General features: G+C 70.6%; 215 protein-coding genes and 1 pseudogene (2 of these 216 cut by a window edge). 93 read left to right on the top strand and 123 right to left on the bottom strand.

Features of this window, described 5'->3' with window-relative positions:
* The 4 genes from VPH61_RS13510 to VPH61_RS13495 form a co-directional block, all read right to left on the bottom strand.
* Positions 1-155 carry the 5' portion of a SixA phosphatase family protein gene (locus VPH61_RS13510; RefSeq protein ID WP_332064022.1) on the bottom strand. Its footprint begins 367 nt before the window's first position, so the window shows 155 of its 522 coding nt (coding positions 1-155); the start codon lies at positions 153-155; its stop codon lies off the left edge, out of view.
* Between the two features lie 170 nt (positions 156-325).
* Positions 326-817, bottom strand: coding sequence for a SixA phosphatase family protein (locus VPH61_RS13505; protein ID WP_332064021.1), 492 nt, complete (start codon positions 815-817; stop codon positions 326-328).
* Between the two features lie 44 nt (positions 818-861).
* Entirely contained in the window at positions 862-1,794 is a 933-nt protein-coding gene (locus tag VPH61_RS13500; RefSeq protein ID WP_332064020.1) for an arginase family protein, read from the bottom strand.
* A gap of 83 nt (positions 1,795-1,877) precedes the next feature.
* Positions 1,878-2,876 carry an NAD-dependent epimerase/dehydratase family protein gene (locus VPH61_RS13495; RefSeq protein WP_332064019.1) on the bottom strand — a complete coding sequence of 333 codons (999 nt, stop codon included), beginning with the start codon at positions 2,874-2,876 and terminating at the stop codon, positions 1,878-1,880.
* Between the two features lie 194 nt (positions 2,877-3,070).
* On the opposite strand from VPH61_RS13495, the gene VPH61_RS13490 reads away from it, so the two are divergent.
* The gene (locus VPH61_RS13490) at positions 3,071-5,302 is read left to right on the top strand and encodes a copper-translocating P-type ATPase (RefSeq protein ID WP_332064018.1); all 2,232 of its coding nucleotides are present in this window, start codon (positions 3,071-3,073) and stop codon (positions 5,300-5,302) included.
* Positions 5,303-5,354: 52 nt separating this feature from the next.
* Here VPH61_RS13490 and VPH61_RS13485 read toward each other — a convergent pair whose 3' ends face one another.
* Both VPH61_RS13485 and VPH61_RS13480 read right to left on the bottom strand, forming a co-directional pair.
* Entirely contained in the window at positions 5,355-5,963 is a 609-nt protein-coding gene (locus VPH61_RS13485) for a DUF6226 family protein (RefSeq protein WP_332064017.1), read from the bottom strand.
* Positions 5,960-6,715, bottom strand: a complete 756-nt coding sequence (locus tag VPH61_RS13480) for a hypothetical protein (protein ID WP_332064016.1) — start codon at positions 6,713-6,715, stop codon at positions 5,960-5,962. Before VPH61_RS13480 ends, VPH61_RS13485 begins: the two co-directional genes overlap by 4 nt.
* Before the next feature lie 207 nt (positions 6,716-6,922).
* Between VPH61_RS13480 and VPH61_RS13475 the strand changes: the two genes are divergently transcribed.
* A complete protein-coding gene (locus tag VPH61_RS13475; protein ID WP_332064015.1) occupies positions 6,923-7,369 on the top strand; it encodes a hypothetical protein in 447 nt (148 codons plus the stop codon).
* 101 nt (positions 7,370-7,470) lie between these two features.
* On the opposite strand, the gene VPH61_RS13470 is transcribed toward VPH61_RS13475, so the two are convergent.
* From VPH61_RS13470 to VPH61_RS13450, 5 genes are all read right to left on the bottom strand, one after another.
* Positions 7,471-7,875 carry a PIN domain-containing protein gene (locus VPH61_RS13470; RefSeq protein WP_332064014.1) on the bottom strand — a complete coding sequence of 135 codons (405 nt, stop codon included), beginning with the start codon at positions 7,873-7,875 and terminating at the stop codon, positions 7,471-7,473.
* The gene (locus VPH61_RS13465) at positions 7,872-8,096 is read right to left on the bottom strand and encodes a type II toxin-antitoxin system VapB family antitoxin (protein ID WP_332064013.1); all 225 of its coding nucleotides are present in this window, start codon (positions 8,094-8,096) and stop codon (positions 7,872-7,874) included. Before VPH61_RS13465 ends, VPH61_RS13470 begins: the two co-directional genes overlap by 4 nt.
* Positions 8,097-8,155: 59 nt before the next feature.
* Entirely contained in the window at positions 8,156-10,039 is a 1,884-nt protein-coding gene (locus VPH61_RS13460; RefSeq protein ID WP_332064012.1) for a glycoside hydrolase family 15 protein, read from the bottom strand.
* Between the two features lie 168 nt (positions 10,040-10,207).
* Positions 10,208-10,876 carry a DUF305 domain-containing protein gene (locus VPH61_RS13455; protein ID WP_332064011.1) on the bottom strand — a complete coding sequence of 223 codons (669 nt, stop codon included), beginning with the start codon at positions 10,874-10,876 and terminating at the stop codon, positions 10,208-10,210.
* On the bottom strand, positions 10,873-11,208 hold the full coding sequence (locus VPH61_RS13450; RefSeq protein ID WP_332064010.1) for a heavy-metal-associated domain-containing protein: 336 nt from the start codon (positions 11,206-11,208) through the stop codon (positions 10,873-10,875). The genes VPH61_RS13455 and VPH61_RS13450 overlap by 4 nt, the downstream gene beginning before the upstream one ends.
* 178 nt (positions 11,209-11,386) lie before the next feature.
* Between VPH61_RS13450 and VPH61_RS13445 the strand changes: the two genes are divergently transcribed.
* Complete coding sequence (locus VPH61_RS13445; protein ID WP_332064009.1) at positions 11,387-11,815, top strand: YciI family protein; 429 nt, start codon at positions 11,387-11,389, stop codon at positions 11,813-11,815.
* 10 nt (positions 11,816-11,825) lie between these two features.
* Positions 11,826-13,196, top strand: a complete 1,371-nt coding sequence (locus tag VPH61_RS13440) for an RNA polymerase sigma factor (protein WP_332064008.1) — start codon at positions 11,826-11,828, stop codon at positions 13,194-13,196.
* Between the two features lie 6 nt (positions 13,197-13,202).
* On the opposite strand, the gene VPH61_RS13435 is transcribed toward VPH61_RS13440, so the two are convergent.
* Positions 13,203-16,877 (bottom strand): efflux RND transporter permease subunit, encoded by a 3,675-nt coding sequence (locus tag VPH61_RS13435; protein ID WP_332064007.1) that lies wholly within the window; start codon positions 16,875-16,877, stop codon positions 13,203-13,205.
* A 167-nt stretch (positions 16,878-17,044) separates the two neighbouring features.
* Here VPH61_RS13435 and VPH61_RS13430 point away from each other — a divergent pair, with 167 nt between their 5' ends.
* Together VPH61_RS13430 and VPH61_RS13425 are read left to right on the top strand one after the other, a co-directional pair.
* Complete coding sequence (locus VPH61_RS13430) at positions 17,045-18,136, top strand: hypothetical protein (RefSeq protein WP_332064006.1); 1,092 nt, start codon at positions 17,045-17,047, stop codon at positions 18,134-18,136.
* Positions 18,137-18,228: 92 nt separating this feature from the next.
* Positions 18,229-19,761, top strand: coding sequence for a beta strand repeat-containing protein (locus VPH61_RS13425; RefSeq protein WP_332064005.1), 1,533 nt, complete (start codon positions 18,229-18,231; stop codon positions 19,759-19,761).
* Positions 19,762-20,041: 280 nt separating this feature from the next.
* Here VPH61_RS13425 and yczR read toward each other — a convergent pair whose 3' ends face one another.
* Positions 20,042-21,496, bottom strand: a complete 1,455-nt coding sequence (gene yczR / locus VPH61_RS13420) for a MocR-like transcription factor YczR (protein ID WP_332064004.1) — start codon at positions 21,494-21,496, stop codon at positions 20,042-20,044.
* A gap of 62 nt (positions 21,497-21,558) precedes the next feature.
* Between yczR and yczE the strand changes: the two genes are divergently transcribed.
* On the top strand, positions 21,559-22,263 hold the full coding sequence (gene yczE / locus VPH61_RS13415; RefSeq protein WP_332064003.1) for a membrane protein YczE: 705 nt from the start codon (positions 21,559-21,561) through the stop codon (positions 22,261-22,263).
* Positions 22,264-22,429: 166 nt separating this feature from the next.
* Here yczE and VPH61_RS13410 read toward each other — a convergent pair whose 3' ends face one another.
* Complete coding sequence (locus VPH61_RS13410; protein ID WP_332064002.1) at positions 22,430-23,188, bottom strand: MerR family transcriptional regulator; 759 nt, start codon at positions 23,186-23,188, stop codon at positions 22,430-22,432.
* Between the two features lie 345 nt (positions 23,189-23,533).
* Here VPH61_RS13410 and VPH61_RS13405 point away from each other — a divergent pair, with 345 nt between their 5' ends.
* From VPH61_RS13405 to VPH61_RS13395, 3 genes are all read left to right on the top strand, one after another.
* Entirely contained in the window at positions 23,534-24,424 is an 891-nt protein-coding gene (locus VPH61_RS13405; protein ID WP_332064001.1) for a DUF4097 family beta strand repeat-containing protein, read from the top strand.
* On the top strand, positions 24,421-25,077 hold the full coding sequence (locus tag VPH61_RS13400) for a PadR family transcriptional regulator (RefSeq protein ID WP_332064000.1): 657 nt from the start codon (positions 24,421-24,423) through the stop codon (positions 25,075-25,077). The genes VPH61_RS13405 and VPH61_RS13400 overlap by 4 nt, the downstream gene beginning before the upstream one ends.
* Positions 25,078-25,377: 300 nt before the next feature.
* Complete coding sequence (locus VPH61_RS13395; protein ID WP_332063999.1) at positions 25,378-25,923, top strand: GNAT family N-acetyltransferase; 546 nt, start codon at positions 25,378-25,380, stop codon at positions 25,921-25,923.
* Between the two features lie 99 nt (positions 25,924-26,022).
* On the opposite strand, the gene VPH61_RS13390 is transcribed toward VPH61_RS13395, so the two are convergent.
* Positions 26,023-26,784: a copper resistance CopC family protein gene (locus tag VPH61_RS13390; RefSeq protein ID WP_332063998.1), complete on the bottom strand. Its 762-nt coding sequence runs from the start codon at positions 26,782-26,784 to the stop codon at positions 26,023-26,025.
* Positions 26,785-26,885: 101 nt separating this feature from the next.
* On the bottom strand, positions 26,886-27,497 hold the full coding sequence (locus VPH61_RS13385; RefSeq protein WP_332063997.1) for a hypothetical protein: 612 nt from the start codon (positions 27,495-27,497) through the stop codon (positions 26,886-26,888).
* 150 nt (positions 27,498-27,647) lie between these two features.
* On the opposite strand from VPH61_RS13385, the gene VPH61_RS13380 reads away from it, so the two are divergent.
* Positions 27,648-28,091, top strand: coding sequence for a DUF1801 domain-containing protein (locus VPH61_RS13380; protein ID WP_332063996.1), 444 nt, complete (start codon positions 27,648-27,650; stop codon positions 28,089-28,091).
* Between the two features lie 28 nt (positions 28,092-28,119).
* On the opposite strand, the gene VPH61_RS13375 is transcribed toward VPH61_RS13380, so the two are convergent.
* From VPH61_RS13375 to VPH61_RS13355, 5 genes are read right to left on the bottom strand one after another with little or no spacing between them, the layout of a single operon-like run.
* Positions 28,120-29,094, bottom strand: a complete 975-nt coding sequence (locus VPH61_RS13375) for an N-acetylglucosamine kinase (RefSeq protein WP_332063995.1) — start codon at positions 29,092-29,094, stop codon at positions 28,120-28,122.
* Entirely contained in the window at positions 29,091-30,011 is a 921-nt protein-coding gene (locus tag VPH61_RS13370; RefSeq protein ID WP_332063994.1) for a carbohydrate ABC transporter permease, read from the bottom strand. The genes VPH61_RS13375 and VPH61_RS13370 overlap by 4 nt, the downstream gene beginning before the upstream one ends.
* Complete coding sequence (locus VPH61_RS13365; RefSeq protein WP_332063993.1) at positions 30,011-30,964, bottom strand: carbohydrate ABC transporter permease; 954 nt, start codon at positions 30,962-30,964, stop codon at positions 30,011-30,013. Before VPH61_RS13365 ends, VPH61_RS13370 begins: the two co-directional genes overlap by 1 nt.
* A gap of 42 nt (positions 30,965-31,006) precedes the next feature.
* Positions 31,007-32,296: an ABC transporter substrate-binding protein gene (locus VPH61_RS13360; protein ID WP_332063992.1), complete on the bottom strand. Its 1,290-nt coding sequence runs from the start codon at positions 32,294-32,296 to the stop codon at positions 31,007-31,009.
* A gap of 54 nt (positions 32,297-32,350) precedes the next feature.
* Positions 32,351-33,286 (bottom strand): N-acetylmuramic acid 6-phosphate etherase, encoded by a 936-nt coding sequence (locus VPH61_RS13355; protein WP_332063991.1) that lies wholly within the window; start codon positions 33,284-33,286, stop codon positions 32,351-32,353.
* 94 nt (positions 33,287-33,380) lie between these two features.
* Here VPH61_RS13355 and VPH61_RS13350 point away from each other — a divergent pair, with 94 nt between their 5' ends.
* Complete coding sequence (locus VPH61_RS13350; RefSeq protein ID WP_332063990.1) at positions 33,381-34,442, top strand: serine hydrolase domain-containing protein; 1,062 nt, start codon at positions 33,381-33,383, stop codon at positions 34,440-34,442.
* A gap of 171 nt (positions 34,443-34,613) precedes the next feature.
* Positions 34,614-35,480 (top strand): MurR/RpiR family transcriptional regulator, encoded by an 867-nt coding sequence (locus VPH61_RS13345; protein ID WP_332063989.1) that lies wholly within the window; start codon positions 34,614-34,616, stop codon positions 35,478-35,480.
* An 80-nt stretch (positions 35,481-35,560) separates the two neighbouring features.
* Here VPH61_RS13345 and VPH61_RS13340 read toward each other — a convergent pair whose 3' ends face one another.
* Positions 35,561-36,736 (bottom strand): NAD(P)-binding domain-containing protein, encoded by a 1,176-nt coding sequence (locus VPH61_RS13340; RefSeq protein WP_332063988.1) that lies wholly within the window; start codon positions 36,734-36,736, stop codon positions 35,561-35,563.
* Between the two features lie 202 nt (positions 36,737-36,938).
* Here VPH61_RS13340 and VPH61_RS13335 point away from each other — a divergent pair, with 202 nt between their 5' ends.
* Entirely contained in the window at positions 36,939-37,145 is a 207-nt protein-coding gene (locus tag VPH61_RS13335) for a DUF3073 domain-containing protein (RefSeq protein WP_332063987.1), read from the top strand.
* A gap of 162 nt (positions 37,146-37,307) precedes the next feature.
* On the opposite strand, the gene VPH61_RS13330 is transcribed toward VPH61_RS13335, so the two are convergent.
* Positions 37,308-38,069, bottom strand: a complete 762-nt coding sequence (locus tag VPH61_RS13330; RefSeq protein ID WP_332063986.1) for an LLM class flavin-dependent oxidoreductase — start codon at positions 38,067-38,069, stop codon at positions 37,308-37,310.
* 11 nt (positions 38,070-38,080) lie between these two features.
* Complete coding sequence (purM, locus tag VPH61_RS13325) at positions 38,081-39,184, bottom strand: phosphoribosylformylglycinamidine cyclo-ligase (RefSeq protein WP_332063985.1); 1,104 nt, start codon at positions 39,182-39,184, stop codon at positions 38,081-38,083.
* Between the two features lie 91 nt (positions 39,185-39,275).
* Here purM and VPH61_RS13320 point away from each other — a divergent pair, with 91 nt between their 5' ends.
* The 3 genes from VPH61_RS13320 (at position 39,276) to purF (ending at position 42,069) form a co-directional block, all read left to right on the top strand.
* On the top strand, positions 39,276-39,887 hold the full coding sequence (locus VPH61_RS13320; protein WP_332063984.1) for a zinc-binding alcohol dehydrogenase: 612 nt from the start codon (positions 39,276-39,278) through the stop codon (positions 39,885-39,887).
* A gap of 123 nt (positions 39,888-40,010) precedes the next feature.
* A complete protein-coding gene (locus VPH61_RS13315; RefSeq protein ID WP_332063983.1) occupies positions 40,011-40,442 on the top strand; it encodes a PaaI family thioesterase in 432 nt (143 codons plus the stop codon).
* Positions 40,443-40,611: 169 nt separating this feature from the next.
* Complete coding sequence (purF, locus tag VPH61_RS13310) at positions 40,612-42,069, top strand: amidophosphoribosyltransferase (RefSeq protein WP_332063982.1); 1,458 nt, start codon at positions 40,612-40,614, stop codon at positions 42,067-42,069.
* 88 nt (positions 42,070-42,157) lie between these two features.
* Here purF and VPH61_RS13305 read toward each other — a convergent pair whose 3' ends face one another.
* Positions 42,158-42,523 (bottom strand): potassium transporter Trk, encoded by a 366-nt coding sequence (locus VPH61_RS13305; protein WP_332063981.1) that lies wholly within the window; start codon positions 42,521-42,523, stop codon positions 42,158-42,160.
* A gap of 83 nt (positions 42,524-42,606) precedes the next feature.
* The gene (locus tag VPH61_RS13300) at positions 42,607-45,951 is read right to left on the bottom strand and encodes an HtaA domain-containing protein (RefSeq protein ID WP_332063980.1); all 3,345 of its coding nucleotides are present in this window, start codon (positions 45,949-45,951) and stop codon (positions 42,607-42,609) included.
* A gap of 162 nt (positions 45,952-46,113) precedes the next feature.
* Here VPH61_RS13300 and VPH61_RS13295 point away from each other — a divergent pair, with 162 nt between their 5' ends.
* From VPH61_RS13295 to VPH61_RS13285, 3 genes are read left to right on the top strand one after another with little or no spacing between them, the layout of a single operon-like run.
* A complete protein-coding gene (locus VPH61_RS13295) occupies positions 46,114-47,277 on the top strand; it encodes a heme/hemin ABC transporter substrate-binding protein (protein ID WP_332063979.1) in 1,164 nt (387 codons plus the stop codon).
* Positions 47,270-48,427, top strand: a complete 1,158-nt coding sequence (locus VPH61_RS13290) for a FecCD family ABC transporter permease (protein WP_332063978.1) — start codon at positions 47,270-47,272, stop codon at positions 48,425-48,427. Before VPH61_RS13295 ends, VPH61_RS13290 begins: the two co-directional genes overlap by 8 nt.
* Positions 48,424-49,215, top strand: a complete 792-nt coding sequence (locus VPH61_RS13285; protein WP_332063977.1) for a heme ABC transporter ATP-binding protein — start codon at positions 48,424-48,426, stop codon at positions 49,213-49,215. The genes VPH61_RS13290 and VPH61_RS13285 overlap by 4 nt, the downstream gene beginning before the upstream one ends.
* A gap of 46 nt (positions 49,216-49,261) precedes the next feature.
* On the opposite strand, the gene VPH61_RS13280 is transcribed toward VPH61_RS13285, so the two are convergent.
* Both VPH61_RS13280 and VPH61_RS13275 read right to left on the bottom strand, forming a co-directional pair.
* Complete coding sequence (locus VPH61_RS13280; RefSeq protein ID WP_332063976.1) at positions 49,262-49,645, bottom strand: sterol carrier family protein; 384 nt, start codon at positions 49,643-49,645, stop codon at positions 49,262-49,264.
* Positions 49,646-49,714: 69 nt separating this feature from the next.
* Positions 49,715-50,254, bottom strand: coding sequence for a signal peptidase II (locus VPH61_RS13275; RefSeq protein ID WP_332063975.1), 540 nt, complete (start codon positions 50,252-50,254; stop codon positions 49,715-49,717).
* A 196-nt stretch (positions 50,255-50,450) separates the two neighbouring features.
* On the opposite strand from VPH61_RS13275, the gene purD reads away from it, so the two are divergent.
* From purD to VPH61_RS13245, 6 genes are all read left to right on the top strand, one after another.
* Positions 50,451-51,794, top strand: coding sequence for a phosphoribosylamine--glycine ligase (purD, locus tag VPH61_RS13270; RefSeq protein ID WP_332063974.1), 1,344 nt, complete (start codon positions 50,451-50,453; stop codon positions 51,792-51,794).
* A gap of 7 nt (positions 51,795-51,801) precedes the next feature.
* On the top strand, positions 51,802-52,752 hold the full coding sequence (locus VPH61_RS13265) for a phosphoribosylaminoimidazolesuccinocarboxamide synthase (RefSeq protein ID WP_332063973.1): 951 nt from the start codon (positions 51,802-51,804) through the stop codon (positions 52,750-52,752).
* Positions 52,753-52,846: 94 nt separating this feature from the next.
* The gene (locus tag VPH61_RS13260) at positions 52,847-53,689 is read left to right on the top strand and encodes a VOC family protein (protein ID WP_332064109.1); all 843 of its coding nucleotides are present in this window, start codon (positions 52,847-52,849) and stop codon (positions 53,687-53,689) included.
* A 103-nt stretch (positions 53,690-53,792) separates the two neighbouring features.
* Entirely contained in the window at positions 53,793-54,419 is a 627-nt protein-coding gene (locus VPH61_RS13255) for a TetR/AcrR family transcriptional regulator (protein WP_332063972.1), read from the top strand.
* Positions 54,420-54,637: 218 nt separating this feature from the next.
* Entirely contained in the window at positions 54,638-54,805 is a 168-nt protein-coding gene (locus VPH61_RS13250; protein WP_332063971.1) for a hypothetical protein, read from the top strand.
* Between the two features lie 59 nt (positions 54,806-54,864).
* The gene (locus VPH61_RS13245; protein ID WP_332063970.1) at positions 54,865-56,400 is read left to right on the top strand and encodes a DHA2 family efflux MFS transporter permease subunit; all 1,536 of its coding nucleotides are present in this window, start codon (positions 54,865-54,867) and stop codon (positions 56,398-56,400) included.
* A 135-nt stretch (positions 56,401-56,535) separates the two neighbouring features.
* On the opposite strand, the gene VPH61_RS13240 is transcribed toward VPH61_RS13245, so the two are convergent.
* From VPH61_RS13240 to VPH61_RS13205, 8 genes are all read right to left on the bottom strand, one after another.
* Entirely contained in the window at positions 56,536-57,186 is a 651-nt protein-coding gene (locus VPH61_RS13240) for a TetR/AcrR family transcriptional regulator (protein WP_332063969.1), read from the bottom strand.
* A gap of 205 nt (positions 57,187-57,391) precedes the next feature.
* Positions 57,392-58,069, bottom strand: a complete 678-nt coding sequence (locus tag VPH61_RS13235; protein ID WP_332063968.1) for an N-acetylmannosamine-6-phosphate 2-epimerase — start codon at positions 58,067-58,069, stop codon at positions 57,392-57,394.
* On the bottom strand, positions 58,066-59,004 hold the full coding sequence (locus VPH61_RS13230; RefSeq protein WP_332063967.1) for an ROK family protein: 939 nt from the start codon (positions 59,002-59,004) through the stop codon (positions 58,066-58,068). Before VPH61_RS13230 ends, VPH61_RS13235 begins: the two co-directional genes overlap by 4 nt.
* Complete coding sequence (locus VPH61_RS13225; RefSeq protein ID WP_332063966.1) at positions 59,004-59,927, bottom strand: dihydrodipicolinate synthase family protein; 924 nt, start codon at positions 59,925-59,927, stop codon at positions 59,004-59,006. Before VPH61_RS13225 ends, VPH61_RS13230 begins: the two co-directional genes overlap by 1 nt.
* Positions 59,928-60,040: 113 nt before the next feature.
* Complete coding sequence (locus VPH61_RS13220) at positions 60,041-60,841, bottom strand: ABC transporter ATP-binding protein (protein WP_332063965.1); 801 nt, start codon at positions 60,839-60,841, stop codon at positions 60,041-60,043.
* The gene (locus tag VPH61_RS13215) at positions 60,838-62,901 is read right to left on the bottom strand and encodes a dipeptide/oligopeptide/nickel ABC transporter permease/ATP-binding protein (protein ID WP_332063964.1); all 2,064 of its coding nucleotides are present in this window, start codon (positions 62,899-62,901) and stop codon (positions 60,838-60,840) included. The genes VPH61_RS13220 and VPH61_RS13215 overlap by 4 nt, the downstream gene beginning before the upstream one ends.
* A 2-nt stretch (positions 62,902-62,903) precedes the next feature.
* The gene (locus VPH61_RS13210) at positions 62,904-63,857 is read right to left on the bottom strand and encodes an ABC transporter permease (RefSeq protein ID WP_332063963.1); all 954 of its coding nucleotides are present in this window, start codon (positions 63,855-63,857) and stop codon (positions 62,904-62,906) included.
* A gap of 61 nt (positions 63,858-63,918) precedes the next feature.
* Positions 63,919-65,523, bottom strand: a complete 1,605-nt coding sequence (locus VPH61_RS13205) for an ABC transporter substrate-binding protein (protein WP_332063962.1) — start codon at positions 65,521-65,523, stop codon at positions 63,919-63,921.
* Between the two features lie 118 nt (positions 65,524-65,641).
* Here VPH61_RS13205 and VPH61_RS13200 point away from each other — a divergent pair, with 118 nt between their 5' ends.
* Positions 65,642-66,349, top strand: coding sequence for a FadR/GntR family transcriptional regulator (locus VPH61_RS13200; protein ID WP_332063961.1), 708 nt, complete (start codon positions 65,642-65,644; stop codon positions 66,347-66,349).
* Positions 66,350-66,425: 76 nt separating this feature from the next.
* Here the strand turns inward: VPH61_RS13200 and VPH61_RS13195 are convergent, their stop codons facing one another.
* Positions 66,426-67,388, bottom strand: coding sequence for an acetylxylan esterase (locus VPH61_RS13195; protein ID WP_332063960.1), 963 nt, complete (start codon positions 67,386-67,388; stop codon positions 66,426-66,428).
* Between the two features lie 131 nt (positions 67,389-67,519).
* On the opposite strand from VPH61_RS13195, the gene VPH61_RS13190 reads away from it, so the two are divergent.
* The 4 genes from VPH61_RS13190 (at position 67,520) to VPH61_RS13175 (ending at position 70,978) form a co-directional block, all read left to right on the top strand.
* The gene (locus VPH61_RS13190) at positions 67,520-67,759 is read left to right on the top strand and encodes a twin-arginine translocase TatA/TatE family subunit (RefSeq protein WP_332063959.1); all 240 of its coding nucleotides are present in this window, start codon (positions 67,520-67,522) and stop codon (positions 67,757-67,759) included.
* A gap of 77 nt (positions 67,760-67,836) precedes the next feature.
* The gene (gene kynA, locus VPH61_RS13185; protein ID WP_332064108.1) at positions 67,837-68,694 is read left to right on the top strand and encodes a tryptophan 2,3-dioxygenase; all 858 of its coding nucleotides are present in this window, start codon (positions 67,837-67,839) and stop codon (positions 68,692-68,694) included.
* A 77-nt stretch (positions 68,695-68,771) separates the two neighbouring features.
* Positions 68,772-69,722 (top strand): hypothetical protein, encoded by a 951-nt coding sequence (locus VPH61_RS13180; protein WP_332063958.1) that lies wholly within the window; start codon positions 68,772-68,774, stop codon positions 69,720-69,722.
* Between the two features lie 32 nt (positions 69,723-69,754).
* Positions 69,755-70,978: a kynureninase gene (locus VPH61_RS13175; protein ID WP_332064107.1), complete on the top strand. Its 1,224-nt coding sequence runs from the start codon at positions 69,755-69,757 to the stop codon at positions 70,976-70,978.
* 48 nt (positions 70,979-71,026) lie between these two features.
* Here the strand turns inward: VPH61_RS13175 and VPH61_RS13170 are convergent, their stop codons facing one another.
* The gene (locus tag VPH61_RS13170; RefSeq protein WP_332063957.1) at positions 71,027-71,614 is read right to left on the bottom strand and encodes a GNAT family N-acetyltransferase; all 588 of its coding nucleotides are present in this window, start codon (positions 71,612-71,614) and stop codon (positions 71,027-71,029) included.
* On the bottom strand, positions 71,611-72,219 hold the full coding sequence (locus tag VPH61_RS13165; RefSeq protein ID WP_332063956.1) for a TetR/AcrR family transcriptional regulator: 609 nt from the start codon (positions 72,217-72,219) through the stop codon (positions 71,611-71,613). Before VPH61_RS13165 ends, VPH61_RS13170 begins: the two co-directional genes overlap by 4 nt.
* Before the next feature lie 197 nt (positions 72,220-72,416).
* On the opposite strand from VPH61_RS13165, the gene VPH61_RS13160 reads away from it, so the two are divergent.
* The 3 genes and pseudogenes from VPH61_RS13160 (at position 72,417) to purQ (ending at position 74,038) form a co-directional block, all read left to right on the top strand.
* Positions 72,417-72,866, top strand: a complete 450-nt coding sequence (locus VPH61_RS13160; RefSeq protein ID WP_332063955.1) for a hypothetical protein — start codon at positions 72,417-72,419, stop codon at positions 72,864-72,866.
* A 129-nt stretch (positions 72,867-72,995) separates the two neighbouring features.
* A pseudogene (purS, locus tag VPH61_RS13155) lies at positions 72,996-73,229 on the top strand (phosphoribosylformylglycinamidine synthase subunit PurS); the annotation flags it as partial.
* Positions 73,230-73,339: 110 nt separating this feature from the next.
* The gene (purQ, locus tag VPH61_RS13150; protein WP_332063954.1) at positions 73,340-74,038 is read left to right on the top strand and encodes a phosphoribosylformylglycinamidine synthase subunit PurQ; all 699 of its coding nucleotides are present in this window, start codon (positions 73,340-73,342) and stop codon (positions 74,036-74,038) included.
* 97 nt (positions 74,039-74,135) lie between these two features.
* Here the strand turns inward: purQ and VPH61_RS13145 are convergent, their stop codons facing one another.
* The 5 genes from VPH61_RS13145 to VPH61_RS13125 all read right to left on the bottom strand — a co-directional run bounded on the left by VPH61_RS13145 (position 74,136) and on the right by VPH61_RS13125 (position 80,597).
* Positions 74,136-75,278 carry a M14 family zinc carboxypeptidase gene (locus tag VPH61_RS13145; protein ID WP_332063953.1) on the bottom strand — a complete coding sequence of 381 codons (1,143 nt, stop codon included), beginning with the start codon at positions 75,276-75,278 and terminating at the stop codon, positions 74,136-74,138.
* Between the two features lie 234 nt (positions 75,279-75,512).
* On the bottom strand, positions 75,513-76,232 hold the full coding sequence (locus VPH61_RS13140) for a flavodoxin family protein (protein WP_332063952.1): 720 nt from the start codon (positions 76,230-76,232) through the stop codon (positions 75,513-75,515).
* Between the two features lie 96 nt (positions 76,233-76,328).
* Entirely contained in the window at positions 76,329-77,975 is a 1,647-nt protein-coding gene (locus VPH61_RS13135) for a GMC family oxidoreductase (RefSeq protein WP_332063951.1), read from the bottom strand.
* The gene (locus VPH61_RS13130; protein WP_332063950.1) at positions 77,972-78,913 is read right to left on the bottom strand and encodes a diacylglycerol kinase; all 942 of its coding nucleotides are present in this window, start codon (positions 78,911-78,913) and stop codon (positions 77,972-77,974) included. Before VPH61_RS13130 ends, VPH61_RS13135 begins: the two co-directional genes overlap by 4 nt.
* Position 78,914: 1 nt before the next feature.
* Positions 78,915-80,597 (bottom strand): FAD-binding oxidoreductase, encoded by a 1,683-nt coding sequence (locus VPH61_RS13125; protein WP_332063949.1) that lies wholly within the window; start codon positions 80,595-80,597, stop codon positions 78,915-78,917.
* 20 nt (positions 80,598-80,617) lie between these two features.
* On the opposite strand from VPH61_RS13125, the gene VPH61_RS13120 reads away from it, so the two are divergent.
* Positions 80,618-81,214: a TetR/AcrR family transcriptional regulator gene (locus VPH61_RS13120; protein ID WP_332063948.1), complete on the top strand. Its 597-nt coding sequence runs from the start codon at positions 80,618-80,620 to the stop codon at positions 81,212-81,214.
* A gap of 8 nt (positions 81,215-81,222) precedes the next feature.
* Complete coding sequence (locus VPH61_RS13115; protein ID WP_332063947.1) at positions 81,223-82,815, top strand: glycerol-3-phosphate dehydrogenase/oxidase; 1,593 nt, start codon at positions 81,223-81,225, stop codon at positions 82,813-82,815.
* Between the two features lie 57 nt (positions 82,816-82,872).
* On the opposite strand, the gene VPH61_RS13110 is transcribed toward VPH61_RS13115, so the two are convergent.
* Positions 82,873-84,360: a catalase gene (locus VPH61_RS13110; RefSeq protein WP_332063946.1), complete on the bottom strand. Its 1,488-nt coding sequence runs from the start codon at positions 84,358-84,360 to the stop codon at positions 82,873-82,875.
* 162 nt (positions 84,361-84,522) lie between these two features.
* Positions 84,523-84,972, bottom strand: coding sequence for a Fur family transcriptional regulator (locus VPH61_RS13105; protein ID WP_332063945.1), 450 nt, complete (start codon positions 84,970-84,972; stop codon positions 84,523-84,525).
* A 148-nt stretch (positions 84,973-85,120) separates the two neighbouring features.
* Here VPH61_RS13105 and VPH61_RS13100 point away from each other — a divergent pair, with 148 nt between their 5' ends.
* Together VPH61_RS13100 and VPH61_RS13095 are read left to right on the top strand one after the other, a co-directional pair.
* Complete coding sequence (locus VPH61_RS13100; RefSeq protein WP_332063944.1) at positions 85,121-85,651, top strand: tetratricopeptide repeat protein; 531 nt, start codon at positions 85,121-85,123, stop codon at positions 85,649-85,651.
* 131 nt (positions 85,652-85,782) lie between these two features.
* A complete protein-coding gene (locus VPH61_RS13095; RefSeq protein ID WP_332064106.1) occupies positions 85,783-86,427 on the top strand; it encodes a DNA alkylation repair protein in 645 nt (214 codons plus the stop codon).
* A gap of 24 nt (positions 86,428-86,451) precedes the next feature.
* Here the strand turns inward: VPH61_RS13095 and VPH61_RS13090 are convergent, their stop codons facing one another.
* Together VPH61_RS13090 and VPH61_RS13085 are read right to left on the bottom strand one after the other, a co-directional pair.
* Complete coding sequence (locus VPH61_RS13090; RefSeq protein ID WP_332063943.1) at positions 86,452-86,772, bottom strand: hypothetical protein; 321 nt, start codon at positions 86,770-86,772, stop codon at positions 86,452-86,454.
* 132 nt (positions 86,773-86,904) lie between these two features.
* Complete coding sequence (locus VPH61_RS13085) at positions 86,905-87,438, bottom strand: adenine phosphoribosyltransferase (protein ID WP_332063942.1); 534 nt, start codon at positions 87,436-87,438, stop codon at positions 86,905-86,907.
* A 176-nt stretch (positions 87,439-87,614) separates the two neighbouring features.
* On the opposite strand from VPH61_RS13085, the gene VPH61_RS13080 reads away from it, so the two are divergent.
* Positions 87,615-88,076, top strand: coding sequence for a DUF3817 domain-containing protein (locus VPH61_RS13080; RefSeq protein ID WP_332063941.1), 462 nt, complete (start codon positions 87,615-87,617; stop codon positions 88,074-88,076).
* 18 nt (positions 88,077-88,094) lie between these two features.
* Here the strand turns inward: VPH61_RS13080 and VPH61_RS13075 are convergent, their stop codons facing one another.
* Both VPH61_RS13075 and VPH61_RS13070 read right to left on the bottom strand, forming a co-directional pair.
* A complete protein-coding gene (locus tag VPH61_RS13075) occupies positions 88,095-89,312 on the bottom strand; it encodes an MFS transporter (RefSeq protein WP_332063940.1) in 1,218 nt (405 codons plus the stop codon).
* A 127-nt stretch (positions 89,313-89,439) separates the two neighbouring features.
* Positions 89,440-90,438, bottom strand: coding sequence for a helix-turn-helix transcriptional regulator (locus tag VPH61_RS13070; protein ID WP_332063939.1), 999 nt, complete (start codon positions 90,436-90,438; stop codon positions 89,440-89,442).
* 100 nt (positions 90,439-90,538) lie between these two features.
* Here VPH61_RS13070 and VPH61_RS13065 point away from each other — a divergent pair, with 100 nt between their 5' ends.
* The 4 genes from VPH61_RS13065 to VPH61_RS13050 all read left to right on the top strand — a co-directional run bounded on the left by VPH61_RS13065 (position 90,539) and on the right by VPH61_RS13050 (position 94,258).
* Complete coding sequence (locus VPH61_RS13065) at positions 90,539-90,934, top strand: RidA family protein (RefSeq protein WP_332064105.1); 396 nt, start codon at positions 90,539-90,541, stop codon at positions 90,932-90,934.
* A 157-nt stretch (positions 90,935-91,091) separates the two neighbouring features.
* Positions 91,092-93,425, top strand: coding sequence for a phosphoribosylformylglycinamidine synthase subunit PurL (gene purL, locus VPH61_RS13060; RefSeq protein WP_332063938.1), 2,334 nt, complete (start codon positions 91,092-91,094; stop codon positions 93,423-93,425).
* Between the two features lie 39 nt (positions 93,426-93,464).
* Positions 93,465-93,959, top strand: coding sequence for an NUDIX hydrolase (locus tag VPH61_RS13055; protein ID WP_332063937.1), 495 nt, complete (start codon positions 93,465-93,467; stop codon positions 93,957-93,959).
* A 2-nt stretch (positions 93,960-93,961) separates the two neighbouring features.
* On the top strand, positions 93,962-94,258 hold the full coding sequence (locus VPH61_RS13050) for a hypothetical protein (protein WP_332063936.1): 297 nt from the start codon (positions 93,962-93,964) through the stop codon (positions 94,256-94,258).
* Here VPH61_RS13050 and VPH61_RS13045 read toward each other — a convergent pair.
* The gene (locus tag VPH61_RS13045) at positions 94,231-94,896 is read right to left on the bottom strand and encodes a VIT1/CCC1 transporter family protein (RefSeq protein WP_332063935.1); all 666 of its coding nucleotides are present in this window, start codon (positions 94,894-94,896) and stop codon (positions 94,231-94,233) included. The two genes, VPH61_RS13050 and VPH61_RS13045, sit on opposite strands and share 28 nt — an antisense overlap.
* 122 nt (positions 94,897-95,018) lie before the next feature.
* On the opposite strand from VPH61_RS13045, the gene VPH61_RS13040 reads away from it, so the two are divergent.
* Positions 95,019-95,246 (top strand): PLDc N-terminal domain-containing protein, encoded by a 228-nt coding sequence (locus VPH61_RS13040; RefSeq protein ID WP_332063934.1) that lies wholly within the window; start codon positions 95,019-95,021, stop codon positions 95,244-95,246.
* A gap of 24 nt (positions 95,247-95,270) precedes the next feature.
* A complete protein-coding gene (locus VPH61_RS13035) occupies positions 95,271-95,804 on the top strand; it encodes a barstar family protein (protein WP_332063933.1) in 534 nt (177 codons plus the stop codon).
* Between the two features lie 44 nt (positions 95,805-95,848).
* On the opposite strand, the gene erm is transcribed toward VPH61_RS13035, so the two are convergent.
* From erm to VPH61_RS12985, 10 genes are all read right to left on the bottom strand, one after another.
* Positions 95,849-96,661: a 23S ribosomal RNA methyltransferase Erm gene (gene erm / locus VPH61_RS13030; RefSeq protein WP_442879102.1), complete on the bottom strand. Its 813-nt coding sequence runs from the start codon at positions 96,659-96,661 to the stop codon at positions 95,849-95,851.
* A 277-nt stretch (positions 96,662-96,938) separates the two neighbouring features.
* Positions 96,939-97,523 (bottom strand): hypothetical protein, encoded by a 585-nt coding sequence (locus VPH61_RS13025; protein WP_332063931.1) that lies wholly within the window; start codon positions 97,521-97,523, stop codon positions 96,939-96,941.
* Positions 97,520-97,939, bottom strand: a complete 420-nt coding sequence (locus tag VPH61_RS13020; RefSeq protein WP_332063930.1) for a pilus assembly protein CpaE — start codon at positions 97,937-97,939, stop codon at positions 97,520-97,522. Before VPH61_RS13020 ends, VPH61_RS13025 begins: the two co-directional genes overlap by 4 nt.
* Positions 97,936-98,628, bottom strand: a complete 693-nt coding sequence (locus VPH61_RS13015; RefSeq protein WP_332063929.1) for an endonuclease/exonuclease/phosphatase family protein — start codon at positions 98,626-98,628, stop codon at positions 97,936-97,938. Before VPH61_RS13015 ends, VPH61_RS13020 begins: the two co-directional genes overlap by 4 nt.
* Before the next feature lie 50 nt (positions 98,629-98,678).
* Entirely contained in the window at positions 98,679-99,836 is a 1,158-nt protein-coding gene (locus tag VPH61_RS13010) for an alcohol dehydrogenase catalytic domain-containing protein (protein ID WP_332064104.1), read from the bottom strand.
* 10 nt (positions 99,837-99,846) lie between these two features.
* Positions 99,847-100,698 carry a phosphonatase-like hydrolase gene (locus tag VPH61_RS13005; RefSeq protein ID WP_332063928.1) on the bottom strand — a complete coding sequence of 284 codons (852 nt, stop codon included), beginning with the start codon at positions 100,696-100,698 and terminating at the stop codon, positions 99,847-99,849.
* Positions 100,695-101,855 carry a TIGR03364 family FAD-dependent oxidoreductase gene (locus VPH61_RS13000; protein ID WP_332063927.1) on the bottom strand — a complete coding sequence of 387 codons (1,161 nt, stop codon included), beginning with the start codon at positions 101,853-101,855 and terminating at the stop codon, positions 100,695-100,697. The genes VPH61_RS13005 and VPH61_RS13000 overlap by 4 nt, the downstream gene beginning before the upstream one ends.
* On the bottom strand, positions 101,852-103,666 hold the full coding sequence (gene phnE, locus VPH61_RS12995) for a phosphonate ABC transporter, permease protein PhnE (RefSeq protein WP_332063926.1): 1,815 nt from the start codon (positions 103,664-103,666) through the stop codon (positions 101,852-101,854). The genes VPH61_RS13000 and phnE overlap by 4 nt, the downstream gene beginning before the upstream one ends.
* On the bottom strand, positions 103,663-104,529 hold the full coding sequence (gene phnC / locus VPH61_RS12990) for a phosphonate ABC transporter ATP-binding protein (protein WP_332063925.1): 867 nt from the start codon (positions 104,527-104,529) through the stop codon (positions 103,663-103,665). Before phnC ends, phnE begins: the two co-directional genes overlap by 4 nt.
* 56 nt (positions 104,530-104,585) lie before the next feature.
* The gene (locus VPH61_RS12985; protein ID WP_332063924.1) at positions 104,586-105,512 is read right to left on the bottom strand and encodes a phosphate/phosphite/phosphonate ABC transporter substrate-binding protein; all 927 of its coding nucleotides are present in this window, start codon (positions 105,510-105,512) and stop codon (positions 104,586-104,588) included.
* A 247-nt stretch (positions 105,513-105,759) separates the two neighbouring features.
* On the opposite strand from VPH61_RS12985, the gene VPH61_RS12980 reads away from it, so the two are divergent.
* From VPH61_RS12980 to VPH61_RS12965, 4 genes are all read left to right on the top strand, one after another.
* Complete coding sequence (locus VPH61_RS12980; protein WP_332063923.1) at positions 105,760-106,497, top strand: GntR family transcriptional regulator; 738 nt, start codon at positions 105,760-105,762, stop codon at positions 106,495-106,497.
* A complete protein-coding gene (locus VPH61_RS12975; protein ID WP_332063922.1) occupies positions 106,494-107,756 on the top strand; it encodes an alpha-D-ribose 1-methylphosphonate 5-triphosphate diphosphatase in 1,263 nt (420 codons plus the stop codon). Before VPH61_RS12980 ends, VPH61_RS12975 begins: the two co-directional genes overlap by 4 nt.
* Positions 107,753-108,175 (top strand): GNAT family N-acetyltransferase, encoded by a 423-nt coding sequence (locus tag VPH61_RS12970; protein WP_332063921.1) that lies wholly within the window; start codon positions 107,753-107,755, stop codon positions 108,173-108,175. The genes VPH61_RS12975 and VPH61_RS12970 overlap by 4 nt, the downstream gene beginning before the upstream one ends.
* A 106-nt stretch (positions 108,176-108,281) precedes the next feature.
* A complete protein-coding gene (locus VPH61_RS12965) occupies positions 108,282-108,842 on the top strand; it encodes an OsmC family protein (RefSeq protein ID WP_332063920.1) in 561 nt (186 codons plus the stop codon).
* 79 nt (positions 108,843-108,921) lie between these two features.
* Here VPH61_RS12965 and VPH61_RS12960 read toward each other — a convergent pair whose 3' ends face one another.
* The 9 genes from VPH61_RS12960 to VPH61_RS12920 all read right to left on the bottom strand — a co-directional run bounded on the left by VPH61_RS12960 (position 108,922) and on the right by VPH61_RS12920 (position 115,877).
* A complete protein-coding gene (locus VPH61_RS12960; RefSeq protein WP_332063919.1) occupies positions 108,922-109,116 on the bottom strand; it encodes a hypothetical protein in 195 nt (64 codons plus the stop codon).
* Positions 109,113-110,048, bottom strand: a complete 936-nt coding sequence (locus VPH61_RS12955) for an SDR family NAD(P)-dependent oxidoreductase (RefSeq protein WP_332063918.1) — start codon at positions 110,046-110,048, stop codon at positions 109,113-109,115. Before VPH61_RS12955 ends, VPH61_RS12960 begins: the two co-directional genes overlap by 4 nt.
* Positions 110,049-110,086: 38 nt before the next feature.
* Positions 110,087-110,428: a chorismate mutase gene (locus VPH61_RS12950; protein WP_332063917.1), complete on the bottom strand. Its 342-nt coding sequence runs from the start codon at positions 110,426-110,428 to the stop codon at positions 110,087-110,089.
* 97 nt (positions 110,429-110,525) lie between these two features.
* On the bottom strand, positions 110,526-111,845 hold the full coding sequence (locus tag VPH61_RS12945; protein WP_332063916.1) for an FtsX-like permease family protein: 1,320 nt from the start codon (positions 111,843-111,845) through the stop codon (positions 110,526-110,528).
* Positions 111,842-112,543 carry an ABC transporter ATP-binding protein gene (locus VPH61_RS12940; RefSeq protein WP_332063915.1) on the bottom strand — a complete coding sequence of 234 codons (702 nt, stop codon included), beginning with the start codon at positions 112,541-112,543 and terminating at the stop codon, positions 111,842-111,844. Before VPH61_RS12940 ends, VPH61_RS12945 begins: the two co-directional genes overlap by 4 nt.
* Before the next feature lie 164 nt (positions 112,544-112,707).
* Complete coding sequence (locus VPH61_RS12935; protein ID WP_332063914.1) at positions 112,708-113,472, bottom strand: hypothetical protein; 765 nt, start codon at positions 113,470-113,472, stop codon at positions 112,708-112,710.
* The gene (locus tag VPH61_RS12930; RefSeq protein WP_332063913.1) at positions 113,469-114,377 is read right to left on the bottom strand and encodes an ABC transporter ATP-binding protein; all 909 of its coding nucleotides are present in this window, start codon (positions 114,375-114,377) and stop codon (positions 113,469-113,471) included. Before VPH61_RS12930 ends, VPH61_RS12935 begins: the two co-directional genes overlap by 4 nt.
* Positions 114,374-114,733 (bottom strand): GntR family transcriptional regulator, encoded by a 360-nt coding sequence (locus VPH61_RS12925; protein ID WP_332063912.1) that lies wholly within the window; start codon positions 114,731-114,733, stop codon positions 114,374-114,376. Before VPH61_RS12925 ends, VPH61_RS12930 begins: the two co-directional genes overlap by 4 nt.
* Positions 114,734-114,950: 217 nt before the next feature.
* Positions 114,951-115,877, bottom strand: a complete 927-nt coding sequence (locus VPH61_RS12920; RefSeq protein WP_332064103.1) for a DMT family transporter — start codon at positions 115,875-115,877, stop codon at positions 114,951-114,953.
* Positions 115,878-116,118: 241 nt separating this feature from the next.
* On the opposite strand from VPH61_RS12920, the gene lpdA reads away from it, so the two are divergent.
* From lpdA to VPH61_RS12900, 4 genes are all read left to right on the top strand, one after another.
* Positions 116,119-117,519 (top strand): dihydrolipoyl dehydrogenase, encoded by a 1,401-nt coding sequence (lpdA, locus tag VPH61_RS12915; RefSeq protein ID WP_332063911.1) that lies wholly within the window; start codon positions 116,119-116,121, stop codon positions 117,517-117,519.
* Positions 117,520-117,631: 112 nt separating this feature from the next.
* Entirely contained in the window at positions 117,632-117,793 is a 162-nt protein-coding gene (locus VPH61_RS12910) for a hypothetical protein (protein ID WP_332063910.1), read from the top strand.
* Positions 117,794-117,876: 83 nt separating this feature from the next.
* Positions 117,877-118,395 (top strand): hypothetical protein, encoded by a 519-nt coding sequence (locus VPH61_RS12905; protein WP_332063909.1) that lies wholly within the window; start codon positions 117,877-117,879, stop codon positions 118,393-118,395.
* A gap of 86 nt (positions 118,396-118,481) precedes the next feature.
* Positions 118,482-119,480, top strand: coding sequence for a TIGR00341 family protein (locus tag VPH61_RS12900; protein ID WP_332063908.1), 999 nt, complete (start codon positions 118,482-118,484; stop codon positions 119,478-119,480).
* Positions 119,481-119,691: 211 nt separating this feature from the next.
* Here the strand turns inward: VPH61_RS12900 and VPH61_RS12895 are convergent, their stop codons facing one another.
* Together VPH61_RS12895 and VPH61_RS12890 are read right to left on the bottom strand one after the other, a co-directional pair.
* The gene (locus tag VPH61_RS12895) at positions 119,692-121,308 is read right to left on the bottom strand and encodes a solute symporter family protein (protein WP_332063907.1); all 1,617 of its coding nucleotides are present in this window, start codon (positions 121,306-121,308) and stop codon (positions 119,692-119,694) included.
* A complete protein-coding gene (locus VPH61_RS12890; RefSeq protein WP_332063906.1) occupies positions 121,305-121,679 on the bottom strand; it encodes a DUF485 domain-containing protein in 375 nt (124 codons plus the stop codon). Before VPH61_RS12890 ends, VPH61_RS12895 begins: the two co-directional genes overlap by 4 nt.
* 204 nt (positions 121,680-121,883) lie before the next feature.
* On the opposite strand from VPH61_RS12890, the gene VPH61_RS12885 reads away from it, so the two are divergent.
* The 6 genes from VPH61_RS12885 (at position 121,884) to VPH61_RS12860 (ending at position 128,547) form a co-directional block, all read left to right on the top strand.
* Positions 121,884-123,095, top strand: coding sequence for a sensor histidine kinase (locus tag VPH61_RS12885; protein ID WP_332063905.1), 1,212 nt, complete (start codon positions 121,884-121,886; stop codon positions 123,093-123,095).
* A complete protein-coding gene (locus tag VPH61_RS12880; RefSeq protein ID WP_332063904.1) occupies positions 123,092-123,838 on the top strand; it encodes a LytR/AlgR family response regulator transcription factor in 747 nt (248 codons plus the stop codon). The genes VPH61_RS12885 and VPH61_RS12880 overlap by 4 nt, the downstream gene beginning before the upstream one ends.
* A 1-nt stretch (position 123,839) precedes the next feature.
* A complete protein-coding gene (locus VPH61_RS12875) occupies positions 123,840-124,247 on the top strand; it encodes a hypothetical protein (RefSeq protein WP_332063903.1) in 408 nt (135 codons plus the stop codon).
* Positions 124,244-125,716, top strand: coding sequence for a sodium/solute symporter (locus VPH61_RS12870; protein WP_332063902.1), 1,473 nt, complete (start codon positions 124,244-124,246; stop codon positions 125,714-125,716). Before VPH61_RS12875 ends, VPH61_RS12870 begins: the two co-directional genes overlap by 4 nt.
* A 62-nt stretch (positions 125,717-125,778) precedes the next feature.
* Positions 125,779-127,722, top strand: a complete 1,944-nt coding sequence (locus VPH61_RS12865; protein ID WP_332063901.1) for a carboxypeptidase regulatory-like domain-containing protein — start codon at positions 125,779-125,781, stop codon at positions 127,720-127,722.
* Between the two features lie 84 nt (positions 127,723-127,806).
* A complete protein-coding gene (locus VPH61_RS12860) occupies positions 127,807-128,547 on the top strand; it encodes a sulfite exporter TauE/SafE family protein (RefSeq protein WP_332063900.1) in 741 nt (246 codons plus the stop codon).
* Here the strand turns inward: VPH61_RS12860 and VPH61_RS12855 are convergent.
* Positions 128,544-129,188: a GNAT family N-acetyltransferase gene (locus VPH61_RS12855; RefSeq protein WP_332063899.1), complete on the bottom strand. Its 645-nt coding sequence runs from the start codon at positions 129,186-129,188 to the stop codon at positions 128,544-128,546. The two genes, VPH61_RS12860 and VPH61_RS12855, sit on opposite strands and share 4 nt — an antisense overlap.
* 132 nt (positions 129,189-129,320) lie before the next feature.
* Between VPH61_RS12855 and VPH61_RS12850 the strand changes: the two genes are divergently transcribed.
* Positions 129,321-129,542, top strand: coding sequence for a hypothetical protein (locus tag VPH61_RS12850; protein ID WP_332063898.1), 222 nt, complete (start codon positions 129,321-129,323; stop codon positions 129,540-129,542).
* Between the two features lie 156 nt (positions 129,543-129,698).
* Positions 129,699-131,567 carry an alkyl/aryl-sulfatase gene (locus VPH61_RS12845; protein ID WP_332063897.1) on the top strand — a complete coding sequence of 623 codons (1,869 nt, stop codon included), beginning with the start codon at positions 129,699-129,701 and terminating at the stop codon, positions 131,565-131,567.
* A gap of 67 nt (positions 131,568-131,634) precedes the next feature.
* Here VPH61_RS12845 and VPH61_RS12840 read toward each other — a convergent pair whose 3' ends face one another.
* The 4 genes from VPH61_RS12840 to VPH61_RS12825 form a co-directional block, all read right to left on the bottom strand.
* Positions 131,635-139,386, bottom strand: coding sequence for a DUF5979 domain-containing protein (locus tag VPH61_RS12840; protein WP_332063896.1), 7,752 nt, complete (start codon positions 139,384-139,386; stop codon positions 131,635-131,637).
* 159 nt (positions 139,387-139,545) lie between these two features.
* Positions 139,546-140,832, bottom strand: coding sequence for an adenylosuccinate synthase (locus tag VPH61_RS12835; RefSeq protein ID WP_332063895.1), 1,287 nt, complete (start codon positions 140,830-140,832; stop codon positions 139,546-139,548).
* A 1-nt stretch (position 140,833) separates the two neighbouring features.
* A complete protein-coding gene (locus tag VPH61_RS12830) occupies positions 140,834-141,385 on the bottom strand; it encodes a DUF3151 family protein (protein ID WP_332063894.1) in 552 nt (183 codons plus the stop codon).
* A gap of 135 nt (positions 141,386-141,520) precedes the next feature.
* A complete protein-coding gene (locus VPH61_RS12825; RefSeq protein WP_332063893.1) occupies positions 141,521-142,987 on the bottom strand; it encodes a S8 family peptidase in 1,467 nt (488 codons plus the stop codon).
* 196 nt (positions 142,988-143,183) lie between these two features.
* Here VPH61_RS12825 and argG point away from each other — a divergent pair, with 196 nt between their 5' ends.
* Positions 143,184-144,611: an argininosuccinate synthase gene (argG, locus tag VPH61_RS12820; RefSeq protein ID WP_332063892.1), complete on the top strand. Its 1,428-nt coding sequence runs from the start codon at positions 143,184-143,186 to the stop codon at positions 144,609-144,611.
* 152 nt (positions 144,612-144,763) lie between these two features.
* On the opposite strand, the gene VPH61_RS12815 is transcribed toward argG, so the two are convergent.
* The 10 genes from VPH61_RS12815 to VPH61_RS12770 all read right to left on the bottom strand — a co-directional run bounded on the left by VPH61_RS12815 (position 144,764) and on the right by VPH61_RS12770 (position 152,040).
* Positions 144,764-145,102, bottom strand: coding sequence for a hypothetical protein (locus VPH61_RS12815; RefSeq protein WP_332063891.1), 339 nt, complete (start codon positions 145,100-145,102; stop codon positions 144,764-144,766).
* Between the two features lie 168 nt (positions 145,103-145,270).
* Positions 145,271-145,639 carry a nuclear transport factor 2 family protein gene (locus VPH61_RS12810; protein ID WP_332063890.1) on the bottom strand — a complete coding sequence of 123 codons (369 nt, stop codon included), beginning with the start codon at positions 145,637-145,639 and terminating at the stop codon, positions 145,271-145,273.
* A gap of 69 nt (positions 145,640-145,708) precedes the next feature.
* Complete coding sequence (locus VPH61_RS12805) at positions 145,709-146,725, bottom strand: magnesium and cobalt transport protein CorA (RefSeq protein ID WP_332063889.1); 1,017 nt, start codon at positions 146,723-146,725, stop codon at positions 145,709-145,711.
* A gap of 13 nt (positions 146,726-146,738) precedes the next feature.
* The gene (locus VPH61_RS12800; RefSeq protein ID WP_332063888.1) at positions 146,739-147,395 is read right to left on the bottom strand and encodes a TrmH family RNA methyltransferase; all 657 of its coding nucleotides are present in this window, start codon (positions 147,393-147,395) and stop codon (positions 146,739-146,741) included.
* Positions 147,396-147,424: 29 nt separating this feature from the next.
* Positions 147,425-148,186, bottom strand: coding sequence for an SDR family NAD(P)-dependent oxidoreductase (locus VPH61_RS12795; protein WP_332063887.1), 762 nt, complete (start codon positions 148,184-148,186; stop codon positions 147,425-147,427).
* Between the two features lie 39 nt (positions 148,187-148,225).
* On the bottom strand, positions 148,226-149,011 hold the full coding sequence (locus tag VPH61_RS12790) for an SDR family oxidoreductase (protein ID WP_332063886.1): 786 nt from the start codon (positions 149,009-149,011) through the stop codon (positions 148,226-148,228).
* A 6-nt stretch (positions 149,012-149,017) separates the two neighbouring features.
* Complete coding sequence (locus VPH61_RS12785; RefSeq protein WP_332063885.1) at positions 149,018-149,779, bottom strand: SDR family oxidoreductase; 762 nt, start codon at positions 149,777-149,779, stop codon at positions 149,018-149,020.
* 99 nt (positions 149,780-149,878) lie between these two features.
* The gene (locus tag VPH61_RS12780; protein WP_332063884.1) at positions 149,879-150,244 is read right to left on the bottom strand and encodes a hypothetical protein; all 366 of its coding nucleotides are present in this window, start codon (positions 150,242-150,244) and stop codon (positions 149,879-149,881) included.
* Entirely contained in the window at positions 150,231-151,112 is an 882-nt protein-coding gene (locus VPH61_RS12775) for an RNA polymerase sigma-70 factor (protein WP_332063883.1), read from the bottom strand. The genes VPH61_RS12780 and VPH61_RS12775 overlap by 14 nt, the downstream gene beginning before the upstream one ends.
* 190 nt (positions 151,113-151,302) lie before the next feature.
* Positions 151,303-152,040, bottom strand: coding sequence for an alpha/beta fold hydrolase (locus tag VPH61_RS12770; RefSeq protein WP_332063882.1), 738 nt, complete (start codon positions 152,038-152,040; stop codon positions 151,303-151,305).
* A 294-nt stretch (positions 152,041-152,334) separates the two neighbouring features.
* Between VPH61_RS12770 and VPH61_RS12765 the strand changes: the two genes are divergently transcribed.
* The gene (locus VPH61_RS12765) at positions 152,335-152,778 is read left to right on the top strand and encodes a GNAT family N-acetyltransferase (protein ID WP_332063881.1); all 444 of its coding nucleotides are present in this window, start codon (positions 152,335-152,337) and stop codon (positions 152,776-152,778) included.
* On the opposite strand, the gene VPH61_RS12760 is transcribed toward VPH61_RS12765, so the two are convergent.
* The gene (locus VPH61_RS12760) at positions 152,729-154,162 is read right to left on the bottom strand and encodes a DHA2 family efflux MFS transporter permease subunit (RefSeq protein WP_332063880.1); all 1,434 of its coding nucleotides are present in this window, start codon (positions 154,160-154,162) and stop codon (positions 152,729-152,731) included. The genes VPH61_RS12765 and VPH61_RS12760 overlap by 50 nt on opposite strands.
* Before the next feature lie 8 nt (positions 154,163-154,170).
* A complete protein-coding gene (locus VPH61_RS12755) occupies positions 154,171-155,121 on the bottom strand; it encodes an alpha/beta hydrolase (RefSeq protein WP_332063879.1) in 951 nt (316 codons plus the stop codon).
* Positions 155,122-155,298: 177 nt separating this feature from the next.
* On the opposite strand from VPH61_RS12755, the gene VPH61_RS12750 reads away from it, so the two are divergent.
* The gene (locus VPH61_RS12750; protein WP_332063878.1) at positions 155,299-156,246 is read left to right on the top strand and encodes an alpha/beta fold hydrolase; all 948 of its coding nucleotides are present in this window, start codon (positions 155,299-155,301) and stop codon (positions 156,244-156,246) included.
* 6 nt (positions 156,247-156,252) lie between these two features.
* Here VPH61_RS12750 and VPH61_RS12745 read toward each other — a convergent pair whose 3' ends face one another.
* Positions 156,253-156,885: a sigma-70 family RNA polymerase sigma factor gene (locus tag VPH61_RS12745; protein WP_332063877.1), complete on the bottom strand. Its 633-nt coding sequence runs from the start codon at positions 156,883-156,885 to the stop codon at positions 156,253-156,255.
* Positions 156,886-156,962: 77 nt separating this feature from the next.
* Complete coding sequence (locus tag VPH61_RS12740; protein WP_332064102.1) at positions 156,963-159,716, bottom strand: AfsR/SARP family transcriptional regulator; 2,754 nt, start codon at positions 159,714-159,716, stop codon at positions 156,963-156,965.
* 233 nt (positions 159,717-159,949) lie between these two features.
* Between VPH61_RS12740 and VPH61_RS12735 the strand changes: the two genes are divergently transcribed.
* The 4 genes from VPH61_RS12735 (at position 159,950) to VPH61_RS12720 (ending at position 163,514) form a co-directional block, all read left to right on the top strand.
* Positions 159,950-161,365 (top strand): Nramp family divalent metal transporter, encoded by a 1,416-nt coding sequence (locus tag VPH61_RS12735; RefSeq protein ID WP_332063876.1) that lies wholly within the window; start codon positions 159,950-159,952, stop codon positions 161,363-161,365.
* Between the two features lie 32 nt (positions 161,366-161,397).
* Complete coding sequence (locus tag VPH61_RS12730; protein ID WP_332063875.1) at positions 161,398-162,066, top strand: metal-dependent transcriptional regulator; 669 nt, start codon at positions 161,398-161,400, stop codon at positions 162,064-162,066.
* Between the two features lie 102 nt (positions 162,067-162,168).
* Positions 162,169-162,966 carry an HAD-IIA family hydrolase gene (locus tag VPH61_RS12725; protein ID WP_332063874.1) on the top strand — a complete coding sequence of 266 codons (798 nt, stop codon included), beginning with the start codon at positions 162,169-162,171 and terminating at the stop codon, positions 162,964-162,966.
* 23 nt (positions 162,967-162,989) lie between these two features.
* Positions 162,990-163,514, top strand: coding sequence for a hypothetical protein (locus VPH61_RS12720; protein WP_332063873.1), 525 nt, complete (start codon positions 162,990-162,992; stop codon positions 163,512-163,514).
* Positions 163,515-163,532: 18 nt separating this feature from the next.
* On the opposite strand, the gene VPH61_RS12715 is transcribed toward VPH61_RS12720, so the two are convergent.
* Positions 163,533-164,561: an aldo/keto reductase gene (locus tag VPH61_RS12715; protein WP_332063872.1), complete on the bottom strand. Its 1,029-nt coding sequence runs from the start codon at positions 164,559-164,561 to the stop codon at positions 163,533-163,535.
* A gap of 134 nt (positions 164,562-164,695) precedes the next feature.
* Between VPH61_RS12715 and pdxR the strand changes: the two genes are divergently transcribed.
* Entirely contained in the window at positions 164,696-166,150 is a 1,455-nt protein-coding gene (gene pdxR / locus VPH61_RS12710; protein ID WP_332063871.1) for a MocR-like pyridoxine biosynthesis transcription factor PdxR, read from the top strand.
* A gap of 34 nt (positions 166,151-166,184) precedes the next feature.
* On the opposite strand, the gene VPH61_RS12705 is transcribed toward pdxR, so the two are convergent.
* The 8 genes from VPH61_RS12705 to VPH61_RS12670 form a co-directional block, all read right to left on the bottom strand.
* Positions 166,185-166,370 (bottom strand): hypothetical protein, encoded by a 186-nt coding sequence (locus VPH61_RS12705; RefSeq protein WP_332063870.1) that lies wholly within the window; start codon positions 166,368-166,370, stop codon positions 166,185-166,187.
* 106 nt (positions 166,371-166,476) lie between these two features.
* Positions 166,477-167,409, bottom strand: coding sequence for a nucleoside hydrolase (locus VPH61_RS12700; protein ID WP_332063869.1), 933 nt, complete (start codon positions 167,407-167,409; stop codon positions 166,477-166,479).
* A gap of 46 nt (positions 167,410-167,455) precedes the next feature.
* Positions 167,456-168,463, bottom strand: coding sequence for a ribokinase (locus VPH61_RS12695; RefSeq protein ID WP_332063868.1), 1,008 nt, complete (start codon positions 168,461-168,463; stop codon positions 167,456-167,458).
* A 4-nt stretch (positions 168,464-168,467) separates the two neighbouring features.
* On the bottom strand, positions 168,468-171,533 hold the full coding sequence (locus VPH61_RS12690; RefSeq protein ID WP_332063867.1) for a hypothetical protein: 3,066 nt from the start codon (positions 171,531-171,533) through the stop codon (positions 168,468-168,470).
* Entirely contained in the window at positions 171,533-172,105 is a 573-nt protein-coding gene (gene pyrE, locus VPH61_RS12685; RefSeq protein ID WP_332063866.1) for an orotate phosphoribosyltransferase, read from the bottom strand. The genes VPH61_RS12690 and pyrE overlap by 1 nt, the downstream gene beginning before the upstream one ends.
* A gap of 9 nt (positions 172,106-172,114) precedes the next feature.
* Positions 172,115-173,539 (bottom strand): threonine/serine ThrE exporter family protein, encoded by a 1,425-nt coding sequence (locus tag VPH61_RS12680; RefSeq protein ID WP_332063865.1) that lies wholly within the window; start codon positions 173,537-173,539, stop codon positions 172,115-172,117.
* Complete coding sequence (locus tag VPH61_RS12675) at positions 173,539-174,894, bottom strand: anaerobic C4-dicarboxylate transporter family protein (protein WP_332063864.1); 1,356 nt, start codon at positions 174,892-174,894, stop codon at positions 173,539-173,541. Before VPH61_RS12675 ends, VPH61_RS12680 begins: the two co-directional genes overlap by 1 nt.
* Positions 174,891-175,631: a peptidase E gene (locus VPH61_RS12670; RefSeq protein WP_332063863.1), complete on the bottom strand. Its 741-nt coding sequence runs from the start codon at positions 175,629-175,631 to the stop codon at positions 174,891-174,893. The genes VPH61_RS12675 and VPH61_RS12670 overlap by 4 nt, the downstream gene beginning before the upstream one ends.
* Before the next feature lie 613 nt (positions 175,632-176,244).
* On the opposite strand from VPH61_RS12670, the gene VPH61_RS12665 reads away from it, so the two are divergent.
* The 3 genes from VPH61_RS12665 (at position 176,245) to VPH61_RS12655 (ending at position 178,584) form a co-directional block, all read left to right on the top strand.
* Positions 176,245-177,162, top strand: a complete 918-nt coding sequence (locus VPH61_RS12665) for a LysR family transcriptional regulator (RefSeq protein WP_332063862.1) — start codon at positions 176,245-176,247, stop codon at positions 177,160-177,162.
* Between the two features lie 113 nt (positions 177,163-177,275).
* A complete protein-coding gene (locus tag VPH61_RS12660) occupies positions 177,276-178,103 on the top strand; it encodes an enoyl-CoA hydratase/isomerase family protein (RefSeq protein ID WP_332063861.1) in 828 nt (275 codons plus the stop codon).
* On the top strand, positions 178,087-178,584 hold the full coding sequence (locus VPH61_RS12655; RefSeq protein WP_332063860.1) for a CinA family protein: 498 nt from the start codon (positions 178,087-178,089) through the stop codon (positions 178,582-178,584). Before VPH61_RS12660 ends, VPH61_RS12655 begins: the two co-directional genes overlap by 17 nt.
* A 29-nt stretch (positions 178,585-178,613) precedes the next feature.
* On the opposite strand, the gene VPH61_RS12650 is transcribed toward VPH61_RS12655, so the two are convergent.
* The 11 genes from VPH61_RS12650 to VPH61_RS12600 form a co-directional block, all read right to left on the bottom strand.
* Positions 178,614-181,514, bottom strand: a complete 2,901-nt coding sequence (locus VPH61_RS12650; protein ID WP_332063859.1) for a discoidin domain-containing protein — start codon at positions 181,512-181,514, stop codon at positions 178,614-178,616.
* 417 nt (positions 181,515-181,931) lie between these two features.
* Complete coding sequence (locus VPH61_RS12645) at positions 181,932-184,946, bottom strand: M66 family metalloprotease (protein ID WP_332063858.1); 3,015 nt, start codon at positions 184,944-184,946, stop codon at positions 181,932-181,934.
* 529 nt (positions 184,947-185,475) lie between these two features.
* A complete protein-coding gene (locus VPH61_RS12640) occupies positions 185,476-187,026 on the bottom strand; it encodes a CoA-acylating methylmalonate-semialdehyde dehydrogenase (RefSeq protein ID WP_332063857.1) in 1,551 nt (516 codons plus the stop codon).
* 3 nt (positions 187,027-187,029) lie between these two features.
* On the bottom strand, positions 187,030-188,373 hold the full coding sequence (locus VPH61_RS12635) for an aspartate aminotransferase family protein (RefSeq protein ID WP_332063856.1): 1,344 nt from the start codon (positions 188,371-188,373) through the stop codon (positions 187,030-187,032).
* A gap of 84 nt (positions 188,374-188,457) precedes the next feature.
* The gene (locus VPH61_RS12630) at positions 188,458-189,621 is read right to left on the bottom strand and encodes an ABC transporter substrate-binding protein (RefSeq protein ID WP_332063855.1); all 1,164 of its coding nucleotides are present in this window, start codon (positions 189,619-189,621) and stop codon (positions 188,458-188,460) included.
* Positions 189,618-190,421, bottom strand: a complete 804-nt coding sequence (locus tag VPH61_RS12625) for an ABC transporter permease (RefSeq protein WP_332063854.1) — start codon at positions 190,419-190,421, stop codon at positions 189,618-189,620. Before VPH61_RS12625 ends, VPH61_RS12630 begins: the two co-directional genes overlap by 4 nt.
* 35 nt (positions 190,422-190,456) lie before the next feature.
* Entirely contained in the window at positions 190,457-191,314 is an 858-nt protein-coding gene (locus VPH61_RS12620; protein WP_332063853.1) for an ABC transporter ATP-binding protein, read from the bottom strand.
* On the bottom strand, positions 191,311-192,270 hold the full coding sequence (locus VPH61_RS12615; RefSeq protein ID WP_332063852.1) for an ABC transporter permease: 960 nt from the start codon (positions 192,268-192,270) through the stop codon (positions 191,311-191,313). Before VPH61_RS12615 ends, VPH61_RS12620 begins: the two co-directional genes overlap by 4 nt.
* Positions 192,267-193,283, bottom strand: a complete 1,017-nt coding sequence (locus VPH61_RS12610; protein ID WP_332063851.1) for a TIGR03842 family LLM class F420-dependent oxidoreductase — start codon at positions 193,281-193,283, stop codon at positions 192,267-192,269. Before VPH61_RS12610 ends, VPH61_RS12615 begins: the two co-directional genes overlap by 4 nt.
* 24 nt (positions 193,284-193,307) lie before the next feature.
* Positions 193,308-194,744 carry a dihydropyrimidinase gene (hydA, locus tag VPH61_RS12605; RefSeq protein WP_332063850.1) on the bottom strand — a complete coding sequence of 479 codons (1,437 nt, stop codon included), beginning with the start codon at positions 194,742-194,744 and terminating at the stop codon, positions 193,308-193,310.
* 30 nt (positions 194,745-194,774) lie between these two features.
* On the bottom strand, positions 194,775-195,623 hold the full coding sequence (locus tag VPH61_RS12600; RefSeq protein ID WP_332063849.1) for a nitrilase-related carbon-nitrogen hydrolase: 849 nt from the start codon (positions 195,621-195,623) through the stop codon (positions 194,775-194,777).
* Between the two features lie 265 nt (positions 195,624-195,888).
* On the opposite strand from VPH61_RS12600, the gene VPH61_RS12595 reads away from it, so the two are divergent.
* Both VPH61_RS12595 and VPH61_RS12590 read left to right on the top strand, forming a co-directional pair.
* Entirely contained in the window at positions 195,889-197,304 is a 1,416-nt protein-coding gene (locus VPH61_RS12595; RefSeq protein WP_332063848.1) for an aminotransferase class I/II-fold pyridoxal phosphate-dependent enzyme, read from the top strand.
* Between the two features lie 157 nt (positions 197,305-197,461).
* Positions 197,462-198,373: an ion transporter gene (locus tag VPH61_RS12590; protein WP_332063847.1), complete on the top strand. Its 912-nt coding sequence runs from the start codon at positions 197,462-197,464 to the stop codon at positions 198,371-198,373.
* A 38-nt stretch (positions 198,374-198,411) separates the two neighbouring features.
* Here the strand turns inward: VPH61_RS12590 and VPH61_RS12585 are convergent, their stop codons facing one another.
* Positions 198,412-198,858: a MarR family winged helix-turn-helix transcriptional regulator gene (locus tag VPH61_RS12585; RefSeq protein ID WP_332063846.1), complete on the bottom strand. Its 447-nt coding sequence runs from the start codon at positions 198,856-198,858 to the stop codon at positions 198,412-198,414.
* Between the two features lie 91 nt (positions 198,859-198,949).
* Between VPH61_RS12585 and VPH61_RS12580 the strand changes: the two genes are divergently transcribed.
* Positions 198,950-199,399 carry a redoxin domain-containing protein gene (locus VPH61_RS12580; protein ID WP_332063845.1) on the top strand — a complete coding sequence of 150 codons (450 nt, stop codon included), beginning with the start codon at positions 198,950-198,952 and terminating at the stop codon, positions 199,397-199,399.
* A gap of 3 nt (positions 199,400-199,402) precedes the next feature.
* Here VPH61_RS12580 and VPH61_RS12575 read toward each other — a convergent pair whose 3' ends face one another.
* Both VPH61_RS12575 and VPH61_RS12570 read right to left on the bottom strand, forming a co-directional pair.
* Positions 199,403-201,442, bottom strand: a complete 2,040-nt coding sequence (locus VPH61_RS12575; RefSeq protein ID WP_332063844.1) for an elongation factor G — start codon at positions 201,440-201,442, stop codon at positions 199,403-199,405.
* A 185-nt stretch (positions 201,443-201,627) separates the two neighbouring features.
* Entirely contained in the window at positions 201,628-202,386 is a 759-nt protein-coding gene (locus VPH61_RS12570) for a DeoR/GlpR family DNA-binding transcription regulator (protein ID WP_332063843.1), read from the bottom strand.
* Between the two features lie 49 nt (positions 202,387-202,435).
* On the opposite strand from VPH61_RS12570, the gene VPH61_RS12565 reads away from it, so the two are divergent.
* The 5 genes from VPH61_RS12565 (at position 202,436) to VPH61_RS12545 (ending at position 206,977) form a co-directional block, all read left to right on the top strand.
* Positions 202,436-202,819: a DUF4406 domain-containing protein gene (locus VPH61_RS12565; protein WP_332063842.1), complete on the top strand. Its 384-nt coding sequence runs from the start codon at positions 202,436-202,438 to the stop codon at positions 202,817-202,819.
* A gap of 109 nt (positions 202,820-202,928) precedes the next feature.
* Positions 202,929-203,924 (top strand): 2-phospho-L-lactate transferase, encoded by a 996-nt coding sequence (gene cofD, locus VPH61_RS12560; RefSeq protein ID WP_332063841.1) that lies wholly within the window; start codon positions 202,929-202,931, stop codon positions 203,922-203,924.
* Positions 203,925-204,033: 109 nt separating this feature from the next.
* Positions 204,034-205,044: a putative F420-0 ABC transporter substrate-binding protein gene (locus tag VPH61_RS12555; RefSeq protein WP_332063840.1), complete on the top strand. Its 1,011-nt coding sequence runs from the start codon at positions 204,034-204,036 to the stop codon at positions 205,042-205,044.
* A gap of 35 nt (positions 205,045-205,079) precedes the next feature.
* Complete coding sequence (locus tag VPH61_RS12550; protein ID WP_332063839.1) at positions 205,080-206,174, top strand: putative F420-0 ABC transporter permease subunit; 1,095 nt, start codon at positions 205,080-205,082, stop codon at positions 206,172-206,174.
* Positions 206,171-206,977 (top strand): ATP-binding cassette domain-containing protein, encoded by an 807-nt coding sequence (locus VPH61_RS12545; RefSeq protein WP_332063838.1) that lies wholly within the window; start codon positions 206,171-206,173, stop codon positions 206,975-206,977. Before VPH61_RS12550 ends, VPH61_RS12545 begins: the two co-directional genes overlap by 4 nt.
* Positions 206,978-207,014: 37 nt before the next feature.
* On the opposite strand, the gene VPH61_RS12540 is transcribed toward VPH61_RS12545, so the two are convergent.
* A complete protein-coding gene (locus VPH61_RS12540) occupies positions 207,015-207,641 on the bottom strand; it encodes a TetR/AcrR family transcriptional regulator (RefSeq protein WP_332063837.1) in 627 nt (208 codons plus the stop codon).
* Between the two features lie 113 nt (positions 207,642-207,754).
* Between VPH61_RS12540 and VPH61_RS12535 the strand changes: the two genes are divergently transcribed.
* Positions 207,755-208,615 carry an SDR family NAD(P)-dependent oxidoreductase gene (locus VPH61_RS12535; RefSeq protein WP_332063836.1) on the top strand — a complete coding sequence of 287 codons (861 nt, stop codon included), beginning with the start codon at positions 207,755-207,757 and terminating at the stop codon, positions 208,613-208,615.
* A gap of 248 nt (positions 208,616-208,863) precedes the next feature.
* Here the strand turns inward: VPH61_RS12535 and VPH61_RS12530 are convergent, their stop codons facing one another.
* Positions 208,864-209,007 (bottom strand): hypothetical protein, encoded by a 144-nt coding sequence (locus VPH61_RS12530; RefSeq protein WP_332063835.1) that lies wholly within the window; start codon positions 209,005-209,007, stop codon positions 208,864-208,866.
* A 275-nt stretch (positions 209,008-209,282) separates the two neighbouring features.
* Positions 209,283-209,843 carry a hypothetical protein gene (locus tag VPH61_RS12525; RefSeq protein WP_332063834.1) on the bottom strand — a complete coding sequence of 187 codons (561 nt, stop codon included), beginning with the start codon at positions 209,841-209,843 and terminating at the stop codon, positions 209,283-209,285.
* A 99-nt stretch (positions 209,844-209,942) separates the two neighbouring features.
* Between VPH61_RS12525 and VPH61_RS12520 the strand changes: the two genes are divergently transcribed.
* The 3 genes from VPH61_RS12520 to ggt all read left to right on the top strand — a co-directional run bounded on the left by VPH61_RS12520 (position 209,943) and on the right by ggt (position 213,171).
* Positions 209,943-210,512 carry a TetR/AcrR family transcriptional regulator gene (locus VPH61_RS12520; RefSeq protein ID WP_332063833.1) on the top strand — a complete coding sequence of 190 codons (570 nt, stop codon included), beginning with the start codon at positions 209,943-209,945 and terminating at the stop codon, positions 210,510-210,512.
* Between the two features lie 213 nt (positions 210,513-210,725).
* Positions 210,726-211,211, top strand: coding sequence for a hypothetical protein (locus VPH61_RS12515; protein ID WP_332063832.1), 486 nt, complete (start codon positions 210,726-210,728; stop codon positions 211,209-211,211).
* Positions 211,212-211,314: 103 nt separating this feature from the next.
* Positions 211,315-213,171, top strand: coding sequence for a gamma-glutamyltransferase (gene ggt, locus VPH61_RS12510; RefSeq protein ID WP_332063831.1), 1,857 nt, complete (start codon positions 211,315-211,317; stop codon positions 213,169-213,171).
* A gap of 98 nt (positions 213,172-213,269) precedes the next feature.
* Here the strand turns inward: ggt and fgd are convergent, their stop codons facing one another.
* The 4 genes from fgd to cofE are packed head-to-tail and all read right to left on the bottom strand — an operon-like array spanning position 213,270 to position 216,767.
* Positions 213,270-214,295, bottom strand: coding sequence for a glucose-6-phosphate dehydrogenase (coenzyme-F420) (gene fgd / locus VPH61_RS12505; RefSeq protein WP_332063830.1), 1,026 nt, complete (start codon positions 214,293-214,295; stop codon positions 213,270-213,272).
* Positions 214,292-214,957, bottom strand: coding sequence for a 2-phospho-L-lactate guanylyltransferase (cofC, locus tag VPH61_RS12500; protein ID WP_332063829.1), 666 nt, complete (start codon positions 214,955-214,957; stop codon positions 214,292-214,294). The genes fgd and cofC overlap by 4 nt, the downstream gene beginning before the upstream one ends.
* Positions 214,954-215,952, bottom strand: coding sequence for a TIGR03557 family F420-dependent LLM class oxidoreductase (locus tag VPH61_RS12495; RefSeq protein WP_332063828.1), 999 nt, complete (start codon positions 215,950-215,952; stop codon positions 214,954-214,956). The genes cofC and VPH61_RS12495 overlap by 4 nt, the downstream gene beginning before the upstream one ends.
* A gap of 35 nt (positions 215,953-215,987) precedes the next feature.
* Positions 215,988-216,767, bottom strand: a complete 780-nt coding sequence (cofE, locus tag VPH61_RS12490; RefSeq protein WP_442879098.1) for a coenzyme F420-0:L-glutamate ligase — start codon at positions 216,765-216,767, stop codon at positions 215,988-215,990.
* 125 nt (positions 216,768-216,892) lie between these two features.
* Here cofE and VPH61_RS12485 point away from each other — a divergent pair, with 125 nt between their 5' ends.
* The 7 genes from VPH61_RS12485 (at position 216,893) to VPH61_RS12455 (ending at position 221,965) form a co-directional block, all read left to right on the top strand.
* Positions 216,893-217,426 carry a DUF6328 family protein gene (locus tag VPH61_RS12485; protein WP_332063826.1) on the top strand — a complete coding sequence of 178 codons (534 nt, stop codon included), beginning with the start codon at positions 216,893-216,895 and terminating at the stop codon, positions 217,424-217,426.
* Between the two features lie 32 nt (positions 217,427-217,458).
* Positions 217,459-218,295 (top strand): exodeoxyribonuclease III, encoded by an 837-nt coding sequence (locus VPH61_RS12480; protein WP_332063825.1) that lies wholly within the window; start codon positions 217,459-217,461, stop codon positions 218,293-218,295.
* A 72-nt stretch (positions 218,296-218,367) separates the two neighbouring features.
* Complete coding sequence (locus tag VPH61_RS12475; protein ID WP_332063824.1) at positions 218,368-218,718, top strand: ArsR/SmtB family transcription factor; 351 nt, start codon at positions 218,368-218,370, stop codon at positions 218,716-218,718.
* Entirely contained in the window at positions 218,715-219,392 is a 678-nt protein-coding gene (locus tag VPH61_RS12470) for a cation transporter (protein ID WP_332063823.1), read from the top strand. The genes VPH61_RS12475 and VPH61_RS12470 overlap by 4 nt, the downstream gene beginning before the upstream one ends.
* Positions 219,393-219,452: 60 nt before the next feature.
* Positions 219,453-220,661 (top strand): serine/threonine-protein kinase, encoded by a 1,209-nt coding sequence (locus VPH61_RS12465; protein WP_332063822.1) that lies wholly within the window; start codon positions 219,453-219,455, stop codon positions 220,659-220,661.
* A complete protein-coding gene (locus VPH61_RS12460) occupies positions 220,658-221,098 on the top strand; it encodes a hypothetical protein (RefSeq protein ID WP_332063821.1) in 441 nt (146 codons plus the stop codon). Before VPH61_RS12465 ends, VPH61_RS12460 begins: the two co-directional genes overlap by 4 nt.
* Before the next feature lie 48 nt (positions 221,099-221,146).
* Complete coding sequence (locus VPH61_RS12455) at positions 221,147-221,965, top strand: alpha/beta fold hydrolase (protein WP_332063820.1); 819 nt, start codon at positions 221,147-221,149, stop codon at positions 221,963-221,965.
* A gap of 30 nt (positions 221,966-221,995) precedes the next feature.
* On the opposite strand, the gene VPH61_RS12450 is transcribed toward VPH61_RS12455, so the two are convergent.
* Positions 221,996-222,883 (bottom strand): helix-turn-helix transcriptional regulator, encoded by an 888-nt coding sequence (locus tag VPH61_RS12450; RefSeq protein WP_332063819.1) that lies wholly within the window; start codon positions 222,881-222,883, stop codon positions 221,996-221,998.
* A 149-nt stretch (positions 222,884-223,032) separates the two neighbouring features.
* On the opposite strand from VPH61_RS12450, the gene VPH61_RS12445 reads away from it, so the two are divergent.
* On the top strand, positions 223,033-224,055 hold the full coding sequence (locus VPH61_RS12445) for a hypothetical protein (protein ID WP_332063818.1): 1,023 nt from the start codon (positions 223,033-223,035) through the stop codon (positions 224,053-224,055).
* A 61-nt stretch (positions 224,056-224,116) separates the two neighbouring features.
* On the opposite strand, the gene VPH61_RS12440 is transcribed toward VPH61_RS12445, so the two are convergent.
* A complete protein-coding gene (locus VPH61_RS12440; protein ID WP_332063817.1) occupies positions 224,117-224,956 on the bottom strand; it encodes an SDR family oxidoreductase in 840 nt (279 codons plus the stop codon).
* 331 nt (positions 224,957-225,287) lie between these two features.
* On the opposite strand from VPH61_RS12440, the gene VPH61_RS12435 reads away from it, so the two are divergent.
* Positions 225,288-225,999, top strand: the 5' portion of a protein-coding gene (locus VPH61_RS12435; RefSeq protein WP_332063816.1) for an ABC transporter ATP-binding protein. It continues 107 nt past the right edge of the window; only the first 712 of its 819 coding nucleotides appear in the window; its start codon is at positions 225,288-225,290; the stop codon falls past the right edge of the window.

Genomic DNA, 225,999 nt, shown 5'->3' with positions numbered 1-225,999 from the left:
ATGATCACCTCGGGCTCGATGCCGCGCTCGACGAGTCGCCGGCCCATGCGCGGCGCTTCCTGGCGCCCGCGATCGTTCAGCGGCCGGTCGTGGTCGACGAGACCCGGCGAGTCCCAGCTCGACTTCGCGTGGCGCATGAGCACGAGGGTCTTCACGGTGCGTCCTTCCGTCGGGCTGGTCGGGCGCCCACCCGATCAGCGCAGTGCGTGCCCGCAGCGACCGCCGCGCACGCGGAGTGCCGCCAGTCGTACGGTACGCCCGTCCGGCCCATCCGCGGTGGCATCGACCTCGGCGAGGTCGATGGATTGCCAGGTGGTGCCTTCGGTCACCGGTCGTGGGCAGGAGCGTCGTACAGCACCTCGACTGGCGCAACGGTGCCGACCTCGGCCCAGCCGGCGACGTCGAAACGGAACTCGGCGACGGCGCAGGTGGGCATGTCGTCGATCTCATCCGAGAACCGGGAGGCGAGCTCGCCGATCTCGGGGTTGTGGCCGACCAGCATGACGGCGACCAGCTCGTGGTCGAGGGCCCTGACGAGTTCGAGCAGGCCGTCGGGAGTGGCGCCGTAGAGACGGCCGTCCTCGACGATTCGGCCGGACTCGAGGTCGAGCGCCTCCGCCAGGATCACCGCCGTCGAGCGGGCCCGTACCGCCGTGCTCGTCACGATCACGTCAGGAGCGACGCCCCGCTCCCGCAGTCGAGCGCCCGCCCTCGGCGCATCGCGCCGGCCACGATGGTTCAGCGGCCGCTCGTGGTCGGGAAGCGACTGGTCGCCCCAGCTCGACTTGGCATGCCGCACCAGCAGAAGTGTCTTCATGATTCCGTTCCCCTTCAGCGTGTGCGATCGATCGAGGCACGCTGTCAGCGTAGGGCGATTCCCGCGGCGACCTCGAGCACGCAGAGCGCGGCGAGACGCACGGTGCGGCCGTCGGGGGCGTCGGCCGTGGCGTCGACCTCGGCGAGATCGACCGATTCCACTCGAGCGTCGGCGCCTGCCGCGCGTGCGGCCTGCCGGAGTTCGTGGGCCGAGATGCCGCCCGGCACCGACGCGGGGCAGCCGGGCGCCACGGCGCGGTCGCAGACGTCGACATCGAGGTCGACGTGGATCGGGCCGCCGGCGGCACCGGCGATCTCGAGCGCCTCGGCGAACACGTCGTGCATCGGGCGGCGGTGCAGCTCGTCGCGGTGCACGACCGTGATGCCGGCGTCGCGGGCACGATCGGCGTACTCGCTGGAGTTCACGAAATCGGCGATGCCGATCTGCACGGTGCGGCGGCCGTCGAGGCCCGCTTCGAGGAGGCGCCGCACCGGCGAGCCGTTGCTGACGCCGTCGCGCAGGTCGTAGTGCGCGTCGAGGGTGATGAGCCCGGCAGTCGGCAGTCGCTCGCCCCAGACGCCGAGCGCGACGGGCGAGGTGAGCGAGTTGTCGCCGCCGAGCGCGACGACGGTGCCGGCCCGGGCCGCGGCCTGCGCGATCGCGGCGCGCACGCGCGCCTCGCCCTCGGGCCCGTCGGGCTCGACGACGTCACCGGCGTCGGCGAACACGAGGTCGTCGAGCGAACGCGCCTCGCTCCGGTGGCCGCGGTCGGCCATGAGCGTCGGGCTGTACCGGCGCAGCGCCGCACGGATCGCCGCCGGCGTCGCGTGCGCACCGGTCGGCGAGAGCGAGGTGCTGTACGCCGGCACGCCGAGCAGGGCGAGGTCGGCGCGCTCCCCCGCGTCGAGCGCGTCGAGCGGCGGCCAGTCACCGGCCCGAGGCCAGAGCGGATCGTTCGGAAGCGCGGCGGTGCCCATGCTCAGACGCTAGCAAGACGGATGCCGCGAGCCGAGGCATCCGTCGCCCCTCATGTCTGCGATCCCGGACGCTTGTGAGTTCCCTACTCGCCCGACGGGCCGCGGAGCGCTGCGAGCAGCTCCCGCTCGCGCTCGGCGCTGAGCCCGGCGCCGCGCTCGCGATCGAGACCCTCGCCGCGCTCCCACTCGAGCACCTCGCTGAGCAGCTGGTCGAGCGGTCGCAGGCGCAGGCCGGCGGCGCGCGCTGCCGCGTTCGAGCGATCGAGGAAGGCGCGCCACTCGGGGTCGATGATCCACAGCGGCAGCGACTCGGGGCCCGACCACTCGGCGACGCCCTGCTCGGCGAGCCACTCCGGGGAGACCGCGACGACTTCGCCCTCGTGCCCGGCGAGCGCCCGCGAGCGCTCGAGCCAGTCACCGAAGGTGGTGCGGTCGCCGACGGCGTTGAACGCGCCGCTCCGACGCTGTTCGATGGCATCGAGGGTGAACGCCACGAGGTCGTCGACGTGGATCGCCTGCACGGCGTCGTCGAGGATGTCGGGCACGAGCATCGGCTCATCGCTGCGAGCGGCGCGCGCCACCCAGTAGCCACCGCGACCAGAGGCGTCGCCAGGGCCGACGATGAGTCCGGGGCGCACCACCAGCAGCCGATCACCGAGGGCCTCGCGGTAGACGGCCTCGATCGCGGACTTCGCCTCGCCGTAGGTCTCCGCACTCGACTCGTCGGTCTCGAGCGGCGCCATGAGTTCGGCCGATTCGTCGGCGCCGGGCTCGTTCTGCTCGGCGTAGACGTTGCACGAGGAGATGAAGGTCCAGTGCGCCGCGTGCGGGGCCAGGTCGGCGGCCGCGCGCCGCGCGAAGCCGGGCTGCCGGGTGACGTCGATGACGGCGTCCCATTCGCGATCGGCGACGGCGTCGTAGGCGCCGGGCTGCGAGCGGTCGGCGACGACGACGGCTGAACCCTCGGCCGCCTCCCCTGCTTCCCCTCGCGCGAGCGAGGTGACCGCGTGCCCGCGCCGCAGCGCCTCCCGGGCGAGTTCGCGTCCGAGCCACTGGGTGCCGCCGAGAATCAGGATGTCCATGCGGACATCACAGCACGATGCGGATGCCGCGCGCTCGCCTGTTCTCGATCCGCGAACCACGAGGCATCCGCTGCTACCGTCGGAGAAGTTCGTCATGGCTCGGGAATAGTCCGGGCGGACAGGCGTTCCACCTGATGACAGATACCCCCTAGGGGTATAGGCTCGAACCGAGCTGGACGACGGAGGAAAGATCGATGAGCACGACTCACGGCGGACACGAACACGACGGGCACGCGGAGCACGATGCGCACGCGGGCCACCGGTCGACGGCGGCGCCGGAGGCGGACCCGCACGCGGGACACGACATGAGCGCGCACGGCGGCCATGACATGAGCGGGCACGACCCGCACGCCGGACACGACATGAGCGGGCACGACCCGCACGCCGGACACGACATGAGCGGGCACGGCGGCCACGCAGGTCACGGCGACCATGTCGGCCAGTTCCGCCGCCTGTTCTGGATCATGCTCGTCGTCGCGGTGCCGACGATCGCGTTCAGCCCGATGTTCGCCTCGATCCTCGGCTACTCGCTGCCCGAGAACCCCGTGATCCCGTGGATCTCCCCGGTGCTCGGCACGGTCATGTACTTCTGGGGCGGCAAGCCGTTCCTCACCGGCGCCTGGTCGGAGCTGAAGGCGCGCAAGCCCGGCATGATGCTGCTGATCGGCCTCGCCATCACGGTCGCGTACTTCGCAAGCCTCGGTGCGAGCCTCGGCCTGCTCAGCCATCACCTCGACTTCTGGTGGGAGCTCGCGCTCCTCATCGTGATCATGCTGCTCGGCCACTGGATCGAGATGCGTTCGATCATGCAGGCGTCGAGCGCGCTCGACGCGCTCGCGGCGCTGCTGCCCGACGAGGCCGAGCGAGTGGTGGCGAACGGCTCGACCGGCAGCCCGTCGACCGAGACCGTCTCCCCGTCCGAGCTCGCGGTGGGCGACATCGTCATCGTGCGCCCCGGCGGCCGAGTGCCCGCCGACGGCGAGGTCGTCGAAGGCACCGCCGCGATGGACGAGTCGATGATCACCGGCGAGTCCGCGACGGTCGCCCGCGGCCCCGGCGCGAACGTCGTCGCCGGCACGGTCGCGACCGACACTGCGATCCGCGTGCGGGTCGGCGCCGTCGGCGACGACACGGCCCTCGCCGGCATCCAGCGGCTCGTCGCGCAGGCGCAGGCCTCGACGTCGCGCGCGCAGCGCCTCGCCGACCGCGCGGCGGGCTGGCTCTTCTGGTTCGCGCTCGGCGCCGCCGTCATCACGGCGATCGCCTGGACCCTGCTCGGCGACCCCGACGACGCCGTGATCCGCACGATCACCGTGCTCGTGATCGCCTGCCCCCACGCGCTCGGCCTCGCCATCCCGCTCGTCGTCTCGATCGCGACCGAGCGCGCGGCGAAGGGCGGCGTCCTCGTCACCGACCGCCTCGCCCTCGAGACGATGCGCACGGTCGGCGCGGTGCTCTTCGACAAGACCGGCACGCTGACCAAGGGCGAGCCTGCAGTGACGGATGCCGCGGCCGCACCGGGTCACGACCTCGACGAGCTGCTCGTGCTCGCGGCATCCGCCGAGGGCGACTCGGAGCACCCGCTCGCCAAGGCGATCGTCGCCGAGGCCGCCCACCGCGGGCTCACGACTCGCGGTGCCCAGGGCTTCGAGGCCTCCGCCGCGATCGGCGTCCGCGCGACGGTCGACGGACGGGCCGTGCAGGTCGGCGGCCCCGGCATGCTCGAGCGCGACGGGCTCGAGCCGCTCGCGGCATCCGTCGCCTGGGCCGAAGCCGGCTCGACGGTGCTGCACGTGCTCGTCGACGGCCAGGTGGCCGGCGCCATCGCGCTGGCCGACGAGATCCGCCCCGAGTCGAAGCAGGCGGTCGACGCGCTGCACGCGCTCGGAGTGCAGGTCGTGATGATCACGGGCGACGCCGAGCCGGTGGCCCGCACGGTCGCCGCACAGCTCGGCATCGACCGGGTCTACGCGGGCGTGCGCCCCGAAGACAAGTCGGCGAAGGTGCAGGAGCTGCAGCACGAGGGCCTCTCGGTCGCGATGGTCGGCGACGGCGTCAACGACGCCCCGGCGCTCGCGCAGGCCGACGTCGGCATCGCGATCGGAGCCGGCACGGATGTCGCGATCGCCTCGGCCGGCGTGATCCTCGCGTCATCCGACCCGCGTTCGGTGATCTCGGTGATCGAGCTGTCGCGGGCGAGCTACCGCAAGATGTCGCAGAACCTGTGGTGGGCGGCCGGGTACAACCTCGTCTCGGTGCCGCTCGCCGCGGGCATCCTCGCCCCGATCGGGTTCGTGCTGCCGATGTCGGTCGGTGCGATCCTGATGAGCCTCTCGACGGTCATCGTCGCGGCGAACGCGCAGCTGCTGCGCCGCCTCGACCTGCGACCCGAGGCCTCGACCCGCGCGGTGCTCGAGCGCGCCTAGCCGCTGTGGGTTGAGCCTGTCGAAACCGCTCTCGTGGGGGGGTTCGACAGGCTCAACCTGCAGAACGGCGGGGCCACGCCGCCCACGCGCGACGCGGGCCGTAGGGCTCCTGTCCGCCGCCGACGCTCGCGTACCGCTCGGTGCGGAACGAGACCCAGCCACCGGATGCCTCGGCGAAGCCGCCCGACACGACGGCGTCGATGTGCTCGCGGGCCGAGTCGACCGAGTCGGCGACGTGCTCGTCGCACGCGTCGCAACCGCAGAACGGCAGCGTCAGCCTCGTGAACTCGCCGCACCCGATCACGAGGCCGGGGAACGAGGTGAGGCCGATCGTGATCGGCGCCGCGTCATCCGTTCGAGGACGGAGCCGGATCGCACTCACGACGTCGACGCCCTCGGAGAGCCAGGAGGCGACCGGCGGCTCGTGGTCGCGCTCGACGTCGAACTCCGCCTCGAGGTCATCGACGAGCGCGAGGGCGAAGTCGTGCAGCGGGCGGTAGCGCTCGGTGTCGGTCACGCGACTGTACGCCTCCTGCGGCGGCCCATCGGAGTCCATGCCCCAGCGGCGGTGCTCCGCCGGCAGTTCGTCGACGCCCGACGATGCTCCGCGCCGCGATGGCTCGAACTCGCGGGCGGAGTCTGCGCCGACGCCCTCGGTCATCCGCCCGCTCGCTCCACGAGTCCCGTCATGATCGCGGTGTCGGGGTCGATGCACGCCTTCGAGAGGGCGGCGTCCCACTGGGCGTCCATCGCCATCGGGTGGTCTCCGACCGACGGGTACCAGCCCTGGTTCGGCCAGTTCGCGACGAACTCCTCACGCGGCGGAGCGGGCGGCACGACGATGTCGTTCGCCGCATAGCACGGCACGGAGTACTCGGTGAGGTAGTCGTAGATCCAGCCGAGCTGCTCGGCGTTCGGCGGACCCGAGGTGCGCCTCTCGGGATGAGCGACCCGGCACGTGTACAACGCGATCCGCTCCTCGACCGTCGTCGCCGACGTGCCGATGGAGACGACAGGATCGTCAGGGTCCGTGCCGGTGCGCCCCTCATCGATCGGGAGCCCGGCGGCCTCGAAGCAGGCCCGCGTCACTTCGACGCGATTCTCGTTGGTCACGTAGGCCTCGAACGCGACGTCGGGTCGCACCGCATCGGGGTACGCCGCCAGGATGCCCTGCCATTCACGTTCGGCCTCGGCGACGCGTGCGGCCTCGATGTCGGCGTCGGTGAACGGGTCTCCCGTAGGCCACGGCGCGAACTCGGGCATCGGGATGGACACGACCTGCGCCGCGGCATCCGTCGCCTCTGGCGTCGCCGTCGCCCCGGCGGCGCCCGTGCTCGCGCCCGAGCACGCTGTCAACGCAGCCAGAACGATCAGGGCAGCACCGGCCGCCATCGATCCCCGTCCTCCGTGCATGCGCACCTCCGCCGCGAACCTAACAGTGCAATGCGCGTTGGCACCAGCGCTCACCGCGGGTGCCCCCGTGTGGAACTCTCGCAACCTGTCGTGTTCTCGATGAGTTGTCGCGCACTCGGCAGATTGACACGTAGATGAGAATCGAGGCCTCAGGTACAGTGCCGGAAGGTCCGGTATCCGGCTGGGCACTTCCGTCTCGGAGAACTCGTGAAGCCCGCCATTGTCGCCGTCGCCGCGACCGCTGTCGTCATCTCACTGACCGGCTGCACAGGCAGCACCACCGACCGGTGCGCTCAAGTCGCCCAATCAACCTACAAGTACGCGAAACTGCTGGATCAAGCGTCGGTCAACGCAGACCGCGTGCGGACCGAGCTACCGAAACTGGAGTCAGCCGCTGACGAGCTCGGCAGCTCCATAGACGCAGCTGGCCGAGAAGAGCAGCAGGCTTTCTCGGAGCTTCAATCCGCCATGACCACGTACAACACGACGCTGCGGGAGACGCTCGACTCACTTGATACTGATCCATCGTCCGGTGCCGTGGAGGCCCTGATTGCTGAGAACGACGACCGAAGGGCGGGACTGATCGTGGCCATCGCCGGCTACGAGGAAGTGTGTTCGACCACGCTCGACCAGAGCCGCTTGAAATTGCAGTAGCGACCGGGACCAGACACATCCGCTCACCGCCGCGGCCACACAGGCATCCCACGAGGCTGCTCTGACGCATCGAGAAGCAGTCCACTGCTGAACCGTATCTTCTACTCTGCGACATACTCCTGACGCACGGCCCCACTGGTGGCAGCCTCGATGTACCCGAAGTCTCGGTCGGAGTTCAGCACGACGGCATCGTTGGCCACCGCGTATGCGGCGATCAGGCAGTCGAAGGCTCCGGCTGCGCGCGGCATCCCGCTCTCCCAGAGTGCCTGCTGTATGTCGAGAGCCTCGTCTTCCGATGGGTGCACCCAGGCGGCGAGGAGCTCGTCCATGTCCTCTCTGAGCTCTGCGTACTCCTCCGACGATCGCGCGGAATGGCAGTACTCCAGCACTTGAGGAGGGCACGTGATGATGAGGTGCTGGGGGGAGATATCTCTGAGTCGCTGCGCGATGGCCGGGCTCTTCCCGGCCTTCTGCCAGATGCTGTTGTCGACCAGGTACGTCGTCACCCAGCGCTCTGCACCGTCGGCGAGATCGTCGGCGCGTCGATCTGGCTCGGCTCGAAGCTTCGGGCGATGATCCGCTCGACGGCGGACGGTTGCCGACGAACCGCGATCAGTGTTCGGAGGGCAAGATCAACGGTCTCGCGATTGGACTTGGTCCCCGCCAGCTGCTTGGCCCGCTTGAGCTCGAGCTGGTCGATGTCGATTGAGGTGATAGCCACGATCACTCCCTCCATTCTATATAGACCACTATATAAGATCGGATGGGCAGCAGGAATCACGGATGTCAGACGAACTCGAGCAGCTTCTCGATCACGATGATGCGCCGTGCGGCCTCGATGAGGGCGAGGTGCGAGAACGCCTGCGGGAAGTTGCCGAGGTGCTGCCCGGTCTCGCTGTCGAACTCCTCGGCGAGCAGGCCGAGCGGCGACACGATGCGCAGCAGCTTCTCCATGAGCGCGACGGCACGAGCGCCCTCGCCGATGATCGTCAGCGCCGACACGAGCCAGAACGAGCAGATGAGGAAGGTGCCCTCGCGGCCCGACAGCCCGTCGTCGGTCTCCTCGGTGCGGTAGCGCAGGGCGAACCCGTCTTCGGAGAGCTCGTCGGCGATCGCGAGCACGGTCGCCCGCAGCCGCTCGTCGTCGGGCGGCAGGAACCCGTAGATCGCCGCGAGCAGAGCGGATGCGTCGAGCGCATCGGTGCCGTAGTGCTGGCGCAGCACACCGCGCTCGCTCACCCCCTCGGCGAGGATGTCGGCGGCGATCTCGTCGGCGACCCCGCGCCACCGCGTCGCCGCCTCGGCATCGCCGACGACCGTGCCGAGCTTCGACGCACGGTCGAGCGCGACCCAGCACATGATCTTCGACGACACGTAGTGCCGGGGCTCGCCGCGCGCCTCCCAGATGCCCTGGTCGGGTTCGCGCCAGACGGCCGTCGCGCACTCGGCCTGCGAGCGGATCAGCGGCCAGAGCGCACGCGGCACGCGCTGGCTGCGGTGGGCGTGCATGAGGATCGCGTCGAGCACGGCGCCGTACAGGTCGTTCTGGCGCTGCGCGAACGCGCCGTTTCCCGTGCGAACGGGGCGAGCACCCTGATAGCCCGTGAGGTGGTCGAGCGTCGTCTCGGTGAGGTCGCGCCGCCCGTCGATGCCGTACATGATCTGCAGCGAGCCGTCGCCGTTGGCCTCGAGCCCAGAGAGGAACTCGACGAACTCGTCGGCCTCCCAGTCGAGGTCGAGGTAGTGCAGCGCCTGCACGGTGAACGAGGAGTCGCGGATCCAGTTGTAGCGGTAGTCCCAGTTGCGCTCGCCGCCCGGTGTCTCGGGGAGCGAGGTCGTGAGGGCCGCGACCGTCGCCCCGGTCGGCATGTAAGTGAGCCCCTTGATCGTCAGCGCCGAGCGCTCGAGCGCCTCGCGCCACGGGTGATCGGGGATCGTCGCGTCGCCGAGCCAGTCGCGCCAATAGCTCGTCGTCGAGTCGAGCTCGGCCGCGGCCTCCTCGAACGTCGACGGGCCGGCCAGGTCGTCGGCCCACGAGAGCGAGCAGAACGCCCGGTCACCGGCGCGCAGCGTATGCCGCGCCCGCACGTGACCGCCCTGCACGCCGAGCGGGAGGTCGGAGCGGAGGCGCAGCTGCATCCCGGCGCCGCTCGCGGTCGCCTCATGCTCGTCGCTCGCCTCCCACTCGGCGCCGACGCGGCCGTAGTCGAAGACCGGCTCGCACAGCAGCTCCATCTCGACGTGTCCGTCGAGGCAGGTCACCGTGCGCACGAGGCAGTGCGCGGCGTCGTCGTCGGCCGGAGCGCGAGTATGCGGGGTGGTCGTGTCGGCGGCCGAGCGCCGAACGATGGTGAGCGCGTCGCGCACCTCGGCCCAGCCGGTCGGGGTCTTCCACGTCGTCACGAGCACGTTGGTGCCGGGCTCGTAGGCGCGCGCCGAGGGCGCGTTGACGTCGAACGGACCGAACCGGAAGTAGCCGGCCTGCCGGTCGAGGATCGTCGCGAAGACGCTCGGGGCGTCGAACCGCGGCGGGCAGAGCCATCCGATCGCGCCGTCGGGTGCGACCAGCGCACCGGTGTGGCAGTCGGAGAGGAACGCGAACCGGGCGATCGGCGGGAACGGCGAGCGGGCGACGGCGCCCTGCAGCTGCGGCGCCCGGCCGCCGGTCACGTCGTCTCCGGGTCGACGGCGCGGGTGCTGTCCCGGTCGAGCGCGGTCAGCTCGTCGACCTCGGCGTCACTGCGTTCCATCGGCCCTCCGAGCACGGTCGGTCATGGGTGGCGGCGGGGCCGGCATGTGTCGCCGCTCCATGCCCCCACCTCGACCGTAGCCCGTCGGTCAGCCTTCGAGCAGCGCCTGCATCCGTTCGATCTCAGCCGTCTGCGTCGCGACGATGGCCTCGGCCATCTCGATCGCACCCGCGTGCGAACCGCTCGCGATCTCCTCCTCGGCCATCTCGACCGCGCCCTCGTGGTGCTCGATCATCTGCTCGAGGAAGAGCTGCGACGCGGTGGCCGCGTCGGCGGCCTCGAGCGCGGCGAGCTCGTCGGCGCTCAGCATGCCGCTCATCTCGTGCCCGCCGCCCTCGCGCGGGGCGTCCCACTCGTCGAGCCAGGCCTCGAGCTGCGCGATCTCGGGCCCCTGCGCGGCTTGGATCTCCTCGGCGAGCGCAGCGACCTCGGGGGCGAGCCCAGCCTTGGCGAGCATGATGCCGCTCATCTCGAGCGCCTGCTCGTGGTGCGGGATCATCATCTGCGCGAACATCACGTCGGCCGCGGTGCCGGCGTTCGCGGGCGCCTCGGTCTCGACCTCGGCCCCGGAGTGGCCGTCGTGCGCGTCACCCGAGGGGTCGCCGCCGTTGGCGGCGCAGCCCACGAGCGCGAGCAGCCCGGCGATGCCCAGCGCGACGGCGGGCAGGGTCTTGGCCAGGCTACGGCGGCGCGCGATCGCGCGTGCGCCGGTGCCGACGCGGGCGCCGACGCGGCCGGCGCGGCCCGCGTCGCTCATCGCTCCGCCACCCGGTATCCGGCCTCCTCGACGGCCGCGGCGATCGCGGCGTCGGAGATGGGCGCGCTGCTGCGCACGGTCACGCCCGAGACGCCGCCGTTGACGAGCTCGACGTCGACGCCATCGACGCCGTCGATCGCCGTGAGCTCCTGCGTGACGTGGGCGACGCAGCTGCCGCAGGTCATGCCCGCGACGCCGAACGTCGCCTCGACGAGCGAGGCGTCGGTCGTGGCATCGGCGGGAGCCGCGGCATCCGTCGTGTCGATCGCGCAGCAGGAGCACCCGCCGCCTGCGACGTCGATCTCGGTTCGGCCTTCTGGTGCGAGCGTCATTCCTCGGTCCTTTCGTCGGTCAGATCACTATACCCCCCTAGGGTATCAACGACGCAAGTCCGACGCGCATGCCAACATGATGAAAAGAAATTCTCGGGCGATGTCGATCCGGCCGTCGCCCGTTCGACGCCAGAGTGAGGCGGGCACTTCGGCCCCCACCGTGAAGGAGAGAACCACCATGAAGTACATGCTGATCATGCGCTCGAACGACCAGGCCGTCGAGGACTACGAGAACCTCGACTTCACCGAGGTCATCGCCGCCATGGGCGCCTACAACGAGTCGCTCATCAAGGCGGGCGTGCTGCTCGCGGGCGAGGGCCTCACCGACGCGAAGGAGGGCTTCGTCGTCGACTTCGACTCGACTCCCCCGGTCGTCACCGACGGCCCCTACGGCGAGACGAAGGAGCTCTTCAACGGCTTCTGGATCATCCAGGCCTCGAGCCCCGAAGAGGCGGCCGAGTGGGCCAAGCGCTGCCCCCTCGGGCCCGGCTCGAAGCTCGAGGTGCGCCGCGTCACCGAGCTCGAGGACTTCCCGCAGGACAACGAGTGGATCCAGAAGGAGGCCGGCTGGCGCGAAGAGGCCGAGGGTCGCCTCGGCACCGCGTAGGTCGACTCCCATGACGGAGACGGATGCCCCGGGCACGGGCGGCACTGCGGCCGACGCCGCAGTCGGCACTGCTGGCGACGCCGCAGTCGGCGCAGCAGCAGACCCCGCCGCCGACCGTGCCCGGCGCGCCGTCGCCGCGGTCTGGCGCATCGAGTCGGCGCGCATCGTCGCGACGCTCACGCGCTTCGTCGGCGATGTCGGCCAGGCGGAAGACCTCGCGCAGGAGGCGCTCGTCGAGGCGCTCCGGCAGTGGCCGGCCGAGGGCGTTCCGAACAACCCGGGCGCCTGGCTCACGGCGGTCGCGAAGCGCCGGGCGATCGACGGATGGCGCCGCCGCGAGCGGCTCGACGAGCGGTACGCCGCGATGGCCCATGATCTTGAGCGAGACGGCGCCGCGGTATCCGACACCTTCTGGGATCCCGACACGATCGACGACGACATCCTGCGACTGATCTTCGTGTCGTGCCATCCCGTGCTCTCGCGCGAGGCGCAGATCGCGCTGACGCTGCGCATCGTCGGCGGCCTCGGTTCCGAAGAGATCGCACGCGCGTTCCTCGTGCCGACGGCGACCGTGCAGCAGCGCATCGTGCGGGCCAAGAAGACACTCGCGGCCGCGAAGGTGCCGTTCGAGGTGCCAGAGCCGAACGAGTACGCCGCCCGGCTCACCTCAGTGCTGCAGGTGCTCTACCTGATCTTCAACGAGGGCTACCTGCCCGCGGCGGGCGACGAATGGGTGCGACCGGATGTCTCGGCCGAGGCCCTCAGGCTCGCCCGCATGGTGGCGGGCCTCATGCCGCGCGAACCCGAGGCGCAGTCGCTCGTCGCCCTCATGGAGTTCACGGCCTCGCGCTTCGCGGCGCGCACCGCCCGCGACGGCACCCCGATCCCCCTCGACGAGCAGGACCGCTCCCGCTGGGACCGCGCGCAGATCGGGCGCGGTCAGGCGGCCCTCGCCCGCGCCGACGCCATCGGCCGCGGTCGCGGCGCGTACGGCCTGCAGGCGGCGATCGCCGAGTGCCATGCGGTCGCGGCATCCGTCGACGACACCGACTGGGCGCGAATCGTGCTGCTCTACGAGGCGCTCGGACGCCTCGCGCCGTCGCCCGTCGTCGAACTGAACCGGGCCGTCGCGGTCGCGATGTCGACCGGGCCGGCGAGCGCCCTGCGCATCGTCGACGGTCTCGTCGCGAGCGGCAAGCTCGCCGGCTACGCCCCGCTGCCGGCGGTGCGCGGCGAGTTGCTGCGCCGGCTCGGTCGCATCGGCGAGGCGCGCGGCGAGCTCGAGACCGCAGCCCGCCTCACCGGCAACGAGCAGGAGCGGGCTTCACTGCTCGCGAAGATCGCCGCGCTCGCGCCGCCCGCCGTGCCCCCTGCCGAGTAGTCGGGGTCAGGCCCACGGGGGCGGCGGGGTGCTGCCTGCGTCGCCGTCGTCGGACCCGTCGCCGTCGGCATCGGATGCGTCGGCATCGGACTCCGCGGGCTCGGCCGGCGTCGGCTCGGCGGGCTCGGGCTCGGCGGGCGTGGACTCGGGCTCGGCGGCGTCGGGCTCGGCAGGCGTCGGCTCCGATTCACGTGCAGCGGGTGCCGCAGCGGGTGCCGTCGTCACGGCGCCACCCGCGGCAGCACCCGCACCCGCGAGCGCCGGCACGGCGGCATCCGCTCGGCCCGCGGCCTTCGCGGCCCGCTTCTCGCGGCGCCGCTCGCGACCGCCCTCGACGAGGTCGTAGAGCACGGGCAGCACGACGAGCGTGAGCGCGGTCGACGACACGAGACCGCCGATCACGACGAGCGCGAGCGGTTGCGAGATGAAACCGCCGTGCCCGGTGATGCCGAGCGCCATCGGCAGCAGCGCGAAGATCGTCGCGAGCGCGGTCATGAGGATCGGGCGAAGACGCCGGGAGGCGCCGTGCACGAGCGCGTCGCGCACGTTCATGCCGCGATCCCGATACTGGTTCACGAGGTCGACGAGCACGATCGCGTTCGTCACCACGATGCCGACGAGCATCAGCACGCCGACGAGCGAGGCGACGCCGAGCGGCACGCCAGTGATGACCTGCAGCGCGATCGCACCGGTCGCCGCGAACGGCACCGACACGAGGAGCAGCAGCGGCTGCAGCAGCGAGCGGAACGTCGCGACCATCACGATGTAGACGATCAGGATGGCCGCGAGGAGCGCGAGCCCGAGCTGCGAGAACGACTCCTGCTGGTCGGCGCTCACGCCGCCGATCGAGGCGGTCGTGCCGGCGGGCAGGTCGACCGAGTCGACCGCGGTGGCCACCGCACCGCTCGCAGTGCCGAGGTCGTCGCCCGAGGGCGTCGCCGAGACGGTCGCGCTGCGCAGGCCCTGCACGGTTGTGACGGATGCCGGTCCGTCGACGTTCTCGACGGTCGCGAGCGAGTCGAGCCGCACGAGGCCGGCGGGCGTCGGCACCTCGAGGGCCGAGAGCTCCTCGACGGTCGCGGGCGGGGTGTCGGTCGCGAGGTAGATCGTGAGGGTCTTCTCGTCGATCACGACGGTGCCCGCGCGCTGGGGCTGCATCGCGGCGGAGACGAACCCGCCGAGGGCCACCTCTGAGAAGCCCGCTGCCGCGGCATCCGCTCGGTTGACCTCGACGGCGACGTACGGCTGGGACTCCGACAGGTTCGACGAGACCTGCGCGAGCGAGTCGATGCCGTCGAGCTCCGTGACCACCGCATCGGTGGCCGCCTGCAGGTCCTCGGCGTTCGAGGCGGTGATGTCGACCTCGATGTCGCTCGAGGCGCCGAACCCGCTCGAGGCGGCGAGGGTGACCTCGCCGACGTCGTCGAGCGCGTCGAGGTCGTCGCGCACGCTCGCCTGCAGGGCGTCTTGGTCGGCGTCTTCATCGGTCGTGACCGAGTAGGTGATCGTGGCGCCGCCGCCGCCGAACGCCGCGGTCAGGCCACTGCCCGAGCCGATCGAGGTCTGCACGGTCTCGACGCCCTCGGTGTCGCGGATCGTCTGCTCGACGGGCTGCGAGGCCTCGTCCATGGCGTCGAGGCTCGTGCCGATGGGCAGCTCCTGCGTCACGCGGAAGGTGTTCTGCCCAGAGGATCCGAGGAAGTTCGTCTTCATGAGCGGAATGAGCGCGACCGTGCCGCCGAGCACGAGGCCGGCGACGATGAGGGTCACAACGCCGTGCTTCAGAGTCCACTCGATGATCGGCAGGTAGCCGCGCTGGAGTCGCGAGGGGTGCTCGAGCTCGTCGGCGGGGGCCACAGGCTTCGGCTTCGCAGCCGTCGCGGCTCGGGAGGCGGCGCCGGCGGAAGCGGCGGAACCAGCGGAAGCGGCGCCGTGCGCCGGGAGCCCGGTCGCCCCGGTCTCGTCGCGCAGCTCGGGCGCGAGCCAGACGTCGTCGACGAACGCGGCGGCCGCCACCTCGGCCTCGTCTTCGTGCTTGGCGAGCTTCGCGGGCTTCAGGAACCAGTACGCGAGCACCGGCACGATCGTCAGCGAGACGAGAAGCGAGGCGACGAGGGCGATCGTCACGGTCAGCGCGAACGGTCGGAACAGCTCGCCCGTCACGCCCTCGACGAGCGCGAGCGGCAGGAAGACCGCGACCGTGGTGATGGTCGAGGCGGTGATCGCACCCGCGACCTCGCGCACGGCGTGCACGATCGTCGCGGCCTTGTCGACGCCCTCGATGAGGTGCCGCTTGATGTTCTCGATGACGACGATCGAGTCGTCGACGACGCGTCCGATCGCGATCGTGAGGGCGCCGAGCGTCAGGATGTTCAGCGTGTAGTCGGCGGCCTGCAGGCCGATGAAGGTGATGAGGACCGAGGTCGGGATCGAGATCGCGGTGACGAGCGTGGCCCGCACCGAGAGCAGGAAGACGAGGATCACGATGACCGCGAACACGAGGCCGAGCATGCCCTCGGTCGCGAGCGACTCGATCGACTGCTCGATGTAGGGCGCCTGGTCGAAGACGACCGTGAAGCTCGCGCCGGGGTTCGTGGTGTCGAGCGAGGACTCGAGGTCGGGCAGCAGCGCCGTCACGGCGTTCGAGACCTCGACGGTGTTCGCCGCCGGGAGCTTCGTGACCGAGATCGTCAGCGCCGGTTCGCCGTCGACGCGCGAGATGCTCGAGACCGGGTTGTCGGTCAGTTCGACGGATGCCACGTCGGCGATCGTCGCGGCGGCGGGCACGCTCGTCGTGGTGACGAGGCCCTCCGGCAGCTCGGAACCTCCCGGCGGGGCGGCATCATCGGGCAGCGGCGCACCACCGGGCGGTGTCGCGCCGTCGGTCGGCGCCTCGGCGTCGGTCGGCGCTTCGTCCGCGGCATCCGGAACCTGCTCGGTCGCCCCGAGCACGGGCAGCGCCGCGATCTCGTCGACGCTGTGGATGCGCGTGCCGGTCTGCACCGCGAAGGTCGAGTCGCCCTCGGTGATGGTGCCGGCGGGCACCAGCAGTCCGTTCTGCTGCAGTGCGTCGCGGATCGCCTGCTGCGTGATGCCGTACGCCGCGAGCTTCGCGGGGTCGGGCGTGATGGTGACGCGCTGGCCGATCTCGCCGACGAGGCTCGCCTCGCGCACGCCGTCGACGTCGGTGATCTCGGGCAGCGTCGTGCGCTCGATCTCGTCGGAGAGCGCGCTGATGTCGTCGGCGCCGGTCACGGCGATCTGCAGCACCGGGAAGTCGTCGAGGCTGAGGGCGATGACCTGCGGGTCGACGTCCTCGGGCAACTGGCCCGAGATGCGGTTCACGGCCGAGAGCATCTTCTGCTCGGCGAAGGCGAGGTCGGTGCCGTAGGTGAAGCTCGCGGTCACGCGCGACAGGCCAGTCGAGCTCGTCGTCGAGGTCGACTCGAGACCCGTGATGCCCTGGATCGCGGTCTCGATCGGCGTCGAGACGTCGGCGTTGACGATGTCGGGCGACGCTCCGGGGTAGCTCGTCACGATCGAGAGCTGCGGGAACTCGATCGACGGCGCCAGCTCCTGCTTCAGGCTCGTCAGCGAGATGCCGCCGAAGATCGCGACGACGACGGTGATGAGCGCGATGAGGGCACGGTTCTTCATGCTGAGCGCTGCGAGCAGGTGCATTGCTCGATTCTCGCAGGCGAGGTCGCCGCGGAGATCACCCTGCCGATGGATTTCCGGCGACATCCCGGTTCCGCATTCGGCGCGCTGCATCAGGGTGGCCCCCGTCCGGGGGGTATCGTCACGAGAGGACCCAACATAGGGTGGCCACAGGGGAACGGAGGGTCGCGATGAGCTCCGCGGATGCTGCACGGCAGGTGCCGTGGCTCCGCTATGCCCTCCTCGCGACCGCCCTCAGCGCCATGTGGCTCGTCGTCTCGCTCTTCTCGAGCGCACCGAGCGCCTCGGCCGATGAACGCGACTCGGGCAGCGGACTGCTCGGCACGGTCGGCTCGCTGCTCGGCGGCGTGACCGAGGTCACCGGCGCTGTCGGCGGCCTCGTGGGCGGCGTCGTCGAGACGGTCGTCAGCCCCGTGAACCAGGTCGTCGAGCCCGTCGTCGAGGTGCTGCCCGAACCGGTGGCGGAGCCCGTCGCCGTGGTCGTGCCAGAGACGGTCGACACCGTCACCGAGACCGCGAACACCGTGGTCAGCGGCGGAAACACGGCCGTCGGCACTATCGTCAACGGCATCACCGGCACCGTGTCGGGCATCGCCGGCGGCGACACCGTCAGCGGCATCACGACCCCGGTCGCCGAACTCGTCGACGGCATCGTGAACGAGCTGCCGGTCGTCGGAGCGCTGCTCCCGAACGACACGGTCGGCGGAGTGCTCGGCCCCGTGGCCGGGCTCGTCGACGACACGCTCGGCACCGTCGTCGGCACGCTGCCCGCCCTGCCCACCGATGGCAGCGGCGTGCTCCCCCAGCTTCCGTCGATCCCGCTGCTTCCGGGCAACCCCGGGGGCCCCGGGACACCCGGCGGACCAGGAGGCCAGGTGCCCGGCGAACCGCCGCCCACCGGGCACGCGGGGGCGCCTCCGGGCGTTGCCGCCGGCGGTCAGGACGCCGCACTCTCGAGCAGTTCGGCCCGCACGCACACCACTGATCTTTCGTCGCTCGTCGGCGCCGAGACCGGCGCGATCGCGCCCTCGGGCGACGGCTCGCCGGTCGGCGACGGCTCGCCCGCACCCGGCGGGCCCGCGCTGGGCGCCTCGGGCTCAGGCACCGGCGCTGCGGGCAACGGCGGCGGCGCGGCATCCGGCACTTCAGACGCGGCCTACGCCGCCCTCGAACTCGACGCGCTCGCGTCGCTCGCACTCAACTCGGTCGACGACGAGCTGCCGTCGTCGCCGGTCTACGACACCGACTCCACCCCTGACTGACGGGGGCCGTTCCGCCTGCACGTGAGGCGGAAGACGGTCATCGCTCCCTGCGCGGGAGCGTATTCACCCCATCAGTTCAGGAGGACTGGATCATGAAGAAACTGCTCTTGAGGGCGCTCTATGCGACCCTTTTCGCCGGGGGCCTCTCGCTCCTCGGCGCCGGCGTCGCCCACGCGTCGGAGACGACCGGCGACGACGGCATCCTGTCGGGAAGCCAGGCCGGCATCTCGATCGACCTGCCGATCACGCTCGGCGGCAACGCGATCTCGCTCATCGGGGACTCGTCGTCGCAGGACGCGACCACCGCGGTCTCGAGCGGTGACACCGCAGAGCCCGTCGCCGTCACCTCGGGTGACGACGGCATCGGCTCGGGTAGCCAGGCGCTCATCGACCTGTCGGTTCCGGTGACGATCGGCGGCAACGCCATCTCCGTCATCGGCGACTCGTCGACGGACGGTGCGACCACCGAGGTCGCCCCGGCACCCGCACCGGTCGCAACGGCCCCCGCGGCCGCAGCGCCCGAGACCAGCGGCAGTGACTCGCTGCTCGGCGGCACCCAGGGACTCGTCAACGTGTCGATTCCCGTCACCCTCGGCGGCAACGCGATCTCGCTGATCGGCGACTCGTCGTCCGACGGCGCGGGCACCGCGGTCGCCTCGGGCGGCTCGGGCGGCTCGAACGACGCTGGCAGCGCGTCGACCTCGGGCGACGACTCGATCCTCGGCGGCACGCAGGTGCTCGGCGGGATCGACGTTCCGATCACGCTCGGCGGCAACGCCATCTCGGTCATCGGCGACAGCACCAGCAGCGGCGCCGCAACCGTGGTCGAGTCGGGCACGGCATCGGGCGAGGGCACCTCGGCCGAGACCGGCGGCGAGGAGTCGATCCTCGGCGGCACGCAGGCGATCATCGGCGCAGCGGTGCCGGTCACGGTCGGCGGCAACGCCATCTCGATCGTCGGAGACTCGACGAGCGACGACGCGACGACCGTCGTCGAGTCGGGCTCGGGCTCGGGCTCGGCCGAGACCAGCGGCGACGACTCGATCCTCGGCGGCACGCAGCTGCTGCCGAGCCTCGGGCTGCCGGTGACGGTCGGCGGCAATGCGATCTCGGGCATCGGCGACAGTACGTCGACCGACTCCGAGACGGTCGTGATGCCAGGAACCGGGGGCGGTTCGGCCACGACGGATGGGAACGGCGGGCTGCTCGGGGGAACACAGCTGCTGCCGAACCTGTCCCTGCCCGTGACCATCGGCGGCAACGCCGTCTCGGTCATCGGCGACAGCGAGACCGACGGGTCGACGACCATCGTCGACCCGGTGGACCCGGTGGACCCGGTGGACCCGGTCGACCCCGTTGACCCGGTCGATCCCGTGGACCCGGTTGACCCCGTGGACCCGGTCGACCCCGTCGACCCGACCGACCCGACGACGCCCACCTCTCCGGGTGACGGCGGCTCGACGGTCGCCTCGGGCAGCGGCTCCGGCGGGTCGGGCGAGACGGATGCCGCGACGCTCGCGTCGACCGGCACCGACACCTCGAGCCTCGCGCTCGCGCTCGCGGCACTCGCGATGCTCGCGGGCCTCGTGCTCGTCGGGTTCCGGCGGTTCGCGCTGAAGCGCTAGCAACGGGATGGGCCCGGCGCCGCCCTTCCGGCGCCGGGCTCGCGCCCCCGGCAGATCACTGCCCCACAGACTCCGTGCCGCAGACCCGTGCGGCACGGCAGGCCGCGGTGTGCCCGTACCACGGCCGGTCGGGGCGGTCCGACGAGCGCAGTCGTCCGGCCGCCCCGCACTCCCACGCCGTGCGGCGACGTGGCGCTTCCAGAGCGAACGACGCGCGACGCGATACCCGCGACTGCAACCCGCATCCCGCAACCCGCGACGCGAACCCGCGACCCGCGTCTCAGATCACCGAGGCGAGCATGCTCTGTTCGGGCACCGGCGCCGCCCCCGAGAGCGAGCGCCAGGCGCGGGCGAGCGCCTGCACCGCGGCATCCGTCGTCTCGGCCGGATAGCAGATCGGCAGGCGCAGGAAGCGCTCGAACGCCCCGTCGATGCCGAACCGCGGGCCGGCGGCGATGATGAGGCCCTGCGAGCGGGCGGCGAGCGCGAGCTGCGAACTGACGGCGGCGCCGAGGCCGACCCAGGTCACGATGCCGCCGTCGACGTGCGGCACCTGCCACTCGGGGAACGACTGCGCGAGCAGCCCCTCGAGCCGGTCGCGGCCGGCGCGGAGCTGTTCGCGGCGCAGGTCGAGGATGTCGTCCATGTGCGGCAGCGCACGGGTCACGAGCAGCTGCTCGATGATCGGCGTGCCGAGGTCGCCGGGCGACCGCACCGCGAGCAGGCGACGGATGAGCGGGCGGTCGGCGCGGATCCAGCCGACGCGCACGCCGCCCCACACGGTCTTGCCGACCGAGCCCACCATGATCGCCGGGCCGTAGGCGGCCATCGGCAGCAGCGACTCGGGGCGGTCGATGTCGAGCTCGCCGGTCGTCTCATCGGCGATGATCACGGTGCCCTGACGGGCGGCCGAATCGAGCACGCGCTCGCGGGCCTCGGCCGTCAGGGAACGGCCGGTCGGGTTCTGGAAGTCGGGCATCAGATACGCGGCGACGGGGTTCGAGTGCCCGATCGCCCGCACGAGCGCTTCGGACTCGGCGCGGCCGTTCGGGTCGGCAGTGCGGTCGGCCGCGTCACGAGGCGCGACGCCGACGGGCACGAGCCGGGCGCCGGCCGCGCGGAGCGCCTCGTAGGCGTGCGGGTAGGTCGGCGCCTCGATGATCGCCCGGTCGCCGCGCCCGATGAGCGCGCGCGAGAGCAGGGCGATCGCGTGCTGCGCGCCGATCGTGACCATGATCTGCTCGGGCGTCGTCGGGAGTCCGCGCGCGGTGTAGCGGTCGGCGATCGCCGCACGGAGCGCCGGGGTGCCGATGGGGTCGAACCCGGCGTCGCCGAGGTGCTCGGGCAGGTCGTCGACGGCCTGCCGCGCGAGGTCGGGGAGCCACGGCAGGGCCGGCGGGGCCGCCTTCGAGAAGTCGATGTACTCGGCGGCCGGAGCCGGCGGAAGCATGGTCGGCACTCCGGGCAGCCGGGCCACACTGCCCGAGCCGCGCACGCTCAGCACGAGGCCCTGCTCGCGCAGGTGCCGGTAGGCGGCGGTCACGGTCGTGCGGCTCAGGCCGAGTCGCTCGGCGAGGTCGCGTTCGGCCGGCAGCCGGGTGTCGACCGGGATGCGACCGTCGAGCACGAGCAGCCGGATGCGCTCGGCGAGCGCGTGGTACGCGCTGCCGGCGCCGCTGCGCCAGTCGCCGAGCAGGTTCTCGAGCGCTCGCGCGCTCAGTGTGGACTCCGCCATTCGAGCCACTTTAGACGAATTGGCTCTTTGCGAACAGGCCAATCATGCAATTGGATTGCAGAATGCCCCGTTCCATCCGCTTCGCCACAGCCGATTCGACCCCCGTCTTCGTGCGCCGTCTCGTGCAGCTCTTCGTCGGACTGTTCCTCTACGGCATCGGCATCGCGCTCATCGTGCGCGGCGAGCTCGGCGTCGCCCCGTGGGACGTGCTGACCCAGGGCATCGCGAAGCAGACCGGCCTCGGGTTCGGGCTCATCACGGTCATCCTGAGCGGTGTCGTGCTGCTGCTCTGGATCCCGATCCGGCAGCGACTCGGATTCGGCACGGTCATGAACGCACTGCTCGTCGGCCCCGCGGCCGACATCGGACTCTGGCTCATCCCGCCGGGCCTCGACCTCTGGGTTCGGGTGCTGCTGCTGCCCGCCGGCATCGTCGTGCTCGCGATCGCCACGGGCCTCTACATCGGCGCGCACTTCGGCCCCGGCCCGCGCGACGGGCTCATGACCGGACTCCACCGCGTCACCGGCTGGAAGATCTGGATCGTGCGCACCGGCATCGAGCTCGTCGTGCTCGCGATCGGCTGGGCGCTCGGCGGCAACGTCGGCATCGGCACGGTGGCCTTCGCGCTGCTCGTCGGCCCCCTGTGCCAGGTCACGATCCCGATGTTCGCGATCAAGCGCCGGTCGGCGTCGGTCGCACCGGCCTCAGCGATGGCACCGGCTGACGGGCGAGCGGATGCCGCGGCGCCCGCGCCATCCGTCTCCTGACGCCCACCACCCTGCAGCAATTCAGGACGGCGGTGGCGAGTCGCCCTCACAACCGCGACGACACGCCGGGCGACACACCTCCGCTCCTGAATTGCTGAAACCCAGACGGCAGTCGCCCCCGAGGTCGGGACACCTCGGGGGCGACTGCACGTTTGCCGCGCGCCTGTTAGAGCTCGCGCTCCGCGTACGCGGTCATCGCGTCGCGCACGAACTCGGCACCCGCCTGGCCGCCGTAGTTCGCGCCGAAGCGCTCGTCGGCCACGTACATCTCGGCGAGGCCGAGGAAGTACTCCTTGCTCGGGCCCGCGCCACCGCCGCCCGGCGTGCCGGGCACGCCGCGCAGCCACTCGAAGTGCCGCTGCGCGAGCGCCTGCGCCTCGTCGCCGGTGGGGTCGACACCCCGCTCGAACGCCGCGATCCAGTCGCTGCTGAGCTGCGACACGCGCTGCTGCCAGGCGGCCTTCTCGTCGGCGCTCATCGAGCGCCACCACGCGTCGCTCTTCGCGTACGCGTCCTTGCCCCATCGCTCCTCGACCTCCTCCTTGTACTGGGTGTGGTCGAAGCCGTCGAACATGCTCTCTGCCATCAGTTGTTCACCTCCTTCCAGTGCTCCGATGGTGCTGACGACCGACGCGATCTGTCGCGCCAGCCGGCCTTGCTCGCCGCGCAGCCACTCGAGGTGACTGCGCAGTGCGTGCGGCGCGCTCTCCTCTCGATCGAGCACCTCGCCGATCGCGGGGAGCCCGAGTCCGAGCTCCCGCAGCAGCAGGATGCGCTGCAGGCGCACGAGCGCGGCGTCGTCGTAGTGGCGATAGCCGTTCGACCCGATGCGCGTCGGCGCGAGCAGCCCGATGTCGTCGTAGTGACGCAGGGTGCGGCTCGTCGTGCCGGCGAGCTTCGCGATCTCCTGGATCGACCAGTCCACGGCATGCTCCTCTCTCGTGCCCGTCGTGATCACGGGCGTTCTCGCCCACTTCTGCAACGGTAGAGGTTGACGCTGCGTCAATGTCAAGCGCCGCCGCATCCGCTCGGCTGCTGCCGTTCGCCGAGTCGCAGGAAGATTTGCATGACACACCGAGGCCGCCCGGCGCGGCGCACCCGATCTTCCTGCGACTCGGCGACCCTTCGCGGTCGACTTGCTTCTCGAGCAAACGCGATATATCGTGACTACATCAGACACGCGATATATCGCGTCACAGACCTCGAGGGCAGCGGATGCCGCGGCAGCCGCACCTCGCATGAAACGCAACCGCGACAGAAGGAGCACGGCATGTCCATCGAGAAGTGGGTCATCAACCCCGGAGAGACCCGGGTCATCGACCTCGAACTGGTTCGCAAGCTCAAGGTCAGCCTCATCGGCGGCAAGGTCGACGTCATCGGCCACGACGAGCCCGGCGCCCGCGTCGAGATCTCGAACGTCACGGGCAAAGATCTGAAGGTCGAGATCGACGGCGACTCCCTCGAGATCGACCACCCGCAACTGCGGTGGGACAACTTCATCGACGTCTTCAAGGGCTGGGCCGGCAACGCGAAGGCCGAGGTGTCCATCCTCGCCCCACGGCACGTGGTGATGAAGCTCGGCATGGTCTCGGGCGACGCACTCGTCTCGGGCTTCACGACCGACGCGAAGCTCTCCACCGTCTCGGGCGATCTCGTGCTCGACAACCACGAGGGCGACGTCGAGCTCTCGACCGTCTCAGGCGAGGTCTCCGCCGGCAACCACACCGGCCGCATCACCGCGCACTCGGTGTCGGGCGACGTCGTCGCAACTGGCGACGTGCGCTCGTTCAACGCCGACACGGTGTCCGGCAACATGATCCTCGACGCGTTCAGCACGCCCGACCGGGTCGACACGAACACCGTCGCCGGCGACCTCACGGTGCGCTTCGCCCCCGGTTCCGGTGCCCGCTACCGCATCAACACGGTCGGCGGCACGGTGCTCATCGACGACACGACCATCAAGGGCATGCTCGGCAAGGGCTTCGAGCGCGTCACGGGCGAGCTCTCGGGCAAGTGGCTCGACCTCGGCGCCAACAGCGTCTCGGGCTCGATCTCGGTCATGCGCCGCGAAGGGAACAGCACGGCAGCGGATGCCGCTGGCGCGAGCCACGACGACACCGCGGCGGCCTCGGGGCAGAGCACCGACGAGGCATCCGCATGACTCCGCCCGTCTTCGCCCACGGCAGTCTGCGCCTCTACCTGCTCGCGCTGCTCGAGGAGCAGCCGCGCCACGGCTACGAGCTGATCCAGGCACTCTCCGATCGTTTCGGCGGCACGTACAGCCCGAGTGCCGGCACGATCTACCCGCGGCTCTCGAAGCTCGAGGAGGAGGGCCTCGTCTCGAAGTCGACCGACGGCCGCAAGACCGTCTACGAGATTACGGATGCCGGTCGCGCCGAACTCGACGCACGCCGGGGTGAACTCGACGGCATCGAGAACGAGGTCACCGACTCGGTGCGACGTCTCGCCGACGGCGTGCGCGCCGAGGTCAACGACGCGATGCGGTCGCTCCGCGCCGAACTCGCGAGCGCGGCCCGCGAGGCCAAGCGCGCCTCGACGAAGACCTCGGCGTCGGCCGCGAGCACGGCCGGTGGCAGCGACGATTCGACCTCGTGGAGCGGCGACGCCCGCGCCGAGACGAGCCGCGCGGTGCACGAGGCCGACCTCGCGCTCAGCGAGTTCCGGCAGCAGTTGCGCACCGACCTGCGCACGCAGGCGAGCCGCGGGCGGGTGGCGCCCGAGACCGTGACCCTGTTGCGGGCGCGCCTCGCGCAGGTGCGCAGTGACGTGCTCGCGACGCTCGGCGACCACTAGCCGCTGTTCGACGAGCCCCTCTACTGGGCGGCGCCTCCCCCGGGGCGCCGCCCTTCTGCATGCCGCACGCGCTCCCGTCGCGCCCTGCGCCCCTTCCCTCTTCCCCTCTCCCCTCTCCCCTGGCCCTCTCCCCGCTGCCCCGCTGCCCCGCTCTCCCGCTCTCCCGCTGTCGAGAAGACGCATGTTGTCGCTACTCGCATCGGAGAAGCGACAACATGCGTCCGTTCGATCGCGCGATTGCAGGGGGCGAGCAGCCACGAGGCCGTCGGCGTGTCGGTGGGCGGTGGTGTGATGGGAGTCATGAGCGACATCGAGTTGCACCCGTGGTCCGACGACGACCTCGCGCTGCTCCACCGAGCGAACACGCCCGAGCTCATGAACCAGCTCGGCGGCCCCGAGAACGACGAGCAGGTGCTCGCGCGGCACGAACGCTATCTCCGCCTGCAGCGCGAGGGCACCGCTCACCAGTTCCGCATCGTGATCCCGGGGCATCCCGAGGGCGTCGGAATGGTCGGCTACTGGCAGCACGACTGGCATGGCGAACCCGCCCTCGAGGCCGGCTGGTCGGTCGAGGCGGAGTACCGCGGCCGAGGCATCGCGCCCGCTGCTGTGGTTGCGATGCTCGACGTCGCGCGTGCGGACGGCGAGGTGCTGCCCGTGCACGCGTACCCGCGAGTCGACAATCCGCCGTCGAACGCCGTCTGCCGCAAGGCGGGCTTCCGGCTGCTCGGCGAAGAGGAGTTCGAGGTGAAGCTCGGCCTCGTGCTGCACACGAACGACTGGGTGGTCGACCTCGTTCCGCCCCCACCCTCTGCGCCGGCACAGGCGAACGGGTCACCGATGTAGCTCCCTGTTCGCCCGACGCCGCGCCGGCGTCTCGGTCGAGCGCGTCCTCGATGCAGCTCGCCGCTCAGAAGAACGGCGAGCACCGTAGACGGGCCGGTCTCAGGCGTTGTCGCCGGATGCCCCGGTGCCCGTGCCGGAGGCTCCGCCACCCTCACCGTCACCGTCGCCCGAGCCGGCGCCGGGGCCTGCGCTCTTGCGCTTCGCGTTCACGATGAGCGCGGAGAGGAGCGCGAGGATGCCGAGTCCGCCGACGACGAAGCCGGCGACGGCCCATCCGTCGGGGCCGCTCTGCGCGCCGTCGTCGCCCTCTGCGTGGTCCCCGTCGGCATGGTCGCCTTCAGCGGGTTCCTCGCCGGTCGCCGCGTCATCATGGGCCGGCTCCTCGGTCCAGACGCCGGTCGCGTCGGCGCCCACGCCGAAGTCGATCGTGCCTTCGATGGGGTGCCCGTCGCTCGACACGGCGCGCCACCGCACCTGGTAGTCGCCCTCGAGATCGGCCGGAAGGGAAGCCGTCACGCGCGGGCCCACGACCTCGGGCTCGCCCACCTCGACATCGCCGCCGTGGTGGTCGACCACGACGATCGCCGTGCCGACCTCGATGATGTCGTTCGAGAAGTCGAGGGCGACCTCGGCGGGCGCCTGGTCGAAGACCTCGCCGGGCTCGGGGCTCGATGCGAGCAGCTCGTCGTGTGCGAACGCGGGTGACGCGCCCGCGAGCGTGATGCCGGCGGCGACGGTGAGCGCCGCAGCGGCGAGCACCAGGGCGCGCAGGCGCGTCGTGCGGGCACGCAGGTCCACGGCGGTTGCGGTGGTCGCGGAGCTCGGCGTGGTCTGGTTGTTCTGGTTGGTCTGGTTGTTCATTGCGATGGGAGTTCTCTCTCCTCGGTCCGGGGCGGCAGCCCCACGCGATCGGCGTGTGCGCGGCGGCATCCGGAATGCTCTGGTTCCGCCGAGCGGCGGGATCACACGGAAGCGGGCGCGAGCGGCGGGCCGCGGGATCCGAGCGCCGTGAAGCGGAGTCGCGAGCGAAGCCGCGGCGCACGCGTCGAGGCGACCGTGCGAACGGCGGGAGGAAGCAGCGCGAGCTGCGGCACCGCCTCGGTGAGTCGCAGCGCGAACCGGCGCGCGGCCGCGGTCACCGCACGCCAGGCCGCACGTTCGATCGCGAGCAGGTACACGATCGTCGCGGCCGCGGCGAGCGCGTGGCCGATGAGCATCGCGGCGTCGGCGTGCGCATGACCGACGGGCGCGACATCAGCGCCGACGAAAGCCACGGCCTCGTGGTGACCGCCGACGACGAACGATCCGGTCGATGCGCCCGCGCCGACGCCCGCGCCGACACCGAACAGCACGTGGAACGCCCCCTGGCTGACGAGCACCGCGAGCGTCGTGCGCAGCCGCGTCGAACGACGGCCGACGAAGGCGACGGATGCCCCGAGCGCGACGATGCCCGCGAGCAGCAACCCGATCGCGCCGGGGGCCTCGCCGGCGGCGACGCCGTGCGAGAAGGCCGCGAGGGTGAGGGCGACCGAAGCGGTGCCCGAGCCACGCGCGAGCTGCGCCGCACGGTTCACAAGTGCCCCCGGGAGTCGAGTGATCGAGAATCGCCACAACTCTACAAGGCGTCCCTGAGCGCCCGGCGAGCCCGTGCGAACCCTGCTGCGCCCGAGCGAGGCTGTGGCGCGACCCTGCCGGCGCGAGCCCGCCGGAGCTAGGCTGCCCCCATGGCCACGGACTACACGGATGCCTCGGCGCACGAGTTCATCGACCGGGTCGCGCACCCCGTGCGGCGCCGCGACGCCGAGACCCTGCTCGAGCTGTTCTCACGCGTGACCGGAGAGCCGCCGCGCATGTGGGGCCCGTCGATCATCGGGTTCGGCGAGTACCACTACGAGTACGAAAGCGGCCGCACCGGCAATGCCGGGGCGGCGGGCTTCTCGCCGCGCAAGGCCGCCACGACGATCTACTTCCCCGAGGGCGTCGGCGCACACGCGGAAGCTCTCGCGAAGCTCGGCACGCACACCACGGGCGTCGGATGCCTCTACCTCAAGAACCTCGACGACGTCGACCTCGGCGTGCTCGAGTCGATGGTGCGGGAGTCCTACCGCACGGTCACCTCGGGCACCTTCGGCCGACGCGCCCGCGACAGCGGCCCCGCCGCGGGTTGAGGCTGCGCCGTCGCAGCGCGCCCGACGCTCATCTCGCGATCGAGCCGGCCGTCCAGACGTACGGCTCATGCGTGGAGACCTCGCCGCGAGCGACCCGACCGGCGAGGAGGAGTGCCCCGTCGAGCGGATCGCCGAGCGGCGCCGTCACCTCGACGTCGGCACGAAGCGCAGTGACGGTCCGGGCGAAGGAGCTTGCGAGCACGCCACCGGCACCGAAGACGCCACCGGTCGCGGCGAGCCGCGCGGCAAGCCCCGGTGCGAGGGCTGCGACGCCGCTGCGCGCCGCCTCCTCGCCAGCGGCGGCCATGATCGCCGTCGCCGCCACGTCGCCGGAGGCGGCGAGTTCGGCCACCTCGGGCACGAATCCGGCGAGGACTCCGGCCCGATCGTCGCGAGTGTACAACTGGGCCGGCCATTCGAGCGGGTCGCCGAAGCGGGCGCGGGCACGAACGAGCAGGGCGGCGCCCGAGGCATCCACGCCGTCATGTGCACGCATCGCCATCTCGAGTCCGCGGTTTCCGATCCACGCGCCACCGCCTCGATCGCCGAGCAGATGCCCCCAGCCGTCGACGCGGCGCCAGATCTCCAGTCCGTCGGTGCCGAAGGCGATCGCGCCGGTTCCCAGCGCGACGATCGCGCCGGGACGACCACCGAGGGCGCCGAGGTGCGCGGTGACCGCGTCGATCGCGACCGCGACCGGTGAAAGTCGGTCGGCGGACGTGCCTGCGAGTTCGGCGCGCATCGCCCGAGCGAGCTCGTCGGGACGGGCGACGAGGGTGGCGAGACCGCTCGCTCCGAGGCCGACGCCGTCGAGCGCGGCGCACTCGCGCGGCCAGAGCTCGCGCGCGCGTCGCAGCAGCGCGATCGCCGTCTCGGGCACTGAGCTGCCGCCGGTGGTCACGCCGATGCGCGGGCCCGTGAGCTCGCGACGCGGGCCGTCTCCTGAGCGGATCGCGACGCGGCTGCCCGAGCCGCCGATATCGATGCCGAGCAGCACGCTCACTTGCTCATGCCGGCCGTCAGGCCCGAGACGATCTGCTTCGTCGCGAGTAGGAAGAGCACGACGAGCGGGATCGTCGCGAGGGTGAGGCCGGCGAAGAGGGTCGCCCAGTCGGTCTGGTATTCACCGAAGAATCGGGTGATGCCGACCGGCAGCGTGTAGGCGTCCTGGTCGCGGATGAGGATCAGCGGGTAGAAGAAGTCGTTCCACACCGGTACGAAGCGGAACACGACGACGGTCGCGATCGCGGGCTTCACGAGCGGCAGGTGCACCCGCCAGAAGGTCTGGAACGGTCCGGCGCCGTCGAGCCGTGCCGCTTCGTCGAGTTCGATCGGCAGCTGCCGGAAGAAGCTCGCGAGCACGAAGGTCGAGAACGGGATGCCGAGTGCCCCGTACACGAGGATGAGGCCCCAGAGGTTCGAGATCATGCCGGCCGCCTCCAGCAGGAAGAACAACGGAAGGATGGCGAGGTACACGGGCAGCATGAGCCCGGAGAGGAAGAGCCCCTCGAGCGCCGTGAACAGCCTCGACTTCGTGCGGGCGAAGGCATACGCGGCGAGCAGCGAGACCACGGTCGACAGCAGCACGGAGGCGACGGTGACGAAGATCGAGTTGAAGAAGTAGGTGTCGAACGACGCCGTGATCCACGCCTTCTGGTAGCTCGTGAAGTCGGGCGGCAGCGGCAGGCCGAGGGGGTCGGTGGCCATGTCCTGCGTCGTGCGCAGCGAGTTCGAGACCATGAGCAGCAGCGGCGCGATCGAGATCGCGGCATACAGCCAGAGGAACGCGCTCGAGGCCATGCCTCCGGCGGTCACCTTGGGGCGGCGGCGCTGGGCTGCGCCGTTCGGGCGGCCCGGCGTGCGGCCGTGACGGCTGTCTGCCGCCCCGTCGGCGGTGCTGGGGGTGATCGTCGCGGTCATCAGAAGAGCTTCCGTTCGGCCCGGCGCAGGAGCATGGTGATCAGCATCGAGATGCCGAAGATGAAGAGGAAGAGCAGTGTTGCGATCGCCGAGCTCGTGCCGATCGCGTTCGATGAGCCCGATTCGAAGGCCGAGCGGTAGAAGAGGAGGCTGAGCACATCGGTGGCGCCGGCCGGGTTGCCCTGCGACCCGCCCAGGGCATACGGGATCGGGAATGCCTCCATCGCGCCGATGAAGGTGAGCACGCTCACCGTGCCGATCGCCGGCACGAGCATCGGCAGCGTGATCGACCGGAAGCGCTGCCACGCACTCGCTCCGTCGAGGGAGGCGGCCTCGTCGATCTCCTCGGGGATGCCGCCGAGGGCGGCGCCGTAGAGCAGCACGGGGAAGCCGATCCATTGCCAGGCCGTGACGAGCACGACGACCCAGATCGCCGTCTGCGGGTTGCCGAGCCAGGGTTGGGCCAGCTCGCCGAGCCCGATGCCGCGGAGTATCGCGTTCACCGGGCCGAACAGCGGCGAGAGCATCAACGACCAGAGGTAGCCGATGACGAGCGGCGACACGAGGTACGGCAGCGTGTACATCGTCTGGAAGAAGCGCTTGAAACGGGTCAGTCCGTGCAACAGGCTCGCAAGACCGAGGCCCACCGTGTTCTGGAAGACCATCGCACCGAAGAACAGCAGGATGTTGTGGACGAAGGCGTTCGGGATGTCCTCGCTGTACGGCAGCTTCGTGAAGAGCGTGACGTAGTTCTCGATGCCCACGAAGTCACCGCGCAGGATGCCGGTCCAGCCGAAGAACGAGTAGCTGAGCGCGGTGAACAGCGGATACGCGATGAAGACCGCGAAGAGGATCAGCGCAGGAAGGACGAAGACCATGCCCGCACGCCGGGACAGGGCGATGCCCGTGTTCCCGCGCCGGCGGGGCGCTTTGAGTGCAGAGACGGCGGACATGGTCTTCGTTTCCTCGCTATGGGATGGGAAAGGGCGTTACGACTACTCGCCGGGGGTGAACCACTGCGAGATGCCGGTCTGCAGTGCTGCTGCAGCGCCCGCGGCATCGGTCTCGCCGAGGAACATCTTCTGCACCTGCTGGCCGAGCACGGCGGTGCCGAGCGGCTCGCCGTAGCGGAAGTCGACGAGCAGCAGGTACGGAGCCTGGCCGGCCTCGTAGTTCGACCACGCCTCCTGCATGGCGGCGTCCTCGTACTCGACCCCGGGGATCGCCGAGAACTGGTTCAGCTCGTCGGCGACGAGCTGGCCGAACTCGGGGGTGGCGAGCCAGTTGAGCAGCTCGACGGCTTCGTCCTGGTGGTCCGACTTCGTGTTGATGGCGAAGTTGCCGTCGGCGTAGGCCGGCGAGACCGGCGCATCGAGCACGGCGTCGTCGGGCAGGGGCACCTGGTAGGAGCCGAACTCGAGGTCGGGTGCCTGGTTGCGGAATGTCGCGATCTCGAAGGAACCGCCGGGGAACTGCGCCGCCTGGCCCGACGAGAACTGGATCTGGCTGTCGGTGTAGCTCACGCCGACGACGTCGGGGGTGAGGTACTTCTCCATCTCGGTGATGATACCGAGCGATGCCACGTAGTCGGGGTCGTTGAAGTCGGTCTCGCCCGAGAGCACCTTCTCCTCGAACTCCGAACCGCCGTAGCGGGCACTGCCCACGATGTCGGCGAAGATCGGCAGGATCCAGTCGTCCTTCGCGCCGAGCGCCATGGGCGTGATGCCGGCCGCGAGCAGCTTCTCCTGCACCTCGATGAACTCGTCCCAAGTGGTCGGCACGTCGAGGCCCTGCTCTTCGAAGATCTGCTTGTTGTAGAACATCTGCAGGGTCTGGGTGGCCAGCGGCACGGCGTACGTCTTGCCGTCGGCCTTGCCCTTCGCCCCGGCGATGACGCTGGGAGCGATGTCGTCGAGCCCTTCGACCTCGCCGTCGATCGGCACGAGTTGACCGGCCTCGATGTTCGGCTGCAGCTGGCCGTACGCGCGCACCATGGGCACGTCGGGCCCGTCGCTGCCGGCGAGGCCTGTCGTCAGGATCTGGTTGTACTCCGTGTTCTGGAACGCCTCGAACTCGACCGTGATGTTCGGGTGCTCCGCCTCGAAGACGTCGAAGATCTTGTTGTATGCCTCGACGTCTTCGGTGCGCCACGACCAGACCTTCAGGGTGACCGCGTCACCGCTCGCCTGTTCGTCGCCGCTGGAAGCGCTCGGTGCACAGGCGCTGAGCAACAGAGCGGAGCCGGTCAGCAGTGCCGCGGCTGTGAGGGTACGTCGCCTCATCATGTTTCTCTCCTTGATTGTGTGTGTTTGCAGTGCTGGGTGGTGCAGGACGAGCGGTCAGACGGATGCCTCGGCGAGCGCATCGCGCACCGAGCCGTGGTGACGCGCGACGAGCGAACGGGCGTCGCTGACGTCGACGGCGGCGATCGCAGCGACGATCGCAGTCTTCAGCTCACCGCCGGCCGACGCCAGCAGCGCCATGGCTGCCTCGGCCTCGAGGCCCGTCGCCTCCTGCAGGATGCGCACGGTGCGCAGGCGGAGCTTGTCGTTGGTGGCGACGACCGAGACCATGAGGTTCGACCACGTTCGACCGACGGCCACCATGAGAGCCGTCGAGAAGCCGTTGAGCACGAGCTTCTCGGCGGTGGCCGCCTTCAGCCGCGTCGAGCCGGTGAGCACCTCGGCGCCGGTCGCCAGCACGAGGTTCGTGTCGGCGAGTGGTGCGAGCGCGGCATTCGGATTGCTCGAGACGAGGGCGGTGTAGGCGCCGGCCGAACGCGCAGCGGCGAGCGCGCCGCCGACGTAGGGGGTGTTGCCGCTGGCGGCCAGGCCGATCGCGACATCGTCTGCTCCGACATCGGCGGCGGCCGTTCGCCCCTCCGCCTCGGAGTCCTCGGCGTCCTCGACGGCGTTCACGAGTGCCGCGGCACCGCCGGCGATATGCGCGACGACCCGGCCCGCCTCGAGGTTGAACGTGGGGAGCAGTTCGGCGGCGTCGAGCACTCCGAGCCGACCGGAGGTGCCTGCGCCGAAGTAGTGCACCGTGCCGCCACGACGGAAGCGCTCGGCGGCGACGTCGACGAGGTCGGCGAGCTGCGGCAGGATCGCGGCGACAGCCTCGGCCGCCACCCGGTCCTCGGCGTTCAGCAGCTGCAGCACTTCGAGGCTCGACTTCGCATCGAGTTCGGCTGAGGCGTCGAGCCGCAACTCGGTGGGCGAGAGTGGCCGCGCGCCGTCGTCCTGGCGATCGAGCAGGAGGTCTTGAATGCTCATCAGCGAGAGATGATCCTTCACGTCAGTGGGCTGGTCGGACCCCAGTATGTACAAAAATGTCGCCTATGTGAAGTATTCAGACTATTTTTTTCATATGTGCATCGAGGACGTTTCGATCGAGCAGATCCTGAGCCGCGCACCGGACGGCGCGCTCGGCTCGGCCGTCAGCGCGCTCATCGCCGTCGGCGGAGAGATCGTGTTCGAGCGCCATTCCGGAGTCACTCGGCGGTGGGACGCGCCCGATGCTCCGACCACTGGCGCAGGGGAACCGGTCACGGCGGCCACGCGCTTCGATCTCGCCTCCGTGACCAAGCCGATCGTTGGCGCGGCGCTCATCGGAGAGCTCAATGCCCGGGGACTCGACCCGACCCTGCCCGCCGCGGAACTCCTGCCCGAGTTCGAAGACCGACGCTGGCGGTCGACGACCGTAGCCCAGTTGCTGGGCCACACGGCCGGGCTCCCCGCCGAATGGCTCGACCGCGATCCCGACCCGGAGGCGCGACGGTTCCGCGCGGGCTCGCGTCCCGAGTTTCCTGCCGGAGCAGTGCATCGCTACTCGTGCGTCGGGTACATCTGGGCGGGCCTCGCCGTCGAGGCACTGGCGGGCGCCGGCCTCGACGAGGTCGTTCGGCAACGGGTGCTCGACCCGATCGGAATGCGTTCCACGGGATTCCGGCCCGCAGCAGAGCTGCGGCAGTCCATCGCCGCGACGGAATTCCAGCCGGGCCGCGGACTCGTGCACGGCGAGGTGCACGACGAGACCGCCGCGGCACTCGGCGGTGTGAGCGGCAACGCAGGCCTCTTCGCGACCGGGCATGATCTGCTGCGCTTCGCCGAGGCGCTGCGCACCGGCGGCGAGATCGACGGGACACGGGTGCTGCCGGAGGTGGTCGCCGACGCGCTCGTGACACCGCTCCCGCTTCCCGACGATCCCGGCTTCGGGCAGGCGCTCGGCCCGCGACTCGACGAGGAGTGGATGCGCGGGCTCGGCCCGCATGTCGCCGGACATACGGGGTTCACCGGCACCGCGTTCGCCACCGAGCCCGGCGGCGAGCGCTCGGTCGTGTTGCTCTCGAACCGCGTGCATCCCACACGCTCATCGAACGAGGTACGCGATGTGCGCGCTCGAGTGGCCGATGCGGCGTCGAGGATGTGAGCCGAGCATGACCCTGAGCGCACAACTTCCATCGATCGCGGCAACCGCAACGCGACATCCGGGCCCGGTAGTATTCGACTCCAACCGGGTGCCTCCGCAACGAGCCTCGAATGAGTCCAGTCCGATACGACGTCGGCCGGCCGTTGTCGCGGCCGCCCTGGGAGGCCCCCGATGACCGACGTGTTCGTCTCCCTCCGACAGCGGATGCCTTCGCTTTCGAAGGCCGAGTTCCACATCGCCGAACTGGTGCTCGACCGGCCCGCCGTCGTGGTGGAGTCCACGATCACCCGGCTGGCCGAGCTCGCGGAGACGTCTCCCGCGTCGGTCGCCCGCTTCTGCCGCGCCGTCGGCTACGCGGGCTACAAGGAGTTCCGCATCGCGATCGCCGGCGCGAACAGCCGCGAACAGGCGGCGCGTGAGTTGTTCCGCGTCGATGACGCCGAGATCGACGCGAACGACTCCGCGCTCGATGTGGTGACGAAGGTCGCCTACCAGGAGGCTCGCGCGATCGAGGAGACCGCGCGCAGCCTCGATCTCGACGCGCTCGACGCCGTCGTCGGCGCGATCCGCACTGCGCCTCGCATCGACGTCTTCGGTGCGGGTTCGAGTGGTCTCACCGCACAGGACCTGCAATTGAAGCTGCACCGCATCGGCGTGCCGAGCTTCTGCTGGACCGACGCGCATCTCGCACTCACCTCGTTCGCGCTGACCGGCCCCGGCAGTATCGCGATCGGCGTCTCGCACTCGGGTCAGACGCTCGAGACCCACCAGATGCTCACCCTCGCGCGGGGCCGCGGAGCCACGACGGTCGCGATCACCAACTATCCCGATTCCCCGCTCGCGTCCGTTGCCGATCAGTTGCTCGTGACGAGTGCACGTGAATCCCGGTATCGCACCGGGGCCATGTCGAGTCGCCTCGCGCAGATGGCGATCGTCGACTTCCTTGTCGTGCGCTTGCTGCAGGGCGAGATCGATCGCGCCGGCGAGCTGCTGCGGCTCACCTACGATGCGGTGCAGGCGCACCGGCTCGACGGCTGAGACCCCGGTCGTCCGCGAATCGCGCCCGTTCAGGCTCTCGACAGGCTCAGCACGGTCTCGACGGGCTCGACCAGCAGTGGTCAGAGCATCGCCATGATCTGGCGCGCGATCATGCGTCCCGCCCGGCTCGCGCCGATGGTCGAGGCCTGCGGCCCGTAGCCCGCAAGGAAGATGCGCGGGTCGCTCCACGCGGCGCCCTGCCCCACCGTGATGCCGCCGGCCTTCTCGCGCAGCTTCAGCGGCGAGAGGTGACGCAGGTCGGGGCGGAACCCCGTGGCCCAGATGATCGCGTCGGCCCGGGCCATGCCCGACTCGTCGCCGTCCCAGACCACGCGGTCGCCCTCGATGCGGTCGAACATGGGCCGCGCGACGAGCAGCCCGCGCTCGATGCCAGCGGCGATGCGGCGGCTCTTCGGCACGCCGGTGCCGCTCACGATCGACGGCAATGCCCGGCCCGAGCGCGCGGCTTCATCTTGCATGGCGACGGCGGCGGATGCCCCTTCGAGGTCGAGCTCCTGCCGGTCGAGCCAGTCGATCGGCCGACGCGACACCCAGGTGAGGCCGGCGGCGACCTCTTCGAGTTCGAGCATGAAGCCGATCGCCGAGGTGCCGCCGCCGACCACGACGACGTGCTTGTCGCGGAAGTCCTCGGCGTCGGTGAAGTCGGAGGTGTGCACATGGCGGCCGGCGAACTCACTCATGCCCGGGTAGTACGGCACGAACGGCGAACCCCAGGTGCCCGTCGCGTTCACGAGGAACTGGGTGCTGATCTCGTGCTGCGGCGCGGCGGGCGCGGGCGGTTCCTCGAACGTCTTGCGCCGACGACCGAAGAGTCCTCGTGCCGCCTTCTGCTCCTCGATCGGCTGCGGGGCGAGGTCTTCGTAGCGCACCTGCAGGTCGACGCCGTCGTTCACGACCTGGCGCACGTTCATGGGGCGCCGCACACGCAGGTCGAAGTGCTGCTCGAAGCGGTCGTAGTACTCGGCGACGACGTCTTTCGCGGGGAGGTTTCGGTCGGCGGTGTCGAAGCTCAATCCGAGTTCTGCCATGCCAGGTAGGTCGTTGACCTTGTGCGCGGTGCCGAGCCGGAGCGATGACCAGCGGTGCTGCCAGGCCCCGCCTGGCCCGGGCGCACGGTCGAGCATGACGAAATCCTCGTCGGCCACGAGTTGGAACCGACGCAGATAGAAGGCGACCGACAAGCCGGCCTGTCCGGCGCCGATCACCACGACCTTCACGCGTTCGGGGCTCGTCATCACCTGACAATCTCAGCACGGCTTGCTGTGTGCTCGCAGCACGCGAGCCGAATGCCCACCATACGTCCTCCGGCATGCCTGTGCAGTACGCCGAAGCGTGTCTGCGGCGGTGCTAAACTGGCGGTTGGACGAATTCATTTATCAGATGAGCGCCGGGTGAAGACCAAATCCCACCCGGCCAGATGCCGTAAGGGGGTCACGCATGGGGCGCGGCCGTCAGAAAGCCAAGCACACCAAAGTCGCTCGGGAGCTGAAGTACTTCAGCCCGAACACCGACTACAACGCGCTTGAGCGCGAGCTCACCACCAGCTCGCCGCATGACGAGTACAGCGAAGAGGCGTCGAAGTGGGCGGAGTATGCCGCCGACGATGACGACACCTACGTCGCCGGAGACGAACAGCGCGCATAAGCGCTCGTTCCTCTTCCAGCTCGTAACGACCTCGTACCACCGCGAGACACCCGGCCCCCGCGGCCCGGCCCAGCGGTGACCGATCAGCGGATGCCGCGGCATCCGCTGCTCTTGCGACGAGGTCGCTCGCTGCGTCGTGCGCGAACCGATCGCTGCGCGCACCTATTCGCCGTGTTCGGCCCACGCAGCGGTCGTCTCGACGAGGTGTTCGTACTCGGCGAGCGACCCGCTCGGCGTGATCGCGCGCACGACGACCTCGTCGACCGTGCCGTCGTAGGCGACGAGCGCACGAGCGTCGTCGATCGTCGCATCGATCGCCCGGATGCCGAGGCGGGCGAAGTTCGCGGCATACGCCGGCACCTGCTCGTACCGCTCAGCCTCCGCTTCGAGCTGCCCGCGCGCCGCAGGGTCGACGATGGTGCGCACGTACAGCACCGACTGCACGGGCCGGGCACCCGCCAGGTCGTGCAGCTCGGCGGTCGTGGCAGCCGCCGCCTGCGGGGTGAGCCAGTTCAGGAGGACTCCATCGGCACGCTCGGCGCCGAGGCGGCGCATGCGCGGGCCGAGGGCGCCGACGACGATCTCGGCGCCGGTGGCCTCGCGGAGCGCCGTGATGCCGTCGCCGACGAGCGCCAGGGACTGCGCGGTGCGGCCGGATCCGATGCCGAGCCTCAGCCGGTCGGCCGGGAGCCCCGAGAGGTCGAGTGCGTCGACCGGGCGTCGGTCGAGCGGGATGACGCCCGTCGCGAGGCGCAGTGAGGAGGTCGAGGCCGCGGCGACGCGGAGTCCCGCGAGCGAGTCGCCGCCCGGGATGTCGTTGAGCCACAGCGCGTGGAACCCGAGCCGCTCGATGCGCGGCGCGAGCGCGGCGACGATCGACGCCTCGATGGTGCCGATGAGTCCGATCGAGACCGGCGTCTGCACGGCGCGGCCGATCAGCTCGCGTACGAGCCGACGAGTCGCACGGCGCCGCCGTCGACGCCTTTGGCTCCCTGTTCGAAGCCAGCGAGATCGCGGTCGCCGATGGTCACCGTGCCGGCCTGCCACGACGGGAGGCCGAGGGCGCCGAGCGCCGAGATGACGGATGCCGCGGCATCCGCTCGCACGACGGCGAAGAAGCCGATGCCGAGGTTCCAGGTGCCCTCGGTCGATTCGAGCGAGGTGCCGGCCAGGTCGTTCAGCACGCGGAAGACGGGGGCGGGCGACCAGCTCGTGCGGTCGAGCTCGACCCAGGAGCCGAGCGGCAGCACGCGGGCGAGGTTCGCGGCGATGCCGCCGCCCGTGACGTGCGAGAGCGAGTGCACGGCGTCGCCGTGCGGGCCGGCGAGCAACTCGACGAGCTGGCCGGTGTAGAGGCGCGTGGGTTCGAGGAGCGCCTCGCCCCACGTCGTGCCGAGTTCGGCCGAGGCGTCGGTGTACCCGATGCCGGCGCTCGTCAGGATGTGCCTGACGAGCGAGAAGCCGTTGGAGTGCAGGCCGCTCGAGGCGATCGCGATGACGGCGTCGCCGGACTCCACCTTCTCGGCGCCGAGCAGGCGGTCGGCCTCGACGATGCCGGTCGCGGCACCCGCGACGTCGTAGTCGTCGGCGCCCATGAGACCCGGGTGCTCGGCCGTCTCCCCGCCGACGAGGGCGGTGCCGGTCTCGGCGCAGGCGCGGGCGATGCCCGTAACGATCGAGGCGATGCGTTCGGGCACGACCTTGCCGCACGCGATGTAGTCGGTCATGAAGAGCGGCTTCGCGCCGACCACGACGATGTCGTCGACGACCATGCCGACCAGGTCTTGGCCGATGGTGTCGTGCTTGTCGAGCGCCTGCGCGATCGCGATCTTCGTGCCGACGCCGTCGGTCGAGGTCGCGAGCAGCGGCCGGGTGTAGTCCTTCGCGAACGAGAGGTCGTAGAGCCCGGCGAATCCGCCGACGCCGCCGAGCACGTTGGGCCCGTGCGTCGCGGAGACCGACGCCTTCATCAGTTCGACGGCGAGGTCCCCCGCGTGCGTGTCGACTCCGGCAGCGGCATAGGACGAGTTCGAGGTCACCCGACCAGCGTACCCGCCGCCCTGCCCGTCGATCCGCTCCCCCCGCGCGCCGAACCGTGCCGCCGCGCCAACCGCGGACTAGAATTCAGCCATGCAGCCGGGGGGCACGCCATCGTGGGTGATCCGTGAGAATGCGAGTCGCCCGGTCCTCCTCGCGCTCTACCTTCGCGAAGTGCTCGGCATCGCCTCCCCCCTCGAACTGCCGCGACTGCGCGATGTCGGCGCCGTCGGCGCTCGGCTCGAGATCGATCAGCACGACCGGCTCGAGCAGCAGTGGCGGGCCTGGTGGGCGATGACCGTCGAACCCGAGACGCACACGTCGGCCGTGCCGCTGGAACTCGTCGAGGCCTTCGACACCGATGTCGCGCTTCCGACCACCGGCGCCGAAGTGCTCGCCGCCGCCATCGTGCCGCACGCCGAGGCGTCACGAGCCTGGGCCGAGTGGGCGCACGACGGCTACCGCAACGCCTCGGCCGCCCGCCGCGGCGACTCGTACCGCGCCTATGCCGGCACGATCGCCGAGCACGAACGCGAGGTCGGCCGCCGCGCGCACTCCTTCGAGCTCAACGTCGAAGTCGTGCCGCTCGCCGAATCGGGCGTCTGGTGGATCGGCGACCTGACCGTCGCGGTGACCGACTCGCTGCGAGCGGATGCCGCGGCGTTCGACGACGCCATGCACCCGATCATCGCCGAGCTCGCGTAGGCACAGCGGGTTGAGGAGCGACGAAGGAGCATCTCGAAACCCTGAGCGCGAGCAACCCGGTTTCGAGACGCTCGCTGCGCTCGCTCCTCAACCAGCGGGATTCACCGTGACAGACTCGACGGCATGAGCATCTGGTTCGGCGAGCCCTCACTGGAGTGGGCGAACGCGCGCGACGACACCCTGATCCGCACCCTCGGCATCGAGCTGACCGAGACCACCGACGGCTCGCTCAAGGGCCGGATGCCCGTCGACCACCGCACCCGCCAGCCCGGCGGGGTGCTGCACGGCGGAGCATCCGTCGCCCTCGCAGAGACGCTCGCGAGCTGGGGCGCGACGCTGACGGTCGACCCCGCGAAGTTCTACTGCGTCGGCATGGAGATCAACGCGAACCACGTGCGACCGGTCGCCGAGGGCTGGGTCTACGGCGAGGCCGTGCCGCTCACGCGCGGGCGCACGACGCAGGTCTGGGACATCAAGATCACGGATGCCGCGGGCAAGCTCGTGTGCGTCTCGAGGTGCACGATGGCCGTGCTCGCGAAGCCGACGGAATACTGATCCGGCCCCCTTCGACCCTCGACGGGCTCAGGGCAGGCCGAGCTCAGGGAACAGGGGAAGCGCTCAGCTGAGCAGCAGCCGTCTCTCAGCCGGCTCACCCGTGCACGTATGCGAGGATTGAGGAGTCCTGCTCGGACACTTCCCCCACCTTCGAGGAGCCATCGCTCGCATGTGCGGCATCGTCGGAATCGTCTCCACTGAACCGGCCAACCAGCAGATCTACGACAGCCTGCTGCTGCTGCAGCACCGCGGTCAGGACTCGACCGGCATCGCGACGGCCGACGGCCCGATCTTCCACATGACGAAGGCGCGCGGGCAGGTGCGCGAGGCGTTCCGCACCCGCGACATGCGCTCGCTCATCGGCAACATGGGGCTCGGCCACGTGCGCTACGCGACGAAGGGCGCCGCCGAGCGCGAAGAGGAGGCTCAGCCGTTCTACGTGAACGCGCCCTACGGCATCACCCTCGTGCACAACGGCAACCTCACGAACACGCGCGAACTGTCTGAAGACCTCTTCCGCATCGACCGCCGCCACGTGAACTCGACGAGCGACACCGAGATGCTGCTGAACGTGCTCGCCACCGAGCTGCAGGGCCAGATCACGGGCCTCGACCTCGACCCCGACCAGGTCTTCACCGCCGTCGAGCAGGTGCACGAGCGCGTCGAGGGCTCGTACGCCGTCATCGCGCTGATCGCCGGCTACGGGCTCCTCGCCTTCCGCGACCCGTTCGGCATCCGACCACTCATCCTCGGCCGCCGCACCGCCGAGAACGGTCGCGACGAGTGGATCGTGGCATCCGAATCGCTCGTGCTCGAATCGGGCGGCTACGAGATCGTGCGCGACGTGCGCCCCGGCGAGGCGATCTTCATCGGCCTCGACGGCGAGATGATCTCGCGGCAGTGCGCGAAGAACCCGGTGCTCGTTCCCTGCTCGTTCGAGTACGTCTATCTCGCCCGCCCCGACTCGATCATGAACGGCATCTCGGTGTACGAGGCGCGCCTGCGCATGGGCGACCGGCTCGCGACGACGATCGAGACCCACATGGACAAGGGCGACATCGACGTCGTCATGCCGATCCCCGACTCCTCTCGGCCCGCCGCGATGCAGGTCGCGCAGAAGCTCGGCATCGAGTACCGCGAAGGCTTCTACAAGAACCGCTACGTCGGCCGCACGTTCATCATGCCCGGCCAGGCGGAGCGCAAGCGTTCGGTGCGCCAGAAGCTCAACGCCATGGGCACGGAGTTCAAGGGCAAGAACATCCTGATCGTCGACGACTCGATCGTGCGCGGCACGACCTCGAAGGAGATCGTCGAGATGGCGCGCGCCGCCGGCGCCAACAAGGTGACCTTCACCTCGGCGGCCCCGCCCGTGCGGTTCCCGCACGTGTACGGCATCAACATGCCCTCGCGGCAGGAGCTCATCGCCTACGGCCGCAAGATTCCCGAGATCGCCTCGGAGCTGAGCGCCGACCACATGATCTACCAGGAGGTCGCCGACCTCCAGGCCGCGATCACCGAGGGCACCCCCATCGAGCAGCTCGATCTGTCGTGCTTCACGGGCGAGTACGTCACCGGCACCGTCACCGAGGAGTACCTCGGCTGGGTGGAGCGCACGCAACTCAGCTGACAGGCAACGGCGAGCGGATGCCGCGGCATCCGCTCGCCGTTTCGCGCTGCGTCTCGGGCCAGCGACGGTTCCGAGAGCGACGCGGCTGCTACTCGTCGACCGGGTGGATCGTCTCGTGCTCGACAGTGACCGACTTCGCGCGGCGCGCGGTGGCGCGGTCGATGAGGAGCGCGACGAGGGCGCCGAGGGCGAGTCCGATCGCCGCGCAGGCGAGCAGCAGGAACCCGAACACCTGGCCACGGTCGAACTCGTCGTTCGCGGGGAAGCTCATGGTCAGGATGAGGGCGACCACGGCGCCGACGAGGGCGCCGAGCGTCATGAACCGCGAGTAGCGCGGGGCCCGTCGCATGGTCACGGTGTCGCGCTCGACCTCGGTCTCGAGCGGCACGATCGCATCGGCGCCTTGCGAGATGCGCTGCTCGTCGGGTTCGGGGGTGTTCACGGGGTCGGTCACCTCTCCATTGTCCCACCCTTCGCTGCGACCACGACGGGAGGCCCGCTCCTTCCGGAACGGGCCTCCACAGCTCTCGACCTGCGTCAGTGCGCCGTGCGACGGCTCCGAACGATCAGGAACACGACGAGCGCGGCGATCGCGAGCGCGATGACCGCCACGAGCAGCCAGATGAGCCACGGTGCCGGGCCATCTGCGGCGGTTGTCTGCACCTCGGAGTCGACGGCTGCGGCCGGCTTCACGTCGGGCTTCGACGCATCCGCCTCGATGCCGCAGTCGGCCGGCAGCGCGATCGCGAACGCGACCGGGTCGAGCTCTTCGCCACTCGCGTACGTGCCGAACGCCGCCGCGCCCTCCTCGGTGAACTCGGCGGGCACCGCCGTGCCGACGAGCGAGTCGCCGTCGCGCTCGAGGGCACCTTCGAGGTCGAGCACTGCGAAGCGCACGCCGGTCGCGGTGACCGGCTCGCCCTGCTGGGTGGTACCCGTGACGTCGAGCCGCACGTAGGCCTCATCGCCGCTGACGAACTCGATCGACGGGTTCGCGATCGTCGTGTCGAGCGCGCCGTCATGACCGGTGAACTCGATCGAGCCGGGGAACGCGACGATGCCGCGCACCGTCTCGGCCTCGATCGAACCGGTGCCGCCGCTGAACCCGAACACGCCGTCCTGCTCGCTCGCGCCCGCGACGATCCATTCGCCGTTCGCGATGCCGCTCTCGAGGTACTGCAGGAACGACGCCTTGAAGCCCCAGTCGAGCGTGGCCTCGGTCACGGTGCAGAGGCCCGCGGGTGCGCTGACGGTGAAGCGGATGCCCTTCGCCGTCGACCCCTGGAAGGTCAGCGTGTGATCGCCGGCCGCGAGGCCGGCGGGGAGGCTCCCCGTCCAGGTCACGATGCCGGCGGCATCGGCGACGCGGTCGCGTGCGAGCACCGTCGGGGTCGAGTAGACGACGACCATGATGCCGGCCTCGTTCGGCTGGAAGCCGTCGACCGTCACGGTGACCTCCTTGCCCGCCGCGAGGGCGGCGAGGGTGGCGGGGTCGAGCGTGATGCCCGTCGTCGCGGGCGGCGTGGCCGGCACGCTCCGCGGTGCGGCCGTGGACGCCGAGGTGCTGGCGACTGTGCCCGAGTTGCCGGTAGGCGCCGCTCCCGGCGTGCCGATGACGACGGTCAGCGGATCGAGCGCACCGCCGGCTGCGTAGTACCCCTCGAATGCGGCGGCTCCCGCGGCGGTCAGCGTGACCGGTGCGTTCGCGATGCGCGTCGCACCGTTGACGTGCGACTTCGAACCGCGCGCGAGATCCACGAACGCGAGGTCGACCCGCGACCCGTTCGCGGAGACCTCGAGCACGCCGCTCGTGGGCGTGGTGACACGCAGGGTCGGGTTCGCGAAGGTCAGGTCGAGCAGGCCGCCGTGACCGGAGAACCGCACCGAACCCGCGTAATCGGCGGTGCCGGTGCCCATCGCCTGGCTGTAGCTGCCGCCGGTCTGACCGAACTGGAAGACGCCGCCCGACTGGGTCGCGCCCGAGCCGACCGAGATCGAGCCCTTCGCGATGGCGCCCACGACGTAGTTGCGGAACGCGCTGGAGACACCCCACGTGAGCGAGCCGCTCGCGATAGGCGCAACGGGCCCGGGACCGGGGCCGGGCGTCGGGGGCTCGACCGTCGCGAAGGCGATCGGGGTGTAGGTCTCGAACGCGGCGACCTTGGCACCGCTGCCGGCGTACGTGTACACGCCGTAGTTGCCACCCGCGAGGGCCTTGTCGAACTCGCGTGCGGTCAGCTCGACCTCGAAGGAGCCGTCAGCGCCGATCGCGACCGCACCGGCAGCAGCGCCGCCGATCGTCTCGACGTCGGCCGCATCCACGACCCACTTCTGCGAGTCCACGACCCGCGCCGACGACGCAGCCCCCGCGCTCGGCCTCCAGTTCTCGGCGAAGGAGCCGAACACCACGTAGGCGCCCGCGAACTTGCCCGCCAGCGGCGGACGCACGCCATTCGTCGCCGGGGCGTTCGGCACGAAGCCGGTGCCCTTCACGACGACCTTCTCGCCCGCGGCATCCAGCCCGCTCGTCTTCGACACCGTCACCGTCGGAACCACCGGCTCGGTCGCGAAGGCGATCGGGGTGTAGGTCTCGAACGCGGCGACCTTGGCGCCGCTGCCGGCGTAGGTGTACACGCCGTAGTTGCCACCCGCGAGGGCCTTGTCGAACTCGCGTGCGGTCAGCTCGACCTCGAAGGAGCCGTCAGCGCCGATCGCGACCGCACCGGCAGCAGCGCCGCCGATCGTCTCGACGTCGGCCGCATCCACGGCCCACTTCTGCGAGTCCACGACCCGCGCCGACGACGCAGCCCCCGCGCTCGGCCTCCAGTTCTCGGCGAAGGAGCCGAACACCACGTACGCGCCGGCGAACTTGCCCGCCAGCGGCGGACGCACACCATTCGTCGCGGGGGCGTTCGACACGAAGCCGGTGCCCTTCACGACGACCTTCTCGCCCGCGGCATCCAGCCCGCTCGTCTTCGACACCGTCACCGTCGGCACCACCGGCTCGGGTTCGGGCTGCGCGATCGCGATCGGCGAGAACGAGTCGAGCGACCGGTCGGTGACCGAGAGGCCGTGCGCGGCAGACGTCGCGACGACGTAGGACTTCGCCGGGTCGAACGAACCCGCCGGCGCCTTCAGGGTCGTCGTGAACGCGCCGTCGACGATCGAGCCTGCGGGCACCCAGCCGAGTGCGATCCAGCCGGTGGCGACCAACGGGCCACCGCCGCTCCAGATCGAGGCGTCGCCGAGCAGCACGTACGCGCCGTTCGCCGCCCCGGCACCGACGTACCCGGTACCCGAGACGGTGAACGTGTTCTCGACCGCAGGGTCCACATCGATGGAGGGCGACACGGTCAGCACCGGGTCGGCCACCGGCTCCGGCGGAGTCGGCTGCGCGATCGTGATCGGAGAGAAGGCGTCGAGCGACCGGTCGGTGACCGAGAGACCGTGCGCCGCAGACGTTGCGACGACGTAGGACTTCGCCGGGTCGAACGAACCGGCCGGCGCCTTCAGCGTCGTCGTGAACGCACCGTCGACGATCGAGCCCGAGGGCACCCAGCCGAGCGAGATCCACCCCTCTGCGACCAACGGGCCTCCGCCGCTCCAGATCGAGGCATCGCCGAGCAGCACATAGGCGCCGTTCGCCGCCCCGGCACCGACGTACCCGGTACCCGAGACGGTGAACGTGTTCTCGACTGCGGGGTCCACGTCATCGGCGGGCGTCACGGCGAGCGACGGCGATGCCACCGCCGCCGGTGCGATCTCTTCGGCGAGCGCGGGCGCCGCAGTCAGGATCGAGCCGCCGACGGCGAGCAGGGCCGCGAGTGCGCCGGCGATCCAGCGCCTCCCCGAGCGGGTGGGTATCGATGACGGTGTCTTCACGACGCGGTCCTCCAGGCATGGCGAAGCGACGGCGCGCACAGGCGGCGGACGCGTCGCGAGGGTGGGAGTGAGGATTGCTGAGTTAGGTAAGCCTCAGCTAAGGAAGACGCTAGAGTGAAGCCTGCCGCCCTGTCAACTTTAAGGTAAGGCTTACCTCACTTCATGGCTTCCCGTGTCCTTCCGCGCCCGACGTCAGCACCTGCGTCCCGGGCATCGCGTCCGTACCGTCTCGCCGTCGCCGCGATCCTCGCAGCAACCGTGATGCTGACCAGCGGCTGCGTCGCCACCGCGAGCGGCTCGACCGCCGAGCCGCAGTGCGTCGCCAGCGCGACCCCCTTCACCGAACTCGCGATCGACGCCTCGCCGCGCACGATCGAGGGCCCGTCGACCGCGTGCCTCGCCGACGCGGCGCTGCCGACGATCGACTCCGACGAGGCCCCGCAGCTTCCGGCGACCGTCACCGACGACGAGGGCACGAAGGTGACAGTGACGGATGTCTCGCGCATCCTGCCCATCGACGTCTCGGGTTCGCTCGCCGCCACCGTGTTCGGCCTCGGCCTCGGCGACCACGTGGTGGGGCGTGACAGCTCGACCGGATTCGCCGAGGCATCCGCTCTGCCCGTCGTGACGCAGGGCGGCCACAACCTGACCGCCGAGGCGATCCTCGCGCTCGACCCGACCGTCGTGATCACCGACACGACGCTCGGCCCGCTCGACGTGCTCGACCAGCTTCGCGACAGCGGCATCCCCGTGGTGATCACGACCTCCGAGCGCAGCCTCGACACGATCGACGACCTCATCGGGCAGGTCGCCTCAGCGCTCGGCGTGCCCGAGCGCGGCGAGCTGCTCACGGCCCAGGTCGACGCCGACCTCGCCCGCGTCACCGCCGAGATCGACGCGACGATCCCCGCCGACCCGGCCGTGCGACCGCGCATCGCCTTCCTCTACGTGCGCGGCTCGGCGAACGTCTACTACCTCTTCGGCGCCGAGTCGGGGGCCGACTCGCTCATCGAGTCGATCGGCGGTGTCGACATCGCGAGCGAGATCGGCTGGGAGGGCATGCGGCCGGTCACCGCGGAGGCGCTCGTCGCCGCCCAGCCCGACGTCGTGCTGCTCATGAGCGGCGGCCTCGAGTCGGCCGGCGGCATCGACGGACTGCTCGAACGCGTACCCGCGCTCGCCTCGACACCCGCCGGCGTGCACCGCCGGTTCGTCGACATGGCCGACAGCGAGATCCTGAGCTTCGGACCGCGCGCACCGCAGGTCGTCGAGGCCCTCGCCCGGGCGGTGTGGGCGCCCGAGCAGTCGGGGTACCTCGATGACTGACACCCGCGCCGACGCGCCGGCCGACGCCGCCGGATCCGATCCGGCCGAGGCGAGTTCGCCAGCCGATGCCGTGCTGCCGAGCCTCGCGAGCGAGGCGACGGAGAGGCGGGGTCTCGCCCCGCGCACGCGGAGCCTGCTGCTCTTCGGCGGCCTCGCCGTCGCGCTCGTCACGGGCGTCGTCGTCTCCGCGGGCGCCGGGCAGCTGCCGGTGCCACCGCACGAGGTCTGGAACTCGCTCCTGCGAGGCCTCGGCCTGAGCGATGCGCCCGAGGCGTTGCCGAACACCGACTCGGCGCTCTGGAACATCCGCTTCCCGCGCATCGCGATGGCCCTGCTCATCGGCGCGGCGCTCGCGATGGCGGGCACCGTCATGCAGGCGATCTTCGCGAACCCGCTCGCCGAGCCGGGCGTGGTCGGCGTCTCGTCGGGCGCCGCGCTCGGCGCCGCCGCCGCCATCGTGCTCGGCTGGACGGCGTTCGGCGACTGGGTGACGGCCGTCGCCGCCTTCGTGGCCGGCCTCGGCGCCACCCTCGTGGTGTACCTCGCAAGCCGCGCGGGCGGCCGCACCGAAGTCGTCACGCTCGTCTTGACGGGCATCGCGATCAACGCGTTCGCGGGCGGCGCCCTCGCCTTCCTCACCTTCATCGGCGACACCGGCTCCCGCGAGGAGATCGTGTTCTGGCAGCTCGGCTCGCTGAACGGCGCCCGCTGGCCCGAGGTCGCCGTCATGCTGCCGCTCGTCGTCGTCGCGGGCGTCGCGGCGCTGCTCCTCGGCCGCACGCTCGACCTCTTCTCGCTCGGCGAGCCCGGCGCACGCCACCTCGGCGTGCGGGTCGAGACGGTGCGCATCGTCTCGATCGTCGTGGTCGCCGTGCTCGTCTGCTCGGCCGTCGCGTTCGCGGGCATCATCGCGTTCGTCGGGCTCATCGTGCCGCACCTCATGCGCATGGTGCTCGGGCCGGCCCACCGGCCGCTGCTCGTCGCGAGCGCCCTCGGCGGCGCGCTGCTGCTGCTCCTCGCCGACCTCGCCGCCCGCACGATGGTGCCGATGGCCGACCTGCCGATCGGCATGCTGACCTCGATCATCGGTGGCCCGTTCTTCTTCTGGCTGCTCCGGCGAACGCGCCGTCGATCGGGAGGCTGGGGATGAGCCTCGCCTTCACCGCCACGGGCCTCGCCCTCACCGCCACGGGCCTCGCCGTCGAGATCGACGGCGTGCGCCTGCTCGACTCGGTCGACTTCACGGCGGCGCCGGGCCGCGTGCATGCGCTCATCGGCCCGAACGGCGCGGGCAAGTCGACGCTGCTCGCCGCCCTCGCCGGCGACCGCGCGGCAGCCTCGGGCACCGTGCACCTCGGTGACACCGCGGTCGCCCGCCAGTCGCCGAAGGTGCTCGCGAGGCTCCGCGCCGTGCTGACGCAGGAGCACACGGTCTCGTTCCCCTTCCCCGTGCGGGAGATCGTCGCGATGGGACGCCACCCGTGGGCGGGCAGCAGCGCGGCCGACGATGACGACCGCGAGATCGACGCCGCGATGGCGGCAACGGATGTCTCGCACCTCGCCGCCCGCACCGTGCCCTCCCTCTCGGGCGGCGAGCGCGCACGAGTCGCCCTCGCCCGCATCGTCGCGCAGCGCACGCCCGTGCTGCTCCTCGACGAGCCGACGGCCGCGCTCGACCTGAAGCACCAGGAGGACGTGCTGCGCCTCGCCCGTGACCACGCCGCTGCCGGCGCTACGGTCGTCGTCGTGCTGCACGACCTGAACCTCGCCGCCGCCTATGCCGACGACATCACGCTCCTGCGACTCGGCCGGGTCGTCGCGACGGGTGCGCCCGCCGAGGTGCTGACGGCCGAACGCATCGAGGCGGTCTACGGCCAGCCGGTCGAGGTCGTGCCGCACCCGCGCACGGGAGTTCCGCTCGTACTGCCGGTGCGCTGAAGCGGCACGACGGCACCGAACGCCGAACGCCGAACGCCGAACCGCGTCAGCGGATGATCGGCAGCACGTCGCCGAGATCGGCGCGCTGGCCAGAGGCGTGCACGCGCCCGGCCGCTCGTGCGTCGGCCCAGGAGAGGGTGCCCGTCGCGAGGGCGAGCCACGTCGTGACATCCGTCTCGACGACGTTCGGCGGGGTGCCGCGCGTGTGCTTGGGGCCCTCGATGCACTGCACGGCGCCGAACGGCGGAACCCGCACCTCGACCGTGCCGCCGGGCGCCTCTTCGGCGAGCAGCTGCAGCGTGTAGCGCACCGCGAGGGCGAGGGTCGAACGGTCGACGGATGTCGCGGCATCCGCCCCCTCGGCCGTCGCCGTCTGCAGGGCCGTGACGGCCGCCCGCCCGATGTCGTCGCCGATCCTCACGCGTGCCATGTCGGCCATTCTGCCACCGGCGGTTCGCCGCCGTCAGTGCCGTCGGTCAGGCGAGATGCCGCGCCGCCGTCACTCGTCGTCGCGCACGCGCCCGCCCTTGGGCGCGATGCCCATGAACGTCAGCACGAGGATCATCACGGCGCCCGCGAAGATCGCGATGTCGGCGACGTTGCCGATGAACCAGTCGCCGTAGCCGATGAAGTCCACGACGTGGCCGCGGCCGAAGCCCGGGTCGCGGAACAGGCGGTCGCCGAGGTGGGTGATCGCGCCCCCGAGGATGAGGCCGAGCGCGATCGTCCAGCCGACCGATCCGACCCGCCAGGCGAACCACGTGACGGCGATCACGCCGACGCCCGCGAGGATCGCGAAGATCCACGTGTACTCGGTGCCGATCGAGAACGCGGCGCCCGGGTTGTAGACGAGCACGAAGCGGATGAGGTCGCCGATCACCGGGATCGTCGTGCCGTCGCCGAGCTCAGCCTCGGCCCACCACTTGCTCGCCTGGTCGATCACGACGATGAAGGCGGCGATGGCGAGCACCCACCAGAAGAGGCGGTGGCCGCGGGGGCTCGGGACGTCCACGGGCAGGTCATCGGGCGTCGCAGTCACGCCTCCATCCTCTCAGCAGATCGAGTGTGCAGTTGTTGCGGTTCTCAGCGCGAAATGAGCGCCCTTTCTGCCCACTCGATCTGCAGAGGGGATGGTGGCGCTCGATCTGGGGGAACCGAGCGCTGCGGCGGCCAGGGCGTTTCGGCCGATGCGTCACGGGGCGAAGCCGCGCAGCCCGACGCGGTAGCCTGAACCGGTGAGAATCCTCGTCCTCGGCTCGGGCGCGCGCGAGCACGCCATCATCCTCGCGCTCCTCGATGAGGAGGCCGGCCACGAGATCATCGCGGCGCCGGGCAACGCGGGCATCGCGGCATCCCCCACCTCTTCGGCTCGTGGCAGCGTGACGACCATCGCGCTCGACCCGGCCGACCCGGTGCTCGTGAGCGACTACACGCTCGACAACGACATCGAGTTCGTCATCATCGGCCCCGAGGCCCCGCTCGTCGCGGGCGTCGCCGACGCGCTGCGCACCCGCGGCATCGCCGTGTTCGGCCCGGGCAAGGCCGCGGCCGCGCTCGAGGGGTCGAAGACCTTCGCGAAGCGCATCATGCAGGACGCCGGCGTGCCGACGGGCCGCGCGAACCTCGCCGACACCCTCGACGACGTCGAGGTCACGCTCGACGAGTTCGGCGCCCCCTACGTCGTGAAGGCCGACGGCCTCGCCGCCGGCAAGGGCGTGCTCGTCACCGAAGACCGCGACGCGGCGGTCGCCCACGCCGCCCATTATCTGCAACAGGGCCCCGTGCTGATCGAGGAGTTCCTCGACGGCCAGGAGGTGTCACTGTTCCTGCTCTCCGATGGCACGAACGTGCTGCCGCTCTCGCCCGCGCAGGACTACAAGCGCCTGCGCGACGGCGATGCCGGCCCGAACACCGGCGGCATGGGCGCGTACTCGCCGCTGCCGTGGCTCGCCGACGCCTCCGACGGGCGCGGCGGCCGGTTCGGCAGCGAGCAGGCCTTCGTCGACGAGGTCATCGAGACGATCGCCCTGCCGACGGTGCGCAAGCTCGCCGAGGAGCAGACGCCCTTCATCGGGCTGCTCTACGCGGGCCTCATCCTCACCTCGCGCGGCATCCGCGTGATCGAGTTCAACGCCCGCTTCGGCGACCCCGAGACGCAGGTCGTGCTCCCCCGCCTCGAGACCCCGCTGTCGGGCCTGCTGCTCGCCGCGTCGACCGGCGGGCTCGGTTCGCTGCCGCGACCGGTCTTCCGAGCGGATGCCGCGGTCACGGTCGTGCTCGCGAGCGAGGGGTATCCCGAGGCGCCGCAGACCGGGCGTGCGATCGAGGGCATCGAGGGCGCGGCATCCGTGCCCGGCGTGCACCTCGCCCACGCCGCGACCGCGATCGGCGCCGCGAGCGAGACCGACACGGCGACCGACGACCTGCCGCTCATCGCGACCGGTGGCCGTGTGCTCAACGTCGTCGCGGTCGGCGACGGCTTCGCCGAAGCCCGCCGACGCGCCTACGAGGCGCTCGGCCACCTGCGGCTCGACGGCGGCCAGTACCGCACCGACATCGCCGCCCGCGTCGCCGAATAGAGGAACCATGAACGCATCGCAGGAGCACCCCGGCTGGACCCACGTGTACTCGGGCAAGGTGCGAGACCTGTACGTGCCGACCGAGCTGCTCGTCGATGACGACAGCTGGACCGGCGACCCGCTGAACCTCTCGCCGGTGGTGCTCGTCGTCGCGACCGACCGTGTGAGCGCGTACGACCAGGTGCTCTCGCCCGCGATCCCGGGCAAGGGAGCGATGCTCACGCGCCTCACCCGCTGGTGGTTCGACCAGCTGCCCGAGGTGCCGAACCACTTGGCGCAGCCCCTCGACGACCGCCTGCAGGCACTCGCCCTGCCCGAGGTGCCGGCCGAGTTCGCCGAGCGCGGCACGCTCTGCCACACGCTCGACATGTTCCCGATCGAGTGCGTCGTGCGCGGCTTCATCACGGGTGGCGGCTGGAAGGAGTACCAGCAGACGGGAGCGATCGGCGGCATCCCGCTGCCCGAGGGTCTCCAGAACGGCGGCCGCCTGCCCGAGCCCATCTACACGCCCGCGTGGAAGGCGCCGATGGGCGAGCACGACGTCAACGTCTCGTACGAGCGCACCGTCGAACTCGTCGGCGAGGTCGTCGCTGCGCAACTTCGCGAGCTCTCGCTCGAGATCTTCGCCCGCGCGTCCGAGATCGCCGAAGCACGCGGACTGATTCTCGCGGACACGAAGTTCGAGTTCGGCGCCGACCGCGCGACCGGCATCGTGACCCTCGCCGACGAGGTGCTGACGAGCGACTCGAGCCGCTACTGGGACGCCGAGGCGTACGCCACCGCCGCGACGCCCGAGCTGCGCATGGCGAGCTTCGACAAGCAGATCGTGCGCGACTGGCTCGCCGCGAACTGGGACCAGGAGGTCTCGGAGGAGCCACCGACCCTCCCCCACGAGATCGTCGAGCAGACCGCCGCGCGCTACCGCGAGCTGCTCGAGCGGTTGAGCGTCGGCGCCTGAGGGAATAGGCCCGCCGGCCCCCGGGTTATCATTAGTTGTGATTACAACTAATGGCGCACCGAAGGGTGCAGGACTGCTCGCGGCCGACACCGGCATGGGCGCCGTGACGCTGCGCGTCGGCGACCTCGACGCGATGATCCGCTACTACCGCGACGCCGTCACCCTCGAACTCCTCAGCCACGACGGCCCCGTCGCCGTGCTCGGCCGCGGCACCACGCCCATCGTGATCCTCGAGCACGCGCCCGAGCTGCGTCACGCCTCGCCGCGCGACGCCGGCCTCTTCCACACGGCGATCCTCTTCGACACCCGTGAGGCGCTCGCGACCGCGATCTACTCGGTCGCGTCGAAGCATCCGGGCACCTTCACCGGCAGCGCCGACCACCTCGTGAGCGAGGCCTTCTACTTCACCGACCCCGAGGGCAACGGCATCGAGCTCTACTTCGACCGCGACCGCTCGAAGTGGAGCTGGACGCACGGCACGATCGAGATGGCGACGCTGTACCTCGACCCCAACGAGTACCTCCGCGAACACCTCACCGAGGGCGGGGCGGATGCCGCGGCATCCGGTCTCGGCCTGGGCGACGCCGTGGTGGGCCACGTGCACCTCTCGGTCGGCGACGTCGCGAGCGCCCGCGAGTTCTACGTCGAGCGGCTCGGCTTCGAGACGACGGCCGAGATGGGCGACCAGGCGCTCTTCGTCTCGGCGGGCGACTACCACCACCACATGGCCATGAACACGTGGAACAGTCGCGGCGCCGGCCGACGCGGACTCGCGCTCGGACTCGGCAAGGTCGAGATCGTCGTGCCGAGCGCCGACGACCTCGGCGGACTCGGCGAGCGCATGGCCCACTACCGCGTCGAGACGCGCGACGACGGCCTCACCCTCGCGTTCGACGACCCGTGGGCGAACCTCGTCGTGGTGCGCGCCGCCGACTGACGTCTGCGAATTCGGCCCGAGCCCGGGGGTGGCTCTGTCGACACGAGCGTGGCGCGAACCTCGCACTTGCACATAGCGAGCGAGTGAGTGTACAGTCACTCATATGGCAACCAAGCTCTCCACCGCAGAGGAACGGCGACCGCTCGTCATCGCCGCCGCGATCACCGCCTTCGCCCGTACGGGCTACCGCGGCACCACGGTGGCCGACGTCGCAGCCGAAGCGCGCATCTCGTCGGCTTACGTCTTCAAGCTCTTCCCGAGCAAGGAGCAACTCTTCGTCGGCGCGCTCGACGCCTGCTACGACCGAGTGGTCGAGTCGCTCGGCCATGGCGTCGAACGCGCAACGTCGACCACGCCCGACGGCATCCTCGACTCCATGGGCGGCGCCTACGCCGAGCTCATCGCCGACCGCGACCTGCTCATGCTGCAGGTGCACGCGCAGTCGGCGGTCGAGGTGCCCGAGATCGGTGCAGCCCTGCGGCGCGGCTACCAGCGCGTGACCGAGTTCGCGTCGACGAGATCGGGTGCGACGGATGCCGCGGTGCAGCGATTCATCGCCTTCGGCCAGCTCTGCCACCTCGTGGCCACGCTCGGCATCGACGACTCGACTGCGGCATGGGCCACGACGCTCGCGGCGGGCATTCGCCACCCCGACTTCGCGGCGGGCGCGCCCGACTCGGGCGACAGCGCGAGTTCCAGCCCTCGCGCCGACGCCGGCTCGGTCGCGTGAACCACCCACCCGAACCCGTCACCTCGAGAGGAGGTGCTCCATGAAGTCCGAACGCGTCATGCGCTGGGTCGCCCTGATCCCGCTCGTGCTCCTCGACCTCGCGATGTTCTCGTCCTGGTCATAGCAGCTGTCGCCCACGCGCCACTCGCCGTGTGGGCTGTTCTTTCGCCTCGATAGTGACTGACTAATCACTCATCCATACCCGTTTGGAGCAATTCGTGAACGACGCGAATCCCGTCACCCCGTCCGCCGCATCCGACCCGGTCGCCATCGCCCCGATCGCCCCGGCATCGTCCGGCGGCCCGTCCGCGGAGCGAGTGCTCTGGTGGGTCGCCTTCGGCGTGCTCACCTTCGCCGCCCTGGCGATGCTCTCCCTCTGGAACTGATCTCCCCCTCTCGACGGGTCTCCTCGGGGCATCCGTCGTCGAATCGAAAGGACACCCCCATGAACACCACCCGTCACGCCGAGGCCCGGTCGCAGCAGCATGCTGCGACCGGGGCTCGGGCCGTCATCACAGCCCCGAGCGCGCCCGACCGCACTCACCTGCGCTGGTGGGCGCTCGGCGCCCTCGCCCTCGCGCAGTTCCTCGTCGTGCTCGACGCCTCGATCGTGAACATCGCGATCCCGAGCCTCGGCGCCGACCTCGGCCTCGACCAGGGCGCGCTCGCCTGGGTCATCACCGCATATGTGCTGCCCTTCGGCAGCCTGCTGCTGCTCGGCGGTCGCCTCGCCGACCGGTTCGGTCACCGGAACGTCTTCCTCATCGGCACCGCCGGGTTCGTCGCGGCCTCCGTTGCCGCCGGGCTCGCGCCCGACGGCAACTGGCTGCTGGCCGCACGGGCGGTGCAAGGGGCCTCCGCCGCCCTGCTCGCCCCGGCCTCGCTCGCGATCGTGACCCACCTCTTCACGACGTCGGCCGACCGCGCGAAGGCACTCGGCATCTGGGGTGCCGTCGCGGGCGCCGGCAGTGCAGCCGGCGTGCTCGCCGGAGGCCTCCTCACCGGCGCGTTCGGCTGGGAGACGGTGTTCTTCGTGAACGCGCCGATCGGTGCGATCGTGCTCGTCGCGATCCCCTTCCTCGTCGCACGAGACCGGCGCGGCGCCGCGACCACGCTCGATCTGCCCGGTGCGGCGACCGTCACCGCCGGCCTCGTCGCACTCGTCGCGGGCCTCTCGAACGCCGAAGCGCTCGGCTTCGCGAACCCGCTCGTCCTCGGGCTGCTCGCAGTCGGCGTCGCCCTGCTCGCCGCGTTCGTCGCGATCGAGCGACGCACCGCGACGCCGCTCGTGCCGCTCGAGCTGTTCCGCAATCGCGCGGTCACGGCGGGCAACCTCGTGATGCTGCTCGTCGGCGCCGCGATGGTGGCGCTGTTCTTCGCACTCTCCGTGTTCCTGCAGGAGCAGCTCGGCTTCGATGCGCTGGCCGCCGGCCTCTCGCAGCTTCCCCTCGCCGGAGCCCTCGTGGTGATCGCCGGGGTCGTGCCGCCGCTCGTCGCCCGCTTCGGCATCCGCCCTGTGCTGACCGCATCGCTGCTCGTACTCGCCGGCGGGCTCGCGTGGCTCGCTGCGGCGCCGAGCGATGCGGAGTTCCTCGTGCACGTGCTCGGCCCGAGCCTCGCGATCGGGGTCGGCCTCGGCGGCGCCTTCGTCACGGCGACCCAGCTCGCGGTCGACGGGGTGGACGGCGGGGAGTCCGGACTGGCCGGTGGCCTCGTGAACACCAGCCAGCAGATCGGCGGTGCACTCGGACTCGCCGTGCTCGGCGCCGTCAGCGGCGCGGTCACCGCAGCCCTCACCGAGAGCGGCGCGAGCGCCGACGTCGTCGCGGCCGGTGGGTTCCGCGCGATCTTCGTCGGAGCCGGGGTCGCCGCGCTGCTCGCTGCGGTCGCCGTAGTGACCATCCGCGCGAAGGACGTCGTCGGTCGAGGCTGGTTCCCCGCGGCATCCTCAGCCCTCGCGGACCCAGCCGCCGAGGCCTGATCTCTCACCCAGGTGACGCGAATCGACCTTCGAGTACCGCTCGAAGGTCGGTTCGCGTCACTTCGGCATGGTGAGCGGAGCGAGGTAGGCGCGGCGAGCCAGACGACGGCCGGTGCGCGGGGTCCGGCCGGCCGCTCAGCGCGGCGCGGGCTTCGGCCCCTTCGCGTGCGACATGTCGTGGAACTCGTCGAAGGCCTGCCCGTCACCGGGCAGCGGCGTGACGTCGGGGCGCGCGCGCAGGCCGTCGAGCATGACCGTGAGCTGGCGGCGCCAGAACGGCTGGTACGCGCCGCCGTACTGCCCGAGCGAGCCGAGCATGTCGACCATCACGCTGAGGTCGACCGCAGTGACGTCGGCCCGCAGGGCCCTCTCGGCCTTCGCCCGGTCGACGACGGCGTCCATCATCGGCGCGAACTCGGTGCCTGGGCGATGGTTCGGATCGAGCTCGGCCACGCGGCGCATCACGGCCGGCAGGTACGGCGCCGCGACGAGCCATCCGCTGACCAGCTCGAGCCAGAGCTCGATCGCCTGCCATCCCGTCTCGGCACCGAGGAACTGCGGGGCGAAGTCGTGCAGGTCGGCGACGGCCGCATCGTAGATCTCGCGCACGAGCGCGTCGCGGTTCGGGAAGTGACGGTAGACCGTGCCCGCGCCGACGCCCGCGCGTGCCGCGAGCTCGTCGAGGGGTGCATCGATTCCGCGCTCGGCGAAGAGCTGCTTCGCCTCGACGAGCAGTCGCTCGTGGTTGCGTCTGGCATCGCGACGCGGAGACACGGATGAAGTCACGCTTTCACTGTACGCGCGTCGATCCGGTATCATTCGGAGGGTCGTCTCCGTTTACCCGAATAGACGTGACGATGACCCCTCTGGGGGGAAGGGTCGCGACGCGGCGGGCACGTGTCGGTGCTTCCGGCAAGGGGATGCCCGCCGTGTCGGCTCCCACCCGTGAGTCGTCTGAGAGCACGCCCCCGGCGCTCGTCGCCGCCGTCACTCAGCGCGCCACGGCGCGGGCGAACCACGTCGTGATCGTTGCGGGATGCGTGATCGCCGTGCCGACCACCACGGCGAATGCGCCGGCGTCGATGCACGCCGACGCGTGTGCGGGCGTGTGCACGCGCCCCTCGGCGACGACCGGCACGTCGAGCCGCGCGGCCAGCTCCGCGAGCACCTCGATGTCGGGGGCGTCGGTCTTCGGTCGTTCGCCGGTGTACCCGCAGAGCGTCGTGCCGACGAGGTCGACGCCCGCATCGGCGGCGGCGATCCCGTCGTCGACGGACCCGACGTCGGCCATGATGAGCACCCCCGTCTCGGCACGGAGCCGCTGCACCGTCTCGGCGAGGCTCAGCCCGTCGGGTCGCTCGCGCCGGGTGCCGTCGATCGCGACGATCTCGGCACCGGCGCCTGCCACGGCGAGCGCGTGGTCGAGCGTCGGCGTGATGAACACCCCTCCGTGGCCGTCCTTCCAGAGCCCGATCTGCGGCAGCGCGACGCGCTCGTGGATGAGTCGTACATCGGAGATGCCCTGCGCCCGGATCGCGACGGCGCCGCCGCGCACGGCCGACTCGGCGATCTGCGCCATCGTCTCCGCGTGTCGCATGGGTTCGCCCGGGTAGGCCTGGCACGAGACGATCAGCCCGCCGCGCAGCGTCTCGAGGTCGAGGTCGGTCATGCTGGTTCCTCCGATGCGGTGATGCTGACGAGAGCTGCAGCTCCCACGATCGCGGCGTCCGCGCCGAGCGCTGCGGCCACGATCGGCGTGTCGGCGAGCAGCGGCAGGCGCTCGCCGTCGGCGGCCTCGCGGAGCGCCGCCCACCATGGCTCGCCCGCCGAGGCGAGACCGCCGCCCACGATCACGAGGTCGGGGTCGAGGGCGTTCACGAGTCCGCCGATCGTGCGGCCGAGCGCACGGCCCGCGAGGGCGACGGATGCCGCGGCGTGCTCGTCGCCCGCTGCGGCGCGCCGCACGACCTCGCGGCCATCGGCCACCCCGTCGTCGCCGCTGCGTTCGCGGTAGACGGCGCACATCGCGGGCCCCGAGGCGATCGCCTCGAGGTGCCCGGCGCCGCCGCACGTGCACGGGCGGCCGACGGCCTCGATCGAGGACACATGGCCGAAGTGGCCCGAGACGCCGCGGCGCCCGGAGTGCACCCGTCCGTCGACGACGAGCGCGCCGCCGACGCCGGTGCCCGCCGCGACCATGAGCACGGTGGGTGCATCGGCGCCCGCGCCGTGCAGCGCCTCGCCGAGGGCGTGCGCGTGCACGTCGTTGACGACGGCGACCGGCATCCCGAGCCGGGCCGTGAGCACGTCGCGCACCGGGGTCCCCGTCCAGCCGGGCAGGGAGTCGGTCGCTGAGGCCACCACGCCGCTCGCCGCGTCGATGACGCCGGCGGAGCCCACGCCGCATCCGCTCACGACGATGTTCGCGCCCGCCCGATCGAGGAGCGACCGCACGAGGTCCACCACCGTGTCGAGCACCGCGCCTGGGCCCTGCGCCGCCGGCGTCGGCGCCGAGACCCGACCGAGCACCAGGCCGCCGGCACCGACGAGGCCCACGGCGGTCTTCGTGCCGCCGAGATCGACGCCGATGGCGGTGGTGTTCATCAGGCCGAGAGCTCCGCGCGGTCGACGATCGCGGCGATGCGGGCGACGGTGTCGCCCTCGAGCGACGGCACGGGCTGCGACATCCGGTTCGAGGAGATGACGCCGAGGTGGGCGAGGGCCGTCTTGAATGCGCCGAGACCGGCTGCCTCCCCGCTCACGCCGCTCGCCTGGAAGACGATCTCGAAGAGCTCGGCCACCTCGTCCTGCAGCACGCGCACGCGAGCCCAGTCGGCGGCCCCCGCCGCCTCGAAGAGCTGCACGTAGCGCACGGGGTCGACGTTGCCGAGGCCGGGCACGACGCCGTCGGCACCGGCGAGCAGTGCGCCGTCGACGACGATCTCGTGACCCGTGAAGAGCACGAGCGGGCTGCCGGCGGCGCGGTTGGCCATCACGAGGCGGCGGAACGCGACGTCGTCGCCGCTCGAGTCCTTGACGCCGGCGATCACGCCCTCGGTGCCGAGGCGCACGAGCATCGCGTGGTCGAGCTTCGAGTGCACGCGCACGGGCACGTCGTAGGCGAAGATCGGCAGCGACGTGGCCGCCGCGATGGCGCGGAAGTGCGCCTCGACCTCGGCGGCGCTCGGACGGGCGTAGTACGGCGCGGTGGCGACGATCGCGTCGACGCCGGCGGACTCGGCGAGACGCACTTGGCCGATGACGCGGACCGGCGTCATCTCGTTGACGCCCGCGATCACGGGCACGCGTCCTGCAGCGATGCGAACGGATGCCTCGAGCACACGCGCACGCTCGGCGTCGGAGAGGAACGCGACCTCGCCCGAGGAGCCGAGCACGAAGAGTCCGTGCACGCCCGCGGCGATGAGCCGCTCGACGAGGCGCTCGAACGCCGCCTCGTCGAAGGCGCCCGACTCGTCGAGCGGGGTGAGGACGGGCGGGATGACGCCGCGGAAGGCGGGGGTGGTCACGATGGAGCTCCTGGTGGTTCGTGGTTCTGGTGGTTCGCGGTTCTGGTGATCCGCTGTTCAGTCGGTTCCCGGTCAGTCGGTTCCCGGCGCGGGCGACGCTCGCCCCGCCGGGCTCACCGGTGGTGCAGCAGGCTCGGCGCCGCGCCGAGCAGGGTGCGCGTGTACTCGTCGCGCGGGTCGGCGAGCACGTCGTCGGCCGGCCCCTCCTCGACGATGCGTCCGGCGTACATCACGACGATGCGGTCCGAGACGTAGCGCACCGTCTGGATGTCGTGAGAGATGAAGACCATGCCGAGGTTCAGCCGCTCCTTCAGGTCGCTCAGGAGGTTCAGGATCTGGGCGCGCACAGACACGTCGAGCGCACTCGTGGGCTCGTCGGCGACGATCACGTCGGGGTCGAGCGCGAGCGCCCGTGCGATGGCGACCCGCTGCCGCTGGCCGCCGGAGACCTGGCCGGGCAGCACCTCGGCCGCCGACGCCGGGAGTCCGACGAGCTGCAGCAGCTCCACGACGCGCGATTCGCGCTGCACCTTCGTGCCGATGCCGTGCACGTTCAGCGGGTCGAGCAGGATGTCGCGCACCGACATCCGCGTGTTCAATGCCGTGGAGGGATCTTGGAAGACGACCGAGACCGCGCGGCCGTACTCGGCGCGCATCGCCGAGGTGCGGCGCTCGAGCGGCGCCCCGCGGAAGCTCACCGTGCCCGACGTCGGCACCTGCAGGCCCACCATCACGCGGGCGAGGGTCGACTTGCCGCAGCCCGACTCACCGACGATGCCGATCGTCTCGCCCCGGCGCAGCGCCATGCTCACGCCGTTGACGGCGTGCACCCGGTCGCGCTTGAAGAGGGTGCCCGTGCGGGCCTTGTGCACCACGTGGATGTCGTCGAGGCGCAGGATCTCGTCGCCGCTCATCGGGTCCCCTCCGGTCGGAGCTCGGCCTCGTCGGCGCGCGCTGCGTAGTAGTGATCGGTGCCGTCGAGCGGGCGCAGCTCGGGCCGAGCGTCGCCGACCGGGCGGCCCTCGACAGATCGCGGCGCGAACCGGTCGCCCGTCGCGAAGTCGCGCGGAGACGGCACGGTGCCGGGGATCTGGTGCAGGCGGTCGGCGGCGTCTTCGATCGAGAGCACCGAACCGAGCAGGCCCCGGGTGTACTCGTGCTGCGGCCGCGTGAGCAGGCTCGTCGTCGGCGCCGACTCGACGACCTGGCCCGCGTACATCACGGTGACCTTGTGGGCGAGCTCGGCGACGAGGGCGAGGTCGTGGCTGACGAAGACCATCGCGAAGCCGAGCTTCTCGCGCAGCTCGTTGAGCAGGTCGATGACCTGGGCCTGCACCGTGACGTCGAGGGCCGTCGTCGGCTCGTCGGCGATGATCAGCTTGGGGCTGCGCGTGAGCGCCATCGCGATGAGCACGCGCTGCCGCTGCCCGCCCGAGAGCTCGTGCGGGTAGCTCTTGAGCGTGCGGTCGGGGTCGAGGCCGACGAGGCGCATGAGCTCCTCGGCGGTGCGGGTGCCGCCGCGCTTGATGAGTTGGCCCAGCTGGGTGCGCACGAGCATCGACGGGTTCAGCGAGCTCAGTGCGTCCTGGTAGACCATCGCCATCTCGTGACCGAGCAGCGCCTGCCGCTCCTTCGGCGGCATCATGAGCAGGTCGCGCCCCTGGAAGAGCACCTGCCCGGTGATGACCGCGGTGTCGGGCAGGAGGCCCATGATCGCGAGGCTCGTGATCGACTTGCCGCACCCGGATTCGCCGACGAGCGCCATGGTCTCGCCGGGTCGCACCGAGAAGCTCACGCCGTCGACCACCGCGACATCGCCGTGCCGCTCGGGGAAGCGGATGCTGAGGTCGCGAACCTCGAGGAGCGGCTCGGCATCGCCGGTGTAGACGAGCCGGTCGGTTCGGGATGCCTCGGCCTCGCGCAGTTCGGCGAGGTGCGCCTGCAGTGCTCCGCTGCGGGCCGCCGCCTCGGCCGCCTCCCTGCCGATGGCGGAGGTCGCGGTCGTCAGCACGACCACGGACGCCGTGTCGGGGATCGGGTCGTATCCCGACTCCGACTCGACGGTCGCGTCGAGGGCGACATCCGCCGTCGCCGTCTCGGTCGCCGCGTCGACCGTGCGCCGCCTCGCGCCCGGCTTGACGAGCGCGTCGGTGACGCCCTCGGCGAGGATGTTCAGCGAGAGCACCGTGATGAGGATCACCATGCCCGGGAAGAACGTCGCCCACCAGCCGTCGCTGAGCAGGAGGTTGCGGCCCGAGGCGATGATGTTGCCCCACGACGGGGCCGGATCCTGCACGCCCGCGCCGATGAACGAGAGGCTCGCCTCGAACACGATCGCGTCGGCGACGAGCACCGTGACGAACACGAGGATGGGGGCGGCGCAATTGCGGGCGACGTGCCAGAACAGGATGTACGAGATGCGGGCGCCCATCACGCGTTCGGCAGCGACGTAGTCCTCGCCGAACTGGGCGAGCACGTTGGCGCGCACGATGCGGGCGATCTGCGGCACGTACAGGAACGCGATGGTGCAGATGAGCACCGGCAGATCCTTGCCGAAGACGGCGACGAAGACGATCGCGAGCGCGATGCCGGGGAACGACATGATGATGTCGAGGATGCGCATGACGACCTCGCGCAGCCAGTTCGGGCCCGTCGCGGCGATCGATCCGACGATCGATCCGACGATGAGCGCGATCGTGGTCGCGCCGAGGCCGATGGCGAGCGAGTACCGCGCGCCGTAGATCAGGCGCGAGAGGATGTCGCGGCCGTTGCGGTCGGTGCCGAACCAGTGCTCCCACGACGGGGGCTGGGCCGGGATGCCCGACTTGAGGGGGTCGTACGGGGCGACGAGCGGCGCGAAGATCGCGACGAGGACCACGAGGACGAGGAAGAACACGGCGATCTTCGCCCCCACCGGCATGGCGCCGAAGCGCTGGCCGGGGGTGCTCAGCCGTTCGGCGAGTGAGCGACGCATCGTTACACCGTCCGGATTCTGGGGTTGATGACGAGGTAGAGCATGTCGACGATGATGTTGACGAGCACGAAGGTCAGGGCGATCGTGAGCGTGACGCCCTGCACGAGGTTGATGTCGTTGTTCGTGACGCCGTTGAGGATGAGCTTGCCCATGCCGGGCAGGTCGAAGATGACCTCGATGACCACGGCGCCGCCGAGCAGGTAGCCGATGCGGAGGCCGAGCACGGTCACGGGGGTGATGAGGGCGTTGCGCAGCACGTTGCGTCCGACGACGACGTGGCGGGGCAGCCCGCTGCCGATCGCGGTACGCACGTAGTCGCGGTCGAGCTCCTCGACCATCGAGGTGCGCACGACCCGGGTGAGCGAGGCCGCGACGGGGATGCCGAGGGCGATCGCGGGCAGCGTCATCGAGTTCAGCCACCCCGAGAACGAGTCGGCGGGGTTCACGTAGCCGCCGGTGGGGAACCAGCCGAGGCCGAGTGCGAACGACTGGATGAGCAGGATCGCGAGCCAGAACGACGGGATGGCGATGCCGGCGATCGAGAGCACGCGAGTGAGCTGGTCGGGCCAGCGGTCGCGGTAGAGCGCCCCGGTCACGCCCATGACGAGCGAGAGCACGGCCGCGATGAGGAGGCCGAGGAGCGTCAGCTGCAGGGTCAGCGGGAATGCCGTGGCGATCGCCTCGGAGACGGGTTGGGCGGGCGGCACCGTGGCGCCGAGGTCGCCGCGCAGCAGGTTTCCGAGGAAGCGCAGGTACTGCACGAGGATCGGGTCGTTCAGGCCGGCCTGTTCGCGGTAGGCCTCGCGGGCCTCCTCCGACGAACTCTCGCCGAGCGCGTTGATCGCGGGGTCGCCGGGGGCGAACTGCATCACGAAGAACACGAGGGCGGTGATGCCGAGCACCATGATGGGCAGGACCGCCAGTCGGCGGACCATGAGCCGCAGCAGCGTGGTCACGGGGTATTGCTCCTCAAGAAGAACCGGGGGCCGGCCAGGCGGCCGACCCCCGGTGGTCGGATCAGCCTCGGCGTGCCACGTCGAGGAACGACAGGCCGGTGAAGGCGAGCGGCTCGAAGTCGGCGAGCGCGTCCGCGTCCCACGCGGTGGGGAGCTTGCGGTGCACGAGCGGGTAGACCGGGCACTCCTCGGCGATCAGGTCGAACGCCTGGCCCCAGAGCTTCGCCTGCTTCTCGGTGTCGCCGGTCGCGACGGCGTCGTCGAGCAGCTTCGTGAGCTCGGCGAAGCCGTCGGAGTCCGCCCAGCGGAACCGCTTCGACGGCCACACCGTGTCGGCGCCGTACCACCAGCGCAGCAGCAGGTCGGCGTCGTTGCCGAACACCGACGGGTCGCCCGGGGCGACCATGACGGTGTAGGCGCCGGAGTCGACGATCTTGTACTGGGCGCCCGACTGGTTCGCGTCGATGGTGGTCGCGATGCCGACGGCGTCGAGGTCCTCCTTGATGAGCGGCAGCACGTCCTTCACCCAGCTGGTGTCGGTCGCGAGCAGCGTGATCGAGAGGTCTCCGACACCGGCGTCGGCGAGCAGCTTCTTCGCCTTCTTCACGTCGTACGTGTAGACGGTCTTCGCCTTCTGGTACGACGGGTGCTCCTGCTGCAGGTAGCTCGTCGCCGGGGTCGCCTGCCCGAGCATGCCGACGTTCACGAGCTTGTCGTAGTCGATCGCATAGCGGAACGCCTGGCGCACGCGCACATCGTCGAAGGGGGCGGCTTCGCAGTTGAACATCATGAAGAGCTGGCCGAACGACTGCACAGACTCGACCGTGGAGTCCTTGGAGAGGTTCGCGACGTCGATGTAGGGCACGTCTTCGATGGCCTGCACCCGGCCCGACTGCACCGCGGTGACGCGAGCCGCGGCATCCGACAGCAGGTTCCAGGTCATCGCGGCGGCGAGCGCCGGGCGGGTGCCGGTGTAGGCGTCGTTGCGCTCGAAGGTGAGCTTGTCGTCCTTGACGGCGCTCGTGATCTTGTAGGGGCCGGTGCCCGTGGGCAGCGCGTCGAACGCGGCCGGGTCGGCGGTGACGATCGCCTGCGGCACGATCTTGACGACCGAGAGTCGCTCGACGGCGAGCGAGAACTTCTGGTTGAGCGTGATCTCGACGGTGTTCTCGTCGACCTTCTCGATGCCCGACACGAAGGGGATGAAGGTGCGGTAGAGCGAGTTGTTCGCGGGGTCGAGCACGCGCTGGAAGGAGAAGACCACGTCGTCGGCGGTGACCGGGCTGCCGTCGTGGAAGACTGCGCCCTTGCGGAGCGCCACCGTGATCGTGGTGCTGTCGGCGGCCGGCAGGTCGGCGGCGAGGGCTGCGTAGGGCTCGCGGCTGATCGGGTCGAGCTCGACGAGTCCTTCGAGCGTGTGCCAGTTCGCGGCGACGGTGACGGCGCCCGTGGTCGTCATGGGGTCGAAGCCGGTGGAGAGGGGATACGAGATGCCCGCATCGATGGTGCCGTTCTTGTCGACCGGCGCACCGGCCTCGGTCGCGGCCGGCTTGTTCGTCGAGGCCGGGCCGCTGCATGCGGCCAGCGTTGCGACGATTCCCATGGCACCGGCGGCCTGGAGGAAGACCCTGCGGCTGGTCTCCACTCGGAGCGTTTCCTTCAACATTGGATGAATTCTCCTGGATATCGGACATCAGACGTCGTATCTGAGTACACTGAAGCTAGCCCCAACCGAGCGAGAGGTCAAGCCGAAGATGACAACACGTGATCTGACTGTGACGCAGATGTTCTCCGCGCCATCGCGTCGCCGCGAGTCGGTCACCGACCAGATCAAGCACCTCATCCTCACCGAGGGCCTGCGCCCCGGCGACCTCATGCCGACCGAGGCCGAGATCTGCGCCCGGCTGGAGGTCAGCCGGTCGAGCGTGCGCGAGGCCATGCGCACCCTCGCGGCGCTCGACATCGTCGAGGTGCGCCACGGCCACGGCACCTATGTCGGCCAGCTCTCACTCGCCCCGCTCGTCGAGGGGCTCGTCTTCCGCGGAGTGGTCGACCAAGACGACAGCGTCGCCGCCCTCCGCGAAGTGGTCGAGGTGCGCGAAGCCCTCGACCTCGCCATGGCCGAGCAGGTCGTGGCCGCGCTCGACGGCGCCCACGACCCCGAACTCGATCGACTCGTCGCGGCGATGACGGCGAAGGCGGCCGTCGGCGAGGCGTTCGCCGCCGAAGACCTCGCCTTCCACACGCGGCTGCTCGGCTACCTCGACAACGCCCTCGTCGGCCAGCTCGTCGCCGCCTTCTGGGAGGTCAACACGGTCGTCTACCCGATGCTCGGGCTTGCGCCGGCCGAAGACATCGTCGACACCGCCCGCGCGCACGGCGCGATGCTCGAGGCGGCCACTTCAGGCGACGCGGCCCGCTACCGCCGAGCCGTCATCGAGCACTACCTGCCGCTGCGACGCGCGCTCGACAAGGCCGAAGCCCGCCACTGAGCCGGCGCGGTCTCCCGGCGCCGGCCGCGATGTCGTCCACGGCGTCGGCGGCACGGCGCACCCGGCAACGCCCCGCTCAGCCGACCATCTCGGCGAACGCGGCGAGCGCGAGCACGTCGTCGTCGACGCCGCCGCCCTCGTGGCCGTTGTAGGGCCACACCGTGATGGACTTCGGCGCCGGGGAGTTGTTGTAGGCCGCGAAGACCGTCGACGGCGGGCACACGGCGTCCATGAGGGCCACGGTCACGTGCAGCGGCGCCGTGCCCCGACGCGCGAAGTTCACGCCGTCGAAGTACGACAGCGTGTCGAGCACGGCCTCGGTGCGATCGCGGTAGTGCGCCAGGTACTCGGCGATCTCGCGATAGGGGCGCGCATCGGTGATCACGGTGGCGCGCGGGAAGTCGCAGAGGAACGGCACGCGCGCGACGACGCCCGCGAGCCCGGGCACGAGCCCGCCGACCGCGAGCGCGAGGCCGCCGCCCTGGCTGATGCCGGTGACCACGAGGCGCGTCTCGTCGACGAGCGGCAGGTCGGGCGCGGCATCCGTCAACCTGACCGCGTCGGTGATGAGGCGCCGGTAGTAGTACCCCTCGGGGCTCTCGATGCCGCGGGTCAGGAACCCGGGCACCTGCGGGCCGGAGCCGGCGTCGTCGGGGGTCGCACCGCGCGAGCCGCTCCAGGCCTGGCCGCGGGTGTCGAGCTCGAGGTGCGCGTATCCGGCCGACGCCCAGAGCAGGTTCTCGACGGCGTCGCCGCGGCCGCGGCCGTATCCGTGCAGTTGCACGATCGTCGGGAGCGGCTCGGTGGTGCCGGCCGGCACGCGCAGCCAGGCGCGCACGAGCTGGCCCCCGAACCCGCGGAAGCTCACGTCGAAGACGTCGACGGTGACGAGCGGCGTCGGTGCGGCCGTCATGGTCGCCTCGATCGGGAAGCTGCGCGCCTCGGCGAGCGTGCCGGCCCAGAACTCGTCGAAATCGGCGGGCTCGCGACCGCTGCCGAGATAGCTGCGGAGTTCGGGCTCCGGAAGGTCGACGTACATGGCGGCTCCTCGATTCAACGATTCCGGCGATCACCGTAGCACGGCGTGCACTGGACATCTGACGTCAGATGTGTTCTGCTGGTGCAGATCGGCACTAGCCGTACGACCACTCGACAGGGAAGTCTGGGTACATGTTCGCGAATCTCACCGGCTGGCACATGCTCATCGTCGTCTTCGTCATCCTGCTGCTCTTCGGTGCGCCGAAGCTGCCGGCGCTCGCGAAGAGCCTCGGCCAGTCGATGCACATCCTGAAGAAGGAGGTGCGGTCGTCGACGGATGACGCCGCCGACGGTGAGGGCACGGCCGCAAACCCGGGCGCCGCAACGGCCGCCGCGACTTCCGCAGAGCCGGCCGGCACGAAGGCCACCTGACGACGGCCGGGTCCGGCGCCCGCCCGCGTGGTTAGGCTGGTGCCGTGACTACTGTGCCGACTGAACCCGACCGCGCGATCGACGGCGTCGAGGCCAACACCCGCACGATCGAGGCATCCGTCGTCACCGACTTCAGCGATCGCATGAGCTACGGCGGCTACCTCGACCTGCCGACGCTGCTGAGCGCCCAGCGCCCGATCAGCCGGCCCGAGCACCACGACGAGCTGCTCTTCATCATCCAGCACCAGACCACCGAGCTCTGGCTGAAGCTCGTGCTGCACGAGCTCGAGACCGCGCGCGACCTGCTGCGCGCCGACGAACTCGCCCCTGCGCTGAAGTGCATCGCGCGCGTCAAGCACATCCAGAAGACGCTCACCGAGCAGTGGTCGGTCCTCGCGACGCTCACCCCGACCGAGTACGGGCAGTTCCGCGGCGTGCTCGGCAACGCGAGCGGGTTCCAGTCGTACCAGTACCGCGCGGTCGAGTTCGTGCTCGGCAACAAGAACGCGAAGATGATGCAGGTCTTCGAGTCGGATGCCGCGGCGAGCGCGATCCTCCGCCATGCCCTCGAGTCGCCGAGCCTGTACGACGAGTTCCTCCGGCTCCTCGATCGCGCCGGGTACCCGATCCCGGTCGAGATCCTCGAGCGCGACGTCACCCAGGCGTGGACCTTCTCCCCCGAACTCGTGCCGGTGTTCGCCTCGATCTACGCCGACACCGGCGAGCACTGGGCGGCCTACGAGACGTGCGAGGAGCTCGTCGACCTCGAGGACAACTTCCAGCTCTGGCGCTTCCGCCACCTGAAGACCGTCGAGCGCATCATCGGCAACAAGACCGGCACGGGCGGGTCGAGCGGCGCGAGCTTCCTGCGCCGGGCGCTCGACCTCACCTTCTTCCCCGAGCTGTACGCCGTGCGCACCGAGATCCCGGGCTGAGCATGCCCGGCCCGCTCGATCACGGACCGCTCGGAGCTCTCGACCTCGGGCCCCGTGCGCGGCGCGTTCGACGATCGATGAGCGCCGAGCACCCCGGCGAGACGGGCACGATGCTGCCCCCGCTGATCGACCACCACGTGCACCTCATGCTCGTCGGGCCCGACGCCCTGCGCGACACCGCGCTCGCGGGCGTCGTCGACCTCGGCGGGCCGCTCGACACGATCGCGGCGTACGCGCATCGCGACGGCGTGCCGCGGGTCGCCTTCGCGGGCAGCTTCCTCACGGCACCTGGGGGCTATCCGACCGACCGGCCGTGGGCCTCGCCCGGCAGCGCCCGCGAGATCGTCGTCGAACCGGGAGACGAGCGCGCCGCCCTGCCGACCGCCGCTGAGCGGGCGGTCGGCGAGCAACTGGCGTTCGGGGCATCCGTCATCAAGGTCGCACTGAACCGGGCGGCCGGCCCGGTGCTCGACGCGGTGACGCTCGCCGCGGTCGTCGCGAACGCCCACGCCGCCGGCGTGCCCGTGGTCTCGCACGTCGAGGGCGAGGGGATGTCGCAGCTCGCGATCGACGCCGGCGTCGACGCCTTCGCGCACACGCCCTTCACCGAGCGACTCGACGACGAACTCATCGCCCGCGCCGTCGCGGCCGGGCAATGCTGGATCTCGACGCTCTTCGTCACGGGCTACGGCGAGCCGACCGCCGAGACCGAAGTCGCGCTCGACAACCTCGGCCGCTTCTACGCCGCCGGCGGGCGCGTACTCTACGGCACCGACCTCGGCAACGGCGAGCAGCCGCTCGGCGTGAACCCCGCCGAGCTCGCGCTGCTCGTGCGCGCGGGCCTCGGGGCATCCGCCGTGATCGCCTCACTGACCGATCCGTGGCCGGTCGCGGTCGACGGCGCCCTCGCGACCTTCGTGCCCGGCGAACCCCCGGCGAGCCTCGACGAGTTCCCCGACTGGCTGGCGACCGCCGACCTCTCGCCCGCCGAAGACCTGCAGCCCTACCTCGATTTGGAGCACCGGTGACCCACGACCCGCACCTCGCCTTCGCCCGCCGCATGGACCGCGCCGACGGGCTCGCGCACTACCGCAAGCGCTTCGCCGGCGCCGAGACCGACCTCGTCTACTTCGACGGCAACTCGCTCGGCCGCCCGCCGGTCTCGGCGATCGAGCGCGTCGAGCGGTTCCTGCGGGAGGACTGGGGCGGGCGCCTCATCCGCGGGTGGGACGAGGCCTGGCTGCAGCTGCCCACCGAGATCGGCGACCGCATCGGGCGCTCCGTGATCGAGGCGAAGGCCGGGCAGACGATCATCGGCGACTCGACCACCGTGCTGCTCTACAAGCTCGCCCGTGCGGCCGTCGACGCCCAGATCGCGCGCGACCCCGACCGGCGCGAGATCGTCGTCGACACCGACAATTTCCCGACCGACCGCTACGTGCTCGACGGCATCGCCCGCGAGCGCGGCATGCGACTGCGCTGGATCGAGGTCGACACCTCGGCCGGCGTCTCGCCCCGGCAGCTCGCCGCCGTCGTCGGCCCCGAGACGGCCCTCGTCGTCGTCTCGCACGTCGCCTACCGGTCGGCCTATCTCGCGAATGCTCCCGAGCTCACGCGCATCGCCCACGACGCCGGCGCCCTGATCCTCTGGGACCTCTGCCACTCGGCCGGGTCGGTGCCGGTGAAGGCCGACCTCTGGGGCTTCGACCTCGCCGTCGGCTGCACCTACAAGTACCTGAACGGCGGCCCCGGCTCGCCGGCGTTCGCCTACGTGCGCGACGACCTGCAGGCGGCCATCGCCCAGCCGATCCAGGGCTGGTGGGGCACGACCGACATGTTCGCGATGGGGCCCGAGTACGAGCCCGTTCCCGACATCCGTCGCTTCCTCTCGGGCACCGCGCCGATCGTCGGCATGCTCGCGATGGAGGAGACGCTCGCGATGATCGAGGAGGCCGGAATGCCGGCCCTCCGCGAGAAGTCGGTCGCGCTCACCGAGTTCGCGATCACCCTCGCCGACGACTGGCTCGCTCCCCTCGGCGTCACCCTCGCCTCCCCCGCCGAACCCGAGGAGCGCGGCGGTCACGTCACGCTGCAGCATCCCGCGATGCGCGAGGTCACCGCCCGGCTCTGGCAGCAGGACGTGATCCCCGACTACCGCGACCCGGGCGGGCTCCGCATCGGCCTGTCGCCGCTCTCGACGAGCTTCGAAGAGGTGCACCGCGGGCTCGACGCCACGCGCGAGACCCTGAAGACCGTTCTGCTGGAGCGGGCGGGGCTCGCGTGACGCCACGGGCGCAGACTCCGGCGTGCCCGACTGAACCGTCGTGGTTCGTCAGGCTTGGCGGAGGCTCATCGAAACGTAGGCCGAGAAGCCTGCGCGCTTGGCGAACCGCACAGGACGACGTCGGCTTTCGGTGAAGCCGAGCTTGCGGTAGAGCCCGAGGGCCGGGGCGTTCGTGTCCTTGATGTCGCGTAGGACGAACTCGTCGTACGGCAGCTCGAGCAACTCACGCATGAGCGCGGTGGCCACTCCCTTGCCCTGATGCTCGGGCGCAGTCGTGACGAACCCGATCTCCGCGAGCCCGTCACGTGCACCGTCGTACGCCCCGACGAACTGGCTACGGACGATCCGGTAGCTGATCGCGCCGCGCATCCGGCCGAGTGCTCGTTCGATCGGTTGCCGTTCTGGCGCGAAGCACTCCTGCGCACCTTCGGTGACCGACGCGATGGCGGCGGGTTCGCCGTCGACGAGCGCGACGTGGAACCGCTCCAGGATGACCATGTGCTCGAAGGCGTCGGCGAGCACCCGCGCATCCTTCGAGAAGAACTCGAAGTCTTCGGCGAAGCCGTTCACGAGTACCTCGGTGATCGGTCGCCGATACTCCTCGCCGAGCTCGTCGCCCCGCTTGATCTCGATCATTTCCCAGTTCCTCCGATGAGTGTTCGCAGCACCAGGTCGACGTCGGGCTCCGGCAGCGTGTCGCCCAACGCGAGGTGCATCATGGTGAGCCCTGTCAGCAGGGCGAAGTAGTTGGCGGCGACGCGGACAGGGTCGCCCGCCGCGAACCGCCCAGCGCTCTGCCCGCGGCGCACGAGCGCAGCGACCGCATCCCAGAGCGCGCGCTGCGCCACCGCGAGCCTGGCCCCGATTCCGGCCGGCGTGTCGGTCGTGAAGCCATGGTTCACCACCATGAAGAACTCGGCCGCCCCCTCGCCTTTCGCAAGGTCGGCGAGGTACATCTCGGTGAACCCGCGGAGCAGTTCGAGCGGGTCGCCGTCGCTCGACAGGTGGGCAGCAGTCGCCCGGAGTCCGTCGGAGGCCTGACCGAGGAGCGCCTCGAACAACTCCTCCTTGCTCGCAAAGTGCCGGTAGATCGATCCGGCACTGAGCCCGGCCTCGGCGGCGATCTGGCGCATGTTCGAGTCCGCGAAACCTCTTCGGGCGAAGACCCGAACGGCGGCGGTCTCGATCGCCTCACGGGTCGCCGCCCTCGCCGATTCGTTCTGCTCCGCCGTCCGCGGCATCCGATTCAACCTTTCAATGAACTTACGTTCATTATATACCGCCGACGAGCGCACAAATCCGTCGATGCGGCGGCCCCCCACGGTGCTGCGGCGAGCTACTACCAGCCTGACCGGGCCGTGGCAAGCCCACCGGCCGATCCGGGTCGCTTGCGGCTCGCGAGCGTACGATGACTCGATCATCCGATGGAGGGAGCATCATGTCCGACACCGACCGAACCATCACGAATGCAGGGTCCGCCGCACAGAACACCGCCGCCCGAGCAGGCGACGCCGTCGGCGACGTCACCAAGCGCGCCTCGGATGCCGCAGCAGACGCCTCGGCGAAGGTCTCGAAGACCGCGGCCGATGCCGCCTCCTCGACATCGGATGCCGCGAAGCGCGCCGCCGACGCTGCAAGCGACACCGCCGACCGGGCGTCCGATACGGCGCACGCGCTGATCGATGACGCGAAGGGCAACGCGAACGAGGCGATCGACGCCATCGCCGAGCAGGCGAACGCCGCCGCGGCCGCGGCGAAGGAGGCCGCGAACGACGGCGTCGCCTACGTCAAGGCGCAGTACAAGGAGAACCCCGGCCGGGTCATCGCGGTGGGTGCCGCGGCGGTCGTCGCGCTCTCCCTCATCATCAAGGGACTGCGGCGTCGCTGAGCACCCTGCGGTGAGTATTCGGCGCTGAGCACCTGTCACTGAGTGCTCAGCCGCACCGATGCCGGGCACCGCGCTTCTCCCCGGTAGAATCGACGCATCCACACTTTCGACACCGGACGGAGAACCGCGGTGCCCACCATCGTCGTCGACGTGATGCCCAAAGCCGAACTGCTCGACCCCCAGGGGAAGGCCGTCGCCGGCGCACTCGCCCGCACCGGACGCACCGGGTTCAGCGGCGTGCGCATCGGCAAGCGTTTCGAACTGACCGTCGACGGACCCGTCGACGACGCGCTCAAGGCGAGCGTCAAGGAGATCGCCGAGGAGATCCTCTCCAACGGCGTCATCGAAGACGTCGTCGGCATCCACTACGAGGTGACGAACGCGGAGCTGGCCGAAGAGGCTTCCGACGCGGCATCCGTCACCGACGACGGCTTCGGCGCGCCCGCCGGCGAAACGCACTGAGCGGGTTCGCCATGCGCATCGGTGTCATCACCTTCCCCGGCTCGCTCGACGACCGCGACGCCCAGCGTGCGGTGCGCCTCGCCGGTGCCGAGCCCGTCGCCCTCTGGCACGGCTCGCACGACCTCGAGGGCGTCGACGCGCTGATCCTGCCCGGCGGCTTCAGCTACGGCGACTACCTGCGCTGCGGCGCGATCGCCTCGCTCAGCCCGATCATGACCGAGGTCGTCTCCGCCGCGAACTCCGGCATGCCGGTGCTCGGCATCTGCAACGGCTTCCAGATGCTGACCGAGGCGGGCCTCCTCGAGGGCGGGCTCATCCGCAACGACCACGGCTCGTTCATCTGCCGAGACCAGGTGCTCACGGTCGAGAACGCCGCGACCGACTGGACCGGCGAGTTCGAGGCCGGCCAGCAGATCACCATCCCGCTGAAGAACGGCGAGGGCGGATTCATCGCCTCCGATGAGACGCTCGACCGGCTCGAAGGCGAGGGCCGGGTGGTCTTCCGCTACGTCGACGTGAACCCCAACGGCTCGCTTCGCGACATCGCCGGCATCTCGAACGACCGCGGCAACGTGGTCGGCCTCATGCCGCACCCCGAGCATGCGGTCGAGCCCGGCTTCGGCCCCGACACCGCCGCCGCGATGCGCTCGGGCGTCGACGGCCTCGGCTTCTTCACGAGCATCGTCAGGCGCGCCCTCGTCGAGGCGTAGCGACGCACCTCCACGGCGCGACCGCGTCGCGCACGACGACGGCCGGCCCCGAATCGGGACCGGCCGTCGCTGTACTCCTGTGTCAGCGCTCAGCGCCTCAGAAGGACGCCGGGATCACTCCCGTGTCGGTCTGGTAGCCGACCACCGGTGCGTGCGGGATCTCGTCCCAGCGCGCCGGGTCCTCCTGCTGCACTTCACCGGTCGCCATGCCGACGAGCAGCTCCTGCAGCGCGAGCACGTTCTGCTTGATCGACTTGCCGCGCGCCTTCTGGCCGAGGCTGCTGTCGCTCGTGTTGCCGCTCGTCTCGAAGAAGATCGCCGGGTTGCTGTGGCCCTCGGGGTTCAGCCCGTCGTGGTCGAGCCCGAGCATCATGGCCGAGACCACGCCGCCCTTGATGTCGATCTCGATGCCGCGGCCGACGTCGTACCGGTCGATGTTGATGTAGCCGTACTTCGAGAGCTCGTCGAAGACGTGCACCTGCATCTGACGGGTGAGCACGTCGTACGCACCGCCCTGGATGCCGGGGAGCGTCGGCCCGCCCGGGGCGAGGGAGACGCCGAGCGAGAGGGTGACCTCGTCGCCGTCGCCGCGCTCGGTCTTCAGCCCCTGGTGGTGGATGTCGATGGCAAACGCGGGGTCGACCATCGTCCAGTACTCGTAGAAGGCCTCCGACTCGGCGGCCTCGAACTTACCGACGCCCCAGTCGCGGTTGAGGTCGATCCGCTTCTCGGTGCCGTCCTGCAGCACGGTGTGACGGATGTTCAGCTCGGACCCGTCGGGGTTGTACATCGGGATGACGTGGAACGTGTAGGTCTCGCGCAGCAGCTGCCACTCGGGCGACCCGTTGGCGGCGAGCTCCTTCAGCACCGCGAGCAGCGATTCGGTGCCGTAGGGCTCGTTGCCGTGGATGCGGCCCTGCAGCCAGACGGCTTCGGGGCCGTTGCCCACGGTCGCCACGTAGAGGTCGCGACCGGTCTCGGAGGTGTTCACCGCGGTGCCGGCTTCGGCGAGCGTGAAGGTGTCGAGCCCGAAGCGGGAGGTGGCCTCGAGCTTGTCGAGTTCGGCGACGAGGTCGGCGTAGTCGGCGATGCTGGCGGTGTTGGTGTTGCCGTTCGGCGACGGGAAATTGGCGTCGGCGAGGGCCGGGGAACCCGCGGCGAGCGGGGCGGCGAGCGCGAGCGCTGCCGCGGCGGCGAGCGTGATCGAGCGTCGATTGCGTGATGGAGAGCCGTTGGTCATGTTCTTCTCCTCTGCGAGATGGCATGGCGCGAATGCGACACGAATCCGAGGGAGTCGATGCGACCGTTTCCCCCGAGACGTATTCGGAGCCTAGGGATCGCAGACGCCCGGGCTCAAGAGGCGCGCGTCCAAATTGTTGAACGATTCAGACCCGTTCGTCCCGGGTTCGGGCGCGCGATTCCGCGCCCGGTCCCAACCGGTTATGCTGCGCCCGGCGAGTCGACGAGCTCGTCTTCAGCGGTACTCGGGGTTCGCCTCGAAGCCGGAATGCTCGCCGGCGTCCCATTCGCCTCGCAGGTTGCCGCCGACCGGAAAACCGCCCGCGTCCTTCAGGAGCCGCGCGAGGTGCAGCAGGTTGTAGGTCATGAAGGTCGTGTTGCGGTTGGTGAAGTCGTTCTCGGGTCCGCCGGAACCGGGGTCGAGATAGCTCGGGCCAGGGCCCGCCTCACCGATCCAGCCGGCATCGGCTCCGGGCGGAACGGTGTAGCCGATGTGCTGCAGGCTGTAGAGCAGGTTCATCGCGCAGTGCTTGATGCCGTCTTCGTTGCCCGTGATGATCGCGCCGCCGACCTTGCCGTAGTACACGTACTGGCCGCGATCGTTGAACTCGCCGCTCATCGAGTAGAGCCGTTCGACGAACCGCTTCGTGACCGAGGCATTGTCGCCGAGCCAGATCGGCCCGCCGATCACGAGGATGTCAGCGGCCTCGACGAGCGGCCAGACGTCGCCCGGCCAGGCGTCGACCGGCCAGCCGTGCTCGCGCATGTCGGGGTAGACCCCGGTCGCGACGTCGAGGTCGACGAATCGCAACGTGTCGACGTGCACGTGGCGCTCGCGCATGAGGGCGATGCTCGCATCCATGAGTCCCTGAGTGTTGCTCGGCTCGGGACTTCGTTTCAGCGTGCAGTTGACATAGAGGGCGCGCAGGTCTGAGAAATCCGGGAACTCGGACATGGCGCCTACGCTACTCGCGGGCCGCATCGGTCGACAGAGCCGGGTGAGGTCGGCTGGGCCGAGCCGTCCACCACGGCCGGCACGGCCCGCAGCGCCTCACCTCCGCCCGGCGAGCATCTTCTCCTGCGTCGGCCGCGCGTCGACTCCGCTCCGGCGCGGCCAGTACGACAGTGCGCGCTCGGCCATCGCGGTGATCGTCAGCGACGGGTTCACGCCGGGGTTCGCCGGCATCGCCGCGCCGTCGACCACGTGCAGCCCCGGGTGGCCCCAGACGCGGTGATACGTGTCGACGACCCCGTCCTCGGGCGCACCCGAGACGACGGCCCCACCCAGGAAGTGCGCGGTGAGCGGGATGCCGAAGACCTCGGGCCACGAGCCCCGTGCGGCCGCCGGAACGCCGCCCGCGGCCTGCAGGCGCGCGGCGATCGCTTGCGCCGCGAGGTGCGCACCCGGCAGGTGGCCGGGGTTCGGCTCGCCCTCGCCCTGCGCGCTCGTGAGCACCAGTCGACCGAAGCGGCGACGTAGCGAGAGCGTGAGCGAGTTGTCGACAGTCTGCATCACGAGCGCGATGATCCCGCGCTCGCTCCAGCGATGCAGCGAGCTGAGACGAAGGGTGGCGATCGGATGCCGCAGCGCACCCCCGATCAACGCCCCGAGCCGTACGTGCAGCGGGCGGCCACCGGGCACGAGCGTCGTCGCGAGCATGCCCATGAGATTCGATCCCGGTCCGTACCGCACGTTCTCGACGTGCGTGCGCTCGTCGACGTGGAACGAGGTGGTGATCGCGACGCCGCTCGCGAGCCCGAGGCCCTCGGGTACCGAGACCGCGACGGCGCCGTCGAGGGCCTCGGAGTTCGTACGCGTGAGCCGGCCGAGCGCATCGGGCAGTCGCGGCAGGGCGCCCGACTGCTTCATGCGGTGCAGGAGCTGTTGCGTGCCCCACGTGCCGGCGCCGAGCACGACCTGCTCGGCGGTCACCGTGCGGCGATCGCGGCCGAACCAGGCGCCGCTCCGCACGGTGGTCACGTCGAAGCCGCCGCCCGGGCGCTCACGCACCTCGACGACGGTGCGGAGCGGCTCGATCGTCGCGCCGAGCCGTTCGGCGAGCGCGAGGTAGTTCTTCGCGAGCGTGTTCTTCGCGCCGACCCGGCAACCGACCATGCAGTTGCCGCAGAGCGTGCACCCGGTGCGGTCGGGGCCATCGCCGCCGAAGAACGGGTCGGGCACGGTCTCGCCGGGGCGGCCGAACCAGACGCCGACGGGCGCCCGCCGGAAGGTGGCGCCGACGCCGAGGTCGTTCGCGGCATCCGCCATGATCTGCTCGACCGGGCCCGAGTGCGGGTACTCGGCGACGACGCCGAGCATGCGCCTCGCCGTCGCGTAGTGCGGGGCGAGCTCTGCCTGCCAGTCGGCGAGGCCCCGCCACTGGCGGTCGTCGAAGAACGCCGGGCCGGGCTCGTAGAGCGTGTTCGCGTAGTTCAGCGACCCGCCGCCGACCCCGGCGCCCGCCAGCACCATGACGTGCGGCAGCTTGTGGATGCGCTGCACCCCGAAGCATCCGATCGCCGGTGCCCAGAGGTAGCGCCGCAGGTTCCACGAGGTCTTCGCGAAGTCGGCGTCCTCGAAGCGGCGACCCGCTTCGTAGACGTGCACCCGATACCCCTTCGAGGCGAGGCGAAGCGCCGCCACCGAGCCGCCGAAGCCCGAGCCGACGATCACGACGTCGTGGTCGAAGCCGGTCATGCTGCGAGCTCCTGGGGTTCGCTCGTCGCCGCGACCGCCACGGGCACGAGCATCGTGAGCGCGCCGGCCACGACCCGGATGCGGGCGCGTCCGGCGCCGACCCGCTCGCCGTCGGCGTAGACGACGAGGCCCGGCGCATCGACCTCGACGAGTGACGACCGTACGGTCGTCACCTCTGGTCGATCGACATGCGTGCCGCGGAGCAGCAGCGGGAAGAGGCGCACGAGCTTCAGCCGCCCGAGCGGCGCGACGTGCGTGACGTCGAGCAGGCCGTCGGCGGGGTCGGCATCGGGGCACACCGGCATGCCGCCGCCGTAGCTGCGCGTGGAGCCCACGGCGATGAGGGTGCCCGGCATGGCGAGCGCCGCGCCCCCGTCGAACGCGACCGAGAACGGCATCGGGCGCAGGCGGGCGAGCTCGATGAGGAGCGCCACGTAGTAGCGGAGGCGCCCGCGGGGCCAGGTGAGCCGGTTCGTGCGCTCGCTGACGTGCGCGTCGAACCCGAGCGCCGCGACGGTCAGGAAGTGCGCGACGCCCGCCGACGACTCCACCTCGCCGACGTCGATCGCGCGGGGCGTGCCGTTCAGGGCGAGCTCTGCGGCCGCCGAGGCGGCGTCGGATGCCTCGAACGGCAGGCCGAGCGCGCGGGCGAGGTCGTTGCCGGTGCCGGCCGGCACGAGCGCGATCGGCACGCCCGAGCCGACGACGGCGCTCAGCACCGAGGAGAGCGTGCCGTCGCCGCCGACGACCACGAGCGCTCGCGGGCGGCTCGCAACGGCCTCGCGCGCCAGCCGACGGGTGTCGTCGACCGAATCGCCCGTGAGCACGCGCACATCGTCGGCGAGTGCCTCGAGGCGCTCGACGGCCCGGGCCGCGGCAGCAGCACCGCGACCACGCCCCGAACTGGGATTGACGAGCACGACGATGTGCCCGGTCATCTCAGTTACTCCAGGGTTCGGGAGCCGCGACGCTGCCTGCGGCGACCACGGGCTCGAGGAGCGCACCCGGATTCATGACGCCGGCCGGGTCGAGCTCGGCCTTCACCGCGCGGAGGATCCGCAGGCCCACCGGGCCGATCTCCCGCTCGAGCCAGGCGGCATGATCGCGGCCGACGCCGTGGTGATGGCTGATGGTGCCGCCGCCCGACATGATCGCGTCGTTCACCGCGGTCTTCACCGGCTCCCATGCGGTGAGCTGGTCGCCCTTCACCCCCGCGAGAATCGTGAAGTAGAGCGCAGCACCGGTCGGGTAGACGTGCGAAACGTGGCAGAGCACGAGCGACTTGGCGTGCTGCAGGGCGAAGCCGCCCGTGATCGCGGCGGTGACCTCGCGCTTCAGCCGCTCGAGGTTCGACCACGTGGTCGCGGTCTCGAGGGTCTCGCAGAAGACGCCGTGGTCGAGCAGGGCGTCGCGCAGGTACGGGGCGTTGAATCGGCCGTGCACCCACTCCTCGGCGGCGGCGGGCCCGGCCGAGACGCCGCCCGCTTCGCGCAGCACCTCGGCCGTGCGGGCCTGCCGCTCGGCCGCGACCTCGGCATCGCCCTCGAAGATCGTGATCGCGCTCGCGCCCTTCGCGAGCGCCTTGCCGATGCGCCCGACCTGGGCGAGCGAGACTCCGGTCTCGGCCTCGTCGGAGAGACGGATGATGGTGGGGCCGGTGCCGAACTGCGCGACCCGGCGCAGCGCGTCGGCGCCCGCGGCGAAGTCGGGGAAGGTCCAGGCCTCGGCCAGGCGCGCCTCGGGCGCGCGGTGCACGCGCACCCGCACCTCGGTGATGACGCCGAACGCCCCCTCCGACCCGAGGAAGAGCCGCAGCAGGTCGGGGCCGGCGGCCGAGCCCGGCGCGCGCCCGAGGTCGAGTTCGCCGGTCGGGGTCACGACTCGGAGGCCCGTGACCATCGCATCGAAGCGTCCGTTGCCCGCGGAGTTCTGGCCCGAGGAGCGCGCTGCGGCGAACCCGCCGATGGTCGCATAGCGGAAGCTCTGCGGGAAGTGCCCGAGCTCGAACCCGTGCTCGCCGAGCAGCCGCTCGGCCTCGGGGCCCGTCGTGCCGGCGAGCAGCACGGCCTCGCCGTTCGTCTCGTCGAGGGAGCGGAGACCGGTGAGTCGGCGCAGGTCGAGCGCGATCACCGCCTGGTGCATGCCGCGCTCCGGGTCGAGCCCGCCCACGACGCTCGTGCCGCCACCGAACGGCACGACGGCGATGCCGCGAGTGCCCGCGAGTCGCAGCACCTCGACGATCTGGGCATGGTCGGCCGGGGAGACGACCGCGTCGGGGGCATCCTGTCGGCGGGCGCGCCGGCGCAGCAGGTCGGGCGTCGAGCGCCCCCCGGAGTGTCGGATGCGCGACTCGTCATCAGTCGCGACCTTCGCCTCGCCGACGATCTCGGCGAGCGCGGCCCGATCGGCTGCATCCAGTGCCGACGGCGCGAGTTCGACCTCGTCGAGCGCCGCGGCGGCCTCGGGCTTCGGAACGCGCCCGAGCATCACGGGCAGCAGTGCCCGCACCGCGAGCGGCAGCTCCTTCGCCTTCACAGGGTCGCCCCAGCCGTTCCACCGCATCTGAGCGGATGTCTCGTCGCCCGCGCTTGCGGCAATGGGTGAAGCGTCTCCGTCGACCATGCGTTACAGTGTGACACATCATGGAAGATCGTCAAGCACTCCTGCTCGACCGGCCCGTCTGGGACGAGGCCGAGACACGCATGCTCGACGCGGCCGTCGAGCTCATCGCCGTGCGCGGGGTGGGCGGGGTCACTGTCGCAGAGGTCGCCCGCAACGCGGGGGTCAGCCGCCCCACGGTCTACCGCCGCTGGGCGAGCGCCGACGAGATCGTGCGCACGGCACTGCTGCGCGCCACCGTCTCGCTCATCGAGCAGTTCCCCGAGCCGGCGCGCTCACGCGAGCAGATCGTGCGCGATGTGATGCGCTTCTCCGAGCTGTTCCGCACCGACCCGGTCTACGGGCGCCTCCTCGAGCGCGAACCAGAGGTCTTCACCCGGTACACCCTGCAGCGCATCGGCCAGAGCCAGCGGGTCATCCTGCAGTGGCTCGCGACCGCGATCGAGCTCGCCCAGCAGGGCGGCTCGGTACGCGCCGGCACACCGAGCGACCTCGCGGTCATGCTCCTGCTCATCGCCCAGTCGGCGATCCTCTCGCACAACACCGTCTCCGACCTCATCGACGAGCCGCATTGGAGCAGCGAACTTTGGCACGCACTCGACGGACATCTGCGTCCCTGACCACGGACGTGGCCGGCCCCGGCCCAGCGCACTCCCCCGCGCTGAACGGCAGCCGCCGGTCACATGAGCTCGATGCGCTCGCCGCGCGCAGCGAGCCGGTCGACCTGCTCGTCATCGGCGGCGGCGTCACCGGCGCGGGCGTCGCGCTCGACGCCGCGAGTCGAGGACTGTCGGTCGTGCTCGCCGAGGCGCACGACCTCGCGTTCGGCACGAGCCGCTGGAGCTCGAAGCTCGTGCACGGCGGGCTGCGCTACCTCGCCACCGGCGACATCGCCGTCGCCCGCGAGAGCGCCGAAGAACGGCACATCCTGATGACGCGCGTGGCGCCGCACCTCGTGCGGAGCCTCCCCCAACTGCTGCCATTCGTGCCGTCGGTCTCGGCGAAGCAGCGCGTGTTCGGCGGCATCGGCATGGGCATGGGCGACGGGCTGCGCATGCTCGCCCGCACGCCGGGCACGGTGCTCGCGCACCCGCGTCGCATCGGCCGCGACGAGGCACTGCGCCTCGCCCCGGCGCTGCGATGCGAGGGCCTCAGGGGCGGGGTGCTCTCGCACGACGGCCAGCTCGTCGACGACGCCCGACTCGTCGTGGCGCTCGCACGCACGGCCGCCGCCTACGGGGCGAGGGTGCTCACGCGCGTGCGCGTCTCGAACGCCGATGCGGGCGGCGCAACGCTCGACGACACGCTCGGCGGCGGCTCACTGCGCGTGCGTGCTCGCGTCGTCGTCAACGCGGCCGGCGTGTGGGCGGGCGAGCTCGACCCCGGCATCAGCATGCGCCCGAGCCGCGGCACGCACCTCGTGCTCGACGCCGCGGCGCTCGGCCACCCGACGGCCGCCCTCACCGTGCCGCACCCGGGATCGATCAGCCGCTTCGTCTTCGCGCTGCCGCAGCAGCTCGGCCGGGTCGTCGTCGGTCTCACCGACGAGGATGCCCCCGGACCCGTGCCCGACGTACCGCAGCCCCAGGCCTCCGAGATCGACTTCCTGCTGCGCACGGTGTCGTCGGCCCTCGAGCGCCCGCTCGGCCGCGACGACGTTCTCGGCACCTTCGCCGGGCTGCGTCCGCTGATCGACACGGGCGGCGACGGCTCGACGGCCGACATCTCGCGCCGGCATCATGTCGCGGTCTCGGAGGCGGGGCTGCTCAACGTGCTCGGCGGCAAGCTCACGACGTACCGGGCGATGGCGCGCGATGCCGTCGATCTCGCCTGCCGGCAAGCCGGGCTCACCGATGCCGGCTGCCGCACGGCGATGCTCGCCTTGGTGGGAGCGCCCGGCTCGGCGGTGCCGGTCCAGGGCTCACGGCCGGCCGCGGTCGCCCGCACCGAGTTGCCCGCCTCCCTCGTGGCGCGCTTCGGCGCCGAGGCATCCGCTGTGCTCGACCTCGCTCGCTGCGCCGACCCGGCCGAGCGCATCGCACCGGGTCTCGACGTCACGCGAGCCGAGATCGAGTTCGCGGTGCTGGCCGAGGGAGCACTCGATGTCGACGACGTGCTCGATCGGCGCACCCGCATCGGGCTCGTCGCGGCCGACCGGGAGCGGGCGCACGATGCGGTCGCCGAGATCGTCGAGGAAGCGCTCGCGCGGCAGTCGAGATGACGCATGCGAACGGGCCCGGATGCCACGCGGCATCCGGGCCCGTCGGGCAGGTGTCGACTACGCGGCGGCGCCGTCCGTGTCGGCGGCTGCCGTCGCGTACGAGGCGCGCAGCACGGCGCCGAGGCCGGCGTCGACGTTCGTCCAGTACTGGAAGAAGCGCTCGCGGATCTCGTCGATCGTGATCGAGGCCGCCTGTCCGGCGAGCGTCGCCTGCAGACGCAGCTTCGCCTCCGCCGAGTAGACCTCTCGGTAGAGCGTGCCCGCCTGGCCGAAGTCGCTGTCATCGGCGCGCAGTGTGTACGCGGCGCGCACGAGCTCGCCGTCGCTCTCCCAGCCGCCCTCGGCCGCGACCTCGGGCGACGCCACGGGGCCGCCGAACGAGTTCGGCGCGTAGGCCGGCGTGCTCGGCGCGTTGAATCCGTGACGCTGCGCACCGTCTTGCGAGTAGTTGGCGACGGATGCCGCGTGCGGTGCGTTCACCGGAATCTGGTTGTAGTTCGTGCCCACGCGGTAGCGCTGCGCATCGGGGTAGCTGAAGACGCGCGCCATGAGCATCTTGTCGGGGCTGATCGCGATGCCGGGCACGGTGTTCGCGGGCGAGAACGCCGCCTGCTCGATCTCGGCGAAGAAGTTCTGCGGGTTGCGGTCGAGGGTGAGCGTGCCGACCGGGATCAGCGGGTAGTCGGCGTGCGGCCACACCTTCGTGAGGTCGAACGGGTTGAAGCGGTAGGTCTTCGCGTCGTCGTACGGCATGACCTGCACGTGCAGGTCCCACTTGGGGTGGTTGCCGGCCTCGATCGCCTCGTGCAGGTCGCGGCGGTAGTAGTCGGCGTCGGCGCCGGCGATCGCCTCGGCACTCTCGGCGTCGAGGTGCAGGTCGCCCTGCTGCGAGCGGAAGTGGTACTTCACCCAGAACTTCTCGCCCTCGGCGTTGATCCACTGGTAGGTGTGCGAACCGAAGCCGTGCATCTCGCGCCACGACTTCGGCAGGCCGCGGTCGCCCATGAGGTAGGTGACCTGGTGGGCCGACTCGGGCGAGAGGGTCCAGAAGTCCCACTGCATGTCGGAGTCGCGCAGGCCCGAGCCGGGCAGGCGCTTCTGCGAGTGGATGAAGTCGGGGAACTTGATGGCGTCGCGGATGAAGAACACCGGGGTGTTGTTGCCGACGATGTCGTAGTTGCCCTCAGTCGTGTAGAACTTCACCGAGAAGCCGCGCACGTCGCGCCAGGTGTCGGGCGAGCCCTGCTCACCCGCGACGCTCGAGAAGCGCAGCAGGGTCTCGACGTTCGAGCCGGGCTGGAACACCGCGGCACGCGTGTACGCCGAGACATCCGCCGTCACCTCGAAGGTGCCGAACGCGCCGCCGCCCTTCGCGTGCACGATGCGCTCGGGGATGCGCTCGCGGTTGAACTGGGCGAGCTTCTCGACCAGGTAGCGGTCGTGCAGCACCGTCGCGCCGTCGGCGCCGATCGTGAGGGAGTGGGCGTCGCTGGCGACCGGGGTTCCGGTCTGCGTCGTGGTGGGCGTGGTCGTCGGTTCCGACATGGCGTCCTTCTCTCGTCGTGTTTTCTCTGGGATCGCCGGCCGGAGCCGACGGGGCGCAGGTAGGGAAGCGCCCGAGTTCTGGGTGCGCCGGATCGGCCCGGCGCGGCATTGGTGCTCGAAGTGCGGGTTGGGGTGCGGTGCGTGAACGCCGGCGGTGCCGGCTCAGCTCGGCTCGCCGCTCGCGCTGCAGTCGGGACAGAGGCCCCAGAAGGTGACCTCCGCCGTCGCGATGCGGAAGCCGTGCGTCTCGCTCGGGGTCAGGCACGCGGCCTCGCCGACGACGCAGCCGACGTCGAAGACCTTGCCGCACCCCGTGCAGACGAGGTGGTGGTGGTTGTCGCCGACCCGGGTCTCGTAAAGCGCCGGCGAGCCGGCCGGCTCGATCCTGCGGAGCAGTTCGGCCTCGGTGAGCGCCCCGAGCACGCCGTACACGGCCTGTCGCGACGTCGTCGGAAGCACCGCGGCGACCCGCGTGTACACGTCGTCGGCATCGAGGTGCTCGCCCGGGCGGAACGTGTCGAAGACCGCCAGTCGCGACTCGGTGACCTTCAGCCCCGCGGCGCGAAGGCGGGCGACGGCCTGCTCGCGTTCGTCGGTGGCGTTCTGGCTCATGTCTCGAAGCTAGCAGTTGTATTGAATTTGTCAAAACAACCGAGGGCCCCTCAGGGCCGGCTGGCGCGGGGTGCCGGATGTCGCGGGGTGACGGATGTCGCGGGGTGACGGATGTCGCGGAGACGACGGATGCCGCGATGATGGAGGGATGACCGCCGCCGCGCCCCTCTCTCCCGAACTCGACGCGACGTTGCGCGAGATCTTCGACCGCCGCGACCGCGGGAACATGCAGCCGACGATCGACGAGTTCCTCGCCGTGCTCGCGGCCCACCCCGGCGACCCGTACGTGCTGTACGAGGTCGGCGGCTCGTACGACACCGCGGGCGAGGAGGAGACGGCGCTCGGCTACTACGAGCGGGCGATGGCCGCCGGCCTCGCGGGCGACGCGCTCCGCCGCTGCCTCCTGCAGTACGGCAGCACCCTGCGCATCCTCGGGCGGCTCGACGACTCGCTCGCCGCACTCGACCGGGCCCTCGCCGACTACCCGGAGTCCGAGTCCGTGCGCCTCTTCCACGCGCTCGGCCTGCACGCCGCCGGCCGCAGCGACGCCGCCGTCGGTGAACTGCTCGCCTTCGCCGCCGACACGGTGCGCACGCCCGACGTGCTGCGGTACGAGGCCGCGCTGCGCGGCAACGCCGCATTCCTGCTCGGGCTCGACGCGCAACGCGACCGGGCGTGACGGCCGGCGTTGGATGGCCCGGGCGTGTGCAGCGAGCGCCGACGTAGGCTGGGATGGACCGCGAACCGAGCAGCAGAGGAGCAGACGTGGCGACGACGACCGCAGCACCGCAGGCCACCGTCGGCCAGGTGATGGCCGACCTCGCCGCGCTCGAAGACCCGAAAGCCCGGGCGGTGAACGAACGCCACGGCGACGACCACGGCGTGAATCTCACGAAACTGCGTGCCGTCGCCAAGCGCGTCGGCGTCCAGCCCGAGCTCGCCCGCGAACTCTGGTCGACGGGTGACACCCCCGCCCGCCTCGTGGCGCTCCTCGTCAGCCGCCCGAAGCAGTACGACGCGGCCGAGCTCGACGCCATGCTCCGAGAGGCGCGCGTGCCCAAGGTGCACGACTGGCTCGTCAACTACATCGTCAAGAAGAACCCGCACGTCGAAGAGCTGCGCGTCGCCTGGTTCGACGACACCGACCCGGTCGTCGCGAGTGCCGGGTGGGCGCTGACCACGGCGCGCGTCGCGAAGTCGCCCGACGGCCTCGACCTGCCGGGCCTGCTCGACCTCATCGAGTCGCACATGAAGCAGGCGCCCGACCGCCTGCAGTGGGCGATGAACGAGACCCTGGCGAACATCGGTATCCACCACCCCGAGTACCGTGCTCGCGCGCTCGAGATCGGCGAGCGCCTCGAGGTGCTGAAGGACTACCCGACCCCGCCGAACTGCACCTCGCCGTTCGCGCCGAGCTGGATCAACGAGATCGTGCGGCGGCAGACCACCGGCTGAACAGGCACGCGGGGGCTCCGGGGCTCAGCGCTCGGTGCCGCGCTCTGTGGGCTCGGGCAGCACCCAGCGCTTCGGGCGATCGTCATCGGCCGGCTCTGAGCGACCACGGAGGTAGAACATCACGAGGGATGCCGCGATGAGCGCGGTGCCGAGCGGCAGCACGAGCTGCCGGATGATGTTCAGTGCGAGTTCGAGAACCAAGAGGGCCGTCTGGCCTGCCTCGGGCTGCGTCTGCAGCGAGACGGCCGAGTACATGAGCTGCGGCACGACCAGGATCAGCAGCGCACCGCCCACCGAGAGCCCGATCCCCCACCACAGCGTTCGCTTGGGCATGCTGTCCCGCATCGGACCTCCTCGTTCGGTTGCGCCACGCTATCAAGGAATGTCCGCGATGGACATGGCGGTTCCGAGCGGCGCGGATGCCGCGGCATCCGCTCGCTCGACGGCGCTCAGACGACCGTGCTCAGACCGCGGCGCTCAGTACTGCAGCAGCGAGAAGATCTCGTAGCGGTCGCCGAGCGCCTCACGGCCGCCGAGTCCGTCGAGTTCGAGCGCGACCGAGATGCCCGCGACCTCCCAGCCGGCGCGCTCGACGAGGCGGGCCGCGGCGCCGACTGTGCCACCCGTGGCGAGCACGTCGTCGACGATGAGCACGCGAGTGCCCGGCGGCAGCTCGCCCTCGTGCACCTCGAGCGCGGCCGTGCTGTACTCGAGGGCGTACTCCTCATGAAGCACGGCACGGGGCAGCTTGCCTGCCTTGCGCACGGTCAGCACGCCGGCACCGCAGATCGCCGAGGCGGCGCCCGCGATGAGGAAGCCGCGTGCCTCGACCCCGCCGATCACGTCGAACCGGCCGGCGAAGGGCTCGGTCAGCGAGGTGCCGAGCGCGTGCAGCGCCGGACCGCTCGCGAACACGGGGGTCAGATCGCGGAAGGTGACGCCGGGTTGGGGGAAATCGGGGATCGACGCGATGAGGCTCGAGACGAGCTCGCGTGCAGACTGCTCGGACACCGGGCAAGGCTATCGCGCTCCCCTGAGGGTCGAGCTCGGCGCGCTCTGCGGGTTGAGCTTGTCGAAACCGGGGTGGTTTCGACAGGCTCAACCCGCAGAGGATCCATCGTTCGTTCGATGCGCCCGCTCAGCCGCGACTGCGAGGATGGAATCATCCCCCGAGCTCTGGAGCATCCGTGTCACCGAAACGCCTCTACCGCGCCCTGGCCTTCGCCGAGGCCGTCACGTGGACGATCCTGATCGTCGCGATGATCCTGAAGTACGCCGCGGGCGTCGAGTGGGCGGTGCTGGTCGGCGGGTCGATCCACGGTTTCGTGTTCCTGTCGTACGCCCTGACCGCCGTCATCGTCGGCGTCAACCAGCGCTGGAACCTCGGCCGCATCGCCTTCGCGGTGCTCACCGCGATCGTGCCCTACGCGACCATCCCGTTCGAGCTCTGGCTCGTGCGCAAGGGACACCTCGAGGGCGACTGGCGCCGCGAGAAGACCGACCACCCGGCCGACTCGAACTGGGTCAACGGGATGCTGCGCTGGTTCCTCGCGCGCCCAGTGCTGCTCGTCTCGCTCGCGGTCGTCGGCATCGTCGTCGTGTTCGCGGGCCTCCTCGTGATCGGTCCGCCCGGAGGCCGCGAAGCCTGATCCGGCCGAACCCGTCGGTCAGCGGCGCACGCGGTTGACGAGCGCCGTCCAGACGAGCGCGGTCGTCGAGACCACGAGCAGCCCGACGAACACCCACGGGAGGCCGCCGAGGCCGATCACGCCGAAGAGGATGGCGCCGAGGAGCGCGCCGCCGCCGATGCCGGAGTTGAATGCGGTCGTGTAGAAGGATGCCGCAGCGTCGCGGATGCGCGACGACGCCGAGTGCAGCAGGCGGGTGTTGAGCATCGGCGGGAGCGCTCCGAACGCCGTGCCCCACAGCAGGAAGCAGGCGATGCCCACGCCCGGCACCTGCGGGAAGAGCGCGAGCCCCGCGACGCCGAGCGTCGTCGCGACGAGCGCGACCACGAGTCCGACCGTCGGGCGACGGCCGAGCACAGTGCCCGCGAGCAGCAGTCCGACCGCGCCCGCGATGCCGTAGGCGAGCAGCATGGGGCTGATCGCGCTCGGTGCCATGCCCATGACGTCGGTGATGAACGGCGCGACGTAGGTGTAGAACGTGTAGGCGCCGACCATGGTGACCGCGGTGATGAGGCAGACGACGATCACCGGCACGAACGTGGCGTCGCTGCGCAGGCGGATGGGCGCGGCATCCGCTTCGCCCGCGTGGTGGCGCACCGGCGGCAGGAAGCGCCAGACGAGCAGCGCGCCGAGCAGTGTCAGCGCGCCGATACCGGCGAACGCGAGCCGCCAGCCGAAGGCCTGCCCGAGCGCGGTGCCGAGCGGCACGCCGAGCACGAACGCGAGCGAACCGCCGGCGACGCTGATCGACACGGCGCGGGCGAGCTGCTCCTTCGGCACGAGGTGGCCGGCGTAGGCGCCGACGACCGACCAGAAGAGCCCGTGTGCGGCGCCGCCGAGGATGCGGGTCGCGAGCACGGTGCCGTAGTTCGGCGCGACGGCGGTGAGCACGCAACTGATCGCCAGCACCGCGAGGGAGATGACGATGAGCGTGCGCCGCGGCACGCGCTTCGTGAGGCTCGCGAGCGGCACGGTGAGCACGACGACGGTCGCCGCGAAGACCGTGACGAGCAGGCCGATGAGCGGTTCGCCGACCTCGAGCTCGCGGCTCATGTCAGGCAGGAGACCCGTCGGGATCATCTCGATCGTGACCGAGAGGAAGACCGCCGCGGCGAGGACGATGAGCCCGAGCCACGGGAAGGGCGGCATCACGGCGGGTGTGGAGGACGTGGAATAGAAGGGAGTGGACGGCGTCATGGGAATACCTGAATGAAGGGCGTTCCCGCGGACGGCGGGGCGGGGCTCCGCGAATGGCCGACGGCGGGTCGACTGCGCGCTGTGTGCGCGCCCAGGGCCGCCGAGAATGCGACGACCACTCAGCATTCTATCGGCTGGGTGGCGCGAGCGGGCCGGAGACTCCATCGGCGTAGCGGGCAACGAGTGCGGCGGCGCGCCCGCCGAGCGCGGTGCGCAACGACGGCGGAGCCAGTGCTTCAACGTCCGTGCCCAGCTGCCACAGTGCCCACTCGGCGTGCCGAAGATCTTGGAAGGTCACCTCGACTCGCACCCAGCCGTCGGCGTCGGACTCCTCGGCGCGGATCGCCACAGCGGTATCCAGCAGCTCCTCACGACGGCTGGGCGCCACCCGAGCCTGCACGGTGAGGTGACCGTCCGCCAGGAACCGCGCGCTGCGCTCTCGCCAGATGCGGTCGAGGTCGACCTGACTCGGTCGCTCCGCCGACTCCGGCAGCCCGACCGCGTCCGAGATCCGTGACAGTCGATACGTGCGATCCTCGCCGGCGGTCATGGCCAGCAGGTAGCCCCGGCCACGCACCGTGACCAGGCCGATCGGATCGACGGTGCGCCACGTCGGCTCCCGGTCCACGGCCGTGTAGTGGATCCGGAGCTTGCGTCCGGCGAGCACGGCTCGGCGGACCTCGCTCATGGTCGCGCGCGCCACCTCCTCGGTCTGGCGCCGGCGCGACAGCAGATCCGTCTCGGGTTCGACGAGGATGCGCCGGGCGGCGTCGCTCGCGGTGACCCGATCGCCCTCTGGCAACGCATCGACCACCTTGCGCATGGCCGAGGAGAGTGCCGAGCCGAGTCCGAACACCTGCTCGCCGTGGCCGGATCCGGCCGTCAGCACGGCGACCGCCTCGTCGTGGCTCAGCCCGGTGAGCTCGGTGCGGAACCCGGGCAGCAGTTCGAACCCGCCGTACCGGCCACGTTCGGCGTAGACCGGCACGCCGGCGGTGGACAGCGCTTCTATATCGCGCAGCACCGTGCGCGTGGAGACCTCCAGCTCGCGGGCCAGCGCGTCGGCGGTCAGCCGTCCCCGCTGGCGGAGCAGCAACACCAGTGAGACCAGGCGGTCGGCGCGCATACGGAAACGCTATCCGAATACATGACCAGAGATGTCGTGATTCATCGGAAGGCTCGAAGGGTAGGCACTCCCCAACGAGTCGAATGGAGCAGAAGTGACGATCGAACGAACGGCGATCAACCCGGTGGCATGGTCGGTGGCGATGGGATTCAACCAGGGCGAACTCGTCTCCGGGCACGCACGCACGCTGTACTGCTCCGGGCAGACCGCGATGGGCAGCGACGGCACGCCCCAGCACGACGGCGACATGGCGGCCCAGTTGGCGCTGAGCCTCGACAACCTCGAGGCCGTGCTCGGCGGGGCCGGCATGTCCCTCGAGAACCTCGTGCGGCTGAACGTCTACACGACCGACGTGGACCTGCTGTTCCCGCACTACGGCGTACTGGCATCGCGGCTGGGCGCCGCCGGCGTCGCGCCGACCACCACGATGCTCGGGGTGACCCGGCTCGCGATCCCCGGCCAGATGGTCGAACTCGAGGCGACCGCCGTGGCATGACGTGAAGTCGCCGAACCGCTGCTCGTTCCAGTCGGATCGGGGCGAGCAGCGGAGCGGCCACCACGGGCATGCTCACGTGAGCGGGCCGGTAGACTTCTGGGGTCAGGCATTCGCCCCGCGGCATCCGCCCGCCGCCGTTCTCTGGAGCTCGCCACTCGTGACCACTGAAGCAACCGCCTCCCCCGCTGCTCCGACGACTCCGGTGCTCGACACCGTCGAGGTCGCCGCGACCACTCCCGAGAAGGAGCAGCCGTACGCTGCCCTCGGCCTGAAGCCCGACGAGTACGAGCGCATCCGCAACATCCTCGGCCGTCGCCCCACGAGCGCCGAGCTCGCGATGTACTCCGTCATGTGGAGCGAGCACTGCTCCTACAAGTCGTCGAAGATCTACCTTCGCCAGTTCGGCAAGAAGGTCACGCCCGAGATGAAGAAGAACCTCATGGTGGGCATGGGCGAGAACGCGGGCGTCATCGACGTCGGCGAAGGCTGGGCGGTCACGTTCAAGATCGAGTCGCACAACCACCCGAGCTACATCGAGCCGTTCCAGGGCGCGGCCACCGGCGTCGGCGGCATCGTGCGCGACATCATCTCGATGGGCGCCCGCCCCGTCGCCGTCATGGACGCGCTGCGCTTCGGCGCGATCGACCACCCCGACACGGCGCGCGTCGTGCACGGCGTCGTCTCTGGCATCAGCTTCTACGGCAACTGCCTCGGCCTGCCGAACATCGGCGGCGAGACCTGGTTCGACTCGGTCTACCAGGCGAACCCGCTCGTGAACGCCCTCGCGGTCGGTGTCATGCGCCACGAAGACCTGCACCTCGCCAACGCGAAGGGCGCCGGCAACAAGGTCGTGCTCTTCGGCGCCCGCACGGGCGGCGACGGCATCGGCGGCGCGTCGATCCTCGCCTCCGACAGCTTCGACGAGGGCGGCCCGACCAAGCGCCCCGCGGTGCAGGTCGGCGACCCCTTCGCCGAGAAGGTGCTCATCGAGTGCTGCCTCGAGCTCTTCGCGGGCGACCTCGTCGAGGGCATCCAAGACCTCGGTGCGGCCGGCATCTCGTGCGCGACGTCGGAACTCGCAAGCAACGGCGACGGCGGCATGGCCATCGTGCTCGACGACGTGCTACTGCGCGACCCCACGCTCACGCCCGAAGAGATCCTGATGAGCGAGAGCCAGGAGCGCATGATGGCCATCGTGCGCCCCGAGAAGCTCGACGGCTTCCTCGAGGTCGTCAAGAAATGGGACGTCGAGACGAGCGTGCTCGGCGAGGTCACCGACACCGGCCGCCTCTCGATCATGTGGCACGGCCAGGAGATCGTGAACGTCGACCCGCGCACCGTCGCCGTCGACGGCCCGGTCTACGAGCGCCCCGTCGCCTACCCCACCTGGATCGACGCGCTGCAGGCCGACACGGCCGCGAAGCTCGACCGCCCGGCGACGCCCGAGGAGATCCGCGCGCAGTTCCTGCAGCTGGTCGGCTCGGCGAACCAGGCGGATGCCGCGTGGGTCACGAACCAGTACGACAAGTACGTGCTCGGCAACACGGCCCTCAGCTACCCCGACGACGCCGGCATGGTGCGCGTCGACGAGGAGTCGGGCCTCGGCGTCTCGATCGCGACCGACGCCAACGGCCGCTACTCGCAGCTCGACCCGCGTCAGGGCGCGAAGCTCGCCCTCGCCGAGGCGTACCGCAACGTCGCCGTCTCGGGCGCGGTGCCCGCCGCCGTCTCCGACTGCCTGAACTTCGGCTCCCCCGAGAACCCCGAGGTCATGTGGCAGTTCTCCGAGACCGTCGAGGGCCTGAGCGACGGATGCCTCGAGCTCGGCATCCCCGTCACGGGCGGCAACGTCTCGTTCTACAACCAGACCGGTGACGTGCCGATCCACCCGACGCCGGTGATCGCCGTGCTCGGCGTGATCGACGACGTCGCCCGCCGCATCCCCTCTGGCTGGCAGGACGACGGCCACAACATCTACCTCCTCGGCGACACCGCGCTCGAGCTCGACGGCTCCGCGTGGGCCGGCGTCGTGCACGGCCACCTCGGCGGTCGCCCGCCGGCCGTCGACCTCCCCGGCGAGAAGCGTCTCGCCGAACTGCTGAACGCCGCGGCGATCGAGGGCCTCATCGACTCGGCACACGACCTCTCCGACGGCGGCCTCGCGATCGCCCTCGCCGAGGCGGTCGGCCGCTTCGGCCTCGGTGCCCGCGTGGTGCTCGACGAGGTCGCCGGCGACGCCGGCATCGACCTCGCCACCGCGCTCTTCTCCGAGTCGACGGGCCGCGTCATCGTCACGGTGCCGCGCGAAGACGACGTGAAGTTCCGTGGCCTCTGCGACGGGCGCGACTACCCGGTGCGTCGCATCGGCGTGACCGACGCGACATCCGGGGCCCTCGAGGTTCAGGGTCTCTTCACGGTCTCGATCGACGAGCTGCGCGGCATCAACCGTGCGCCGCTCGCCGACGCGTTCGGCCCCATCGTCGGATACTGAACCCACCGCCGGTCGAGTAGCGAAGCGTATCGAGACCCCGTGACCGAGCAGCAGTCGTACACCGAGGCGTACGCGGCATCCCATGGTCGCTTCACGGTCATCCCGGCCGCCTACGTCCTGCTCCGGCGCGGCGACGAGGTACTGCTGCAGCTGCGCCGCGGCACAGGCTACTTCGACGAGCACTGGGCGTGCGGCGCGGCCGGCCACGTCGAGCAGGGCGAGTCGCTGCTCGCCGCTGCGGCACGCGAGACCCGGGAGGAGCTGGGGGTCGAGCTCGACGAGTCGGCCCTCACGGTGCTGACCGTCATGCACCGCACGGGCGGCGCACCGCACCGGGCGATCGAGGAGCGCATCGACGTCTTCTTCAGCGCGACGGCATGGCACGGTGAGCCGAGTCTCATGGAGGACAAGGCCGTCGAGCTCCGCTGGTTCCCGCTCGACGCGCTGCCGGAACCCGTGGTGCCGCACGAGCTGGCGATTCTCGAGGCGCTGCGCGACGGCACCCTCTCCCCGATCACGCCGTACGGGTTCTGACCGTGTCTCCCGATTCGTGGCCTCTCGCGCTCATTTGGGTGCCGGTCGCACTGCTCGCGGTCGCGATCGTGGTCGGCATCGTCGTGCGCTGGTTCCGCGCGCCGCAGGGAACGCGCTCGCGTCTGCGGCATGCGCTCGGCCCGGTCATGAGCGCCGGCGAGAAGTACCAGGAGCTGCACACCGGGCAGCGCGGACTGCAGGACTCGATCATCGAGTCGATCCAGGAGCAGGAGTCACAGGGCTCCGAGCGCGGCACCGGGGACGACGACCGTCAGAACACGACGAGGCCGACGAGGTAACTGAGCCCCATCGTCGCGACGCCGATGCCGATCGTTCGGCGAAGCGCCCGGGGCACGGAGGTGCGCGCCGAGAGGGCGATGAGCACGCTCCTCACGGCGAGCGAGATCAGGGTCGCGGTCGCGACCGCCCATTCCTCCCATGCCGCCGGATACGCGAGCAGCATGATGAGCGGAAGCAGCGAGCCCGTGGCGAGCGCCGCCGCGGCGGCCAGCGCCCCGAGCACCGGTCGCGAGCGCGGCATGGGTTCGTCGATGCCGTGCTCGGCCTCGAGCTGTGCCCCCACCGCGTCGTGGGCATGCATCTGCCGCGCGACATCCGTCGCCAGATCGCGATCGACGCCGCGCTCGACGAAATGCGCGGCGAGGTCGTCGAGATCGTCGCGCGCATCCTCACTGAGGTCGCGCTCGGTCTCGGCGATGAGCGCCCGTTCGGCATCGCGCTCGGCGGCGAGCTCGGCGTACTTCGCTCCGAAGCCCGCGACCGATCCGGCGACGAGTGCCGACAGCGAGGCCACGAGCAGGGTCGTGCTCGAGGCGCCGGCGCCCGCGAAGCCGAGCAGCACGCCGGCGGTGCCGATGATGCCGTCGTTCGCGGCGACGGCGAAGTCGCGCGCGGCATCCGATCGGTACCACCGCATGCGTCCTCCCCTGCCGCCGTTCACCCATTCTGGCGTGCGGGCGAGCGGATGCCGCGTGCATGGCGGTAGCCTGTCGGCACTGGCCGGCACAACGACCGACCACCGAGGAACGGAGCACGGCGATGGACGGCATCTTCGTGTGGAACCTTCTCGCACTCGTCGTCGGCGTCGCCTACCTCGCCGCCATCGTCTGGGTCGTGTCGCTGATCTTCCGGAGCGACGAGCTGAACGAACTCGAGCGCTGGGTCTGGGTGATCGCGGTGATCTGCTTCCCGCTCGTCGGCTCCATCGTGTGGTTCGCCGCCGGGCCGCATCCGTTCGGCATCCGCATCAGCCGCGACCTGCGGTAGCCGTGCGCCCTGTAAGGTGCGCGTGTGAGTGCGTTCGACCCCGAAGATGATCTTGGCCAGGACCTTGCCTTCCGCCTGCTGTCAAACAGTCCAGTCACCCTGTTCTTTCGACGACATGTGTTGGAGGAGACCTCCCAGTGGTTGGCCGAGCGCGGGTATCAGATGGTGTTTCTGGACGCGTCGACCTGGTCTGCCGAGGAAGATCTTCATCGGGATGTCTCCGAAGCACTCGGCTTTCCCGATTACTTCGGCCACAACCTCGACGCGCTGAACGACTGCCTGCGGGACGTCGTCCGCCAGGAGTTCGGATGGAACCCCGACGCGACTGGGTTTGTGCTGGTGTTCACCGGATACGACGAGTTCGCCGGGAGCTGCGCACGGCCCGCCCAGGTCGTGCTCGATCTCCTTGCGCAGCACTCTCGTGTCGCCGCGGTGTTCGGACGAAGGATGATCTGTCTCGTGCAGAGCAACGACCCTCGAATCAGCTTCGACGCCGTTGGTGCGGTCCCCGTAGTCTGGAACGACGAGGAGTGGCTCGACGCACGTCGTGATGGGTGATTGCCCCTCCGAGGCACTCGACTCGATGCCCTCCGAGATCCGCATCACCTGCGACCTCCCGTAGGCCTAGGCACCCCCGACCAGAGTGTCGCCCACTGCTCGCCGGTGAGCCGGCTCGGCAGCACGTCGGCGGTGACGCCGACGGTACCCAGCAGCTCGCGAACCCGCTCCGCGGACACCGGCCGCGACGTGCGACGGAGGATCTGGGCGAGCCCGCGCCCCTTTCCGCGGTAGACCTCGGCGACGAAGGCCTGGTACGCGGTGCGGTCGGCGTTCGGCACGAGCGGGTCGCGACGGCGTTCGATCGTGAAGACCCCACCGTCGACCGACGGCGCCGGCTTGAACGCCCGCGCGGGCACTCGCTCGTGCAGGCGGAACGTGAACCACGGGTCCCACTGGGCGGTGAGCAGGCTCGAGCCGCCGACCCCGCAGCGGCGCCGCGCGACCTCCCACTGGGTGAGCAGGATCGCGTCGGTCCAGTGCCCGCGGGCGAGGAGCGAGCGCATGATCGCCGTGGTGAGGTGGAAGGGCACGTTGCCGACGACGACGTAGGGAGTCGAGGGATACCGCCATGCGAGCGCATCGGCCTCGACGATCGCCACGTCGGCGTCGTGCTCGAACGCACGACGGAGGGAGTCGGCCCGGCGCCCGTCGATCTCGAGCGCGGTGAGCGGCCGGCCGAGCCCCGCAAGTTCGCGCGTGATCGCGCCGCTGCCGGCGCCGATTTCGACGATCGGGCCGCGAGTGGCGGCCGCCAGAGCGACGAACCCGTCGACGACCCGGCGATCGACGAGGAAGTTCTGGCCGAGCTCCTGACGGCCGCCGAACGCGGGCCGAGCGTGCGCCGACGACGGAATCGGCGCCCGGTGCGAACGGGCGGATCGCCCGGAACGGGAGGCAGAAGACGAGAAGGGAAGAGAAGAAGGGTTGTGCGTACGCAATGAGAACTCCGCTGGCGAGGATCGTCAGCCGGGCGCGCCGAAGGAGCACCGCGGCCATGGAATGGCCGAGGCGGAGAGACGCGTCTGAAGGTTCGGTCGCTCCGCCTCAGGCGGTGCGGGGCCGAATGATCATCGCGGAGAAATTGCAGGACACGATCGTCGACCCTAGCAAACGAGAACCGAGCGCAACAGCTCAGGCGCCCGACGGCGGGTTCGCGAGCAGCTCCACCCGGTCGGCGAGGTAGCGGTCAAGCGGCGTGAGCGCATCGGGCTGGGCCGGGTTCCAGCGCACGAACAGCGCGTCGCCGACCATCACGATCGGTCCGGATGCCCCGGAGCGCTCGATCTCGGCGGGGTCCACCGGCGCGGCGCCGAAGTTCACGGTCTCGCCCTCGGCGAAGCCGCCCTTCACGGCCGCCGCTGCGAAGGCTCGTTGCTCGGCGATCGCCGTGGCCGGGGTGCTCCGCCGCACGGGGCGCTCGGCGCGCACGACCCGGCCGGTCGCAAAGAGACGGCCATCGGTGTCGACGAGCAGCACGCCGAGACGCCAGACCCGGCCGAGCGGCGTCATCCGCGCGGCACGCGGAATGCCGAGGGTGCGCCGCTCGGGCACGTACCCGGCGAGCGCCTCGTCGCGGGCGCGGTGCCCGCCGAGTTCGGCAGCAGCAGCGGAGCCCGCCGCCGCGAGCGCCTGCAATACGGCCGACGGAGCGGAAGACGCCGACCCCGACGACAACGGCGACGACCGGGCCGGCTCGGGCGCCGAGGCATCCGTCATCGCGACCGCCCGATGAGTTCGAGCAGCGCGAGACCGTAGGCCTCGGCGACATCGGGATGCTCGAAGCGGCGCGTCTCGCCCCCGAGGTCGACCTCGACCTCGAACGCGTCGTCGAGTCGGCGCAGTGCACGGAAGGTGGACCGCAGCAGTTCCCGCAACTGGTCTTCGCGCGGCAGCCACACCGCGTCGCCGACCGAGACCGAGTCGAGCGCCCACTCCGTCGTGCCGTTGAAGCCGAGCACCGTGTCGTTCGAGAACGCCTGCGGCTCGATCGTCATCTCGCTGACCGTGAACACCTCGGCCTCGACCTCGGACTCGACCGAGTCGGGCAGGTCGAGCGCGAAGCGGTCGCCCGACTCGGGGTGCCACACGAGTCCCGCATCCCGCAGCGCGAGGGCGAGCTCGCGACCGATCACGGGGCGCTCGCCGGCACCGAGACGCTGTACTCGGCGTCGACGAGGATCGGCATGTGATCCGACGACCCGCGCGGCAGCGTCTCGACGCCGGCGATGTCGAGCCCGACCGACGTCGCGAGGTCGAAGTGCCCGCGGAAGAACTTGTAGCGCGTGTACGTGCGCTTGTCGCTGAGCGTCAGGTCGTAGCCCGAGTCGCGCACCTTCTCGCCGAGGTTCTCCTTGAAGATCGGGTAGTTGTAGTCGCCGACCATGAGCGTCGGCAGCCCCGGCCCGAGGAACTGCAGCTCGCCGAGCGCCGACTTGATCTGGTGGCGTCGCAGCGAGTTCAGCGCGGTCAGCGGCGCCGCATGGAACGAGGCCACGATGAGCTCGCGCTGCGCCTCGTTGTCGTAGAGCCGCACGCCGATGAGGCGCTCGTGCGCGGGCTGCAGCAGCCGGTCGTGCAGCGACTTCTTGAGCGCGAACGCCTGAATGCGCACGGCCCGGAATCGCTCTGCGTCGTAATACAACGCGAGGCCGAGCCGGTTGCGCTGGGTCGCGTCGGCGAGCTCGAGGTCGTGGATCTTCTGCGGGAGATCCTGCGTGTCGCACTCCTGCAGGCACAGGATGTCGGGCGAGTACCGTTCGACGAGCCCGACGAGTTCGCCGCTCGCGCGGTGCTTCCGCAGGTTGTAGCTGATGACGCGCATGATTCGATCAGCCTACGTCTCCCGGCTCGTCGCTGGCCCAGAATTCCGGATCAGATCGGCCGTCGCCCCGGCGCCACCCCGACGCGCACGTGCAGTCCGGTCGCGGCCTCCTCGAGCGCGAGGTCGAGTTCGGCGAGCGGATGCGTCGCCCCCACGAGCTCCTCGAAGGGCAGCAGCTGCCACGCCCGCTCGAGGAACTCGACGGCGTGCTCGAGCTGAGCTGCCGTGTAATTGTGCACGCCCGTCACGGTCGCGAGCCGCCGCACGACGGTCTCGGGGTCGAGGGTGACCTCCGACCCCGGTGAGACGCTGCCGACGAGCACAGCGACGCCGCCGACCCCGATGACGTCGAGCACGGTGCGCACAGCCGCCGCGGTTCCGGATGCCTCGATCGCAACGAGCACCTCGGTGAGCCCGCGCTCCGCGAAGCGGGCGAGCACGGCGTCGAGCCGTTCGGGCGCCGAGCCCCTGGCGAGCGGGTCGGCCGTGACGACGCCGAGCCGCCGGGCGAACGCCCGCCGCGCGGCATCCGGATCGGCGACGACGACCTCGGCTCCGGCCTCGACCGCCATGGCGGCGACGGAGAGCCCGATCATGCCCGCCCCGGTGATGAGCACGAGGGCACCGTCGAGGTCGACCTTCGCGGCCGCTGCGTCGAGGGCGGCGACCGCGGTGGCCGTGGCGCACGACGCGGGTGCCGCGATGGCCGCGGGCAGTGCTTCGCTCACGCGCACGGTCGCGGTGCCGGCGCGCAACTGCACGTGGGTGGCGAATCCGCCCGACAGCTCCCAACCCCGGTGCACGCGCTCGTGGCCGTACTTGGCGAGCGTGCGGCACTTCTGCGTGAGGCCGCGCCGGCAGCGGTCGCACTCGCCGCAACTGACCGTGACCGACCAGACGACACGGTCGCCGAGCGCGAGGGGCGTGCCGTCGGCACGCACGGCGCCCTCGCCGACGGCGACCACGCGGCCGACCTGCTCGTGGCCGAGCACGAGCGGCGCCGGAGCCGAGCGGTGGCCGCTCACGGTGTGCACGTCGGAGCCGCAGATGGTGGCGAGTTCGACCTCGACGAGCGCCTCCCCCGCCGCGAGCCGCACGCCGGGCGCCGCGAGCGCCTCGTGCGGGCGCCCCGGCTCGTACCAGACCATGGCGATGGGCGAGGGCTTGACGATGATGTCGAGGTCGCCGACCCGCTCGACGGTGTGCATCGACACGCCGCTACTCGCCGCGGAGGCCGAGCAGCGCGGGCAGCTCGGTGATGCTGTCGATGACGGCGTCGGCGCCGGCCGCCTCGAGCGCGTCGCGGTCATGGGCGCCGCTCAGCACGCCGACGACGAAACCGGCCCCCGCATTGACGCCCGACAACACGTCGCTCGCGGTGTCGCCGACGACGACCATCGCGTCGACGGCGCTCGCGCCGGTGCGGAGCAGCGCGGTCAGCGGCAGGTCGGGGTGCGGACGGCCGCGGCCGGCGTCGGCCGGCGACAGCACGGCGTCGGCGAGGTCGTGCCAGCCGAGCGAGTCGATGATCGCGTCGCGGGTCACGGGCGAGAAGCCGGTCGTGAGCACGACGGATGCCCCGGCGGCGCGCAGCTCCCTGATGACGTCGGCGGCGCCTTCGATCTCTGCGACGCCCTCGCTCGCGACGAGCTCGGTGTACGCACCCTCGAACGCCGCGTTCGCGTGCTGCGCGGCGTCTTCGTCGCCGTCGGCGAGCACGCGGAACACCTCGATCTTCGACTGGCCCATCGTGTCGCGCACGTACTGCAGGGCGGCGTCGAAGCCGTCGCCGGTCGCGATGCCGCTGCGCTCCGCGGCGAGGGCGAACGCCCGCTCGACGATGCCGTCGTCGACGACGGTCGTGCCCGCCATGTCGAGCACGATCAGTTCGATGTCGCCCGACTCGTCGTCGTCGCCATCGAGGTCGTCGTCGAGCTCGTCGAGCTGTTCGTCGAGCTGCTCGACGACGAGCGCACGGGCGCCGGCCTCGCCGGGCTCCGAGAGTTCGGCGAGCTCGTCGCGCTCGGCGAGCTCGTCGTCGGAGAGCACGATGGGGGTGTCGGAGGTCATGATGCGCCTTTCTGCAGGGTGATCGTGGGGGCCGGGCTGGTGAAGCCGGCGACGACGTGCTCGGCAAGTCCGAGCCCGGTCGTCATGCCGATGCCGGTGGTCGCGGCTGCGAGGTGCACGCCGGGCTCGACCTCCTCGATGAGGAAGTCGGCGGGACCGCTCGCGTAGACGCCCTGCCACCGCTCGACGACGCGGAGTGCGTCGATGCCGAACAGCGACCGCGTCTCCTCGAGCATCGCCTCGAAGGCGGACTCGGCCTGGAACGGGGCGACGGTGGCGCCTCGAGCATGGGTGTCGCCGACGATGAGCGTGCCGTCGGGCAGGCGCGTGTACATCTGGTTCAGGTCGAGGGCGGCGAGGTCGGGGCGTTCGGCGTGCAGTCGCTCGCGCAGGGCGGCAGCGGCCGGCGTGGCCGAGAAGGCGCCGTAGCGCACGAGCGACCAACCGGTGAGGAGGGGGGCGGCGAGCGGCATCCGCAGCTCTGCCGTGACCCGCAGCATGTCGAGCGCGCAGCGCACGATGCCGTGCCGTTCGGCGACGTCGGGGTAGAGCAGGTCGATGTCGTGGTTCACCGCGACGATCACCCGGCCCGCATCGATCGGCCCGCGGCTCGTCTCGACGCGGCCGGGGCGCACGGCACCGACCGCGGTGCGGCGGCGGAACTCGACGCCCTCGCGCTCGAGGTGCGCGGCGATCGCGGCGACGGCCTGGCGCGGGTTCGCCTGCAGGTCGCGCGGGAGGAACGCGCCGCCGACGGCCGTGCCTGCGGCGAGCGGCATCCGCTCGGCCGCCTCTGCCGCCGAGAGCAGCTCGACCTCGTCGCCGCGCGTCTCGGCGAGGCTCTCGAGCACCGCGAGCTCGTCGTCGCGTCGAGCGGCCACGAGGGTGCCCGACTCGCGCAGCCACACGCCCGCATCGACGGCGAGCCCGAGCCACAGCTCGCGAGAGGTGAGGGCGAACTCGCGGGCGAGCCCCGCCTGCGGCGTGAAGCACAAGTGCCCGAAATTGCGAACGGATGCCCCGGAGGGTTCGCTGCCCCGCTCGATCACGACGACCCGGAGCCCGCGGCGGTGCGCGGCGAGCGCAGCACCGAGGCCGACGATGCCCGAGCCGACGACGGCGACATCGAATGCCGAGCGCACTTGGCTCGTGCTCACTTGAACACCCGCCGCATCCACATCGCGATGCCCTCGACGATCAGCACCGTCACGAGGATCATCAGCACGATCGCGGTGACGACCGCGTAGTTCGAGCCCTGGCCGGCGTTCAGCAGGTAGTAGCCGATGCCGCCGCCGCCCACGATGCCGAGGATCGTCGCCGCACGGATATTCGTGTCGAGCAGGTAGAAGCTGTGCCCGATGAGCGCCCGCGTGCCCTGCGGCAGCGTCGCCGAGGCGTACACCTGGCCGCGGCTCGCGCCGGTCGCACGGAGTGCACGCTCGGGCCCCGACTTCACCTCTTCGAAGGAGTCGGCGATGAGCTTGCCGAGCAGGCCGATGCCGCCGAAGGCGAGGGCGAGCGTGCCGGCCTGGCTGCCGAGGCCCGTGATGACGATCAGCACGATCGCGAGGATCACCTCGGGGATGCCGCGGATCACGACGAGCAGCAGGCGCATCGAGGTGCGCACCGTGCCGTTCGGGGCGACGTTGCGGGCCGCGAGGGAGCCGACGAACACCGAGACGACGAAGGCCAGCAGCGTCGCGGCGAGCGCGATGCCGATCGTCTGCGCCATCGCGCCGAACATCGTGGCGGCGTCGTAGTTGCCGAAGCTCGGCGGCCAGAACTGCACGGCGATCGCGGGGATCTTCGCCCAGAAGGTGATGAGGTCGCCCCACTGGATGTTGCAGACGAGCACGCTGCCGACGACGACCGCGAGCGCGACCCAGCCCCAGACGGTGTTGCGGATGCGCACGGCGTCCCACGGGCGGCGAAGCGCCGCGTCGAGCCGATCACCCCCGCTGGTCGAGGAGCGCCCGACGGAGGAGGACGCGTCTCGAGGCCCCGCCGACGCAGCGCTCGCCGTAGCACTGCGCGTGCCCGAGACATCCGATCGCCGGCGCGCATTCTGCACACCGCGCACGACACGGTCCCCCAGACCGCGCCCCGTCGGCGCACCCCCGAGCATGGCCTGGCGCACGACGCTCGACACGATCTCCATCACGACGCAGAGCGCGAACATGACGATCGCGATGCCGAGGCCCTCGGAGTAGTTCAGCGACTTGAACGCGAACGACATCTCCATGCCGAGGCCGACGACGCCGACGTAGCCGAGCACGACCGAGCCGCGCAGGTTGATGTCGTTGCGGTGCAGCACGGTCGCGACCCACGACGGCAGCACCTGCGGCAGGATGCCGCTCGTGAACTCCTGCAGCTTCGAGCCGCCGGCGGCACGGATGGCGCGGCGGGGGCCTTCGTCGATCTGCTCGATGGCGTCGGCGAAGAGCTTGGCGATCATGCCGATCGAGTGGATGCCGATCGCGAGGATGCCGGGAAGCGACCCGAGCGAGAACATGAGCACGAAGACCATCGCGAGCACGACGTCGGGGATCGCGCGGGTCAGCACGGTGACGAAGCGACCGAACGCCTGCCAGCCCCGGCCCGGCGTCGTGTTCGACGCGGCGAGGTAGGCGATCGGCACCGAGATGACGGCGGCGAGGAGCGTCCCGCACAGCACGAGGCCGATCGTGAGCGCGGTCAGGTAGGCGAGCTCGGCCGGCTCGGGCAAGGTGATGGTGCCGACGCGGGCGAAGAACCGCTCGGCGTTGCCCCAGCTCTCGATCATGCTCGGGATCGAGATGCCCGAGTCGGCGACGGCGATGACGGATGCCACGACGATCGCGCCGAGCGCGAGGGTCGCGGCGATGCGCTCCGGCGAGATGCGGCGGCGCGGCGCCCGCTCGGCGATCGAGGGTGACGGCGATGGCTGCGGGGCCGACGGGGCCGGCGGCGTCGCGGTGGCGAGGCTCATGAGCGCAGCGCGCTGTCGGCGAGGTGGGTCTCTGCTGCGGCGTCGGCCGCGGCATCCGACAGCTCGACCTCGATGGCCTCGAGTTCGGTGGTCGACGTCGCGACCCGGCCGTAGATCTCCATGACCTCGGCCTTGGAGAGGCCCTCGGCGGGGGTGTCGAGCACGACCTCGCCATGGCGGAGGCCGACGATGCGGTCGCCCCACGACAGCGCGAGGTCGACCTGGTGCAGGCTGCAGACGACGGTGAGGCCCTCGTCCATCGCGATCTCGCGGATGAGCGACATGACCTGCTCGCTCGACTCGGGGTCGAGAGAGGCGACGGGCTCGTCGGCGAGGAGGATCTCGGGGTTCTGCATGAGGGCGCGTGCGATGGCGACGCGCTGCTGCTGGCCGCCAGAGAGGGTGTCAGCCCGCTGGTAGGCCTGGTCGAGCAGGCCAACGCGGTCGAGGTGACCGAGGGCCGTGAGCTTCAACCGCTTCGGGTAACCCCAGAGTCCGATGCGCGGCCCGCGCAGTTCGGCGAGCGCGCCGGTCAGCACGTTCTCGAGCACCGTGAGCGAGGGCACGAGGTCGAACTGCTGGAAGACGAAGCCCATGCGGCTGCGCAGGGCCCGGAGGCGCCGCCCCGTGAGGCGCGGCACCTCCTGACCGAGCACGCGCACGGAACCGGAGGTCGGCGTCTCGAGCCCGTCGAGGTGCCGCAGCAGCGTCGACTTGCCCGAGCCCGAGAGCCCGAGGAGCACCACGATCTCCCCCCGCGCGACCGTGAGCGACGCCCCCTGCAGCGCCACGGTGCGACCGAACTCCTTCGTGAGTCCGGAGACCTCGATGACTGGATCCTGGTTGCCGACTGGCGTGCTCATGCGGTGCTCCGTGTTCCGTGTTCCGTGCGTTCCGGCCGTGGTTCAGTGCCGAGGCGTCAGCCCTGGCACTGCTCCGCGTTCGTCTTCTCGCAGATGTCGCGGATGGTGTCGTAGTACGCGTCGTCCACCGGCGAGGTGGCGAAGAAGACGCTGCGGAATCCGTCGCTGTCGGCGCTGTCGATGCCGGCGGCGATGATGTCGTCGATCGTGACCTCGGCGAGGATGCCGACGAGCTGCGACTGCAGCTCCTCCGGAAGGGTGTTCGACATGACGATCGGCGCGCCGGGAACCATGGTCTCGGCGATGACCTCGACCTTGTCGCTCTTCTCGACCTCGCTGTCCTCGGCGAAGCCGGCCTCGCACTCGACGCCTTCACCGGTCTTGGTGACCGAGACGTCGTGCTTGCCCGCGAACACCGGCGTGATGTCGGCCTCGGGGTCGATGCCCTCGTTCAGCAGGTTGTAGGTCGGGAACAGGTAGCCCGAGGTCGACGACGGGTCGACGAAGCAGACCTTCTTGCCCTCGAAGCCGGCGAGGTCGGTGATGTCGCTGCCCTTGGGCACGATCGCCTGCGAGAAGTAGCCGGGCTCCTGGCCCTCTTCGGTGATGATCGAGGAGATCGGGGTGAGGGCGGCGCCGTTGTTGGTCGCGGTCACGTAGGTGAAGCCCGAGAAGGAGGCGACGTCGATCTTGCCGGCGACGGCGGCCTCGATGAGCGCGGCGTAGTCGGTGGACTCGTGGTACTCGACCGTCTTGCCGGTCTCGGCCGCGATGTAGTCCATGAGGGGCTGGTAGTTCGTCTCGGTGTCGACCGAGTCGGGAACGACGCCGAAGACGAGCGTGTTCTCGTCGACGGCGAACGTGGCGCCCGAGGCATCCGCTGCCGTGTCGTCGGCCGTGGACGGCGACGAACACGCGGCGAGGCCGACGGTGAGCAGGGCCGCTGCGGCGATCGCGGGCCAGGCCTTGGTGTTGAGCTTCATCGGAAACCTTTCATGACCGCTGCGCCCGGTGCAGGCGCATGCTGTGTGTTCCGTTGCCCCAACGTAGGCAGGCGCCGCCAACGAGCGACGGCGGCGTGGTTACCGGAAGGCGAACCACAGGCGGCGGCTCCGTGCGGCTGTACGAGCAGGTTGCCGTCGCACTGCTGCAGGCTTCGATCCGGCAGGAACCCGGACACGCTTCCGTCACTTCACCTGCGGTTCACCTCGGCGGGCGAGACTTCACCACATGGCAGAGACGAGGTTCCGCCACATCGCCGACCTGCTCGCGGCGGAGTTCGCCGAGCTGCCGCCGGGCACGAAGGTCGCCGGCGAGCATGAGATCGCCGAGCGGTTCGGCGTCGGGCGCGCAGCGGCGCGCGCCGCGATGCAGGAACTGCAACGGCGCATGCTCGTGCGCCGCATCAAGGGCGGCGGCACCTACACGGCCAAGCGGATCGACTACGTCATCTCGGCCGACCGGGAACCCTCGTGGAGCCGCACCGTGCGCGAGGCGGGCGCCGTGCCGCGCAGCGTCGTGCTGTCGTGCGACGCCCTCGACCTGCCGAGCGACGTCGCCGGCCATCTCGGCCGCGCTGCCGGCGAGGCCGGGTACCGGCTTCGTCGTCGCTCCTTCACCGATGAACTGCCTGCCTCATGGGGCGACGAGTGGGTGCCGGTCGACGTGCTGCCGCAACTGCCCACGGCGATCCGCCACGAGACGTCGCTGCACGAGATCCTGCGGCAGATGGCCGCTGCCGCTCCGGAACGCGCATCCTCGCGGGCGAGCATCGAGGTCGCGTCGGACGACGTGGCCGAGGGCCTCGAGTGCGCGACCGGTGACCCGGTCTGGCTCGTCGAGAGCGTCAATCGCGACGCGGTCTCGGGGCGGCTCCTGTGCTTCACCCGCCGCTGGATCCGTGCCGACGCCATGCGGGTCGTCTTCGAACTCGGCGGGCACGTGCCGCCGGAGGGGGCGGCTCCGTGACGACCCCGGCGACCGCGCGGCCGGCTGCGGCGGGGCGCACGGATGCAGCGGGGCGGTCGGATGCCGCGGGCTGGCCGCTCGGCCGCCCGCCTGCCGGCTTCGTGCTGGGCCATGTGCGCGCGGTGCTGTCGGGTCGGATCCTCGATGATGCCCGCATCGTGGTGCGCTCGGGGATCATCGAAGCCGTCGAGCCGCATCCGCCGGGCGGTTCCTCCGACGTCGACGGCCGCGGCGCGATGTGCCTGCCGGGCCTCATCGATGTGCACGGCGACGCGGTGGGACGAGAACTGCGCCCGCGGCCCGGGGCCTCGGTGCCGGTCGGCTTCGCGCTCGCCGCGGCGGAGGGCCGCGTCCGTGCGGCCGGCATCACGACGGCGTTCCAGGGCGTCGCCTTCCAGGAGCGAAGCGCGGTGGGCCTCCCGATCGGCTCGCCGCCGGCCGAGGAGGTCGCCGATGCGATCGAGACGGCGGGATCACCCGCGATGCGGATCCTGCACCGCGTCGACGTGCGCTGCGCGGTCGGCGCCGCAGCCCTCGAGGCCCGCGTCGCCGCTGCGGGCGACCGAGTACTCGTCGTCTCGCACGAGGATCACACGCCCGGGCAGGGTCAGTACGCCGACCCCGCCACGATGCGCCGCTGGATGGTCGAGGGCGAGGGCATGTCGCCCTCAGCGGCAGTGGCGCACGTGGAGTGGTGGCGCGACTCGAGGGACGAGCTGTCGGAGACCGGCCGCCGCACGCTCGAACGGCTCGGCGAACTCGCCCGGGCCGGGCGCATCCGCTTGTTCGGCCATGACCCGGCGACGCGACAGGACATCGACGACCTCGTCGACCGCGGCGGCGCCGTCGCCGAGTTCCCGACGACGCGGGAGGCGGCTGCGCACGCTCGCCGGCGCGGACTCATGATCGTCGCCGGTGCCCCGAACGCGATGCGCGGCGGCTCGCACGCCGGCAACGTCTCGGCCGGCGAATTGATCTCGGCCGGCCTCGTCGACGCACTCGCCTCCGACTACCTGCCCGACGCCCAGCTCGGCGCGGTCATGCGACTCGTCGCCACCGGAGCGTGCACGGTGCCCGCGGCCGTGCGTCTCGTGACGAGCGGCCCCGCCGCCGCGGTCGGGCTGCGCGACCGGGGTGCGCTCTGCCCCGGTCTCCGCGCCGACCTCGTGCTCGCCGACCTCGCGGGTGCCTGGCCGCGCGTGCTCGCGACGCTGCCGGCATTCGTGGTCGAGAACGGTGCGGCAGAATCGGCGTCATGACCGATGTGCAGATCAGGCCCGCGACGAGCGCAGACGTGCCGGAACTGCTGCAGTTCTGGATGTCTGCTGCCGAGAACGCCACCCGTCCGGTCGATACGGCCGCCGCGGTCGACGCCGTGATCGCTCGCGACCCCGACGCGCTCATCGTGGCCGTCTCGGGCGACACGATCGTCGGGTCGATCATCGCCGGCTGGGACGGGTGGCGCTGTCACCTGTACCGGCTCGCCGTGAGCCCGGAGTTCCGTCGTCAGGGCCTCGGCCGACGGCTGCTCGGGCACGCGGAGGCGCGGCTGACCGCGCTCGGCGCCACGCGGATCGACGCGATGGTGCTCGACGGCAACGAACTCGGGCACTCGATCTGGCGCTCGTCGGGGTACGCTCCACAGCCCGAGTGGAGCCGCTGGATCAAGCCGGCCTGAAGCCCGGTGCCGGTCCGTTCTCGGAGCCACTTCGTCGTGTGACGATCCGTTGCCTCCGGTGACGCGGCGCGAGCGACCGGCCTCCGTCCCGCCATAACGTTCGGGCATGACCCTCCTCGACGACACTGTCACGACCGACACGGCCACGACCGCCTTCCCGCCCGCCGAACCCGCAGAACGGCTCGCCGCGGCCGGCGCTGCATGGGCCGACCGTATCGAGCGCAACCCCGATGCCGCCCACCTCACGTACACCGTGACCGGCCGAGGCACCGGCTCGGTCGCGAGCGCGATCACCGCCGGTCGGCACCGCTTCGAAGTCGACGAACCCGCTGCCCTCGCCGGCGACGACGTTGCCGCGAGCCCCGTCGAGTACGCCCTCGCCGCGCTCATCTCCTGCCAGATCGTGGTCTACCGCCTGTACGCCGGGGCGCTCGGCATCCAGCTCGACGACATCGAGATCACCGCCGAGGGCGACCTCGACGCGCGCAAGCTGTTCGGCATCGACGAATCGGTGCGTGCGGGCTTCAACCAGGTGCGGCTCGCCGTGAAGCTCCACGGCCCCGAGAGCGCCGAGCGCTACGAGACGCTGCGCGAGACCGTCGACGCGCACTGTCCGGTGCTCGACCTCTTCGCGAACCCGGTGCCGACGACCGTGGTGCTCGGCTGAGCGCTCGCGTCGGCGCCCCTGCGTCGCTCGCGAGCGCTCGCGTTCGGCTCCTCGCTTCAGCGCGACCTCGGCGCGACCCTCAACGGCGGATGCGCGCCGGGCCCATCGCGGCACCGAGGCCCACGGCGATGATGCCCGCGAACAGCAACCCGTAGCGACCCGAGACGACGCCGATCGCGGCGAGCACGATGCCGACGACGACCACGGTGCGCGAAAGGATGCGGCGCACCTTCGGCCGGGCGAAGAACCGCGGCTTCGCGGCAGGCTCGCTCATGTGCCGACCCTGAACGTCGTGCCGGTGGCCTCCTCGGCGAAGGCCCAGAAGCGAGTGCCGATCGCGGCATCCGTCGACGTGCGGGTCGGAGTCTGCAGGGCCGGCGCGCCCTTCGTCGTCCAGCGCGGCCCCCAGAACTGGCCGCCCTCGGCGTCGGGCGCGGTGAGCGCGTGCAGCGGCACCTCTGCGCCGCGATGCTTGCCCTGAGTCCATGCCCCCTGCAGCGCGTCGCGGAACCGCTTGCCGGTCGACGGCTCGTTGACGCCGGGCACCCGCGGGGTCCGGCCGCCGACCGAGTAGCCCGGGTGGGCGACGAGGCTTGCGAGCGGCAGCGTTCGAGTGGGCGCCGTCGCTGCCCGGAGCCGTCGATCGAGTTCGAAGGCGAACACCTGCGTGGCGATCTTCGATTGCGCGTAGGCCCGCCAGGAGTCGTAGCCGCGCTCGAGCTGCAGGTCGTCGAGGCGGAAGGTCGAGAGCCGGCTCGAGAGCGAGCCGAGGGTGACGATGCGCGCGCCGGGCGCGAGATTCGGCAGCAGCTGGGCGAGCAGCGCGAAGTGGCCGAGCACGTTCGTCGCGAGCACGAGCTCATTGCCGTCGGGCGACTCGAGGCGCTGTTCGGGCGTGTGCACCATGCCCGCGTTCGCCACGACGCCGTCGAACGGTGGGCGGTGCAGTAGCCGGGCGGCGCCTGCCCGCACCGAGTCGAGCGAGGCCGTGTCGATGACGAGCGGTTCGACGGATGCCTCGGGGCGCGCGCCGCGGATCGCGGCCATCGCCGCCTCGAGCCGCTCGGGGCTGCGGCCGGCGAGCACGACGTGGGCGCCCGCGCCCGCGAGCCGTGCCGACGTGAAGAAGCCGATGCCGGCGTTCGCGCCGGTGACGAGGTACCGCTTGCCCGTCTGCGGCGGCATCGCCGTCGGGTACCAGCTCACGACTCGGCGCTCACAGCTCAGTGCTCACGGCTCGGGGCTCACAGCTCGTCGGTGGTGCCGGGCGCCGACGCGCCGTTGGCGAGCTCCTCGTGATGCTGGATCACCTCGGCGACGACGAAGTTGAACCACTTCTCGGCGAAGGCCGGGTCGAGGTGCGCGTCGATCGCGAGATTGCGGAGACGCGCGATCTGACGCCGCTCGCGGTCGGGATCGCTCGGCGGCAGGCCGTGCGTCGCCTTCAGCCGACCGACCTGCTGGGTGAACTTGAACCGCTCGGCGAGCAGGTGGATGAGTGCCGCGTCGATGTTGTCGATGCTGGACCGGATACCGAGCAGTTCGCTCATCGCAGCATCACGTTCGTCGAAGGACCCGTCACTCATGCTTCGAGCGTACCCGTGCGCGCACGCACCTCGAGTCGCCCGATTCCATACAGAATCAGGCGACTCGAGGATCTGCCGGGCTCGACCCGCACCGGGGTCAGGCGCCCGCCGCCGCCCGCTCGAGCATCGGCTTCGTCGCGAGGAGGCCGAGCCACACGACCCCGATGCCGGCCGCGAGCACCCCGGCGATGACCGCGAGCGAGAGCGGCGCGACGATGATCGCGGCGCCCGTGAGCGGCAGCATCACGATGGCCGCGGTCACCGCCGACCCGATCGCGGTGATGCGAAGGGGGGACATGACCGCGCGACGCCGGGCGGCATCCATCGTGGGCGTGGGCATGCCGAGCATGTCGAGCGAGCGGTAGAGCTCGCCACGGTCGAGGATGCCCGCGGCCTGGTTCACGCCGACCGAACACGCGACCATGAGGAACGAACCGACCACGGTGATGAGGATGCCGGTGCGGATGTCGGCGAAGAGCTGCATCGACTCGGCATCGGCGGCCTCGCCGAAGGAGCCCAGCAGCGCGATGCCCGTGCCCGCGAACACGGCCATGAAGCTCGTCATCGCGACGCCCGAGACCTGCCGCCACGCCGCCTTCGGCGACTCGAGCACCGAGCGTGCCGCGAGCAGGCGTGCCGGCGCCTTCGCTCGTCGCGCCTGCGACTGGGCGACGAGGCGGATGACCCACGGTCCGATGAGGTTCAGTACGGCGATCGTGCCGCCGAAGGCGAGGCCGAGCATCGCGAGGATGATGAGCACGGAGCCCGCCACCTGCAGCACCGCCATCATGAGGAACGCGATCGCGATGACCGCGACGCCGATGGCGATCCGCAGCCAGTGCAGCTTCGGGGCATCCTGCTTCGTGCGCACGCCGAGCGGCGAGATGACGACCTGGCGGAGACCGAGCACAGCGCTCGCGGCGGCGAGCAGCACGACGCCGCCGAAGACTGCGGCGAGCGCGGTCAGGCCGAGCAGCACGCCGTCGATGCCGAGCGCCTCGCCGCGGAACGGGATGAGCGCGACGAGCGGCACGAGCGCGAAGTAGAGCAGCACCCCGGCGACGGCGCCCGCGGCGGCGAGCACGACGGACTCGAGCACGGCGAGCGCCGACACCGTCGCCGGCGTCGCGCCGAGCAGCCGCAGGGTCGCGAGCCGGTCGTCGCGGCGCCGGGCCGAGAGCCGGGCGGCCGCACCGCCGAGCGAAGCGAGCGGCACCACGAGCAGCACGAGGGCGATGACCGCGAGCGCCTGGTAGGTCACGCCGATCTCGTCGGGCCACGTCCAGAACGACTGGGCGCCGCCGAGCACGACGAGGAGCAACGCGGTGACGATCGCGAAGGCGGTGACGGGCAGGAGGCTCGCCGCCGCACCGGCGGTGCCGGGCCGGGCGAGCAGCCACGCGACGCGGGCGATCACGCGGCGACCCCTGGCACGCGCTCGCCGACGATGCGGCCGTCGCGCATGTCGACGATGCGAGTGCACCGCTCCGCGACATCCGCGTCGTGCGTGACGAGCACGAGCGTGCGGCCCTGACCCGTCGTCGAATCGAGCAGCGCCTGCATGACCTCGGCCGAGGTGGCGGAGTCGAGCGCGCCGGTCGGCTCGTCGGCGAAGACGACGGAGGCACCGGTGACCTGCGCCCGCGCGATCGCGACGCGCTGCGCCTGACCGCCCGAGAGCTGGCCGATGCGGCGGTCCTCCATGCCGGCGAGGCCGAGGGCGGCGAGCCAGCCGCGGCCGTACTCCTCGGCGCGGGCGCGCGGCATCCCGTTCAGCATGAGGGCGAGCGCGACGTTCTCGACGGCGGTGAGCTCGGGGATGAGGAGCCCCTGCTGGAAGACGAAGCCGTACGCCTCCCGCCGCAGCCTCGAACGCTCGCGTTCGCTGAGGGAGGTGACGTCGACCCGGCCCGCACCCGACTGGAAGGCGACCGTGCCGGCGTCGGGGCGGGTGATGCCCGCGAGGCAGTGCAGCAGGGTCGTCTTGCCCGAGCCCGATGCGCCCATGATGGCGATCGCCTCCCCGGTGCGCACCTGGAGGTCGACGCCCGCGAGGGCATGCGTCTGGCCGAACGACTTGCTGAGGCCGGATGCCTCGATCACGAAGGAACTCATACCCTCGAGCCTGCCCGGGCAGGCCGGTGCGGCGCGTCGGTCGCGCGCCGTATTCGCGCGGCGGCGCCGTCATCCTCCCGGATGACGGTGCGCCGCGGGCAGACGGATGCGGCGCGGCATCCGACCCCCACCGGATGCCGCGCCGCGGCTTGGAACCCGCTCGATCAGCGGGGCGTCGCCCGCCGGATCACGAGGTAGCCGCCGACTGCGCACACCACGGCCAGCGCGAGCACGACGGTGAACGTGCCGACCAGGCCGATGGCGGCGAACCACTCGAAGACGGCCGGCCAGGCGTTGCTCCACGTGACCGTCGCGACGAAGGCGAGCAGCACGAGGATCGAGCCGAACAGCATGAACATCATGCCGCGCATGCGCCACCGCATGAACACGGTCGTCACGGCCGCGCCGAGGAAGAGCACGAGGAGCTGCAGCGAGAGGGTCGTGTAGAAGTCGACCAGCCAGTTGGTCTGCCCGTACCAGAGCGCGTCGAACATGTGCGCCCCGACCCACCACCCGTTCGTCGCGATCTCGACCTGCACGAGCGTCGCGATCGCCACGGCGAACATGACCGCGACGAGCACGAACATGAGCGACGTACCCAGCCAGAAATCACGCCGCGTCGCACCGAACCCGAGCGCGAACGAGAGCGTCAGGCCGACGGCCTGCACGCCGACCGCCACGAGGTACCACTGCGGGGAGAGCACGGCCCAGCTGTACCGCATGCCATCGATGTCTTCGCCGCCGCTGCCCGCGCTCGAGATAATGAGTGCGATGACGATCGTGACCGCCCAGGCACTGCCGAGGATGATCCATGGGATGCCGAAGAAGACCGACGGCGTGACGGCGTGCAGGCGCACGACGCGCCAGATCTCGTGGGCCCGCGAGCCGGCTTCGGTGCGCACGATCGGCTGATCGATGACGGCACTCATGCTGCCACCTCCTGATTCGTCGAGTCGGCACTCAGGTCGGTGCCGGTCATGTGGATGATGAGTTGCTGGAGCGAGACGGGCGCGAGTTCGAGCCCCGCCTCGGCTGCGCGGATGCGGTCGGCCTGGTCGAGTCGACCGTCGATGGTGGCCGATGCCAGCCCGCCGAGGCCCTCACGACCGATCACCGGCCGGTCGGCCACGAACGACTCGACCGCGGCACGCGGACCCGCGACGGTCGTCGCCGACCCGCGCAGTTCCTCGGCGTCGCGATCGAACAGGATGCGGCCCTGGTCGATGAGGATCACGTGCTCGAGGAGGTTCGCGACCTCGTCGATCAGGTGGGTCGAGAGCACGATCGTGCGGGGGTGCTCGGCGTAGTCCTCGAGCAGGCGGTCGTAGAAGATGTGGCGGGCCACGGCATCGAGTCCGAGGTACGGCTCGTCGAAGAAGGTGAGCGGCGCACGCGACGCGAGGCCGACGATGACGCCGACCGCCGAGAGCTGGCCGCGCGAGAGCTTCTTGATGTAGCGATTGAGCGGCAGACGGAAGTCGGCGATGAGCTGCTCGGCGAACGCGGCATCCCAGTTCTCGAAGAACCACGGCGCCGCCTTGAAGACGTGCGCGGCCTTGAAGCTGTCGGGGTAGCGCTGCGACTCGGCGATGAAGCACATCCGGCGCAGCACGTCGGCGTGCTCGGCGGGTTCGCGCCCGAAGACGTCGAGCTCGCCGGCATCCGGGAACAGCTGCCCGGTGAGCATCTGCATGATGGTCGTCTTGCCAGCGCCGTTCCGACCGAGAAGACCGTAGATGCGGTTCTCCTCGAGCGACAGGTTCACCGCGTCGACGGCTGTGAACGAGCCGTAGCGCTTCGTCAGGCCGGTGGCCCGCACCACTGTGCCGGTCATGATTGGATCCTTTCCGCGCGGAGCATGCCCGCGAGTTCTTCGATGCCGATGCCGAGCTTCTCGGCCTCGATGATGAGTGGTCTGAGGTATTCGGTGGCGAAGCCCGCCCGTCGGCGTTCGACGAGTCGTTCGCGTGCACCGGTCGTCACGAACATGCCGATGCCTCTTCGCTTCTCCACGATGCCGTCGTCGACAAGGCGGGTCACCCCTTTCAGTGCGGTCGCCGGGTTGACGCGCAGGAACGCCGCGAACTCGTTCGTCGAGGGGATCTGGCCGCCCTCAGGCAGGCTGCCCTCGATGATGTCGTTCTCGATCTGTTCTGCGATCTGGATGAAGATCGGACGTGATTCGTCCATGCCCGCCCAACTGTCTGCCGTGATGCTGTGCCGAACCTTGGTTGGTTCATTACTTGTGTAACTAACCAACCATGTGCGGGCGCGGCTGTCAACCCCGAGTTCCGTCGCGGTCGGGACCACTCGTTTCGCACCGGACCCGTGATGTCGGGTGTCCCGTGCGACACGAGTGGTCCCGAGGCGCGCGCGTGCGCGCGCGGGCGGGCTGCGCGCCCGCCGGTCAGGCGGCGGCGGCGCGGCGCCGGAGGCGCAGCCGGCCCTGGGCAAGCAGGATGCCGAGGAGCACCAGCACCGCGCCGATCGGCTCGTGCCACGAGAACCGCTCGCCGAGCAGCAGCACCCCGAGCGCGACGCCGACCACGGGCGTGACGTAGGTGACGGTCGACGCATTCGTCGGGCCCCAGGCGCGCAGCACGTTGATGTTCCAGATGTAGGCGAGCCCGGTGCCGAGCACGCCGAGCGCGAGCAGCGAACCGACGATCGCGAGGTCGAGTTCGACCGGCTGCCAGGCGATCACGGGTGTCAGCACGAGCATGATCGCGCCCGCGATGCCGATGTTCAGGAACGCGAACGTCGCCGGCGCGATCGGTCTGGTGCTCAGGAACTTGCGGGTGTAGCCGAAGGTGAAGCCGTAGCAGACGGCCGCGCCGAGGCACGCGAGCTGGCCGAGGAGGCTCCCGGTGAGCGCCGCGTACTGCCACGGTCCGATGATGACGACGACGCCCGCGATGCCGACGAGCACCCCGGCCCACTGCGCCGACGCGAGCCGCTCCACGCGGAACGCGAGCGTCGCCATGAGCGCCGTCGTGATCGGGGTGACGGCGTTGTAGATCGACGCGAGGCTCGACGAGACGTGCAGTTCGGCCCACGCGAAGAGCATGTGGGGCACGACGCATCCGCTGATCGCAATGACCGCGAAGTGCAGCCAGACGATGGGCTGCCGCGGCAGCACCGGCCCGCGCTCCCCCGTCGGCGATGCCACGCGCGGCCGCATGACGAGCACGATGACGCCGAGGGTGAGGCCGCCGAGCACGAGCCGCGACCACGCGACCTGCGTGAAGCCGACGCCCTCGAGGGCGACCTTCATGAAGAGGAAGCTGGCACCCCACACCACGCCCATGCCGAGGAACTGCAGCCACGTCGACAGCCGGTTCGGCTGCGACGTCGCGACGTCGCCGAGACCCGGTCGAGCGGATGCCGCGGCGGCGGCGTTCGGTGCGGTGCTGGTGCTCACCGGTCGAGCGTATGCCGGGCCGCCGACCGCCCGACACCACCGCCGGGGTGCTTGTCCGGAATCCGCCGAAGCTCGGCAGTCGCGGCATCCGCTGCACGATGCCGGCCCGGATTCCCCGGTGCGCCGGCGCCGGCCCGACCATAGGCTGGAGCACATGACCAGCCATTTCGATGTCGTCGTCCTCGGCGCCGGTCCCGGCGGCTATGTCGCCGCGGTGCGCGCCGCCCAACTCGGTCTCAGCGTCGCCGTGATCGAGGAGAGGTACTGGGGCGGCGTGTGCCTCAACGTCGGGTGCATCCCCTCGAAGGCCCTCCTGCGCAACGCCGAGCTCGCCCACATCTTCCACGACCAGGCGGCGACCTTCGGCATCAGCGGCGACGCGCACTTCGACTACGGCGTCGCGTTCGACCGCAGCCGCCAGGTGTCGGAGAAGCACGTCAAGGGCGTGCACTTCCTCATGAAGAAGAACGGCATCACCGAGTTCGACGGGCGCGGCTCGTTCACGGGCCCGAACGCCATCGATGTCGCGAAGTCCGACGGCACGACCGAGCAGGTCACGTTCGCGAACGCGATCATCGCGACCGGTTCGCGCGTTCGACTGCTGCCCGGCGTCGAGCTGTCGCAGAACGTCGTGACCTACGAGTCGCAGATCCTCACCCGCGACCTGCCGCGCTCGATAGCCATCGTCGGCGCCGGTGCCATCGGCATGGAGTTCGCCTACGTGCTGAAGAACTACGGTGTCGACGTCACGGTCATCGAGTTCCTCGACCGGGCGCTGCCGAACGAAGACGTCGAGGTCTCCAAGGAGATCACCCGCCAGTACCGCAACCTCGGCGTGCCGATCCTCACCTCGACGAAGGTCGGGTCGGTCGTCGACAACGGGTCGTCCGTCACCGTCTCGTACACCGGGTCGGACGGCCAGCCGGGTTCGCTCGAGGTCGACAAGGTGCTCATGGCCGTGGGCTTCGCGCCGAACGTCGAGAACTTCGGGCTCGAGGCGGCCGGCGTCGCCCTCACCGAGCGCGGGGCGATCGGCATCGACGAACGCATGCGCACGAACGTGCCGCACATCTACGCCATCGGCGACGTCACCGCGAAGCTCATGCTCGCCCACGTGGCCGAGGCGCAGGGCGTCGTGGCGGCCGAGACGATCGGCGACGCCGAGACCATGGAACTCGGCGACTACCGCATGATGCCGCGCGCGACGTTCTGCTCGCCGCAGGTCGCGAGCTTCGGGCTGACCGAGCAGCAGGCCCGCGACGAGGGCTACGACGTGGTGGTGTCGAAGTTCCCGTTCAGCGCCAACGGCAAGGCCAACGGCCTCGGCGAGCCCGTCGGGTTCGTGAAGCTCGTCGCCGACGCGAAGCACCTCGAGCTGCTCGGCGGCCACATGGTCGGTCCGGATGTCTCGGAGCTGCTGCCCGAGCTGACCCTCGCCCAGAAGTGGGACCTCGGCGCGCTCGAGCTCGCCCGCAACGTGCACACCCACCCGACGCTGTCGGAGGCGCTGCAGGAGACGTTCCACGGCCTCGCGGGGCACATGATCAACATGTGAAGCATCAATGGGCGCGGTCGTCCCGAGTCGACACGAACCGGCTGTGGACAGGCCAGTCTTTCCGCCGCCTCGCTCCAGATTGAAGGGGCGGGCACCCGGTACGGTTCTCCCTATGGAACCCGACCAGCAAGTTCTTCTCGTCACGATCGCCACCTGGGCCGCGGCCGCACTCGGTCTCCTCGTTTGGCTATTGCTGATGTACCTCGTCATCAGGCAAGGAGTGTTCCACGGGCTGCGGGCGCACACACGCTGGGTCGACTCAGGCAAGCGATGAGCGAGACCAGGACACCGAGATAGGAGTCGACCCGAAGCGCATCCGCGACGCGAACCCGAGTGACGGAGCGGTACGGTAACGAAATGAACGGGCTGCCTGTCGTCGGTGCGGATACCGTGCACCTCGACAGGCACACCTTCATGTGGGTCCAGCTCACTCGATTCGGGGGCGCGCCCGAGGATGATCGCTCCGCCATCGCCTCCATGATCGCGAGCCCCGGATATGCGTTCGACTACGCGTCCCCGTTCGACGTGGAGCAGCAACCAGCCAGTCCTCCGGTCCATGGACGCTGGTGGCTCAGCGCAATCGATACCGCCAGGTTCCGACCCACCACCGCCGAGGTCGCCGAGTCGCGGATCAGATCTTGGATCGACGATCAGGACTGGGTCGACCCCACCTATCGGCAGCCGCCAGACGTCCACCGCCGCCTCCTGCCTGTCTACGACACGCTTCGGTCGGGGAGTATCTACACCCTCATGAACCCCGGCGACGACGATATCCATGACTACGGGCGGACGACTGGTGAGATGGGATTCCACGAGTTCGTCGCGATCGATCGCCGCAGCCGGATCGTGCACCTCGTCGTCGCCTCCGACGACTGAAGGTCTCGGCGGTCTCGGCGGCCGATTCGGGACGCGCTCCGGCGTTGCGCCGTGGCATCCGCCCGGTTCGACTGGGATCATCAGCCATGTCATCTGTGGCGGGCCTCCTCATCCCGGCGAACCGGCGGAACCCGGCCGTCGAGCTGCTCGACCAGCTCGACCTCGATCACGGCGACGTGCGCGCCAAGCGCACGGGATTCGCGATCATGCTCCTGCTCTCGGGGGTCATCGCGATCGCGGGCATCATCGGCGACTCCACGGCCACCGTCATCGGGGCCATGATCATCGCCCCGCTCTCGACGCCGATCCTCGGCATCGCCGCCGGCATCGTGACCGGCAGAGCTTCGCTCGTCGGCCGCTCGGTGCTCTGGCTCCTCGGCGGCATGGCCGCCGTGGTAGTGCTCGGCATGCTGCTCTCGTATACGGTTCCCGACCCAGCCAGCCTCACGACGAACCCGCAGGTCACGAGCCGCACCGCACCGACCCTCATGGATCTGCTCGCTGCCTTCGCGACGGGCCTCGCCGGGGCGTTCGCCATGTGCCGGCGCGACCTCAGCAACATCCTGCCGGGTGTCGCGATCTCGATCTCGCTCGTTCCGCCGCTCGGCGTCGTCGGCGTCAGCCTCGGCCAGGGTCAGTTCGACGCGGCCTTCGGCTCCTCGATGCTCTTCCTCTCGAACGTCGTGGCGCTCATCATCGCCGGGTCGCTCGTCTTCACCCTCGCGGGCTACCCGCGCGACCCCGAGGCCATCGCCGACGCGAACCGCCGGCGCGCGTACACGATCGTCGGCGTGCTGACCGCGGTGGTCGCGATCCCGCTCGTCGTCAACTCGCTCATCATCGCGTTCGTCGCCTCGTGGACCGTGTCATTGCGCTCCGCCACCGACGACTGGCTCGAGGGCACGGCCGGCGCCTCGGTCACCGGCGTCACGTGGAGCGGCCTGCAGGCGACCGTCGACGTCGAGAGCCCCGACGGCGAGGTGCCGCCGCTCGAGGCATATCGCGAGGACCTCGCCGGATCGCTGCCGTCGTTCGTCTCGGTGCACCTCGACGTGAAAGCGGGCAGCCGCATCGAGGTGCGCTGAGATTTCGAGACGGCGCTGGCGCGCCTCGTTCAACCCGCAGAACGACAGAGCGGATGCCGCAGCGTGCTGCTGCGGCATCCGCTTCTTCATTCGACGACGCGGCACGGGCAGGCATTCCCGCCGCGTCGAAGTGGGTTCCCGGCGACGAGTGGGACTTCTCGCCGCCGGGAGGTCGTGCCGGAGACGGGCCCCCACCCGCCACCGGGGCTTCTCAGTGCTGCGTCGCCTTCTCGGCCCCGACGCCGGTGAGCGAGCGCACCTCCATCTCGGACTGCTTCGCGGGGTCCTCCTTCTTCTTGTCGAGCACCGTGCCGAGCCAGCCCAAGAAGAAGGCGAGCGGGATCGAGACGATGCCGGGGTTCGACAGCGGGAAGATCGCGAAGTCGATCGCCTCGGTCTTCAGCATCGATGTCTCGGAACCCGAGACGACCGGCGAGAAGATGATGAGGATGATCGCCGAGGCGAGACCGCCGTACATGCTCCAGAGGGCGCCCTGAGTGGTGAAGCGCTTCCAGAAGAGCGAGTACACGATCGTCGGCAGGTTCGCCGACGCCGCGACCGCGAACGCGAGCGCCACGAGGAATGCGACGTTCTGGCCGTTGGCGCCGATGCCGCCGATGATCGCGACGACACCGATGATGACGACGGTGCGGCGGGCGACCTTGACCTCGGCGCCCGGTGCCGGCTTGCCCTTCTTCACGACGCTCGCGTAGATGTCGTGGGCGAAGGAGGCTGCCGCCGTGATCGTGAGGCCGGCGACGACCGCGAGGATCGTCGCGAACGCGATCGCCGAGATGAGGCCGAGGAGGAGCGGCCCGCCGAGCTCGAACGCGAGCAGCGGGGCCGCCGAGTTGGGGCCGCCGGGGGCAGCTGCGATGACGTCGGCACCGACGAGGGCCGCCGCGCCGTAGCCGAGCACGAGGGTGAACACGTAGAAGATGCCGATCAGCCAGATCGCCCAGACGACGGACTTGCGGGCCTCCTTCGCGGTGGGCACCGTGTAGAAGCGCATGAGCACGTGCGGCAGGGCCGCGGTGCCGAGCACGAGCGCGAGGCCGAGCGAGAGGAAGTCGACCTTCGCGATCTCGGAGACGCCGTACTTGAGGCCCGGGTTCAGGATCTCGGGGTTGCCCGCCGCGGCGACCGCGTTGTCGAGCAGGGTCGAGAAGTTGAACCCGTTGATGGCGAGCACCCAGACCGTCATCACGCCGGCGCCCGCGATGAGCAGGATCGCCTTGATGATCTGCACCCAGGTGGTGCCCTTCATGCCGCCGATGAGCACGTAGAGGATCATGAGCGCACCCACGACGGTGATGACGAGCGCCTGACCGAGCTGGTCGCCGACGCCGAGAAGCAGCGAGACGAGTCCGCCGGCACCGGCCATCTGCGCGAGCAGGTAGAAGAAGCAGACGACGAGCGTCGTGGTCGCCGCCGCGATGCGCACGGGCTTCTGCTTCAGCCGGAACGAGAGCACGTCGGCCATCGTGAACTTGCCCGTGTTGCGGAGCAGTTCGGCCACGAGCAGCAGCGCGACGAGCCACGCGACGAGGAAGCCGATGGAGTAGAGGAACCCGTCGTAGCCCGTGATCGCGATCGCGCCGACGATGCCGAGGAAGGATGCCGCCGAGAGATAGTCGCCCGCGATGGCCGAGCCGTTCTGGCCGCCGGTGAACGAGCGGCCGGCGGCGTAGTAGTCGGCGGCGGTCTTGTTGTTGCGGCTCGCGCGGAACACGATGATCATCGTGATCGCGACGAAGGCGCCGAAGATGGCGATGTTCAGCCAGGGCTCGCCGGGCGAGGCGCTCGCGGCTTCGAAGTGCAGCATCATCGGGTCACCTCCTCTGCCGTGAAGGTCGCGCCGGTCTCGATCTCATCGCGGATCTGCTCGGCGATGGGGTCGAGCTCGCGATTGGCGTAGCTGACGTACCACGTCGTCACGGCGAAGGTCGTCACGACCTGCGCGAGACCGAGCAGGATGGCGACGTTGATGCTGCCGAACACGGGTGTCGACATGAAGTCGTGCGCGTAGCCGGCGAGCAGCACGTATGCGAGGTACCAGACGAGGCACGCGGCCAGCACGGGGAAGACGAACCTCCGGTGCTTCGAACGCAGTCGCTGGAACTCTTCGGATTGTTGCACCGCGGGGTAGTCGACGGGTGGGGCCGTCTCGGTCTCCGCGCTCAGGGCTTCGTTGCCCATGGCGAGTCTCCTTCGGGGTCGTGGCGGGCGGGGGGCCGGCCGCTGCAATCGCAGTGGGGCCACTCTGGCGCGCCCGCGCTTCGGCGTGGGGCGGGTACCGTTCGTCGTCGCTGAACGGCGCCCATCGTGCGACGAGCGGCGGGGCACGGGGCGACGAGCGATCGGCACGGCACGCGGTCGATGAGAGCGGTTACGCTGTCGTGCATGCCCGAGTCGATGCTGCTCGCCGCCGCCCTCGGCGTGATCGGCGGGGCGCTCGCGGTCGGGCTCGTGATGTTCCTGCGGCGCATCGTGCTGAGCTCGAAGGAGCTCGGCACCGACGCCGAACAGGCCACGTACCAGACCCTGCACCTCGCATCGCGGGCAGCGAAGCACCTGCGCGGCGGCATCGACGAACCGGGCGCGGCGCGCGCCGGCAAGCACCTGCGGGCGCTGCTCGGCTGCGACAGCCTCGCGATCGTCGACCGCACGGGCACCATCGCGATCGACGGCGACGAGGCCGTGCGCCCGGTGGCCGAGCGGCTCGCCGCGGCGGCGATCGCCGGCGGCCGGCAGCAGGTGCAGCGCCGGATTCCGATCGGTGCGTGGGAGACGGATGCGGTCGTGGCCCCCATCGTCGGCAGCACCGGGCCGCTCGGCGCGATCGTCGCCTTCGCCTCCCCCGTGCGAGCAGGCCTGGTGCGGGCCACGGGCGAGGTGGCCGACTGGGTCGCGGCGCAGGTCGAGCTCGGCGAGCTCGACGCGTCGCGCGCGGCGCTGGCCGAGGCCGAGGTGCGGGCGCTCCGGGCCCAGATCAGCCCGCACTTCATCTACAACTCGCTGAACGCGATCGCGTCGTTCATCAACACCGACCCGGCGCAGGCGAGGGAGCTCGTGCTCGAGTTCGCCGACTTCACCCGGTACTCGTTCCGCCGGCACGGCGACTTCACGACCGTCGCCGAGGAACTGCGCTCGATCGACAGCTACCTGCGTCTCGAGCGGGCCCGCTTCGGCGAGCGCCTGAAGGTCACCCTGCAGATCGCGCCCGAGGTGCTCTCGACCGTCGTGCCGTTCCTCTCCATCCAGCCGCTCGTCGAGAACGCCGTGCGGCACGGCCTCGAATCGAAGGAGGGCGGCGGGCGCATCACCATCACGGCCGCCGACGCGGGCGCGTTCGCCGAGATCAGCGTCGAGGACGACGGCGTCGGCATCGACCCCGAGATGCTCACCGGGGTGCTCGCGGGCGGCACCGCGGGCGGCGAGCACGTGGGGCTCCGCAACGTCGACGCCCGCCTTCGCCAGGTCTACGGCGACGAACTCGGCCTCGTCGTCGAGACCAACGTCGGCGCCGGCACGCTCGTGCGCATGCGGGTGCCGAAGTCGGGACCGAGGCGCCCCTCGGTCGCATCGACCCCCGATGGGAGACTTGAGCCATGATCTCCGTGCTCATCGCCGACGACGAGCAGCCCGCGATCGACGAGCTGGCGTTCCTGCTCGGGCAGGACCCCCGCATCGGCGTGATCCATCAGGCGTCCTCCGGGGCCGAAGCGATCCGCCTGCTCACTCGCGAGCCGGTCGACGCCGCGTTCCTCGACATCCACATGCCCGGGCTCACGGGCTTCGACCTCGCACGCGCGCTCGCACGCTTCGAGCATCGGCCCGTGCTCGTCTTCGTCACCGCCGACGAGGAGGGGGCGCTCGAGGCCTTCGACCTCGCGGCGGTCGACTACCTGCTGAAGCCCGTGCGCACCGAGCGGCTGCACCGATCGGTCGGCCGCATCGTCGACGCGCTGAAGGCGGGCACGGCGAGCCAGACGACGACCGGTGCGCCGACCGAGCCCGAGATGGTCGCCGTCACGCTCGGCGGCACGACCCGCATGATCCGGCGCGACGACGTGCGCTACGTGCAGGCGCAGGGCGACTACGCGCGACTGCACACCGAAGAGGCGAGCTACCTCGTGCGCGTGCCGATGAGCGACCTCGAGCGCCAGTGGGCCGAAGCCGGCTTCGTGCGCGTGCACCGTTCGTACCTCGTGTCGCTCGCCCACCTCAGTCGCATCCGACTCGGCTCCGACCACCCGAGCGTGACGGTCGGCCAGGCCGAGCTGCCCGTGAGCCGGCGCCTCCTGCCGGCCCTTCGCGAGCGGCTCGACCAGACGATCATCCGCCCGAGGCAATAGCGTGACCGAGTCGCCCAGCGAGCGAGCGGATGCCGCGGGGCCGCCGCCACGAGTACGCGTCACCGCTCCGCGACCGGGCGGGGCAGGGGCATCCGCTCGCCCGTTGCCGCCGAACGCGCGGGGCGCACCGACGAGCGACATCGCGGGCGTCTACGTGCGTTCGCTCATCCGGTCGCAGCTGCGGCTCGCGATCGTCTTCGCCGCCGGCTTCGCAGCGGCCACGACGCTCTTCGTGCTCGCGATCGCCCTCGTGCCCTCCCTCGACTCGAGCTTCGTGTTCGGAGTGCCCGTCTCGTGGCTCCTGCTCGGCGCCGGGGTCTACCCGCTCGCGCTCACGGTCGCCGGGCTCTACGTACGAGCCGCCGCACGCAACGAGGCGCGCTACCGCTCGCTGACGGAGGCCGAGTGAACCCCGTCATCGGCTACACGGCGATCGCGGCCGTCGCCCTCGCCTCGGCGCTCATCGGCTTCTACGGGCTGCGCGTCTCGCGCACGACGAGCGACTTCTACGTGGCGTCGCGCACCGTGCGGCCGTGGTGGAACGCCTCGGCGATCGGCGGCGAGTACCTCTCGGCCGCGTCGTTTCTCGGCATCGCCGGACTCATCCTGCTGCAGGGCGCGGGCGGGCTGTGGTTCCCGATCGGCTACACGGCCGGATACCTCATGCTCCTGCTCTTCGTCGCGGCTCCCTTGCGGCGTTCGGGCGCGTACACGATCCCCGACTTCACCGAGGCGCGACTCGAGTCGACGTGGGCGAGGCGCGTGACCTCGACGCTCGTGATCGTCATCGGCTGGTTCTACATCGTGCCGCAGCTGCAGGGCGCGGCGCTCACCGTGCGCATCACGACGGGACTGCCGTCGTGGGTCGGGTCGGTCGCGGTCGCCGTGCTCGTCGCGGTCATCGTCGCGGCGGGCGGCATGCGCTCGATCACGTTCGTGCAGGCCTTCCAGTTCTGGCTGAAGCTCACCGCGCTCGCCGTGCCGGTCGTGGCGCTGCTGCTCATCCTCGGCGGCGGCGAGCCGCCGGCGCAGCTCGCACCCGCCGAGGCATTCCCGCCGGCTGCCGGGCCCGGCGACCTCGACGTCTACCGCACCGTCTCGCTCATGGTGGCGCTACTCCTCGGCACGCTCGGACTGCCGCACGTGCTCGTGCGCTTCTACACGAACCCCGACGGGGTCGCCGCCCGGCGCACGACCGTCATCGTGCTCGCGCTGCTCTCGGTGTTCTACCTCTTCCCGACGGTGTTCGGCCTGCTCGGCCGGGCATTCGCCCCCGACCTCGCGACCGCGGGCGAAGCTGATGCGCTGATCCTGCTGCTGCCCGGGCGGCTGGTTCCGGGCATCTGGGGAGAGCTGCTCACCGCCCTCGTCATCGCGGGTGCGTTCGGCGCCTTCCTCTCGACCTCCTCGGGGCTCGTCGTCTCGCTCGCCGGCGTGATCAGCCAAGACCTGCTCGGCGGCAGCGTGCGGGGATTCCGCATCGCGGCCGTGGTCTCGTCCCTCGTTCCCCTCGTCGTCGCGCTCTCGACGGAGTCGACCGGCCTCGCCGGCAGCGTCGGCCTCGTCTTCGCCTTCACGGCATCGACCCTCTGCCCCATGCTGATCCTCGGCATCTGGTGGCGCGGGCTCACCGCGCGCGGGGCGATCGCCGGGATGCTCACCGGCGCGCTGCTCTCGGGCGGCGCGATCCTCGGCGGGCCGCTGCTCTCAGCGGCCGCGCCCGCGCTCGGCCCGTTCCTCGAGCAGCCCGCGGCGTGGACGGTACCGCTCGCCGTGATCGTCACCGTGCTCGTCGCCAAGGGCGACCAGCGCGGCATCCCGCGCGGCACCGATGCGTTCCTCACTCGTCTGCACGTTCCCGAGCGACAGGTGCACTGAAGCCCTGCCGACGGATGCATCGGATGGGTGCGCAGAACGGATCCGGCCGTTACCATGAGCAAATGCTTCGGGGGAATCGCACACTGTTCGCCGCGCTCACCGGCCTCTTCGCCGCCGCGCTGACCGCGACGATCGCCGTGACACCGGCTTCGGCCGCGACGACCGCCAGCTGGGCGGCGTGGGGTCCGCTCACGGGCGGCGGCGGCGCCTATGCGTCGTCGGTGACGCTCGCCGGACAACCGGCCCTGACGGCCCAGATGTCGAGCGACTCGCGCAGCGCAGCTGCGGTCGTCTCCGGGGCATCCGTCTGGCTCTCCGAGGGCACACCGGTCGGTGAGAAGTACGGCTCGAGCCGTGACCGGCCCTACCTGAACCTCCGCCCGAAGGCCGACACCGCCACGGCGCCGTCGACGACGACCTACTCGTTCGCGGCGCCGACACCTGCTTCGGGCTGGACCTTCGTACTGGGCGACATCGACGCCGACCAGGTGCGCATCCAGGCGATCGGGGCCGACGGCGTTCCGCTCACCGCAGCCGAGCTCGGGTTCCAGGAGGGGTTCAACTACTGCGCCGACGACGTCGTCGGCAGGCCCTCGTGCGATGGCGACGCCCTCGACGTGCCTGACTGGGACCCGTCGACGCTCACCCTCACCGGAAACGACGCAGCCGAAGACACGAGCGGCGCGGCGGCCTGGTTCGAGCCGCAGACGCCCATCTCGTCGCTGACGTTCGTCTTCACCCGCCGCGCAGGCTTCCCCGTCTACCAGACCTGGTTCGCCTCGCTCGCCCGTGACATCACCGGCGCCGTGACCGATGCCGGGGCCGGGGTCGACGGCGTCGCGCTCAACCTCATCGACGCGAACGGCGACATCGTCGGCACCACCACGACGACCGGCGACGGCCTCTACGCGTTCCCGGGCTACTTCGCGACCGACGGGTACACCGTCGAAGCCGTGCTGCCGGAGGGCAAGATCGCGGTCGACGCGAATCGCAAACCCGCCGACCTCACCGATGCCGACGATGTCGTCGACTTCTCGATCCGCGACATCGTGCCCGTCGCGGTCTCGGGCAATGTCTCAGACGCCGACGGCAACCCGATGCCCGGGGTCGAGGTGACGATCGGCGGTCTCACGACGACGACCGACTCGAACGGCGATTACCTCTTCGACACCGTTCCAGTGGGCGAGTACACGGCGACGATCACGACGCCCGACGGCTACACGATCACATCAACCCCCGACCCGTTCGCCGTGCCTCCGGGAGTCGAGACGCCGATCACCGGCGTGGACTTCATCGTCGCGGCGAACCCGACCCTCTCGGGCACCGTCACGGCAGCAGGCGCCGGTGTTCCGGGCGTCACCGTCACGGCCGAAGGGCCGGGCGCAACGCTCACGACCGTCACCGGGGCGGACGGCACCTACAGCTTCCCGCTCCTGCCGCCGGGCGACTACACCGTCACGGTCACGGCGCCCGAGGGCACGCTCGTCGTCGGGCCGGCAGCGCGCTCCGAGGCCGTCACCGACGGCGACGTCGGCAACGTCGACTTCGAGCTCGCCCGGTTCGGCAGCGTCGAGGGCACGGTGTTCCTCGACGACGGCACCCCGTTCCCCGGTGCCACCGTGACGTTCGACGGCCCCGGCGGTGCCGTCGTGCTCACGACCGAGGCGGCCGGCGACTACGCCCTCGGCACGCTGCCTCCGGGCGACTACACGATGACCCTCACAGTGCCGGCCGGGTACACCGCCGTCGGTCCCGTAACGCGCACGGTGACGATCACCGCCGCCGGCGAGGCGATCGTCGACCAGGACTTCGTGCTGCTGGCCGACACCCCCGCGCCGACGCCGACCCCGACGCCCGGTGGCGGCGGCACGGCACCTGCAGGAGCCCTGCCGGCGACCGGCGTCGACCATGCCACCGGCACGATCGCGATCGCGAGCCTCCTCGCCGTCCTCGGTGGAACGGCGCTGATCGCTGCTGCCGTGCGTCGCCGCCGCATCACGGGCTGACCGCGTGGCGCTGACCGCCGGGTGGTGACCGTCGCCTCGCCGGCCGACCCCCGGTCATCGCCTGTGCCTCGGTAGACTCGCCCGGTGCTCCTGCCCGTCGCCGTCTCCGTGCTCATCGGCGCGCTGGCCCAGCGCATCACGGGCATGGGCTTCGCGCTCATCGCCGCGCCCGCCCTCGTGATCCTGCTCGGCCCGTTCGACGGCGTCGTGCTCGTGAACCTCTGCGCCGTGCTCTCCTCGCTCCTCATCCTGCCCAGGGTGTGGAAGCTGGTCGACTGGAAGAGATTCGGATGGCTCGTGGTGCCGGCGCTCGTCGGCACCGCCGTCGGCGCGCTCGTCGCGGCGCGACTGCCGGGGCCGGTGCTCCAGCTCGGCGTCGGCGTGCTCGTCGTCGTGGCGCTCACGGTGTCGCTCCTCGTCACCCGCACCGACCACGTCGCGACGGGGCGCACTCCGGCGATCGTCGCCGGCGCGGCATCCGGATTCATGAATGCGTCGGCCGGCGTCGGCGGGCCCGCGCTCAGCGTCTACGCGGTGGCGACGCGATGGCCGCAGTCGGGCTTCGCCGCCACGGCCCAGCCGTACTTCGTCGTGATCGGAATGGCCTCGCTCGTGGGCAAGCTCGGCGCCACCGGATGGGTGCTGCCCGAGCTCGAGCCGGGCGCCTGGCCGCTCGTCATCGGTGCGCTGCTCGTCGGCCTCGGCCTCGGCGAACTGCTGCACCGGCGCATCCCCCACCACGCGGCGCGCATCGCCGTGATCGTGATCGCCTACGCCGGCGGCGCCGCCGCGATGGTCGACGGCGCGCTGGAACTCTGGGGCTAGACGCCCGCTCGCACTCCGACCGGCCGATCGCCGTACGCAGCGAGTCGCGCCTCGAGCCCGGCTCGCACCTCGGGCCACTCGTCGACGATGATCGAGTACACCGCGCTGTCGCGCCAGGTACCGTCGGCCCGGCGCTTGTGGCGGCGCATGACCCCCTCGAGGCGGGCGCCGAGCTTCTCGATCGCGGCGCGCGATCGCGCATTGTTCGCATCGGCCTGGATCTTCACCCGACCGAACCCGTTGCCGAACGCCAGGTCGAGCAGCAGCAGCTTGGTCTCGGGGTTGACGGCCGTGCCCCAGACGCCGGGGTCGTAGGCGGTCCACCCGATGTGGGTCGACTCGTTCGGCAGGTCGAGGTCGCCGAGCTTGGTCGCGCCGACCACCCGGCCGTCGTCGGGGCCGCCGTGCAGGCGCACCGTCCATGGCATCGCGGTCTCGCCGGCCGAGTAATAGGAGCGCGCGAACGCGTCGTACGCCTCGGCGTCGGCCGGCAGGCCCGCGGGTCCGCCGCCGTACCCGCCGGCGAACACCTCGGGCACGCCGATCGCCTCGTACAGCTCAGGGATGTCAGCGACGTCGAACGGGCTGAGGCGGATGAATCGGCCGACGAGTTCGTCGGCGGCAGGGCGCTTCGCGGTCACCGTGAAAGTCTGCCACTCGCCGGTGACCCTCAGGTGACCCGTGGGCGACGGGATCGTCGCAGCCCTTCCCTTCGACCGTCGGCCGCCCCTACGATTTGAGAGCACGACCACGACGAACGGAAGGTGGGGGCCATGGGTTCTCTGGACGACATCACGAAGAAGGCGCAAGACTTCATCGAGGAGAACAAGGACAAGATCGCCGACGCGCTCGACAGCGAGCAGGCCGAAGACATCAGCGACAAGCTGCTCGACGGCGTCACCGAGGCCGCCAAGAAGGTGCTGCCCGAAGAGCACCACGACAAGGTCGACGGCGTTCGCGAGAACATCGACGGGGCCATCGGCACCGAGAAGTAGCTTCACCACACGAAGGGGGCGGATGTCACGGACATCCGCCCCCTTCGTCGTCTCGGGAGCCGTGAGCCGGCGGTCATGGCGCGTTCCCTTGTGGTGAGTGGGCGCGATTGCCACGATGGCAGAGGGCGATCGCCCTCGAAGGGGGAAGTACATTCCATGGATCACAAGCCGGCTTCGGACACCATCCGGGCACAACAGGCCGCGGCGCTCGCGCAGCTGCCGTTCGACGACACGCGCGACTTCGACGACGCCGACCGCGGCTTCATCGCGGCGCTCGAGCCCGGTGTCGTGCGCGATGGCGCCGGTGCGGTCGTCTGGGACAACGACAGCTACGCGTTCCTCGACCGCGAGGCGCCCGCCACGGTGCATCCGAGCCTCTGGCGGCAATCGCAGCTCGTCGCGCGCCAAGGCCTCTACGAGGTCGTCGAGGGCATCTACCAGCTTCGCGGCATCGACCTCTCGAACATGACGATCGTCGAGGGCGACACAGGCATCATCGTCATCGACCCGCTCATCTCGACCGAGACGGCGGCGGCCGCACTCGGGCTGTACCGGGCGAACCGCGGCGACCGAAAGGTCGTCGCCGTCATCCACACGCACTCGCACGTCGACCACTTCGGCGGCGTCTTCGGCGTGACCTCGCAGGCCGAGGTCGACGCGGGCACCGTGCAGATCATCGCCCCCGAGGGCTTCGTCGAGCACGCCGTGGCAGAGAACGTCTACGCCGGCACGGCGATGGCGCGGCGGGCCGGCTACATGTACGGCGCCGCACTCGAGCGGGGCCCGCAGGGCGCCGTCGGCGCCGGACTCGGCCAGACCACGTCGACCGGCGAGGTCGGCATGATCGTGCCGACGCTCGAGATCACGACGACGGGCGAGACGCACACGATCGACGGCATCGAGATCGAGTTCCAGATGGCACCCGGCACCGAAGCGCCGTCGGAGATGCACTTCTACTTCCCCCGGTACCGGGCACTCTGCATGGCCGAGAACGCCACGCACAACCTGCACAACCTGCTGACGCTCCGCGGCGCCGTCGTGCGCGACCCGCACGTCTGGTCGCAATACCTCACCGAGGCGATCACGCGGTACGCCGACCGCACCGACGCCGTCTTCGCCTCGCACCACTGGCCGACGTGGGGGCGCGAGAACCTCGTCGAGTTCCTCTCGGTGCAACGCGACCTCTACGCCTACCTGCACGACCAGACCCTGCGTCTCGTCAACCGCGGGTACACCGCCGCCGAGGCCGCCGAGGTGTTCGAGATGCCGCCGGCGCTCGATCGGGCGTGGAGCACGCGCGGCTACTACGGTTCGGTGAGCCACAACGTCAAGGCGATCGTGCAGCGCTACCTCGGCTGGTTCGACGGCAATCCGGCGCGGCTGTGGCCGCACCCGCCGGCCGCCCTCGCCGCACGGTACGTCGAGGCGCTCGGCGGCATCGACCGAGTGGTCGAGCTCGCGCAGGCCGCCTACGACGGCGGCGACTTCCGGTGGGCCGCGACCCTGCTCGACCACGCCGTGTTCGTCGATGAGCACCACGATGGGGCACGGAGCCTCTACGCCGACACGCTCGAACAGCTGGCGTACGGCTCCGAGAACGGCACGTGGCGCAACTTCTTCCTCTCGGGGGCGACCGAGCTGCGCGTCGGCAACTTCGGCACGCCGACGAAGACCGCGGCCCCGTCGATGCTGGCCCAGCTGACGCCCGAGCAGATGCTCGACGCCATCGCCATCAAGATCGACGGCCCGAAGGCATGGGACCTCGACCTGTCGTTCGCGATCGTGCTGACCGATCTCGACCGTCGGTTCCGGGTGACGGTGCGCAACGGCGTGCTGATCTACCTCGAAGACGGCGCGGGTGGGGTCGAGATGACCCTGAGCCTCGCGAAGCTGCGGCTCCTGGCGCTGCTCGGCGGCGACTCGACGTCGCCGGGCGTCTCGATCGACGGCGACGCCTCGGTGCTCGAACGCCTGCTCGGCGTCATCGACCCGGGCGACGAGGCGTTCGACATCGTCACGCCGTAGCGGCAGCGAACGAAGGAACGCCCGGCCGGGACATCCGGCCGGGCGTTCCTCGTTCTCAGCGACAGCGTCAGCGGCGGTTGCTGCTGTTGCTGTTGCTGTTGCGGATCGCTGCGACCTCATCCCGCCGGCGTCGCACGAGCACGAACGCGACGAGTGCCAGCCCGCCGCCGGTGAGGAGCAGCGCCCAGGTCAGGCGGGCGGCGAGCACGTCGCCGTCGAAGCCCGTCGCGGGCAGCGGCGGGGCGAAGCGGTTGTCGACCGCGATGGTGACGATCTCGTCGCCGCCGACGACCGCCGGGTCCGCCGCGGTCGCACTCACGGTAACCTCGATGGCGCCTCCGCTGTCGACCTCCTCAGCCCAGCACTCCGCACCGACCGGCAGCTCGTCGAACGCGACCGTCTGGCCACCGGCGATCTGCACGCGCTCATGGTCGATGGCGATGAAGGGCTCGTTGTTCGAGCCGCGGTCGAGCGTGCAGGTCATCTCTACCGTGAACGACATGCCGTCCGCTGCCTCGACCGATCCGCTGATCGTCTTCTCGAGCTCGATCTCGCCGTACTCGAACGTGTTCGTCGCCGTCACGAGCAGGATCTGCGGAAGCGGCTGCGCCTCGACGATGATCGCGTCGTCATACGAATCGTGGTCGATGCTCGACGATGTCGCTCCGGCCGGATCGGTCTCCGTGCCGTAGCAGTGCGTGCCGACCGGCAGCCGCACGACTCTGCCGTCAGCGCCGCGCAGCGGCTCGATGTCGCCGGCAACCAGTTCGATCGCACTGGAGTAGACGGTCGTGCGGATCCCGCCGACGTCGAGCTCGCAGGTCACCTGCATCGTGAACACGGCGTCCTGCACCCATTCAGCGTCGGCGGCCTCACCGTCGACCTCCTTCGCGACCCCGAGCAGGCCCAGCGAGAAGTGGTTGACGAATCCGGCAGTGACGACGGTTTCGGCGCCCTCGGTCTCCTGGTCGGGGATGATGACGGTCACCGGCTCCGGCGTCTCGTCAGCGCCACCGTTGTCGACCTCGGTGACGGTGCACTCGGCACCCACCGGGATGCCAGAGACGGTTTCGCTCGTGAACGGGCCGCTCGAATCCTCCTCGCCGATCACCACGAGGTCGACCGAGGTGACGGTCTGCCCCTCGTAGGTGCAGATCACCTGGAACACGAACGGACCGGTCGAGAACTCGGGCACGCCCGGCCCTCCGACCTCTTTGAGCACGTTCAGCCCGCCCGTTCGGAACTCGTTCTCGATGTCGACCTGCACAGGCTCGCCGGCGGTATCGTCACCGATGACGATCGGCATCTCGGGCGTCACCGACGACTCGGTGGCACCGCCGTCGTCGATCTCGGTGACGTCGCACACGGCACCGGTGGGCAGGGTCTCGACGAGCCACATGTCGCCCGGGGCATCCTTCGTCAGGGTATGCGTGCCGTCGTAGACCGTGTCGGGGTCGGCGGCCGGGAGGGTGCAGACGAGGCGCACCTCGAAGTCGCCCAACGTGCCGCCCCACGCGTCGGCGCCAGTGCCGGTGACCGACTTCACGATCTCGACCGAGCCGACCGCGTAGGTGTTCGTCACGGCGACGAGCGTGACCGACTGGCCCGCTTCGTCGTCGGGCTGCACGGTGAACTCCGCGCTCGTGACGTCGCCGAGTTCGCTCTCGACGCCGTTCTGGGTGACGACGATCGAGGTGTCGGCGCCGGCTTGATCGGTCTCCGTGACCGTGCAGACCGCACCGACCGGCAGGGGCGAGAACGGCAGCGACTCACCCGCCCGCAACTCGAACTCGACGTCGAGCACCGTCTCGCCGCTGAACTCGCAGCTCGCCGTGAAGCGGTAGACCGTGTCGTAGACGATGCCCTCGCCGTCTTGATTCTGCGCACCGCCGTTGTCGACGTCCTTGCTCACCTCGAACCCGCCGAGCTCGTAGGTGTTCGTGACGGTCACCTGCTCAAGCTCAGCGCCATCGGATGCCGGGTGGTGGATGTCCGGTCGAGTCGTCAGGTCGCGGCGTGCCGTCACCGCACCCGAACGGTCGTCGACGCCGACGGGATCGTAGGTGACGGCGGAACCCTGCGCCGCGATCTCCTGCACGGTGCATTCGGAGTACATCGGCAGGTTCGTGCCCGGGCCGACGACGACCTGGCTGCCGTCGGCGGGCACCGTCACCGGAGACACCGGGTCGCCTTCCCCGTCGACGACGGCCACCGGCTCGCCGCCCGAGGTGCACTGCACATCGAAGTCGTAGGAGGCGGGCAGTTGCCAGTCGGCGGGCCAGTCGTCGGGAAGCACGACGGCCTTCTCGAGCGCGATGTCTCCGGTCGGCACCGCCACGCCCGAGCGCACCGGTTCGACCGGACCCTGATAGATCTCCTGCGCGTCGAACTCGGCGCGCGATCCCGCCGCGACCGCGTTCCAGGCGATCGGCAGGCCGCCGTCGGCCGCCGCGGGCGTCGAGTACGGCGTCTGCGTGTCGAACGTGAGCCCGCCGGACGCGCCGGGCTGCAGGCCCCCGCCGTCGGGCCAGATCACGACGATCTTGATCGCCTTCGCCTGGGCGAGCTCGGCTGCCGGAGTGCCGTTCGTGAACTCGATCCAGTCGCGAGTGCTCACGTCGCCGAAGCAGGGGTGGTCGCTCGGCATCGCCGTCGTGCGAGTGCTGAACTCGATGTCGGCCGCATTGCAGTCGAGCACCGGAACCGTCGTCAGGTAGTAGCTCCTGAAGGTGATCGTCGGGTTGAGGATCGTGACGTTGCCCAGCAGGACCGGCGACCACTCCGACCCGCGGTTCGTGCCGATCGTGACACCGGTGTCGCCGACGGCCGGCAGCACGTCGATGCCGCCGATCGACTCGACCGGAACGTTGCCGAGGTTCGTGAACCCGATCGCCCACCGCTCGATGCCGCCCGGGCGGGTGATCGGTACGCAAGTGCTCAGGTAGTACCCGGGGATCATCCCGTTCGGCTCGGCGCAGGCCTCGGCCGAGGTCGGGTCTGCGGTGTTGAGCACCCCGAGGTCGTTGTAGTTCGCGTCGCCCGGGGCGGCGCCGGGAATGCCGGCTCCGACACCTCGCACGCCCTTCTGCATCGAGATGGGCGCCGCAGCCGTGGGATTGACCGTGGTGTTCGCGGCGCACTCCTCGACGACCTGCGTCGCCGGAACCGGCTGCGCGAACGCGGTCGACTCGCACGTATCGAACGTGCGGTCGCTCGTCACCGAGATCGTGTTGCCGACCGGGGTCCCGGGCGCGAGACCGGGTCGGAACTGCAGTGCGGCCGAGATCACGAGCACGTCTCCCGGTTCGAAGAGGAAGCCATCTGGCACGGTGATCGCCACGACGCCGGTGGCGGTGTCGAGCTCGCCCGAGAATCCGCTCGCATCGCGCTCTGTGCCGTCGGCCGCCGTGAGCGTGAACCCGAACACGGGGTCCGCACCCGGCACGGGCACGAGCAGTGAGCCGCCCGCGTCGGTCGCCACCTGGTCGGCGAGCTCGAGTCCGGTCATCGGCCAATCACCGGTGTTGGTGACGGTCATGCGGTACGGGATGCCGCCCGCCGGCGGGAACTGCTGCGACGCCGCGCCATCCGAGCCGTTGCCGGGCGTCTTCTCGACCGTGATCGCATTCTGCAGGTGCAGCAGCTGAGTGGTATCGGTGGCAGCGTCGTCAGCCTCCCAGGCCGTGCCGCCACCGGTCACCCATGATCCCGTGCCGTGCACCTCCACGACATCGGTCATCGTGCCCGGCGCCGTCTCACCCGGCGCCGTCGGCTGACCCGGCTGCGTCGTCGGCACGGGCACCGAGTCGACCTGACCCGTCGGGCCGACGTGCAGGAACTCGAGCCGGTCGGCCATGAATGCGATCGGCACGATGGGGTTGACCGGGTTCTCCCAGTTCGTGAAGTCGGGGTCGACGCGGACGTCGAATCGCAAGCCCCGAACATCGGCGTCGGCAACGCCGTCGGGCAGCACGGGCTGCACGGTGCTGTCGGCCGCGGCATCCTGCCACTCGCCGACGACCCAACAGTCGGTCAGGTCCGCCGAGCCGTTGCAGGTGTACACGAGCCGATTCGTCACCGGCTGTATCGCCCATTCGACCCCGGTGAGCGTCGAGACACGCAGTTGGTGCAGGTTCGGCGGCAGCGTCGCCACGGGGAACGAAGCGAATTCGAAGGCGTTCCAGAACGTCGCCTCGGCGTCGGTGATCGTCAGGACGGTCGTGCGCACGTTACCGGTGGGTTGCCCGGTGAGGCTCACCGTGTACCCCTCGCGCGGCTCGTCCTCGTAGCGCCACTCGGGCTCGATGCTCTTCTGCGCGTCGACGCCGTACTCCGCCGCGACGAACGGCAGGGTGGCGATGGCGGTGCCGGATGCCTCGTCGATGCCCGCCTGTCCGCCGGGCCGGGTGACCTCGGCGCCGGCGACATTGGTCGCAAGGTCGGCCGTCGTGACGAGGTTCGCAGGAGTGCTGCGCTCCGTCTTCCGGAGCTGGTAGGTCAGCAGCACGGTGCTCTGCTCCGTACTCAGGATCTCCACGCCGGCAGGATCGGTGTGCAGCACTGTGACACCGATGACATCATCGAGATCCTGGTGACCGAGGGCGAGCGCAGCGTCGATCGAGATCGGCGCATCATCGGCACCGCCCTCGCGCGTGAGCGTGACGGTCGACTGGGTCGCCTCGGCCGGCACCGTGATCGAGTCGATGCGATAGAGGTTCAGGAATTCGTACATGTCGGTCGCCGAGCCGGGCGCCGGATCCGTGATCTGCAGCGTCGCCACCGAGGTCTCGGTCTCGTTGCGCGCCGTGATCGTCGCGTTCACGAGCGGGTAGCGCGACTGCGGCTCGGTGATGGGCGGCACGGGCAGCGAATCCTGGTCGAAGGTCTTCGACACCGAGACGTTGACGGTTGCGTCGAGAATCGTGATGAAGTCGTCGTCGATCTCGTCGATCGGCGCCGGCCCGTCGCCGACGACACCGGCAGTGTTGTTCACGACGCCGGGCTGCCCTGAGTTGAAGTCCTCGGTGTGCAGCGTCCCCGTCACTGGGCCACCGTCGCTGCGCTTGAAGTCGCGCAGTTCGAACACGAGGTCGAGGTTGCGGGAGTGGTCGAACGACGCCGCGACGCCCGACCCGACGACGGGGCCGGTGGCTCCCCCGCGGTGCGATCCCTCCTCGTAGGTGATGCGCACGGCTCGAGTGGATTCGATCTCGCCGGGTTCGAGCGTGTATCCGGGGAAGGCGCCGTCGCAGGCCGTGCCGTCACCGCACGCAGCGACGGTCACGTCATCCCACTCGCCGGTGTCGCCGTTGAAGAGTTCGACGGAGGCGATCCGGTCGTATGCCATGACCGGGTCGGATGATGCGTCGATCGCGGCGATCTCGACGAGGTTCCAGGCGTCGAAGGCCGACTGCGCGATCGCGGCATCCCCGTAGCCCGGGCCCGCCGTCGGGTCGTCGGTGATCGCGACGGAGTCGAACGGCAGCCCCTCGGTCGACCATGAGACGCGGGCCGTGCGCCGATCGTCGCTGAACGCGAAGAGCGGGTCGGCGGGATCGACGAGCCAGTGCTTCTCGAGCAGATCGGGACCTGGACCGACGTCGATCGGCTTCAGGTCGACCGCGTCGTCGTCGGTCGCCGTGTTGTCGTCAGGGCTCGTGTCGTTCGGGTTCTCGACCTCGGAACCGGCGGTGTTGGCGACGTTCAGCGGGTTCGCGGCCGCGGCGGCATCGGCGACCGAACCCGAGGTGCCGTCACGGAACTCCTCGCGCGTCTCGACCGTGATCGACGGCGTGACCTGGAATCCGGGCGGCAGCAGCTCACCGGGCTTCGGCGTGTAGACGAAGCGGATGCCCTCGATGTCGTCTTCCAGGTCACCCGGGATCGTCACGACGAGGGTGCCCTCACCGTCGAGTTGCCCACCGGGCAGGTTCACCCATTCGTCGCCGTTCCAGTACTGCACCTGGAGGTCGGCGTCGGCCGGCACTCCCGCGACGATCTGGCTCGCGTCGAAGGCGTTCCAGAACGGCGCCACCGGGTCGCCCGGTGCCGGGTTCGGCGGATCGCTGATGATCAGGTACTCCGAACCGATCGTCGACGGGTTCGGAGCCTGGTCGTTCACCGTGCCGTGGAAGCTCACGTCGGTCGTCGTGCCGGGCACCGCCCACACCTCGTCGCGCGCGATGTTCTTCTCGACCGTCGTCGAGACGCGGCCGGGCTGGCGTGTGATGTCGGCCGAATCGGCATCGGTGCCCGTCAGCCCGAGTTCGTCGGTGACGGTCGACGTCGTGTCGTTCGTGCTCACGACGTCTTCGGTGTCGACGGGCTGCGCCGTCACGGTGAACGGCAACGTGGCGGCGGCGTTCTGGATGATCGGGCCCGTGAAGGTCACCGTGAAGCCGACGACGCCCTCCTTCGTGGGGTCGGGCAGGGTGTTCGGGGCGTCCGCGGTGAGCGTCTCGTCAGTGCCGTCGTCGTAGACGTACGTCACCGTGGCGCCGGTGGCATTCGGCGGCCACACGACGCCGTCGGTGAAGCCGACGAAGTCGAGGCCCTGCTCGCCGAGGTCGGGCGAGCCGGGCGTCGGTTCCTGGATGACCATGGATGTCACGGGGCGGAAGCCGTTGGTCGACGTGATCGTCGCGGTGGTCTGCTGACCTGCGAGGAGGTTCGGGTTCGCAAAGGTCTTCTCGGTGTCGACGAACGGTCCGGTGTTCGAGACGACCGCATCGCCCGGGGCGGTCTTCGGGATGCTCGAGTCGCCGTGCACCACGATGTGCGACGACGCGGTGTTCGGCACCGTCACCGATTGGTCGCGCGGAATCTCCTCGACGGTGGCGTTCGTCGCGGCGCCGATGCCGATCGAGGCCTCCTCGCCCGCCGGCGTCGGCGGCAGTTGGCCGGTCGACGAGCTGAAGGTGAAGCGCAGCCCCTTCACGTCGGAGAGCGGGTCGACGTCGGGGATGCCCGTGAAGTCGGTCGGGATCGGCCCGGTCGCGTAGGCGACCTGCCAGTCGCCGTTCTCGTCGAGCCACTCGATCTCGACCTGGTCGGCACCCGCCGGCGGGGTGATCGAAGTGATGCCGGTGAAGTCGAAGTACGAGTCGAACGGGCTTGCGACACCGGCGGCGGGGTCTTGCACCACGATCTCGTCGACCGAGCGGTTCGAGGCGTTGCCGCCGCCGATCGTGTAGTCGACCGGCTGTCCGGGCAGCGCCGGGATGCCCGGCGCGCCGTCGGGCTGGTGGTCGTCGACCGATTTCTGCACGGTCGAGTCGAGCACCTCGGGCACTTCGAGCGTGATCGTCGACGAGGCATCCTCCGGCAGTGCGTTCGTGCCGGTCGCGAAGGCCGTGTTGACGACGCTCGCACCGTTGTAGTCGGCGCTGATGTCTTCGGGCACCTGCACGAAGACGGTGATCGAGGCCTTCGTTCCTGCCGGCTGCCCGATGCCGGCACCGCCCTGGGTGGTGAAGTCGACCGTGAAGTCCCGGTCGCCGGTCGCCACCGCGCTCGTGCCGCCGCCGCTCACGGAGACGGCCGGGCTCACCGACGGATCGAAGATCAGGGGCTCCGGCAGCGTGTCGGCGAGCACGGCGTCGACGCACGTGTCGACGAGGTTGCTGTTGCAGGTCAGCTCGATCGTGTAACTGAACTGCTCGCCGGGCTCGTACGGGGAGGTGTCGGGATTGACCGTCTTCGTGAGGAGGAAGACGGCGTCATCCGGTGCCGCGACGGCCGGCAGCACAGCCGGGGATGTGAGCCCGATCGCGAAGACGGCTGCCACGACGCCCGCGAGCGTTCGACGGATGATCGACATCTAGTCCCCCTCGCCCCCCGGCCGTACGGCCGCCCCTGGGCTGATCCGAGCGACGATGAATCGCGCGCCCGATTCGACCCTACCGAGGGTGGACGGGGGGAAGGAAGGGCTCGCTGACCGCCGCCGGCGTTCGAACGCCCGCTCGTCGGCGCTCTCGCGTCAGCCGAGCAGGTCGTGCAGGGTGACGATCTCGTCGCGGCCTGGGCCGACGCCGATCGCCGAGATGCGGGATCCGCTCATCGCCTCGAGTTCGCGCACGTACGACTGCGCGTTCGCGGGCAGGTCGGCGAACTCGCGGGCGCCCGAGATGTCTTCGGTCCAGCCGGGGAACTCCTCGTAGATCGGCTTCGCGTGGTGGAAGTCGGACTGCGAGACCGGCACCTCGTCGACGCGCTCGCCATCGACCTCGTAGGCGACGGCGACGGGAATGCGCTCGATGCCCGTGAGCACGTCGAGCTTGGTCAACACGAAGTCGGTGACGCCGTTGACGCGCGCGGCGTACCGGGCGATCGGGGCGTCGTACCAGCCGGTGCGACGCTTGCGGCCGGTGGTGGTGCCGAACTCGTGCCCCTGCTCGGTGAGGAAGTCGCCCCACTCGTCGAACAACTCGGTCGGGAAGGGGCCGGCGCCGACACGGGTCGTGTAGGCCTTGACCACCGCGATGACGCGGTCGATCTTGTTGGGCGCGATGCCCGAGCCGGTGATCGCACCGCCGCTCGTCGCGTTCGACGAGGTCACGAACGGGTAGGTGCCGTGGTCGACGTCGAGCATGGTCGCCTGGCCGCCCTCGAAGAGCACGGTCTCGTCGCGCTCGAGCGCCTGGTGCAGCAGCAGCGCGGTGTCGGTGACCATCGGGCGCAGCCGGTCGACGTACGCGAGCATCTCGTCGACGATCTCGTCGACGGCGATCGCGCGACGGTTGTAGATCTTCACGAGCAGGTGGTTCTTCTGGTCGAGCGCGCCCTCGACCTTCTGCCGCAGGATGTTCTCGTCGAACAGATCTTGCATGCGGATGCCGACGCGGTTGATCTTGTCGGCGTAGGCGGGGCCGATGCCGCGGCCCGTGGTGCCGATCTGGCGCTTGCCGAGGAACCGCTCGGTCACCTTGTCGAGCGTGCGGTGGTACTGGGTGATGAGGTGGGCATTGGCCGAGATCCGCAGCTTCGACACGTCGACGCCGCGGGCCTCGAGGCCCTCGAGCTCTTCGAAGAGCACCTCGACGTCGACCACGACGCCGTTGCCGATGACCGGTGTGACCCCCGGCGTCAGGATTCCCGACGGCAGCAGGTGCAGGGCGTACTTCTCTTCGCCGATGACGACGGTGTGCCCGGCGTTGTTGCCGCCGTTGAACTTGACGACGTAGTCGAGGCGCGAGCCGAGCAGGTCGGTCGCCTTGCCCTTGCCCTCGTCGCCCCACTGTGCACCGATGAGTACGGCTGCGGGCATGTCAGTCCTCTCCTGCCGCTGCGTCGGTCGCGGCGGGTTCTGCAATCGGGTCGCCGACGATCGCCTCAGCGGATGTCGCGGGCTCGAACAGCACCGCGGCACCGCCCACGATCGTGATCAGCTGGGTCGGGGTGAACTCCGAGGCGATGCGGGCGGGCGCCTCGGGGTCGGCGGTTGCGAGCTCGTCGGCGAGCCGTGCAGCGCGCTCGTCGAGGCCGAGGCCGTCGGCGGCGCGGCGCTGCGTGTCGAGGGCGCGGAGGTACGCGCGATTGGGCTCGTCGGACCACGGGACGGGGTCGCCCGGCTGCCACCCGCCGGCGATGAGCTGCTCGCGGGCGAGGTCGGCCGCGACGGAGGCGAAGGCGAAGGACTCGATCGTGCGGCCCTCGGAATCGGCGAGGTCGGCGAGCTCGGTCCAGGCGAGCGGCGACGATGGATGCGCCGCGACGACCGCTGCCACCGACGCCCGGTCGCCTTCGGCGAGCGCCTGGCGCACCTCTGGTTCATCGGCGAGCGAAGCCTCGGGCTCCGGTGCTGATTGGTCTGGAGTCACACTCCACCTTATCGTGAGCCCCCTCGCGGGTTGAGGAGGAGGCGCGGCGGGGCCGGGCTGAGCCGGGCCGGGCCGAAACCACGAGGGGCCGAACCATCCGGCCCGGCCCCTCGCTGCGGCATCCGCTCGGTCTCGCTATTGCACGACGTTCAGCGCGTTGATGTTGCCGGCTCCGTAGAAGCCGTTGCGCTCACCGCCGATGCAGGTGGCGGGGTAGCCCGGGCGCGGCTCGTACACGCCGTCGGGGCACGGCAGCGACTCGGACGTACGCTCGAGCAGCGCGGCGAGCGCGCCCGGGTTCATGCCCGGGTGCGCCGACACGGCGAGCGCCGCGACGCCGGCGACGTGCGGGCCGGCCATCGAGGTGCCCTGCTTGTAGCCCCAGCCGCCGCCCGGGTACACGGTCGAGAGCACGCCGTCGCTCGGGGTGGAGACGGCCCCGCCGGTGCGGAACCGGGTGTCGCCGCCGGGAGCCGTCACGTCGACGACGCCGAGGCCGTACGACGAGTAGTAGCTCTTCTGCTCGGTCGGGCCGACCGCCGAGACGGTGACGACGCCCGGTGCCTCTGCCGGCAGGTCGCGGCACGCACCGGTGATGGTGCGGTCCTCGACCGGGTAGCTGCCGTCGTTCGGGCTCGACGAGTCGATGAACTTGTGCTGCAGGTCGACGTTGCTGTTGCCGGCCGAGGCCACCGTGAGGGTGCCTTGCGACGTGGAGTACGCGAGTGCGCGCTGCACGGCCTGCCACACCGGCCGCTGACGCGGGTCGTTCACGCAGTTGAACTCCCACGGATCGATGAAGTAGCTGTTGTTCGTGACGGGCATGTCGTGGTCGGCCGCCCACAGGTAGCCGCAGATCGCCGCCTCGGGGAAGATGAAGCCGTCGTCGTCGACGACCTTGACCGAGGCGACCTTCACGCCGGGGGCGACACCGGCGATGCCGACGCCGTTGATGGCCGCGGCGATCGTGCCGGCGACGTGCGTGCCGTGGTCGGAGGTCGTGGGGCTCCACGCGGACTCCGTCGTGTCGGCGACGCCGCCGATGCACGAGGCGCTCTGGTCCTTCGCGACCTGCGTCGCGAGATCGGGGTGGGTCGCGTCGATGCCGGAGTCGAGCACGCCGACCACGACCGACGGGTCACCCGTCGTGATCGCGTGCGCCTCGGCGACGTCGATCTGCTGCATGTCCCATTGCAGGCCCCAGTACTGCTCGCCCGTCGGGTCTCCGGCGGCTTCGACCGCGGAGGCGTCGACGGCGACGGCGACGGCCTCGTCATCGTCGACGAGCGTCGTGCCGAGCCCCTCGGTCGAGGCGACGGACTCGACGCCCGCCCCGGCGACCGCGGTGCTGAACGCCGTGTTCGTCGAGCGCACGACGAGCACGCCGATCTGCTCGTAGGAGGCCACGACCGTGCCTCCCGCAGCGGCGACGCGCGCAGCTGCCTTCGCGGTGCTCTTGCCCTGCGGCGCGAGCACGAGGTAGCCGGCTTCCGGCCCGGTGGCCGCGGCGGGCGCCGCGGCTGCGGGTGCGGCTGCTGCCCCGATGAGGCCGATCGCCAGAGCGGCGGCCGATGCCACCCCGATCAGTCTGGTTCTGTTCATCCCTGTCTCCTTCGACACGAGTTGAGTCCTGCGGGCCGGGTCGGCCCGCGGTCCGGCCCGTCCAGCGGATGCGACGAGGGCGGCGTGGTTCGCCGCCCGGCCGGGTGGCGCGAGTCTATTGCCGCTCGGGCGTCACGGCCAGAGGCCGGCGTCGGCACGCCGTTGCACGGTGCGACCGGCAAGTAGGCTGGAGGGCATGTCGAAAGTCCTCTCCAGCCTGCCCGTCGGCGAACGCGTCGGCATCGCCTTCTCCGGCGGCCTCGACACCTCAGTCGCGGTCGCGTGGATGCGCGAGAAGGGTGCAGTTCCCTGCACGTACACGGCCGACCTCGGTCAGCCCGACGAGCCCGACGTCGAGGCCGTTCCCGGTCGCGCCATCGAGTACGGAGCCGAGATCTCCCGCCTCGTCGACTGCCGGGCCGCGCTCGTCGAAGAGGGCCTCGTGGCGCTGCAGTGCGGCGCCTTCCACATCCGCTCGGGCGGCAAGGCGTACTTCAACACAACGCCGCTCGGCCGCGCGGTCACGGGCACGCTGCTCGTGCGCGCGATGCTCGACGACGGCGTCGACATCTGGGGCGACGGCTCGACCTACAAGGGCAACGACATCGAGCGGTTCTACCGCTACGGCCTCATGGCCAACCCGCGCCTGCGCATCTACAAGCCGTGGCTCGACGCCGACTTCGTCACCGAGCTCGGCGGCCGCGCCGAGATGAGCGAGTGGCTGCAGCAGCGCGACCTCCCCTACCGCGCCTCCGCCGAGAAGGCGTACTCGACCGACGCGAACATCTGGGGCGCGACGCACGAGGCCAAGGTGCTCGAAGAGCTCTCCGAGGGCATCACCACGGTCGAGCCGATCATGGGCGTGAAGTTCTGGGACGAAGACGTCGAGATCGCGACCGAAGACGTCACGGTGCGCTTCGAGCAGGGCCGCCCCGTCGCCCTCAACGGCGTCGCGTTCGATGACGCCGTTGCGCTCGTGCTCGAGGCGAACGCCATCGGCGGCCGTCACGGCCTCGGCATGAGCGACCAGATCGAGAACCGCATCATCGAGGCGAAGTCGCGCGGCATCTACGAGGCACCGGGCATGGCCCTGCTGCACATCGCCTACGAGCGCCTCCTGAACGCGATCCACAACGAAGACACGATCGCGAACTACCACAACGAGGGCCGCCGACTCGGCCGCCTCATGTACGAGGGCCGCTGGCTCGACCCGCAGTCGCTCATGCTCCGCGAGTCGATCGTGCGCTGGGTCGCCTCGGCCGTCACGGGCGAGGTGACGCTCCGCCTCCGCCGCGGCGACGACTACACGATCATGAACACGACGGGTCCCTCGCTCAGTTACCAGGCCGAGAAGCTCTCGATGGAGCGCGTCGGTGACCAGGCATTCGGCCCTGAAGACCGCATCGGGCAGCTCACGATGCGCAACCTCGACATCGCCGACTCACGTGCCCGCCTCGAGCAGTACGCGAAACTGAACCTCGTGGGCGGCGCGACGGCAGCGCTCGTCGGCGACCTCACGGCCCGCGATGCCGCGGAGATCCTCGCGGGTCCGGCAGAATCCGAGCTCGAAGCGGCGACGGATGCCGCGAACGAGGCGTCTGCGTTCGACCTCGGCACCGACTGACGCCGGGCGAGCACGGGCCTCCGCGGCGCTTGCGGGTGCTCGTCCGCCGCGCCCGCGGCGCGAGATCACTCGGGCGAGCCGTCCCCCCGGGCGGCCCACCCGAGCTGTCGATCGCTTCCCCCTGCTGATCGACCGCCGAGCCGGGCAGATGCTCAGCTCGGAGGACGTTCTCCGGTGCAGCCGTTCTCGGCGAATTCAGGGTCGCCGCGACCCTCGAACCAGGTCGCTGTTCCGTGGTCGTCGTACCAGAAGCCGGGATACACGTCTTCCTCGTCCTGGTGCTTGGCATGCGCCTTGACGACGGCGATCTTGGCGGTCTCGATGAAGACGAACGGGTTCTTGTCGCTGTGGGTCGCGTGGCAGTACGGCACCTTGTGGTCGCCGTCGACCGGTGAGGTCGCGTTCGCGACCGCGCCGGCCCCGAGCACGCTGATCGCGATGAACGGCAGCGCGGCGATCCCCGCCGTCAGGCGGCGTGTGGTGGTTGACATCGGTGAGTCTCCCCTCGACTCGGGTTTACAGGTGCCGCCGCGAGAAGAGCGCCGCAACCGGCGTGGATGCCGGAGTCGGTGGGTAACGCGCACACCTGAAGGGTAGGCCGATGCTGCGCAAGCGGCGTACCCCAAACCGGGGGACGCCGCTGACCGCGGATGAACCGGTCAGGCAGCCGTCTGCTGGTGCGCAGCCACCCGCCAGGAGCCGCCCTCGATGAGGTACGTCGTCGACATGCGGAGGTTCACGGTGTCGTCGCCGCGACGGGCAACGGCCCGGTAGACGAGGATGCCGGCACGATCGCCGAGCCGGATCACCGCCGGCTCGTGCAGGTGGTACTCGTCCCACGGCGGAGCGCTCCGCATCGCCGTGAGGATCTCGTCGCGCCCGAATGCGGCGCCGTCGACGATCATGAGCGCGTCACGGGTCATCGCACGCTGGTAGTGCTCACCGCCCCGGCCCTCGACGAGCGCCCGCCATCCGGCGTGCTCTTCATGCATGAGTCGAGCGGGCAGATCGTCAGTGATCTCGGTCATGCCCCAACGGTAACCGCGAACGGATGCCGCGGGAAGAGGCCGCGCGAAACGACCGCGAGACGACCGCGATCAGAGCCATCCCTTGCGCTTGAAGATCACGTACAGCACGCCCGCGAACCCGAACATGAGCACGAGTGCGAAGGGGTATCCCCAGCCCTGGCCGAGCTCGGGCATGAAGGTGAAGTTCATGCCGTAGATGCCGGCGATGAGCGAGGGGGCGAAGATGATGGCCGCCCAGCTCGAGATCTTCTTCGACTGCTCGCTCTGCGCGAGCGCGGTCTCGGAGAGAGTTCTCGTCTCCTCGTTCTGCCGCTGCGCAACGAGTGTCGAGTGCACCTGCAGGGCGTTCTGCAGCAGTTGGCGGAACGTGTCGCCGCGCTCGACGATGCGGATCACGTGGTCTTTCACGTCGCGCAGGTACCGCTGCAGCTCGAGGTCGACGGCGTACTTCTCGAAGCCGCGCTCGAGGGCGTCGAACATGACGACGAGCGGCCGCGTCGCCCGCTGGAACTCCATGACCTCGCTCGCGAGGTCGTAGATGCGCCGGGTGACCGCGGGGTCGCCCGAGAAGAGCTGCTCCTCGATCTCGTCGATGTCGTTCTCGAGACCGGAGTCGACCGGGGTGTACTCGTCGACGACCTGGTCGAGCACGGCGTACAGGACCGCCTCGGGGCCCTTGGCGAGCAGCTCCGGCGAGGACTCGAGCCGGTGGCGCACCTGGGCCAGGTTCGGCGACTCGGCATGGCGGATGGTGATCGCGAAGTCGGGTCCGATGAAGATGTGCAGCTCGCCGAACTCCACCTGCTCGACGTCGTCGAGATAGCGGGCGGGACGCAGCACGATGAAGAGCGTGTCGCCGTAGCGTTCGAGCTTGGCCCGCTGGTGGCCCTTGCGGGTGTCCTCCACGGCGAGCGGGTGCAGGCCGAACTCCGCGGCGAGTGCGTCGAGTTCGGCGTCGGTGGGCCGGTAGAGCCCGATCCACGCGAAGCCGCCGTGCTCGGCGCGTCGCTCGAACGTCTCATCGAGGGTCGCCGGAGTCGCGACGCGCGTGCCGTCGCGGTAGATCGCATTGTCGATGACCGTCATCGGGCCCAGTCTGTCAGGACTCCGGCACGGCGTGCGTCAGCACCCACGAGTGCATCGCGATCGCCGCGGCGGCGCTCGCGTTCAGCGAGCGGGTCGAGCCGTACTGCGTGATCTCGACGATCGCGTCCGCCGCGGCGGTGGCCTCGGGTGAGAGGCCCGGCCCCTCCTGCCCGAAGAGCAGCACGCAGCGCTCGGGCCACGCGAACGCCTCGATCGGCACGGACCCCTCGACGTTGTCGACGGCGATCACGGGCACGGATGCCTCGTGCGCCCATTCGGCGAAGGCCGCGACATCCGGGTGGTAGACGACGTGCTGGTAGCGGTCGGTGACCATCGCGCCCCGCTTGTTCCAGCGGCGGCGGCCGATGATGTGCACGGTGTCGGCGGCGAAGGCGTTGGCACTCCGCACGATCGAGCCGATGTTCATGTCGTGCTGCCAGTTCTCGATGGCGACGTGGAACGGGTGCCGGTGTTCGTCGAGGTCGGCGACGATCGCCTCCATGCGCCAGTACCGGTAGCGGTCGATGACGTTGCGGGTGTCGCCGTGCTCGAGCAGCTCGGTGTCGAAGTGCGGCTCCTCCGGCCACTCGGCCTCGCCGCCCGGCCACGGCCCGACGCCGTGGGTCAGGCCGGGCTCGTCGCCGCTCGATTCGCTGGGCTCTGCGTTCACCCTGCCACGCTATCCGTCTTCCAGTGCCGCTACTGCACCTGATCGGTCGGGCGAACGAGCATCTCGTTGACCGAGACGTGCTCGGGCTGGCCGAGCGCGTAGATGATCGCCGCGGCGATGTCGTCGGGGCGGAGGGTGCGCATCGACGCCGCGATCTCGGCGGCTGCAGCCTGCATGGTCGGATCAGTGATGTGGCTCGTAAGTTCGGTGTCGACGAACCCCGGTTGGATCACGATCACGCGGACTCCCCGGCGCGTGACCTCCTGCCGCAGCGACTCGGAGAAGGCGCCGATGCCGAACTTCGTGGCGGCGTACACGCCGCTGCCGAGCGAGGCAGACCGTGCGGCGGTCGACGACACCTGCACGACCGCGCCCTTCGACTCGAGCAGGAACGGAAGGGCGGCGTGCACCGCATACATCGAGCCGAGGAGGTTCGTGTCGACCATGCGCCGCCATTCGCTCACGTCGGCGTCGAGGATCAGGCCGCTCTGCATGAGGCCCGCGTTGTTCACGAGGGCGTCGAGCCGGCCGAAGTGACCGACCGTCTCGCTCACGGCGCGCTGCACCGACACCGGGTCGGTCACGTCGAGCTGCAACGGCACGACCTCGCCGGGTGCCGCCTCGACCAGGGATGCGAGGCGGTCGATGCGGCGAGCGCCGATGGCGACCTGCGCGCCTGCCGCCGACAGGGCCAGCGCGGTGTCGCGGCCGATGCCCGACGACGCCCCGGTGACGAGCACGACCTTCCCGTCGAGCGGGCGCTGCACGTCACGGGATGCTTCGGAGTTCACTACGGGTCCTTTCAACGGTGTCTTCTCCCGGCGGTCGCGTTACGCCGGCGTGCCCTCGAGCGCCACGTTCGGGCGACCGCCGGCGTCGACCCAGTCGTCGTACCGGGTCGGTGCGATCGTCGCGTCGGGGCCGGGAAGCAGCTCGCGCTCCTCGAGGTCGGTGCCGAAGTACCGGGCGAGCGGATCGACCTTCACGTCGCGCAGGTCGTTGCGGTCGCGCAGGCGCCGCCGCACGAGCTCCTCGAGCCGGAACTGCTCTGGGCCGGCGAACTCGACGACCCGGTTCGCCGGCGCCTCGACGGCGACCGAGGCCACCGCCGCCGCGACGTCGTCGGCGGACATTGGCTGGAACAGCGCCCGCGAGAGTCGCACGACGTTTCGGTTCGTGCCGGCATCGGCGATGTTCGCGATGAACTCGAAGAACTGGGTCGCGTGCACGATCGTGTAGGGCCTGCCCGACTGACGGATGAGCCGCTCCTGCGCCGCCTTCGCGGCGAAGTAGCCGCCCTCGGTGCGCGCGAGCCGGTCGGTGCCGACGACCGAGAGCGCCACGTGATGGGGCACGCCCGCCGCGGCGCCGTACGTGAGCAGGTTCAGGGTCGAGCCGTAGAAGAACTCGTTCGCGGCCACCTCGTCGAGGTAGTCGGAGTTCGAGACGTCGATGAGCGCCTCCGCACCGGCGAGAGCCTCCGCGAGGCCCTCGCCGGTGTAGGAGTTGACACCCGTCGCGCGCGACGCGACGACCACGTCGTGGCCGTCGGCGACGAGCCGGGCCACGAGTCGCGTGCCGATGAGGCCGGTGCCGCCGATGACCGAGATGCGCATGGCGGGCTACTTCACCGGAGCCGACTGGGCGGCGAGCCATTCGGCGAACGTCGTCGTCGAGAGCTCTGCGCCATCGCTCGTCGGCACGAGTTCGGTGCCCGTTAGCTTCGTGCCGAAGTACGGCGCCTCAGGGTCGCCGATGACCGTACGGGAGTCGCCCTTCGCGGTCAGTCCGACGCGCACGAACTCGTCCTGGCCGAAGCGCTCGGGCCCGCCGATCTCGAGCGTGCCGTTGATCGGGTCACCGGCGGCGACGCGGGCGACGGCGGCCGAGACATCCGCTGCCGCGATCGGCTGCATGAGGCCGGTGCTGAGCCGGGCCACGCCGTCGACGGTCGCCTCGTCGGCGATGCGCCCGGCGAACTCGAAGAACTGCGTCGCCCGCACGATCGAGAACGGCACGCCGGACTCCTCGATGAGCCGCTCCTGTGCGACCTTGGCGCGCAGGTAGCCGCTCGCCGGCAGCAGCTCTGCGCCCACGATCGAGAGGGCGACGTGGTGCGTCACGCCCGCCTCGCGTTCGGCGGCGAGCAGGTTCGACGTCGACGTCGTGAAGAATGCGAGCACATCGTCGTCGGCGAATGACGGCGAGTTCGACACGTCGACGACGACGTTCGCACCCGCGAGCACGTCGGCGACCCCTTCGCCGGTGATGGTGTTCACCCCGGAGTTCGGCGACGCGGCGACGGCCTCGTGGCCGTGCTCGGCGAGGTGCTCGACGACCTTGGAACCGATGAGGCCGGTGCCTCCGATGACGACGATCTTCATGACTGGGTGCCTTCCGTCAGGGCCGCGGCTCTTCTCCGCTGCCGTCATGAAGCTCAGACCGGGTACCCACCGGATCTGTGACGACGCTTCTGAAATTCGTCAGTCGACCTCGGGTCGGCGGCGATTCCAGCCGGCGAGCTTCAGCGGCGAGGTGCAGAGCCACAGGGTCGCGATCGCGGTCGTACCATCGATGCCGAGCACGCCGACGACCTCTCCGGTCGGTCGTCGAAGCGCGAGACCCGCCTGCCCGTTGACGTGCACCGTGAGCCACGAGGCATCCGGATGCCGCGTCTGGTGGCTGTGGAGTTCGCGGATGACGTGCCGGCGTCCGCGCAGCTCGCCGCCGGCCTCATCGCCGGAATCGACGACGATGGTCACGTCGCGGTGCAGGGCACCCGCCAGTGCCAGCTCGTCTCCATGGTCGAGCGCGGCACGCAGGCGGGCGGCGAGGTCATACGGCGGCACGAGCGGTCACTGCCCCGAGCTTGTCGGGGTTCATCATCCACAGGACCTGATCGATGCCCTGCGCACCGACGACCAGGGTGATCACGGCGAACGTGGCGCCGTCCTTCGAGAGCGTCACCGACGCCTGGCCGTTCGTGTCGGCCTCGGTGATCTCCACGCCGTTCCAGAAGTGCGTGTGGAAGGCGCGGATGAACTTCGCGACGCGCTCGCGCCCGACGACCGGGAACTTCGACGCGCGCACGACCCCGCCACCGTCGGTGTACGACACGACGTCTGCGGAGAGCAGGTGCTCCAACTCGTGGAGGTCGCCGGTCTTCGCGGCCGCCAGGAACGCGGTGAGGAGCCGACGCTGTTCGGACTGGGATACTTCGCGCCGGCGTTCGCCGGTGAGGTGCTTCCGCGCGCGAGAGACGAGTTGCCGGGCCGCTGCCTCGGAGACCTGGACGATCTCGCAGATCTGCTCGTACGGGTAGGCGAACGCCTCGCGCAGCACATAGGCGGCCCGCTCGGTCGGGGTCAAGCGCTCGAGCATCACGAGCACGGCGAAGCCGAGCGCCTCGGCGCGCTCGGCGCCGAGGGTCGGGTCGGCACTCGTATCGACCGGCTCCGGCAACCACGGACCGATGTAGGTCTCGCGCCGGCTCCGCGCCGACTGCAGCGCGTTGATCGCGAGACGCGTCGTCGCCGTGGCGAGGAAGGCCGGCGCGTCCTGCACGACCGTGCGATCGGTGCCCTGCCATCGGAGCCACGCCTCTTGCACGATGTCCTCGGCCTCGCTCGCACTGCCGAGCATGCGGTACGCGATGCCGAAGAGCCGCCCGCGCACGGCCTGGAAGACGGCGAGCGCATCGGCGAGGTTCGCTTCCATGATCTGATCCTGTCAGTCGGTGGACGGACGTCAACAGTCCTTCCAACTGAGACCGGATGGGCGGCGCGCTTGTGACACCCTCCGGAAAAATCAGTCGGGGATTCTCGGCGGGTCGTGCCGGCGACATCGGGTGCACGAGTCCGCGAACGGCCCCGTGCACCCGATGTCGACAAGACGCGCGGATCGCCGCCTATGCTGCCACGCGCTCGTCGCTCACGCTTCGAACCGCCTCGAGGATCGTGGCTGCCACGGCCTCGGGCTGCGAGACACTGACGGCGTGCGAGGTGCCGGTCAGCTCGGTCGTACCGCGCGAGCCCGCGCGTACGGCGCCGGCGCGGTGAACGGCGACCGGGATGTTGCGGTCCTCGCTGCCGAAGACGTGCCATGACGGGCGATCCTTCCAGCCGGGGATCGCCGCCTGCACGGCATCCGTGAGCGCCGCCTCGGTCACCGGGCGCTGGGTCGCGCCCATCAGGCCCGCGACCTGCACGGGCACGTCGGCCGCGAACTGGTCGCGGAACAACGGGCGGCGGATCACGAACTCGATGCCGCCCGTCGAGACCGGGCGCGCGTCGAGGGCGTCGCCGAGCGTCGAGCCGGGCTCGCTGGCCGAGAGCGAGAAGGCGCTGTCGCCGGGTTCGGGCACGAACGCCGCGGCATACACGAGGGCGGCGACCTGGTCGTTTCCAGCGGATGCCTCGCTGATCACGAGGCCGCCGTACGAGTGGCCGACGAGCACGACGGGCCCGTCGATCGAGGAGATCACGTCGCGGACGTAGGCGGCGTCTCCCGCGAGGCTGCGGAGCGGATTGGCGACCGCGACCGAGGTGACGCCCTCGGCGTAGAGGGCCGCGATGACCCCGTTCCAGCTGGCGGACTCGGCGAATGCGCCGTGCACGAGCACGACGGTCGGCTTCTGATCTGACATGGCTGTTCCCCTTCTCGAACCGTTCCCGCCGTCTGCGGGGCGATATCAGCTCAGACCGAACGGGCCGGCCGGTTGTGACCGGACCACTCTCGGGCTGCCGCGTCTCTGGCTGCCGCGTCACAACTCGAGTGCCGGCCCGGTCATTGCTGATGACAGGCTCGGCCGAGTCGTGAGGCAAGAGCGGGAACACCGGGTTTCAGGCGGCTTCGACAGAGGTTGCGCCAAGCAGAGTACGACTGGTCCCACCCGCCGCCGGTGCCTGTCGCCTTTCGTGATCGAGCGTTGGAGGACATGATGAGCGCAACGAACAGTGACCAGCGGATCGAGTACCCCGATGCGGCCGGGTACCCCGACGGGGCCGGCTTCCTCGACGAGGGCACCGTGACCCTCATCGACGAGGCGACGGCCGGCACCGTGCGCGAGGTCGACCGGCCCTCGGCGGACACCGACGCCGAGATCATGGTGCACCACCATGTCGACGAGCGGGTCTACGCCGCGACCATCGACGGCCGGCAGATCGCGAGCTTCCGCTACGACCTGGTCGATGGCCGGATCATCGTGCTCACGACGACCGTGGCCCCCGAGTTCCGCGGGCGCGGCATCGCTGCAGACCTCATCGCCGATGCGCTCGATGACATCCGCGAACGAGGGCTGCACGTGACCGTGCGGTGTCCGGTCGTCGCGGCGTTCATCGCCCAGAACCTCGAGTACGCGGACCTGATCGCACCGGAGCAGTAGCACGCCCGAGTGCGGGGGCGACGCGGTTCGTCGAGTCCCAGATGCCGACGGCGGAGATCGCACCGCCGATGAGCATCGCGATCGCCGACGACGCCACGAGCCGGTGGAAGCTGTCGAGATCGATGCTCACGGATCCGCCCAGCGTCGCGGCGAGCGCGATGGCGATCAGGCCGGCCACTCGGGAGACCGCGTTGTTCGTCGCGGAGGCGATGCCCGCGTGCGACGGTTCGACCGCGCCGAGGATCGTCGCGGTCAACGGTGCGACCGTGACGGCCATGCCGAGTCCGAAGACGATCACGGCGGGAAGCACCTGCGTGAGGTAGTCGGCCTCGTCGGTGATGGCGAGCATCAGCGCGAAGCCGCCGCCCGCGATCACGGGCCCGACGCCCATCAGCAGTCTGGGGCCGACGCGGCCGCTCAGTCGTCCGATGTACGCGGAGAGGCCGATCAGCACCAGGCTCGACGGGACCATCGCGAGACCGGTCATCGTGGCCGAGTACCCGGCGCTCTGCTGCAGGAACACCGCGAGCGCGAACGTGCCCAGCGAGAGCCCGGCGTAGATGAAGAACGTCGCGACGTTGCCGACGGAGAAGTTCCGCGCGCGGAAGATCGCCATCGGCAGCATCGGTTGCGGCGTCCGCAGTTCCCACGCGACGAACGAGACAGCGCTGATGAGACCGACGACCGATGCACCGACGATGAGCGGCGACCCCCACCCGAATCGCGGGAGTTCGATGAGCACGAACACGGGCAGCCCGAGCCCCGCGACGCCGAGCAGCGCGCCGACGATGTCCACGTGCGCGGCGGACGATCGGGGCGGGTCGTTCTCGAGCCGATGCGCGAGCACCACACCGAGTGCGATGGGCAGCACGTTGATGCCGAACACCCATCGCCACGACAGCGAATCGACGAGCACCCCGCCGAGCGCCGGCCCCGCGATGGAGGCGATGCTCGTGAACGCGGTCCAGAGCCCGATCGCACGGCCCTGCTTCTCAGTGCTGAAGGCGTCGAGGATCAGGGCGAGCGAACTCGGCACCAGGAGGGCGCCGAAAACCCCCTTCAGGCCGCGCACGAGGATCAGCGTCTCGACCGTCGGCGCGACCGCGCAGGCCACGGACGTGAGCCCGAACCCGACGAGGCCGGTCATGAGCACGCGCTTGCGGCCGAAGACGTCGGAGAGTGAGCCGGCAAGCAGGATGAACGCCCCGAGACTCAGGAGGTAGGCGTCGACGATCCACTGCTGCGACGCGAGCCCGCCACCGAGTTCGTCGCTGATCGCCGGCAGCGCCACGTTCACCGCGCTCCCATCCAGGAACGCGGTGAACGAGGCGAGGATCGCCACGACCAGCACGGTGCGCTGAGGCGCGGTGGTCCAGGTGGCCATCATCATCCTCAGGCGCGACCGAGGGCCTTGCGCAGCACGTGCACCGCCTGCTCGACCGCGGCCGTGACGGCGGGCGAGGGGCGGAGCGGGTTCAGCATCATGAAGTCGTGCACCGTGTCGTTGTAGCGCACGCTCGTGGTGCGGACGCCGGCCTCCACGAGGCGCCGCGCGTACGCTTCGCCCTCGTCGCGGAGCACGTCGTTCTCGTCGGTGATGAGGAACGTCTCGGGGAGACCGGTCAGCTCTTCGGTCGTCGCGCGAAGGGGCGATGCGGTGATGTCGGCCCGCTTCGCGACATCCGGCAGGTAGCTGTCCCAGAACCACGCCATGGCGGCGGCCGTCAGGTACGGGCCGTCGGCGAACTCGCGGTAGCTGTCGGTGTCCTGGGCGGCATCGGTCACGGGGTAGTAGAGCGACTGGTGCACGAACGACACGTCGCCGCGCTGCTTCGCGAGGATCGCGACCACCGCGGTCATGTTGCCGCCGACCGAGTCGCCGGCCACCGCCAGGCGCGTCGCGTCGAGCCCCTTCTCGGCCCCGGACGCCGTGATCCATTGCGCGGTCGCGTAGGCCTGCTCGATGGCGACCGGATGCTGCGCCTCCGGCGAGCGATCGTATTCGACGAAGACGACCGCGGCATCGACCCCCACGGCGATCTCACGCACGAGCCGGTCGTGGGTCGCCGCGTTGCCGATGACCCACCCGCCGCCGTGGATGTACAGGATCGTCGGCAGCAGGCCGGTCGAACCGACCGGCTTGACGATCCGCACCTGCACGTCGCCGACGGCAGCGGGAACGGTGATCCACTCCTCGTCGACGTCGGGCTTCGCGATCGGGACGGCCTGCAGGTCGTCGAGGACCTTGCGGGCGCCGTCGGCGCCGAGCTGATAGAGGAACGGGGGCGTCGAGGTCGCGTCGGCGATCGCCTGCGCCTCGGGGTCGAGAACGTGCGTGGTCATGATCGTGCCTTCCAGATCGAGTGGTGCTGCGAACGGCGCACCCGGCGGATGCCCCTGCCCACTACGACCGGGCGGCACGTCGAGCTGTGACGGGCGTCACAACCGTCGGCCGATGCCGGTCGAAGCTCGTGACGGGTTCCGTCGGAACCTGATGCGGGCAACGTGAAGGAGCACACCATGAGCGCGACACCCCGACTCGAGCCGCTGCGACACGTCGCGACGCCGCACCTCGACGTCGCCTACTTCGAGGCCGGGCCCGAGGACGGGCAGCCGGTACTGCTGCTGCACGGATTCCCCTACGACATCCACAGCTACATCGATGCGGCACCGGCGCTGGCCGCCGCCGGCTTCCGCGTCATCGTGCCCTACCTCCGCGGGCACGGCGACACTCGATTCCGCACCACCGCCGTCCCGCGGAGCGGCCAGCAGGCGGCTCTGGGGCACGACGTCATCGAGCTCATGGACGCGCTCCAGATCCCGCAGGCGATCCTCGCGGGATACGACTGGGGCGGCCGCGCCGCGTGCGTCGTCGCGGCGCTCCGACACGAGCGCGTCACCGCGCTCGTCTCCGTCAACGGCTACCTCATCCAGGACATCAGCACGTCGATGCAGCCGATCCGGCCTGACCTGGAGGCGGGGTTCTGGTACTTCTTCTACTTCCTCACCGAGCGGGGCCGTGCGGGGCTGACCGAGAACCGCCGCGGCATCGCGGAGGTGATCTGGCGTCGCAACTCCCCCGACTGGGCATTCGGCGATGCCGACCTCGACCGCGCAGCAGCGGCCTTCGACAACCCCGACTTCGTCGACGTCGTGATCCACTCCTACCGGCACCGGCTGTTCCACGTGCCCGGTGCACCCGAGTACTCCCGCCTCGAGGCGCAATTGGCGCAGCTTCCCTCGATCACCGTGCCGACGGTCACCCTCGACGGACTCGCCGACGGCAATTTCCCCGCGCGGGACGCCGCAACCGCCGGTGCTCGCTTCACCGGCCCGCACGAGCATCGGCAGGTTCCCCACGCCGGCCACAACCTCCCCCAGGAGGCGCCGTCGGACTTCGTCGCAGCGATTCTCAGCGCGGCAGAGCTGGCGGAACGGCGGCCCGCTGCCACCGCGGTCGCCGACTGACGATGATCACGCGCACGCGGACGACTGGGTGAGCACGATCTCCAGCCGGCGTGCGTCGCCCCCGCGTGCGGCGCTCATGAACGCGCGGAAGAGCCGTTGATGCGCTGAGCGGTCGACGGCTCGCTCCGTCGCGACCGCGAGGTGCTTGCGGGCACGGCTGACGAGTTGCCGGGCCGCAGCCTCGGTCGTCTCGATGAGGGCGGCGATGTGCGTATAGGGGTAGTCGAACCCCACGCGCAGCACGAAGGCTGTTCGCTCGGCCGGCGTGAGCCGCTCCATCATCAGGTACGTGGCGCGTTCGAGGGCTTCCGCCCGCTCGACATCGGCGCCCGGTTCCTCCGACGTGGCAGCCGCGCCGTCGAGCAACGGCTCGAAGGATGTCTCGTGGCGCACCCGGGCGCTCTGCAGCACGTTGATCGCGGCGCGGGTCGTGGCGGTCGCCAGGTAGGCCATCGGCTCGCGGACGCTCGCCCGGTCGCACAGCTGCCAGCGCAGCCAGACGTCCTGCACGACGTCCTCGGCCTCGACGGGGCTCCCGAGAATCCGGTAGGCGATGCCGAAGAGGCGGCGTCGGCCCTCGATGAAGGTCGTCAGACCGAATGCGGCGTCCGGCGCCGGAGCGAATGCAGTGGATCCCATGGACCCCACACAATCGGGAAGGCGTGCACGACGAGTGCAGTGTCAGTGCATCGGCAGACCAGGCGAATGCACTGACCTCAGGAGGCCGAACGACGTTCCATCTCGACGATGGCGTCTTCGATCCACGCGCGCAGGACCGCCCCCTCGCTCCCTCCCTTCGTCATGAAGTCCTCGTGGTCCCGCACGAGTCGTTCGAAACGCTCCCTCGCCTCGTATGCCTGCTCCCGCTGGCCTGCACCGGCTGAGGCGATCGCCGTCGCCATGGCGCCGTACACCTGGATCATCGCGTCGAGCGAGTCGTGCGTGGTCTGGAGGAGGTCGAGGCTCTCGCTGAACTCTCCGCGCCTGGCGAGCGTGATCGCCCGATAGACCGCCACGTAGGGGGCCAGGTACTCCGACTTGGACGCGGCGACGTGCTGATCCGCTTCGGCGGTGACTTCGAGGAGGAGATCGTCGGTGGCGCCGGACATCAGGACTGCGTAGGCATACGTGACGAGCGAGATCGCGAGGATGTCGGATCGCTCCGACCGTCGCGCGGCCTCGACCGACTGAGCGGTCAGCGTCAGTCGTGTCGTGCCGTGCTCGAGGATGTGGCCGAGGTTGCGGAGCGTGTTGGATTCGCCCGCATGGTCACCCCAGGCACGGTAGGTCTCGAGCACCCGTTCGAGATGGTGCTTCGATTCCTCCTCCCGACCGCACATGCCGAGGTTCACGGCAAGGTCGCGGCGAAGTTCGACCTCGAGACGTTCATCGCCGCACCGCTTCGCGGCGTCGACGGCCTCGGCGATCACCTCGATCATGATGGACGGCGCGTCGACGGCCTGACGCATCGGACGCCAGTCGAGCGCCATCAGCGCAGCTTCGCGGTCGAGCCCCAGTGAGAGCGCGATGGAGAACGTCTCCAGAACGGCCCGCCGCTCCGCGAAGAACCAACGGACCGCATCATCGGAAGATGCGAAGTCCGAGATCGCATCCGGTACCGGCGGCAGTGTCTCCACTTCGACGACGGGCTTCCTGCCGAAGGACAGGAATGCGCGACGCGTCATATGGACGTAGTGGCCGACGAGCCGACGTTGCGCCTGCACCCGTTCGTAGGAGCCCTTCGCCAGCTCGTGCGCGTAGATGCGGAGCAGGTCGTGCACCGCGAACTCGCCCTTCGCCACGATCACGAACAGGTTCGCACCGACCAGTTCGGTCAAGGCCCGCGTGGTGCGTGCCAGATCGAATCCGACGATGCTCGCGAGCGCCGCGCGGGGATGGGTCACACCCGGATGCACGGAAGCCAAGCGGAACAACCGGGCGGCGTCCGCCGAAAGCACGCGATACGACCATTCGAAGGTCGACCTGAGATCGTTGTCGGGGTCGAGCGAAAGGGCGTCGAGCGCCGACGCGGTCGCCGAGAGTCCGTCGGCGACATCCTGCATCGCCTCGCCGGCGCCGGAGGCGGAAGCCGCAGCGAGTGCCAGAGCCAGGGGCAGACCGGCGCAGGATGCGACGATCGAATCGGTCGAGGCCGGGTCCGATCGAACTCGGGCCTCACCCAACCTCCTGACCAGCAGTCGCCGCGACTCCTCATCGGTCAGCCGGCCCAACGGCACAGCGACCGCGCCGTCTTGAACGACCAGCCCGGAGAGGTTCGATCGGCTCGTGACCACCACGAGGCAGCCGGGCACACCAGGGAGCAGAGATCGCACCTGTTCGACATCGGCGGCGTTGTCGATCACCAGGATCATGCGCCGGCCGCCGACAGCTCGGCGGTACGCCTCACGCAACGGGCCGGGGCCGCCCTGGACGTCCGCGACCGAGCCGCCGAGATCGGCGAGCAACTGCCCCAGTGCCTCCTCGTCCGACACCGCCTCGCCGCGCGGCGCGTACCCGTGCAGGTTGATGAACAGCTGGCCGTCGGGGAACCGTGCCGCGATCGAGTGAGCCCACTGCACCGCCAGCGTCGTCTTGCCGATGCCGGCCATCCCGCTGATCACGAGAATCGCGGGCTCGCCCCGCAACGCGTTCGCCGCCGTCTCGTCGAATTGCGTGCGAATGCCTTCCCGGTCCAGTACTGCGGCCTGCGCGAGCGGAAGCTTTCGAGGCCCGTCCGTTCCGGATACGGCAGGCGCGTTCTCGCTCAGGATGTCGTCGACCGCAGCCTGCAGTTCAGTGCCGGGCGCGATCGAGAGCTCCTCCCACAGGCGACGCCTGGCGCCGTCGTAGACCGCGATGGCGTCTGCGCGGCGACCGCACCGCGCGAGCAGCGTCACCAGCCTGGCCTGCAGGCGCTCGTCCAGTGGCGCATCGACGGCGATGCGTTCCACGCCGGCGACGAGTGACGACGGATCACGAAGCTCGAGCCCGTACTCGGCGGCGTCGATCGCAAGGGCGATGCGGTCGCGCTCGGTCGCGGCGAATGCGGGGCGAGCCAAGGCCTCCCACCCGAGCCCGCTGAACGGCGCACCCGCTGCGAGTTCGAGCGCCTCGAGGTATCGGGATGCCGCATCGGCACCGGTGGACCGTCGCGCCATCGCCCACAACTCGGTGACACGCTGGAGGTCGGTACGGACCACTGCCGGATCGAGCCGGTAGCCCTCCCCCGCCCCGAGCACCGCGGTGCCCGTAGCCCGAGCGGGCAGCTCGGGATCGAGCAGGCGTCGCAGCTCGCCGACGTGTCGCTGCACCTGATTGACCGCGGTCGAGGGGGGTTCGTCGCCCCACAGCGAGTCGACGAGTTCGCCGATCGAGACGGTCGTGCCGCGGGCGGCGATGAGGCTCGCGAGGATGAGCCGCTCGCGGGGCGGTCGAGTCGTGAGATCGACGTCGGGGCTGAGCAGGCGCATACCGCCGAAGACCACCACCGAAACCGTCTGGTCGGCGTGGCCGGAAGGAGCTGGGAAGGAGGTCAACGCAACCGCCGATCGACCCACGAGGCGTGAGCGGCACCAGAATATCGACCTCGGCGAGGGCTTCGGCGCCTTTCATTGCATTTTGTGTCACAAGACGGCGCAGACACGGTCGCCCGAATGCGAGCAGCGTACTTTTCGGTGCGCCGAAATCTTGCTATCTTTTCGGTATGCCGAAAACGCTCGACGACGAGACCACCAAGAACGAGCCCGACCCCGTGCCCTCCCCCACCGGTGAGGCCGCCGGGCAAGGCGGGCGCGCGACATCCGTGCCCCGTGTCGCCTGGCTGATCGGTCCGGCGCTCGTCGCAGGCGTCGCCTACCTCGACCCCGGCAACGTCGCGAGCAACATGACCGCGGGCGCCCAGTACGGCTACCTGCTGGTGTGGGTCGTCGTGCTCGGCAACGTCATGGCGTGGCTCATCCAGTACCTCTCTGCGAAGCTCGGCATCGTCACCGGGCGGAGTCTGCCCGAAGTGCTCGGCGGGCGCATCCGCAACCGCTGGGGCCGCCGCGCCTACTGGCTGCAGGCCGAGCTCGTCGCGATGGCGACCGACCTCGCCGAGGTGATCGGCGGCGCGGTGGCGCTCAACCTGCTCTTCAACGTGCCGCTCGTGTGGGGCGGGCTCATCACGGGCGCCGTCTCGATCGGCCTGCTCGTGCTGCAGTCGCGGCGGGGGCCGCGCACCTTCGAGTTCGTCATCATGGGGCTGCTCATCATCATCGCGATCGGCTTCACCGTCGGCGTGTTCGTGGCACCGCCCGACCCGGCCGGGCTCCTCGGCGGCCTCGTGCCCCGCTTCGCCGACGCGAACTCGGTGCTGCTCGCGGCATCCATCCTCGGCGCCACGATCATGCCGCACGCGATCTACGCGCACTCGGCGCTCAGCCGCGACCGTTTCGTCACGCGCGGAGCCGCGTCGCTGTCGACCTCCCCTTCGGCAGCGACGCACAAGCCCGCGTGGCACGGCTTCGGCATCAGGCGCGGCACGGATGTCCCCGAGCTCCTGCCCGGCACCGCGACCGACGTGCCGACCGGGCTCCTGCTCCGCGCGACCCGCTGGGACGTCTCGATCGCGATGGCGATCGCCGGCACCGTGAACCTCTGCATCCTGCTGCTCGCCGCGGTCAACCTCGCGGGTGTCGAGGGCACCGACAGCCTCGAGGGCGCCTACGCAGCACTCGGCGTCGCGCTCGGCCCGGTCATCGCGACGCTCTTCGCCGTCGGCCTCCTCGCGTCGGGCCTCGCGTCGACCTCGGTCGGCGCCTACGCGGGCGCCGAGATCATGCACGGCCTGCTGCGGGTGCGCGTTCCGCTCATCTTCCGCCGGCTCGTGACGCTCATCCCCGCACTCGCGATCCTCTGGCTTGGCTTCGACCCCACCCTCTCGCTCGTGCTGAGCCAGGTCGTGCTCTCGTTCGGCATCCCCTTCGCCCTCGTGCCCCTCGTGGCCCTCACGGCGAAGTCGGGCGTGCTCGGCCGGTGGAGGAACCACTGGGCGACGACGGCGGCGGGCATCGCGGCATCCGTGTTCCTGATCACGCTGAACGGCGTGCTGCTCTGGCTCGTGTTCACGGGAGCCTGAGCTCGAGAGACGCGCCAGATAGTCTGGGGCCGATGCCCAGCAGCAAGAATCCCGCGATCGAGGACTACCTGAAGACGGTGTATTCGCACACCGAATGGCAGCCCGACCCCATCACACCCTCGGTGCTCGCCGGCAAGCTCGGCGTGGCCCCCTCGTCGGTCACCGAGATGGTGAAGAAGATGGCTGCGCAGGGCCTCGTCTCGCACGTGCCCTACGGCGCCGTGCGGCTGACCGACGCGGGCACCGTGCAGGCGCTCGCCGTCGTGCGCCGCCACCGCCTCATCGAGACGTGGCTCGTGAACGAGATGGGGTACGGCTGGGACGAGGTGCATGACGAGGCCGAGATCCTCGAGCACGCCATCTCCGACCGCCTGCTCGAGGCGATCGACGCACGGCTCGGGCGGCCCCTGCGCGACCCGCACGGCGACCCGATCCCCTCTGCCGACGGCGTGCTCGCCCGCGAGCCCTCGCTCCTCCTCGCCGAGGCTCCGGCCGGCCACACCGGCACGATCCTGCGCATCAGCGACCGCGACCCCGAGGTGCTGCGCGAGCTCGACGAATCGGGCGTCGGCCCCGGCATCGAACTCGAGGTGACGGATGCCTCGGCCGCGCGCATCCTCGCGACTGCACGGGTCGCGGGGCGCGCGGTCGACCTCGAGCTCGCCCGCGAGGTCGCTGCTGCCATCTGGGTCACGGCGTAGCCGCTTCGGAGCGCTCGGCCTGATCGCGTCACTGCCCGATCACGTTGCCGCGCGACATCCGCTCGACATCGTGCCGTGACCTGCGCGGCCTAGGCTGGGAGCATGTCACGACGTGAAGAAGTCGAGTGCTGGCTCACCGACATGGACGGCGTGCTCGTGCACGAGAACCACGCACTGCCGGGCGCAGCCGAGCTGCTGCAGCAGTGGGAGGACGCCGGCACGCCCTACCTCGTGCTCACGAACAACTCGATCTTCACCGCACGCGACCTGTCGGCGAGGCTCCGCTCGTCGGGCCTGAACGTGCCCGAAGACCGCATCTGGACGAGCGCGCTCGCGACGGCCGACTTCCTGAAGCAGCAGGTGCCGGGCGGCACCGCGTTCGTCATCGGCGAGGCCGGCATCCTCACGGCGCTGCACGACGCCGGTTTCGTGATGACCGAGACCGCGCCCGACTTCGTCGTCGTGGGCGAGACCCGCAACTACTCGTTCGAGGCGATCACGAAGGCCATCCGCCTCATCGGCGCGGGCGCCCGTTTCATCGTGACGAACCCCGACGCCACGGGTCCGAGTGCCGACGGCCCGCTGCCCGCGACCGGCGCCATCGCCGCGCTCATCACGAAGGCCACGGGCAAGGAGCCCTACGTCGTCGGCAAGCCGAACCCGATGATGTTCCGCTCGGCGCTCAACAAGATCGGCGCGCATTCCGAGAACACCGCGATGATCGGCGACCGCATGGACACCGACATCGTCGCGGGCATCGAGGCGGGCCTGCACACGATCCTCGTGCTGACCGGCATCAGCGACCAGGCCGAGATCGAGAAGTACCCGTTCCGCCCCGACGAGATCCTGGGCGGCGTGGCCGACCTCGTCGAGGCGGTTCCGGCCGAGACCGAGCTGTAGACCGCTCAGAGACGAGGACACTCATGATCGAGTTGACCGACATCGAGTACGAAGACGGCGAGCTGGTCGCTGCGACCGTGCTGCCCGGCGACCGCCAGGTGGCCGTGTTGTTCGCGGTCGACGACGAGCCCGTCGAACCTGCCGAGATGCGCGCCATCGCCGAGCGGGCGCTCAGCCGACCGACCGCCGACGACCTCGCACGCATCGACGGCGAGGTCGTGCGCGAGCTCACCGACTCGGCGTATGAGGGCACCGGTCACGAGGTCACGGCAGACGACTACGACCTTCTCGCCCGCGAACTCGAACTGCAAGGCGTGATCGTCTCGCCCGATGCCACAATCGTGCTCGTCTACGAGTCACCGACCCAGTACCCCGACATGGTCATCTACTGCCAGCTCGACGAACAGCTCGCGATCGACGACCTGAGCGTGGCGGAGGGCGACGAGTCCGACGCCGATGACGACGACGAGGTCGAGACCGTCGAGTTCGAGTCCGTCGACGACCTCCTCGACTCCCTCAGCGCCGAACCGCGACCCGACGCAGACTGAGCGCCGAGGAGTCGCCGGCTAGGCCGCGTCGGGCTCCTCGGACCGCTTCACCACAGGCCGCTCCTCGGGTTCGGCGTCGAGCCGTTCGCGCACCTCGGGATCGAGGTCGAGTTCGGCGGCGCCGAGCACCTCCTCGAGCTGTGCCACGCTCGACGGGCCGACCACCGGGATCACCGGCACCTCGCGGCCGAGCAGCCAGGCGAGCGCGACCTGGTTCGGCGTCGCCCCGATGTCGCGGGCGACCTCGTGCAGCAGTTGGATGCGCGCGACCGTCGTCGGGTGGTCCACCCCGCCCCAGAGCGGCTTGTCGGTTCGCGTCAGCGCCCCTTGGTGCAGCGGCGAGTACGCGGTGACCGCGAGCGGCGGGCGTCCGTCGACCCCGGTCGATGCCGCATAGCTGAGCAGCTCGGGCGTCACGAAGTTCTGCCGGCCGAGCTTCGGCTGCGGGTAGATGTAACTGTGCTGCTGCTGCACGAGGCCGTAGGGCGCGACGCCCTGGCGCAACGCCTCCTCGCGCGCCTCGACGACGCGCCAGACCGCGACGTTCGAGATGCCCGAGATGCCGACGAGCCCGTCCTCCTGCAGGGCGCCGAACGCCCCGACGGTCTCGGCGAGCGGCGTCTCGAGGTCGTCGACGTGGCCGTAGACGACGTCGAGGCGATCGACGCCGAGGTGCTTCGCGCTCTCACGCGCCTCCCGGCCGATGACGTCGCCGAGGCCCTGGAAGTTCGTCGGCTCGGTGTTCGAGAGCGGCAGCGCCGGGTCCTTCTTCGCGGCCCCGAGCTTCGTGGCGATGCGCAGCCGGCCCCGGCCGCCACGGCTCGCGAGCCAGCGGCCGATCACGTCTTCGCTGTCGCGGCCGTGGCCGTTGTCCCAGAAGCTGTAGTTGTTGGCGGTGTCGATGAACGTGCCGCCGGCCTCGACGAAGCGGTCGAGGATCGCGAACGAGGTGGCCTCGTCGATCTTCGTGCCCATCTGCATGGTGCCGAGGCAGATCGTCGAGACGTCGAAGCTCGTCGTGCCGTTGCCGATCGTGCGGTATCGCATGGTTCCTCCGTGAGTGGTGGGGTGACGGGATCGAGCGTACGAAGCATTCGGCTCGGGTCTACACTCCAATCAGCGGATGCTTCACCAGACCAATTTCATCGGCCGCCCGTCGGCGGAGAGCAGAGAGGGGCCGGATGACTCGCCGAGACCCCGTGCTCGCCTGGGAGACGCTGCTCGACCTGGGCGACGGTCCTGCGCCACTCCGCGACCGGCTCGAACGAGCGATCCGTGACGCCGTGCACTCGGGTCGGCTTCCGCCGAGTGCCGGCCTTCCCCCGAGCCGCACGCTCGCCGAGACGCTCGGCGTCTCGCGCTGGGTCGTGACGGAGACGTACGGTCAGCTCGTCGCCGAGGGGTTCCTCGAGGCGACGGTCGGCTCGGGTACGCGGGTACCACCCGGACGGACGCATCCGCTCGCCCCCTCGCGCGTGCAGGAGGTGCGCGAGTCGAACGACGCGCCCGATGCCGTGCCGCTCCGTGCGGAGTACCGACGACCCCGCCTCGATCTCGGCCCCGGCGTGCCCGACCTGCGTCACGTGCCAAGGGCGCGATGGGCCGGGGCGGTGCGGCGCGCCCTCGATGGCCTCCCCGACGCCGAGTTCACGGTGGTCGACCGGCTGGGGCATCCGCTCGCCCGCACGGCCGTGGCCGACTACCTCTCGCGGTCGCGCCGTGCGATCGCCGCCCCCGACGACATCGTGATCACGCACGGGGCGACCGACGGCATGGCCGGCGTCGTCGCTGGGCTGCGTGCGGCCGGCCACACGGCGCTCCTCGTCGAGGACCCGAGCTGGTCCCGGCTCCGCGAGATCGCGGCCGCGGCCGGACTCACCCCGGTGCCGGTGCCGGTCGACGCCTCGGGGGTCGACGTCGACGTGCTCGTGGATGCCGCCGGGCGCACCGGCGCACGCGCGGCGCTCATCACGCCGGCCCACCAGTTCCCGCTCGGCGCGGCCCTGTCGCCCGCCCGGCGGGAGGCGATCGTGCACTGGGCCCGTGAGGTCGACGGGCTCGTGATCGAAGACGACTACGACGCCGAGTTCCGCTACGACCGCCGACCGATCGCGGCGCTGCAGGGCCTCGCACCCGATCACGTCGTGCTCATCGGCTCCCTCTCGAAGTCGATGGCGCAGGCGTTCGGGCTCGGCTGGGCGGTCGTGCCGCGCGCGCTCCGGGAACGCGTGCCGCTCGCCGAACGTGCCCGTCCGTCGACCCTCGACCAGGTCGCCCTCGCGGAGTTCATCACGGCCGGCGACCTCGAACGGCACGTGCGTGCGGCGCGCGGCCGGTTCCGTCGACGTCGTGCGGCGCTCCTGACGGCGCTCGGACGAGAACTTCCCGGGCTCGAGGTCACGGGCATCGCCGCGGGCATGCACGCCGTGCTGGAGCTGCCGCCGGGCGTCGACGCCTCGGCGGTGCGGCGTGCCGCCGCCGACGTGGAGATCGCCGTGTCCGAGCTGACCGGGTACCGTGCGTCCGCCGCCACAGCCGGCATCGAGGCGCTCGTGCTCGGCTACGGCAACCTGTCGGACGCGCTCGTCGACGAGGCCGTCGCTCGGCTCGCCGGAGTCATCCGCTCGCTCGCCTGAGGACGGCGACCGGAACGCGATCAGTGGTCGTCGATCAATTCCCGAAGCCCGACCAGAAGCGGCCCCGCTCCTTGCCGCGCTCCGCGTCGTTCATCGCGTCGGCGGCCTCGCGATCGGCGCCGCGGGACTTCTCGGAATGCCGTCGGAGCGAGAAGGCCCACTGCGTCACGCCCCACAGCACGGCGATGACGACGATGCCGAGCCAGAAGGTCCAGTCCATGACTCCCCCTCTCCGATACCGTCACCCTACGAGGATCGGCTGGCACGGTCCGGATACTGCGGACGACCGGTCGGGGGAAACGGCAGTGCGCGCGTCCGCGGGAGCGCTAGGCGAGTCGGGCGACGGATGCCTCGACGCCCGCCCAGAACCGGTCGACGTCGAGCTCGACCGCGACCCAGGCGTTCGGCTCCCGTCCGAGCATGCCGTCGAGGTCGACGCTCGTGGCCCCGGCCGTCTCGATGCCGAGGAGTTCGACGTCGAGACGCGTGTGCCGCAGCACGACGCTGCCGGGGTCGGCGAGCACGGCAACCGCGACCGGGTCGTGCAGCGGCCCGTCGGGCATGCCGAACACCTCGTCGTTCGTGCGGCAGAAGAAGTCGAAGAGCTCGTCGCCGAAGGCGGCCGTCGAGTTGCCGATCGACGCGATCTTCTCCCGCACAGCAGGCGTGACGAGCGCCAGATGCGTGACGTTCAGGCCGACCATCGTGAACCGCACGCCGCTGCGCAGCACCACGTCGAGCGCCTCGGGGTCGACGAGGGCGTTGAACTCGGCGTACGGCGTCGCATTGCCGCGTTCGGTCGATCCGCCCATCCAGACGATCTCGCGGATGCGCGGAGCGAGTTCGGGACGGTCGCGCAGCAGCATCGCGACGTTCGTGATCGGCCCAGTCGCGACGATGGCGACCGGCTCGGCCGCTGCGATCAGCACGTCGGCGATGAGCTCGGTCGCCGTGCGCGGGTCGAGTGGCACGACCGGCTCGGGCAGCTCGGGTCCTCCGAGGCCGTTCTCGCCGTGGATCCACTCGGCGGTCTGCAACGGGCGCAGGAGCGGGCCGGCTGCCCCGGCTGCGACGGGCACGTCGCTCACACCGGCGACCGACAGCGCGATGCGGGCGTTCCTGGTGGTGAACTCGAGCGGCACGTTGCCGCCGACCGTCGTGACGGCGAGAAGGTCGAGCGACGGATGCCCCGCGGCCAGCCACAGCGCGAACACGTCGTCGTGGCCGGGGTCGCAGTCGATGATGACGGGGATGGTCATGCGGGGCTCGTTCTCTCGTGTCGGGTGGGCAGGTGGGCGCGACGGCTCAGCTGGCGGAGGCGCGATCGGCGACACCCGCCGCGGCGAGCACCTCGACCCTGGGCGCATAGGAGTCGACCGTGCCCCGCGCCTGCACGGCGAGCGCGCCGGCGGCGACCGCGAGGTCGAGCGCCTCGGGCAGCGGTCTCCCCTCGGCGAGGAACGCCGCGAGCGTGCCGGTGAACCCGTCGCCGGCACCCGTCGTGTCGACCGCCGTCACGCGCGGCGCCGGCGCGGCCCACGAGCCGCCCGCGTCGGCGGCGACGGCACCGGCCGCACCGAGCGTCACCACGACCGAGCGGGCGACGGCGCCGACAGCGGATGCCGCGAGCGCGCGCCACTCGTCGAGGTTCGTGCTGCCCGGGGCATCCGTGCCGATGCCGACCGCGCGCGCCTCGTGCTCGTTCAGCACGAGCGGGTCGGCGACGCCGAGGGCCTCTGCGGCGACCGGCGCCGGCGGGGCGAGGTTCAGCACGAACCGGGCTCCGAGCTCGTTCGAGACCAGCGCGAGGTGCTCGATCGTGGCGACGGCGAGCTCGCCCTGCGTGAGCACGACGGTCGCAGCGGCGATGCGCTCGCGCTCCGCGTCGATGAGCACGGGGGTGAGGGCGAGGTTCGCGCCGCTCGTGACGATGATCGTGTTCTCACCCGACTCAGCGACGGTGATCTGGGCGACGCCGGTCGAGGCATTCGGAATGCGACGGACCGCCGCGATCGACAGTCCCAGCCGCTCGAGCGTGTCGCACGCGAACGCGCCGCTCGCATCGTCGCCGAGGCACGCCACGAACTCGACGCGGGCCCCCGCGACGTGCGCCGCGACGGCCTGGTTCGCGCCCTTGCCGCCGAGGGCGACCTCGAAGCCGCGGGCGAGGATGGTCTCGCCCGGCGCCGGGAACGCGTCGACGTAGCTCGTCGAGTCGACGTTCAGCGAGCCGATGACGACGACCCGCCCCGCGGCCCGGTGGTCTTCGGCGTCACCGAGGCCGCTGCGGGAGCGGTCGGGTTCGGGCGGCATGCGATCAGACCGCCGGGCCGGGCCCATTGATCGGTCCGGTCAGCGGCTCGCCGCCCGCTCGGTTGGCGAAGCAGTAGTAGGTGCGCTGGCCCTCGGCCCACTGCTCCTCGGTCACGGGATAGCTGCCCGCGACCTGGAGGTCGGGAATGCCGGCGACGAGCGTCGGTTCGAAGACGCCCGCGGCGCGGCACAGCTTGGGCATCTCGGCCGCGAGCGCGGCCTCGCCCGGGAACGGCGCCGCCGCGTCGCCGGGCAGCGTGCCCCGGTAGACGAGCTGCGCGGCATGGGGCGCAGCACAGTCGACGACGGTGAACTCCTCGGCCCAGACCGATTCGAACGGGTCGACGCATTCGCCGCCGAAGAGGGTGTCCCACGCGTGCACTCCGGGCGGCTGCGCGGCTGTCGGCGCAGCGACAGGCGTCTCGGAGGCGCTCGCCGACGGGCTGCCGCTCGCCTGCTCCCCTCCCCCGCCAGTCAGCTGGGTGCCGAGGTAGTAGAGCCCGACGAGCACGAGCAGCACGACGAGGCCGCCGGCGACCCAGATGAGCGTTCGCGTCGGGCGCTTGCCGCCCTTCGGGGTACCACCCGAACCGCCGTTGCCGCCGCCCGCGCCGCCACGGTCACCACCGCCACCCGAGCCCGTGGCGCCGTTGCCGGAGCCGCCGGTGCGCTGCGGGCCGATGCCGCCGCCCACAGCGCCCTGGGGCGGCGTCGCGGGCAGGCCCGGCGCCGGCTGACCGCCGCTCGGGGCGGCGAACGGGTCGTTCGCCGCCGCAGCGATGCCGGCCGATCCGAAGAGCGCACCGATCGCATCGGTGTCGGATGCCGCGAACGGGTCGTGGTTCGCGGCCGCGGGCGTCGCGGAGCGCAGGTCGGTGCCGTCGGCGGCCGTGTCGGTGTGCGATGCGGGGTCGGCGTGGGGCTCTGGGTCGCTGGGGAAGGCCCATTCGGGCTCCGCCTCGGCGATCGGTTCGTCATGCCACGAGGGTTCTGCCTCATCGACGCCGAAGGGGTCCGCCGCGACGTCCGACGGGTCCGCGGCATCCGCACCGACGGCAGCGCCGTCGCCCAGGAAGGCGGTCGCGACGGAGGAAGGGCGGTCCTTGGGGTCTTCGGCGTTCGGATCCGGCGTCAGGTTCCAGAAGTACCCGGTGTCGGCCATCTCGCGCGCGATCGACGACTCGTCGGCGTCGCTGTCGTCATCGTCGTCGGATGCGTCGTCGAAGCGAGCGCCGCCGAAGAATCGGCCGCGGATGCCGGACGGCTCCCGCTCGTCGGCGGCATTCGCCCGAGGCTCGTCATCGTCATCGTCATCGTCGAAACCGAGGCCCAGCGCGTCGAGTCCCGACGAAACCGGTGGGGTCGGCGGAGTCGGCGGGGTCGTTCCGGCGCCGCCGAACGGCGTCGCCGGTTCGGGAACGCGCGCACGAGGCGCGCCGCCGCCGAGCGAGGCGAGAAGGTCGTCGACCGGCGCCGGTGGTTCCCGCGTCGGGTCGTCGTCGCCGCCGCCGGTCGCGGACGCGAAGGCCGGGAACGGCGTCGTGTTGAACGCGCTCGCCTCGCGGACGGGAGCGCCGACCGCGGCGTTCTCCTGCGCTGCGGCCATGCCGCGCACCTCGAGGAACGGGAAGCCGCTGCGCGTCTCGCGCCCGACGTCGGACGCGGGGCTGCTCGCATCCCCGGGGAGCTGCGGAGCGGCGGGTTGCACCTCGACAGGCGCAGGGGCCGCTGCGGACTGGATCGGGACGGCCCGCGTCTCGGTGAGTGCGGCGAACGGGTCGGTGGTGTCGGCGGCGAAGGCCGCGAAGCGGTCGCGTTCGGGGCGCGGCGTCGCCTGCTGCGGCGGCTCCGGTGCGATCGGTGCGGCAGGTGCCACGGGCGCGGCCGGGGTCACAGGCACCGCCGGCGCTGCAGGAGCGGCTTGGGCCGGTGCCGCCGGAGGCAGCGGAGACGCCGTCTGCATCGGTGCCTGCGTCGGCATCGGTGCCTGCTCGGGTTCGTTCAGGGCTGCCCAGAGCTCGTCGTCGTACGAGGACGGGGTCGCGGGTGCTGTGTTTCGGGTGCCCCATCCGGCCGGCGCCGTCGTCGGCGCCGTCGGGTGCACCGGGGGTGCGGATTCCGCCGGCTGCATCGGGGTGAACGACTGCCGTGCGACGGGCGGAGAGGCGAAGCCGGCGAAGGGCGCCTGCGCGGGGGCCACCGGCTCGGGGGGTGACACCGGTTCGGCCGGTGTCACCGGTGGGGTGGGCGCAGCGGCGCCGTGGCCGCGGGCATCCGCGTCTGCCGTCGACGAGGGTTCGGAGAGACTCCGGAAGGCCGCCCTGACGGCGTCTTCGGAGGCGAGTGCTTCATCTCCGCCCCAGGTGAGGGCGAACGGCGCCGTCGGCGTCACGGGTCCGGGCGGAGTCGGCGGCGCCGCTGGGGGGACCGGTGCCGGGGAGGCCTGCGGGATCGGGGCGGCGGGCGCCGCCGGCGGCCATGCGGGCGCGACCGGGGCGGCAGGCGGCCATGCCGCGGCGGGCGCCGCACCCGAGTGGGCCCGATCGGTCGGGGCCGGAGCAGCCGGAGGCGTGTACCCGGCCTGAGGCGTCGGCCCTGCCTGCGGCGCGGGCGCAGCCTGAGGTACGGACGGTGTGCCGACCGGCGGCTCGACCGAGGTCAGGTAGACGGGTGCGGCCGCGGGCGGCTGGTGCGGCAGTCCGACCGCGAACGGCGGGGTCCATGACGGCGAGGTGGGGGCCGTGCCGGCGGAGTCGGCGACCGGCGAGTGCTGCTGGGGCACTTCAGCGGCACGAGGAGCGGGCGATCCGACGACGGGAAGCGCGCTCGTCGCAGCATCCGCTCGGGGTGCCGAAGCCTCGGAGAACCAGTCGAGCACCTCTTCGCGGCGCGGCGCTGGAGTGCGCGGCGCCGCCGGTGCGGCGGGAGCGGCAGGCGCCGCCTGCTGCGGCGGCTGAGCGGGCGCGACAGGCGGAGACGGGATGTCGCGGCGCGGCGCATCGCCGCCCGCCAACTGGGCGAGCAGCCAATCGGCCCCGTCGCCTCCCAGACCCTGCCCGTCGCCGCTCATCAGGCCAGCCCCAGGTCTTCGAGCCCGATGGCGTACAGGTACGGCACGCCCTCGGCCTCGATGATCTCGCGGGCGCCGGTGGCGCGGTCGACGACGACGGCCACGGCCACGACCTCGGCGCCCACCTTGCGGAGCGCCTCGATCGCCTTGATCGGCGAACCGCCGGTGGTCGAGGTGTCTTCGAGCACGATCACGCGCTTGCCGGCGAGGTCGGGACCCTCGACCTGCTTGCCACGGCCGTGGTCCTTCGGCTCCTTGCGCACGACGAAAGCGTCGTACTCGAGGCCCTGGGCTGCGCCCTGGTGCAGCACGGCGGCCGCGATGGGGTCGGCGCCCATCGTCAGCCCGCCGACGGCGAACACGTCGGGCACGTCCTTGATGACGTCGATCATGACCTGGCCGATGAGGGGAGCCACCCGGTGGTCGAGGCTCACCTTGCGGAGGTCGACGTAGTACGTCGCCTTCTTGCCGCTCGTCAGGGTGAAGTCCCCGTGGAAGACGGCCTCGGCGGCGATGAAGTCGATCAACTGGGCGCGCACGGCGTCGATGGGCTGAGGGTCGCGGAGGGTCACCCGAATACTCTACGACCCGGTTGCCTGAGAGGAAGGGGCGGATCCCGTGTCGAGCGACGACGGCGACGCGGCATCCGCTCGCCGAACGCCCGTCTGCGATCGTCGGCGTCCGCCCCAGATGGAGCGCGGGGTGCCCGGCAGGAGGCGGGCCCAGAACGGCGGCGCCTGCTCCTCGACGAGCGCGGCGGGCACGTCGATGTGGAAGTCGGCGAGCTCCTCTGCCCCATGATGCGCGACCCGGTAGAGCGCGGTGCCGATGAGCACGCCGAGAGCGATCGACATGATCGAGGTGAGCGCCTCGGCGAAGTCCTCGTAGCCGCGGGTGGTGCCGATCGCCTCGGTGAGTCCGACGAGGCCGGCGGCGCCGGGCACGAGCAGCCAGAACGCCGGGAGGAAGGTGAGCTGCGACGGCGCACCGTGCCGCAGCGTGGCGATCCAGAGCACGACCGGCGTCATGACGAGCGCGCCGATGAAGCCGCTCACGGTCGGGCCGATCAGAATCCCACCCACCACCTGGCCGGTGTACGCGACGAACAGCACCAGCAGCACCCAGCCGAAGGTGCGCGGCGGGGCGGAGAAATGCAGGTAGTTGCCGATCGCGAAGAGCAGCACGCCGAACACCGCGACCCACCAGGGGAGCGCCTCGCCGACGTCGAGCGGCACGTACGACGAGCTGCCCACCCCGACGAGCGTTCCCGCCGCCAGGATGCCGAAGGCGAGCAGCGAGAGCTGCACGAGGCCGAACACGAGGCGGGAGGCGCCCGCGAGCATCTGGCCCGCCGCGAGCTCGACGACCGCGGTCGTCAGCACTCCTCCGGGCAGGAAGGTCGCGAGCGGGGCGATCAGCAACCGGATCGGGTCGCCGATCGCGAAGTGCGGGGCGATCAGGAACACGGCGGCGGCGCAGGCGAACGCCGCGAAGACCGGGAAGACGATCTGCAGCGTCGGCGAGCGCACGAGCTTCGCGACGCCGATGAACGCGCCGAGCACGAAGGCGACGAGCGCTCCCTCCCATGTGGGGGCGAGCAGCAGCGCGAGCCCCGTGGTCAGCACGGCGTGACCGAAGGTGCGCACGACCCAGCCGTGCGACGGCTTCATCGCGCCGATCTCGTTCAGTCGCGCGATGCCGTCGAGCGGCGTGATCTCGGCGCGCCCGGCGACATCGATCAGGCGGTAGAGCGCCGCGATCTGGTCGAAACGGAACGAGGCATTCACCGACGACCGGATCGCGACCCTGCCACTGTCGCCGCCGCCCGTCTCGATGAGAATCACGGTCGGCAGCACCACGATGTCGGTGTCGTCCCGGCCGTACGCGCCCGAGACCTTCAGGAGCGTGTCGCGGATCTTGTCGGTCGAGTCCGCGGCCGCGTTCATGCCCTCCGCGAGCCCGAGGAGGAACCTGCGGAGCAGCGCCTGGTCGGCCGCCTCCGCCATCAGACGATGACGAAGGAGAGCGCCACGCCCACGAGGATCGCGACGACGACGTAGACGAGGTTCGGCAACTGGAACGAGTGGTCGAAGACGAACTTGCCCATCTTGGTCGTGCCGGTCTGGTCGAACGCGACCGTGGCGACCTGGCTGCCGTTGGCGGGCAGCGTGTAGATGCCCATGGCCGCCGGCCAGAGGCCGACGAGCAGCGAGGCCGGCAGCCCGATCGTGATGCCGATCGGCACGATCGCGTTCGTGGCGCTCGACTGGCTGGTCGTGAGCATCGCGACGAGGAAGAGCGCGAGCGCGAAGAGCAGCGCACCGAGGAACGCCGACGACCCCGAGACGAGCGAGCCCAGGCCGTCGACGATGAGCGTGTTGTTCGCCGCGACGAAGGTGTTGGCGAGCCATGCGATGCCGAAGAGTGCGATCGCACCGACCATGCCGGCCGGGAACGTCGACTGCTTCGGGACATCCGCTGCCTTGACCTTGCAGATGACGAAGATGAGTGCCGCGATGACGCCCATGACGACCTCGATGATCACGGTGATGCTGACGCGCACCGGGTCGCCGTCGTCGTCGGTGCCGATGATCGGGCGGATGCCCTCGAAGAGGCCGAAGAGCACGATGACGCCGACGCCCGCGAGGAAGATCGACGCCGAGAGCACGGCGTTGCGCGGGAGCTTCGTGTCGGAGTCGACCACGACGGCCGGCTTCACGAGATGCTCGGCGACCCGGCGCTGGAACTCGGGGTCGTCCTCGAGCTCCGTGCCGTGCTTGACCATGACGAGGGCGGCGATCGCGAGACCCGCGATCGACGCGGGCCACATGATGAGCAGGAGCTTGCCGAGGTCGACGCCCTGCGGCGCGAGCAGCACGACCATCGACGCGGTGGCGGCGGAGACCGGGCTGCAGAGGATGCCGACCTGCGACGCGACGGCGGAGACCGACAGCGCGCGCTCGGGGCGGATCTTCTGCTGGTACGACACGTCGTAGATGACGGGCAGCAGCGGGTAGAAGATGTTGCCGGTGCCGGCGCCGACGGTGAAGAGGAACGACATCGCCGGCGCCAGGAAGACGACGGACTTCGGCCGCTTCTTGATGACCTTCGACGCGACCGACACCATCCAGTCGATGCCACCCGCCGCTTGCATGACGGATGCCGCGGTGATGACGGTGATGACGATGAACACGGCGTCGACCGGGGCGTTGCCCGGCGCCTCTCCGAAGACGAAGACGAGCACTGCGACGCCGACGAGGCCCCACACGCCGAGGCCGATCCCGCTCGTGCGGGTGCCCATGTAGATCGCGAGGATGACGACGATCAGCTCGGCGACGAGGATCCAGACGTTGTCGTTCACGACGAGGGACCCTTCACGATGGGGCCGGTACTCGCGAGCACCTGCGTCGGCAGGGGCGTCTCGACGATCTCGCCGTCGATCGCCTCGACCCGCAGCGCCAGCGGGTCTTCGACCGGACTGATCGCCGTGACGAACTCGGCACCCTCGAAGTGCAGCGACTGCAGGTTGCCGACCGCGTAGCCCGTGGCGAGCTCACCGCTCAGCAGTGAGGCGTGGAAGAGCGGCTGGCGCTGGTCTTCGGCGTCGTAGTGGGGGCAGAAGCTGCCGTGCAGGAAACCGAGGCCCTCGGGCAGCACCTGCAGGGTGGGGCCGTAACTGTCGGTCGTGCCACCCTCGAACCAGCAGATGCCGCCGGCCGAACCACCGGTGAACACCGTGTTCGACGTCGGGTCCTCCCACATCTCGCGCATGATCTCGTCGAGACCCTGGCGCTTCCAGACGTCGAGCATGTTCGCCGTGTTGCCGCCGCCGACGTGGATGACGTCGAAGCCCTTCACGAACCCCGCGAGGTCGTCGACCGCTCGGTGGAAGAGGGGCAGGTGATGCGGCGCGCAGCGGTCGGAGTCGTACGTCGTGTAGTAGCTCACGATGTACGCGGCGTCGTCGCCGGTCGCCGTGCCGACGAAGAGCACGCGCGGGCGCTCCTTGCCGGTGAGCTTCAGGATGTATTCGTGCGTCGGGTCGGCCCGCCGCTCCATCATCGCCTTGCCTGCGCCGGTCGCAACAACGTGCGCCATCGTTCCCCCAAACGTCGAGCCTTCGGGCACACGCTAGCGGCAGACGATCAGCCATGTCGAGGATCCACGCTGGTCGAGGAGCGACCGACGAAGGAGGACGCGTCTCGAGACCACGGATCGGGATCCCCCCAGCACATCCCGATACGCACGACGAAGGGCCGCCCCGCGGGGTGTCCCTCCCCCGCGCGGCGGCCCTGCAGTCGGGCCGCTCATCCAGTGGAGGTCGTCCCTCCCCCGCGCGGCGGCCCTGCAGTCGGGCCGCTCAGCAGCCCAGCAATCAGCCGTCGGCGACGAGGATTGCCCCTCGCCGGCGTGACGGCCCTGCACCCGGGGAACGGACCCCCGGGAATTCGCGAAACCTAGACGGTGCGCGCGAACGTCTCTCGCGGCTGACGGCGGTAGCCGTCGCGAGCGGTGACGACGATCGAGCCGATGATGCCGACAGCGGAGACGGCGGCGAGAATCACGAAGATCATGGTGTTCCTTTCGAAGTACGAGCGGGGGCTGATCGAGCGATCGATGCGCCATTGCACGTGTTCGACACCCCAATTCTCGCGCTCCAGACTCTTCAGCACAAGCTCACAGTTCTACAATGACCATGTAGTCTGGCTACATGGACGTTCGACGATTGGACCTGCTCCGCGAACTCGCCGAACGCGGCAGCGTGACGGCCGTCGCCGAGGCCACCGGCCGCACTCCGTCGGCGGTCTCGCAGCAGCTCAAGGTGCTCGAGCGCGAGGCCGGGATGCCCCTCACCGAGCGCAGCGGCCGCGGCGTCGTGCTGACGAGCGCCGGGCACGCCCTCGCCCGCAGCGCGGCAGATGTCGCGATCGCGCTCGAGCGCGCCACCGCCCTGTGGGACGAGTTCCGCAACCACCCGAGCGGCGAGGTCTCGCTCCTCACGTTCCCGACGGTCGGCGCGACGCTCCTGCCCGCCGTGCTCACCGACCTCGCGCAGGTGGCGGGGCTCGTCGTGCACGCGACCGACCTCGACCCCGAGCTCGCCGAGTTCGCCGACCTCACCTCCGACTTCGACATCGTGCTCGCCCACACGATGCCCGGCGTGCTGCCCTGGGGTGGCCGCGGCCTGAAGGCCGTGCCGCTCCTGACCGAGCCGCTCGACATCGGGCTGCCCGCCGACCACCGCCTCGCCGGGCGGGCGCACCTGACGCCCGCCGACCTCGTCGACGAGACGTGGCTCGGCGTGCCCCCGGGCTTCCCGTTCGAACGCATCCTGCACGCGATCGAACAGCAGGCGGGGCAGCGGGCGCACGTGAGCCAGCGCTTCAGCGACATGCGCATCATCGAGGCCTTCATCGAGGCGGGGCTCGGCATCGCGTTCGTGCCGCGGTTCACGAGCGGCGCCGTTCCCGATTCGATCGTGTTGAAGCCGCTGCGCGGCGTGGCATCCGCTCGGCAGATCGTGGCACTCGTGCGGCCGGATGTCGCGGAGCGCCTCGCCGTGCGCACGGTGCTCGACGTGCTCGTGGCGCGCGCCTCGCGGCTCGAGCAGGAGCACGCCGCCGCGTGAGCGGGCCGTGCGGAACACCCCCGCTCAGGACCACTCGTGTCGCACGGGACCACGTACATCGTGTGTCCGGTGCGACACGAGTGGTCCTGAGCGGCGAAGTAGACTCCACCTTCATGAGCGATGACGCGATCCTGTTCGAAGTCGAAGACGGGCTCGCCCGCCTCACCCTCAATCGGCCGAACCGGCTGAACGCCGTCGACCCCGACGCGATCGCGCGCTGGCAGGCACTCGCCCACGAAATCGCCGAGCGGGACGACATCGGCGCGGTGCTCTTCGACGCCAGCGGCCGTGCGTTCTGCGCCGGCGGCGACGTGCGGGCGATGTCGGAGCTCGCAGCGGCGGCCGAGTCGAACGGCTCCGAGTCCGCCGCCGCCACGATCACGGCGCTCGCCGACGCGATCCACGACGGCCACCGCACGCTGCGCGACAGCTCGAAGCCGATCGTCGCAGCCGTGCAGGGCCCGGTCGCAGGCGGCGGCCTCGGCTTCATGCTCGTCGCCGACGTCATCGTCGCCTCCGAGCACGCGACGTTCTCGAGCCGGTACGCGGATGTCGCGCTCACGCCCGACTGCGGCGTCAGCACCCTGCTGCCCGAGGCCGTCGGCACGCGCCGCGCCCTCGAGCTCACGTTGACCTCGCGCACCCTGTCGGCCGCCGAGGCGCTCGACTGGGGGCTCGTCGCCGAGGTCGTCGCACCCGACGCCCTCGAGGAACGGGCGCGCGAGATCGCGCAGTCGTGGATCGACGGCGCGACGGCGGCGTTCGGGCAGGCGAAGCGCCTCGTGCGCTCGGGCCTGACCCGCGACTTCCAGACGGCGCTCGACGACGAGGCGCGCACGATCGGCGCGGCCTTCGCGACGCCCGAGGCGAGCGCCCGCATCGCGGCGTTCGGTGCGCGTGCGGCCGCATCGAAGGAGGGGGCAGGTGGAGGATCCCGCTGACGAGTTCGCCGCGATCGCACGCGACATCGCCGCGCGCGCCCAGGCCGCCGGCCTTCGGGTCGCGACGGCCGAATCGTTGACGAGCGGAGCGATCGCCAACGCGCTCGGCGCTGCTCCCGACGCCTCGCAGTGGTTCACGGGCGGTGTCGTGGCCTACGCCGAGTCGGTCAAGCGCGACGTGCTCGGCGTCACGGCCGTCTCCATCACCTCACTGGAGTGCGCACGCGAGCTCGCGACCGGAGTCGCCCGCCTGTTCGACGCCGAGGCCGCCGTGTCGGTCACGGGTGTGGGCGGCCCCGAGCCCGAGGGCGATGAGCCCCCGGGAAGCGTGTACGCCGCGGTCGCGGTGCGCGGCGACATCCGTGATGCGCATTTCTCGTTCAGCGCCGACGACCCATCGGTCGTCGTGCACCAGACGGTGCGCGCCGCGCTCGAGCTGCTGCGCGACGCGCTCCCCGAGCTCGAGGCTCGGGGAGCGTGATCACCGCCGCGACATCCGCTGCGCCGTCGTCAGCCGCATGACCGTGCGTCGTACGGAGCGGCCGTCGAGTACGACACCGTGCTGCCGTCGACCTGCGCCGTGGCCGTGACCTCGACGGCGCCCGCGGGCAGTTCGGCCAGTCGCGTCGTGAAGGCGTGCACGGCGTTCTTGCCCGGCGCCACGGCCGCGAACGACTTCGTACCGTAGTCGGTCGAGAAGGTGAGGCCGAGCGGCAGCGATTCACCGTTCAGCGCCCGCACCGACAGCAGCGCCTTGCCGCCGATGCACCGGCTCGTGACGGTCGTCTCGACGTTCAGCTCCGGAGCCTCCGCGACGGTGACGACGCCGTGTCCGGAGACCGGGAGGCCGCCGACCGTGGCGCGGTAGTCGATGCGCAGCTCGCCCGGGCCCTCGAGCAGCACGGGGCTCGAGGCATCCGCCCACTCGCCGTCGTTCACCCGGTACTGGACGCCCGAGACCGCACCGGCGGTGCCGCTCGCGAGCACGGTCACCGTCGGTGCGGTGGCGTACGAGCCGTCGGGGCCGTCGGGCTCTGCGGGTGAGATCTCGGCCGTGATCGCCGCCTCGGGCTCGGCCGACGACGGGATCGACAGTTCGTAGAGGCTGAGGTACGGGCTGAGGCTCTTCGCGGTGACGGTGACGCGCACATGCCTCGCGGTGACCGCGTCGAACTCGACCGTGTCAGTGCGGGCGCCGGCGGCCATGCCGGTGCGGGTGGCCACCGGGGTCCACGCCTGGCCGTCGTTCGACACCTCGACCCGGTAGTCCTTCGCCGAGGCGCCCTCCCACTTCAGCACGATCTCATCGAACCGCTGCGCGGCACCCAGATCGACCGCGATCCACGGCTGAGCGCTGTAGTCGGCCGACCAGCGCGTCGCGTCGTTGCCGTCGATCGCGAGGCTCGCCGGGAACGAGGCGGCTTCGACGCCCGAGGCCGTCGCCGTCGCGCCCTTCGTGAGCGGCGCAGGGCTGAAGACCGACAGCCGCCAGGCGGCGATGCCGCCATCACCGGCACGGATGTCGCGGACGGCGACGTATCGCGCCGGCAGGCCGCCGAGGTCGACCGCGCCGGTCGCACCCGCGACGTCGGTTGCGGCGTGCTGCCAGAACCGACCGTCGTTCGAGACGTGCACGTCGTAGCTCTCGGGCGCGTCTCCTGCCCATTCGATCTCGACCCGCCCAGTCGGCGCCGATGCGCCGAGGTCGACGACGACGTCGGCGGTCGGCTCGAAGGTCGCCCAGCGGGTGAGCGAGCGTCCGTCGGTGAGCGCTGACGGCGAGGTGCCCTCGCTGCTCGAGGAGGCGGTCACCACGGCGCCGAGCGAGCGCTCGCCGGCAGCGGCCGTGCCGTTGCCCTGTTCGATCGTGGTGAGCCCGGGCGCAGCACCGATGCTGCGCTGCAGCGTCGTGAAGTCGCCGTAGCCGAGCGTCGGCGTCGTCGACTTCCACGTCTTCTGGGCGATCACCGGGAAGGAGCCCCGCATGAGACCGTGCACGTCGAGCTCGGTGTAGTCGGCGTGCACGAGGTCGTTCCAGACGGCGAACATCGCGCCCTTGGGGGTGCCGGCCGGCACGACCTCCGTGCTGCCCAGCTTGTTCGGCAGCCACGAGTTGTAGAGGGCCGAGTTGTTCAGCCCGTTGCCGTGGTAGTAGTTCGCGAACGGCACGACGTAGAGGTCGCCGTCGTTCGTGTTGATGAAGTCGTAGCCGTCGGCGAGAGCCGAGGCCATGCCGTACCAGCCGTTGTTCCACGCGTTGATCGTGACGTCGCGGTCGTAGCCGGCGGCCGAACCGTGCATCACGGTCATGCTGCCCCATGCGCGCGGGTGCTTGCCGAGGCCCCTGATGTGCTCGGCCATCGTGTTGAAGAAGGTGCGGTAGTCGTCTCTGCCCTCACGCGGGTACTCGTCGGTGCCCATGTGCACGTCGGGCCCTTCGAACCAGGGCGTGAACTCGTCGAAGACGGCCTTGATCGTCTCGGTCGACTCGGGCTTGGAGAGGTCGAGGTGGTCGGAGTCGCCGCCGTTGAACCCGATCTCGGGCTTCCAGCGGATGAACGAGCGCGAGTGCGCGGGCGCGTCGATCTCGGGGATGATCGTGACGGCGTGGGCCGCAGCGGCATCCTCGAAGCTCTGCCAGTCGGCCCGGTCGTAGGCGCCGTCTTCGGAAGCGAGCCCGGCGAAGGCCGGGTTGTCGGACTTCAGCCGGAACCCGTCGTACGCGTCGACCCAGCCGCCGGCCGGTCGCTGGATCTCGTTGTCGTTCAGGTGGATCTGGAACTCGTTGAGCTTGTACCAGCTCATCATCGTGATGTAGTCGCGAACGAACTCGGGCGTGAAGAAGCGGCGCCCCACGTCGAGCATGAAGCCGCGCACCTCGTGGTTCGGCCAGTCGATGCTCTGGCCGATCGGCAGTTCGGCGCGACCGGGCGACTGCAGCAGGGCCTGCAGCACGGTGCGGGTGCCGTAGAACGCGCCATCCGTGTTCGGGGCGGCGATCTCGACGCCGTCGGCGGTGATCGTCAGGCGGTACCCCTCGGTGCGGAAGAGCTCGCCGCCGGGCTCGTGCGTGAGCGCCTCGTCGTAGTCGAGCACGAGGTCGCCCGCGACCGGAGCGCCCTCGGCGACCTCGGCCACCTCGACGGTGATGCCGGTGGTCGCCTCGAGGTCCGCGGCGAATTGCGTCGCGACCTCCGAGAGTTCGGGGTCGGCGACGATGCGGCTCGAACCGTCGAGGGTGAAGGCCCCGGTGCCGCCCGTCCAGGTCTGCAGCTCGGGGATGATGCGCGGGGCCGGGTTGTCAGCAGCATGGGCCGCCACCGGCACGAGCGTCGAGACGATCACGCCCGCCCCCAGCAACAAGGCGACTGCGGCGCGGCCCCCGGTGTTCGAACGACCTCTGATGCTCATGTTCTCTCCTTCGAGAAGCCGGTGCTGGATTCGCTCGATTCGAGCTGACGTTGCCACGAACGTGCCGGGGGAACGAAAGCTCATCGACGATGACTTGTACTGATCGAAACTGGCCGAAGCGCGCAGAACCGTTCAGATTGGCCCGAGCCTGTCGCATCGCTGAGGCATCGTCAAGAGGCAGATTCGAGGCCATCGGGCGAGGTCGCCCGAGCCGCCGGCTTTCGATCATGTGCGTTGAGCGCTCGCTCGTTCCGCCCTTGCGCGCAATGGCGGCGCGGACGCCCCCGATCCGCGGCGCTCGAACCGTCGGCGCTCCTGCAACGCGCAATCCCGGTGCGCGATTCTCTCGAGTTGCCGAACCGCTCGAGCCAGGCGGCATGTGGTGGCCCTCTGAGCGAGACGGTCACCACATACCGTCTATGCGGTGCAAGTCAGTGTCGGCGCCAACCAATCGGCATGGTCCCAGGCGTCGCCGTCGCCTGTCGTTCCGGTGACGAGCCGCAGCGTTCCGACGCCCGTGAGGTCGAGATCGAAGGCCGCAGCCTCCTCGCCGCCTCGCAGCGTCGGGCTCGTCCACAGCTCCGCGCCGTCGCCGACGAGGCTCATCACGACGCTGCCACGGACCGCGGTCTCGTCGTCGACACCGGCAGATCCGGTGAGCCGGGTGCAGCCGGCCGGGAGCACGATCTCGATCACGCTGTCTGCATGGACGCCGAACCCGTGCGAGGCGACGGTCCCGGCGACCGAGAGCGCGCCGCCGTCCCCGACAGCCTGCTCTCCGTTGCTCTCGTCGATCTCGACCGGCCCCCAACCGTTGTCGGCCAACTGCCGCGGCAACTCGGAGAGCACCCGGTGGTCAGCGGTCTCGAACAGCGTGCTGAGCGTCGCCGATGCGAGCAGAGCCATCGCCGGATTCGCGCTCTGCTGGAGACCGATCCAGAGCTGGTTCGCCCCCGATGCGCGACCGTAGAGACCGGGTAGGCCGGTCTGCCGGTAGAGGTCGAGGTACTTCGATGGCTCAGCGACGCTCTGCAGGTGGCCGTCGACCTCGGGACGCCACTGCTGCGCAGCCGATTCCAGTTCGCAGGCGGCGAGCCCGACGGGAGTGGCCGCCACGACGCAGAGGCCCGGCCTTGCGGCGCTGTGCAGCGCACCGCGCACATCGATGAACCAGCGCTGTGCGGCAACGTCGGCGCAGCCGGCGGCATCCGTCGTCACGACCTTCGCAACGGGTTGCGCGAGGTCGAGTGCCAGGCATCTACCGCCGTCCACTGTGACCTGCGACCCCGTGGGCAGGAACCGGTCCGCGTTCTCGACGAATCCGTGCTCCGTGAGCCGGCGATGCAGTTCGGTCTTGCGGCCGGCGCTGAGTTCGGCCTGGTGGGATGCCACGTATTCGTCGATCTCGGCCGCCTGGGCGCGCAGCTGCGTGATCCGGTCGGCGACAGCGTTCGCCTCGGGGCTGAGCCCCGAGAGATCCTCGCCCCAGGAATCGAGCAGGACGAGGGTGCTTGCATCCGGCACCGGTGCGGGCTCGGTGCTCATCGCGGTGAGCGCCGTCTCGAGCTCGGCGAGTTCCTCGGCCCGCAGCGCGTCGTATCCATGCTCCTGGCCGATGACCACAGCGGGGGGCATCGGAGCCCGTTCCGTGTCGAAGCTCACGACGTCCCCGAGTTGCGTGGTGGCGCCGGCGGTTCTGCAGAGCAGCCGCGCCTGTCTCGGATCTGCGCTCGTGGCGAGGTTGATGTTCACCTGCTTCACCCCGTCCGACGCATTGATGCCGATGGTCTGCACCGAGCCTCCGAGGTAGGTGATCTCGGCCCAGCAGACACGCGTGGTGTTCGTGCCGTCCGTCGTGACCGCCGGGTGATCGAAGACGTTCCCGTAGTTCGATCGGAACCCTGGGTACAGGAGCGTCTGGGCGGGGGCGGCGGGGTTGTAGCCACCGAGGAGCGTGGTCACGGGGACACCGACCGCCGCGGGGGCTGTTGCCGAGAAGGCGGCGTTGCGGACCTTCGCATCGATCCATTCACCGGTCACCGGATCCCAGTCGCGGTAGCCGCTCGGATAGGCGGCATCGGGTACCACGGTCCGCAGTGACGTCTGGATCCGCTGCGCGCTGTACCCCGTGTGGTGGGTGTACTGCGAGAGGTCGCTCGTCGGGCTGCCGCCCGACATCGCGTCGCGTTGATAGTTGTACTGGCCTGCGAAGTTCTGCTGGAACATCGTGCCGCTCACATCCGTGCCGGCAGGATCGAACGCCCGGTTGCTCCAGAGGTTCGACCGCATCCGGTTGCGGTAGTCGATATATCCCCAGCCGCTCTCGCTGTGATGGGTGGCGTTGATGACCCGCTCGTCGCCGGTCTTGCTCGAGTCGACGCCGGGATAGTGTCCGAGCCCATAGCTGTGGCCGAGTTCGTGGCTCCACTCATTGCCGACGGAGTCGTACAACGTTGCCATGCCGTTGCCGCCCGAGAGTCCGTGCACGACCCGACCGTTCGTGTAAAGACCCGCGGCGTGGTGATACACCCGCTGGTTGAAGGTGCCGGGTTGCTGCTGGTTCATCGGGGCGCTCGTGATGCCGAAGCTCGCGAGATTCACTCCGGTGCTGAACTGCGCCTTCGCGACCTGCTCGCGCATGTCGCCGCTGTAGACCCCGCCCTCGACCGCGCTCGAGCTCGGTGCGGCGTAGATCTGGCCGGATGCGACGATGACCCGGTCGAGCTGAACCGGCTCGTACTCGGCGATGATGAGCTTGGAGACGGGGATCGTCTGGAAGTAGTCGGACCCGGCCGCAGCGGGATCCGTGAGCATGAGATGACCCGACCCGGTCGGCGGGTCGGTGAGCATGCCGAGTTCGGTGCCGTTGATGACGAGCTCGGTCGGCGCAGCGAAGTCGATCTCCGCCGCGTCGAGCGTGCCCGTTCGGGCGCCGTCGTCGGTGAAGCTCAGGGACAGACCCGGTACCACCAGGTTCCACGGAAGTTCGACCGACCATGCGCGTTCGCTGTAGACGACGGCGGGCCGGCCGAGCCGGTCGACGACGTCGTCGTCGGGGATGTGCGCGGGGTCGGCCATGGGGAGCGAGGCGACGAGGACTCCGTCGACGCGAACGTCGACGGTCACGCTGCCCGTCTGCGCGGCCGGCGTGAACAGGAGCAGCGCAGTGCGTTCGGCCACGAGCGTCGGGAGATTCGCTGCCGCGTTGCCCGACGGATTCACCGTGTGGCTCTGAGCGAACTGGACCATGCCCGGCAAGCTCCCTGTCAGATCGTTCCGGATCGTCCGCTCGGTTCCGGCGGGCAGCACGTCGTAGAAGCCGAGTTGGTCGGTCGACGTGGCGGCGATTTCGGCGGCGTGCGCCGGCTCGACCGCCAGCACCCCGAGTGGAGCGAGGATCGCCGCGATGCAGGCGGACTGGGCGGCGAGCAACGAACGGGATCTCGGTCGATTCGGTGACCTCGAGAGCGTGAACATCTTCTTCGTGTGGCCTTCCCCTTGGACCGTTCGTCGCACGTCCAGATCAGTGCCGGCCGCCGAGAGTGCCAAGGAGGCAGTCACCCGGCCGCGCGGACGCGGAACGACGGAATTCGAACCGAGGTGCGGACTACGGCAGTGCCGAACGTAGAGAAAGGTCACCCCGGCCGACCTTGCCTCTCGACACTGACTCGCACTGATCGAAACAGGCTGAAGTGCGCAGAATCGTTCAGTTCGCGCCGAGCTTGTCGCATCGGTGAAAGGTCGTCAAGAGGCAGATTCGACGCCATCGGGTGAGGGCACCCGAGCGGCCCGCTTTCGATCAGGTCGGCTGCGCGCACATCGTGACCGCCGTGGCGCGCAGTGGCGGCCCGGGCGCCTCGGATCCGCGGCCGCTCGCGCACTCGACGCTCACGCAACGCTCAATCACGGCGCTCGGTTCGATCGGGTTGCGGAAACTCCGGATCCGGCCCGCGACGGGAACTCAGTCGTGCTGCGGGAATCCCAGGTTCAGCCCGCCGTGGCTCGGGTCGAGCCAGCGTGACGTCACCGCCTTCTCCTGGGTGAAGAAGTCGAAGCCGCGGGGGCCGTAGGCCTTGGCATCGCCGAACAGCGAGTCCTTCCAGCCGCCGAACGAGTGGTACGCGACGGGCACGGGAATGGGCACGTTGATGCCGATCATGCCGACCGTCACCTCGCGCTGGAACCGCCTGGCGGCACCGCCGTCGTTCGTGAAGATCGCCGTGCCGTTGCCGTAGGGCGAGGCGTTGATGACCTCGAGCCCATCCTGGTAGCCGTCGACGCGCACGATCGAGAGCACCGGCCCGAAGATCTCGTCGCGGTACACCGACGACGACAGCGGCACCTTGTCGACGAGGGTCGGGCCGAGCCAGAATCCGTCGGCCTCGCCGTCGATCTCGACCGAGCGGCCGTCGACCACGACGGTCGCCCCGTCGGATGCCGCGACATCCAGGTATCCCACGACCTTGTCGCGGTGCTCGCGCGTGATGAGCGGCCCCATGTCGCAGCCACGCGTGCCGTCGCCGGTGGTGAGCCGCGACATCCGCTCGCTGATCTTCGCGACGAGCTCATCGGCGACCGTGTCGACCGCGAGCACGACCGAGACCGCCATGCAGCGCTCCCCCGCCGAGCCGAAGCCGGCGTTGACGGCGGCGTCGGCTGCGAGGTCGAGGTCGGCGTCGGGCAGCACGAGCATGTGGTTCTTCGCCCCGCCGAGGGCTTGCACGCGCTTGCCGTTGGCCGTCGCGGTCGCGTAGATGTACTTCGCGATCGGCGTGGAGCCGACGAAGGAGATCGACCGGACCACGGGGTGCTCGAGCAGCGCGTCGACGGCGACCTTGTCGCCGTGCACGACATTCAGCACGCCGTCGGGCAGACCCGCCTCTTTCATGAGCCGGGCGAGCCAGATCGCGGCCGACGGGTCCTTCTCGGAGGGCTTCAGCACGACCGTGTTGCCCGTCGCGATCGCAAGCGGGAAGAACCAGAGCGGCACCATCGCCGGGAAGTTGAAGGGACTGATGATGCCGACGACGCCCACCGGTTGCTTCGTCGAGTACACGTCGATGCCGGTGGACACGTTCTCGGAGTACTCGCCCTTCGTGTAGCCGGGCATCGCGCACGCGAGCTCGACGACCTCGAGGCCGCGGGCGATCTCGCCGGCGGCATCGGAGAGCACCTTGCCGTGCTCGCTCGTGAGAATCGCGGCGAGCTCGCCGCTGCGCGCGTTCAGCAGCTCGCGGAAGGCGAACATCACCTGCTGGCGCTTCGCGATCGAGGTGTCGCGCCAGGCCGGGAACGCGCGGGCCGCGGCCTGCACGGCGGTGTCGACGTCGTCAGTCGAGGCGAAGTGCACGCGCTTCTGCTCGACGCCGCGCGCCGGGTTGTAGACGGGCCCGCTGCGGCTCGGGTCGCCGGCGACGGATGCCCCGTCGATCCAGTGCTCGATGGTGGCGAGCCCGCCGGCGAGCGGCTGGGTCTCGGCGAGTGTCTGGTCGGTGCGGTCTGTCTGGCTCATGGGTCAGCCCTCTCCTTCGAGTGCGGTGCGGAGTACGTCGTCGTAGATCGCCATCGCATCGGCGACCTCGTCGGCCGTGACGACGCACGGCGGCACGACGTGGATACGGTTGTCCTGCACGAACGGCAGGAGCCCGCGCTCGAGGAGCGCGGACTTGAGGCGGCCCATCGCCGCGGCGGACAGCGGTTCACGGGTCGCGGGGTCGGCGACCAGTTCGATCGCCCAGAACACGCCCTCGCCGCGCACCTCGCCGATGGCGGCGTGCCGCTCGGCGAGCTCGGCGAGCGCCGGGCCGATGACGGTCTCGCCGATCTCGCGGGCGTGGTCGACGATGCCCTCCGAGGCCATCGCGTCGAGCGCGGCGACGATCGAGGCCATCGCGAGCGGATGTCCCGAATAGGTGAGGCCGCCGGGGAAGACGCGTTCATCGAAGGTCGCGGCGATCGGGTCGGAGATGATCACACCGCCGACCGGCACGTACCCCGAGTTCACGCCCTTGGCGAAGGTGATGAGGTCGGGGCGCACGTCGTGGCCGTCGAACGCGAACCACCGGCCGGTGCGGCCGAACCCGGCCATGACCTCGTCGAGGATCAGCAGGATGCCGTGCCGATCGCAGAGTTCCCGCACGCCCGCGAGGTAGCCGGGCGGCGGCACGAGGATGCCGGCGGTGCCGGGGATCGTCTCGAGCAGCACTGCTGCGATCGACGACGGTCCCTCGGCCTCGATCACGCGCCGGAGGTGCTGCAGCGCCCGCTCGCACTCTTGCTCGGGAGTCTCGGCCCAGAACTCCGAGCGGTAGAGGTAGGGCCCGAAGAAGTGCACGTGACCTCGGGCGAACTCGTTCGGGATGCGGCGCCAGTCGCCCGTCGAGACGATGGCCGCTCCCGTGTTGCCGTGGTACGAGCGGTAGGTCGAGAGCACCTTGTCGCGGCCCGTGTGCAGGCGCGCCATGCGGATGGCGTTCTCGTTCGCGTCGGCACCGCCGTTCGTGAAGAACACCTTGCGGAACCCGGATGGCGCGTGCCCGACGATGCGCTTGGCGGCCTCGCCGCGCGCGAGGTTCACGGTCGACGGGGCGACCGTGGTGAGGAGTTCGGCCTGCTCCCGAATCGCCTGCACCACCGACGGGTGCTGGTGGCCGATGTTGACGTTCACGAGTTGGCTCGAGAAGTCGAGGTACTCGCGGCCGGCGTGGTCCCAGACCCGGCTGCCGCGGCCGCTCGCGATCACGAGGTTCGACGCGCTGGCCTGCGCCGACCACGAGTGGAAGACGTGCTCGCGATCGAGTTCGCGGGCGAGTTCGTCGAGGCCGTCGGTGAGGCCGCCTCCGGTGTTCGTGTCGGTCATGGCTTCGCTGCCTTTCTCATCGTTCTCTCGTGAGCCGGATGCCGCGTGGCCGGCCGGTTGCGCCGGCAACGCGGCATCCGCTCGCTAGTTACCGCCCTCGGTGAGTTCGACCTCGATCGGTTCGAACCCCTCGCCCGTGACGTCGACGCCGTCGGCCTTCAGCTCGTCGAGCGCCTGCGTGATCCACTCGTTCGACCAGGCGGTCGCCGGCGGCTCCTCGGTGATGGGGCTCGCGCCCGACTCGTTCACGGCGCTGAGCGCGCCCTTCACGGTCGCATCCCATGCGGCTTCGTCGATCATTCCGATGCCGTTCGGCGAGGGCCAGATGAGCTTGTTCGTCTCGTTGACCATCCAGAGCTCATGGCTCGGACCCCAGCCGGAGCCCTCGGCGATCGTGATCTCCGATGCCGCCTCCGGGTTCTCGGCCGCGTAGATCCAGCCCTTGATGACGGCCTTCAGGAACGCGACCGTCGTCTCCTGGTACTCCTCGTCGCCCTCGAGTCGCTCGGTGTCGGCCCAGATCGCGTCCTGCAGCATCGCCCCGACGGTGTCCTCGTACGAGATGACGTTGAAGTCCTCGGGCTGGTAGAGCTCGCCCGTGTCGGGGTTCGGCGTCTCGAGCAGCTGCGCGTACTCGTTGTAGGTCATGGCCTGCGCCGCGTCGATGTCGCCCTGCAGGAAGGCGTTCATGTTGAAGTCCTGCGTGATGATCTGCACGGTCGAGGAGTCGAGCCCCTCGGCGGCCATGGCCGCGAAGATCTCCCACTCGTTGCCGAAGCCCCACGAACCGATCTTCTTGCCCTCGAAGTCGGCGACGGAGTCGATGCCCGAGTCGGCCCACGAGACCTGCAGGGTGCCCGACTTCTGGAAGATCTGGGCGATGTTCGTGAGGTTCGCGCCCTGCTCGATCGAACCGAGAACCTTCGGTACCCAGGCGATCGCGTAGTCGACGTCGCCGTTGGCGAGCGCATCCTGCGGCACGATGTCGCCGCCCGAGGGAATGATCTCGACGTCCAGTCCCTCCTCTTCGAAGTAGCCCTGATCGACGGCCGCGAAGTAGCCGGCGAACTGACCCTGCGGCAGCCACTGGAGCTGGAGCTTCACCGAGGTGAGGTCGCCTCCGTCGCCGCCGTCTCCGGCGTCGCCTCCGGATCCGTCGCCGGAGCCCGAGCATGCGGTGAGGACGAGCGCCGCCGAGATGGCGAGCGCGCCGCCGATCGTCGCGAATCGACGTCTGCTGTGGTTCATGTCGGTCCTTTCGTGGTGCGGTTCGGTGCGGTGGTGGTCGGAACGCGACGCTGCAGCAGCCGTTCGAGGCCGAGGGTCGCGAGGTAGAAGAGCAGGCCGAGGGCGATGGATGCCACGACGTAGGCCCAGGCCCGTGCATAGGCGCTCGAGGCTGCCGACGTCGAGATGAGTCCGCCGAGGCCGCCGCGCGGCCCGCCGAAGTACTCGGCCACGAGGGCGGAGATCACGGCGAGCGACGAGGCGATGCGGATGCCGGTGAGGATGAACGGTCTCGCCGTCGGCAGGGTGAGTGTGCGCAGCACCTGACCCGACGTCGCGGCGTACGCCTTCATCAGGTCGCGGTGCACGGGCGTCGTCTGGCGGAAGCCCCGCAGCGTGTTGATGAAGACGGGAACGAACGAGGCGAGGGCGGCGATCGCCTGCCGGCCGAACTGGCTGTCGGCGCCGAACATGGAGTTCAGCACAGGAGCGAGGGCGACGATCGGGATGACCGCGAGCGAGGCGACGACGGGGGCGCTCATCTGGTCGATCGGCCGCCATCTCGCGGCGAGCGCGGCGACCGCGATGCCGAAGATCGAGCCGACGATGAGGCCCAGCAGCGCGTTGGTGCCCGTGAGCAGCGTCGCCTGCACGACCGACGGCCAGTAGGCGATGAGTTCCTCGACGATCGATGCCGGGCTCGGCAGCAGGTAGTCGCTCACGCCGACGACGCTCACGAGGAACTGCCAGAAGCCGAGCACGATGAGCCCCACCGCGATCGGCGCGACGATGCGCAGCGTCGTCTCGGTGCGGGGGCTCATGCCCCGTGGCCCCGATCCGGCAGTGACAGCGGACATCAGCGGTTCTCCACTCCGCGCGCGCCCGTCGCGATCGGCGAGCCGCCGTGCAGCGCCTCACGCACGGCCGTAACCATGTCGAAGAAGCCGCGCTCCTCGCGGAGCTCCTCGGTGCGGGCCGCCCGCTGCGCGTCGGCGCCGAGGCGCATCGGCACGATCTCCTGGATGCGCCCGGGACGCGGCGACATCACGACGACGCGGTCGGAGAGGAACACGGCCTCGGGAATGGAGTGCGTCACGAAGACGACGGCCGCGCCGGTCTCGGCCGAGATGCGCACGAGTTCGGTCTGCATCTTCTCGCGCGTCATCTCGTCGAGGGCGCCGAACGGCTCGTCCATGAGCAGCAGGCGCGGCTGCTCGGCGAGCGCGCGGGCGATCGCGACGCGCTGCTGCATGCCGCCCGAGAGCTGGTCGGGGTAGCGGTCGGCGAAGTCGGAGAGCCCCACCATGTCGAGCAGTTCGGCGACACGAGCGCTTCGAGCAGCGGATGCCGCTCCGTGCAGTTCGAGCGGCAGCGCCACGTTGCCCGCAACCGTGCGCCAGGGCAGGAGACCCGCCTGCTGGAACGCGATGCCGTACTCCTGGTCGAGGCGCGCCTTCCTCGCCGACTTGCCGAACACCGAGAGCGTGCCCGAGCTCGGCTGGTCGAGGTCGGCGATGAGGCGCATGAGCGTCGACTTGCCGCATCCGCTCGGGCCGATGAGCGAGACGAACTCGCCGGCCGCGACCGTGAGGTCGATCGCGTCGAGCGCCTGCACCTGGCCGGTGCGGGTCTCGAAGACCTTGTCGACCCCGCTGATCTCGACGGCGGCAGGATCTGCCCGTTGAGCCTCTCGAAACCCCTCGACTCCGGTCATGCGGCCTCCTCCGTTCGTCGGTAGTTCCTGAGGATCACGCCGAGCAGCGCGACCGACCCTGCAGCCACGAGCCCGAGCACGATCGAGCCGAAGATCGGCCCCCATGCCTTCGCCGGGTCGCCCGAGGCCTGCCCGGCGAACTGGATCAGGATGCGGCCGATGCCGCCCTGCAGTCCGGTCGACACTTCGGCGACGACGGCGCCGATCACCGCGTTCGCCGCGCCGAGCCTGAGTGCGGGCAGCAGGTAGGGCACGGATGCCGGGAAGCGGAGCTTCACGAGCGTCTGCCAGTACCCGGCGGCGTAGGTCTGCATGAGCTCGGTGTGGATGCGGTCGGGCGACTGCAGTCCCTTCAGCGCGCCGATCGCGATCGGGAAGAAGGCCAGGTAGCTCGCGATGAGCGCGACCGACATCCAGTCCTGCCACTCGAAGGCGCCGATCTCGACGCGCGAGCCCCAGCTCTTCACGACGGGTGCGAAGGCGATGAGCGGCACGGTCTGGCTGAGCACGATCCACGGCAGCAGCCCCCACTCGGCGATGCGCCACCGCTGCATCACGAGGGCGAGGCCGATGCCGACGACGACGCCCACGAGCCACCCGACCGCCGCGATGCCGAGCGTCGTGAGTGCCGCGAGTGCGACGACTCCCCAGAGCGGCAGCGCGTCGTCGGCCCGGGTCACCGGCGCGGCGAGACGTACGCCCATGTCCCAGATGTGGGGCATCGCCAGGTCGGTCGTGCGCGGCAGCACCCGGAGGTCGCCGAGCACGACGCCGTCGGCGGGCCCGAGCAGCTTGTAGCCCTCCCAGATCAGGGCGACGAAGAGGATGCCGGCGAGGCCCCACACCCAGCGGCCGAGCTCACGGCCCGCCCGCCCCGGGCGACGCGGCGCACGCGAGCCGTACACCGGCGCCGCGGCATCCGTCGCCGTCGTCTCGCGCACGCCGGTCTCGATCATGCCTTCGCCGTGAGGTGCTCGGAGAGCGCCGGGATCACGGTCTCGCCGTAGATCCGCAGCGTCTCCTCCTTGTTGTCGTGCTGGAGATAGCCGGCGAACTGGTCGACGCCGAGCGCCTTCAGCTGCTCGAGCTTCTCGATATGCTGCTCGGCCGTGCCGAGCACGCAGAACCGGTCGACGATCTCGTCGGGCACGAAGCTCGTGTGCGTGTTGCCGGCGCGCCCGTGCTCGTTGTAGTCGTAGCCCTCGCGGGCGTTGATGTAGTCGGTGAGCGCATCGGGCACCGCGCCGTGCGCCCCGTACTTCGCGACGATGTCGGCGACGTGGTTGCCGACCATGCCGCCGAACCAGCGGCACTGCTCGCGCATGTGCTCCCAGTCGTCGCCGATGTACATGGGCGCGGCGACGCAGAACTTGATCGACATCGGGTCGCGCCCGGCGGCCTCGGCCGCGTCGCGCACGTGCTTGATCATCCACGCGGCGATGTCGACGTCGGCGAGCTGCAGGATGAATCCGTCGCCCACCTCGCCCGTGAGCTTCAGCGCCATCGGGCCGTACGCGGCCACCCAGACCTCGAGCTCCGAGCCGTGGCTCCACGGGAACTGCAGTTGCGAGCCGTGGTACTCGACCGGGCGCGAGTTCGCGAGCTCGCGGATCACGTGGATCGCCTCGCGGAGCTCGGCGATCGTCGTCGGCTTGCCGTTCGTGACGCGCACCGCGGAGTCGCCGCGGCCGATGCCGCAGATCGTGCGGTTGCCGTACATCTCGTTGAGGGTCGCGAAGATCGACGCCGTCACCGTCCAGTCGCGCGTCGCCGGGTTGGTGACGAACGGTCCGACCTTGACCTTGCGGGTCTCGGCGAGGATCTGGCTGTAGATGACGTACGGTTCCTGCCACAGCAGGTGCGAGTCGAAGGTCCACACGTGCGTGAACCCGTGGTTCTCGGCGAGCTTCGCGAGCTGGATGGTGCGCGATGCCGGTGGGTTGGTCTGCAGGACCGCTCCGAATTCCATGGATGCCTCTCAGGTCGGGTCAGCTCAGATGAGGTACTGCGAGAGGCCGCGCTTGAGGAACCGGCCGTCGCCTTTGGCGCCGAGGTACTGGTCGCCGTCGACAATGACCTTGCCCCGCGAGAGCACCGTGTCGACGTGGCCGTCGATCTCATAGCCCTCCCACGCGGAGTAGTCCATGTTCATGTGGTGCGTCTTCTCGAGCCCGATCGAGGTGTGGCCGTTCGGGTCGTAGACGACGATGTCGGCGTCGGCGCCCGGCTGGATCACGCCCTTCGTGCCGTAGAGGCCGAACATGCGGGCCGGCGTGGTCGACGTGAGCTCGACCCAGCGCTCGAGGGTGATCTCGCCCGTCACGACGCCTTGGTACATGAGGTCCATGCGGTGCTCGATCGAACCGATGCCGTTGGGGATCTTGCGGAAATCGGACAAGCCCAGTTCCTTCTGGTCCTTCATGCAGAAGGGGCAGTGGTCGGTCGAGACCATCTGCAGGTCGTTCGTGCGCAGGGCCTGCCACATCGAGTCCTGGTGGCCCTCTTCACGTGAGCGCAGCGGCGTCGAGCAGACCCACTTCGCCCCCTCGAACGCACCCCACTGCTCGCCCTTCGCTCCGAGCTGGTCTTCGAGGCTCAGGTAGAGGTACTGCGGGCAGGTCTCGCCGTAGACGTTCTGGCCCTTGTCGCGCGCCCAGGCGAGCTGCTCGACGGCCTGCTTCGCCGACACGTGCACGATGTAGAGCGGGGCGCCGGTGAGCTTCGCGAGCATGATCGCGCGGTGCGTCGCCTCCTCCTCCATCTCCCAGGCGCGGGCGATGCCGTGGTAGTAGGGGTCGGTCTTGCCCTGGTCGACGAGCTGCTGGGCGAGCACGTCGATCGCGGGGCCGTTCTCGGCGTGCATCATCGTGAGCATGCCGGTGTCACGCGAGACCTGCATGGCCTTCAGGATCTGCGCGTCGTCGGAGTAGAAGACGCCCGGGTAGGCCATGAACATCTTGAAGCTCGTGATGCCCTCGTCGGGCAGGCGCCGCAGCGTCGCGAGCGACGCCTCGTTCACGTCGCCGACGATCTGGTGGAAGCCGTAGTCGATCGCGCAGTTGCCCGCGGCCTTCTCGTGCCACGCCGCGAGGCCGTCTTCGATGCGCTGCCCGTAGGTCTGCACCGCGAAGTCGATGATCGAGGTCGTGCCGCCCCACGCGGCAGCGCGGGTTCCGGTCTCGAAGGTGTCGGATGCCTCGGTGCCGCCGAACGGGAGCTGCATGTGCGTGTGCGCGTCGATGCCGCCGGGGATGACGTACTTTCCCGAGGCGTCGATCACCCGGTCGACGGATGCCGCGACATCCGTGCCCAGAATGCTGCTGCCCGGTTCGAGCACGGCACGGATGGTCTCGCCGTCGACGAGCACGTCGGCGGCGGCGCGGCCCGTGGCGCTGACGACCGTGCCGCCGGTGATGAGGGTGGTGGTCATGTTCGCTCCTTCGTCGCTACTCGACCGGCGTCACGGCTTGGGGATGGAGGTGTACGAGTCGGGTCGGCGGTCGCGGTAGAACTGCCAGGCGTTGCGCACGTTCCGGATCATGTCCAGGTCGAGGTCGCGCACGACGACCTCCTCCTCGGTCTCGGAGCCGTAGTCGCCGACGATGTTGCCCTGCGGGTCGACGAACTGGCTCTTGCCGTAGAAGTTCACGGCGAGCTCGCCGTACTCGTTGTCTTCGAGGCCCACGCGGTTGGCCGCGGCCACGAAGTAGCCGTTCGCGGCGGCGGCGGCGGGCTGCTCGATCTCCCAGAGCCGGTTCGAGAGGCCCGGCTTCGTCGCGTTCGGGTTGAACACGATCTGCGCGCCGTTCAGGCCGAGTTCGCGCCAGCCCTCGGGGAAGTGCCGGTCGTAGCAGATGTAGACGCCGATCGGGCCGACGGCCGTGTTGAAGATCGGGTAGCCGAGGTTGCCGGGGCGGAAGTAGAACTTCTCCCAGAACTTGTCGAGGTTCGGGATGTGGTGCTTGCGGTACGAGCCGAGGATCGTGCCGTCGGCATCGACGACGACGGCGGTGTTGTAGTAGACGCCGGGCTGCTCCTCCTCGTAGATCGGCAGCACCATGACCATGCCGAGCTCCTTCGCGAGCGCGGCGAAGCGCTGCACGATCGGGCCGTCGGCGGGCTCGGCGTAGTCGTAGTACTTCGCGTCTTCGGTGATGCCGAAGTAGGGGCCGTAGAAGAGCTCCTGGAAACAGATGACCTGGGCGCCCTGCGCCTTCGCATCGCGGGCGAACTGCTCGTGCTTGTCGAGCATGGACTCCTTGTCGCCGGTCCAGGTCGTCTGCGTGATGGCCGCTCGGACGATCGTCATAATGCCTCCTGAGTCGGTCGGCGTCATTGCCGTGCACTCGATGGGCGTGGAACAGAGGTGCTCACCGGGTGGTGCTGTGACGCCGAGGCTGGTGCTGCGGACGGCGGTGTCCGGAGCTTCCGAACGGATGCGCGACCCGTTCTGTTATTGTTCGGCGTGAACATTTCTCTTGTGTTTCACACTGTGACGTTGTGGTTACTTATCTTGTCCCTCACGTCGTGAGGAGGCAATGGTCGTGTCAGGTATTCATGTGAATGGATCTCGAATGGCGGCGATTCGACTCGAGGGCGCAGACCTCATCGCGCTCGCGGAGTTCGGCGAGACGACCCCGCGCGGCATCGCCGGGGTCATCGCACGACTCGTGAACTCGGGCGAGCTCGCCGCCGGCACCCGGCTGCCGACCGTGCGCGAACTGGCGAGCGAACTCGGCGTCAGCCCGGCGACGGTGAGCCAGGCCTGGCAAGCGCTCTCGCGCACCGGGCTCATCGAGTCGCGAGGGCGTGCCGGCAGCTTCGTACGGCCGCTCTCGCAGGGCTGGCTGGCACCGCGCATGCGCGGCATGGCCGCGCCGAACGACCCGGTGCGCCTCGACCTCTCGCGCGGCACGCCCGACCCGCTCCTGCTGCCGGCGCTCGGGCCGGCGCTCTCACGCGTCTCCGCGCGCGCCGAGACCGGCAGCTACCAGGCGGAGCCCGTGATCCCGGGGCTGGCAGCCGTGCTCGCCGACTCCTGGCCATCGGCCGCCGAGACGATCATGGTCGTCGACGGCGCCCTCGACGCGATCTCGCGCACCCTCGACGAGGTCGTGCGCTACGGCGACCGGGTCGTCGTCGAGAGCCCCGGCTTCCCCCCGTTCCTCGACCTCCTCGACCTGCTCGGCGCCGAGGCGGTGCCGGTCGCCGTCGACGAGGCCGGCATGACGCCCGAGGGACTCGCCGCGGCGCTGCGCCGGCAGCCCGTCGCGGTGCTGCTGCAGCCCCGGGCGCAGAACCCCACGGGGGCGTCGATGACCGCCGACCGCGCCGAGGCGCTGGCGCGCGTCATCCGCACGGCTGAACGCGCCGAAGGCGTCGTCGTCGTCGAAGACGACCACTCGGGCATGATCTCGACCGCGGGTGACGTGACGCTCGGCACGTGGCTGCCCGAGCAGGTCGTGCACGTGCGCAGCTTCTCGAAGTCGCACGGCCCCGACCTGCGCATCGCCGCGGTCGGCGGCCCCCGCGACCTCGTCGATCGCATCGCCGCGCGCCGCATGCTCGGCCCCGGCTGGACGTCGCGGATGCTGCAGACGATCCTGCTCGACCTGCTCACCGACGGCACCTCGCTCGACGCGGTCGCCGAGGCGCGCAGGCAGTACTTCACGCGGCAGCGCGCGCTCGGCGACGCGCTGCGGGCGCGCGGCGTTCCGGTCGCCACGGCCGACGGCGTGAACCTCTGGATGCCCGTGCTCAGCGAGCGCTCGGCGCTCGTGCAGCTCGCGGCCTCGGGTGTGCGGGTGGCGGCGGGCACGCCGTTCCTGGCCGCGTCGTCCCCCGCAACGAACGGCACCGGCAACGGCCGGTCGTCGCGGCGCGACGGGGACTTCGTGCGCGTCACCGTCGGCATGGTGCGGAGCGACATCGACGAAGTGGCCGATGCGCTCGCGAGCTCGGCGCAGCACGTCGTGGCCGGAGGGTACTGACGAGACGGGTGTCGGGCACGGCGCTGAGCGCCCGTGCGCTGGACGCCCGCGCGCTGGACGCGCCGGTCGCGCCGATCCCGTCGACCGTGCCCTCGTCACGCGACAATGGTGCCGCGGCCAGTGCCGGCCGGCGCCGCCCGACGTCGAGGAGACCACCATGCGCACGCCCCGCGTGAAGCCCCGCACCGAGCTGAAGAACACCGCGTACGAGATCTTCATCGGGGTGCTGTCGATCCTGTCGATCGTGAACCTCGTGCTCGTCTACGCGATGCACGGCGACGGCGCGCTGCAGCAGATCCTCTCGGTCATGAACGCCCTGTTCAGCGTGATCTTCCTGGGGGACTTCGTCTACCGCATGGCGACGGCGCCATCGGCCGGACGCTACTTCCTCAGGGGATACGGCTGGGCCGATCTCCTCGCGAGCCTGCCGTTCCCGCAGCTGAAGATCCTGCGGATCTTCCGCCTCCTGCGCGTCTACAGGCTGATGCGCGACGTCGGCCCTCGCACGATCTGGAACACGCTCATCCACGACCGCGCGAACAGCACCCTGATGACGCTGCTGCTGCTCGGCGTGCTCGTGTTCCAGTTCGGCAGCATCTCGATCCTGGCGGTGGAGGGGCACGCCAAGGGCGCGAACATCACCTCGGCCTCCGACGCGCTCTGGTACACGATCGTGACGATCTCGACGGTCGGCTACGGCGACCAGTTCCCGGTGACGAACGCCGGCCGGGCCCTCGGCGTGCTCATCATCATCGTCGGCGTCGGCATCTTCGGAACGTTCACCGGTTATCTCGCGAACCTCTTCCTCGGGCCGAGTCCGACGTCGTCACCGGATGTCGCAGCCACGACTCCGATCGCTGATTCGAGTGCCGCCGCGAGCGGGGTGGCGGCGGGGGCCGCATCCGGTGCGGTCGCTGCCGGGGTCGCATCGAGTGCTGCGGACCAGGGCGCACCTGCCACTGCCCAGCTCGGCGACCGGCTCGCTGAGCTGCTCGCCCAGTCCGAGCGCACCACGGCCGAACTCCGCCGCCTCGTGGCCGACGCAGCTCCGGGCCCGGCCGCCGACTGAGCTCCACGTGCCACGTGCGCCAGTCGCCGGCTCGCCGGTTACCCGGCGAGCACCCGGAGGATCTCCCTGAGCCGCGCCGTCTGATCAGGGCCGAGCGAGCGCTCGATCTCGGCGTTGGCCTCCGCCGACGCGACGACCGCGGCTCGGCAGAACTCGGCGCCGCGGCGGTCGAGCCGCACGATCGTGGCGCGCTGATCGCTCGGGTCGGTCTCGGCGGTGACGTAGGCGGCCGCCGTCAGGGTGCGCACGAGGGCGCTCATCGCCTGCCGGCTGATGCCGGCTCGGGCCGCGAGTGTCGAGACCCGGGTGCCGTCGGGGTCAAGCGCCGAGAAGACGGCCACGTGGGCCTGGTGCACGTCGCCGTAGCCGCGGTCGGCCAGACGCCGGAAGATGGCCGCCGTCAGCGCTCGAGAGACCGCCCCGATCGTGTGGGTGAGGTCGTGCCGGCTGGCTTCCTCGAACTCGCGCAACGCGTCACCGTGCATCAGGCACCCTCCTTGACAAAATAGGCAATGCGATTGACTATTAACGCAACCCGGTTTCCTACCCGCCATCCTCCCAGATTCGAGGTCATCGATGTCAGACACCATCGCTGTTCCAGCACTCGGCGACGCCCTCCCCGATATCCCGCTGACCGATGGCTCGGGCGGCACGACGCGAATGATCGACGCCATCGGCGAGCACGGTGCCGTCGTCTTCTTCATGCGAGCCAGCACGTGCCCGGTGTGCCGCGCCCACGTGCGCGAGCTGCAGCGAATGTCGGATGCCGGCCTGCTGCGCGGCGCGCGCGCTGTCATCGTCACCCCGGGCGGCGGAGAGGAGGCGGCGAGCGTCGCCCGGCGCACGACGCTGCGCGTGTTCGCATCGGGCGAGCACCACCGCGACGTCGGGCTCGGCCGGTTCCTGACCCTGCAGCACAGCGGCACGTTCGTCGTCGACGGCTCCGGGCGGGTGCTCGCACAGCGCACCAGTGCCCTGCCCACCGCGAGCTTCTCCCGACGCGAGATCCTCAGAGCGCTGGGCTGAGCTTCACGTCTTCGGCACCCTGGCGTAGTGGTCGGCGCTCATGGTCAGCTCGGCTCGGCCGCCCGTGATCGATCGCAGGTCGAGCACGTAGCGGCTGAGTTCTGCCTCGGGCACGTGTGCCACGATGCGCGCCCGGCCGTCGCCGACGACATCGGTGGCGGTGACGCGCCCTCGTCGTCCCGACAAGTCGGTCAACACCGTGCCCTGAAGTTCGCTCGGCACCGTGACGGTCACGAGCGAGACCGGTTCGAGCAGCACCGTGCCGGCCTCGGCGAGCGCGGCCTTCACCCCGATCGATCCCGCCGTGCGGAAGGCCATGTCCGACGAGTCGACCGAGTGCGACTTGCCGTCGACGAGCTCCACCCGCACGTCGACGACCGGATGTCCCTGCGGGCCGCCGGCCGCGAGAGCGTCGCGGGCACCCTTCTCGACGGCCGGGATGTAGGAGCGCGGCACGGCTCCGCCGACGACGGAGTCGACGAACTCGAAGCCGCCGCCGAGCGGCAGCGGCGAGACCTTCAGCTGCACGACGGCGAACTGGCCGTGCCCGCCCGACTGCTTCTTGAGCCGCCCCTCGACCTCGGCGCGGCGCGCGATGGTCTCGCGATACGCGATGGGCGCCGGTGCGGTGGTGACGTGCACGCCGAAGACGCGCGCGAGGCGTTCGACGGCGACCTCGAGGTGCGTGTCGCCGAGGCCCTTGAGGATCGCGTGGCCGCCGGTGCGGTCGATCATGAGCGTCGGGTCTTCGGCGACGATACGGCCGAGCGAGGTCATCAGCTTCTCGTCGTCGGACTGCGTGGCGGGGGTCAGGCTCAGCGCGAAGACCGGTTCGCGATGCGGCAGCGGTGCAGGCGCGGCGCTGCCGCTCGCACGGTTCCAGAGCAGGGTGCCCGACGGCGATCCGGTGAGCTTGGCGACCGCGCCCACGTCGCCCGCCCGCAGTGCGTCGGCGGGCAGGTGCTCGGCCCCACGCAGCCGGAAGAGCCCGTGCAGCCGTTCATCGGCGCCGGTCGTGGCGTTGACCAGTCGGTCGCTCGGGTGAACGACCCCCGAGAGCACCTTGAACATCGACACCTGCCCGACGAACGGGTCTGCCACCGTGCGGAAGACGTGCAGCACCGTGTCGCCATCGGGGTTCGGGGCCACCGCGACCTCGGTGCCGCCCATCACGATGCGGCTGTCGCGTTCGAGCGCCGATGGCGCCAGCGCGCACACGAGGTCGGCGACGCGGTCGACACCGGCGCCGGTCAGCGCGGAGCACACGACCACCGGGATCGCACGGCCGGCTGCGACCTCGCGGGCCAGCGTTCGTTCGAGAGCGGATGCCGCGGGCTCGCGCCCCTCGAGATACGCCTCGAGCTGCTCGTCGTCGTGCGAGACGATCTCCTCGGTGACCTCGACGTGCAGCCGGTGCTCCTCGTCCGCCGCCCCGGCCGGCATCGGTTCGTCGCGATGGCGGCCGGAAACGTCGTAGACGAGGGCCTGCTCGCTCAGCACATCGGCGAGCGCGGTGAAGTCGTGCTCCTCGCCCAGGGGCAGCTCGAGCGCCACGAGGCGGTCGCCGAACACCTCGCGGAGCTCGCCGAGCACCCGCCGGAAGTCGGCGCGCGCCTTGTCCTCCTGCGTGACGACGACGATGAGCGGCACCCCGGCGGCCTGCGCGGCGGCCGCCGCGGAACGCGTGCCCGCGGTCACGCCGTCGACCGCGCTCACGGCCAGCAACGCGGCATCCGCCACCGCCAGTGCCGTGTCGAGGCCGCCGACGAAATCGGGATGCCCCGGTGCGTCGGCGAGGGTCATGGTGTGCTCGGTGCCGTCGGGCGCCGCCCACCCCAGGTGCGCGAGCGAGAGCCCGAGGGACATGCCTCGCGCGATCTCCTCGGGCTCGTGGTCACCCGTCGTGCTGCCCTGCTCGACGCTGCCCGCACGCGGGATCGCGCCGGCGCGCAGCAGCAGCGCCTCGAGCAGCGTCGTCTTGCCGGAACCCGCTCCGCCCACGAGCGCGATGGTGCGGTGGGTGGGGGTCGATGCCGAGTTCATATGGCCTCCCGCGCCGGTGCGGTGCTGTCCGAACCATCGTGTACCCGGCGGAGCGCGAGCGCCAGCCCTCTGCGGCTCGATTCGGCTCGGACCACTCGTCTCGCACGGGACCACCGACATCCATGGTCCCGCGCGACACGAGTGGTCCCGACGCGACGCTACGGCCGCGGACAGCAAGGCGGCACTCAGTGCGCCTGAATGAGCCTGACGCCTGCGCGGTCGAGTTCGAGCATCGCGGGCGACGCGGCATCCGCATCGGTGACGACGCCCGCCACCTCGTCGAGGGGCAGCACCCGATACGTGGAGGCGGCACCGATCTTCTCGGTGCTCGCGAGCACATATGTCTCGGCGGCCGAGCGGGCGAGGGCGCGCTTCATGGCCGCCTCCTCGGCGTCGCCGGTGGTGAGGCCGGCTTCGGAATGCACCCCGGTGACACCGAGGAAGAACAGGTCGGCGCTCACCTCGCGCAGCGCCTCGACGGTGATCGCCCCGCACGTGACCATCGAATGCCGGTAGACCCGGCCCCCGATGAGCTGGAGTTCGATGTGCTCGTGCTCGGCGAGCGCTACCGCGATGGTCGGGCTGTGCGTGATGACGGTCGCGTGCAGCGACCGCGGCAGTGCGCCGACGAGCGCGAGGGTGCTCGTGCCGCCGTCGAGCAGCACGGTCGAGCCGGGTTCGATGAGACTCGCCGCCGCGAGGGCGATGCGGTGCTTGCTCTCGGGCTCGATGCGGGTGCGCGCCTCGTAGGGTTCGACGGCCGGCGAGGCGGGCAGCGCTCCTCCATACACCCGCTGGCAGAGGCCCGCGGCCGCGAGCTCCCGGAGGTCGCGGCGAATGGTGTCCTCGGAGATGCCGAGGTCGGCCGCCGCGTCGGCCGCCACGATGCGGCCGTCTCGCCGCAGCCGTTCGAGCAGCAGTTCACGGCGTTGCGCGGTCAGCATGCACGTTCCTCCTTGTTTGTTCACATTCTTGCACGTTATGGTGGCCGACATGTCGAAACCACTGCTCATTCTCATCGCCGGCCCCTACCGCTCCGGCACCGACGGCGACCCCGCCCGCATCGCCCGCAACCTCGAGCGACTCGAGGAGGCCTCCTGGCCGATCTACGAGCGCGGCCATGTGCCGATGATCGGCGAATGGGTCGCGTTGCCGATTCTGCGCGTGGCGGCGACGGATGTCTCGGGGCCAGAGGCATCCGATGGCGACGTCATGTACACGACCGCCCACCGCCTGCTGCAGCACTGCGACGCCGTGCTGCGCCTCGAGGGCGCCTCGCAGGGCGCCGATCAGGACGTGCGGATCGCGGAGGCCAGGGGCATCCCGGTGTACCGCTCGATCGACGAGATCCCGGTGCTCGCGACCGCCGCGGGCTGACGACCAGGGCGCCGGACCACTCGTATCGCACCGGACCGCGGATATCCACGGTCCCGTGCGACACGAGTGATCCCGAATGACGGCCACCCCGCGGCCGTAGGGTTGGACGGTGCAGATCACGGTGCTCGCGGGCGGAGTCGGAGGCTCGCGCTTCGTGCGCGGCGTGCGCGAGGAGTGCGCGCGGCGCTGGCCCGACGGCGACGGGGGCACCGAGGCATCCGTCACCGTCGTCGTCAACACGGGCGACGACATCTGGCTCGCGGGTGTGCGCCTCATGCCCGACTTCGACTCGCTGCTCTACTCGCTCGCGGGCGTGAACGACACCGAGCGCGGTTGGGGCCGGGTGGGCGAGACCGAGCGCGTGGCCGCCGAGCTCCGCGAGTGGGGCGTCGGGTGGCCGTGGTTCACCCTCGGCGACCTCGACCTCGGCACCCACCTGGCGCGCACGGCGTGGCTCCGCGAGGGCGCGACGCCGTCGCAGGTTGCGCATCGCCTGCAGCAGCGCTGGCCGCTCGGCGTGCAGCTGATCCCCGCGACCGACACCGAGGTCGACACCGACGTGCTCGTCGCCGACCCCGACCAGCTCGGCGGCGAGCGCGAGATGCACTTCCAGGAGTGGTGGACGCGCTACCGCGCCGCCCTGCCCGCGGTCGCATTCCGGCAACGGAACATCGCGTCCGCCCGCCCGGCGCCCGGTGTCGTCGAAGCGATCCTGGGCGCCGATGTCGTGCTCATCGCCCCGTCGAACCCGGTCGTCTCGATCGGCACGATCCTCGCCGTCCCGGGCATCCGCGAGGCGCTCGCCGAGACCTCGGCGCGCGTCATCGGCGTCTCGCCGATCATCGGCGGCAAGGTCGTGCGCGGCATGGCCGACGCGTGCCTGCCCGTCATCGGCGTCGAGACGAGCGCCGAGGCGGTCGGCCGGCACTACGGTTCGCGGCAGTCGGGCGGGCTGCTCGACGGCTGGCTCGTCGACGAGGCGGATGCCGCTGCGGTCCCGTCGCTCGAGGCGATCGGGTTGACCGCGGCGGCGGTTCCACTCTGGATGCGCGACCTCGACACCTCGGCCGCTCTCGCCGGTGCGGCGCTCGACCTCGCGGTCTAGACTGGTGGCCGACCCGTCGATCTGGATCTGATCGGCGTGTGCGGCCCGGCATTGGGCTGCGAGTCCCCGACAACGTCGGCGCCCTACTCGCACGCCATCCGGAGGCCTGATGCCCACGTTCCGTTCCCTCGTCATCGCCGCGCCCGTCGCCGCGGTCCTCCTCCTCGCGGGCTGCGCGAGCGGCAGTGCCGCCGGCTCCACCGGGCCCGGTGCGGCCGACGAGGCCGGCAACGCCGCGGCATCTGCGTACCCGCTCACGATCGACAATTGCGGCACCGAGGTCGTCTTCGAGTCGGCACCCGAACGCGTCGTGACGATTAAGTCGTCGACCCTCGAGCTGCTCCTCGCCCTCGGCCTCGAAGACCGGGTCATCGGCTCGGCCTTCAGTGATGGACCAGTGCCTGAGGCGTACAGCGAAGCCGCGGCGAGCATCGAGGCGCTCTCCGACAAGGTGCCGTCGCAGGAGGCGACGCTCGCCGCGGAGCCCGATCTCGTCTTCGCCGGGTGGGAGTCCAACCTCTCCGCCGAGGGCGCGGGCGACCGCGAGACGCTCGCGAAGCTCGGCGTCGCGACGTACGTCGCGCCGGCGGCGTGCAAGGGCGAGGGCTACATGCCGAACCCGCTCACGTTCGACGAGGTCTTCCGCGAGTTCGAAGAGGCCGGCGACATCTTCGGCGTCCCGGATGCCGCGGCCGACCTGGTCGCGACGCAGCGTGCGGAACTCGACGCGATCGAGCCGAGCACCGACGGCCTCACGGCCCTCTGGTACAGCTCGGGCGACGAGACGCCGTTCGTCGGCGCGGGCATCGGCGCACCGCAGATGATCATGCAGGCCGCGGGCCTCGAGAACATCGCCGCCGACGTCGAGGACACCTGGACGTCGATGGGCTGGGAGGCGATCGTCGCCGCGAACCCCGACGTCATCGTGCTCGTCGACGCCGCGTGGAACACCGCCAAGCAGAAGATCGCCCACCTCGAGTCGAACTCCGCGACCGCAGCCCTGCCCGCGGTGCAGCAGAAGCGCTACCTCGTCGTCGACTTCCCGGCGACCGAGGCGGGCGTGCGCAACGTCGGTGCCGTCGCGTCGCTCGTCGAGCAGCTCGGGGCCCTCGGCTTCTGATGCCGCAGAGCGTGCCGAAAACAGGTGGGGGCGACATGTCGGCACCGGAAACAGGCGTGCGCAGCGTGCTTCCGCCACGTGCTCCTGTATTCGAGACGCGACGCGGGCGCACCACCGCGTCGGCCGTCGCGCTCGGCGTGCTGCTCGCGGCATCCGTCATCGCGGCCGTGACCATCGGGCCGGCCGGACTCGCCCCCGCCGACGTCATCGCGAGCGTCGCCGCGCACCTCGGCATCGGCGAACCCACCCTCAGCCCGCTGCGCGACGGCATCGTCTGGGAGCTGCGCATGCCCCGGGTGCTCACCGCCGCCGCGGTCGGCGCCGGTCTCGCGCTCTGCGGCGCGGTCATGCAGGCACTGACCCGCAATCCGCTCGCCGACCCCTACCTGCTCGGCCTCTCGTCGGGCGCCTCCGTCGGCGCCGTGATCGTCATCGTGCTCGGCGTCGGCCTGCTGCTGCCGTTCGCCGCGTTCGCGGGGGCTCTCGCCGCGCTCGTCGCGACGCTCGCCCTCGCGGGCGCGGCCGGGCGCGGCGCGGGTCGCGGCTCGGGCGGCAGCCTCTCCCCCACGCGAACGGTGCTCGCCGGGCTCGCCGTTTCGTCGATGTTCGGCGCCGTCACGAGCCTCGTCATCTTCTGGAGCGCGACCGGCGACAGCTACCGCGAGATCCTCAACTGGCTGCTCGGCTCGCTCGCCGGTACCGACTGGGTCTCGGTCGCGATCGCCGGCGGCGCGCTCATTGCGATCGGCATTCCGCTCATCGCGAGCGCGCGCACGCTCGACGCGTTCGCGTTCGGCGACGCCGCGGCATCCGCTCTCGGTGTGCACGTCGGCCGCAGCCGGGTGCTACTGCTCGGCGGCACCGCGCTGCTCACCGGTGCGCTCGTGGCCGTGAGCGGATCGATCGGGTTCGTCGGACTGATCCTGCCGCATGGCGTGCGGCTGCTCGTCGGCTCGCGTCACCGAGCGCTGCTGCCGCTCTCGGCACTCGCGGGTGCGCTCTTCCTGGTCTGGGCCGACACCGCGGCGCGCACGCTCTTCGATCCGCGCGAACTGCCCGTCGGCATCATCACGGCGCTCGTCGGCGGCCCGGTGTTCGCCCTGCTGCTCATGCGACGGAGGGTCTCGTGACCGACGGCCTCGACCTCTCGCGCGTGCGCTTCTCGCGCACCGGCCGCCTCATCGTCGACGAGGTCGACGTCACGGTTCCCGCCGGTTCGCTCGGCGCGCTGCTCGGTCCGAACGGCGCCGGCAAGTCGACCCTGCTGCACCTGATCGCGGGCATCGAGCGAGCGGATGCCGGTGCGCTCGCGTTCGCCGGCCGCGATCTCGCAGCTCTTCGCCGCCGCGACCGGGCGCGTCGCATCGCCCTCGCCGAGCAGGAGACGCACGACGCCCCCGAGCTGCGCGTGCACGAGGTCGTCGCGCTCGGCCGCACGCCGCACCTCGGGGCGTGGGCGGGCCTCGGCGAGCGCGACCACGCCATCGTGGCGGAGTCGCTCGCGGTGCTCGGCCTCGAACCGCTCGCCGCGCGCGAGTACTCGACGCTCTCGGGCGGCGAACGCCAACGGGTGAACCTCGCGCGGGCGCTCGCGCAGGAGCCCGAGCTGCTGTTGCTCGACGAGCCGACCAACCACCTCGACGTGCGCGCGCAGCTCACGAGCCTCGAGCTCGTGCGCTCGCTCGCGTCGAGCGGGCGCACGGTGCTCGCGGCGCTGCACGACCTCGGACTCGCGGCCGCGTACGCGGATCACGTGATCGTGCTCGATCGCGGCCGGGTCGTAGCATCCGGTGCCCCCGCCGATATGCTCGAACCCGGACTCATCCGCGACGTCTGGGGCGTCGAGGCCGAGGTGCTCGCACACCCATCGACGGGGCGGCCCCTCATCGCCTACTCGGGCGTGGCGGAGCGGAGCGCTCGCGCCCCCGTGTGACGACGGCGCGCCGGCAGGAATCTCCGCCGTCCTCCGACTACCTCCGGCTGGCTCCGCCGACCTCAGACCGGCTCCGTGGGCGCATCCCCTCGAGTGCCATCGCAACGAGACGCTCGATGTACTCGTCGGTCAGGGGGCCGCTGCGTTGGAGCCACCGGCTGAGGACCGGACCCCAGATGAGGTCGATCGCGACGTCGAGATCGAGATCGTCATCCAGCTCGCCCGCGCGCTGCGCGCTGCGCAGTCGCTGCCGCTTGGCCTGCCGGAGCGGCGCGTCGAGTCGCTCGTGGTAGGCCGCGGCGAGCACGGCATCGTGCGTGATCTCGGTGGCGAGCGCCCGCATCGGCTCCGCGAGTCGGGATTCGTTCAGCTCGACGATGGTTGCCTGCAACACGTGCGTCAGGTCTGCACGGAGGTCGCCCGTGTCGGGGAGCGCCGGCAACTCGCCTGCGTCGCCTTCGCTGAGGAGGAGGAACGCATCGAAGAGCACGGCTGCCTTCGAGGGCCACCATCGATAGATCGTCTGCTTGCCCACGCCGGCGCGCGTCGCGATGCCTTCGATGCTGAGCCGGGCGTACGGAACCTCCTGCAGCAGGTCGAATGTCGCTGAGAGGACGGCGCGGCGCGACGCCTCGTTGCGTCGCGCGGGATCGGGATTCGACATAGGTCCAGCGTATCAATACGCGAGACGAGACGTTGCGTATTGCGGAGGGCTCGTCGGCGTGCTAGCTTGATGGCTCGCGAGACGAACCGTCTCGTCTCATCGAAGGAGAAACCATGCGACAGCCGTCTCCCGCCTCCCGCACCTGGTTCATCACCGGCGCCAGCCGCGGCCTGGGCCATGCACTCGCCGTCGCCGCGCTCGAGCGCGGCGATCGAGTGGTGGCCGCCGCGCGAACCGCGAGCCCCGACGTCTTCGATGCCCGGCACCGCGAACGCATCCTCGCCCTGAACCTCGACGTGACCGATCGAGACGCGGTGGCGACCGCCGTGGCCGACGCCATCGCGCACTTCGGTCGGCTCGATGTCGTGGTGAACAACGCCGGCAACATGTCGATGGGCATGGTCGAGGAGTTCACCGAGGCTCAGGCCAGGGCGCAGTTCGAGGTCAACCTGTTCGGTGCGCTCTGGGTCAGCCAGGCCGTGATGCCGCACCTGCGTCGGCAGGGATCTGGTCACATCCTGCAGGTCTCGAGCATCGCGGCGCTCGGCGGGTTTCCGAGCACCGGTCTGTACAGCGCGAGCAAGTTCGCGCTGGAGGGCATGAGCGAGGCGCTGGCCGCCGAGGCCGCGGCATTCGGTGTCAAGGTCGCCATCGTGCAGCCAGGCGGCTATTGGACCGATTTGTACTCCAGCATGGTGTCCACGACCCCGGCCGAGGCATATGCGCCCCTTCGGGCCGAGCTGGAGAAGCAGTGGGCCGGCGATTCCATCGATAGCGACCCTCGGCTCGCCGCCGAGGCGATGCTCTCGCTCGTCGACAGCGACGAGCCTCCGCTGCGGCTCCTGCTGGGCAGCATGGTCTTCGACCTCGCGCGCGACATCTCGCTGCAGCGGCTCGAGACCTGGTCGACCTGGGAACAGGTCAGCCGGGCCGCCGAGCACGCCATGCCCAATCCCCTCGTGGCGGCCGAATGAACAGGCCGGCCGTCAGCCCGATTCCCGCACCCGCTCCCGCTCCACGAAAGGACTTCCCATGCAGATCAGCATCACGGCAGCCGGCGCCAGGGTGATCAGCGCGCCCACCACCGAACCCGGGGCGAGCGATACTGCCCGTTCTCGGACCCGAACGGGATCGTCTGGCAGCTCGTCAGCTGGGTCAGCACCCCAGAGGCCTGAGCTTCCCGCAGGCCCACGCGGCGCGCTGCTCAACGTGCGCTGGGCGACTACTGCGGCGCGTCGACCTCTGCCTGCGCGCGGGTGTTGCGGGCGATCTCCTCGGTCGCCGCGGCGATCCGGCGCAGCGCGCCGATGACGCTGATACCGCCGAAGAAGACGCACAGCGCGATACCCCACAACAAGAAGTCCATGCGGCGAGCATAGGGGCCGACCGGCGTCCCGCGTTGGCTTCGGCGCGAGCGCGACGATTACTCCTCGACACGGGAGGTCCGCCGGCTGAAATTCCCCGGCGGAGATGGAACGTCACCGACGAAATCGGTGCCGAAGTGCCGAAGTGCCGAAGTGCCGAAGGAGCATGGCACGGATGCCGCCGCTCCCGATTCCCGGGAAGCTTCGTTTCGGCATCCGGCAGGACGTTCTCGACCGGGCCGCAGACCACGCTCCTCGAGGAGGGGCCAGACCGTCACTACTGGCCGGGCCGTCGGAGCGCAGCATCCGCTCGCCGCTGCTCGCGCGTGCGGAGCTCGACGGCGGCGCGGAGCAGGCCGGGTATCAGCAGGCGGTGCACGGCGGAGAGCGGGGGCCAGACGATGCGACCTACGGCCCGTTCGTAGCGCACGAGCGTGGCCAACGACACTCGGCCATCGAACCCTCTCACCACGAGATTGGCGCTGAGGAACCAGGAGCCGGCTTCGAGCCGGATCCACTGCTCGCCCTGCTCGGCGATCCGCCACCCGGCGACCGTGCGCGGTGATCGACCGCGGCTGAGGCGGATGCCGAGCAGGCCCCGCCAGATGAATTGCTGAGCCAGGTTCGGGATGTCGCCGAACATCGCCCTGGCCCACTGCTCAGGGGAGGCGATCACGTCGGTCGCGATCGAGAACGCGTCGGCATAGTCGCCATCGGGCAACGAACTCGCAGAACGGTCAGACTCGGGAATCGCCGACATCCCGACCACGCCGGTCACCGCGGATGCACCGGATGCCGCGGCGCTCTGCTGCTCGCGGATGCTCTCGGGCAGTGTCATGGTTCCGTCCTTCCCTCGCGGTTATACGCAGGTGTACAACAGCGACGGTAGCAGGGGTTGTACGATTGCGTATACATCTGGACGCAAGGAGGGGCAGCCATGGGCGCACTTCGCACGCCCCGTGATGCGTGGATCGAAGCGGGCCTGCGCGCGCTTGCCGACGGCGGCACCGATGCGGTGCGGATCGAAGCCCTGGCGAAGAGCCTCGGAGTCACCAAGGGCGGCTTCTACGGCTACTTCGCCGACCGCGACGCGCTGCTCGAGGCGATGCTCGACAGTTGGGAACGGGAGAGCACCGACGAGGTGCTCGATGTCATCGAGCACGAGGGCGATGACCCGAAGGTCAAGATCACACGCGCGGGAATGCTCACCTTCTCGAACGACCGGCTGCTGCCCATCGACCTCGCGGTCCGCGACTGGGCGCGCCGCGACGAGCACGTCGCCGAACGCCTCCGACGGGTGGACAACCGGCGAATGGCGCTGCTTCGCGAGATGATCGGCACCTTCTGCACCGACCCAGACGAGATCGAGGCCCGGAGCCTTCTCGCGTTCTGCTTGGCCATCGGCGAGCACTTCCTCGCCGCCGACCACGGCGGGCGCTCGAGATCGCAGGTACTCTCCCGCACCGCGGACATCCTCCTCAACCGATCGGAGGCATCGGCCACCTGAGGTGACGAGCCCGCACACCCGCCTCGCGCCCTCCCCTCTCGGGCTCGCTCACATCGCGCTTGGGGTCGAACTCATGACGCGACGAGATCTCCGCCAAGTGGAATGTCCCTCGATGAAATCGGTACCGAAGTACCGAAGTACCGAAGTATCGAAGGTTTCCAGCACATTGCTCGCCCCAGCGCCCGACTTCCCCAGCGGGCGTAGCCTGAAGGGATGACGCGAACCGCCTACGAGGCGCAGCCCCGCGACCAACTACTCGACGGCATCGCCGAGGAGTTCCTGCATCACGCGTCGCACGGCCGCCGGCTCATCGCGGTCGAGGCTTCGACGACGGCAGATGCCGCACGCTTCGCCGACGACCTCGCTGCCGCGCTCGCCGCGCGCGGGCAGTCGATCGTCCGGGAGTCCGTCGGCCCGGTCGACGAGGCAGAGCTGCGCGCCAAGGTCGTCGAGCCGTTCCGTGCGGGCACGCTGCCCGGGGCATCCGCTGACTCGGTGCTCGTCGTCGACGGGCAGGGCCTCCTCGACGACGCCGTGCGCGGCATCTGGCACTTCTCGGTGTGGCTGATGGCGGGCGGCGGGCTGCCGCACTCCGGGGCATCCGTCATCGTCGACGTCACCGATGACGCCGCGCCGAGCCGATTCTTCTACGACTACTGCGCGCTGCCGCCGAGCGTGAATCGACCCGGACTGCGCTGAGCGCCGAGGGCTGGCTCCGCCAGCGCGGACCCGTTGCCGCTGAACCCGTCGGGGTCTACGGTGGGGGCATCCGGCAGGTTGTACCCGATTCGGGGGGTCCCAAATGGTCAACGTCGTCCGTCGCCGCAGCTCCGCGCTTCGCCGCGTGAGCGTCGCGCTCGCTGCAACGCTCGCGGCCGGAGCTCTCGCCGCTGCCGCTCCGGCTTCCGCGCAGCCGTTGTCCGCGTCCTCGCTCGCACCCGCGGGCCTGGTCGCCGCCGGGCGCCCGGCACCACCGGCACCGTCGACCTCGACGGGGTACGGAGGCGCGGTGTCATCCGTCGACTCGGAGGCCAGTGCCGTAGGCCTCGAAGTACTGCGGAAGGGCGGCAACGCCGCCGACGCCGCCGTGGCCACTGCGTCGGCGCTCGGCGTGACCGAGCCCTACAGCGCCGGCATCGGCGGCGGTGGCTACTTCGTGTACTTCGACGCCGCGACCGGTGAGGTGACGACGATCGACGGTCGCGAGACCGCACCCGCCGCCATGCCGACCGACGCGTTCATCGACCCGGCGACCGGCCAGCCGTACCCCTTCGCCGCCGCCGTCTCATCGGGCCTCTCAGTCGGCGTGCCAGGCACCGTCGCCACGTGGGAGGCGGCGCTCGATGAATTCGGCACCGAGTCGCTGCACGAGATGCTGAAGCCGTCGATCCTGCTCGCCACCCGCGGGTTCCGGGTCGATGAGACCTTCGCCCAGCAGACGGCGGCGAACCAGGCCCGCTTCGCGGCGTTCCCCGCCACCGCCGAACTGTTCCTGCCGAACGACGCACCGCCCGTGGTCGGCTCGACCTTCAAGAACCCCGATCTCGCGAAGACGCTTCGCCAGATCGCGGTGCACGGCACCGACGTCTTCTACGAGGGGGCGCTCGCCGACGAGATCGCGGCCATCGCGCAGCAGCCGCAGACGGATCCGGCGGCGACGCTGCCCGCGTACCCGGGCTACCTGACGGCCGACGACCTCGCCGCCTACGACGTGCTCGAGCAGGCGCCGACGCGCGTGGAGTACCGCGGCCTCGACGTCTACGGCATGGCGCCGTCGTCGTCGGGCGGCACGACGGTCGGCGAATCGCTCAACATCCTCGAGAACTTCGACCTTTCGAGCGAGTCGACGTCGCAGGCGCTGCACCTCTACCTCGAGGCCACCGCCCACGCCTTCGCCGACCGCAACGCCTATGTCGGCGACCCGGCTTTCGTCGACGTGCCGACCGAGACCCTGCTGAGCCAGGACTTCGCCGACGCACGAGCCTGCGTGATCGATCCGGATGTCGCGTCGGTCAAGCCCGTGGCTCCGGCACCGCTCGACGCCGCCGGCTGCGAGCTCGCGGCTGCGGCCGACCCCGTTGACACCGAGAACATCTCGACGACGCATCTCTCGGTGGTCGACCAGTGGGGCAACGCCGTCGCGTACACCCTCACGATCGAGCAGACGGGCGGCTCGGGCATGACCGTGCCGGGCCGCGGATTCCTGCTGAACAACGAGCTCACCGACTTCAACTTCGTGCCGAACCCTGCCGACCCGAACACCGTCGAACCCGGCAAGCGGCCGCGATCCTCGATGTCGCCGACGATCGTGCTCGACGGCGGCGACGTGCGCTACGTGGTCGGCTCGCCGGGCGGCTCGACGATCATCACGACCGTGGCGCAGGTGCTCATGAACCGCATCGACCTCGGCATGAGCCTGCCCGAGGCGGTCGCGGCACCGCGGGCATCGCAGCGCAACACCGTCAACGTCTCGGCCGAGCAGGCGTTCCTCGACGCCTACGCCGCCGAACTCGCGCCGTACGGTCACACGTTCGGGTCGCCGGCGGAGATCGGTGCGGTGGCGGCCATCGAGGTCGATGCCGACGGACTCATGACCGCGGCGGCCGAGCCGGTTCGCCGCGGCGGCGGCACCGGGCTGGTGGTCGAACCGGCGCAGTGACGAGCACCTCGTCGGTCGAGTAGCGACGTAGGAGCGTATCGAGGCCTGTTGCGAGATCTCGATACGGCCCTACCGGGCCTCCTCGATCGGCGGGGCCTTCAGAGCGCCCGCAGGCGCGGCGCGAGGTCGCGCGCGAAGAGTTCCTGGAATCGCGCCTGGTCATGCCCGGGTGCGTGGAAGACGAGGTGGTTGAACCCCCAGTCGACGTACTGCTTGATGCCGGCGACGACCTCATCGGGGTCGCTGCCGACGATCCAGCGCTTGGCGATCTGCTCGATCGGCAGCGCGTCGGCCGCGCGCTCCATCTCGACCGGGTCTGTGATGGAGTGCTTCTGCTCGGGGGTGAGCGAGAGCGGCGACCAGAACCGCGTGTTCTCGAGCGCGGCCGTGGCGTCGGTGTCGTACGAGACCTTGATCTCGATCATGCGGTCGAGGTCGGTGAACGATCGGTCGTCGCCGCGAGCGGCGAGCCCCTCCTGCACCGCCGGGATGAGCTGCTCGGTGTAGAGCTCCATGCCCTTGCCCGAGGTGCAGATGAATCCGTCGCCCGCGCGCCCCGCGTACTTCGCCACGGTCGGCCCGCCTGCGGCGATGTAGACAGGTACGGGGACATCCGGTCGGTCGTAGATCGACGCATCGTGCGTCGAGTAGTACTCGCCCTCGAAGCTGACCTGCTCGTCGTCGGTCCAGAGCGCTCGCATGAGGCGCACCGACTCGCGGAGCCGCGCGAAGCGCTCCTTGAACTCGGGCCACTCCTGCTCGCCCGCGCCGCGGAAGCCCGTCGCGATCTCGTTGAGCGCCTCGCCGGTGCCGAAGCCAGCGATGATGCGCCCCGGGTAGAGGCAGCCGAGGCTCGCGAACGCCTGCGCGAGCACCGCTGGGTTGTAGCGGAACGTCGGCGTCATGACGCTCGTGCCGATCTTGATGGTCGACGTACGCTCGCCGACGGCCGCCATCCAGGTCAGCGAGAACGGCGCGTGACCGCCATCGTGCCGCCACGGCTGGAAGTGATCGCTCGTGAACACCGACTCGAAGCCGTTGGCTTCGGCCGCAACCGCGATCTCGACGAGCTCGCGCGGGGCGAACTGCTCGGCTGAGGCCTTGTATCCGAGGGTGAGCGTCATGCTTCGATCCTCGCACGCGCGGCGGCTTCGCGGGTCAGCGGCCCGGCGCCGAGCGCGAGCGCCTCGGCGAGCGCGTCGATCGTGTCGACGTCGCGCCTGAGCCCGGCGGATGCCGCGAGCTCCACGAATCCCGCTGCGGCGTGACGCGCCGCCGAGTCGACGCCGAAGTGCGGTGCGAGATGCACGCCCGCCGAGGCGGTCGCGAGGGTCGTGCCGGTGCCGTCGGCGTCGCGCACGAAGGCGAGCGGATGCCGCGACGCGGTCTCGAGGGCGGCATCGAGTTCTTCGGGTGCGAGGGCCGGCAGGTCGCCGAGCAGCACGGCGACCTGCCGCGAGCCGGTCTCACCCGGGTCGCCGCCTGCCCTGGCGTGCGCGATGCCGTAGGCGATCGCGGCCATCAGCCCCCGCGGCCCATCGGCGGGTTCCGCGAGGAACTCGGCTTCGCCGGCGAGCGCCGGGTCATCGCCGACCACGATGACCCGGTCGACCGACCGCGCCGCGAGCACCGCGGCGATCGTGTCGAGCGCGAACGCCCGGGCAAGGGCCTCACGCTCGACCGGCGGCACGGCCACGGCAAGTCGAGTCTTCGCACCGGCGGGCGCCTTCACGGGGATCACGACGGTCCACGGTGCGACCGGCCCCGCGGCATCCGCTGCCGTCACGCGCGGAGCCCCGGCAGCACGTCACGGCCGAAGACCTCGAGGAAGGCGGCCTGATCGCGGCCCGCGTTATGCAGGTAGATGCGGTCGAAGCCGAGATCGAGGTGGCGCTGGATGTCGGCGCGATGCACGTCGGGGTCGGCCGAGACGACCATGCGCCCGGCGAAGTCGTCGGGGCGCACCGTGCGGGCGAGCTGCTCGAACTCGAAGGGCGAGCGGATGTCACCGCGAGGGATGCGCAACCCGCCGTTCGGCCACTCGGTGAGGGCGCCGCGCATCGCCTCCTCATCGGTGGGCGCCCACGAGAGGTGCAACTGCAGCACCTTCGGCATGCGCGAGGCATCGCGGCCCACCTCGCGCGCACCCTCGCGGAACCGGGTGAGCAGAGCCGCGAGCTTCTCGGCGGGCGCCCCGATCGTGATCATGCCGTCGACGGTGCGGCCCGCGCGCTTCGCCGTCACGGGGCCGGATGCCGCGACGAGGATTTCAGGGGCGGTCGCCGGCATCGTCCAGAGCCGGGTGGCCTCGAGCTTGAAGTGCTGACCCGAGTGGCGCACATCGCGGCCCGCGAGCGATCCGGAGAAGAGCTTCTTGATCACGTCGACCGCCTCGAACATGCGGTTGATGCGCTCGGGCGCTTCAGGCCAATAGGGGCCGACGACGTGCTCGTTGAGCGCCTCACCCGAACCGAGACCGAGCCAGTGCCGACCCGGATGCATCGCCGCGAGCGTCGCGCTCGCCTGGGCGACGACCGCCGGATGCATCCGGAACCCCGGCGTCGTCACGCCCGGGCCGAAGTCGCCGCGGGTCCGCTCGCCGATCGCGCCGAGCACGCTCCACACGAACGACGACTCGCCCTGTGCTGGGATCCACGGCTGGAAGTGGTCGCTCGCCATCACCCCCGTGAAGCCGTGCGACTCGGCGAGCGCGCTGAGCGCGACGGCCTCTGCAGGCGGGAACCGCTCGAGCATGGCGGCGTAGCCGATTCGTGCTGACACGACTCCATCTTCCCCGACCGCCGGTCGAAAGCCGCCTACTCGACCGACGCGAGCGGCCCTTCGGCCTGCGACTCGTCGAAGCCGTTGCGGTAGCCCTCGTTGTACGCCTCGTCGGCGCCGATGCGGAACAGGTCGCGCTCCGCCGGCCGCTGGATCGACCGCGCCCCTGGCAGGTCGAGGTCGCCGACGAGGTGCCCGAGCCCGCGCACGACCGCGACGGGCACTCCCGACGACTTGCCCTTGACGAGCTCGGCGGCACCCGCGATCTCATCGGCGACGCACGGCATCGTGACGGCGAGCGGCTTGCCCGCGGCATCCGTCGACCCGCGCAGGTCCTCGAAGACGTGCACGCCGGCGGCGCCGATCGCGAGGTCGGTCTGACCCTCGCGCCACGGCCGGCCGAGCGTGTCCGAGAGGATGACGCCGACATGGGCGCCCGTGAGCGCGCGGATTCCGGTGGCGAGCGCCCGCGCCGAGGCATCCGGGTCGACCGGAAGCAGCAGCACCGTGCCCTCTGGCGTGTTCGACGCGTCGACACCGGCCGCGGCGCCGATGATGCCCTGGCGGTTCTCGACGATGCGCGTCACGCCGCCCTCGTAGGCGCGGCTCGCGACGACCCGCACCGTCTCGTCGGTGATGGCCTGCTCGCGGTCGGCGGCGGCAATGACGCGCCCCTCGGCCTTCGAGACGACCTTCGAGGTGATGACGAGGATGTCGCCGTCCTCGAGCTCGGTCGCATCGACGATGAGTGCGGCGAGGTCGGCGCCCTTCGCGATCTCGGGCAGGCCCTCGACGCCTTCGATGCTGTATCTCACGGCCACCCCCGGCTGATCGGTCTGCATGAATCATCGCAGTTCCGGGGCGCGTGGGGCCAGTTGCGCCGCGGCGACGCCGTGTCCACCCCTTGATTCGACGGATGCCTCGGGCGGTAGCATCGCGTATGGTCACCGATGATTCGCTCGACGACCGGCGTGACGGTCGCAACGAGACCCGGGTCGAACGCCTCGATCGCAACTGGACGGACATCCTCCAAGAGCTGCGCGCCGTGCAGACGGGCACGCAGATCATCAGCGGCTTCCTGCTCGCGGCGGCATTCCAGCCGCGTTTCACCGAGCTCGACGGCTACCAGCTCGGCCTCTACCTGGTGCTCGTCGGCCTGGCCTGCTCGGCGACGCTGCTCGGGCTCGGGCCGGTGATCCTGCACCGGCTGCTGTTCGGCCAGCTGCAGAAGGACCGCGTCGTGCACGTCGGCGGCGGCCTGCTCGTCGCCGACCTCATCGTGGTGTCGCTCCTCGCCGCCGGGGTGGCGAGCCTCATCTTCGACGTCGCGCTCGGCCGGGTCGCCGGGTTCGTGGCCCTCGGCGCCGGCGTCGTCTCGGTCGCGCTGCTGTGGCTCGCCGTGCCGCGGCTCTCGGCCGACCGGGTGCCGGTGCGACCGGGCGAACGTCTCTCGAACGGGCAATTGCGCGACTGACCGCGTCAGCGGGCTGTCCTACGCTTGGGGGCATGCGCATCGCCACCTGGAATGTCAACTCGATCCGCGCCCGTGTGGGGCGCACCGTCGACTGGATGGTGCGCGAAGACGTCGACGTGCTCGCGATGCAGGAGATCAAGTGCAAGCCCGAGCAGTTCCCGATCGAGGCGTTCGAGGAGGCGGGCTACGAGGTCGCCATCCATGGCCTGAACCAGTGGAACGGCGTCGCGATCGCGAGCCGCAAGCCGATCGGCGAGGTCGAGACCGCGTTCCCCGGCATGCCGGGCTTCCTGAAGGGGCTCGAGGGCCCAGACCAGCCGCAGGAGGCCCGTGCGATCGGCGCGACCGTCGGCGGCGTGCGGGTGTGGAGCCTCTACGTGCCCAACGGCCGGGCGCTCGGCGACCCGCACTACACGTACAAGCTCGACTGGCTCGCGGCGCTCACGGAGTACACGCGCGCCGAGACATCCGCTCGGCCCGAAGTGCCCTTCGCGCTCATGGGCGACTTCAACATCGCACCGCTCGATGAAGACAACGGCGACCCGGCGGTCGTCGAGGGGGTCACGACCCACGTCTCGCCGGCCGAGCGCCAGGCGTTCTTCACGCTCGAGAACGCAGGGGTGACGGATGTCGTGCGCCCGCGCATTCCCGAGGGCTACACCTACTGGGACTACAAGCAACTGAAGTTCCCGCGCAACGAGGGGCTGCGCATCGACTTCATCCTCGGGTCGGCGGCGTTCGCCGAGGCCGTGACGGATGCCTCGATCCACCGCAACGAGCGCAAGGGCGACGCCCCGAGCGACCACGTGCCGGTGCTCGTCGACCTCGCGATGGGCGATGACGACGACGATCGGCCGATGATCTTCTAGTCGCTCGGTCTTCGCGTCAGAGGGCTTGATTCAGCATTTTGTGAATACACGATTTGCTGTATCATCGCCGACATGACCGAGACCCCCGTGATCGAGACGGCGACCCTGACGCACACGGCGGCGCTCGCGCGACTCGGGCATGCGCTCTCCGACGAGACGCGCACCCGCGTCCTGCTCTCCCTGCGCGAAGCGCCCGCCTACCCGTCGGACCTCGCCGACGCGCTCGGCGTCTCGCGGCAGGTGATGTCGAACCAGCTCGCGTGCCTGCGCGGATGCGGGCTCGTCGAGGCCGTGCCCGACGGGCGCCGCACCTCCTACCGGCTCGCGGGCGAACACCTCGCCCCCGCGCTCGGCGACCTGCTCCGCCTCGTGCTCGTCGTCGACCCGGCGTGCTGCTCGAGCGACGACTGCACGTGCGCATGACCACCGTGCCGCTCGCTCCGCTCGCCCCCGAGCGACGCACCGTCCTCGTGCGACGCATCCGGCTCATCGTCGCGGCGACCATCACGTACAACGTCATCGAGGCGATCATCGCCCTCGCTGCGGGCTCGGTCGCGTCGTCGGCCGCCCTCATCGGCTTCGGCCTCGACTCGATCGTCGAGGTGCTCTCCGCCGCCGCGGTGGCGTGGCAGTTCGCCGCCCCCGATCCGCACCGGCGCGAGCGCGTCGCCCTGCGTCTCATCGCCGTGTCGTTCTTCGGCCTTGCGCTCTTCGTCTCCATCGACGCGGCGCGCGCGCTGCTCGGCGCGTCGGAGCCCGAGCACTCGCCGGTCGGCATCGCCCTCGCCGCCGTCAGCCTCGCCGTCATGCCCCTGTTGTCGTGGTTCGAGCGCCGCACCGGCCGCGAACTCGGCTCGGCCTCCGCGGTGGCCGACTCCAAGCAGACGCTCATCTGCGCGTACCTGTCGGCCGCGCTGCTCGCGGGCCTGCTGCTCAACAGCCTGCTCGGCTGGGCGTGGGCCGACTCCGTCGCCGCCCTCGTCATCGCCGCGTTCGCCGTGCGAGAGGGCATCGAAGCCTGGCGCGGCGACGCGTGCACGGTGCCGGTCTCGGTGCTGACCGGCGAGCGCGAGGCCGAGACCGACGACTGCTGCTGAACTGGGCCTCCGGCACCCGGATTCGTCCGTCTCCCAGCCGGCTTCGATACCCTCGAACACGTGACGAACTCCCCCGACCGACCCGGCGACGGCCCCTACACGGGCGTGACGCTCGGCGGCCGGTACCGCCTCGACAGGCTCATCGGCCGCGGCGGCATGGCGAGCGTCTACCGCGGCGAAGACCTGAGCCTCGGCCGGCCGGTCGCCGTGAAGGTGTTCGCCGAGGCGGCCGAGGGCATCGACGACGCGGCCCGCCGCCGCTCCGAGACGGCGCTGCTCGCGAGCGTCGAGCACCCGGCGCTCGTGCGCCTCTACGACGCCGCGCACGACGACGGCGTCGACCGCGAGTACCTCGTCATGGAACTCGTCGACGGCCGCGACCTCCGCAAGACCCTGCAGCAGGGTCCGGTCAGTGCAGCGGATGCCGCATGGCTCGCCGCCGACCTCGGTGAGGCGTTGCACGTGATCCACACGCGCGGCATCGTGCACCGCGACGTGAAGCCGGCGAACGTGCTGCTCGCGCCGGCGCACCTGCCCACCCGCAGCTGGAACGCGAAGCTCGCCGATTTCGGCATCGCCCGGCTCATCGACGACGCCCGCCTCACCCGCACCGGCGCCTACGTCGGCACGCCCGGCTACCTCAGCCCCGAGCAGGTCGGCGGCCGTGCGCCTGGCACTGCGTCCGACATCTACTCGCTCGGGCTCGTGCTGCTCGAGGCACGCACCGGGCGGCCGGCGTTCCCCGGCACGGCGAACGAGGCGACCGCTGCGCGCCTCGTGGGCGACCCCGAGATCCCCGCCGAACTCGGCGCCGACTGGGTGGAGCTGCTTCGCGCGATGACGGCCCGCGAGGCATCCGCTCGACCGGCGGCGCTCGATGTCGCGATGGCCGCCGGCCGACTTTCCACCGGGCCGGATGCCGCGCCGATGCCGGGAGCCGCGCCGACCGTGCTGCTCGACCCGACCGATGCGCCGACCCGAGTGCTCGGCACGCCGACGGCGAGCGACGACGCTGCGGGCGACGATGCGGTCGCAGAGCGAGCCGTGGCCGCCGCGTTCCGGCCCGCACCGAAGCGGTCACGTCGCTGGCTGCGACCCGCGATCGCCGTCGTGCTGCTCGCGGTCATCGCGACGGGCGCCGTGATGCTCGTGCATCCCATGATCGCGAGCCTCTCGCAGCCGCAGATCGAACCCACCGAGACGCTGCCGGTCTTGCCCGGCGAGCTCGGCGTGCACCTCGAGCAGCTGGAAGAGGCGGTGACGCGATGAGACGCGCTCGACTCCGCACCGCCGTGGGCGCGGGCCTCCTCGCCACGTCGCTCGTGTTCGGACTGGCCGCGTGCGGCCAGTCGCCCCAAGCAGTGAGCGCCGACCTGCATTCCTCGGTCGTGCAGGTCGCGAAGCGGGCTGCCTCCGGCGACTACCTCGGCGCGATCGCCGCCCTCGCCCTGCTCGAGAACGACGTCACCGAGGCGGTCGACTCGGGAGCGATCGGCGAGCAGCAGGCAGCCGACATCCGCGAGGCGATCGCCCTCGTGCAGGCCGATCTCGAAGCGGCAGAGCTGGCCGAGTCCGTAACGCCGACGCCGACCCCCGAACCGAATCCGTCGGACGAGGATGACGACGACGACAACCGCGGGCCGGGCAACGACAAGGGCAAAGACGAGGACAAGGGCAAGAAGCCGGGCGAGGGCAACGACGACTGAGCCTCGCCGGAGACCGTACGCGCGATCGCCGATGCGTAGGCTCGTGGGATGCCCATGCTCACCGTTCCCGGCGCCGAACTCCACTACGAGTCGGCGGGCCGTGCCTCCGCCCCCGCCCTGCTCCTCGTGCCCGCCGGCATCGCGACCCTGCGCATGTGGGACGAGCAGATCGACGCGCTCGCCGACGACCACTTCGTCGCGCGCTACGACCCGCGAGGCTTCGGCGGCACGCACCACGACGAGTCGGTGCCGTTCGCGAACCATGCCGACGCGGTCGCGGTGCTCGACCACCTCGGCATCGCCGAGGCGACCGTGATCGGCGCGAGCCGTGGCGGGCGCATCACGCTCGACACCGCACTCGCGTTCCCCGACCGCGTGCGGGGCATCGTGACCGTCGGATCCGAGCCCGGTGGATTCCCCGACCTGCCGCTCACCGATGAAGAGCAGCGCCGCTTCGACGAGCTCGAGGCGATCGATCCGGCCGTCGACGCCGCGCTGCTCATGCGGCGCGAGGCTGACGTCTGGGCCGTGGGTCCGCTCCGCTCCGCGGCATCCGTCGACCCGGAGTTCGTGCGACGCGCGCACGAGCTGAATGCCCCGAACGCCGCGCATGCCACCGACGACGGCACCATGCTCCCGCTCGAACCGTCGGCGTACGAGCGGCTCGGCGACGTCGGCGTGCCGGCCCTCGTCACCGTGGGCGAATACGACCTCAGCGTGATTCTCGCGGCCTACGACCACCTGCTCGCGCACCTGCCGAACGCCACGGGTGTTCGCGTCGCCGACACCGCGCACCTGCCGAGCGTCGAGCACCCCGCGGAGTTCACGCGCGTGCTGCTCGACTGGCTCGGCCGCCACGGGCTCTGACGCGCCCGCGGGTCGCGAGTTGCGACGGCGTCAGAGCGTCGAGGCGACGGTGCGTGATGGCGCGACGTGCTGCAGCAGCGCGAGCGCCTCGCGTGAGGCCGAACCCGTCGGGGCGGTGTGCGTCACGAGGATCTGGCCGGGGTTGCCGGCCGACTGCAGGGCGTGCTTCGTCAGCGTGAGGCGACCGACCGAGGGGTGCTGCATCTCGTATTGCACGGTCGCCCGGGCCTGTACCCGGTTGTCTGCCCACAGTTTCGCGAACTCGGGGCTCCTCATCGACAGCATCCCGATCAGCGAGGCGAGCGCAGGGTCATCGGGGAAGTGTCCGACCGCCAGTCGCAGATCTCCGACGACGGCTCGACACTTCGCCGGCCAGTCCGTGAAGAGCGCTCGCATCGCCGGATCCAGGAACACCATCGCGGCGAGCACGGGCCGTGAGGTCGCATACTGGGGGGCGTCGAATGACACGTGCGAGGCGAGGAGCGCGTGGCCCGGGCGGTTCCAAGCGAGCACCTCGCTCCGGCGCCCCAGCACCATGGCCGGGGTCTCCCACATCGCGTCGAGCAGTTCGACCATGCCGGGATCCACGATCTCGGAGCCCCGCACGACGCGGGCGCGGATCGTTCCGTCCCGGTGGCTGGCGAGGGTGTGCAGGTGCGCACGCTCGGCATCGTTCAGCCGCAGCGCCGCGGCGAGCGAGTCGAGCACCTGCGTCGATGCGCCGCTCGACTGCCCCTGTTCGAGACGCGTGTAGTACGAGGAACTGAGGCCGGCGAGCATCGCGAGCTCTTCGCGCCGGAGGCCCGGTACCCGGCGGCGGTCACCGTACAAGGTCAGTCCCGCGTGCTTCGGGGTGATCCTGGCGCGGCTGGCTCGGAGGAACGCGCCGAGTTCATTCGAGTCGTTCGTCCGTGTCATCCCCCCATCGTGCCCTGCTTCGTGTCGGCGAAGGTATCCACGTCAGGGGTACCTTCACTGCGGTCTGGCCCCGCCGGCGGCGCGGTCGCACAGTGGGTTCCAAGCCGACACGGCCCGACTCCACCGACAAGCCAACGAGGTACACACCCATGTTCAAACCCCGCTTCTCCGCCATCACGACCGGCCTCCTCGCCGTGAGCACCGCTGTGGTGCTCGGATCCTGCTCCGCCGCGCCCGCGCCCGCCGAGCCCGAGCCCGCCGTGCCCGAGCCCGCCGCCGTCGAGCTCACCGCCAGCCGGTCGGCTTCCTTCTCCGGCGTCGGCGACGTCACGACCATCGCGGAGTTCGATCTGGCCGCCGGGCAGCTGCCTGAGAACATCGTGAACGCGGGCCGTGGGGTGGCGGTCACCTTCGCCGCCAGTGGGCAGATCGCGGCGATCTCGCCCTCGGGTGAGATCGAGGTTCTCGGCACCCTGCCCGCGCCGACCGGCGGTGGCAGCGCCACCCCGGTGCTCGGGTTCGCACTGACGACGGGTCTCGCGCACGTCGACGACTCGTACTACGCGCTCTACGCCACCGGCGAGGCCGACACCACGGGGCTCTGGAAACTCGACGACGCCGGCGAGTTCGACCTGATCGCGGCGCTCCCAGCCGATGGCCTCCCGAACGGACTGGCGTACGACGAGGAGCACGAACGATTCCTCGCAGCCGACTCCGTCGCGGGGACGGTCTACAGCATCGACCGGAACGGCGCCGTCGAGACCTGGTCCGACGATGCCGGCCTTGCACAGGCCGGATTCCTCGGCGCGAACGGCGTTCAGCTTCACCGCGGCGACCTCTACGTCTCGAACCTGGACGCCGGGACGATCCAGCGCATCGACATCCGCGACGACGGCTCCGCCGGCGCGGTGACGACGGCCGCCGAGGACCTCGCCGGCGTCGACGACTTCGCCTTCACCGGGCGTGGCGACCAGATCATCGCCACGCTCAATCCGTCGAGCGAGGTCGTGCTGGTGACCGGCGGCGTGCGCACCACGGTGCTCACCGCGGAGGACGGGCTCAGCAACCCGACCTCGGTGCTCGTCAGGGGCGACACCGTCTACGTCCCGAGCGCCGCCTACGTGAACCAGGACTCCCCGAACCTGCTCTCCGCAACGCTGCAGCGCGACTAGGTTCGACCCGCCCCGGCACCGACCGGCGTCTCCTGCGCAGGCAGGCGGCGCCGGTCGTTTCTCAGCGACGCCCGGTGAACCGCTCCATCGAGCGGTAGACGCCGAAGCCGTCGCCGACGACGCGGTCGAACACGCGCGTCGGCAGGAGGCCGCGCAGTGCCCGCGACAGGCGCACGCTCCTCGGCAGCTCGAGCAGGGGCCGGCCCTCGAGCATCGCCTTCCACACCCGGTCGACGACGTACTCGGGGTCGAGCACCGGTGCGAGCACCGGGCCGCGCGCGCCGGCGAACATGCCGGTCGCGATGTAGCTCGGCGTGACGGTGGTGACCTTCACGTTGCCGTGGTCGGACTGCTCGAGCTCGAGCCGCAGCGAGTCGCTCCAGCCGATGAGGGCAGCCTTCGACGCGGCGTAGACCGACATGCGGGGATTCGCGAGGGTGCCAGCGGCGCTCGCGACATTAACGATGCGCGCTGCGCGGTACGCGTTCGAGATCATGCCGGGCAGGAACTCCCGCGCGATGTACATCGGCGCGAGCGCGTTGACCTGCATCGTCGCGCGAGTGTCGTCGCCGTTGTCGGTGTTCCAGAAGTAGCGGTTGCCGCGCACGATGCCGGCGTTGTTGATGAGCACGTCGGGGTTGCCGACCTCGCGCCGCACGCGCTGGGCGGTCTTCGCGATCGCCCCGAGGTCGCCGACGTCGACGACGTACGACTGGATGCGGGTGCGCCCGCGCGAGACGGCGCCGAGTTCGTCGACGGTGCGGGCGAGGGCGGCCGCATCGCGGTCCCAGAGGGTGACGGATGCCGCGTGCTCGGCCACCGCCCGTTGAGCGTACATGCGGCCCATGCCGCCGGCAGCCCCGGTGATCAGCACACTGGCACCGCGAACCGTTCTCGTCATCCGTCCATTCTCCCGCACGGCACCATCGCCTGACCGCACCGCCGGTCGCCGCCGCTCGTTGCTACCGATCGAAGCGCCGCATATTTCAGGACCAGAGCAGTCTCGCGTGCAGATATGCACCCATGGTCGCTCTGGTCCTGAAATGCGAGCGGGCTCAGCGCCGCAGGCGCGAGCCGGCGCGCACCGTGCGCGAACCCGAAGAAAGTTCGATCAGGACGGCGTCGGCCGCGGAATCCCCGTATTACGCCATGGGTCAGGCCCGCCTGACAGTGTTCTCTGCGATGTATAGCGTCGAGGAATCCCATCCACCACGCTCAGTCGAGGAGACGCCATGACCGCGGCATCCGTCTCGTTCCGTGGTGTCGGGCGCGCTTTCGACACGACGGCAGGGCGCCGGCAGGTGCTGCGCGACGTCGACCTCGAGGTCGCGGCGGGCGAGATCGTGGCGATCCTCGGCCCGAGCGGGTGCGGCAAGTCGACGCTACTGCGAATCGCGGGCGGCCTCGACCACGCGAGCGCGGGCACCGTCTCGGTCGACGGCACCGCGGCCGCACCGTTCGACCCGCGATCGGCCGTGGGGTTCCAGGAACCGCGGCTGCTGCCGTGGCGCACCGTCGCCGGCAACGTCGCGCTCGGACTGCCTCGCGGCACCTCGAAGGCGGCCGGCCGCGAGAAGGTCGCCCGGCTCATCGAGCTCGTGGGGCTCGCGGACTTCGCCGGGCATCGTCCGCGCGAGATCTCGGGCGGCATGGCCCAGCGCACCTCGCTCGCCCGCGCGCTCGCCCGCAACCCCGGCGTGCTGCTGCTCGACGAGCCGTTCGGCGCGCTCGACGCCCTCACTCGCCTGAAGATGCAGGACCTCCTGCTCGACGTGCACGCCGCCGCGCCCACGACCGTGCTGCTCGTCACGCACGACGTCGACGAGGCGCTGCAGCTCGCCGATCGGGTCGTGCTGCTCGGCAGCGACGGCGAGAGCCCGGGTGCCGACATCCGGCAGATCGTCGTCGTGCCGGGCTCCCGGCCGCGCGACCGCGGTTCGGCCG

The sequence above is a fragment of the Agromyces sp. CCNWLW203 genome (genome assembly GCF_036576125.1).
Lineage (GTDB): Bacteria > Actinomycetota > Actinomycetes > Actinomycetales > Microbacteriaceae > Agromyces.
This window is presented reverse-complemented; position numbering and strand designations above follow the sequence as displayed.

Excerpts from the sequence above, each read along its gene's own strand:
- VPH61_RS13350 (WP_332063990.1), top strand. The coding sequence starts at position 33,381 with ATGTGCATCGAGGACGTTTCGATCGAGCAGATCCTGAGCCGCGCACCG.
- VPH61_RS12555 (WP_332063840.1), top strand. The coding sequence starts at position 204,034 with ATGCCCACGTTCCGTTCCCTCGTCATCGCCGCGCCCGTCGCCGCGGTC.
- VPH61_RS13245 (WP_332063970.1), top strand. The coding sequence starts at position 54,865 with ATGAACACCACCCGTCACGCCGAGGCCCGGTCGCAGCAGCATGCTGCG.
- VPH61_RS12690 (WP_332063867.1), bottom strand. The coding sequence starts at position 171,533 with ATGAGCGGCGACGGGCAGGGTCTGGGAGGCGACGGGGCCGATTGGCTG.
- VPH61_RS13265 (WP_332063973.1), top strand. The coding sequence starts at position 51,802 with ATGAACGCATCGCAGGAGCACCCCGGCTGGACCCACGTGTACTCGGGC.
- VPH61_RS13490 (WP_332064018.1), top strand. The coding sequence starts at position 3,071 with ATGAGCACGACTCACGGCGGACACGAACACGACGGGCACGCGGAGCAC.
- VPH61_RS12520 (WP_332063833.1), top strand. The coding sequence starts at position 209,943 with ATGGGCGCACTTCGCACGCCCCGTGATGCGTGGATCGAAGCGGGCCTG.
- VPH61_RS13160 (WP_332063955.1), top strand. The coding sequence starts at position 72,417 with ATGTCCGACACCGACCGAACCATCACGAATGCAGGGTCCGCCGCACAG.
- VPH61_RS13165 (WP_332063956.1), bottom strand. The coding sequence starts at position 72,219 with ATGCCGCGGACGGCGGAGCAGAACGAATCGGCGAGGGCGGCGACCCGT.
- VPH61_RS12670 (WP_332063863.1), bottom strand. The coding sequence starts at position 175,631 with ATGGCGCACGTTGTTGCGACCGGCGCAGGCAAGGCGATGATGGAGCGG.
- VPH61_RS13480 (WP_332064016.1), bottom strand. The coding sequence starts at position 6,715 with ATGCACGGAGGACGGGGATCGATGGCGGCCGGTGCTGCCCTGATCGTT.
- VPH61_RS13105 (WP_332063945.1), bottom strand. The coding sequence starts at position 84,972 with ATGAGCCAGAACGCCACCGACGAACGCGAGCAGGCCGTCGCCCGCCTT.
- VPH61_RS13455 (WP_332064011.1), bottom strand. The coding sequence starts at position 10,876 with ATGAGCGACGCGGGCCGCGCCGGCCGCGTCGGCGCCCGCGTCGGCACC.
- VPH61_RS12725 (WP_332063874.1), top strand. The coding sequence starts at position 162,169 with ATGTCACGACGTGAAGAAGTCGAGTGCTGGCTCACCGACATGGACGGC.
- fgd (WP_332063830.1), bottom strand. The coding sequence starts at position 214,295 with ATGACGCTCACCCTCGGATACAAGGCCTCAGCCGAGCAGTTCGCCCCG.
- phnC (WP_332063925.1), bottom strand. The coding sequence starts at position 104,529 with ATGAGCACGCCAGTCGGCAACCAGGATCCAGTCATCGAGGTCTCCGGA.
- VPH61_RS12615 (WP_332063852.1), bottom strand. The coding sequence starts at position 192,270 with ATGATCGAGACCGGCGTGCGCGAGACGACGGCGACGGATGCCGCGGCG.
- ggt (WP_332063831.1), top strand. The coding sequence starts at position 211,315 with ATGGTCAACGTCGTCCGTCGCCGCAGCTCCGCGCTTCGCCGCGTGAGC.
- VPH61_RS13075 (WP_332063940.1), bottom strand. The coding sequence starts at position 89,312 with ATGACGCCGTCCACTCCCTTCTATTCCACGTCCTCCACACCCGCCGTG.
- VPH61_RS13180 (WP_332063958.1), top strand. The coding sequence starts at position 68,772 with ATGAGCGCCGAGCACCCCGGCGAGACGGGCACGATGCTGCCCCCGCTG.
- VPH61_RS12980 (WP_332063923.1), top strand. The coding sequence starts at position 105,760 with ATGGCAGAGACGAGGTTCCGCCACATCGCCGACCTGCTCGCGGCGGAG.
- VPH61_RS12480 (WP_332063825.1), top strand. The coding sequence starts at position 217,459 with ATGCGCATCGCCACCTGGAATGTCAACTCGATCCGCGCCCGTGTGGGG.
- VPH61_RS12755 (WP_332063879.1), bottom strand. The coding sequence starts at position 155,121 with ATGACCACGCACGTTCTCGACCCCGAGGCGCAGGCGATCGCCGACGCG.
- VPH61_RS13040 (WP_332063934.1), top strand. The coding sequence starts at position 95,019 with ATGGACGGCATCTTCGTGTGGAACCTTCTCGCACTCGTCGTCGGCGTC.
- VPH61_RS12770 (WP_332063882.1), bottom strand. The coding sequence starts at position 152,040 with ATGTCAGATCAGAAGCCGACCGTCGTGCTCGTGCACGGCGCATTCGCC.
- VPH61_RS13095 (WP_332064106.1), top strand. The coding sequence starts at position 85,783 with ATGGCCGACCTCGCCGCGCTCGAAGACCCGAAAGCCCGGGCGGTGAAC.
- VPH61_RS13355 (WP_332063991.1), bottom strand. The coding sequence starts at position 33,286 with ATGAGCATTCAAGACCTCCTGCTCGATCGCCAGGACGACGGCGCGCGG.
- VPH61_RS12825 (WP_332063893.1), bottom strand. The coding sequence starts at position 142,987 with ATGAACAGAACCAGACTGATCGGGGTGGCATCGGCCGCCGCTCTGGCG.
- VPH61_RS12680 (WP_332063865.1), bottom strand. The coding sequence starts at position 173,539 with ATGGCGGAGGCGGCCGACCAGGCGCTGCTCCGCAGGTTCCTCCTCGGG.
- VPH61_RS13005 (WP_332063928.1), bottom strand. The coding sequence starts at position 100,698 with ATGACCTCCGACACCCCCATCGTGCTCTCCGACGACGAGCTCGCCGAG.
- VPH61_RS12450 (WP_332063819.1), bottom strand. The coding sequence starts at position 222,883 with ATGACACGGACGAACGACTCGAATGAACTCGGCGCGTTCCTCCGAGCC.
- VPH61_RS13190 (WP_332063959.1), top strand. The coding sequence starts at position 67,520 with ATGTTCGCGAATCTCACCGGCTGGCACATGCTCATCGTCGTCTTCGTC.
- VPH61_RS12740 (WP_332064102.1), bottom strand. The coding sequence starts at position 159,716 with ATGCGCCTGCTCAGCCCCGACGTCGATCTCACGACTCGACCGCCCCGC.
- VPH61_RS13070 (WP_332063939.1), bottom strand. The coding sequence starts at position 90,438 with ATGCGCGCCGACCGCCTGGTCTCACTGGTGTTGCTGCTCCGCCAGCGG.
- VPH61_RS13400 (WP_332064000.1), top strand. The coding sequence starts at position 24,421 with ATGACTCCGCCCGTCTTCGCCCACGGCAGTCTGCGCCTCTACCTGCTC.
- VPH61_RS13340 (WP_332063988.1), bottom strand. The coding sequence starts at position 36,736 with ATGACGAGCCCCGAACGCGTGAAGGTCGTGGTGATCGGCGCCGGACAG.
- VPH61_RS13135 (WP_332063951.1), bottom strand. The coding sequence starts at position 77,975 with ATGACCGGCTTCGACCACGACGTCGTGATCGTCGGCTCGGGCTTCGGC.
- VPH61_RS12880 (WP_332063904.1), top strand. The coding sequence starts at position 123,092 with ATGATCTCCGTGCTCATCGCCGACGACGAGCAGCCCGCGATCGACGAG.
- VPH61_RS12790 (WP_332063886.1), bottom strand. The coding sequence starts at position 149,011 with ATGCGCATCTCGGTCATCGGCGGCACCGGCCTCATCGGCACGCGACTC.
- purF (WP_332063982.1), top strand. The coding sequence starts at position 40,612 with ATGTGCGGCATCGTCGGAATCGTCTCCACTGAACCGGCCAACCAGCAG.
- VPH61_RS13090 (WP_332063943.1), bottom strand. The coding sequence starts at position 86,772 with ATGCGGGACAGCATGCCCAAGCGAACGCTGTGGTGGGGGATCGGGCTC.
- yczE (WP_332064003.1), top strand. The coding sequence starts at position 21,559 with ATGCCCCGTTCCATCCGCTTCGCCACAGCCGATTCGACCCCCGTCTTC.
- VPH61_RS12720 (WP_332063873.1), top strand. The coding sequence starts at position 162,990 with ATGATCGAGTTGACCGACATCGAGTACGAAGACGGCGAGCTGGTCGCT.
- VPH61_RS13430 (WP_332064006.1), top strand. The coding sequence starts at position 17,045 with ATGAGCTCCGCGGATGCTGCACGGCAGGTGCCGTGGCTCCGCTATGCC.
- VPH61_RS13130 (WP_332063950.1), bottom strand. The coding sequence starts at position 78,913 with ATGACCGGGCACATCGTCGTGCTCGTCAATCCCAGTTCGGGGCGTGGT.
- VPH61_RS13280 (WP_332063976.1), bottom strand. The coding sequence starts at position 49,645 with ATGGCACGCGTGAGGATCGGCGACGACATCGGGCGGGCGGCCGTCACG.
- VPH61_RS13495 (WP_332064019.1), bottom strand. The coding sequence starts at position 2,876 with ATGGACATCCTGATTCTCGGCGGCACCCAGTGGCTCGGACGCGAACTC.
- VPH61_RS13140 (WP_332063952.1), bottom strand. The coding sequence starts at position 76,232 with ATGTCCGAGTTCCCGGATTTCTCAGACCTGCGCGCCCTCTATGTCAAC.
- VPH61_RS12960 (WP_332063919.1), bottom strand. The coding sequence starts at position 109,116 with ATGAGCGAGCCTGCCGCGAAGCCGCGGTTCTTCGCCCGGCCGAAGGTG.
- VPH61_RS12470 (WP_332063823.1), top strand. The coding sequence starts at position 218,715 with ATGACCACCGTGCCGCTCGCTCCGCTCGCCCCCGAGCGACGCACCGTC.
- VPH61_RS12950 (WP_332063917.1), bottom strand. The coding sequence starts at position 110,428 with ATGAGTGACGGGTCCTTCGACGAACGTGATGCTGCGATGAGCGAACTG.
- VPH61_RS13260 (WP_332064109.1), top strand. The coding sequence starts at position 52,847 with ATGGGCGCCGTGACGCTGCGCGTCGGCGACCTCGACGCGATGATCCGC.
- VPH61_RS13045 (WP_332063935.1), bottom strand. The coding sequence starts at position 94,896 with ATGCGGTGGTACCGATCGGATGCCGCGCGCGACTTCGCCGTCGCCGCG.
- VPH61_RS12525 (WP_332063834.1), bottom strand. The coding sequence starts at position 209,843 with ATGACACTGCCCGAGAGCATCCGCGAGCAGCAGAGCGCCGCGGCATCC.
- VPH61_RS12750 (WP_332063878.1), top strand. The coding sequence starts at position 155,299 with ATGAGCGCGACACCCCGACTCGAGCCGCTGCGACACGTCGCGACGCCG.
- VPH61_RS12575 (WP_332063844.1), bottom strand. The coding sequence starts at position 201,442 with ATGAACTCGGCATCGACCCCCACCCACCGCACCATCGCGCTCGTGGGC.
- VPH61_RS12640 (WP_332063857.1), bottom strand. The coding sequence starts at position 187,026 with ATGAGCCAGACAGACCGCACCGACCAGACACTCGCCGAGACCCAGCCG.
- hydA (WP_332063850.1), bottom strand. The coding sequence starts at position 194,744 with ATGACCACCACCCTCATCACCGGCGGCACGGTCGTCAGCGCCACGGGC.
- VPH61_RS13435 (WP_332064007.1), bottom strand. The coding sequence starts at position 16,877 with ATGCACCTGCTCGCAGCGCTCAGCATGAAGAACCGTGCCCTCATCGCG.
- VPH61_RS12925 (WP_332063912.1), bottom strand. The coding sequence starts at position 114,733 with ATGGACGAATCACGTCCGATCTTCATCCAGATCGCAGAACAGATCGAG.
- VPH61_RS13320 (WP_332063984.1), top strand. The coding sequence starts at position 39,276 with ATGCAGCCGGGGGGCACGCCATCGTGGGTGATCCGTGAGAATGCGAGT.
- pdxR (WP_332063871.1), top strand. The coding sequence starts at position 164,696 with ATGACTCGCCGAGACCCCGTGCTCGCCTGGGAGACGCTGCTCGACCTG.
- VPH61_RS12530 (WP_332063835.1), bottom strand. The coding sequence starts at position 209,007 with ATGGACTTCTTGTTGTGGGGTATCGCGCTGTGCGTCTTCTTCGGCGGT.
- purQ (WP_332063954.1), top strand. The coding sequence starts at position 73,340 with ATGCGCATCGGTGTCATCACCTTCCCCGGCTCGCTCGACGACCGCGAC.
- VPH61_RS12885 (WP_332063905.1), top strand. The coding sequence starts at position 121,884 with ATGCCCGAGTCGATGCTGCTCGCCGCCGCCCTCGGCGTGATCGGCGGG.
- VPH61_RS12570 (WP_332063843.1), bottom strand. The coding sequence starts at position 202,386 with ATGCTGACCGCGCAACGCCGTGAACTGCTGCTCGAACGGCTGCGGCGA.
- VPH61_RS13230 (WP_332063967.1), bottom strand. The coding sequence starts at position 59,004 with ATGAACACCACCGCCATCGGCGTCGATCTCGGCGGCACGAAGACCGCC.
- VPH61_RS13485 (WP_332064017.1), bottom strand. The coding sequence starts at position 5,963 with ATGACCGAGGGCGTCGGCGCAGACTCCGCCCGCGAGTTCGAGCCATCG.
- VPH61_RS12730 (WP_332063875.1), top strand. The coding sequence starts at position 161,398 with ATGCCCAGCAGCAAGAATCCCGCGATCGAGGACTACCTGAAGACGGTG.
- VPH61_RS12600 (WP_332063849.1), bottom strand. The coding sequence starts at position 195,623 with ATGACGATCGTCCGAGCGGCCATCACGCAGACGACCTGGACCGGCGAC.
- VPH61_RS12905 (WP_332063909.1), top strand. The coding sequence starts at position 117,877 with ATGAACGGGCTGCCTGTCGTCGGTGCGGATACCGTGCACCTCGACAGG.
- VPH61_RS12815 (WP_332063891.1), bottom strand. The coding sequence starts at position 145,102 with ATGTCAACCACCACACGCCGCCTGACGGCGGGGATCGCCGCGCTGCCG.
- VPH61_RS13170 (WP_332063957.1), bottom strand. The coding sequence starts at position 71,614 with ATGATCGAGATCAAGCGGGGCGACGAGCTCGGCGAGGAGTATCGGCGA.
- VPH61_RS12805 (WP_332063889.1), bottom strand. The coding sequence starts at position 146,725 with ATGACGGTCATCGACAATGCGATCTACCGCGACGGCACGCGCGTCGCG.
- VPH61_RS13425 (WP_332064005.1), top strand. The coding sequence starts at position 18,229 with ATGAAGAAACTGCTCTTGAGGGCGCTCTATGCGACCCTTTTCGCCGGG.
- argG (WP_332063892.1), top strand. The coding sequence starts at position 143,184 with ATGTCGAAAGTCCTCTCCAGCCTGCCCGTCGGCGAACGCGTCGGCATC.
- VPH61_RS12635 (WP_332063856.1), bottom strand. The coding sequence starts at position 188,373 with ATGACCGACACGAACACCGGAGGCGGCCTCACCGACGGCCTCGACGAA.
- VPH61_RS12840 (WP_332063896.1), bottom strand. The coding sequence starts at position 139,386 with ATGTCGATCATCCGTCGAACGCTCGCGGGCGTCGTGGCAGCCGTCTTC.
- VPH61_RS13315 (WP_332063983.1), top strand. The coding sequence starts at position 40,011 with ATGAGCATCTGGTTCGGCGAGCCCTCACTGGAGTGGGCGAACGCGCGC.
- VPH61_RS12715 (WP_332063872.1), bottom strand. The coding sequence starts at position 164,561 with ATGCGATACCGCACGATCGGCAACGGCACGACGAGCTTCGACGTCTCG.
- VPH61_RS13010 (WP_332064104.1), bottom strand. The coding sequence starts at position 99,836 with ATGCACACCGTCGAGCGGGTCGGCGACCTCGACATCATCGTCAAGCCC.
- VPH61_RS12625 (WP_332063854.1), bottom strand. The coding sequence starts at position 190,421 with ATGAGCCCCCGCACCGAGACGACGCTGCGCATCGTCGCGCCGATCGCG.
- VPH61_RS12765 (WP_332063881.1), top strand. The coding sequence starts at position 152,335 with ATGAGCGCAACGAACAGTGACCAGCGGATCGAGTACCCCGATGCGGCC.
- VPH61_RS13200 (WP_332063961.1), top strand. The coding sequence starts at position 65,642 with ATGTTCTCCGCGCCATCGCGTCGCCGCGAGTCGGTCACCGACCAGATC.
- yczR (WP_332064004.1), bottom strand. The coding sequence starts at position 21,496 with ATGGCGGAGTCCACACTGAGCGCGCGAGCGCTCGAGAACCTGCTCGGC.
- VPH61_RS12785 (WP_332063885.1), bottom strand. The coding sequence starts at position 149,779 with ATGAAGATCGTCGTCATCGGAGGCACCGGCCTCATCGGTTCCAAGGTC.
- VPH61_RS12595 (WP_332063848.1), top strand. The coding sequence starts at position 195,889 with ATGGCGGCGATTCGACTCGAGGGCGCAGACCTCATCGCGCTCGCGGAG.
- VPH61_RS13025 (WP_332063931.1), bottom strand. The coding sequence starts at position 97,523 with ATGACGGATGCCTCGGCGCCCGAGCCGGCCCGGTCGTCGCCGTTGTCG.
- VPH61_RS12650 (WP_332063859.1), bottom strand. The coding sequence starts at position 181,514 with ATGAGCATCAGAGGTCGTTCGAACACCGGGGGCCGCGCCGCAGTCGCC.
- VPH61_RS13220 (WP_332063965.1), bottom strand. The coding sequence starts at position 60,841 with ATGAGCGGCGACGAGATCCTGCGCCTCGACGACATCCACGTGGTGCAC.
- VPH61_RS12970 (WP_332063921.1), top strand. The coding sequence starts at position 107,753 with ATGACCGATGTGCAGATCAGGCCCGCGACGAGCGCAGACGTGCCGGAA.
- VPH61_RS13380 (WP_332063996.1), top strand. The coding sequence starts at position 27,648 with ATGGCCACGGACTACACGGATGCCTCGGCGCACGAGTTCATCGACCGG.
- VPH61_RS12695 (WP_332063868.1), bottom strand. The coding sequence starts at position 168,463 with ATGCCGCCCGAACCCGACCGCTCCCGCAGCGGCCTCGGTGACGCCGAA.
- VPH61_RS13390 (WP_332063998.1), bottom strand. The coding sequence starts at position 26,784 with ATGAACAACCAGACCAACCAGAACAACCAGACCACGCCGAGCTCCGCG.
- VPH61_RS13440 (WP_332064008.1), top strand. The coding sequence starts at position 11,826 with ATGACGGAGACGGATGCCCCGGGCACGGGCGGCACTGCGGCCGACGCC.
- VPH61_RS13215 (WP_332063964.1), bottom strand. The coding sequence starts at position 62,901 with ATGCGTCGCTCACTCGCCGAACGGCTGAGCACCCCCGGCCAGCGCTTC.
- VPH61_RS12910 (WP_332063910.1), top strand. The coding sequence starts at position 117,632 with ATGGAACCCGACCAGCAAGTTCTTCTCGTCACGATCGCCACCTGGGCC.
- VPH61_RS12580 (WP_332063845.1), top strand. The coding sequence starts at position 198,950 with ATGTCAGACACCATCGCTGTTCCAGCACTCGGCGACGCCCTCCCCGAT.
- VPH61_RS12665 (WP_332063862.1), top strand. The coding sequence starts at position 176,245 with ATGGACGTTCGACGATTGGACCTGCTCCGCGAACTCGCCGAACGCGGC.
- VPH61_RS12630 (WP_332063855.1), bottom strand. The coding sequence starts at position 189,621 with ATGAACCACAGCAGACGTCGATTCGCGACGATCGGCGGCGCGCTCGCC.
- VPH61_RS12540 (WP_332063837.1), bottom strand. The coding sequence starts at position 207,641 with ATGTCGAATCCCGATCCCGCGCGACGCAACGAGGCGTCGCGCCGCGCC.
- VPH61_RS12705 (WP_332063870.1), bottom strand. The coding sequence starts at position 166,370 with ATGGACTGGACCTTCTGGCTCGGCATCGTCGTCATCGCCGTGCTGTGG.
- VPH61_RS12565 (WP_332063842.1), top strand. The coding sequence starts at position 202,436 with ATGTCGAAACCACTGCTCATTCTCATCGCCGGCCCCTACCGCTCCGGC.
- VPH61_RS13450 (WP_332064010.1), bottom strand. The coding sequence starts at position 11,208 with ATGACGCTCGCACCAGAAGGCCGAACCGAGATCGACGTCGCAGGCGGC.
- VPH61_RS13205 (WP_332063962.1), bottom strand. The coding sequence starts at position 65,523 with ATGTTGAAGGAAACGCTCCGAGTGGAGACCAGCCGCAGGGTCTTCCTC.
- phnE (WP_332063926.1), bottom strand. The coding sequence starts at position 103,666 with ATGAGCCTCGCCACCGCGACGCCGCCGGCCCCGTCGGCCCCGCAGCCA.
- VPH61_RS12965 (WP_332063920.1), top strand. The coding sequence starts at position 108,282 with ATGACCCTCCTCGACGACACTGTCACGACCGACACGGCCACGACCGCC.
- VPH61_RS12620 (WP_332063853.1), bottom strand. The coding sequence starts at position 191,314 with ATGACCGGAGTCGAGGGGTTTCGAGAGGCTCAACGGGCAGATCCTGCC.
- VPH61_RS13365 (WP_332063993.1), bottom strand. The coding sequence starts at position 30,964 with ATGTCCGCCGTCTCTGCACTCAAAGCGCCCCGCCGGCGCGGGAACACG.
- VPH61_RS12850 (WP_332063898.1), top strand. The coding sequence starts at position 129,321 with ATGGGTTCTCTGGACGACATCACGAAGAAGGCGCAAGACTTCATCGAG.
- lpdA (WP_332063911.1), top strand. The coding sequence starts at position 116,119 with ATGACCAGCCATTTCGATGTCGTCGTCCTCGGCGCCGGTCCCGGCGGC.
- VPH61_RS13125 (WP_332063949.1), bottom strand. The coding sequence starts at position 80,597 with ATGGTCGACGGAGACGCTTCACCCATTGCCGCAAGCGCGGGCGACGAG.
- VPH61_RS13500 (WP_332064020.1), bottom strand. The coding sequence starts at position 1,794 with ATGGGCACCGCCGCGCTTCCGAACGATCCGCTCTGGCCTCGGGCCGGT.
- VPH61_RS12760 (WP_332063880.1), bottom strand. The coding sequence starts at position 154,162 with ATGGCCACCTGGACCACCGCGCCTCAGCGCACCGTGCTGGTCGTGGCG.
- VPH61_RS13285 (WP_332063977.1), top strand. The coding sequence starts at position 48,424 with ATGAGCCTCGCCTTCACCGCCACGGGCCTCGCCCTCACCGCCACGGGC.
- VPH61_RS12810 (WP_332063890.1), bottom strand. The coding sequence starts at position 145,639 with ATGACCGAGATCACTGACGATCTGCCCGCTCGACTCATGCATGAAGAG.
- VPH61_RS12515 (WP_332063832.1), top strand. The coding sequence starts at position 210,726 with ATGACGCGAACCGCCTACGAGGCGCAGCCCCGCGACCAACTACTCGAC.
- VPH61_RS12475 (WP_332063824.1), top strand. The coding sequence starts at position 218,368 with ATGACCGAGACCCCCGTGATCGAGACGGCGACCCTGACGCACACGGCG.
- VPH61_RS12440 (WP_332063817.1), bottom strand. The coding sequence starts at position 224,956 with ATGACGAGAACGGTTCGCGGTGCCAGTGTGCTGATCACCGGGGCTGCC.
- VPH61_RS12590 (WP_332063847.1), top strand. The coding sequence starts at position 197,462 with ATGCGCACGCCCCGCGTGAAGCCCCGCACCGAGCTGAAGAACACCGCG.
- VPH61_RS13235 (WP_332063968.1), bottom strand. The coding sequence starts at position 58,069 with ATGACCGACCTCGACCTCGAGACGCTGCGCGGCGGGCTGATCGTCTCG.
- VPH61_RS12550 (WP_332063839.1), top strand. The coding sequence starts at position 205,080 with ATGTCGGCACCGGAAACAGGCGTGCGCAGCGTGCTTCCGCCACGTGCT.
- VPH61_RS12775 (WP_332063883.1), bottom strand. The coding sequence starts at position 151,112 with ATGGAAGCGAACCTCGCCGATGCGCTCGCCGTCTTCCAGGCCGTGCGC.
- VPH61_RS13445 (WP_332064009.1), top strand. The coding sequence starts at position 11,387 with ATGAAGTACATGCTGATCATGCGCTCGAACGACCAGGCCGTCGAGGAC.
- VPH61_RS13015 (WP_332063929.1), bottom strand. The coding sequence starts at position 98,628 with ATGCGCGTCATCAGCTACAACCTGCGGAAGCACCGCGCGAGCGGCGAA.
- VPH61_RS13175 (WP_332064107.1), top strand. The coding sequence starts at position 69,755 with ATGGACCGCGCCGACGGGCTCGCGCACTACCGCAAGCGCTTCGCCGGC.
- VPH61_RS13360 (WP_332063992.1), bottom strand. The coding sequence starts at position 32,296 with ATGATGAGGCGACGTACCCTCACAGCCGCGGCACTGCTGACCGGCTCC.
- VPH61_RS13335 (WP_332063987.1), top strand. The coding sequence starts at position 36,939 with ATGGGGCGCGGCCGTCAGAAAGCCAAGCACACCAAAGTCGCTCGGGAG.
- VPH61_RS12985 (WP_332063924.1), bottom strand. The coding sequence starts at position 105,512 with ATGAAGCTCAACACCAAGGCCTGGCCCGCGATCGCCGCAGCGGCCCTG.
- VPH61_RS12460 (WP_332063821.1), top strand. The coding sequence starts at position 220,658 with ATGAGACGCGCTCGACTCCGCACCGCCGTGGGCGCGGGCCTCCTCGCC.
- VPH61_RS12660 (WP_332063861.1), top strand. The coding sequence starts at position 177,276 with ATGAGCGATGACGCGATCCTGTTCGAAGTCGAAGACGGGCTCGCCCGC.
- VPH61_RS12940 (WP_332063915.1), bottom strand. The coding sequence starts at position 112,543 with ATGAGTTCCTTCGTGATCGAGGCATCCGGCCTCAGCAAGTCGTTCGGC.
- VPH61_RS12535 (WP_332063836.1), top strand. The coding sequence starts at position 207,755 with ATGCGACAGCCGTCTCCCGCCTCCCGCACCTGGTTCATCACCGGCGCC.
- VPH61_RS13195 (WP_332063960.1), bottom strand. The coding sequence starts at position 67,388 with ATGTACGTCGACCTTCCGGAGCCCGAACTCCGCAGCTATCTCGGCAGC.
- VPH61_RS13505 (WP_332064021.1), bottom strand. The coding sequence starts at position 817 with ATGAAGACACTTCTGCTGGTGCGGCATGCCAAGTCGAGCTGGGGCGAC.
- VPH61_RS13290 (WP_332063978.1), top strand. The coding sequence starts at position 47,270 with ATGACTGACACCCGCGCCGACGCGCCGGCCGACGCCGCCGGATCCGAT.
- VPH61_RS13110 (WP_332063946.1), bottom strand. The coding sequence starts at position 84,360 with ATGTCGGAACCGACGACCACGCCCACCACGACGCAGACCGGAACCCCG.
- VPH61_RS12895 (WP_332063907.1), bottom strand. The coding sequence starts at position 121,308 with ATGATGCTGCACTTCGAAGCCGCGAGCGCCTCGCCCGGCGAGCCCTGG.
- VPH61_RS13370 (WP_332063994.1), bottom strand. The coding sequence starts at position 30,011 with ATGACCGCGACGATCACCCCCAGCACCGCCGACGGGGCGGCAGACAGC.
- VPH61_RS12935 (WP_332063914.1), bottom strand. The coding sequence starts at position 113,472 with ATGAGTGCCGTCATCGATCAGCCGATCGTGCGCACCGAAGCCGGCTCG.
- VPH61_RS12585 (WP_332063846.1), bottom strand. The coding sequence starts at position 198,858 with ATGCACGGTGACGCGTTGCGCGAGTTCGAGGAAGCCAGCCGGCACGAC.
- VPH61_RS13295 (WP_332063979.1), top strand. The coding sequence starts at position 46,114 with ATGGCTTCCCGTGTCCTTCCGCGCCCGACGTCAGCACCTGCGTCCCGG.
- VPH61_RS13395 (WP_332063999.1), top strand. The coding sequence starts at position 25,378 with ATGAGCGACATCGAGTTGCACCCGTGGTCCGACGACGACCTCGCGCTG.
- VPH61_RS12485 (WP_332063826.1), top strand. The coding sequence starts at position 216,893 with ATGGTCACCGATGATTCGCTCGACGACCGGCGTGACGGTCGCAACGAG.
- VPH61_RS12445 (WP_332063818.1), top strand. The coding sequence starts at position 223,033 with ATGTTCAAACCCCGCTTCTCCGCCATCACGACCGGCCTCCTCGCCGTG.
- VPH61_RS12700 (WP_332063869.1), bottom strand. The coding sequence starts at position 167,409 with ATGACCATCCCCGTCATCATCGACTGCGACCCCGGCCACGACGACGTG.
- VPH61_RS13255 (WP_332063972.1), top strand. The coding sequence starts at position 53,793 with ATGGCAACCAAGCTCTCCACCGCAGAGGAACGGCGACCGCTCGTCATC.
- VPH61_RS12455 (WP_332063820.1), top strand. The coding sequence starts at position 221,147 with ATGCCCATGCTCACCGTTCCCGGCGCCGAACTCCACTACGAGTCGGCG.
- VPH61_RS12865 (WP_332063901.1), top strand. The coding sequence starts at position 125,779 with ATGCTTCGGGGGAATCGCACACTGTTCGCCGCGCTCACCGGCCTCTTC.
- VPH61_RS12930 (WP_332063913.1), bottom strand. The coding sequence starts at position 114,377 with ATGACCGGCACAGTGGTGCGGGCCACCGGCCTGACGAAGCGCTACGGC.
- VPH61_RS12610 (WP_332063851.1), bottom strand. The coding sequence starts at position 193,283 with ATGGAATTCGGAGCGGTCCTGCAGACCAACCCACCGGCATCGCGCACC.
- VPH61_RS12890 (WP_332063906.1), bottom strand. The coding sequence starts at position 121,679 with ATGGGCAACGAAGCCCTGAGCGCGGAGACCGAGACGGCCCCACCCGTC.
- VPH61_RS12735 (WP_332063876.1), top strand. The coding sequence starts at position 159,950 with ATGCCGAAAACGCTCGACGACGAGACCACCAAGAACGAGCCCGACCCC.
- VPH61_RS12900 (WP_332063908.1), top strand. The coding sequence starts at position 118,482 with ATGTCATCTGTGGCGGGCCTCCTCATCCCGGCGAACCGGCGGAACCCG.
- VPH61_RS12835 (WP_332063895.1), bottom strand. The coding sequence starts at position 140,832 with ATGCCCGCAGCCGTACTCATCGGTGCACAGTGGGGCGACGAGGGCAAG.
- VPH61_RS13145 (WP_332063953.1), bottom strand. The coding sequence starts at position 75,278 with ATGACCAACGGCTCTCCATCACGCAATCGACGCTCGATCACGCTCGCC.
- VPH61_RS13405 (WP_332064001.1), top strand. The coding sequence starts at position 23,534 with ATGTCCATCGAGAAGTGGGTCATCAACCCCGGAGAGACCCGGGTCATC.
- VPH61_RS13100 (WP_332063944.1), top strand. The coding sequence starts at position 85,121 with ATGACCGCCGCCGCGCCCCTCTCTCCCGAACTCGACGCGACGTTGCGC.
- VPH61_RS13345 (WP_332063989.1), top strand. The coding sequence starts at position 34,614 with ATGACCGACGTGTTCGTCTCCCTCCGACAGCGGATGCCTTCGCTTTCG.
- VPH61_RS13120 (WP_332063948.1), top strand. The coding sequence starts at position 80,618 with ATGGAAGATCGTCAAGCACTCCTGCTCGACCGGCCCGTCTGGGACGAG.
- VPH61_RS12745 (WP_332063877.1), bottom strand. The coding sequence starts at position 156,885 with ATGGGATCCACTGCATTCGCTCCGGCGCCGGACGCCGCATTCGGTCTG.
- VPH61_RS12845 (WP_332063897.1), top strand. The coding sequence starts at position 129,699 with ATGGATCACAAGCCGGCTTCGGACACCATCCGGGCACAACAGGCCGCG.